The sequence below is a fragment of the Blautia hominis genome (assembly GCA_002270465.1).
GTDB lineage: Bacteria > Bacillota > Clostridia > Lachnospirales > Lachnospiraceae > Blautia > Blautia hominis.
Map to the genome: position 1 here is coordinate 1 of NQOF01000004.1, position 230,686 is coordinate 230,686.

General features: G+C 45.7%; 163 protein-coding genes, 2 tRNA genes and 3 riboswitches (1 of these 168 cut by a window edge). Of the genes, 129 read left to right on the top strand and 36 right to left on the bottom strand.

Features of this window, described 5'->3' with window-relative positions:
- On the top strand, nt 1–434 hold a 434-nt coding region (locus CI595_RS26445), incomplete at its 5' end, for a hypothetical protein (protein ID WP_205728118.1).
- Here the strand turns inward: CI595_RS26445 and CI595_RS14470 are convergent.
- Together CI595_RS14470 and CI595_RS14475 are read right to left on the bottom strand one after the other, a co-directional pair.
- Nucleotides 416–503, bottom strand: a tRNA-Ser gene (locus tag CI595_RS14470). The two genes, CI595_RS26445 and CI595_RS14470, sit on opposite strands and share 19 nt — an antisense overlap.
- Nucleotides 504–586: 83 nt before the next feature.
- Nucleotides 587–1,303 carry a lysophospholipid acyltransferase family protein gene (locus tag CI595_RS14475; RefSeq protein ID WP_095174355.1) on the bottom strand — a complete coding sequence of 239 codons (717 nt, stop codon included), beginning with the start codon at nt 1,301–1,303 and terminating at the stop codon, nt 587–589.
- Nucleotides 1,304–1,399: 96 nt separating this feature from the next.
- On the opposite strand from CI595_RS14475, the gene CI595_RS27360 reads away from it, so the two are divergent.
- Entirely contained in the window at nt 1,400–1,495 is a 96-nt protein-coding gene (locus tag CI595_RS27360) for a DUF6783 domain-containing protein (RefSeq protein ID WP_408608203.1), read from the top strand.
- Between the two features lie 113 nt (nt 1,496–1,608).
- Here the strand turns inward: CI595_RS27360 and CI595_RS14480 are convergent, their stop codons facing one another.
- The 7 genes from CI595_RS14480 to dnaA all read right to left on the bottom strand — a co-directional run bounded on the left by CI595_RS14480 (nt 1,609) and on the right by dnaA (nt 11,072).
- The gene (locus CI595_RS14480) at nt 1,609–2,196 is read right to left on the bottom strand and encodes an LptM family lipoprotein (protein ID WP_095174356.1); all 588 of its coding nucleotides are present in this window, start codon (nt 2,194–2,196) and stop codon (nt 1,609–1,611) included.
- 1 nt (nt 2,197) lies between these two features.
- Entirely contained in the window at nt 2,198–4,702 is a 2,505-nt protein-coding gene (gyrA, locus tag CI595_RS14485) for a DNA gyrase subunit A (RefSeq protein WP_095174357.1), read from the bottom strand.
- A 229-nt stretch (nt 4,703–4,931) separates the two neighbouring features.
- The gene (gene gyrB, locus CI595_RS14490) at nt 4,932–6,860 is read right to left on the bottom strand and encodes a DNA topoisomerase (ATP-hydrolyzing) subunit B (protein ID WP_095174358.1); all 1,929 of its coding nucleotides are present in this window, start codon (nt 6,858–6,860) and stop codon (nt 4,932–4,934) included.
- A 50-nt stretch (nt 6,861–6,910) separates the two neighbouring features.
- Nucleotides 6,911–7,990, bottom strand: coding sequence for a DNA replication/repair protein RecF (gene recF / locus CI595_RS14495; protein WP_095174359.1), 1,080 nt, complete (start codon nt 7,988–7,990; stop codon nt 6,911–6,913).
- Between the two features lie 61 nt (nt 7,991–8,051).
- Nucleotides 8,052–8,261 (bottom strand): RNA-binding S4 domain-containing protein, encoded by a 210-nt coding sequence (locus CI595_RS14500; protein WP_065543889.1) that lies wholly within the window; start codon nt 8,259–8,261, stop codon nt 8,052–8,054.
- A 32-nt stretch (nt 8,262–8,293) separates the two neighbouring features.
- Complete coding sequence (gene dnaN / locus CI595_RS14505) at nt 8,294–9,406, bottom strand: DNA polymerase III subunit beta (protein WP_095174360.1); 1,113 nt, start codon at nt 9,404–9,406, stop codon at nt 8,294–8,296.
- Nucleotides 9,407–9,716: 310 nt separating this feature from the next.
- Complete coding sequence (gene dnaA, locus CI595_RS14510; RefSeq protein ID WP_065543891.1) at nt 9,717–11,072, bottom strand: chromosomal replication initiator protein DnaA; 1,356 nt, start codon at nt 11,070–11,072, stop codon at nt 9,717–9,719.
- Between the two features lie 734 nt (nt 11,073–11,806).
- Here dnaA and rpmH point away from each other — a divergent pair.
- From rpmH to CI595_RS26105, 11 genes are all read left to right on the top strand, one after another.
- On the top strand, nt 11,807–11,941 hold the full coding sequence (rpmH, locus tag CI595_RS14515; protein WP_095174361.1) for a 50S ribosomal protein L34: 135 nt from the start codon (nt 11,807–11,809) through the stop codon (nt 11,939–11,941).
- Between the two features lie 191 nt (nt 11,942–12,132).
- The gene (gene rnpA / locus CI595_RS14520; RefSeq protein WP_095174362.1) at nt 12,133–12,495 is read left to right on the top strand and encodes a ribonuclease P protein component; all 363 of its coding nucleotides are present in this window, start codon (nt 12,133–12,135) and stop codon (nt 12,493–12,495) included.
- A complete protein-coding gene (yidD, locus tag CI595_RS14525; RefSeq protein WP_095174363.1) occupies nt 12,476–12,685 on the top strand; it encodes a membrane protein insertion efficiency factor YidD in 210 nt (69 codons plus the stop codon). Before rnpA ends, yidD begins: the two co-directional genes overlap by 20 nt.
- Nucleotides 12,686–12,791: 106 nt before the next feature.
- Nucleotides 12,792–14,063 (top strand): YidC/Oxa1 family membrane protein insertase, encoded by a 1,272-nt coding sequence (locus CI595_RS14530; RefSeq protein WP_095174364.1) that lies wholly within the window; start codon nt 12,792–12,794, stop codon nt 14,061–14,063.
- Between the two features lie 18 nt (nt 14,064–14,081).
- The gene (gene jag, locus CI595_RS14535; protein ID WP_095174365.1) at nt 14,082–14,915 is read left to right on the top strand and encodes an RNA-binding cell elongation regulator Jag/EloR; all 834 of its coding nucleotides are present in this window, start codon (nt 14,082–14,084) and stop codon (nt 14,913–14,915) included.
- 146 nt (nt 14,916–15,061) lie between these two features.
- Nucleotides 15,062–16,435: a tRNA uridine-5-carboxymethylaminomethyl(34) synthesis GTPase MnmE gene (gene mnmE, locus CI595_RS14540; RefSeq protein ID WP_095174366.1), complete on the top strand. Its 1,374-nt coding sequence runs from the start codon at nt 15,062–15,064 to the stop codon at nt 16,433–16,435.
- 163 nt (nt 16,436–16,598) lie between these two features.
- On the top strand, nt 16,599–18,503 hold the full coding sequence (mnmG, locus tag CI595_RS14545) for a tRNA uridine-5-carboxymethylaminomethyl(34) synthesis enzyme MnmG (RefSeq protein ID WP_095174367.1): 1,905 nt from the start codon (nt 16,599–16,601) through the stop codon (nt 18,501–18,503).
- Nucleotides 18,500–19,249, top strand: coding sequence for a 16S rRNA (guanine(527)-N(7))-methyltransferase RsmG (rsmG, locus tag CI595_RS14550; RefSeq protein ID WP_095174368.1), 750 nt, complete (start codon nt 18,500–18,502; stop codon nt 19,247–19,249). The genes mnmG and rsmG overlap by 4 nt, the downstream gene beginning before the upstream one ends.
- A gap of 10 nt (nt 19,250–19,259) precedes the next feature.
- A complete protein-coding gene (locus tag CI595_RS14555) occupies nt 19,260–20,147 on the top strand; it encodes an AAA family ATPase (protein WP_095174369.1) in 888 nt (295 codons plus the stop codon).
- A gap of 216 nt (nt 20,148–20,363) precedes the next feature.
- Complete coding sequence (locus CI595_RS14565) at nt 20,364–22,118, top strand: cobaltochelatase CobT-related protein (protein WP_095174371.1); 1,755 nt, start codon at nt 20,364–20,366, stop codon at nt 22,116–22,118.
- A 58-nt stretch (nt 22,119–22,176) separates the two neighbouring features.
- Nucleotides 22,177–22,470 (top strand): hypothetical protein, encoded by a 294-nt coding sequence (locus tag CI595_RS26105; RefSeq protein WP_147737726.1) that lies wholly within the window; start codon nt 22,177–22,179, stop codon nt 22,468–22,470.
- Here the strand turns inward: CI595_RS26105 and CI595_RS14570 are convergent.
- Together CI595_RS14570 and CI595_RS14575 are read right to left on the bottom strand one after the other, a co-directional pair.
- Nucleotides 22,456–23,004, bottom strand: coding sequence for a hypothetical protein (locus CI595_RS14570; protein ID WP_167388465.1), 549 nt, complete (start codon nt 23,002–23,004; stop codon nt 22,456–22,458). The two genes, CI595_RS26105 and CI595_RS14570, sit on opposite strands and share 15 nt — an antisense overlap.
- 33 nt (nt 23,005–23,037) lie before the next feature.
- Entirely contained in the window at nt 23,038–23,394 is a 357-nt protein-coding gene (locus CI595_RS14575; protein ID WP_095174373.1) for an MGMT family protein, read from the bottom strand.
- A gap of 463 nt (nt 23,395–23,857) precedes the next feature.
- On the opposite strand from CI595_RS14575, the gene CI595_RS14580 reads away from it, so the two are divergent.
- The 4 genes from CI595_RS14580 to CI595_RS14595 are packed head-to-tail and all read left to right on the top strand — an operon-like array spanning nt 23,858 to nt 28,784.
- On the top strand, nt 23,858–24,820 hold the full coding sequence (locus CI595_RS14580) for an ABC transporter ATP-binding protein (protein ID WP_095174374.1): 963 nt from the start codon (nt 23,858–23,860) through the stop codon (nt 24,818–24,820).
- On the top strand, nt 24,804–25,667 hold the full coding sequence (locus CI595_RS14585; protein ID WP_095174375.1) for an ABC transporter permease subunit: 864 nt from the start codon (nt 24,804–24,806) through the stop codon (nt 25,665–25,667). Before CI595_RS14580 ends, CI595_RS14585 begins: the two co-directional genes overlap by 17 nt.
- Before the next feature lie 33 nt (nt 25,668–25,700).
- Nucleotides 25,701–27,200, top strand: coding sequence for a GldG family protein (locus CI595_RS14590; protein WP_187144029.1), 1,500 nt, complete (start codon nt 25,701–25,703; stop codon nt 27,198–27,200).
- Nucleotides 27,201–28,784 (top strand): DUF4340 domain-containing protein, encoded by a 1,584-nt coding sequence (locus CI595_RS14595; RefSeq protein WP_095174376.1) that lies wholly within the window; start codon nt 27,201–27,203, stop codon nt 28,782–28,784. It abuts the gene before it with no gap.
- Between the two features lie 289 nt (nt 28,785–29,073).
- Here the strand turns inward: CI595_RS14595 and CI595_RS14600 are convergent, their stop codons facing one another.
- Nucleotides 29,074–30,030: an alpha/beta fold hydrolase gene (locus CI595_RS14600; RefSeq protein WP_095174377.1), complete on the bottom strand. Its 957-nt coding sequence runs from the start codon at nt 30,028–30,030 to the stop codon at nt 29,074–29,076.
- Nucleotides 30,031–31,153: 1,123 nt separating this feature from the next.
- Between CI595_RS14600 and CI595_RS14615 the strand changes: the two genes are divergently transcribed.
- From CI595_RS14615 to CI595_RS14680, 14 genes are all read left to right on the top strand, one after another.
- Complete coding sequence (locus tag CI595_RS14615; RefSeq protein WP_095174380.1) at nt 31,154–31,930, top strand: ParA family protein; 777 nt, start codon at nt 31,154–31,156, stop codon at nt 31,928–31,930.
- Nucleotides 31,921–32,844 (top strand): ParB/RepB/Spo0J family partition protein, encoded by a 924-nt coding sequence (locus CI595_RS14620; RefSeq protein ID WP_095174381.1) that lies wholly within the window; start codon nt 31,921–31,923, stop codon nt 32,842–32,844. Before CI595_RS14615 ends, CI595_RS14620 begins: the two co-directional genes overlap by 10 nt.
- A gap of 54 nt (nt 32,845–32,898) precedes the next feature.
- Nucleotides 32,899–33,426 (top strand): DUF4446 family protein, encoded by a 528-nt coding sequence (locus CI595_RS14625; protein WP_095174382.1) that lies wholly within the window; start codon nt 32,899–32,901, stop codon nt 33,424–33,426.
- A 98-nt stretch (nt 33,427–33,524) separates the two neighbouring features.
- Nucleotides 33,525–34,802 carry a serine--tRNA ligase gene (gene serS, locus CI595_RS14630; protein WP_095174383.1) on the top strand — a complete coding sequence of 426 codons (1,278 nt, stop codon included), beginning with the start codon at nt 33,525–33,527 and terminating at the stop codon, nt 34,800–34,802.
- A gap of 50 nt (nt 34,803–34,852) precedes the next feature.
- Nucleotides 34,853–35,728 (top strand): DUF3881 family protein, encoded by an 876-nt coding sequence (locus tag CI595_RS14635; protein ID WP_095174384.1) that lies wholly within the window; start codon nt 34,853–34,855, stop codon nt 35,726–35,728.
- 204 nt (nt 35,729–35,932) lie between these two features.
- Entirely contained in the window at nt 35,933–40,558 is a 4,626-nt protein-coding gene (locus CI595_RS14640; protein ID WP_095174385.1) for an EAL domain-containing protein, read from the top strand.
- An 82-nt stretch (nt 40,559–40,640) separates the two neighbouring features.
- Entirely contained in the window at nt 40,641–42,389 is a 1,749-nt protein-coding gene (locus CI595_RS14645) for a sensor histidine kinase (RefSeq protein ID WP_095174386.1), read from the top strand.
- Entirely contained in the window at nt 42,382–43,101 is a 720-nt protein-coding gene (locus tag CI595_RS14650) for a response regulator transcription factor (RefSeq protein ID WP_065543913.1), read from the top strand. Before CI595_RS14645 ends, CI595_RS14650 begins: the two co-directional genes overlap by 8 nt.
- Before the next feature lie 104 nt (nt 43,102–43,205).
- Nucleotides 43,206–44,528 carry an ABC transporter substrate-binding protein gene (locus tag CI595_RS14655; protein ID WP_095174387.1) on the top strand — a complete coding sequence of 441 codons (1,323 nt, stop codon included), beginning with the start codon at nt 43,206–43,208 and terminating at the stop codon, nt 44,526–44,528.
- A gap of 114 nt (nt 44,529–44,642) precedes the next feature.
- On the top strand, nt 44,643–45,548 hold the full coding sequence (locus tag CI595_RS14660) for a carbohydrate ABC transporter permease (RefSeq protein WP_095174388.1): 906 nt from the start codon (nt 44,643–44,645) through the stop codon (nt 45,546–45,548).
- Entirely contained in the window at nt 45,535–46,377 is an 843-nt protein-coding gene (locus tag CI595_RS14665; protein ID WP_095174389.1) for a carbohydrate ABC transporter permease, read from the top strand. Before CI595_RS14660 ends, CI595_RS14665 begins: the two co-directional genes overlap by 14 nt.
- Before the next feature lie 5 nt (nt 46,378–46,382).
- A complete protein-coding gene (locus tag CI595_RS14670; protein ID WP_095174390.1) occupies nt 46,383–47,036 on the top strand; it encodes a GDSL-type esterase/lipase family protein in 654 nt (217 codons plus the stop codon).
- A gap of 31 nt (nt 47,037–47,067) precedes the next feature.
- The gene (locus CI595_RS14675) at nt 47,068–48,354 is read left to right on the top strand and encodes an extracellular solute-binding protein (RefSeq protein ID WP_095174391.1); all 1,287 of its coding nucleotides are present in this window, start codon (nt 47,068–47,070) and stop codon (nt 48,352–48,354) included.
- Nucleotides 48,355–48,920: 566 nt separating this feature from the next.
- Entirely contained in the window at nt 48,921–50,441 is a 1,521-nt protein-coding gene (locus CI595_RS14680; RefSeq protein ID WP_106408382.1) for a helix-turn-helix domain-containing protein, read from the top strand.
- Nucleotides 50,442–50,515: 74 nt separating this feature from the next.
- On the opposite strand, the gene CI595_RS14685 is transcribed toward CI595_RS14680, so the two are convergent.
- Nucleotides 50,516–51,241: a FadR/GntR family transcriptional regulator gene (locus CI595_RS14685; RefSeq protein ID WP_162291884.1), complete on the bottom strand. Its 726-nt coding sequence runs from the start codon at nt 51,239–51,241 to the stop codon at nt 50,516–50,518.
- A 371-nt stretch (nt 51,242–51,612) separates the two neighbouring features.
- Here CI595_RS14685 and CI595_RS14690 point away from each other — a divergent pair, with 371 nt between their 5' ends.
- Genes CI595_RS14690 through CI595_RS14725 form a run of 8 tightly spaced genes read left to right on the top strand, consistent with a single transcriptional unit; the run spans nt 51,613 to nt 60,024 of the window.
- On the top strand, nt 51,613–52,875 hold the full coding sequence (locus CI595_RS14690) for an MFS transporter (protein ID WP_095174393.1): 1,263 nt from the start codon (nt 51,613–51,615) through the stop codon (nt 52,873–52,875).
- 30 nt (nt 52,876–52,905) lie between these two features.
- Nucleotides 52,906–53,106: a 4Fe-4S binding protein gene (locus CI595_RS14695; protein ID WP_095174394.1), complete on the top strand. Its 201-nt coding sequence runs from the start codon at nt 52,906–52,908 to the stop codon at nt 53,104–53,106.
- Between the two features lie 12 nt (nt 53,107–53,118).
- On the top strand, nt 53,119–54,174 hold the full coding sequence (vorB, locus tag CI595_RS14700) for a 3-methyl-2-oxobutanoate dehydrogenase subunit VorB (RefSeq protein ID WP_095174395.1): 1,056 nt from the start codon (nt 53,119–53,121) through the stop codon (nt 54,172–54,174).
- A 6-nt stretch (nt 54,175–54,180) separates the two neighbouring features.
- Nucleotides 54,181–54,927, top strand: a complete 747-nt coding sequence (locus CI595_RS14705; protein WP_095174396.1) for a thiamine pyrophosphate-dependent enzyme — start codon at nt 54,181–54,183, stop codon at nt 54,925–54,927.
- Nucleotides 54,924–55,457 carry a 2-oxoacid:ferredoxin oxidoreductase subunit gamma family protein gene (locus tag CI595_RS14710; RefSeq protein ID WP_095174397.1) on the top strand — a complete coding sequence of 178 codons (534 nt, stop codon included), beginning with the start codon at nt 54,924–54,926 and terminating at the stop codon, nt 55,455–55,457. The genes CI595_RS14705 and CI595_RS14710 overlap by 4 nt, the downstream gene beginning before the upstream one ends.
- A gap of 15 nt (nt 55,458–55,472) precedes the next feature.
- Nucleotides 55,473–57,569: an acetate--CoA ligase family protein gene (locus tag CI595_RS14715; RefSeq protein ID WP_095174398.1), complete on the top strand. Its 2,097-nt coding sequence runs from the start codon at nt 55,473–55,475 to the stop codon at nt 57,567–57,569.
- A 27-nt stretch (nt 57,570–57,596) separates the two neighbouring features.
- Nucleotides 57,597–59,024: a sodium:solute symporter family protein gene (locus CI595_RS14720; RefSeq protein WP_095174728.1), complete on the top strand. Its 1,428-nt coding sequence runs from the start codon at nt 57,597–57,599 to the stop codon at nt 59,022–59,024.
- 13 nt (nt 59,025–59,037) lie between these two features.
- The gene (locus tag CI595_RS14725) at nt 59,038–60,024 is read left to right on the top strand and encodes a C-terminal binding protein (protein WP_095174399.1); all 987 of its coding nucleotides are present in this window, start codon (nt 59,038–59,040) and stop codon (nt 60,022–60,024) included.
- A 59-nt stretch (nt 60,025–60,083) separates the two neighbouring features.
- On the opposite strand, the gene CI595_RS14730 is transcribed toward CI595_RS14725, so the two are convergent.
- Nucleotides 60,084–60,157 (bottom strand) — tRNA-Arg (locus CI595_RS14730).
- Between the two features lie 435 nt (nt 60,158–60,592).
- Between CI595_RS14730 and CI595_RS14735 the strand changes: the two genes are divergently transcribed.
- On the top strand, nt 60,593–62,956 hold the full coding sequence (locus tag CI595_RS14735) for an InlB B-repeat-containing protein (RefSeq protein ID WP_095174400.1): 2,364 nt from the start codon (nt 60,593–60,595) through the stop codon (nt 62,954–62,956).
- Between the two features lie 77 nt (nt 62,957–63,033).
- Here the strand turns inward: CI595_RS14735 and CI595_RS14740 are convergent, their stop codons facing one another.
- The 3 genes from CI595_RS14740 to CI595_RS14750 form a co-directional block, all read right to left on the bottom strand.
- Complete coding sequence (locus CI595_RS14740; RefSeq protein ID WP_095174401.1) at nt 63,034–64,785, bottom strand: ammonium transporter; 1,752 nt, start codon at nt 64,783–64,785, stop codon at nt 63,034–63,036.
- 223 nt (nt 64,786–65,008) lie between these two features.
- Entirely contained in the window at nt 65,009–66,424 is a 1,416-nt protein-coding gene (purF, locus tag CI595_RS14745; RefSeq protein ID WP_095174402.1) for an amidophosphoribosyltransferase, read from the bottom strand.
- Between the two features lie 12 nt (nt 66,425–66,436).
- Nucleotides 66,437–68,536: a glutamine synthetase III family protein gene (locus CI595_RS14750; protein ID WP_095174403.1), complete on the bottom strand. Its 2,100-nt coding sequence runs from the start codon at nt 68,534–68,536 to the stop codon at nt 66,437–66,439.
- 536 nt (nt 68,537–69,072) lie between these two features.
- Between CI595_RS14750 and CI595_RS14760 the strand changes: the two genes are divergently transcribed.
- The 4 genes from CI595_RS14760 (at nt 69,073) to CI595_RS14775 (ending at nt 78,097) form a co-directional block, all read left to right on the top strand.
- Nucleotides 69,073–70,074 (top strand): hypothetical protein, encoded by a 1,002-nt coding sequence (locus CI595_RS14760; RefSeq protein ID WP_095174405.1) that lies wholly within the window; start codon nt 69,073–69,075, stop codon nt 70,072–70,074.
- Between the two features lie 374 nt (nt 70,075–70,448).
- Nucleotides 70,449–72,065: a CTP synthase gene (locus tag CI595_RS14765; protein ID WP_095174406.1), complete on the top strand. Its 1,617-nt coding sequence runs from the start codon at nt 70,449–70,451 to the stop codon at nt 72,063–72,065.
- Nucleotides 72,066–72,067: 2 nt separating this feature from the next.
- The gene (gene gltB / locus CI595_RS14770) at nt 72,068–76,609 is read left to right on the top strand and encodes a glutamate synthase large subunit (protein WP_095174407.1); all 4,542 of its coding nucleotides are present in this window, start codon (nt 72,068–72,070) and stop codon (nt 76,607–76,609) included.
- 3 nt (nt 76,610–76,612) lie between these two features.
- Nucleotides 76,613–78,097, top strand: a complete 1,485-nt coding sequence (locus CI595_RS14775; RefSeq protein ID WP_095174408.1) for a glutamate synthase subunit beta — start codon at nt 76,613–76,615, stop codon at nt 78,095–78,097.
- Nucleotides 78,098–78,288: 191 nt separating this feature from the next.
- On the opposite strand, the gene CI595_RS14780 is transcribed toward CI595_RS14775, so the two are convergent.
- Entirely contained in the window at nt 78,289–79,554 is a 1,266-nt protein-coding gene (locus tag CI595_RS14780; RefSeq protein WP_095174409.1) for a uroporphyrinogen decarboxylase family protein, read from the bottom strand.
- 402 nt (nt 79,555–79,956) lie between these two features.
- Here CI595_RS14780 and recQ point away from each other — a divergent pair, with 402 nt between their 5' ends.
- From recQ to CI595_RS14845, 13 genes are all read left to right on the top strand, one after another.
- On the top strand, nt 79,957–82,281 hold the full coding sequence (recQ, locus tag CI595_RS14785) for a DNA helicase RecQ (RefSeq protein ID WP_095174729.1): 2,325 nt from the start codon (nt 79,957–79,959) through the stop codon (nt 82,279–82,281).
- A 342-nt stretch (nt 82,282–82,623) separates the two neighbouring features.
- Nucleotides 82,624–83,052: a prepilin-type N-terminal cleavage/methylation domain-containing protein gene (locus tag CI595_RS14790; RefSeq protein WP_095174410.1), complete on the top strand. Its 429-nt coding sequence runs from the start codon at nt 82,624–82,626 to the stop codon at nt 83,050–83,052.
- 51 nt (nt 83,053–83,103) lie between these two features.
- Entirely contained in the window at nt 83,104–83,547 is a 444-nt protein-coding gene (locus tag CI595_RS14795) for a hypothetical protein (RefSeq protein ID WP_147737727.1), read from the top strand.
- A 170-nt stretch (nt 83,548–83,717) separates the two neighbouring features.
- Entirely contained in the window at nt 83,718–84,497 is a 780-nt protein-coding gene (locus CI595_RS14800; protein WP_095174412.1) for a prepilin peptidase, read from the top strand.
- Nucleotides 84,498–84,552: 55 nt separating this feature from the next.
- Complete coding sequence (locus CI595_RS14805; RefSeq protein WP_095174413.1) at nt 84,553–85,752, top strand: type II secretion system F family protein; 1,200 nt, start codon at nt 84,553–84,555, stop codon at nt 85,750–85,752.
- Between the two features lie 14 nt (nt 85,753–85,766).
- A complete protein-coding gene (locus CI595_RS14810) occupies nt 85,767–87,248 on the top strand; it encodes a type IV pilus biogenesis protein PilM (protein ID WP_095174414.1) in 1,482 nt (493 codons plus the stop codon).
- Nucleotides 87,245–87,961, top strand: a complete 717-nt coding sequence (locus CI595_RS14815) for a hypothetical protein (protein WP_095174415.1) — start codon at nt 87,245–87,247, stop codon at nt 87,959–87,961. Before CI595_RS14810 ends, CI595_RS14815 begins: the two co-directional genes overlap by 4 nt.
- An 8-nt stretch (nt 87,962–87,969) precedes the next feature.
- Nucleotides 87,970–89,655, top strand: coding sequence for a GspE/PulE family protein (locus tag CI595_RS14820; protein ID WP_242987001.1), 1,686 nt, complete (start codon nt 87,970–87,972; stop codon nt 89,653–89,655).
- 72 nt (nt 89,656–89,727) lie between these two features.
- Nucleotides 89,728–90,798: a type IV pilus twitching motility protein PilT gene (locus CI595_RS14825; protein ID WP_278277997.1), complete on the top strand. Its 1,071-nt coding sequence runs from the start codon at nt 89,728–89,730 to the stop codon at nt 90,796–90,798.
- A gap of 131 nt (nt 90,799–90,929) precedes the next feature.
- On the top strand, nt 90,930–102,671 hold the full coding sequence (locus tag CI595_RS14830) for a prepilin-type N-terminal cleavage/methylation domain-containing protein (protein ID WP_095174417.1): 11,742 nt from the start codon (nt 90,930–90,932) through the stop codon (nt 102,669–102,671).
- 80 nt (nt 102,672–102,751) lie between these two features.
- Nucleotides 102,752–103,411 carry a hypothetical protein gene (locus CI595_RS14835; protein WP_147737728.1) on the top strand — a complete coding sequence of 220 codons (660 nt, stop codon included), beginning with the start codon at nt 102,752–102,754 and terminating at the stop codon, nt 103,409–103,411.
- A 12-nt stretch (nt 103,412–103,423) separates the two neighbouring features.
- The gene (locus CI595_RS14840; RefSeq protein ID WP_095174419.1) at nt 103,424–103,831 is read left to right on the top strand and encodes a hypothetical protein; all 408 of its coding nucleotides are present in this window, start codon (nt 103,424–103,426) and stop codon (nt 103,829–103,831) included.
- Nucleotides 103,832–103,886: 55 nt separating this feature from the next.
- Nucleotides 103,887–105,029, top strand: coding sequence for a hypothetical protein (locus tag CI595_RS14845; protein ID WP_095174420.1), 1,143 nt, complete (start codon nt 103,887–103,889; stop codon nt 105,027–105,029).
- Between the two features lie 218 nt (nt 105,030–105,247).
- Here the strand turns inward: CI595_RS14845 and CI595_RS14850 are convergent, their stop codons facing one another.
- Both CI595_RS14850 and CI595_RS14855 read right to left on the bottom strand, forming a co-directional pair.
- Nucleotides 105,248–106,687, bottom strand: coding sequence for an FGGY-family carbohydrate kinase (locus tag CI595_RS14850; protein ID WP_095174421.1), 1,440 nt, complete (start codon nt 106,685–106,687; stop codon nt 105,248–105,250).
- An 81-nt stretch (nt 106,688–106,768) separates the two neighbouring features.
- Nucleotides 106,769–108,574, bottom strand: coding sequence for a cache domain-containing sensor histidine kinase (locus tag CI595_RS14855; protein ID WP_147737729.1), 1,806 nt, complete (start codon nt 108,572–108,574; stop codon nt 106,769–106,771).
- A gap of 182 nt (nt 108,575–108,756) precedes the next feature.
- Between CI595_RS14855 and arfA the strand changes: the two genes are divergently transcribed.
- The 4 genes from arfA (at nt 108,757) to CI595_RS14875 (ending at nt 113,443) form a co-directional block, all read left to right on the top strand.
- Nucleotides 108,757–110,268 carry an arabinosylfuranosidase ArfA gene (gene arfA, locus CI595_RS14860; RefSeq protein ID WP_095174423.1) on the top strand — a complete coding sequence of 504 codons (1,512 nt, stop codon included), beginning with the start codon at nt 108,757–108,759 and terminating at the stop codon, nt 110,266–110,268.
- Nucleotides 110,269–110,286: 18 nt separating this feature from the next.
- Complete coding sequence (locus tag CI595_RS14865; RefSeq protein ID WP_095174424.1) at nt 110,287–111,615, top strand: extracellular solute-binding protein; 1,329 nt, start codon at nt 110,287–110,289, stop codon at nt 111,613–111,615.
- Between the two features lie 91 nt (nt 111,616–111,706).
- Nucleotides 111,707–112,600: a carbohydrate ABC transporter permease gene (locus tag CI595_RS14870; RefSeq protein ID WP_095174425.1), complete on the top strand. Its 894-nt coding sequence runs from the start codon at nt 111,707–111,709 to the stop codon at nt 112,598–112,600.
- Between the two features lie 12 nt (nt 112,601–112,612).
- Nucleotides 112,613–113,443 (top strand): carbohydrate ABC transporter permease, encoded by an 831-nt coding sequence (locus tag CI595_RS14875; RefSeq protein ID WP_095174426.1) that lies wholly within the window; start codon nt 112,613–112,615, stop codon nt 113,441–113,443.
- 4 nt (nt 113,444–113,447) lie between these two features.
- On the opposite strand, the gene CI595_RS14880 is transcribed toward CI595_RS14875, so the two are convergent.
- Entirely contained in the window at nt 113,448–114,905 is a 1,458-nt protein-coding gene (locus tag CI595_RS14880) for a response regulator (RefSeq protein ID WP_162291885.1), read from the bottom strand.
- 111 nt (nt 114,906–115,016) lie between these two features.
- On the opposite strand from CI595_RS14880, the gene CI595_RS14885 reads away from it, so the two are divergent.
- From CI595_RS14885 to ftsH, 13 genes are all read left to right on the top strand, one after another.
- Nucleotides 115,017–116,468, top strand: coding sequence for an L-fucose/L-arabinose isomerase family protein (locus tag CI595_RS14885; RefSeq protein ID WP_243135177.1), 1,452 nt, complete (start codon nt 115,017–115,019; stop codon nt 116,466–116,468).
- Entirely contained in the window at nt 116,465–117,319 is an 855-nt protein-coding gene (locus CI595_RS14890; protein WP_162291886.1) for a class II fructose-bisphosphate aldolase, read from the top strand. The genes CI595_RS14885 and CI595_RS14890 overlap by 4 nt, the downstream gene beginning before the upstream one ends.
- Entirely contained in the window at nt 117,319–118,740 is a 1,422-nt protein-coding gene (locus tag CI595_RS14895) for an aldehyde dehydrogenase family protein (protein WP_095174428.1), read from the top strand. Before CI595_RS14890 ends, CI595_RS14895 begins: the two co-directional genes overlap by 1 nt.
- On the top strand, nt 118,737–119,816 hold the full coding sequence (locus CI595_RS14900; protein WP_095174429.1) for a tartrate dehydrogenase: 1,080 nt from the start codon (nt 118,737–118,739) through the stop codon (nt 119,814–119,816). The genes CI595_RS14895 and CI595_RS14900 overlap by 4 nt, the downstream gene beginning before the upstream one ends.
- Nucleotides 119,817–120,047: 231 nt before the next feature.
- Complete coding sequence (gene glnA, locus CI595_RS14905; RefSeq protein WP_095174430.1) at nt 120,048–121,379, top strand: type I glutamate--ammonia ligase; 1,332 nt, start codon at nt 120,048–120,050, stop codon at nt 121,377–121,379.
- Nucleotides 121,380–121,397: 18 nt separating this feature from the next.
- Nucleotides 121,398–121,949 carry an ANTAR domain-containing response regulator gene (locus CI595_RS14910; RefSeq protein ID WP_095174431.1) on the top strand — a complete coding sequence of 184 codons (552 nt, stop codon included), beginning with the start codon at nt 121,398–121,400 and terminating at the stop codon, nt 121,947–121,949.
- A gap of 52 nt (nt 121,950–122,001) precedes the next feature.
- Nucleotides 122,002–123,216 (top strand): LL-diaminopimelate aminotransferase, encoded by a 1,215-nt coding sequence (locus tag CI595_RS14915; RefSeq protein ID WP_095174432.1) that lies wholly within the window; start codon nt 122,002–122,004, stop codon nt 123,214–123,216.
- 84 nt (nt 123,217–123,300) lie between these two features.
- Nucleotides 123,301–124,632, top strand: a complete 1,332-nt coding sequence (gene aspS / locus CI595_RS14920) for an aspartate--tRNA(Asn) ligase (RefSeq protein ID WP_095174433.1) — start codon at nt 123,301–123,303, stop codon at nt 124,630–124,632.
- A 19-nt stretch (nt 124,633–124,651) separates the two neighbouring features.
- Nucleotides 124,652–124,948 (top strand): Asp-tRNA(Asn)/Glu-tRNA(Gln) amidotransferase subunit GatC, encoded by a 297-nt coding sequence (gatC, locus tag CI595_RS14925; RefSeq protein ID WP_095174434.1) that lies wholly within the window; start codon nt 124,652–124,654, stop codon nt 124,946–124,948.
- 27 nt (nt 124,949–124,975) lie between these two features.
- Nucleotides 124,976–126,445, top strand: coding sequence for an Asp-tRNA(Asn)/Glu-tRNA(Gln) amidotransferase subunit GatA (gene gatA, locus CI595_RS14930; protein ID WP_095174435.1), 1,470 nt, complete (start codon nt 124,976–124,978; stop codon nt 126,443–126,445).
- Nucleotides 126,445–127,926 carry an Asp-tRNA(Asn)/Glu-tRNA(Gln) amidotransferase subunit GatB gene (gene gatB, locus CI595_RS14935; protein ID WP_095174436.1) on the top strand — a complete coding sequence of 494 codons (1,482 nt, stop codon included), beginning with the start codon at nt 126,445–126,447 and terminating at the stop codon, nt 127,924–127,926. The genes gatA and gatB overlap by 1 nt, the downstream gene beginning before the upstream one ends.
- Nucleotides 127,927–128,339: 413 nt before the next feature.
- On the top strand, nt 128,340–129,119 hold the full coding sequence (locus CI595_RS14940; protein ID WP_095174437.1) for an RNA polymerase subunit sigma-70: 780 nt from the start codon (nt 128,340–128,342) through the stop codon (nt 129,117–129,119).
- A gap of 163 nt (nt 129,120–129,282) precedes the next feature.
- Nucleotides 129,283–131,166: an ATP-dependent zinc metalloprotease FtsH gene (gene ftsH / locus CI595_RS14945; protein ID WP_095174733.1), complete on the top strand. Its 1,884-nt coding sequence runs from the start codon at nt 129,283–129,285 to the stop codon at nt 131,164–131,166.
- Between the two features lie 241 nt (nt 131,167–131,407).
- Here the strand turns inward: ftsH and CI595_RS14950 are convergent, their stop codons facing one another.
- Nucleotides 131,408–132,742, bottom strand: coding sequence for a uracil-xanthine permease family protein (locus tag CI595_RS14950; RefSeq protein ID WP_095174438.1), 1,335 nt, complete (start codon nt 132,740–132,742; stop codon nt 131,408–131,410).
- Between the two features lie 337 nt (nt 132,743–133,079).
- Here CI595_RS14950 and CI595_RS14955 point away from each other — a divergent pair, with 337 nt between their 5' ends.
- A complete protein-coding gene (locus CI595_RS14955; RefSeq protein WP_095174439.1) occupies nt 133,080–134,036 on the top strand; it encodes a 3'-5' exonuclease in 957 nt (318 codons plus the stop codon).
- Nucleotides 134,037–134,100: 64 nt separating this feature from the next.
- On the opposite strand, the gene CI595_RS14960 is transcribed toward CI595_RS14955, so the two are convergent.
- From CI595_RS14960 to CI595_RS14970, 3 genes are all read right to left on the bottom strand, one after another.
- Nucleotides 134,101–135,723, bottom strand: a complete 1,623-nt coding sequence (locus CI595_RS14960) for a D-alanyl-D-alanine carboxypeptidase (protein ID WP_095174440.1) — start codon at nt 135,721–135,723, stop codon at nt 134,101–134,103.
- A gap of 76 nt (nt 135,724–135,799) precedes the next feature.
- Nucleotides 135,800–137,338: a response regulator gene (locus CI595_RS14965; protein ID WP_095174441.1), complete on the bottom strand. Its 1,539-nt coding sequence runs from the start codon at nt 137,336–137,338 to the stop codon at nt 135,800–135,802.
- A 16-nt stretch (nt 137,339–137,354) separates the two neighbouring features.
- Complete coding sequence (locus CI595_RS14970) at nt 137,355–139,145, bottom strand: sensor histidine kinase (RefSeq protein WP_095174442.1); 1,791 nt, start codon at nt 139,143–139,145, stop codon at nt 137,355–137,357.
- A gap of 146 nt (nt 139,146–139,291) precedes the next feature.
- Between CI595_RS14970 and CI595_RS14975 the strand changes: the two genes are divergently transcribed.
- The 19 genes from CI595_RS14975 to rsmA all read left to right on the top strand — a co-directional run bounded on the left by CI595_RS14975 (nt 139,292) and on the right by rsmA (nt 168,241).
- Entirely contained in the window at nt 139,292–140,653 is a 1,362-nt protein-coding gene (locus tag CI595_RS14975; RefSeq protein WP_158661513.1) for an ABC transporter substrate-binding protein, read from the top strand.
- A 36-nt stretch (nt 140,654–140,689) separates the two neighbouring features.
- Nucleotides 140,690–141,604: a carbohydrate ABC transporter permease gene (locus tag CI595_RS14980; RefSeq protein WP_095174734.1), complete on the top strand. Its 915-nt coding sequence runs from the start codon at nt 140,690–140,692 to the stop codon at nt 141,602–141,604.
- Between the two features lie 23 nt (nt 141,605–141,627).
- Nucleotides 141,628–142,461: a carbohydrate ABC transporter permease gene (locus CI595_RS14985; RefSeq protein ID WP_095174444.1), complete on the top strand. Its 834-nt coding sequence runs from the start codon at nt 141,628–141,630 to the stop codon at nt 142,459–142,461.
- Between the two features lie 22 nt (nt 142,462–142,483).
- Nucleotides 142,484–145,078, top strand: coding sequence for a GH116 family glycosyl-hydrolase (locus tag CI595_RS14990; protein WP_095174445.1), 2,595 nt, complete (start codon nt 142,484–142,486; stop codon nt 145,076–145,078).
- Between the two features lie 2 nt (nt 145,079–145,080).
- Nucleotides 145,081–146,163, top strand: a complete 1,083-nt coding sequence (locus CI595_RS14995; RefSeq protein WP_205728119.1) for a glycoside hydrolase family 172 protein — start codon at nt 145,081–145,083, stop codon at nt 146,161–146,163.
- Between the two features lie 188 nt (nt 146,164–146,351).
- Complete coding sequence (locus CI595_RS15000) at nt 146,352–146,729, top strand: GntR family transcriptional regulator (RefSeq protein ID WP_095174447.1); 378 nt, start codon at nt 146,352–146,354, stop codon at nt 146,727–146,729.
- Entirely contained in the window at nt 146,726–147,607 is an 882-nt protein-coding gene (locus CI595_RS15005) for an ABC transporter ATP-binding protein (RefSeq protein ID WP_095174448.1), read from the top strand. Before CI595_RS15000 ends, CI595_RS15005 begins: the two co-directional genes overlap by 4 nt.
- Before the next feature lie 2 nt (nt 147,608–147,609).
- A complete protein-coding gene (locus CI595_RS15010; protein WP_095174449.1) occupies nt 147,610–148,275 on the top strand; it encodes a hypothetical protein in 666 nt (221 codons plus the stop codon).
- A 12-nt stretch (nt 148,276–148,287) separates the two neighbouring features.
- The gene (locus tag CI595_RS15015; RefSeq protein ID WP_095174450.1) at nt 148,288–148,998 is read left to right on the top strand and encodes a hypothetical protein; all 711 of its coding nucleotides are present in this window, start codon (nt 148,288–148,290) and stop codon (nt 148,996–148,998) included.
- 214 nt (nt 148,999–149,212) lie between these two features.
- Nucleotides 149,213–150,514, top strand: coding sequence for an ABC transporter substrate-binding protein (locus tag CI595_RS15020; RefSeq protein WP_095174451.1), 1,302 nt, complete (start codon nt 149,213–149,215; stop codon nt 150,512–150,514).
- Between the two features lie 88 nt (nt 150,515–150,602).
- Nucleotides 150,603–151,490, top strand: coding sequence for a carbohydrate ABC transporter permease (locus tag CI595_RS15025; RefSeq protein WP_095174452.1), 888 nt, complete (start codon nt 150,603–150,605; stop codon nt 151,488–151,490).
- The gene (locus CI595_RS15030; RefSeq protein ID WP_095174453.1) at nt 151,483–152,322 is read left to right on the top strand and encodes a carbohydrate ABC transporter permease; all 840 of its coding nucleotides are present in this window, start codon (nt 151,483–151,485) and stop codon (nt 152,320–152,322) included. Before CI595_RS15025 ends, CI595_RS15030 begins: the two co-directional genes overlap by 8 nt.
- Before the next feature lie 121 nt (nt 152,323–152,443).
- Nucleotides 152,444–153,973, top strand: a complete 1,530-nt coding sequence (locus CI595_RS15035; protein WP_095174454.1) for a response regulator transcription factor — start codon at nt 152,444–152,446, stop codon at nt 153,971–153,973.
- Nucleotides 153,970–155,772, top strand: a complete 1,803-nt coding sequence (locus tag CI595_RS15040) for a sensor histidine kinase (protein WP_095174455.1) — start codon at nt 153,970–153,972, stop codon at nt 155,770–155,772. Before CI595_RS15035 ends, CI595_RS15040 begins: the two co-directional genes overlap by 4 nt.
- The gene (locus CI595_RS15045; protein WP_095174456.1) at nt 155,744–158,191 is read left to right on the top strand and encodes a DUF5054 domain-containing protein; all 2,448 of its coding nucleotides are present in this window, start codon (nt 155,744–155,746) and stop codon (nt 158,189–158,191) included. Before CI595_RS15040 ends, CI595_RS15045 begins: the two co-directional genes overlap by 29 nt.
- A gap of 390 nt (nt 158,192–158,581) precedes the next feature.
- Nucleotides 158,582–161,698 carry an isoleucine--tRNA ligase gene (ileS, locus tag CI595_RS15055; protein ID WP_095174458.1) on the top strand — a complete coding sequence of 1,039 codons (3,117 nt, stop codon included), beginning with the start codon at nt 158,582–158,584 and terminating at the stop codon, nt 161,696–161,698.
- Between the two features lie 38 nt (nt 161,699–161,736).
- The gene (locus CI595_RS15060; protein ID WP_095174459.1) at nt 161,737–164,199 is read left to right on the top strand and encodes a glycogen/starch/alpha-glucan phosphorylase; all 2,463 of its coding nucleotides are present in this window, start codon (nt 161,737–161,739) and stop codon (nt 164,197–164,199) included.
- 191 nt (nt 164,200–164,390) lie between these two features.
- On the top strand, nt 164,391–167,294 hold the full coding sequence (locus CI595_RS15065; protein ID WP_243135178.1) for a tetratricopeptide repeat protein: 2,904 nt from the start codon (nt 164,391–164,393) through the stop codon (nt 167,292–167,294).
- Between the two features lie 62 nt (nt 167,295–167,356).
- A complete protein-coding gene (gene rsmA, locus CI595_RS15070; protein ID WP_095174735.1) occupies nt 167,357–168,241 on the top strand; it encodes a 16S rRNA (adenine(1518)-N(6)/adenine(1519)-N(6))-dimethyltransferase RsmA in 885 nt (294 codons plus the stop codon).
- Between the two features lie 10 nt (nt 168,242–168,251).
- Here rsmA and CI595_RS15075 read toward each other — a convergent pair whose 3' ends face one another.
- Together CI595_RS15075 and CI595_RS15080 are read right to left on the bottom strand one after the other, a co-directional pair.
- Nucleotides 168,252–168,917: an HD domain-containing protein gene (locus CI595_RS15075; protein ID WP_095174461.1), complete on the bottom strand. Its 666-nt coding sequence runs from the start codon at nt 168,915–168,917 to the stop codon at nt 168,252–168,254.
- A gap of 9 nt (nt 168,918–168,926) precedes the next feature.
- The gene (locus CI595_RS15080; protein ID WP_095174462.1) at nt 168,927–170,297 is read right to left on the bottom strand and encodes a PhoH family protein; all 1,371 of its coding nucleotides are present in this window, start codon (nt 170,295–170,297) and stop codon (nt 168,927–168,929) included.
- A 390-nt stretch (nt 170,298–170,687) separates the two neighbouring features.
- Here CI595_RS15080 and CI595_RS15085 point away from each other — a divergent pair, with 390 nt between their 5' ends.
- The 5 genes from CI595_RS15085 to phnX are packed head-to-tail and all read left to right on the top strand — an operon-like array spanning nt 170,688 to nt 176,019.
- Complete coding sequence (locus CI595_RS15085) at nt 170,688–171,458, top strand: ABC transporter ATP-binding protein (protein WP_095174463.1); 771 nt, start codon at nt 170,688–170,690, stop codon at nt 171,456–171,458.
- A gap of 4 nt (nt 171,459–171,462) precedes the next feature.
- Nucleotides 171,463–173,142: an ABC transporter permease subunit gene (locus CI595_RS15090; protein ID WP_095174464.1), complete on the top strand. Its 1,680-nt coding sequence runs from the start codon at nt 171,463–171,465 to the stop codon at nt 173,140–173,142.
- Nucleotides 173,139–174,116: an ABC transporter substrate-binding protein gene (locus CI595_RS15095; protein ID WP_095174465.1), complete on the top strand. Its 978-nt coding sequence runs from the start codon at nt 173,139–173,141 to the stop codon at nt 174,114–174,116. The genes CI595_RS15090 and CI595_RS15095 overlap by 4 nt, the downstream gene beginning before the upstream one ends.
- Nucleotides 174,117–174,157: 41 nt before the next feature.
- Entirely contained in the window at nt 174,158–175,255 is a 1,098-nt protein-coding gene (phnW, locus tag CI595_RS15100) for a 2-aminoethylphosphonate--pyruvate transaminase (protein ID WP_095174466.1), read from the top strand.
- Nucleotides 175,252–176,019, top strand: a complete 768-nt coding sequence (phnX, locus tag CI595_RS15105) for a phosphonoacetaldehyde hydrolase (RefSeq protein WP_095174467.1) — start codon at nt 175,252–175,254, stop codon at nt 176,017–176,019. The genes phnW and phnX overlap by 4 nt, the downstream gene beginning before the upstream one ends.
- Nucleotides 176,020–176,150: 131 nt before the next feature.
- On the opposite strand, the gene CI595_RS15110 is transcribed toward phnX, so the two are convergent.
- Nucleotides 176,151–177,371: a helix-turn-helix transcriptional regulator gene (locus tag CI595_RS15110; protein WP_095174468.1), complete on the bottom strand. Its 1,221-nt coding sequence runs from the start codon at nt 177,369–177,371 to the stop codon at nt 176,151–176,153.
- 158 nt (nt 177,372–177,529) lie between these two features.
- Here CI595_RS15110 and uidA point away from each other — a divergent pair, with 158 nt between their 5' ends.
- Together uidA and CI595_RS15120 are read left to right on the top strand one after the other, a co-directional pair.
- Entirely contained in the window at nt 177,530–179,350 is a 1,821-nt protein-coding gene (uidA, locus tag CI595_RS15115) for a beta-glucuronidase (protein ID WP_095174469.1), read from the top strand.
- A 125-nt stretch (nt 179,351–179,475) separates the two neighbouring features.
- A complete protein-coding gene (locus tag CI595_RS15120) occupies nt 179,476–180,879 on the top strand; it encodes an MFS transporter (RefSeq protein ID WP_095174470.1) in 1,404 nt (467 codons plus the stop codon).
- A gap of 383 nt (nt 180,880–181,262) precedes the next feature.
- On the opposite strand, the gene CI595_RS15125 is transcribed toward CI595_RS15120, so the two are convergent.
- Complete coding sequence (locus CI595_RS15125) at nt 181,263–182,429, bottom strand: ROK family transcriptional regulator (RefSeq protein ID WP_095174471.1); 1,167 nt, start codon at nt 182,427–182,429, stop codon at nt 181,263–181,265.
- Between the two features lie 378 nt (nt 182,430–182,807).
- Here CI595_RS15125 and CI595_RS15130 point away from each other — a divergent pair, with 378 nt between their 5' ends.
- Nucleotides 182,808–183,782, top strand: a complete 975-nt coding sequence (locus tag CI595_RS15130; protein WP_095174472.1) for a DUF1002 domain-containing protein — start codon at nt 182,808–182,810, stop codon at nt 183,780–183,782.
- A gap of 140 nt (nt 183,783–183,922) precedes the next feature.
- Here CI595_RS15130 and CI595_RS15135 read toward each other — a convergent pair whose 3' ends face one another.
- The 3 genes from CI595_RS15135 to CI595_RS15145 all read right to left on the bottom strand — a co-directional run bounded on the left by CI595_RS15135 (nt 183,923) and on the right by CI595_RS15145 (nt 186,515).
- Nucleotides 183,923–184,576: a GTP pyrophosphokinase gene (locus CI595_RS15135; protein ID WP_065543968.1), complete on the bottom strand. Its 654-nt coding sequence runs from the start codon at nt 184,574–184,576 to the stop codon at nt 183,923–183,925.
- A gap of 158 nt (nt 184,577–184,734) precedes the next feature.
- Complete coding sequence (locus tag CI595_RS15140) at nt 184,735–185,793, bottom strand: PTS sugar transporter subunit IIC (protein WP_187144030.1); 1,059 nt, start codon at nt 185,791–185,793, stop codon at nt 184,735–184,737.
- 17 nt (nt 185,794–185,810) lie between these two features.
- Complete coding sequence (locus CI595_RS15145) at nt 185,811–186,515, bottom strand: S1 RNA-binding domain-containing protein (protein ID WP_095174474.1); 705 nt, start codon at nt 186,513–186,515, stop codon at nt 185,811–185,813.
- A gap of 900 nt (nt 186,516–187,415) precedes the next feature.
- Between CI595_RS15145 and CI595_RS15150 the strand changes: the two genes are divergently transcribed.
- The 18 genes from CI595_RS15150 to CI595_RS15235 all read left to right on the top strand — a co-directional run bounded on the left by CI595_RS15150 (nt 187,416) and on the right by CI595_RS15235 (nt 215,222).
- Nucleotides 187,416–189,071: a putative manganese-dependent inorganic diphosphatase gene (locus CI595_RS15150; RefSeq protein WP_095174475.1), complete on the top strand. Its 1,656-nt coding sequence runs from the start codon at nt 187,416–187,418 to the stop codon at nt 189,069–189,071.
- A gap of 32 nt (nt 189,072–189,103) precedes the next feature.
- Nucleotides 189,104–190,612: a glycoside hydrolase family 31 protein gene (locus CI595_RS15155; protein ID WP_095174476.1), complete on the top strand. Its 1,509-nt coding sequence runs from the start codon at nt 189,104–189,106 to the stop codon at nt 190,610–190,612.
- 166 nt (nt 190,613–190,778) lie between these two features.
- A complete protein-coding gene (locus tag CI595_RS15160; protein WP_095174477.1) occupies nt 190,779–191,363 on the top strand; it encodes a flavin reductase family protein in 585 nt (194 codons plus the stop codon).
- Nucleotides 191,360–191,866, top strand: coding sequence for a shikimate kinase (locus CI595_RS15165; RefSeq protein WP_095174478.1), 507 nt, complete (start codon nt 191,360–191,362; stop codon nt 191,864–191,866). Before CI595_RS15160 ends, CI595_RS15165 begins: the two co-directional genes overlap by 4 nt.
- Before the next feature lie 387 nt (nt 191,867–192,253).
- Nucleotides 192,254–193,546, top strand: a complete 1,293-nt coding sequence (locus CI595_RS15170) for a UDP-N-acetylglucosamine 1-carboxyvinyltransferase (RefSeq protein WP_095174479.1) — start codon at nt 192,254–192,256, stop codon at nt 193,544–193,546.
- A gap of 152 nt (nt 193,547–193,698) precedes the next feature.
- Nucleotides 193,699–194,538, top strand: coding sequence for a helix-turn-helix domain-containing protein (locus CI595_RS15175; protein ID WP_095174480.1), 840 nt, complete (start codon nt 193,699–193,701; stop codon nt 194,536–194,538).
- Between the two features lie 71 nt (nt 194,539–194,609).
- Complete coding sequence (locus CI595_RS15180) at nt 194,610–195,422, top strand: leucine-rich repeat domain-containing protein (protein ID WP_095174481.1); 813 nt, start codon at nt 194,610–194,612, stop codon at nt 195,420–195,422.
- 611 nt (nt 195,423–196,033) lie between these two features.
- Nucleotides 196,034–196,220: riboswitch (cobalamin riboswitch) on the top strand.
- Between the two features lie 147 nt (nt 196,221–196,367).
- Nucleotides 196,368–196,892, top strand: coding sequence for a hypothetical protein (locus tag CI595_RS15185; RefSeq protein ID WP_095174482.1), 525 nt, complete (start codon nt 196,368–196,370; stop codon nt 196,890–196,892).
- A 78-nt stretch (nt 196,893–196,970) separates the two neighbouring features.
- Nucleotides 196,971–202,211, top strand: coding sequence for an AAA family ATPase (locus CI595_RS15190; protein WP_095174483.1), 5,241 nt, complete (start codon nt 196,971–196,973; stop codon nt 202,209–202,211).
- Between the two features lie 15 nt (nt 202,212–202,226).
- Nucleotides 202,227–206,279 carry an Ig-like domain-containing protein gene (locus CI595_RS15195; protein ID WP_095174484.1) on the top strand — a complete coding sequence of 1,351 codons (4,053 nt, stop codon included), beginning with the start codon at nt 202,227–202,229 and terminating at the stop codon, nt 206,277–206,279.
- 64 nt (nt 206,280–206,343) lie between these two features.
- The gene (locus CI595_RS15200; RefSeq protein ID WP_095174485.1) at nt 206,344–207,561 is read left to right on the top strand and encodes a DUF4430 domain-containing protein; all 1,218 of its coding nucleotides are present in this window, start codon (nt 206,344–206,346) and stop codon (nt 207,559–207,561) included.
- Nucleotides 207,554–208,600 carry an energy-coupling factor transporter transmembrane component T gene (locus CI595_RS15205; protein WP_095174486.1) on the top strand — a complete coding sequence of 349 codons (1,047 nt, stop codon included), beginning with the start codon at nt 207,554–207,556 and terminating at the stop codon, nt 208,598–208,600. Before CI595_RS15200 ends, CI595_RS15205 begins: the two co-directional genes overlap by 8 nt.
- 19 nt (nt 208,601–208,619) lie before the next feature.
- Nucleotides 208,620–210,407 (top strand): ABC transporter ATP-binding protein, encoded by a 1,788-nt coding sequence (locus CI595_RS15210; RefSeq protein ID WP_187144035.1) that lies wholly within the window; start codon nt 208,620–208,622, stop codon nt 210,405–210,407.
- Nucleotides 210,394–211,260 (top strand): ECF transporter S component, encoded by an 867-nt coding sequence (locus tag CI595_RS15215; protein ID WP_095174488.1) that lies wholly within the window; start codon nt 210,394–210,396, stop codon nt 211,258–211,260. Before CI595_RS15210 ends, CI595_RS15215 begins: the two co-directional genes overlap by 14 nt.
- Nucleotides 211,261–211,263: 3 nt before the next feature.
- Nucleotides 211,264–212,091: a class B sortase gene (srtB, locus tag CI595_RS15220; RefSeq protein ID WP_095174489.1), complete on the top strand. Its 828-nt coding sequence runs from the start codon at nt 211,264–211,266 to the stop codon at nt 212,089–212,091.
- A gap of 34 nt (nt 212,092–212,125) precedes the next feature.
- A complete protein-coding gene (locus tag CI595_RS15225) occupies nt 212,126–213,223 on the top strand; it encodes an adenosylcobinamide amidohydrolase (protein ID WP_095174490.1) in 1,098 nt (365 codons plus the stop codon).
- 419 nt (nt 213,224–213,642) lie between these two features.
- Nucleotides 213,643–213,824: riboswitch (cobalamin riboswitch) on the top strand.
- Between the two features lie 414 nt (nt 213,825–214,238).
- Nucleotides 214,239–214,790 carry a DUF2284 domain-containing protein gene (locus tag CI595_RS15230; protein WP_162291887.1) on the top strand — a complete coding sequence of 184 codons (552 nt, stop codon included), beginning with the start codon at nt 214,239–214,241 and terminating at the stop codon, nt 214,788–214,790.
- Between the two features lie 63 nt (nt 214,791–214,853).
- Nucleotides 214,854–215,222: a YkvA family protein gene (locus CI595_RS15235; RefSeq protein WP_095174492.1), complete on the top strand. Its 369-nt coding sequence runs from the start codon at nt 214,854–214,856 to the stop codon at nt 215,220–215,222.
- 59 nt (nt 215,223–215,281) lie between these two features.
- On the opposite strand, the gene CI595_RS15240 is transcribed toward CI595_RS15235, so the two are convergent.
- Entirely contained in the window at nt 215,282–216,550 is a 1,269-nt protein-coding gene (locus tag CI595_RS15240) for a nickel-dependent putative hexonate epimerase (protein WP_095174493.1), read from the bottom strand.
- 39 nt (nt 216,551–216,589) lie between these two features.
- Nucleotides 216,590–217,612 (bottom strand): zinc-binding alcohol dehydrogenase family protein, encoded by a 1,023-nt coding sequence (locus CI595_RS15245; protein ID WP_162291888.1) that lies wholly within the window; start codon nt 217,610–217,612, stop codon nt 216,590–216,592.
- Nucleotides 217,613–217,964: 352 nt separating this feature from the next.
- Here CI595_RS15245 and CI595_RS15250 point away from each other — a divergent pair, with 352 nt between their 5' ends.
- The 6 genes from CI595_RS15250 to metK all read left to right on the top strand — a co-directional run bounded on the left by CI595_RS15250 (nt 217,965) and on the right by metK (nt 225,727).
- Entirely contained in the window at nt 217,965–218,657 is a 693-nt protein-coding gene (locus tag CI595_RS15250; protein WP_243135179.1) for a GntR family transcriptional regulator, read from the top strand.
- 209 nt (nt 218,658–218,866) lie between these two features.
- Nucleotides 218,867–220,270, top strand: a complete 1,404-nt coding sequence (locus tag CI595_RS15255) for a GntP family permease (protein ID WP_095174496.1) — start codon at nt 218,867–218,869, stop codon at nt 220,268–220,270.
- A gap of 480 nt (nt 220,271–220,750) precedes the next feature.
- Entirely contained in the window at nt 220,751–221,446 is a 696-nt protein-coding gene (locus tag CI595_RS15260) for a FadR/GntR family transcriptional regulator (RefSeq protein WP_065543984.1), read from the top strand.
- A 265-nt stretch (nt 221,447–221,711) separates the two neighbouring features.
- The gene (gene ilvD, locus CI595_RS15265; protein ID WP_095174497.1) at nt 221,712–223,433 is read left to right on the top strand and encodes a dihydroxy-acid dehydratase; all 1,722 of its coding nucleotides are present in this window, start codon (nt 221,712–221,714) and stop codon (nt 223,431–223,433) included.
- 4 nt (nt 223,434–223,437) lie between these two features.
- Nucleotides 223,438–224,208, top strand: a complete 771-nt coding sequence (locus CI595_RS15270) for an SDR family NAD(P)-dependent oxidoreductase (protein ID WP_095174498.1) — start codon at nt 223,438–223,440, stop codon at nt 224,206–224,208.
- Between the two features lie 74 nt (nt 224,209–224,282).
- Nucleotides 224,283–224,383: riboswitch (SAM riboswitch) on the top strand.
- Between the two features lie 156 nt (nt 224,384–224,539).
- On the top strand, nt 224,540–225,727 hold the full coding sequence (gene metK / locus CI595_RS15275; protein ID WP_095174499.1) for a methionine adenosyltransferase: 1,188 nt from the start codon (nt 224,540–224,542) through the stop codon (nt 225,725–225,727).
- 232 nt (nt 225,728–225,959) lie between these two features.
- Here the strand turns inward: metK and CI595_RS15280 are convergent, their stop codons facing one another.
- Together CI595_RS15280 and CI595_RS15285 are read right to left on the bottom strand one after the other, a co-directional pair.
- The gene (locus tag CI595_RS15280; protein WP_026255486.1) at nt 225,960–226,205 is read right to left on the bottom strand and encodes a helix-turn-helix transcriptional regulator; all 246 of its coding nucleotides are present in this window, start codon (nt 226,203–226,205) and stop codon (nt 225,960–225,962) included.
- 115 nt (nt 226,206–226,320) lie between these two features.
- Nucleotides 226,321–227,715, bottom strand: coding sequence for an ATP-binding protein (locus CI595_RS15285; protein WP_095174500.1), 1,395 nt, complete (start codon nt 227,713–227,715; stop codon nt 226,321–226,323).
- 256 nt (nt 227,716–227,971) lie between these two features.
- Between CI595_RS15285 and CI595_RS15290 the strand changes: the two genes are divergently transcribed.
- The 3 genes from CI595_RS15290 to CI595_RS15300 all read left to right on the top strand — a co-directional run.
- Nucleotides 227,972–229,468, top strand: coding sequence for a HAMP domain-containing sensor histidine kinase (locus tag CI595_RS15290; RefSeq protein ID WP_095174501.1), 1,497 nt, complete (start codon nt 227,972–227,974; stop codon nt 229,466–229,468).
- On the top strand, nt 229,461–230,150 hold the full coding sequence (locus CI595_RS15295) for a response regulator transcription factor (RefSeq protein WP_065543989.1): 690 nt from the start codon (nt 229,461–229,463) through the stop codon (nt 230,148–230,150). Before CI595_RS15290 ends, CI595_RS15295 begins: the two co-directional genes overlap by 8 nt.
- A 435-nt stretch (nt 230,151–230,585) precedes the next feature.
- Nucleotides 230,586–230,686, top strand: partial view of a hypothetical protein gene (locus tag CI595_RS15300; protein ID WP_095174502.1) — the 5' portion only. 778 nt of this gene lie beyond the right edge of the window; the window shows 101 of its 879 coding nt (coding positions 1–101); its start codon is at nt 230,586–230,588; the stop codon falls past the right edge of the window.

The following is a 230,686-nucleotide window of genomic DNA, read 5'->3' on the forward strand; positions in this document are numbered from 1 at the left end:
TTGTTACTAATGAATGTAAAAGAATTTTCGATTCATGTGTTTCACTGTTCAGTTATCAAGGTTCCTGTCAGTTTTTGACAGCTTTGATATTTTATCATATCTCTTTTGGCTTGTCAAGAACTTTTTTAAGTTTTTTCAAACTCTTTTTTGTTGTCAGCCTTTTTGAAGGGCTTCCAGCAATTGGATGTTGTCGTTTTGCGACAGCCATATTAGATTATCATATCTTTTCTGACTTGTCAACAACTTTTTTAACTTTTTTCATAATATTTGGAAGTTTCTGTTCCATATTACGAAAACTCGTTACCAATTGTTTCCATATCGCATTTAACAGCAACTCTGATATGTTATCACATATTTCATTGTCTGTCAACAACTTTTTTAACTTCTTTTTCACTGTTAAAAAGGAAAAAGAAAACGGAGAAGGAGGGATTTGAACCCTCGCACGGCGCAAACCGTCTACACCCTTAGCAGGGGCGCCTCTTCAGCCACTTGAGTACTTCTCCAACGCCTGAATAATTACTTTTATTCAATTGTGCTCAATTACGTGAGCAAAAATTATTATAACCAATGAAATGACATTTGTCAATCACTTTTCCTCATTTTTTTCAATAACTTTTTCAATTCTTCTTTTTACTTCTGCAGCAAGCTCCACGGATTTCATATTTTTGTACTCTTCATAGCTGATTGGCTCTAAAAAATGCACCTGTACGGTCACTTTTTCTATGGATTTCACATCAAATGGTTTATAGGCATCTATCAGCGCTACAGGGACAACCGGACACTTTGCCTTCATGGCACTTTTAAAGCTCCCGCCCTTAAACTCATGTACATGGTTTGGATCCTTTGTCCTGGTACCCTCTGCAAATATGAGATAATTTCTGCCCTCTTTCACCTCTTTTGTCACCTGGATGATAACTTTCATAGCCTGCTTTACGTCATCCCTGTCGATGGCATATGCCTTCATACAGGCAAATACCTGTTTTAAAAATGGGATATTCTGAATTTCTTTCTTCATCACAACAGAAAAAGGCCTTGGGCATGCTGCCATAATAGACAACACATCAAACAATCCCTGATGATTTGGGAAAAACATAAATCCATTTTCCTCAGGAATATTCTCCTGTCCATGAACGTCGATCGTAACCCTTCCGCCCTTGATCGCACGGCTGTCTATAAAACGCAGTACCTTATAACGCTCTTCCTCTGTATATTTATCTACATGACTGGCATAGTAGCAAAGTTTGAACCACATATAGGGCACCAGAAGGATATTATATGCGACCATTAACATTATTCTTTTCATAATATGAATTCCTCTCACATATTAGAGTGTGTTTGAAAACACATTCCGAAAATCTGCACGCCCACTTCGCGGTATATTGAGCAGAGCTCAATAAGCATAAACTGTGACGCACATCTTGCCGAAAGCAATTTTCAAACACACTCTGGAGTTACTGCTTCCCTTTCTAAAATAAGACTAAACCAAACACAGTAACACAACAGCCGGCCATATATACATGGCCAGCTGTCTATTTCCTGCCTGCTGCTCCACCTTTTTCCCAAGGGAACTTTCACCGATGGGTACGCAGATCTGCTGGATCGTTACTGTTATTTTTCCATCTCTTTTTTCAGGTCTTCCTCAAAATTCGGGTTTTTCCTTATAAACTTCTTGTAATCTTTCTCGTAGGTCTTATACTCTTCTGTCTTCATGAACTTTGCAAACTCTTCACTGGATATCTTGCTCATTTCATCTGTAACATCTTTTGCAGGCACCACATGATATTTTTTATCTTTTTCCTTCACAAAATACATGGACATAGAAGGGATCTCCAGAGCTTCCGACTTTTTGTCATCTTTATCCTTCTTCACCAGATTGTAAATAGCATAAACCAGGTCATAGCCATTAAAATTCCCCAGGGATTCACACTTGGTGAAGTTTACCTCTGATGCACCATAGGCCTTAAACTGTTTCATATTATATTTTATTTCCTGCGTGATCTCATCCACACATTTTTTGTCAGGGTCCTGGCCGAGGCATTTCTTTGCTGCCTCGGTATCCCCTTTCTGATATGCATTTACAATAGATTTTGTAACACTCTCCGGTGATTTTGTGCTTACCTTAACGCCGCATCCGCTCAAAGAAAATATAAGCATTATCACCAGAGCGCAACATAGAAGCCCTTTTAATCTACGCATTTTACTCTCCTTGGTTCTCTTCTGTCTGGGAATCTGCCTCTGCGGATTCCACAACTTCACTTTCTTCTTTTTCTCTAACCTTAGCAATGCTGGCCACCGTCACTCCCTCGTTCAGGTCCATAAGCTTCACTCCGGATGTTATTCTTCCCAGAATAGAAATTGTGCTGCACTCCAGACGGATGACAATTCCCTCTGTGGTAATCAGAAGGATATCATTTTCCTCATTAACTGCTTTTACTCCGATCACATTTCCTGTCTTCTCGGTGATCTTATAGCATTTTACACCTTTACCGCCTCTGTTCTGACAGGTAAATTCTCCTACAGAGGTTCTCTTGCCCATACCATGTTCAGATACGATCAGCAGATAATCTCCCTGGCAGTTGAGCTGCATACCAATGACCTCATCCTCCTCAAGAAGATTAATACCGCGTACACCCATGGACACACGCCCGGTACTCCTTACATCTGTCTCGTGGAAACGGATACACTGGCCGAATTTTGTAATAAGGATGATATCTTTCTTATTATCAGTAAATTTCACTTCAATCAGCTCATCGTCCTCTCTCAGGGCAATAGCTGCAAGGCCTGTCTTACGCACATTGCTGTAATCTTCAATAGGCGTTTTCTTCACAAGGCCGTTTTTCGTTGCCATAAACAGATAATTTCCCGGTTTGAACTCATTGATAGGGATCACCGCAGAAATTTTTTCATCGGGCTGCAGGGAAAGCAGATTGATGATGGCAGTTCCCCTTGCTGTTCTGCTGGCCTCCGGGATCTCATAAGCCTTCATACGGTAAACCCGTCCCATATTTGTAAAGAACATAAGGAAATGATGGGTGGTTGTCATCAAAAGTTCTTCAATGTAGTCATCGTCAATGGTACTCATACCCTTGATTCCCTTGCCGCCCCTATTCTGGCTGCGGAAATTATCAACGGTCATACGCTTGATGTAGCCTAATTTTGTCATGGCGATCACCGTATTCTCCTTTGGGATCAGATCTTCCATGGAAATATCAAACTCATCATACCCTATAGAGGTTCTTCTGTCATCTCCATATTTCTCGGATATCCCCAGGATTTCCTCACGGATAACACGCAGCAGAAGGTTTCTGTCCGCAAGGATAGCCTTTAACTCCCTGATTTTTTTCATCAGTTCATTATACTCACCCTGAAGGCGGTCTCTCTCCAAACCGGTCAGCGCACGCAGCCTCATATCTACAATAGCCTGCGCCTGGGCATCAGAGAAGCCAAATGCCTCCATAAGGGAATCCTTTGCCTCCTGTGTGGTCTTAGAGGCACGGATGATACGGATCACCTCATCAATATGTTCCAGGGCTTTTAACAGACCCTCCAAGATATGTGCACGTTCCTGCGCTTTGTTCAGGTCATACTGTGTCCTTCTGGTCACAACCTCTTCCTGATGGCGCAGATAATACCTGAGCATATCCAGAAGGTTCATAACCTTAGGCTCATTATTCACCAGGGCCAGCATGATAACACCGAATGTGTCCTGAAGCTGAGTATGCTTGTAGAGCTGGTTCAGGATAACATTGGCATTGGCATCCCTTCTCAGCTCAATACAGATACGCATACCTTCCCTGTTGGAATGGTCATTGATCGCTGTAATTCCGTCTATTTTCTTGTCCCTTACAAGTTCTGCCATCTTCTCTATCAGACGGGCTTTATTGACCATATAAGGCAGCTCTGTGACAATGATCTGGCTCTTGCCGTTGGGAAGTGTCTCTATATCTGTAATTGCCCGCACTTTGACCTTTCCGCGTCCTGTGCGGTAAGCCTCCTCAACCCCTCTTGTGCCCAGGATCATGGCTCCGGTTGGGAAATCAGGTCCTTTTATTATAGACAGGATCTCCTCCAGCTCGGTTTCCCTGTCCTCCTCAATGATGTTGTCTATGATCCTTACTACAGCAGAGATAACCTCCCTCAGGTTATGGGGTGGTATATTGGTTGCCATACCTACTGCGATACCTGATGTACCGTTTACCAGAAGGTTGGGATATCTGGACGGCAGAACAAGAGGTTCTTTCTCTGTCTCATCAAAGTTTGGAGCAAAATCAACTGTATTTTTATTAATATCCGCCAGCATTTCCATGGAGATCTTGCTCAGACGCGCCTCTGTATATCGCATGGCAGCGGCTCCGTCACCATCCACAGAACCAAAGTTTCCATGACCATCCACCAGAGGATATCTGGTTGACCAGTCCTGTGCCATGTTGACTAAAGCTCCGTAGATCGAGCTGTCACCGTGGGGATGGTATTTACCCATAGTATCACCCACGATACGGGCACATTTCCTGTGGGGTTTGTCCGGACCGTTGTTCAATTCTATCATGGAGTACAAAATTCTTCTCTGTACCGGCTTCATACCGTCCCTGACATCGGGCAGTGCCCTGGATGCAATAACACTCATGGCATACTCAATGTAGGACTCCTCCATTTTTTTCTGTAAGTCCACTTCCTGGACTTTATCAAAAATATTATCTTCCATTTAGCTTCTCCTTAACTCCGCTTCCGTCGTCCGTTAACTCAATCTGCGTTACTATTCACAGCCCTGCAAAAAACGCAGTTCTGTAAACAGTAACACGCTTCGCGATGCACAGATATGGAGCATTCTGCCCCATATCGCGCTGGCTGCCTCGGGATTTTCATGCGCAAGCGCATAAAAACACCTCGCGGGATAGCAGCCGTGAATAGTAACCGATCTGCTGCTTTACTGTTTAAACATCGAGATTTTTAACATACTTTGCGTTTTCTTCTATGAATTCACGTCTTGGTTCCACCTTATCTCCCATAAGGGTGGTGAATGTCAGATCAATTTCAGATGATGCCTCCTCGTCCATGGTGACTCTCAAAAGGATCCTGCGTTCCGGGTCCATAGTCGTCTCCCAAAGCTGTTCCGCATCCATCTCTCCCAGACCTTTGTAACGCTGGATCCTGTTGTTGCCGTCACGTCCGATCTCACCCAGAATCTCATCCTGTTCCTTCTCAGAATAGGCATAAAAAACCTTCTTGTTCTTCTCGATCTTAAACAGCGGCGGCTTCGCCAGGTATACATGGCCCTGTTTGATCAGCTCAGGCATGAACCGGTACAAAAATGTCAGCAAAAGAGTTGCGATATGGGCACCGTCCACATCGGCATCGGTCATGATGATGATTTTGTCATAGCGGAGCTTGCTGATATCAAAATCCTCGTGAATTCCGGTTCCAAAAGCTGTGATCATGGCTTTGATCTCGGCATTCGCGTATATTTTGTCAAGTCTTGCCTTCTCCACATTGAGGATCTTACCTCTCAGCGGAAGGATCGCCTGTGTTGCACGGCTTCTTGCGGTCTTCGCGGAGCCGCCGGCGGAATCTCCCTCTACGATGTAGATCTCACATTTTGAGGGGTCTTTGTCCATACAGTCTGCCAGTTTTCCCGGAAGTGACATTCCTTCCAGCGCAGACTTTCTCCTTGTCAGTTCTCTGGCCTTTCTGGCTGCATCCCTGGCACGCTGGGAAAGTACGGATTTTTCTATGATCGTTTTGGCAACAGAAGGGTTCTGCTCCAGATAGATCTCAAGCTGGCTGCTCACAACATTGTCAACAGCCCCCCTGGCCTCACTGTTTCCAAGTTTCTGTTTTGTCTGTCCCTCAAACTGTGGGTCCTCAATCTTAACACTGATAATAGCAGTCAGACCTTCACGGATATCCTCACCGGAAAGATTTGACTCACTTTCTTTTAAGATCTTATTTTTTCTGGCATATTCGTTAAAGGTTTTGGTAAGGGCATTTCTAAATCCCACAATATGCGTGCCGCCCTCCGGCGTCGTGATATTATTTACAAAACCATAGGTATTTTCTGTATAGGAATCATTGTGCTGCATGGCTACTTCCACAACCACACCGTCTTTTGTTCCATCAAAGTATAGAATATCTTCATAAAGTGATGAGTTACTTCTGTTCAGATACTGCACAAACTCCTTAATACCGCCTTCATAGTGGAAAATGACTTCCTTTTGCTCCTCATCCCGCTTATCCACGGCAACGATCTTCAGGCCTTTTGTCAAAAACGCCATTTCACGGAATCTGTGTTTGAGGGTACTGAAATCAAATACCGTCTCCTCAAAGATTTCGGAATCAGGAAGGAAGGTGACCATGGTTCCCGTCTTATCCGGGTCACAGTCCCCGATCACTTTCAGCTTATAAATGGTTTTTCCCCGCTCATAGCGCTGACGGTATACTTTTCCCTCGTGATAAATGGTTACCTCCAGCCATGTGGAAAGGGCATTTACAACAGATGCACCAACACCGTGAAGACCGCCGGAGACCTTATATCCCCCGCCGCCGAACTTACCCCCGGCATGCAGGATCGTAAAAACAACTTCCACAGCCGGTATTCCGGCTTTGTGGTTGATCCCCACGGGAATACCGCGGCCATTGTCCGTAACAGTAATGGAATTGTCTTCGTTTATAAATACTTCTATGGTGTCGCAGTAGCCGGCCAGGGCCTCATCCACCGCATTATCTACAATCTCATATACCAGGTGGTGCAGACCTCTGGCGGAGGTGCTGCCGATATACATACCGGGCCTTTTCCTAACAGCCTCCAGTCCCTCAAGTATCTGAATCTGATCTGCTCCATACTCTGTTTTAAATTCTGTGCTCATGCATTTCCTCCTGTTTACCGGCAATGCTCACCGGTTTTCCGCTGGTCGTCTCAGGGGGCAACTGTCCCCTCCACCACTTTAAACAATTTATTGATTTCAAATCTTTTGTTAACAAAATCATCCAAACCTGTACAAGTTATCATAGTCTGCACATCCCGGATACTGTCCAGCAGATAATTCTGCCTGTTGGCATCCAGTTCCGACAAAACATCATCCAGAAGAAGGATTGGAACATCCTTTATCTTTTTCTCCACCAGATAGATTTCCGATAACTTCAGGGATAGGGCGGCTGTGCGCTGCTGTCCCTGTGAACCAAACTTACGAATATCAATCTCATTTATTCTAACACATAAATCATCCCTGTGGGGGCCGGATGATGTATTCCTGAATTTGAAATCCTTTTCCCGGTTCCTTCCCAACTGTTCATAGAACTCCTCGCTCCTGACATTCGGTTCGTAAACCAGTTCGATCTTTTCTTTTCCGCCTGTTATGCTGCTATGTATCTCTCCGATTATATCATTTATATCACGGATAAATTCATGACGGCTTTCAATGATGGATCTTCCGTAACGTACCAATTGTTCATCCCACACATCCAGAGTGGCAGCCAGGCCGCTGCTGGATCCAATATCCTTTAACAGCTTGTTCCTCTGGTTCAGGACATGGTTGTAACTGGATAGATCAGATAAATACACTTTATTAAGTTGACATAACTCGGAATCAATAAATCTTCTCCTCTCACCGGGACCGTTTTTAATAATATTCAGATCCTCCGGCGAGAAAAATACAATGTTGACAATTCCGAACAGCTCACTGGCCCTTCGGATGGGAATACCGTCAATGGCTATGCCCTTGGCTTTATTTTTTTTCAGATGCATATCAATCTTGTGGGATATGCCGTCCTTATTTACAAACATCCTGATATGGGATTCATCCTGATCAAACCGGATCATCTCCCTGTCCTTACTGCCTCTGTGTGATTTTGTGGTGCCGCACAGATATACAGCCTCCAAAATGTTGGTCTTTCCCTGTGCATTATCCCCGTAGAGAATATTTGTCCCCTTGTCAAACTGCAGGGATAAAAGATTGTAATTCCTGTAATTCTTCAGTTCTATAGACTCAATATACATGTAAACACCTGTTGTTGGGATTCGCTGAAAACTTCACGTGACAGAAACGGAAATAGTAAAATTATTTTACTATTTTAATCTCCTGACCGTCGTAAGCCACCAGATCCCCATCGTAAAGTTTGCGTCCTCGTCTGGTATCGGTCTCACCATTGACTTTTACAAGACCGTCCTGTATCACATATTTGGCTTCCACCCCGTCCTCCACAAGATTTGCGGCTTTCAGGGCCTGGCCCAACTTAATAAACTCATCTTTTAATTTTATGATTTCCATTTTTTCTCTCCTAACGGCTTTCAAACCCGTTTTTATCTGCTGACAGCATTAAAATTAACAGGAAGGATCAGATAGATATACTGTTCTTCCTCATCCCGGATAAAGCAGGGCGCTTTGGGATTCATCAGGTAAATACAGACTTCCTCATCATCAATTACCTTCAGTGCATCAATCAAAAATTTCGGATTGAAACCAATGAGAATATCTTTTCCCTCTTTTTCAATATCAATGTCCTCTTTCATGGAACCGATCTGAGAATCAATGCGCAGTTCCATGGATCCATCCTCAATATGAATGATAATGGGTTTTTTATCTCCCTCTTTTACAAGAAGGGTTGCTCTGTCAATACAGTCTAAAAATTCACGTTTATTGATCTTGACTTTTGTTTCGTAGTCACTGGACAACATCTGGTCAATCTTAAAGTAATCGCCCTCGATGAGACGGGATACTACCTTGGTATTATCAAATTCAAACAAGATATGGTTTTCCGCAAGATAGATTTCTACCATATCTTCCATTTCACCGGATAAAATCTTACTAATCTCATTCAGTGTCTTACCGGGAACAACCACCTTCTTGTCTGCGCACTCTTCTTTCAGAGCAATTTTTCTGATAGAAATACGGTGTCCGTCAAGGGAAACCACACGCAGCATATTGTTTTCAATCTGAAAAAGTTCACCTGTCATCAGTTTATTGTTCTCGTTTGCTGCTATGGAAAAGATAGTCTGACGGATAATTTCTTTTAAAGTAAACTGTGAAATCCGTACACAGTCATTTTTTTCAATGAACGGAAGATAAGAAAAGTCTTCACCTGATTTTCCCGGAATATTGAATTTTGCTTTTTCGCAAGTGATCAGAGTGTTTAATTTCTCATCTGTTGTTATGGTAACATCATTATCCGGAAGCTTTCTTACGATTTCAGAAAAGATCTTGGCATCCAGAGCGATAATACCTTTTTCTTCTATAGTACCGTCAACAATAGTTTCGATTCCCAGTTCCATGTCGTTGGATGTAAATTTGATCTCATTGGCTGATGCATCAATAAGAATACATTCCAGGATGGGCATTGTTGTTTTACCCGGTACGGCTTTCATGACAATATTTACACTTTTTAATAATTCTGATTTAGGACAAATTAATTTCATGATGTGTATAACTTCCTTTCTGTGCAAAAGTGGCTTTATCTATAAAATAATGTTAAGGAATCCGCAGTCGTAGCCTTAGGGGATGTGAATTTGTGAATAACCCTCGAAACCCGCATAATTTGCGGCTTTCATAGTATGGATAACTTTGTGGGTTAAAGCTGAAGTTAAAGTGAATAAGCTGTTGATAGAATCACCGGTAAAAAACGGGGTTCACGTTATCAACACTTATCCACATGTAAGTCACTTTATATTCACCTAAGGTTGTGGATAATCAGATACTGCAGGAAAATGTGTGTGTATAGCTTGAGGATCACTTGGCAGGATTGATTTTTTTCTTCAATATATCAATGATCTCTCTTGTGTCGTCGTTCTCCTCAACTTCCCGCTCTATTTTATTAATGCCGCTCATGATGGTCGTATGGTCTCGTCCGCCCAGGCTGTCACCGATGATTTTCAGGGTGGTCTCTGTCATCTGGCGGCACAGGTACATGACAATCTGTCTAGGATATGCAATTTTGGAACTCCTCTTGTTTCCGGTCAGGTCAGAGGGAGTGAGATCAAAGTGTTCTGCTACTATATTAATAATGAGTTCCGGTGTTATGGTCCTTTTCTGGTTTGGCGATATGATATCTTTCAATACTTTTTCCGCCAGAGCCAGGTTGATCTCCCGGTTCTCCAGATTTGCATATGCCATGATCTTATTCAGGGAACCCTCCAGCTCACGGATATTTGACTTTACGTTCTGCGCAATATATTCAATGACCTGATCATCAATCTGATAGCCGTCCAGTTCCTCTTTTTTTCTAAGGATCGCCATTCGAGTTTCAAAATCAGGTGAGGAGATGTCCACGATCAATCCCCATTCAAATCGGGAACGGAGCCGGTCCTCCAGGATTTCCATATCTTTGGGAGGCTTATCCGAGGATATGATAATCTGTTTTTTCGCTCCGTGGAGAGCATTGAAGGTGTGGAAAAATTCTTCCTGGGTGGATTCCTTTCCTATAATAAACTGTATATCGTCGATCAAAAGTACATCTATATTCCGGTATTTCTCACGAAACTTGGACATAGTTGTATTATTGCCGTTACGGATTGATTCAATCAGTTCATTGGTAAAATATTCACTGGTCACATACAGTACCTTGGACTGCGGTCTTTTCTGAAGCACAAAATGTGCGATGGAATGCATAAGATGGGTTTTCCCCAGACCAACTCCTCCATATATAAAGAGAGGATTATACACCTCGCCGGGAGATTCCGCTACTGCAACGGAAGCTGCGTGTGCCAGTTTGTTATTGCTTCCGACTACAAATGTGTCAAAGGTATACTTAGGGTTTAAGTTGGCTTTTTCAATACTTTCATTCACGGCAGCGGATGATACGGGGGTATCCGCCGTTTCTGGCGGCACGTCATCCGGTAAGATCAAAGCAATTTCATAGTCTTCTCCCGCAGTTTCGGCAATTGCCACTTTTAATGGAAGAAGATATTTGTTGGCAATATAATTAATGCCAATCTGGCCTGTGGGGACTATGATGGTAACGGTATCCCCTTCCACTTTGTGGACTGTCAGGGATTTCAGCCAGGTATTAAAAGAGACATCAGATAACTGATGCTCCGTTTTTATCATATTTAATATGTCTGTCCATTTTTCCTGTATTAAATGCATTTTGAATTCTCCCGTTTGTTTTCGCATTTCCTTTCCAAATTTGTGGAATATGGAGAGGAATTGATGATCATGTTGAAAAAGACGTTCTTTTTTCCCTTGTTTCAAAGCACACAACAATAGAAAGTACGCGCCTGCGGACTTTCTATTGCAAAAAAACGTATTATTATCTATATATTATAATAAAATAGAATTTTTAGCAATGAAAAAATAATTCTAAACAGAAATCCACAAGGTTATGTTAATAATGTGGATAATACTGTGTGGAAAATGAGGATTACAAAGTTAAAAACATTGTGGAAAAAGGAAGATGTGAGAAATGTGTATAACTCCATTTACATCTTCCACATGGCGAAAACCGTGATAAATTAAGGTTTTTTTGTCGAAAAGGGCAAAAAAGTGTGGGGAAAACGGAAAAGTTATCCACAAGTTATCCACAATTTGTGGATAACATTACGTAAACTAGAATCGTGTGAATAACTGTGGGGATAATCATTTTAGGGCCAGCGTCCCGGGAACTCTTTCCACAGAGCAGAAAACCGGAATGTGGAAAACAGGTGAATACACGGATTTCGGCTTATTTTCGTGATAAATATATTTAAATAAAAAAATAAAATATATCTTGACGAATCAGGGGTTTCCGAATATAATTGAAATGATGTTTTCTATCATGCATAATCATAGGAATACTATCTGAATAATAGATAGATATTTGGTTTAAAGGAGGTGCCTGGAATATGAAAATGACATTTCAGCCAAAAAAGAGAAGCAGAGCTAAAGTTCATGGCTTCAGAGCGAGAATGAGCACTAAGGCCGGAAGAAAAGTTTTAGCTGCAAGAAGATTAAAAGGAAGAAAAAGATTATCAGCTTAAGACCGCAGATATGTGGTCTTTTCTTCTCTTTTTGTAATTATTCAGCTGCCTGGATAATTACGGGTATTCGCCCATTGAGATCGCTGCGCGATGGGGCCCATACCGTATGCCGTAACTCTTATGTACGGTCAGCGCAGAGAATGCGCGGACCTGATTGAATAGTTACCTCTTCTTTCATTAAAGGATGGTTTATGAAATATTCGGAATCGTTAAAGAAAAACAGAGATTTTCAGCTGGTTTATAAAAAGGGAACATCATTTGCAAATCGATATTTAGTTATGTATGTATTAAAGAACCAGTTGGACAAGAACAGAATTGGTATATCCGTAAGTAAAAAGGTAGGAAACAGTGTCGTAAGACATCATTTGACCAGGCTTCTCAGAGAGAGCTACCGATTGAACGAAGAAAAATTCAAGTGCGGATATGATATTGTTGTAGTAGTCAGGGTAAATGGAAAGGATCAGGGATTCCATTCCATGGAGAGTGCGCTTTTGCATTTAGGTAAGTTAACAAAGACCATAAGAAGTGAAGAGAATGAAAACAATATTGATTAAGATGATTCGGCTTTATCAGAAATATTTATCCCCGTTAAAGAGAACCCGTTGTCCCTATATACCCACGTGTTCTCAGTATGGATTAGAAGCAATTGAGAAATATGGTGCAGTAAAAGGTAGTTTATTGGCTTGCTGGAGAATTTTAAGATGTAATCCATTTTCAAAAGGCGGATACGATCCGGTACCATAAGTATTGTTTTATCTTGTTAGGAGATAATTATGCACCGCCGTTTTGTTATAAAGGCGGTATGCTTGAGAGATGAAGGTGACAAACCGGCTATAAGGAGGAAAATATTTTGGTTGCGTTGCTAACAAAGAGTACAATGCCGATTGTAAAATGGGTGGCTGAGGTAATGGGCTGGCTGATGAACGGCATTTACAGTATCGGGGTCACAAATCTTGGCCTCTGTATTATTTTATTTACCATTATCATTTATATGTTCATGACGCCGCTGCAGATCAAGCAGCAGAAGTTCTCTAAGATGAATGCCGTCATGTCCCCGGAATTACAGAAGATCAGTAAGAAATATAAAGGCAAAAAAGACCAGAACTCACAGATGAAGATGCAGGAAGAGACTATGGCCGTATATGAAAAGTACGGAGTATCTCCCACCGGAAGCTGTCTGCAGATGGTTATTCAGATGCCAATCTTCTTCGCATTATACCAGGTTATCATCAAGATGCCCGGTTATATCGGAGGAATCAAACACATGTTTGATGCAGCAGTTGTAAAAATTACAAGTGTTGACGGATATGTGGGAATTATCAGCGATTTTATTAAAGATCATGGAATCAGAAGTTACAGCTGGCCAACCAACGGCAAGGGTATCAATGATAACCATGTAATCGACTTTTTATACAGCCTGTCACCCTCCCAGTGGTCAGAATTGGGTGATGTGGACAAGTTCAGCGGTTTTGCCCAGACATTAAGCGAAACTGCCAATAAGATTCATCCCATGCAGAATTTCCTGGGTCTGAATATTGCGGATACACCGCTTTCCCTGATCAAGACAGGATGGAGTGAGCATACTTATCTTCTGATCGTTGCGGCGATCATGATCCCCGTATTATCCTGGCTGACTCAGATGCTGAACTTAAAGTTAATGCCAACAGCAGCAACAGATGACACAAACAGCCAGATGAATGCCACTATGAAGGGTATGAACACCTTCATGCCTCTGTTCTCTGCCTTTATCTGTTTCTCATTCCCTGTAGGTATCGGTATCTACTGGATTGCCGGTTCTGTGATCCGTTGTGTTCAGCAGCTTGTCATCAACAGACATCTGGACAATATGAATATGGACGATTTTATCAAAAAGAACCAGGAGAAGATGGCTAAAAAGCGTGCAAAAGCAGGTCTTCCGCCGCAGAAGATCACTCAGCAGGCCAAGATGAATGTAAAAAACATCGAGGAGCCAAAGAAAACCACTGCTGAGGATAGAAATGCTGCAGTTCAGAAATCTACAGAATACTATAAGAATGTACAGAACGCAAAACCGGGAAGCCTGGCTTCAAAGGCAAATATGGTTGCTCAATTTGATCAGAAAAACAAATCTAAGAAGAAGTAGCGGTAAGGGGGAAGAAGTATGGAATTCAAAGAATTTTCTGCAAAAACTGTAGACGAAGCGATCACAAAAGCTTGTCTGGATTTTGAGACTTCCAGTGAAAATCTGGAGATTCAGGTTTTATTTGAAGGCAGTTCAGGATTTTTAGGATTCGGAGCCAAACCGGCCAGGATCAATGTACGCAGAAAAGAAGTATCCTTACCAGAAGAACCAGTAATTGAAGAGGCTGTTCCGGTAAAAGAAGAGAGAAAAGAAGTAAGAAAAGAGTTTAAGAACGAGCCGAAAAGAGAGCCTAAGAGGGAACCGAAAAAGGAAGTAAGAAGAACAGAGGCTCCCAAAGAGGATGTAAAACCGCAGCACGAAGAGCGGAAGGTCGTTGAGAGAACAGAAGAAGAGATCGCAGCCGTAAAAGCTGATGCGGAGAAGTTCTTAAATGGCGTGTTCAAGGCCATGGAGCTTGAAGTTGAGATCAAGATGGAGTATAAGAGTGCGGAAGGCAACCTGGAAATTGAATTTTTAGGTGAGGATATGGGCATTCTTATCGGCAAGAGAGGACAGACATTAGATTCTCTGCAGTATCTCACAAGCCTTGTTGTGAACAAGGGAAGACAGGGATATATCCGTGTGAAGCTGGATACGGAGGATTACAGAAACAGGAGAAAAGAGACTCTGGAAAATCTGGCAAAGAGCATTGCCTACAAAGTCAGAAAGACCAGAAAACCTGTATCTCTGGAGCCTATGAATCCCTATGAGAGAAGGATCATCCATTCTGCATTGCAGGGCAACCGTTACGTGGAGACTTACAGTGAGGGAAATGAACCTTACCGCCATGTGGTTGTAAAGCTGAAAAAATAATATATACAATGAATTATGATTATTCTAGGTGAAAGCGTGAATAATGGAGAATTTTTTTCTCTGCGCTTTTGCCTGGAATATTTTTTTGACTATAAGTTTACGTTACCTGTGTTAAAGTTGAGTTAGAATCAGAGGAGTTGAGAAAAATGGCTGATACCATCGCAGCAATTGCCACAGCTATGACCGCGTCGGGAATTGGGATCATCCGCATGAGCGGTCCCGAAAGCCGTAAGATCGTACAGAAGGTTTACCGTTCTAAAGGGGGCAGAAAACAGATCGAGAAGGAGCCGTCCCACACCATCCATTACGGATTTATCTATGATGGGGAGGAGGAGATTGACGAGGTGCTGGTCATGCTCATGGACGGTCCAAAAAGTTATACAGGCGAAGATACAGTAGAAATAGACTGTCATGGCGGCGTTCTGGCTATGAAAAGGGTGTTGGAGACTGTGATCAAATACGGTGCCCGTCCGGCAGAGCCGGGAGAATATACTAAAAGGGCATTCTTAAACGGAAGAATTGACTTGTCCCAGGCAGAGGCGGTAATTGATGTCATCAATGCCAAAAATGAGTATGCGCTGAAAAGTTCCCTGAACCAGCTGAAGGGTTCTGTACAGAAGGTGATCAGAGAGATCAGAGAGCGTATCATTTATCAGATCGCTTATATAGAGTCTGCTTTGGATGACCCGGAGCATATCAGTATAGACGGGTATGGGGAAGCCCTGGAAAAAGAGGTGTCGGTACAGAAATCCAGGATTGAAAGGCTGCTGGAAACTGCCGGAGAAGGAAAAATGATGAAGGAAGGGATCAAGACCGTTATTGTGGGCAAGCCCAATGCGGGGAAATCTTCCCTTATGAACCTTCTGGTGGGAGAAGAGAGGGCCATTGTAACGGATATTGCGGGAACCACCAGAGATATTCTGGAGGAGACCATTGTACTGCACGGGATTTCCCTCCGCATGATAGATACTGCGGGGATCAGGGATACAGAAGACCGGGTGGAGCAGATTGGTGTGGGGAGAGCAAAAGAATATGCAAAAGATGCGGATCTGATCCTTTACGTGGTGGATTCTTCTATACCGCTGGATGAGAATGATGAGGAGATCATTTCTATGCTGGAGGATAAAAAGGCTGTGATCCTTCTGAATAAGACGGACTTAGAGACCGTAGTCACAGAGGAAAGTCTCAGAATGCGGATGAACCATCCGGTGATACCGGTCTCCGCCAAGGAGGAGCAAGGGATTGATGTGCTGGAGAAGCAGATCAAGGATATGTTCTTTGAGGGGGAGCTGTCCTTTAACGATGAGGTGTATATCACAAATATCCGTCACAAGACGGCTTTGGAGGACGCAAAGAAAAGTCTTGAACTGGTGGAAAACAGTATTGCTATGCAGATGCCTGAGGATTTCTTTTCTATTGACCTTATGAATGCTTATGAGAGTCTGGGCAGTATTATAGGGGAGTCTGTTGGAGAAGACCTGGTGAATGAAATATTTTCAAAGTTCTGCACAGGAAAATAGAAATCCGGCGGTGTTATCCACAAAAACAGAGGAAAACAGAAGAAAATGTGGATAACGGGTTAAATACAAAAGGTTCATGTGAATAGATTTTGAGAAAGAGTAACTGTTCAGTTCAGTAAATGCACAGACCTTCTGAATAGTTACGGGAAAGGAAGCCATTAGAATGAATAATCTGGTTGAGAATTATGATGTAGCCATAGTTGGCGCCGGTCATGCCGGCTGTGAGGCAGCGCTGGCCTGTGCAAGGCTTGGTCTGGATACCATTATGTTTACCGTTAGTGTGGACAGCATTGCGCTGATGCCCTGCAACCCAAACATAGGCGGAAGTTCCAAAGGCCATCTGGTGAGAGAGATTGATGCCCTTGGCGGTGAGATGGGAAAAAATATTGACAAAACCTTTATCCAGTCAAAGATGCTCAATGTATCCAAGGGACCGGCTGTCCACTCCCTGCGTGCCCAGGCGGATAAGCAGGAGTACACCAGGCGTATGCGAAGGGTATTGGAAAATACGGAACATCTGACCGTAAAGCAGGCTGAGGTAACGGAAATCCTTGCTGATGAACATAAGATCAAAGGCGTAAAAACTTATTCAGGTGCCACTTATCTGACAAAGGCAGTGGTGCTCTGTACAGGAACTTATCTGAAAGCCAGATGCATTTACGGTGATGTGAGCAGCTATACAGGGCCAAACGGTCTTCAGGCTGCCAATTACCTGACAGATTCCCTGAAAAAGCTGGGAGTTGAGATGTATCGGTTTAAGACAGGGACACCCGCCAGAATTGATAAGAGAAGCATTGATTTTTCAAAAATGGAGGAGCAGTTTGGGGATGAGAGAGTGGTTCCCTTTTCTTTCTCCACAGATCCTGAGGATGTGCAGATCGAACAGGCGTCCTGCTGGCTTACTTACACCAATGAAAAGACACATGAGATCATTAAAAACAACCTGGACCGTTCGCCTCTGTATTCTGGTATGATCGAGGGCACAGGACCCAGGTATTGTCCTTCTATTGAGGATAAGGTGGTAAAGTTTGCGGACAAGAACAGGCACCAGGTATTTCTGGAACCGGAAGGACTTTATACCAATGAGATGTACGTGGGCGGAATGTCCAGTTCCCTGCCCGAGGATGTGCAGCATGAAATGTATCGCTCGGTACCGGGACTGGAACAGGCGAAGATTGTGAGAAATGCCTATGCCATTGAGTACGACTGTATCAACGCAAGGCAGCTTTATCCAACCCTGGAGTTCAAGGAGATAAAAGGGCTTTTCTCAGGCGGGCAGTTCAACGGCAGTTCCGGCTATGAGGAGGCAGCAGCCCAGGGGCTTGTGGCCGGGATCAATGCAGCTATGGAAGTGCTGGGCCGGGATATGCTGATCCTGGACCGCTCTGAATCCTATATAGGGGTTCTCATTGATGATCTGGTGACAAAGGAAAACCATGAGCCGTACAGGATGATGACAAGCCGTGCCGAGTACAGGCTGCTTTTAAGGCAGGATAATGCAGACCTGCGCCTCAGGGAAAAAGGATATAAGGTGGGATTGGTGAGCGAAAAGGAGTATGAATATGTACTCTGGAAGAAACAGAAGATAGAGGAGGAATCTGCTCGTGTGGAAAATACCTTCGTGGGTGCATCCAAAGAAGTGCAGGAGCTTCTGGAATCTTACGGCAGTACGCTGTTGAAAAATGGTTCTTCTCTGGCAGAGCTGATCCGCCGTCCGGAGCTTTCCTACGGGATCCTTGCTCCTCTGGATAAAAAAAGGCCGCAGCTTCCCCAGGATGTGGCGGAGCAGGTAAATATCAATATTAAGTACGACGGATATATCCGCAGGCAGTTAAAGCAGGTGGAGCAGTTTAAAAAATTGGAGACAAAACGTCTTCCTGAGGATTTGGATTATGACGGGGTAAACGGGCTGAGGATCGAGGCAAAACAGAAGTTAAAGGAATACCGTCCGGTTTCGGTTGGGCAGGCATCCAGGATCGCCGGCGTATCCCCTGCAGATATATCGGTACTTCTTGTATATATGGAATCTTACAGGAGAGGCGGAGTGCATAAGGAGGCGGATGTATGAGTGAAGTGACAAATCAGGTACAGGAGACGTATTGTCTGGACATTTTGGAGGACGGCTTACAGGAATTTGGCCTTACGCTTACAGATGGGCAGAAGCAGCAGTTTGTGCGCTATTATGAGATGTTGGTGGAATGGAATAAAGTCATGAACCTGACAGGAATCACGGAATTTGGGGAGGTTTTGAACAAACATTTTGTGGACAGCCTTTCCATTGTAAAAGCGCTGGATATGGAGAATATAAGATCCTGCATAGATGTGGGAACAGGGGCGGGATTTCCCGGGATCCCCCTCAAGATCATGTTTCCCCATCTTCAGGTAACACTTCTGGATTCCCTGAACAAACGTCTTAAATTCCTGGATGCTGTCATAGGTGAACTGGGACTTGAAGGCATACACACGGTTCATGGACGTGCGGAGGATGGAGCAAGAAGGCAGGAGCACAGGGAGCAGTATGATCTGAGTGTGACCAGGGCAGTTGCCAGGTTATGTACCATCAGTGAGTATTGTATGCCTTATGTGAAGCAGGGCGGCTTCTTTGTGGCTTATAAGTCAGGCAAGGTGCAAGAGGAACTTTTGGAAGGGAAAAAGGCGGTTTTCGTGCTTGGGGGAAAGGTGGAGAAGACAGAAGAATTTCTCCTTCCGGGTACGGATATGGAGCGTTCCCTTGTGGTGATTCAGAAGGCAAAGCCTACACCGAAAAGATATCCGCGGAAAGCGGGTACCCCGGCGAAGGAGCCTATTTTGTGAGGTGAGCAGAATGGAATTAAAAGAAAGCCTGAAAAAGAGAGTAGAACTGTTTAAGAAAGAATATCCTGTTGCGGACAAGGTGAAAAACAGGATCACAGAGCCTTCCATGCCTTTCTTTGGGGAGGAGATCCTGGAGAAGGCCGTGACTGCCATTTTGGAGGGGGAAAATGTGCTTCTCTGCGGTGATAAGGCCACAGGAAAAAATGTACTGGCTGAAAACCTGGCATGGATCTTCGGCAGGCCGCTCTATAATGTTTCCTTTCATGTGAATACGGACAGCAGCACTTTGATCGGTACGGATACCTTTGTGGGCAATGAGGTAAAGCTGAGAAAAGGTCCTATTTACCAGTGTGCCAGGTATGGAGGTTTTGGGATACTGGATGAAATCAATATGGCAAAAAATGATGCGGTGTCAGTCCTTCACGCAACGCTGGATTACAGGAGGGTGATCGACGTGCCGGGATATGACAAGATTGACCTTGACCCGGCCACACGTTTTATAGCCACCATGAATTATGGGTATGCAGGGACAAAGGAACTGAACGAGGCCTTGGTTTCCAGGTTTATGGTGATCAATATGCCCTCTATGACGGAGGACAGGCTCATGGGAATATTGAGAAGCGCATTTCCTGATCTAAAGGACGCCGCACTTGAACAGTTTACCGGGCTTTTCCTGGATCTGCAGCTCAAGGCGAAAAATGGAGAGATTTCAACAAAAGCGGTGGATATGCGGGGTTTGATTGGGGCACTGAAGCTGATAAAGGGCGGCCTTAACCCGGTTGATGCCATTGATATGGGAATCACGGATAAATGTTTTGACGCATTTGAGAGAGAACTGATCGCTGATATTGTCATGACCCGCATACCTGAGGAGTGGACCCGCAGCGATGTATTTTAGCGTTACTATTCACGGCTGCTATCCCGCGAGGTGTTTTTATGCGCTTGCGCATGAAAATCCCGAGGCAGCCAGCGCGATATGGGGCAGAATGCTCCATATCTGTGCATCGCAAAGCGTGTTACTGTTTACAGAACTGCGTTTTTTGCAGGGCTGTGAATAGTAACATTTTAGCCTGGCCGAAGCGTTTCGGCTGCTTCATCAAAGGAGATGTACTTTATGGAAAATGAAGAGAGATGGGAAGCAGAGGCAAACCGTCTGGATATCCGGAACAGGATCAGGAACCTGATGTGGACGGTCAGCCAGGACTATGAGCTGGACATTGAGGTAGACCAGGAGGCCTGGCAGAAATCAAAATACATTGCCTTTTATGATGCTGTACGGGATGGTGGATTTGCCCGGTATTTCAATGTGGAGGAGTATGAGGCTTACATAACAAAAAGAGTGTATGCGGGATGGGAGCCTTCTGTACTCCTGGCGTTGGGAAGGCTGTGCATAGACTGTGCTGTTTATAAGAAGCTGGAAAAAGAGCGGCGCGGTGTGGCCTCCATACGGAGAAGAGCCATGAGGGATACGCTGGAAAAGGACGGCATGAGGCTTACACATACGGATTGGGGCCATGTGGAGGCTTGTTATCTGCGGTTTATGCTGGATGGGACAGAGGCGGATGAGAGGAATCAGGGATTGATCGGCCTTATAGGTACGCTGGAAGATGCGGAGCGTACTTCACAGATCACGGACTGCCTCAGCGCGGTATATGAAAGGGCATACGCAAAGGGGTTTACGAAAAAGTTTAAAGGGCTCAGCCAGGAGCTTATGGATTCCGGCGAAGAGAATAAAGAGTATACGGATAAAGAATATCTGGATGAGGAATCTGAGGAGAGTCAGGATGAGCATAAGGTAAATCTTTTTACGGATGAGCTGATGGAGGAGGAAGATTTGGTGAGCCGGCACAAGGCAAATGTGATCGTGCTGGATGAGGAATCGTCCTCCCGGATGGAAGAGTATGTGGAACGTAATTATGGAAAGAGTTATCTTACCGTACAGGAACAGAAGCATCAGAACAGCCAGATATGCAGAGGAAATCATGAGGACAGCCGGCTGCATTTTACAGACGGTCTTCTGCACGGGAATCTGCAGGAGAGCGCGAAGGCGGAATATGTAAAAAAGGTCAGGGATGAAAACCTCAAAGTGCTGAATCTAAACCAAATGGTGACCAGACAGAATGTACAAATGTTGGCAAATACACTGAAACGGGCGCTTCTGACCAGAAATGAAAAGGAAGTGGTGTCCAGTGAGTATGGAAATATTTGTGCGCAAAAGCTTTGGAATCTGGGGCGCACAGACAACAGAAGGCTGTTTGAGCGGGAAATCATACGGGATAACACGGATTTTGTGGTGGAGGTATTAATTGATGCCAGCGGCTCCCAGCAGGGCAGACAGGCTCTTGTGGCGCTTCAGGGGTATATTATCAGTGAGGCACTGAGTATAGTCAGGATTCCCCAGAGGGTTATGGGGTTTTGTACATTTGGGGATTTCACCATCATGCAGCGGTTCAGGGATTATGAGGATGACAGGGCTGCAAATGAGAGGATCTTTGAGTTTTACGGGTCTGCCAATAACCGGGACGGGCTGGCTGTGCGGGCGGCAGCAGATAGTCTGGAAAAACGTAAGGAAGAGAATAAGATATTGATCGTGCTCAGTGACGGACGTCCCAATGATGTGATCGCGGGAAGTCTGCGGGATAGGAAGAAAGAGGCTTATTGCACGGAGTTTGCCGTGAGGGATACCGCTACGGAGGTCCGGAAACTGAGGAATAAGAGGGTTGCGGTGCTTGGAGTTTTTGCGGGGGAGGAAGAGGATCTGCAGGCGGAGAAGAAGATATTTGGGAAGGATTTTGCTTATATACGGGATATTAGTAATTTTGCTAATGTGGTGGGGAGGTATCTGAAAAGGCAGCTGCTGGATGTGTAAAAGGGTAGCGGGTCTGAAGGAAGACCGTACGGAGCTGGGAGGAGAGGGCTGTCGGTGAGTGAAGCGTTCCGCTGCCAGGGAGCTAACCTGCTCCCAGTCACTAAATTCATCGGCAGTGGCCTCTTCATTAAGTGTCTGGGGCAGGTGGATCTCCCTGGCGCTCCTCTGTACATCACTCACCGACAGCCCTCTCCTCCCGGCTCCGCCGGCCTTCCTTCAGCCCCTGGGGGTTGTGGCTGCGGGAGGTTGTGTGGTGGTGCTGCGGGTAGGTGGATGCGGGTATGGGGAGAGGGATTGCGGCGGTAGGTTGTATGGTGCTGCGGGTATGGGGAATGTGTTAGTAGGTGGTTAGGGGGTGGGTTTTTAGGAAGGCTTGGGTGGTGGTGATGTTTTCGGTTAGGACGGCGTGGTAGACGTCCATGCTGGTGTATTTATCGTAGTGGTAGAGACCTTTGGTTAGGAGGTCTTTTTTTATTGTTGTGATTGCGGTTTTTAGGGTGGGATTTTGGTGGCAGCGGGTGGTTATGGTGTCGCAGTAGGCCTCGGCTTTGGTGATGGTTTCCCGGTCGAAGAACCAGAGGTCAAAGTTCCAGAGTTCGTCCATGAGGATGGCGTGAAAGCCGTGGAACCAGACGGTTTTGCCTTCGTCGTTGACTTCTTCACGGGCCTCGTACCAGGTGGGGCGGAAGGTTTTTAGGATATAGTTTGTAAGTGTGTGGAGTTTTTCCAGGGTCATGGAATTGTTTAGGATGTCGATGTCCAGGTCGTTGTAGACCATCATGTCCATGCGGTAGCTGCCGATTGGGTGGGGTTCACCGTAGGTTTTCAGCTCTTCGTAGAGTCCGGTTTTGTAGAGGATTTTGTCGGCTTTTTCTTTTATTGTCATGTTTGTCTCCATTGGGTATGAGGTAGTGCAGGGTTAAAGGTTGTGGGTGGTGAAGTAGGCACGGAAGCGTATGGCGTCGTCCAGGGTGTGGTGCCAGGCGTATTTTTTTAGGTCAATGGTGTGCTCCGGGGTTACAGGGATGCCTTCTTTTTCTAAGAGGGATTCCTGGGTGTCCGGGTACGTGAAGGAGGCTGAACCTGAGAGGTAACCTTTGTGGTTGACTATGCGGTGGGCAGGTATGTCCGGGGATGTGAGTTTTTTGTTGAGGGCATAACCTACCTGACGGGAATGGGAGGGCATGCCGCATAATAGGGCAATCTGTCCGTAGGTGGCAGCTCTGCCCCGGGGGATTTGTTTACATACATATTCTACTCGTTTGTAAAAGTCCATGGTGTGCCTTTCCTTGGGGATCGCATTGGTTTTTTTTGAGCATACGATAATTTGGGGAAAATGTCAATGAGGGGGATGGCATCCTGATGCGGCAAATCCGGAGAAATGAGAAGCGTGTGGGATGTTGTAGGGGAATTGTCGGAGAGGGAGAAGTATTATGGTATTTTGTATAAATGTGTGAGTTTTTGGTATTTGGATGAAAAAGGTCTGGTAATGTTTCACAGAAAAATCACAGTCTTACCTAATTTTTATCACAATTAGTAAATAAAATTAGAAAGTCATAAGTAATGATTCAGTAAGCCGGTGCATTTGCTTTGCTGACTGTAAGAAAGTAAAAATATCCCGCAGCAAGCATGATTCCATGGCGGAAAGTGATCGCTTTATGGAGTTTTGCAGGTAACTGTGAAGGTGCTGAATTGTTATTATAAGATTATAGAAGCACAAAATTAAAGGAGGGAACATTTTGATCGAAGTTAGGAATCTGGTTAAGAAGTACGGAAATCATGTGGCTGTAGACCATCTGGATTTTACTGTGGAGAAAGGTAAGATTTACGGGTTTCTGGGGCCGAATGGAGCGGGAAAGTCCACTACCATGAACATGATCACAGGTTATATTGCGTCCACGGAGGGAGAGATCCTGATCGACGGGCACAATATTCTGGAGGAACCGGAAAAGGCTAAAAAGTGTATTGGTTATCTGCCTGAACTGCCGCCTTTATATCAGGATATGACTGTTATGGAGTACCTGAAATTTGTTGCGGAGCTGAAATCTATTCCGAAAGCAGAGATAGAAAAGAACATATCTGAAGTTATGTCAACTACAAAGCTGGACGAAATGAAAAACAGGCTGATAAAAAACCTGTCCAAGGGGTACAAGCAGAGAGTTGGACTGGCCCAGGCGCTTTTGGGATATCCGGAAATTATAATTTTGGATGAACCTACCGTGGGTCTTGACCCTAAGCAGATCATTGAGATCAGAGATCTCATCAAAAGTTTGGGTGAAAAACATACCGTTATCCTCAGTTCACATATCCTATCAGAGGTTAGCGCTGTATGTGACTATGTGCTGATCATTGATCATGGAAGACTGGTTGCCAGTGATTCACCGGAAAATCTAAGTAAAGTCATGACGGGGGCAAACTCTCTGGAACTTACGGTAAAGGGACCTGAGGAGGAGATCAGAAAGGCACTGGATGTTGTAGAAAATATTGAGGAGCTTATTTATCACGAATCCATGGTTGAAAATGCCTGTGACTTTACTGTCAAAATAGCAGGGGACCGGGATGTGAGGGAAAATATCTTCTTTGCTTTGGCAGAAGCAAAGTATCCCATCTTAAAGATGCAGTCAACGAATATGACACTGGAAGAGGTATTCTTAAAACTGACAGATAGCGGGGAGGAAAAAGAAGATGCTGGCAATCTATAAAAAAGAAGTGAAGAGTTATCTTACGTCCATGGTTGGTTATGTGTTCATGGCATTTATATTATTAATATTAGGGATTTATTTCACTGCATATAACTTAAACTATGCAACACCTGATTTTGGAACTACTTTAAGTTCTGTTACCTTTACATTTCTGATTATTACTCCGGTTCTGACTATGAGAATACTGGCGGAGGAAAAGAAAAATAAGACAGACCAGCTTTTGTTTACTTCACCGGTAGCGGTTTGGAAAATCGTTCTCGGAAAGTACCTGGGTATGATAACGATCTATGTTATCCCTGTTATCATTGCCGCTTGTTATCCTCTCATTATGGGTAAATACGGTACGGTGTCTTACCCCATGGCCTATACGGCTGTTATCGGTTTTTTCTTTCTTGGATGTGCCAATATTGCAGTAGGGCTTTTCCTGTCCTCTGTTACAGAGAGCCAGGTGATCGCAGCGGTTTTGACTTTTGGTGTTCTTTTCTGCAGCTATGTGATGAATGGTATTGAGTCCTTCTTTTCTCAGACTGCAGTCAGCTCCATGCTGGCATTTGTGGTGATTGCGCTTGTGATTGCATTTATTGTATATCAGATGACAAGGGATGCAATCCTCACAGGAGTAGTAGGTGTTATTTTGGTAGGGATCACGCTGGTCCTGTATTTTGTAAAATCATCACTTTTTGAGGGCGCTATTCAAAAGTTATTGGATTTGTTGGCAATTGCAAATCATTTTGATAACTTTGTAGGCGGTATACTGGATGTGACAGGAATCGTATATATGCTTTCCGTAATATGCATTTTTGTATTTCTGACAATTCAATCCATACAAAAACGGCGTTGGAGCTGATTTTGGAGGTCGAAGAAAGGAGAAAATGCAGATATGAAAGAATCAAAAGATAATATTAGTAAGAAAAAAATTGATATTAAGAAAATTATTAGTAATAGTAAAGAAAACAGACGAAAAAACAAGAAAAATCTGAGGCATGGAACGTACAGTATGGGGGTTGTTGCGGTTTTCGTGGCAATTTTGGTAGTTGTAAATTTGCTGATACAGGAACTGCCCTCAAAATTCAGGGAAATAGATTTAAGCACACAGAAAATGTACAGCATCGGAGATCAGACAAAAAAGCTGTTAAAAAATTTGGATAAGGACGTCACCCTATATTATATAGCACAGAACGGCTCTGAGAGCAGCGATATCGAAAAACTGCTGGAGCGCTACGAGGAAAGCAGTGACCATGTAAAAGTAGAGAAAAAGGACCCCGCTGTCAATCCTAAATTTACTTCCCAGTACACCACAGAAGGGGTAAACAACAACAGTGTTATTGTGGTTTCCGGTGATAAAAATAAAGTGGTGGATTATAACTCTATGTATGAGACATCTGTAAATTATCAGACGTATTCAAGTGAGGTGACCGGCTTTGACGGGGAAGGACAGCTCACCAGTGCGATCAATTATGTAACATCTGATAATATGCCTGTAATGTATACCTTAGAAGGTCATGATGAATCAACAATGAGTGATTCTCTGAAGGATATGATACAAAAGGCGAATATTGATATTCAATCCTTGAATCTGCTTACAATGGATACTGTTCCGGAAGATGCAGACTGTCTGTTTATATTTGCACCTGCAAAAGATATTTCGGAGGATGAGGCACAGAAAATCATATCCTATCTTGAAAATGGCGGCAAAGCTTTGATCGTATCCAATTATACAGGTGATGAGATGCCGAATTTTGCCTCAGTTTTGGAAAATTACGGTGTGAAAACCGTGGACGGCATCATACTGGAGTCTGATACCAATCACTATATCTCTCAAAACCCGTCCTATTTACTTCCGAATATAGAAAGTAATGAAATTACCTCTAATCTTTCTTCCGGAAGCCGTTATATCCTGATGCCTCTGGCCCAGGGAATTGAAACTGTGGATAATTATAGGGATAGTCTGACCATACAAAACATTTTAACCACATCAGACAGTGCATACAGCAAAGTAAATGTGGAAAATATGCAAACTATGGAGAAAGAAAGCGAAGACATTGATGGACCTTTTAATGTTGGTGTAGCGATCAGCGAGGATCTGGAAGATGATAAACAAACCCAGATTGTATACTATTCCTCGGAGGCACTCTTTAATGATAGTATGGACGCAATGGTGTCAGGTGCAAACTTTGAACTGGTCTCTGCCTCTGTCAACTGGATGTGTGCAAACGAAGAGGGAAGCGCAATTTCTATTCCAAGCAAGAGCTTAGATACCACTACTTTGACTATACCTGCAGCGGATGCCAGCTTCTGGAGCATATTTGTTATGGCAATAGTACCGGCATTTTTAGTGATCTTAGGCGGCGGAATCTGGATGAAGAGGAGAAAACAGTAAATGAAGAAAAAAAATACAGCACTAATTGCAGGCATAGTAGTATTGGCATTGCTGCTGGTGTTTTATATAGTTCTTCATAACAGCAGCAAAAAGGATAGTGGGGATACAGAGGAATCAACAGAGACAGCGTTTGAAATTGACGTGAATGATCTCAGCCAGGCAGTGTTCAAAACCGGTGATACAGATTATACATTTACAAAAACAGATGACACCTGGAAGTATGATGCAGATGAAACCTTCCCTCTGGATCAGTCGGCATTTGAAGAAATTATAAATAAATTTGAAAAAATAGCTGCTGACAGAATCCTGGAAGAACCGGAAGATATAGGGGAATACGGTTTAGACAGCCCTGCAGTCACTGTGAATCTTAAAGATAAAGATGGAAATGAGCAAACGCTTCAGTTTGGGGATACAAATTCCGTAACAAGCAGCAGTTATATGACAGTAAATGAAGATAATAAAAAAGTTTATATGGTTTCTTCAACTATTGTTACCGCCTTGCAGTTCAATATCAGTGATTTAGCAGAAAAAGAAGCTTTTCCAACCATATCAAATATCACAGGTGTATCAATTGACAAAGATGGCCAGACATTTACTGTGACTAAAGACAGCAGTTCCAGTACAGGATGGGCTGTAACAAATTGGGATGGAACAAAAAAAGATGCGGGAAGTTCCCAGGTTTCTGAGTTTACCAATCCTATAACAAGTATGTCCTGGTCAGAGTTTATAACTCAAAACACCGATGATTTAAGCCAGTATGGGTTGGATAACCCCATAGTTATGACTATAGATTATCAAGTTACAGAGACTAAATCTTCTGATGATGCTGAAAAGGATAGTGCAGATACTGACTCTGACAATGAAACAGGAGATGACGGTGCCAACACGGACTCAAACAGTGACTCAGAAAATAATTCGGATACAGAAGAAAAAATAACGGTTGATAAACAGGAAATCCTGTTAATAGGAAGTCAGAAAGAAGATGGCAGCTATTATGCAAAACTTCAAAGCCAGTCAGGTGTTTACACATTAAGTTGTTCTACCGTTGAAGCCTTTTTAAATGCACAGGTAAATCAATTCCTAAGTACCTATGTTTCAGATTATATATTTGCTGACTTAGATCAAGTTACTATAGAAAAAGACGGAAATACTTATGAATTTACCAAAAAAACAGAAGAACAGCCAGTAGAGGATGACAGTAAAAAAGATAACAAAGATGAAAATAAAGATGATAAGGAGGATACTGATTCAGAAAAAAAAGAAACCACCACGGTTACAACCTACTATATGAACGGAAACGAAATAGAATTAGATGATTTTTCTCAGTTCTACAGTTTGATCAGCAGCATGGAATGCCAAGAGTGGTTAGACACAGTGCCAGATACAGAAAACACACCCGAAATGAAAGTCCACTTCTTCAAAGAAAATGGTGTTGATGTTACAGTCGAGTATTATGCATATGATTCCAATTTTTATCTTGTTAAAGACAGCAAAGGAAATGCATCGTTAGTTAACAAAATGAAAGTAAAAGAACTGACAGAAGCATTCGATGCGTTTTTAGAAAAGCAAAATAAAGAATCATGATCAACATCTATAAATCATTGCACAATAACTTATTTATAAAATAATAGGTAACTGTTCCGTATTCTCACAGTTACAGGCAAAAACCTATGCAGAATCGCCTTTGGCAATGGGATTTTTGCTTGGCCGTGGTATAGTGTACTTTCTTACGGTCAGCGCAGTGAATGCACAGACCTACTGAATAGTTACAATAATAGAAACCAATCATTATCATTTTTCTATTATCATGAATAAAAGGGAGAACTGCGATATCTATATCACTGTTCTCCCTTTTATGTTTCACGTGAAACATTTAATCAAGAAATATACTTAATTGTTCCATGAGTTTTTCCGGTGTTTCCATATGTGGCAGATGTTTTGCTCCTTTTAAGCTGATCGCTTCAATAGCGGGATTACATTCAGTATACTGGCTGATAACATCCTTACCTTCTCTTTCAGCCTCACCCTCAATAATAAAAATACTCTGGTCAATGGCTTTCAAAGCATGGTTAATATTATTGTTCGTATACCTGCCAATCATACTGGACAACAAGTACCTGGAACTACTCATACCCTTATGCGCAGCTTCATAGTAAGTATCCAGCCACTCTGCTGTCATATTAAAAGGATTATACAAATACTGCTCAGTAAATAACAACTGAATATTACTCTGACAAGTGATCATATTATAAACCAATGTTCCAAACACAGGTACTTCCAGTAAAAACTTATACAATTTACTTCTCTTATCAGGAATCTTATTCAAAGCATTCAAAGAAGGTGGATTGATCATCACAATCTTACCAAACAAATCCGTCTCATTATGACAAGCCATCAAAGCAAAAGAACCCGAATACCCACTAGCTATCACATCTGTTCGCTCATGAATGACATTCTTTATAAAGTCAGATATAAGCTGCACATACAAATAATTGGTATAAGTTATCCTCTGCTTATCCGACCGCCCGCACCCCAGCAGATCAATCGCATAAACCGTATGGTTTTCTGCCAACTTATCCACTATCCGATTCCATTCATAAGCTGAACTATAAACAGTCAAATCATGCACCAACAAAACCGGTGACCCGGAACCAATCTTCTTATAATATATCTTCCCAAATCGCCAATTATAATAATTGTTAGCTGTGGACTTCAACATTTCTTTCAACACAGCAGTTCCAAATATAAGGCGATTAATCACATAAATAATACCCGTAGCAATAGAAAAAAGTATACTAGCCGTAATTATTTTATGCTTAGATTTCTTCATAAAACCGTCCACCTCCCTAAAAATAATATACTAATATTATAAAACATTAAAGTCAATTATACAAGTTTAAAATAATAGCAACTCTTCATAACCCTGACAGCTGTTACTGTTCCCTCCGTGTCCAGTAACACGCTCCGCAATCCACAAATATGATTCATTCTGCCCCATATCGCGCTGACTGCCTCAGGATTTTCATTATTCCGACATGAAAATCCCTCCCGGTACAGTGTATGTAAACAGTAACTGACAGCTACAATCAGTAATTTATCAATCACAACGATCGCAACAATAATAATCACAACAATAACAAAAAAAATAATAATAATAAAAACAACAATAATAAAAACAACAATAATAACAATAATACATCCATTACTCATCATTGACTTTTTAAAATGTAAGATTTTTTTGATTATAAAATAAACCATACGGCCTACCAACTAAACTGACAAATCTACTAATGATTTACGATTAAATTAATCACTTAACATTTTCACAACTGCAAATAAGACCTCATACAAAAACCATCTCATCAATAAAAATTAAACTGTAGACTTAAAACTAAACCATAGACTAAAAATCCACAAAGGGATAAATAAATTTTCTAATAAATGTTTCACGTGAAACATCTCACACACTACTGCATACCAGAGAAAACCAGGTGGAGAAGGAGGTGGAGGGCGTTGGGAATGGGGTGAGTGATGTCTCAGTGGAGCGTTCGGAAGATCCACCTGCCCCAGACACTTAATGAAGAGGCCATTGCCGATAAATTTAGTGTCTGGGAGCAGGTTAGCTTCCGGACAGCGGAACGCTTCACTCACCCCATTCCCAACGCCCTCCACCTCCTTCTCCACCGTCCGCCCTTCTCCACCGTCCGCCCTTCTCCACCGTCCGCCCTTCTCCACCGTCCGCCCTTCTCCACCGTCCGCCCTTCCTCATTTTCACCGCCCGCCCCTCCTCATTTTTCCCATATACAATATAACCAATAAATTTCCAATAAAAAAATGTTTCACGTGAAACATTCTTGTAGAAATACTCCACAATTAATGCTATAATAAACACGTATATCACAATCAAAAAATATCAAAAACTTTTCCACACAGATGAAAAGAGGAGAGTATAATTGGGAAGAATTATAGCTATAGCAAACCAAAAAGGCGGCGTAGGCAAATCCACAACAGCCATTAATCTTTCCGCCTGCCTGGCAGAAATGAGCCAAAAAGTCCTCATTATAGATATCGACCCTCAGGGAAACACCACAAGCGGTGTTGGCGTAGAAAAAGAAAACTTAGACGCCACATTGTACGAACTGCTTCTCGGGGACTGCGATTTATCTGACTGCCTGATTGAAAACGTATTTGAAAACCTATCAATCATCCCGTCCAATGTGAACCTGGCCGGAGCTGAGATTGAACTGGTAGGAGTAGAAGACAGAGAATTTTTATTAAAAAATCATATTGACAGCATAAAAGACAAATATGATTTCATCATTATGGATTGCCCTCCATCACTTAACATTTTGACGATCAATGCAATGACAACCGCAGATTCCGTTCTTGTGCCCATTCAGTGTGAATACTATGCGCTGGAAGGACTTACACAGCTCATCCACACCATAGAGTTAGTGCAGGAACGTTTAAATCCTTCACTTGTTATTGAAGGTGTAGTGTTTACCATGTATGATGCAAGGACAAATCTTTCCCTGCAGGTAGTAGAAAATGTAAAAAGCAATCTGAACCAATCAATCTATAAAACAATCATACCGAGAAATGTGCGGCTTGCTGAGGCACCCAGTTATGGACTGCCAATTACAATGTACGATAAAAGATCTGTAGGAGCAGAGAGTTACAAGCTTCTTGCAGAGGAAGTTTTACATAAGGGGGATGAAGAATGGCAGTAAGAAAAGGTGGACTTGGAAAAGGACTTGATTCCATGATTCCGGATACCAGTGCTAAGGTCAAAAAGAAAAGCCCTGCCCCGGCACCTGCTGAGAATACAAAGGAAGTTGACATAAAAGATGAAAGGTCTGTACAGCTCATTAAAATGTCAATGATAGAACCAAACAGGGAACAGCCCAGAAAACAGTTCGGGGAAGATGCGCTGCTGGAGCTGGCAGAGTCAATAAAACAGTTTGGAATTTTACAGCCTCTTCTTGTACAGAAAAAAGGCGATTATTATGAGATCATTGCCGGTGAACGTAGATGGAGAGCATCTAAATTGGCGGGTGTCAAAGAAGTTCCTGTTATCATCAAAGAGTTTTCAGACCAAGAGGCAGTAGAAATCTCTCTTATTGAGAATATCCAGAGGGAGGACTTAAACCCGATCGAGGAGGCAGTGGCCTACAAGCGTCTCATGGAGGAATTTCATCTGAAACAGGATGCTATCGCTGAGAGGGTATCTAAAAGCCGTACTGCAGTGACCAACTCCATGCGTCTTTTAAAGCTGGACGAGCGCGTGCAGCAGATGCTCATTGACGAGATGATCACAACAGGACATGCCAGGGCACTTTTAGCAATAGAGGATGTTGAAATTCAGGTCATGGCAGCAACAAAAGTATTTGATGAAAAATTAAGTGTAAGGGAAACGGAAAAACTGGTAAAAGAGATCCTGAATCCCGTGCCGGAAAAACCGGAAAAGCCTGTGGACGAAGCGCAGAATCTGGTCTATCAAAACCTGGAGGAAAAAATAAAACAGATTATCGGTTCAAAGGTAGCAATACACCGGAAGAACAATGATAAGGGGAAAATAGAAATAGAATATTACTCTAAGGATGAACTGGAACGTATTGTGGAACTACTGGAAACGATCAGGTAACTGCGCGAATGGACAGTTATACGATTAGAAAAATAAGGGAGTTGTGAACAACAGATGAGTAGTTTATTAGAAAGTCTTCAGTCTCACTCCGGAATATTGATGGTTTTACTGCTGGTAGTAGTGATCATACTGCTGATCTGCGTATTTAACCTTTCATTGGGACTGAATCGGCTAAACAGAAAATATTCGCTGTTCATGAAGGGGAAGGATGGACAATCCCTTGAACGGCTGTTTAAAAGAAAATTTGATTTGATTGAAAAACTGGTACGCTCCACAGATGATAACGGGGAGGAAATTGAGAAAATATGGAAAGTTATGGACAAGTCCCTGAACAAATACGGTATTGTAAAATATGATGCCTTTGAGGATATGGGAGGAAAACTTAGTTTTGTACTTGCCATGCTTGATAAAAATAATACCGGTTTTCTGTTGAATGCCATACATAGCAGAGAAAATTGCTTTCTCTATATTAAAGAGATCGTAAATGGGGAATCCTATGTAGTATTGAGTGAAGAAGAGGTAGAGGCATTGAGACAGGCTGTAAACTTCGGTATTTTGCAGGAAACTGAATTAGAAGATTAATAAAGAGCATAATTGTAACTATGAGGATACGGAACAGCTGCAATTAATCTTATTTAATCTTATGTAAATAAACTTGTGAAACCAAAAGGAGAACTGAGATGTTAGACATTAAATTTTTAAGAGAAAACCCGGATCTTGTAAAACAGAATATTAAAAATAAGTTTCAGGACAATAAATTACAACTGGTTGACGAAGTGATAGAGCTGGACAAAAGAAACCGCGATATCAAAAAGGAAGTTGAGGCTTTAAGAGCCGAGAGAAATAAGATTTCCAAAATGATTGGCGGCCTGATGAAGGAAGGAAAGAAAGAGGAAGCAGAGGAAGTAAAAAAGAAAGTTACAGCCAATGCTGAGACTGTAGAGCGTCTTTCCAATGAGGAGAGAGAAGTAGAAGAAAAAATCAAGACCATCATGATGACCATTCCCAATATTATTGACCCCACGGTACCCATCGGAAAAGATGATACCGAAAATGTTGAGGTCCAGAAGTACGGGGAACCGGTGGTTCCTGATTTCGAGATCCCGTATCATGCGGAGATCATGGAGCGCTTCAACGGCCTTGATCTGGACAGCGCCAGAAAAGTGGCTGGAAATGGATTTTACTATTTAATGGGCGACATTGCAAGGCTGCACTCTGCTGTCATATCTTACGCCAGGGATTTTATGATCAACAGAGGCTTTACCTACTGTGTACCCCCATTTATGATCCGCAGCGATGTGGTCACAGGCGTTATGAGTTTTGCAGAGATGGATGCCATGATGTATAAAATTGAGGGTGAAGACCTCTATCTGATAGGAACCAGTGAGCATTCTATGATCGGTAAATTTATAGATACCATCATACCGGAGGAAGAACTGCCAAAGACTCTGACCAGTTATTCCCCCTGCTTCAGAAAAGAAAAAGGAGCACACGGACTGGAAGAGCGCGGAGTGTACCGAATCCATCAGTTTGAGAAGCAGGAGATGATCGTTGTCTGCAAACCGGAGGAGAGCAAAGCGTGGTTTGAAAAATTATGGCAGAATACCGTAGATTTATTCCGTTCCCTGGATATCCCGGTGCGTACACTGGAATGCTGCTCCGGAGATTTAGCTGATCTGAAGGTGAAATCCGTGGATGTTGAGGCGTGGTCCCCAAGACAGAAAAAATATTTTGAGGTGGGAAGCTGCTCCAATTTGGGGGATGCCCAGGCCAGAAGATTAAAAATTCGCATAAATGGGAAAGATGGCAAGTATCTGGCGCATACCTTAAATAATACAGTTGTCGCTCCCCCCAGAATGCTTATCGCATTTTTGGAAAATAATCTCCAGGCAGATGGTTCTGTAAGGATTCCGGAAGCCCTAAGACCTTACATGGGCGGGATGACAGAGATTAAATAAATGTTATGTAAACAAAGTTATGTAAACCTTAACCAGACGGAGGTACTTATTTGCACAGTTATTTGAAATCCATTGGGTTTTCCGGGATAAACGGAAAAAAAGAGGTGGACCGGATTCTTAGTGATGTAATTTTACATTATGATGAGAAGACAGTGGTAGAAGACAGAAAAAAACATCTGTTTGCGGAAATCTCTAAAACCTATGGATGTGATTTTGGGATAACGGTCTGCGGAGAATATGATGAGAATAATGAATTTCAAATGGAATATTATTTTCCGTATTTCCGCGGCACCGGGATTACTACCCAGGAGGATGTGGTAATCGAAAAACATGCAGGGAAAGAGTCTTACGCAGGTGCCTGTGATGACGTGAGAATTGGAGTTACCATTATATTTTATCTGCAGAATGCAGGGGAATACCTCACAGAGAGAAGCCATGGGAATTACTCCAGAGGCTCCTATGCCATAACCCTTGCGGCCCTGGCTAAGGAGGGAAAGATCCTTCTTCCTGTCACAAAGGATGAGAAGCAGGAAAAAGAAGATAAAGAAAATACCATTAACCGCAACCGCATGATAGCGGCAGCCCGGAATGGGGATGAGGATGCCATGGAAAATCTGACCATGGAGGATATTGATATCTATTCCATGATTTCCGGGAGAATTCCAAATGAAGATGTGTACTCTATTGTAGATACATATTTTATGCCCTACGGGATGGAATGTGACCTGTATAATGTCATGGGTGAAATCCTGGACTGTTCCAGAGTAAGAAACGTTATGACAAATGAAGAAGTGTATGAACTTAGGATTTCCTGCAATGATTTAGAGATTGATGTGTGTATCAACACCAATGATCTGATGGGCGAGCCTGAGGTGGGGCGCCGTTTTAAAGGTGTTATCTGGCTTCAGGGAAGCATTCATTTCTAGATCAGGAAGATTGAAAGGTATCGGACCATGTCCGGTACCTTTTTTTGATATATACTTTCAGGACGGTTCTGTGTATGACCGGGAACCATGTGCCCCGCAGCGATTGGTGGAATTGCATAAATGGGAATCAAACACATTGACGTTTATGTGCATTCAGCACTATAATGGAGATATTAACGGTGCAGGAGACGCGTTGGAGGTCTTATGGAGAAGCTATCGGGAAATGAAAACAGTAAGATATATATTATAGATGGTGATTACAGGATTGTCAGCTACAATGAGGAGCTGAAGAAGACATTTCCTGAACTGGCATGCGGACAGATCTGTTATGAAGTTCTGTGCAGTGAGGATGAACCCTGCAGAGAGTGCCCCCTGATTCGGAAAGTCAAGGACAACGCTATTTTCTATAATAAAAAAGTACAGAAATGGGTGGAAGTCAATTCCGGTACCATCGACTGGCCGGGAGCCGGTATCTGCAGCATGGTGCTGGCAAAGGAGATACATGAGGGAAATAAGAGTCTGTTCTTTAATCTGACAAGCCTTACCGCATACGATGAATTGTATGAGTTGAATATTACGCAGAATACATATAAAGTGCTGTACCAAATGGAGGGCAAATACCCTCCGGCGCCGCCCACAGGCAGTCTTACCCGGATGCTTGGTGATATGGCCGAACAACTGATCCACCCGGAGGACAGGAAGGGATATTACGAGTTCTGGAACTTACACAATATTATGCTGAGACTAGCAAAAGACTCCGCAGAAAATGTATTGAGGGGACAGTGCAGAAAGAAGATGCAGAACGGGAAATACTGCTGGGTCCTTCAGACGGTTGTGCCCCTTCGGTATGGCGCGGGCGGAGACAAGATCATTATGTGTTTTATCCAGGACATAAACACGCAGAAAACAAAACAGATAAAACAAGAAAGGCAGAGCCTGATCCAGGAAAATTATTATGACAGTCTCACGGGGCTTTATAAGAAAAATATTTTCTTTGCCAGAGCCGAGGAGTTTTTGAAAGCCGAAAAAGAGAAGAAATACTGCTTGATGGCTGTTGATATAGAGCATTTTAAAATTTTCAATGAATGGTATGGACAGGAGGCCGGGGACCGGTTTCTTGTGAAAGTGGCAGGTTTTTTGAACAAGGCCCAGGAGAGCGAAAAAGGGATCGCCGGCTATGTGGGAGATGATGATTTTGTCATTATACTGCCTGATGACAGAAAGGCGATAAAGCGTCTGCAGGATGATATCCTCTTCTTCGTGAAGCAGTACGGAGGAAATGCGGGATTTCTTCCGGCCTATGGAATGTTTGAGATAACAGATAAGAATCTGTCGGTGAGCACAATGTATGACCGGGCATCTATAGCACTTGAGTCCGTAAAAGGAAATTATGCAAAGCGCGTATCCTGGTATGACACGGCCATGATGCAGAGAATAGAGGAAAACCATATGCTTCTCTCGGAGGTGCAGAGAGCACTGACACACGGAGAGTTTGTATTCTATGCCCAGCCAAAATGCAATATGATGACAGGTAAGATCATAGGTCTGGAATCACTTGTCAGATGGATCCACCCTGAGAGGGGACTGGTGCCTCCAAATGAATTCATTCCCCTGCTGGAAAATAGCGGATTTATTGCGAACCTGGATATGTATGTCTGGGATAAAGTATGCAGTAGTGTGAGAAAATGGCTGGACAATGGCCACAGGGCAGTTCCAATCTCAGTGAATGTATCAAGGGTTGATATTTATACAGTTGACGTGGTGGACTGTTTCTGCGGCCTTGTGAAGAAATACAGATTGGATCCGTCACTCATAGAAATTGAGATCACAGAGAGCGCGTATGCGGAGAATTATAATATTATCAAAGGGACTGTGGAAAAACTGAGAAAATCAGGTTTTACGGTCCTTATGGATGATTTCGGCAGCGGATATTCCTCTCTTAATATGCTTAAGGATGTCAATGTGGATATTCTTAAAATAGATATGAAGTTTCTGGATATGAGTGATGAGAGTGCAGACCGGGGCGTAGGTATTCTGGAGGCCATAGCAAGTATGGCGCGCCTTATGGGGATCCGTGTGATCGCAGAAGGGGTTGAGACAAAAGAGCAGGTGGAGTTTCTCCTGGATATGGGATGTATTTATGCCCAGGGTTATTATTTTTACAAACCCATGCCTGTGGAGGTTTTTGAGCCGCTCCTCACAGATGCGGACAAGGTGGATTTCAGGGGAATCAAGGCCAGGGAGATTGAGCGGTTCCGCATTAAGGACATGTTCAGAAAGAATGTATTCAGCGAAACTATGATGAATAATATCCTGGGCGGTATTGCGTTTTACGATGTGTACAAGGACGAGGTAGAACTTATCCGTGTCAACGAACAGTATTACAGGATCACAGAGACAGACCCTGTGGAGCTGGAAGAAAATAAAATGCGCATTTTCCGGTATATTTATGAGAATGACAGGAGTGTAATGCTGGGTATATTCCGGGAAGCGTTTGAGAAGCAGGTGGCAGGAGCCAGTGGTGTGATCAGGCGTCTGAAAGGGAATGGAAAAACCATTTGGATGCATATCCATGTGTTTTTCCTGAAGGAGCAGGACGGACACAGAATCTACTATGGGGCAGTCAGCGATGTGACAGTACAGAAAGAGAGGGAAGCCATGCTGGAGTCATCCCAGAGGGCACTCTCGGCTGTTGTGCATGTCTCGGAGAATGATGCGTCTTTTATGAAACTAACGGAGGAAAACAGGAAGACCGCAGCCACTATTTTTGCCCAGATGTCGCCGGGCGGCATGATCGGGGGATACTGTGAGGAAGGCTTTCCCCTTTATTTTGCCAATTATGAGATGATCCGTCTGCTGGGGTATGAAAGTTATGAAGAACTCAGCACAGCCATTGGAGGAATGGTGGTAAATACCATCCACCCCGATGACCGGGAGCGTGTGGCAAATGATATTGGTGAGTATTATCCCGGTGTGGAATATACCACAACGTACCGTATGCCGAAGAAGGATGGCACCTGGTTCTGGACTTTGGATAAAGGAAAGATCATCCGTGCAGAGGATGGAAGGATCGCAATCGTCAGCGCGTGTACCGATATATCAGAGACTATGATGGTGCAGCAGCAGCTGGCAGAACGGAATTCCATGCTGCTCAGTCAGAACCAGGAGCTGAAATTCCTGAATTATGACATGCCCGGAGGATATCACCGGTGCGCGGATACGCCGGAATATGATTTTCTGTATATCAGTGATAAATTCCTGGAAATGTTCGGCTATACACGAGGTGAGATACAGGAGCTGTTTCAGAATAAATTTATGAGGATGGTACATCCAAAGGACAGACACCTGGTCAGCGACGGGGTTGACTGTCTGAGCAGCAGCGCAAAGACTCATAATCTGGAATACAGGATTTTGGGTAAACATGGGTATGTATGGGTCATTGACCAGAGTAAGCATATGAATTTTCATGGCACCTCATTCTTTCAGGGAGTGGTCATAGACGTGACGGAGACTGTTGAACTGAGGAACAAAATGCGGATGCTTATGGAAAATTCTTCGGACAATGTGGTGCTGATCAACTATAAGGATGGAAATTTTAAGTATGAAATCCTGGGAGACGGACTTTTCCGGGAACTGGGATATACAAAAGAAGAATATGAAGAGCCGTGGAATATGGGCCAGGAGCTGCAGATCACCAGACAAAAACTGGCAGAGGCCGTCAGGTGCGGGAGAAATTACCAGGACACCATACAAGTCAAAATGCCGGATAATATGGAAATATGGCTCAGTGTGGATGGCAGGTTCATAAGAGAAGATGAGGAGGGTGTGCTGTATTTCTGTATTTACAGGGATGTGACGTCTATAAAGAAAAAGGAACAGGAGCTGTGGCTTATAAGGAAAGAGATCGAGAGTATGCTGCGGTTGGCGGACATCAACGGATGGGAGTGGGATATTCCCCGCAATCTGCTTACCGTGTCGGATATACAGCATTTAAAATCCGGGAGAAAACAGGACACCTCCCGTTTGATCAGTAATTTTCCGTACTGCTTTCTGGATAAAGCACGTGTTCCGGAGGAATACAGGGATTATTTCATGAATGCCATCAAAGAGCTGTGCAGCACTGCATCCGACACAGGTGTGGAGTGTGTGTTTCCGCTGATAAAGGCAGATGGGGCGGTCATGTGGATCAAGGCAGCAGGTGAATCCATCTGTGACAAGGAGGGAATTCCTATAAAAGCGGTGGGGTACTACCTGGATGTTACAGAACAGAAGAACCAGGAGCTGCGTCTTATTAAAATTGCCGAGGTGGATGCCCTCACCGGGCTGTTTAACCGCCAGACAGCAATACCGCGGATCAAGAGATACCTGGCAGAAATGGAGGACAAGGAGGAATCCGCAGCCATCATTATGTTTGATCTGGACAACTTTAAACTGGCCAATGACGTGTTCGGCCATGCATACGGAGATGAGATGATCTCCCGGAATGCCAGGAAACTGAAAAGCTTTTTCAGGAGTGATGATATCTTATGCCGCATAGGAGGCGATGAATTCCTTATATTTTGTAAGCGCATCAAAGATAAGGATGTACACGTAAAGCTTGAAAAAGTAGTGAAAAGTATGATCACGGTCCGCAGTGACGGGGAGCACGAGATCGTATTTTCTGTGTCAGCAGGATACGTTATGATACCGGAACAGGGCAGGGAGTTCGATGAACTTTACAGAAAGGCTGATGTTGCGCTTTTCAATGCGAAAATGAATGGGAAGGGTTCCTTCAGAAAATTTGAAAGTAAGATGAAGGAAATCAGATATGAGCTGGCAAAAGACAAGTAGTCTTTGCTGAATGACAGGTATCGCTTATGGTACCTGTCATTTCTGATTCATGAAAGGATAGGAGCACGGATTGGAGGAGACGATGAAAAGAGAGAAGGGGAAAGTTCTCGGTAAGGCAAGGATCTCTGTAAAGCTGGCATTTCTGTATATGGCGCTGCTTTTGGTATCATGGAGTATTATATTTTTCATATTTTACCGGGTCAGTGATAAAAATGCCATGGATTCCGCCCAGGCGCTTTCGGCTCAGACCCTGAATACAGTCAGCAAAAATATTTCAACCCTCATAGATAACACGGCGTATTATTCCAGGATCATATTGTCCAGCAGCGATATTACAAAGGCGCTGGAGATGAAGGATGAAAAAATGCAGAAGGAAAGCCTGCATCAGTTTACCTCACTTGTGGATACAGAGACGCATATCAATGGTATTTATATGTGGGATATGGACAGCCACGGCTGCAGTATTGATAAAAACCATGTGAGGACACTGCGCACGGAAGAGATCAGAGAGACAAACTGGTATGAGGAGGTCAGGGAACTGGCGGGGTCCTACTGCTTAAAATTAAATGCGGACCGGGTCCTGACACAAAGCAGGGCGGAGACCACAGTGTCCCTTATCCGGGTGATCAATAACCCTACCGATTACAGACCTGTGGGGATTTTAATGATCAATATGGATCTGAATGCTTTTACGGACAGTTACAGCGGTCTGGATGAAGAAAGCGTGCCTGTTATATATGTTCTGGACGATACGGGAAAGATCGTCACATCACAGGCAGAGATGCCCCTCCCTAAGGTAAAAGAGTCACTGAAAAGTCATAAGAACAGCAGCAGATTGTATCTGGCGCAGCAGGATATAGACCATATAAGCTGGAAGGTACTGGCAGGGGTGCAGATAGAGAACGGATTGGAGCAGTCAGGGATTGGCGGGATCATCTTTGCAATGGCTATGATATTCCTGGCTTTGTTCTGCGGCACCGGTTACGTTATCATGAAGCGTTATGTGGCAGACCCTCTGGAGGAGATGGCAGGCTCAATGAACCGCATGAGCGGAAGAAAGTTTGAAAAGATCAGGATTTATGAAAACCGTCACAGGTCATTTGGAGAGATGGAGATTTTGGAGAGCACTTACAACGAGATGGTGGATGAGATCGACGCCCTGATCGAGAAAGTTTATGAGGAGGAAAAAATAAAGAGAAAGGCAGAGCTGAATGCCCTGCAGGAACAGATGAAACCGCATTTTCTCTACAATACTATTGACGCCATGAGCTATCTTGCACTGAGTGGGAAGAATGAGGAGGTATATGATGCGCTGGAGGCTTTTGGCAGTTATTACAGGATACTGCTGAGTAAGGGAAGAGAAATGATCTCCGTCAGGGAGGAGGCAGAGATGGTAAAAGACTATCTGGAACTGCAGAAGTTAAGGTATGGGGATTCCCTGCATTATGTGCTCAATATAGAACCGGAGATACAGGGGACATTTATCTTAAAGATGGTGCTGCAGCCCCTGGTAGAAAATTCCGTAAATCATGGAATACGCCATAAAGAAACTCCGGGCGTGGTGTATGTGGAGGGTGTTGAAGAAGACGGGTACCTGAAATTCACAGTGGAGGATGACGGTGTAGGTATGGAGGAAGATAAAATAAAGGAATTGAACAGAGAGAATATAAGCACGAATGAAAAAAGCTTTGGCCTTAGGGGGACCATAGAGCGAATGCGGATCTTTTACGGATCAGATATTGATTATACCATCAATAGTAAAAAGGGAAGAGGGACGACCATTGTGCTGCGGGTGCCGGTTTGCTATGAAGGAGATGAGGGACATGATTAAAGTAATGCTTGTGGAGGATGAAGTAGGTACCAGAAATCTGCTCAGGATCATTGTGAACTGGGAAGAGTTTCATATGAAGATCGTGGGTGAGGCACAAAACGGCAGGGAGGCGCTGTTTCGTATGCAGGAGGAGATGCCGGACCTGGTAGTTACAGATATTAAAATGCCTATCATGGATGGGATTGCCCTGGCGGAGGAGATAATGGAAAAGTATCCGGCGGTAAAGGTGATCATTGTCACCGCGTATGATGATTTCAAATATGCGCAGAAGGCCCTTCGCGCCGGTGCAGTGGATTTTATCCTGAAGCCTTTAAAGCGTCAGGAGGTGAAGGATGCGCTTCTGCGGGTGGGAAGGCAGATTGAGACCGTGGAGGAGGGTGCAAAGGATGTGATTGACCAGATACGGGATTACATGGAGGAAAATTACGCGCAGAGCAGCCTCTCACTTTCCAAGGTGGCGGAGAAATATTATTTAAATTCCAGTTATCTGAGCCGTACATTCAGAAAAAAGACGGGGGTCCCGTTTGTGGAGTATTTAAATAAGATCCGAATCAAACACGCCTGTGATTATCTCAAGTCAGGCAATTGGAAGGTATATGAGATCGCAGAGAAGGTGGGGATTCCGAATCCGGACTATTTTGGACGGTGTTTTCGGAAATATATGGGAATATCGGTCAATGATTATAAAAAAAGTAAAATATGTGAGGATTGATGTAAAAATACTGTGTTCAAAGTGATGGGGGATATCCTCTATACTATAACTGTAGCAAGAGATAAGGCATAAAAAGCTATAGTAAGTTAAGGGAGGAAAAGAGAATGAGAAGGAAAATCGCAATGTTTTTATGTGCAAGTATGGCAATGGGTCTGCTGGCAGGCTGCGGCGGGGATGCAGGGGGAAGCGCATCGTCAGAGAGCAAAAAGGATAAGAGCACAGAGGCTTCAGACAAGGCGTCAGGGGAAAAAGTGAAACTGACGTTTTGGAAATCTCCCCATTCAGACCGTGAGGATGACATATGGGCAGGCATGATCCAGGACTTCAACAAAGAAAATCCCGACATTGAGGTAGAGTTTCTGAATGTGGCATGGGATTCCGTGGTTGAGAAAGAGACTGCAGCATTTTCAGCAGGGAGCGGCCCGGACATCAGCTTTCAGACAGAACAGTTCCCGTTGTATGCCAAGAATGGATATCTTCTTTCTCTGGATGATTATGCGGATGATGAGAAATTGGCCGGTTATCCGGAATCAGCCCTGGAGTATTGTTCCCAGGATGGAAAATTGATGGGTATACCCTTTGTGGCATTAAATTCAGTTATGTTTTATAACAAAGATATGTTTGAGGAGGCAGGCATCACCCAGGTTCCCACGACCTGGGAGGAACTGAGAGATACAGCTAAAAAGCTTACCCAGGATAAGGACGGCAATGGTGAGACTGACCAGTGGGGCATGATGTATGAGATGGATGATTACTGGCAGCCCCTGAGTTATATTATTCAGGCCGGAGCGGATATGTGGAACAAAAACCTGACAAATATCGGGTTTAATAATGACCAGGGTGTAGAGGGGTTAACTTTCTTTGACCAGCTTTACCATGAGGACCAGGTGGTTCTGCCCCTTGAAAAATATACGAACAGGGATGAGGAGCGGGCATATTTCTATAACGGACAGGTAGCCATGTTCCCGCAGCAGATCCACTATACCAACATCATCAAGGAGGCGTCGGACATTGATCTCGGGGCATTTGCGCTTCCACAGGGTCCGGCCGGTGATGAGGAGCACGCTAAGTGGAATTTTGCCAATATAGGAATGCTGTCAATCTCCAGCCAGACAAAATATCCGGATGAGGCATGGAAGTTTGTTGAGTTTATCACCAGGCCGGAAGTTGAAAAAATATATCTTTCTGAAGTAGGGTTCTTCTCCCCGCAACTTGCCACCAATGACATGATGTACGAGGGCGATGAGATCATGGCTGTAGCAGCGGAGGGAATCAAGAAATTACAGGTAAGCCCCGCTTCTGATTATGCCAATGCAATGCTTCAGAATCTGAAGATCATGTATGAAAATGTTGCGAGGGGTGAGAAGTCACCTGCAGACGCCATCCAGTCCATGTATGACTCTATGAAGGCAATCAGCGGAGAATAAGCAGTAGGGACTGTTAAGCAGTCCGTGAAAGGCCGGATAGAAAGAAGGGCTTTTGCAGTGGGGACGTATCTGCATTGCAAAAGTCCTTTGGTCATTTAGGAGGATGGTGTATTTATGAATAAGAGAAGACTCAAAGAATATGCGGTATCCTATAGCTTTTTACTGCCGTTTGCGGTATTCTTTATTGTTTTTACCGTGGTACCTATAGGATACGTTTTTTATCTCAGCCTGCATGACGGAAATTTTCTGCAGGCACAATTTGACTGGGTGGGGCTGAAGAACTTTAAGGATGTGCTGCAGACACCTGACTTCCAGAACGCGTTTAAGAATACGTTCATCTATATGCTCATTGAAGTTCCGGTAAGTCAGTTTTTGGGGATCTTTTTTGCACTTTTGATCAAGAAAAAAACACGGTTCAGCCATGTGTGCGAAGTGATCTATTTTCTTCCCATGCTGATATCCATGGTCGTTGCCAGTGTTTTGATCTCCTATATTTTATCGAATAACGGGCCTCTGAACCTGCTTTTCCAGGTATTAGGAATGAAGCCCATCAGTTGGCTCAACGGCAGATTCAGCGCGAAAATGGCAGTTATGATACTGGAGCTTTGGAAGGGAGGCACCTTTTTTATCTTTGTTTATATGTCGGCAATGCGTTCCCTTCCGGCGGACTGTCTGGAGTCCTCCAGGATTGACGGGGCAAATGTGATCCAGGAGACGATCTATGTGGTCCTGCCCCTTATCAGGAACGCCATTATTTTATGTGTCACTATGAACACGATCTGGCAGTTCCAGATATTTGAATCCGTATATATGCTGACAAACGGAGGACCTCTTGGCGCCACCCAGACTGTAATATATGAAATATACCAGTATAGCTTTAAGTATTACAGGGTCGGATTCGGGGCAGCAGCCTCACTCGTATTCCTTTTTGTGATCCTGCTCATATACGGACTGGAAAACCTGCTTCTGAGGGAAAAGGAACAGACAAAGAGAAGGGGGAAGGGGTATGAACAAATATAGAGTGAAGAAAAGATTTTTTTCCTTTCTGAAGGCATTTATGTTATTTCTGCTGGTAGTCATCATTGCTTTTCCTTTCTGGCAGCTCATTGTATCTTCCATGCTGGACACTAACGCGATCATCAGTTATCCGCCCAAATTCTGGCCCGGCGGCGGTTCCCTGGATAATTATACAGAGGTTCTGAAAATGCAGGGAGGGGCGTATCTGCGGTGGATGGTGAACAGTATTTTTGTGGCGGGAAGTAATACGGTGCTGGTGGTTTTGGTAGCGTCCATGGCAGGATATGCCTTTGCAAAAAGACGGTTTCCTGGCTCTAAGGTTTTGTTTAACGTTGTGGTCGCCACCCAGATCATTCCCAGCGTGACGACCTTGATTCCTCTTTTTCTGATCGTTTCTAAACTGGGATGGGTGAATACATATAAGTCTCTGATCTTTCCCGGTGTGGCCAGTGCTTTTGGCGTTTATATGATGACACAGTTTATGAAGGATATTCCGGATTCGCTCTTAGAGGCAGCGAAAATAGATGGATGCAGCAATTACGGGACCTTTTTTAAGATTGTACTTCCCATAACGGTACCCCAGTTAAGTCTTCTGGCGATCTTTAACTTTACCCAGCAGTGGGGAAGTCTGACATGGCCGTTGATCACGGTAAATGAGACCATGATGAAAACACTTCCCCTGGGAATTGCCTCCATGAAGGACTTAAACGGAACTCTGACAGGAACCATAATGGCAGCATCTATGATAAGTTTTATCCCTCTGCTCCTTGCATTTATTTTTGCAAGTGATAAATTTATAGAAGGAATGACATTGGGAGCCGTGAAAGGATAGAGAGTATGAAACGAATATTGTGTTATGGTGATTCTAATACCTGGGGGCATGATCCTGAACCGGAGGGGGAAAACTTCCGGTATGGAGATGATGTGAGATGGACCGGGGTCTTGCAGAAATGTCTGCTGGGAAGAGCAAAGATAATCGAGGAGGGACTCTGTGGTCGTACTATTATGTTTGACGACCCAACATCTCCGGACAGAAACGGGAGAAAGTTTCTGGGCTGCAGCCTGCAGAGCCATCAGCCGTTGGATCTGGTGGTCCTTATGCTGGGGACAAACGATGTCCGGCACATTTTTACCCCCAGTGTAAAGGAGATTGCAGCAGGTATGGCGAACCTTGTGAGAATGGTGCGGAATCCGGATACCTACTGGGTTGGCAAAAGACCGGAAGTATTGGTGATCGTCCCGGCACCGGTGCGGGACGAAATTGCAGAATCTGATTTTTACGGTATGTATGATGAGGAATCAGTGAGGAAAAGCAAGGCTCTTTATGCTGCTTATGAGGCTGCTTTGAAGGATATGGACGGCGTCCGTCTGCTGGATGCCGGCAAGACTGCAGAGGTTTCGGTAAAAGACTGTATCCATCTGACCCGGGAGGGACACAGGGACCTGGGAACGGCCGCAGCAAAATGTATTGAGGAGATACTGAAAATCTGAGTTTATTGAAGGACAGCATGGGTGATAGCAGGTGGAAAAACAGCAGAAGATTATTTTATTGGGGTTTTTGTTTCTATTGGCAGCGATCATACTACTCTGCTTACGGTTCTTTCCAAGGTTCGAGGAAAAGAGAAGCAGTGAGGAAGAGAACGTGATAAATCTGCAGCTGTGGTATCCATGGGAAAATGAGGGGGAGGCGTATAAGAAATCTTTTCTTGAGGCTGTGGAAGCATATAACAGCGCCCATGATGAGGTACAGATTTGGGCAGAAGGAACAGAGATGGAGTTGTACAGGGAAAAACTGCCGTCCGCCATTGCGTCCAATGATACTCCGGATATTTATTTTTGTTTTGGAGACAGTTATCTGCAGGGGGCAGCGAGTTCAGGCAAACTGCTGAAGATGAATGAATATCTGTCTGAGGACATTGGCAGCAGGCTCCATGAGGATGCGGCAAAAGGCCTGGCTTATGAGGGAGGGATTTACGGCCTTGGGTTTTCTGAAAACATAGCAGTCCTGTTTATAAACATGGAAATGTTTGAATCATACGGATGCCGGGTTCCATCGGACTGGGATGGTCTGCTGGAGGTGTGCCGGGCGTTTATCTCCAAAGGTATCACGCCTTTTGCCTGTTCAGGTGACACGGATACAGGCTTCAGGCTTTACCTGGAAAGCATATGTATAGGCACGGCCGGCGGTGACGTATGCGCAAGAGTGCTGCAGCAGGAGGGGACCGTGGAGGAGATGGCCGCGTTTGCAGATGGTGTGGGCAAGTTCTGCCGGCTCAGGGATATGGGGGCATTTGGAGATCCCCTGTTTCCGAGAAGCACGCAGGATGTGGAAAATGACTTTTATCTTAGCAAGATTCCCATGTATCTGGCAAAAAGTGATTTCGCCGGGAATATTATGCAGGAGAACAGTCCCCTCTATGGAAAGTTATCTGCAGTGCCGTTTCCCGGACTGCAGAATGCCGGGCAGGTTCTTGGAGGCATCAGCGATGCTTTTGTTGTAAACAAGGCAGCAGCATATCCCAGGGAGACCGTACAGGCTTTGGAGGAGATCCTGCAGGATTTTGCCCTCAGGTTATACGAGAGAGGGGCAGGGATTCCGGTGTGGGATACCGGCCGTGCGCAAAAGCCTGAGGGAGATATTTATTGGCAGATCCGAGAGATTGCGGATACGGCAGAAAACAGGATGCAGTATTGGGAATTTTATCTGGATAGGCGCAGAGCCGAGAGGTTTATGAAAAGCTCTGAGGAGCTGGGCGGGGGAAATATATCCCCGGAACAGTTTGTTGAAGAATTGTGTACGGCAGGTTGAAAGATCAGCAGAAAAAGATCATGGCAGGCGGATTGAATAAGTCCGGCTGCCATTTCATATGCTTCCTTATACTCATGGAAGTATTAGGGCTGCATAGATATTGCTTTTTTCTTTCCGTAAGGCAGAGACTTTGTTATAATAAGTGGCAGAGGCGGTCAACTAATGGTTGAATTTTGAAAAAAGATTGAAAATCAACCGACGGTTGCTTGTAAATGTGCTCAGATTGCGGATATGCTGTTAGTATCTTAAAAAGACGACGCGCCGTTTTATCAGATAATCTTCGTACAATTGTGAGACTATTGGTCACAGTGTGGGAAAGCGATGGGTAGTGAACGATAACATAAAGTTACTTATAAATTAAAGGTAACAGTTCAGACAAGCTGAACCGTTACGCATCCAGCCATTAAAAATCGCTTCGCGATGGGCTGGATAAAGCTGGCACTACTTTTTCATACGGTCAGCGCAGTAAATGCGCAGACTTGTCTGAATTGTTACAATTAAAGTTACTTATAAATTTCTGAAACAGGAAAGCTGAATGGGTGAAAAGTATGGATGAGAATACAAATATGAAAACAGCAAATATCCGTCTTCCGGAATCATTTGGAGACAGGATTTCATTTTTAAGAAAGTTAAAAGGACTGACACAGGCGCAGCTTGCAGAGAAACTGGGAATTTCGGCACAGGCGGTGAGTAAATGGGAAAGCGGTCTCTCCTGTCCGGATATTATGATGCTGGTTCCCCTGGCCGATATATTCAATGTCAGTACAGATATGCTGCTGGGTGGCGGTCAGCTCACCGGATGTGAAGTGACTCCGGGTCAGAATGCGGAAGCAGACCGGGAAAAGAGATTCCCGGGACAGACAGCTGCAGAGGAGAGAACGGAAGCTTCTAAAGGAATGCAGAACCAGGTTGGATTGGAATGGCAGGTTGGCGTTGAATGGCAGATCAAACCAGAAGAAGGCAGCAGGACGGGAGAGGAAGAGACAGGCGGAGCCAATGGATATGGTAAAGCGGACAGCCAGGCAATAGCAGCAGATGCAGGAGTAGCTGATGGATATGGTAAAGAAGACGGCCAGGCAGGGGCAGCAGATGCAGGAGTAGCTGATGGATATGGTAAAGCGGACGGCCAGGCAATGGCAGCAGATGCAGGAGTAGCCGACGGCTATGGTAAAGCGGACAGCCAGGCAGGGGCAGCAGATGCAGACGGAGCGCAGGTTCAGAGTAAAACAGAGGACCAGGCAAAAGCAGAGGGGTCCGCCAACTGGCAGAGCCGGACCGGACAGGGAACTCAGGCCGGACCATCTGATACAGAAGGCCAAAGAACACAGGAGAATGTAAATCGGGAAGCTGACAGAGCTGGGGAGAGCGGAACGCACCAGGATTCGTCCAACAGGAGGAAATGGGAGGAAGACTGGAAAAACGGTACCCTTGAAATCAGAAAGGTTTTCCGGGAGAATAATGTGATGATCCATTCCCTGCATATTGACATCGGTATGGCTGACGCCATTATCCGTGAGGGTGATGAGTTTGCCCTTGACCTATCCTGTTATCCCAACGGAGACTGCAGAGAAGAGGTAAGGGACGGGGTCTGGAAGATCAAAGACAGAGGATATAAGGACCTGTTTTTACTGAGCAACATCACAAATATATTTTCAGAACGAAAAATAATCATCATTATACCCAGAGGATATCATTTCAAGGATGTGAAAATAAAACTGGGTGCAGGTAAACTGGTGGGCAGAGGAATACTGACAGATTCCAGCAGCCTGGACCTGGGAGCCGGTGAGATTGTGCTGGCTGATTATTATAGTGGTGACGCCAAGATTAAATGCGGTATGGGAAAAGTGATGCTGGAAGGACAGATGCGGGGCAGATGCAAACTGGACTGCGGCATGGGTGAGATCGCAGCCAGCCTTGTGGCACCTTCCGAATATGGCTATAGAGTCAAAGTAGGTATGGGAGATGTCAGAGTCGGGGAAAACCGGTTGGGAGGCATGGGAGGTACTTATAAGGTGAACAACAACGCGGAGAACTTCTTTGATATCAACTGCGGAATGGGGGCAGTGAAGGTTTTATTTGATGAATGAGAATTAGGAAAATAGCATCAGCAATGCAGAAAAGCAGCGGGAACCCAATGAACCAATGGGGTCCCGCTTTATATTTACAGGGGGTCTTTGGCAATAGACTGAAGAACATTAAGTGCATCCCGGTCATCGTCCGTGAAGGAAAAATGTTCATCAATACATTTTCTGGCTAAATTCAGATCTCCTGTCTTAATGGCATGGTATAACTCATTGTGTTCCTGGATCAGCAGATCAATGGGATAAGCGTCCTCAATCACTTTGGAAACCAGAGATATGTTCTGGTTATAGAGGTAGGACAGGGCATTGAGCAGGAAGATAAACATGATATTCCCCGAAGACTCAATGATTTTGGCATGAAACTGGCGGTCCCAGTCTGTCCGTTCTTTAGAAGTGGTGCTGGCATTATAATGCTCTATGATCCGGCCCAGTTCCTCTATTACTTTTTCGTCCCCCTCTTCAATGATGTTTCGGATAGATTCGGACTCTATACAGCGCCGCAGCTGAATGAGATCGTCCGTTTTTCCGTTGTTCAGAGTGTACAGCAGGGAAAGGTTATTTGTGGTTCTTTCCTGGACTTTATTTACAATAAAATTACCGCCTCCCTGACGGCTTTCACAGATCCCTATGACTTCAAGGGCTTTCAGGGCTTCTCTCACAGAAGTCCTGCTCACGCCGAATCTCTCAGACAATTCCTTTTCTGTAGGCAGCCTCTGGCCCACTTTAAGCTGTCCGTCAATGATCATGTCTTTAATCTGTTCTACAATATATTCATAATTTTTTTTGTTTCCTATAACATCAAACATAGTTTCCTCCGATTTGTGCATCTCTTACATGATATAAAGCAAAATAACGCAGGCACAAGCCTGCCTTTTGTATAATTGTTATAATTTTACCACATTTCCCAAAAATAATAAAGCACTTATAACGAACGAGTTAAAAAGTTAACAAGGTAAAATGCATAAATGCAATTGACAGACAGTGTTTTCTGTGGTAATTTATAACCATAATAAATTTGTATGACAATATTACAATATCATAATATGAACAATAAGAGAAGAAAATCGTTCAGAAAAATAGGCAAGATAATGAATTGTGATTTGAAATACAAATGTAGGTCACGGGAAAATGTAATGAAAAAAGGTAACCGGACGGTTACAAAGAAAGGGGTCAAAGGATGAACAGCAGAGCAAAACGATACGTTGCAATTACTGCACTGGGACTGGTATACGGTACAATGTTTAACCTTCCGTATATCAAGTATGTTTTTTACGATGCTATGATTGACGGAATGGGGGTAAGCAATACAAAGCTGGGACTTCTGCTTACCGTCTATACCATTGTCAGCACCGCAGGACTGCTCCCGGGCGGTTGGATCGCCGACAGGTTCAAGACAAAAGGTATCATAGTGGGCAGTGCATTTTTAAATGGCATCATATGTTTTTTCTTTATGTTTACCATGAAAAACTATGCGTGTGCCATGATCACCTGGATCGTATCCGCAATAGCAGGTGTCACTGCATTTTGGGCAGCGATCCTCAAAGCAGTCAGGCTCATATCCCCTGAGGATGAACAGGGAAGGGCTTACGGTTTTTGGGAAGGCGTGTGCGGGCTGTCGGCCACGATTGGGAACTTTGTGGCCTTGTATGTCTTCTCAAGATTTGATAGTTCTACAGCTGCTCTGAAAGGCGCGGTTGCAAGTATGGGAGTCATGTGTTTGATCGGCGGCGGGCTGGTATGGTGGCTGTACGACGAGAACATGACATCCACGGACGAGAGAGGGGAAGAGAGAAAGCAGGTAAGCATCAAAGAAACATTTGCCGTGTTTAAGCTTCCTAAATTATATTTGAGCTGTATTATCGTATTCTGTAGTTATGGGTTCTTCAGCAGCCAGTCATTCCTGACGCCTTACTTTACTAATGTTCTGGGGGCTGCAGTTACATTCAGCGGTGTACTTGCTATTTTTAGGAGTTATGGACTTAAAATATTGGGAGGTCCTGTGGGCGGTGTGATCGCGGACAAACTTCATTCCCCTTCAAAGCTGGCAATTGGGTGTTACATCATCATGGCAGCGGTTGTCATTTATATAGCCAATGCAAAAGGAGGAAGTGAGCTGATCACCATTCTCACGGTATTGTCTCTGGTGCTTGCAACCGTATGTTTTATGGCGAGAGGTACCATGTGGGCCACCATAGGGGAGGCGGAGATCCCCCCGGAGATATCAGGAACAGCCATTTCCGTGGCATCTATCATTGGATTTAACATACCGGATACCTTTTTACCTCCGCTCCTGGGAAGCTGGCTGGATAAATACGGCAACACGGGATATGAGTATATATTTAATTTCCTTATCGGGCTGTGTGTGGTGGGAGTCATAGCCGCACTTGCCATGGTACTGTCAAATAAAAGATCAGCAGATAAAAAGATATCAGCAAATTAGAAAAGGGTTTTGCCGGAAAGGAAGGATATTATGCAAAAACTGAAACTGAATATTGAACGCTGCAAAGGATGCGGATATTGTGTGGATGCCTGCAGACAAGGGGCCTTATCACAGCCGGGCAGACTGAATAAAAAGGGATACAGCATTGTTGTGGCGGATGAGGAAAAATGTATCCGGTGCGGCATGTGTTACCGTATGTGTCCGGACTGCGTAATTGAAATCTTGGAATAAGGAGGAGAAGAAATGGCAGCAGAAAAAGTCATGATGAAAGGAAATGAAGCACTGGCAGAAGCAGCACTGCGTGCGGGATGCAGGTTTTACAGCGGATATCCCATTACTCCTCAGACGGAGATCCTGGAGTATCTGTCGTGGAGAATGGAAGAAGTGGGAGGCGAATTTGTACAGACAGAATCTGAGCTGGCAGGTGTCAACATGCTGTATGGGGCCGCTTCCGCAGGGGCAAGAGTGCTCACAAGCTCCGCAGGTCCGGGATTTGCCTTAAAGCAGGAAGGAATCTCCTATCTGTGCGCAGCAGACCTGCCGGCAGTTTTGATCGACGTTATGAGGATTGGCAACGGATTGGGAGATATTGCCCAGGGCCAAGGGGATTACTGGCAGCTCACCAGAGGCGGCGGCAACGGGGATTACAGGACGATCGTCCTTGCGCCAAACAGTGTACAGGAGAGTGCAGATCTTATAGGAGACGCGTTTGACCTGGCGGACAAATATCTTCATCCCGTAATCATCGCTTCGGATGCTGCCATTGGACAGATGATGGAAGCGGTATGCTTTAAGGAAATGAAGGAAGATAATATTGATAAATTTGACTGGTCGGTAAAGGGCTGTAAACCGGGGGACAAACAGAGGATTATCTCTAACGTGTGTTTTTATGGTCATCCGGATTATGAGGATTATCTCTGGAATAAATATAAAACCATGGAAGAGAATGAACAGCGGTGGGAGAGTATACAGACAGAAGATGCGGAAATCATTCTGGTGGCCTATGGGATATCCTCAAGGGTGGCAAAGGAGGCAGTGAGAAACGGAAGAAGACAAGGGTTAAAGCTGGGTCTTATCCGTCCCATCACTTTGTGGCCGTATCCTGTCAGGGCATTTGAGCGCTTGTCAAAGAACTTTAAGGGATTTATCAGCGTGGAAATGAATATTCTGGGGCAAATGGTTGATGATATCAAGTTAGCCACAGATTCCAGATATCCCATAGAATTTTACGGTACGTTTTTTGATGTACCGGAAAGTGAAAAGATAATTGAAATTGCTAAAGAAATGTTGGAAAGATAGGGGGTTATGTCAGTGAAATTAAAAGCACCGGAAACAGTTACATTCAGACCTACCTCATTTTGTCCGGGCTGCGGACATGGGATCGCCGCCAGACTGATCGGGGAGATCATAGATGAGATGGGGCTTCAGCAGGATTTTATCCCAACCGTAGATGTAGCCTGCGGAGCATTGAATATGGACACCTGGAGATTTGACACGGTTATGGCTGCACACGGCAGGCCGGTTGTTGTCGCCATAGGTGTGAAGAAGGTCAGGAAAGATAAATTATCAGTTGCCTATATTGGTGACGGGGCAGCGTATGCCATTGGTATGGCTGAGACCATGCACGCGGCACTCCGCAATGACAATGTGGTAGTCATTGTAATGAACAACGGAGTGTTTGGAATGACCGGAGGGCAGATGGCGCCAACTACTTTGATCGGTCAGAAGACCACATCATCACCGAAAGGAAGAGACCCGAAAAAGCAGGGAAAACCTTTTGATGTAGTAAAAGCTCTGGGACAATTTGATATTGCATACCTAGCCCGTGCCTCTCTTGACAGCCCGGCAGCAGTGGGCAAGGCAAAAAAATACATAAAAAAAGCATTTGAGAAGCAGTTGAACCAGGAAGGGTTCTGTCTGGTTGAAATTCTGGCCCCTTGTCCCACAAACTGGGGACTGTCACCGGTAGACAGCCTGAAGCATATTCGTGAGAAGACACTTTCCTACTATAAAGTAGGGGAATTCGTAGATAAGAAAGGAGAAGAAGAATGACAGAGATTATTTGTGCGGGATTTGGCGGCCAGGGCGTATTGATAACCGGCATGATTCTGGCCTACTGCGGTATGCAGAAAGGCAGACATTTTACTTGGTATCCTTCTTATGGCTCCGAAATGCGCGGGGGAACTGCCAATTGCAATGTAAAGATAAGTGAAGAGGAGATCGCAAGCCCTTACGCAAAGCATCTGGATATTCTGGTATCCATGAATGACGTGGCGATTGATAAATTTGAACCTGCCATGAAACCGGGGTCTGTTCTGGTGGTGAACAGCTCCCTTCTGGACGAAACACGGGTGTTCAGGGATGACATCAGAGTGGTAAAAGTACCCGCCACAAAAATTGCTTCCGATCTGGGAAACCCCAGAGGGACCAATATTGTTATGCTGGGCGCACTCTGCAAAGAAACGGGATTGTTTGAGGAGGATTTCATGAAACATTCCATTGATGAGTATTTTGCCAAGAAGGGTAAAGTGAATCCAAAGAACGCTCTTTGTTTTGACGAAGGGGTGAAGGCAGTTTCATAGAAAGCAGGTGTGCATATGGATTTAAATAAGCTGCTGAAGGCCAGGTCTCTTGCTGTTATAGGTGCCAGCGAGAAATCAGGATTCGGAGGAGATACCTGCAGGAATATTCTGGAGTACAGAAAGGACCTGAACAGGGTATATTTTGTAAATCCGGGCAGGGATACTGTTCTGGGAAGAAAATGTTATAAAAGTTTGTCAGAGATTGAGGATGAGATAGAACTGGTCATTATCTGTACCTCTCAGGTCACAGTCTGCGGCCTTCTGAGAGAAGCGAAAACAAAAGGCTGCGGCGGGGCGGTTGTCTTTGCCAGCGGGTACAGTGAGACCGGTGACGAGAAGGGAAAAGCGGCGGAGGATGAACTGAAAGCACTGGCAGAGGAACTGGACATAGCGGTTCTGGGGCCAAACTGCGGAGGATTCAATAATTATGTGGATGATGTGATCTCCTTTGCCTTTCCTGTTGAAAAGAGGGACAGAAGAGGAAGTATTGGGTTCATCTCCCAGAGCGGTCAGTTTTGCATTAACCTTATGGACAGCAGTGAAATGAGATTCTCTTACGCCATCTCTATTGGAAATGGAAAGATTGTAACTTTGGAGGATTATCTGGACTTTTTAGTTGAGGACGAGAGTACCGGCGTGATCGCAATTTATATGGAAGGAGTGCAGGATGCCGGCCATTTTGCCGACTGTCTGAAAAAAGCGGCTGAGAAAAGAAAACCTGTTATCATACAAAAAGGCGGAAGAAGTGAAAAGGGCGGAAAGATTGCAGCCTCCCACACGGGTGCACTGGCAGGTTCTGACCGTGCCTACGATGCTGTTTTTGATAAGTTCGGAGTTATTCGCGCAGATGATATGCAGGAATTGATGTCCACAGCACTTCTTCTGTCTACATTAAAAAAACTGCCGGCAAGAGCCTCTTTTGCCTCCATGAATATATCAGGTGGTGAGACGGGAATCTGTGCTGACATGGGCAGTGCCTTTGGTATACATTATCCTGACTTTGAGGAGGAGACGCTTACAAAACTAAGAGCCATGCTCCCATCTTTCTGCACACCGGGAAATCCTCTGGATATGACTGCTGCTCTCTGCTATGACAGTGACTTATATGCTGAAGGGCTGAAAGTTGTCATGGATGACCCTAATGTGGAAATGGTGCTGATTGGAATTACAATCCAGCTTGTGGTGTCAGACCCCACTATTTATAATATATACAATGGTGTAAAAAAGGTTGTGGAGCAGGGATATAAGAAACCTATTGCGATCCTGCCGTTTATTGAGGGAACCAGGAATTGGGATGTGGCAGAGAAATTCAGGGAAATCGGAGTGCCAATCCTTCCCAGCCCCAAGTATGCATTCTCGGCTCTCAGTCATCTCTCCAAATATATCGCCTACAATCATACCAGGAGAGAACTGTCACTGGCTGTTCCCCATAAAAAAGCGGGGGGCCGCAGAAAAGCGCTGAGTGAAGTAAAAAGTAAGCGTATGCTGCAGGAGAATGGGATCGCAGTGGAGCTGGGGATCGTTGTAAATGACAGAGAGGATGTCCTGGCGCAGGCAGAGAATGTTAAGTTCCCTATAGTTATGAAAATAGAATCGGATGATATCCTGCACAAATCTGATGTAGGCGGTGTCATTCTCAACATTAAAAATGAAAAAGAAGCCCTCAGTGCCTATGATACGATCATGGAGAATGTGAAGAACAGGGCACCCAAGGCAAGGATCAACGGAGTGCTCATGCAGAATATGATGTCTCAGGGAACGGAATTGATCCTGGGTATAAAAAGGGATGCGCAGTTCGGCCCTATGCTGTTAGCTGGGCTGGGAGGTGTCTTTGTGGAGGTGTTTGGGGACAGTTCTCTGTATCCCATCCCCCTGAATAAAGAGGAGGCTCTCCATATGCTGGAGGCACTAAAGTCTTATAAAATGCTGAAGGGATACAGGGGAACAAAAGCCAGGGACGTGAGTGCAGTGGTGGATATGATGGTTTCCATATCTGATTTCGCTGCGGCCCATAAGGACCATATCTGCGAGCTGGATATTAACCCTCTGTTTGTATATGAAGAGGGGCAGGGGGTAGGCGTTGCTGACGCGTTAGTGGTGTTGGAGGAGTAAAGCCCTCTGCGGATGGAGGTGTGGCCCTTGAAGGGAATAGATATCTGTTTTGTAGTTTTTTATATGGCCATGATGCTGGGGATCGGAATCTATACGTCACGGAAACAGAGTAATATGGAGACTTATTATGTAGCGGGCAGAAAACTTGGCACCATATCCATTGCCTGTCTGTGGATCTCCTGCTGGATCGGAGGTGCTTCCGTGATCGGCACTTCCACGAAGGCGTATGATATGGGGATTACCGCCATATGGTATGTGGGTATCTTGGCAGTGGGATGTGGATTGTTCTCTCTTGTCTTTTCTAAAAAAGTTAAAAAAATCGGAGACCACCTGGAGAATCTTACATATCCGGATTTTATTGAGAGCCGGTATGACCACAGATGCAGATTTATTTCTACCATATGTACGTTGATCGGCATGATCGGGGTGACGGCCTCCCAGTTGGTAGCAAGCGGCGTGATCTTAAACACAATTACCGGATGGGGGAACGGTATATCCTTTACCGTAGCAGCGGTTGTCCTGATCCTGTATACCGCACTGGGCGGATATCTGGCAGTGACCTATACGGACTGGGTCCAGGTGGCGCTTTTGATGACCGGTGTTATCATTGCGGTTCCTTTTGCGGCAAAAGCTATTGGGGGCATGGGAGCCATCCGGGTTCTGCCTGACAGTTATTTTGACGTGGGTGCCTGGGGATGGCCAACGATCATAGCTTTTGCGCTGTCCACGCTGTTATCCTTTTTTACCACAATGGACAGCTATACCAGATGTATGGCGGCAAAAGATGCAGGGACAGCTAAAAAAGGCGGCCTGCTTGCAGCTGTATGTATATTGCCCATTGCGTTGTGCGCTACCTATGAAGGCCTGGCAGCCAAGGTTTTGATCCCGGATCTGCCTCAGGGAAGTAATTCATTGATACAGTTGATTTTGATCACATTTCCAAGCGGTATTAAGGGCCTGGTCATCACAGGGATTTTTGCTGCGATCATGTCATCTGCAGATATAGCGATTTTAACGGCATCAGCTAATGTGACCAGAGATATCTATCAGAGATATATCAATCCTAAGGCGAAGGATAAGACGATCGTCCGGCTGGGAACAGTAAGTTCTTTGATAATAGGAGGAATCAGCCTTCTGTTTGCCTGGATGAACCCGGATATTATGGATATTCTTCTTATTACTTTTACTTTCCTGTCAGCAGGGCTTTTTATTCCGACATTTTTTGGATTCTTCTGGCGCAGGGCAAGTATAAAGGCGGCATTTTACAGTATGACGCTGTCCATGATCACAGTGATCTTGTGGTATGTAGGGCAGAATCAGGGATGGGGTGTTGTATTTCGCATAGATGCTTTGTGGCCGGGGCTTCTGGTGTCAGCCATTGTTTTCTTCTCTCTGTCTCTTTTAAGGGGGCAGAGTCCCGAGGAAGTGGAAAAGATCAACCGTTTTTTGTTATAGAAAGGAATAGATTATGAAAATTATAATAGCAGAGTATCCGGAAACTGCGGATCGTGATCTGAGTATAGAAAAGTCAGTATTTCCCAAGGATGCGGAACTGGCGCTTGCCGTATATACAGAGGAGACGGAGGACGAGTTTATTGAAACGTGCCGGGACGCGGATGCTGTTCTGGTAGGTTATGTGGGGATCAGCCGGAAGATCATTGATGGACTGGAGAAATGTAAGGTGATCTCCGTGCAGGCAACCGGATGGAATTATGTAGATTCCGAGTATGCAAGGGAAAAGGGGATTGCGGTCTGTGCCATAGGAGAATACTGTACACAGGAGGTTGCGGACCATACCATAATGCTCATGCTTGCCCTTCTCAAAGGCTTGAAGACATATGAGAGAAGTGTACAGACAGACAAGGAATGGATTTACAACGCAAAGCCGGGATTAAAACGGATAGAAGGATTAAAAATGGGGATTGCAGGGTTTGGTAAAATCGGAAAAGCAGTTGCCAAAAGGGCGAAAAGTTTCGGCATGGAAATCCTGGCATATGATCCTTATATTCCTGACCATGTCATCCGGCAGATGGGAGCGGAACCTGTGACCATGGACGGTCTTTTGGAGCAGAGCGATGTAATTACCAACCATATGAATCTTACAGCAGAGAATCAGGGAATGTTTGATCTGGAAACGTTTAAAAAGATGAAGAAAAGTCCGATTCTGCTCAATGTAGCCAGGGGCGGCGCCGTGAATGAGGAGGATTTGGTATATGCTTTGGATCACGGAATGGTAAGCGGAGCAGGGCTGGATGTGCTATCCTCAGAGACGCCGGATATGGATACATGTCCTTTGGTGGGCAGGGAGAATGTGATCATCACACCACACAGCGCTTTTTACTCAACAACAACGGAATATCTGCTTTATAAAATTCCTGCTGAAAATGTGCTCCGCTGCCTGGAGGGTAATTATAAGGAGGCTAACCGTGTAGTGAATGGGGTGGGATTAGACTGAAGATTTGAGATATAATTGAAAAAGGTGCTGAAAACCTGGGTTTTCAACACCTTTTTCAACGTTCCCGAGGTGATTCGAACACCCGACCTACCGCTTAGGAGGCGGTCGCTCTATCCTGCTGAGCTACGGAAACATAATATTTTCTTACGACCCTATAATTCTATACTACCTAAAGGAAAATGTCAAGACACCAGCTCTTTTTTTTCTGGCTTATTCTGAAGATCGGTAACAGTTCAGACAAGCTGAACCGTTACGCATCCAGCCATTAAAAATCGCTTCGCGATGGGCTGGATGCCTGCTGGCACTACTTCTTCATACGGTCAGCGCAGTAAATGCGCAGACCTGTCTGAATTGTTACGATGATCGGTCGTAACAGAACATCTGCCAGAACTGTTGCCATTTATAAAAATAACTGCCAGTTATTGCACTCTATATTTGGGAAATATCGACAAAGTTTTCTTAATGTTTGTTAATATACTATTCATTGCAACAACGATTTGCTATAATAGTAGTACAGAAAGGGAATGGTTATTCACAAGCAAATAAAGAATGAAAGAGGTGAAAGATTATGAAGCGCAAAGTGAAAAGAATGCTGGCTATGTTTCTTACTTTTATAATGGTATTTTCCATGGGAACGGTATTTGTTTCCGCCGCCGAGGAGGGGGCCGGTAAGAGCACAGAGACAGCAGTAAAACCGGAACTGTCCAAGAAAACAGCGGACAGTGTGATCCTGAAGACAAAAGATGGATATGTGTATGGCATTCAGGAGAATGGAAGCACATGGAAATGGGCGGAAGATAAACAATATGATAAGACGGCAAAGACAGTATCATTTACAGGACTGAAAGCAGAGACGGAATATGTATTTGCCCAGAAGATGAAAGATGCGGAAACGGTACAGGATACCGATATACTGAAGGTAAAAACAGATGCTGCAGCAGTGCAGGCGGAGACTCCGAAACAGGAGGGAGCAAATACAGAAAGTCCCAAAGCTGAGGAGCCCCCAAAGGCAGATAAACCTCAGGATGAAGGCATGAACACAGAGCAGCAAAAACCTCAGGAGACAGATCAGACAGAGGCTGGGGCAGAAGGCAATAAGGCAGATGTGCCGGCAGAAACCCCGAAGCCGGATGACAGCAAGAAACAGGAAGAGAACACAGAGGTAAGTACCCCGTCAGGTACGGATACCACGGATAAGACCCAAGGCACAGAGGCTGTTGATAAGAACACAGCAGGAGACGCGGTAACGGATGATAATAACGGCCAAAAGACAGATGAGGCTAAGAAAGATGAACCGAAGGGTGAAGATACCAAGAGCGATGGATCTAAAACGGATGAATCCAAAACTGACGAATCCAAAAATGACGAATCCAAAACTGATGAGTCTAAAACCGATGAATCCAAAACCGATGCAGGGAAGGACAACGATTCAGGAAACCAGATAAATAACAAAAATACCACGCAGAAGGCCGAGACTCCAAAGTCGCCTCTGTATGACAAAGTGACTGACACAAGTGTTGTACTGAAGCCGGATGGCAATGTTGATTCGTATACTTACAGTTATAAGATGGTGTTAAAGGATAATAAAGCGAAGGCAGCAGATTTGACCAATGATACCGGAGAATTTTCAAATCTGACACCGGATACGGATTACCTGGCTTATATTATGGTAAAAGGAAATGATCAAGCACAACCTCCGTATGCGGACAGTGACTGGAGCCAGCCGACAGAGATCCACACCTTAAAAGCAGCGGCAGAGAAACCGAAAGCAGCGCCTAAGCTGGCAGAGAAGACAGACACCATGATCAAGCTTGATACTTCAACAGCAGGTCTGGAGTACGGTGTATATCTGGATAACAGTAAGATCAGCTGGAACAGTGAAGGTGAATTCAAGGGATTGACAGCAGGCAAGGAATACAGATTTGTCACACGCGTCAAATTTAATGAGAAGGAGCAGATGGAAGGCCCCATCAGTGACGTTTTGAAAGTCACCACCAAGAAGGCAGCTGCAGCAGCTCCTGAAGCTCCTGTATGCATTGGAAGAACGGAGAACAGCATTACACTCAGAGCTGTAAACGGACAGGAATATGCAATGCTTGAAAACGGAAATCCGGGTAAATGGCAGGACAGCGAAGTTTTCAGCGGATTGAAGGCAAACACAAGATACTCTTTTGTTACCAGAGTAAAATATAACCCCGATGAGGCAATGGAAAGCAAAGTAAGCGGCAGCTCTTCCGCAAAAACCATTATCGCGTTTGAAGGATCCGGTGTGACCGGCATTGAGGTAAATGGTGTCTATGATAAGAATGCTGTTGTAAACATTGCAGCAAATGGAAATGGTACAGATAATCAGAAACCGGAAGTACAGGATACCAGATGGGTTCCCGAGAGCTGGAAATGGGGAAGCTCTGCAAAAGGTACCTGGAAGAAAGCCCCGTACACGGCAAAACTCACACTGAATAAGGCCGGTAAGATGGAACTTGAAGTTGTTTTCAGCCTGCAGGAGTATACAGAAAAAGGCTGGACAGCTATGACCGCTGAGAAAAAGACGATTACGGTACCGTTCAGTGTAAAGGAACAATATACCATTACAGCTTCCGCAGGGTCCAATGGCAAGATATCTCCCTCCGGCAGCGTAAAGGTAATGGAAGGCAATGATGCAACATTTACATTTACTCCAAACAAGGGATATCAGATTTCCCAGGTGACAGTGGACGGTAAAGCCGTTTCAGTGAAAAACAACAAGTACACATTTGAAGACGTAAATGCCAACCACAAGATCTCTGTTACATTTAAGACTCTCACCAAGACAGTTCCGAAGACAGGAGATACTATGAATATGGCAGGTTATCTGATGCTGGCAGTTCTCTCCGCAGGTGCTGCGCTGGCAGTTGTGATCTCTGCAAAGAGAAAGAGAACGAACGGGAGATAACAGACAATAAGTAATATAAGGAGGCCCCGCCGGATATACCGTCCGGCAGGGCCTCCTTTTTAGATCGTGGTTTTTGTTTATTCTTCGGAGGAGGTATCCTGCAGGGCAAGGAAACCTTCTTCTCCTGTACGGATCTTTACTACATTTTCTATGTCGTATACAAATACTTTGCCGTCACCGATCTGTCCGGTATGAAGTATTGCTTTTGCTGTGTCAATCACCTTCTGTACAGGAACAAGGCTGACTACGATTTCAATCTTGACTTTCGGAAGCAGGTTCATATCCATTTCAACACCTCGGTAATAAGTGGTTGAACCTTTCTGGATTCCGCAGCCGAGTACATTTGTGATGGTGATACCTGTAACACCGATTTCATTCATGGCGTGCATAAATTCTTCCAGTTTGCTGCGCCGGGTAATAATAACAACTTTGGTAAGCTTGTGGACCGTTGTGCCTTCTTTGGGTATATCCCTGCAGGCCTCAGCGGGAGCCTGGGTGGCGGATGCGCCTTCTGCAGCAGGGGTATAGTTCTTTGTGGTGCCCATTACATGGGGGACCGTACTCATGGAATCTTGTGTGACAAAATCGGCGTAGCTGCTTGTAAGGCCGTGTTCTCTTACATCCAGTCCGGCTATTTCCTCGTCGGGGGAAACCCGGAGGCCAACGGTATGTTTGATTGTCTGGAATATGATGATCATAGTTACCACGACCCAGGCAGTTGTTGCAATGAAACCGATAAATTGAACACCTAACTGCTGGAAGCCGCCGCCTGTAAACAGACCTTTGGCTTCTGTGCCTGCACCGTCTGAAAAAAGGCCTACGCAGAGGGTTCCCAGTGCGCCGCACATGCCATGTACTCCCACAGCACCTACTGGGTCATCAATCTTGCAGATCTTGTCAATAAACTCGATTCCAAATACCACTACAAACCCTGCCAGGATACCTATGATGGCAGCAGATACGGGAGAAACAGTATCACAACCGGCTGTGATAGCTACAAGTCCTGCGAGAGCACCGTTCAGGGACATGGAAACATCCGGTTTTTTATACAGTATCCAAGTGATACACATAACAGTGATAGTGGCCACCGCGGCAGCCAGATTGGTTGTGACAAATATTTTACCTGCGGATACGATGGCATCTCCTTCCATGGAAACCGTGGAACAGCCGTTGAATCCAAACCAGGCAAACCAGAGGATAAATACACCTAAGGCTCCTACGGTCAGGTTGTGTCCGGGAATTGCTCTTGATTTGCCGCTCTTGGAATATTTTCCAATACGGGGGCCAAGGATCTTGGCACCTACAAGGGCAGCGACACCGCCTACCATATGAACAGCGCAAGAACCTGCGAAATCATGGAATCCCATTTTAGCTAACCAGCCGCCGCCCCAGATCCAATGTCCCGATATGGGATATACCACAAGGCTGATGAGAAGGCTGTAGATACAGTAAGAGGAAAACTTTGTTCTCTCTGCCATAGCACCTGAGACTATGGTTGCAGAAGTTGCGCAGAAAACGGTCTGGAAGATCAGAAAAGCCCAGAACGGTACACCATCGGGAAGCATCCCCGCACCGTAATTGGATTCGGAGGCAATACCGGCCACGGAACCAAAGAAGCCGTTGCCTGCACCAAACATGATTCCAAAACCAACCAGCCAGAAGGCAGGTGTTCCGATGCAGAAATCCATCAGGTTTTTCATGATAATATTGCCTGCATTTTTCGCCCGGGTAAAGCCAGTCTCCACCATGGCAAAGCCTGCCTGCATGAAGAAGACCATTGCGGCGCCTAAAAGCACCCAGATTGTGTTAACAGATGAAAAATCACTCATAAAATCTCTCCTTCCTTTTTCAAGATGAAACTCTTCACATTTTTTTAATGCACATTACAGACAAAAAGGGTGCGTACTTCAGAGTTATGGGAGACTCAAAAAATACGCACCTTTGCATAAAGAAAAATGTGATATATGTAATCGGAAAATGACTGCCGCCTGAAATGGCTGTACATCTCCGCAATTACTGTTGTGACAATAGAAATCCTGCAATGTGTGCAGCCTATTGTTTGTTATCCTCTGTGCCGCCTGTGATATCCATGGGATATTGGCCGTTAAAGCAGGCTTTGCAGAGAGGAAGGTGATCTGCCATAGACGAAAGATCCTCCAGCCTCATATAGCCCAGGGAATCAGCGCCGATCATGGCACAGATCTCTTCAGCCGTGTGGGAAGAAGCAATTAGCTGTTTGTTGGATGGAATATCCGTTCCAAAGTAACAAGGATACAGAAACGGCGGAGAACTGACACGGACATGAACGCTTTTAGCTCCGGCATTTTTCAGCATACGGATGAGGTTCGCCATGGTTGTTCCGCGGACGATGGAGTCGTCAACAAGTATGATCCGTTTTCCACGGACAACAGATTCTAAAACGTTTAGTTTAAGCCTTACGCTTGATTCACGTTCTTTCTGTGTCGGTTTGATAAAAGTTCTTCCCACATAGCTGTTTTTATAAAAGGCTAACGCAAATGGAATCCCTGACGCTTCCGAATAGCCTTTTGCTGCCGGAATCCCCGAGTCGGGAACACCGGTCACAAGATCTGCATCCGCAGGATAGGCTGCCGCAAGGGCGGCACCTGCGCGGATGCGGGCATCGTAGATGTTGACGCCGTCCAGGGTACTGTCCAGCCGTGCGAAATAGATGTACTCAAAAATGCAGTGAGCATGTGTCTTGTGGCATAGCTGGCAGTTGGAGGTGATGCCATCCGCTGTTATGGTGATGATCTCACCGGGGCGGATATCACGGATAAATTCTGCGCCGGTTGCTGAGAGGGCGCAGCTCTCGGAAGCAATGATATAAGAGGAATCACGTTTTCCAAGGCAGAGAGGTTTCAGGCCAAGAGGGTCCCGGACGCCGATCAGTTTGCGCGGGCTGGCGATGACCAGCCCATAGGCTCCGCGTATCTTTTTTGCCGTATGCAGAATGGCTTCCTCTACATTGTGTGTGTTAACTCTCTCCTTGGCGATGCAGTAAGCGATCACTTCCGAATCCGTGGTTGTATGGAAGATTGCTCCGGTTTGTTCCAGCTCACACCTGAGGTCTTGCGTGTTCACCAGGTTCCCGTTATGGGCCAGAGCAAGTGTTCCCTTTATATAATTCAGAACCAGAGGCTGCGCGTTTGAAAGGGTGGCAGCCCCTGTAGTGGAATAACGAACGTGGCCGATGCCCAGATTGCCGTGAAGCCCCTCAAGAATTTCATCCTTGAAGACCTCACCGACCAGCCCCATCCCTTTGTATGCATTCATGTTGCCTTTGGGGCCTTTGGTATCGCACACGGCAATACCGCAGGATTCCTGGCCCCGGTGCTGTAAAGAACAGAGTCCATAATAGATGGATGACGCAGCATCTTCCCCGTTGGGATTAAAGATGCCGTATACCCCGCAGGCCTCTTTTATTTCCATAGCAGACTGTGATTCCATGGGGCAATCTCCTCAGACATAGAATAATAACCGGTCATAGGTTGGATAGGGAAGCAGTTCATCAGGAATTTTTGTCTCTGCTTCGTTAGCTGCAGTTTTCAGTTCTTCCATGAGGGGAAGCACTTTTGTAAGGAATGATTCAGCTTGTTTCTGCATATCTGTGACGGATTCCGCTTCGGAGGTTGCACTCTTCAGTGCGGCTGTACCGGCGGTGATCGTATTGGATATTTCAGTCAGAGCGCATACCAGGGCCTCCTCGGAATCAGTGGAAAGTCCGGGGATCAGGGCTTTTTTGTCAGCTGCCTGTTTCGCAGCGGAAGCCGCGTAGCTGTTGACTGCCGGGAGGAAATCCTTTATAAGCATTTCCTGCATGGTCTTGGACTCTATGGCAACTGTTTTAGAGTAGGTTTCCAGAAGAATCTCATAGCGGGAGTAGATTTCCTCCTTTGTAAATACGCCGTGTTTGATAAATAGATCCAGATTCTTATCTGCAATAAAACGTGGAAGGGCTTCCGGTGTGGAGACCAGATTATAAAGGCCCCTTGCTGCCGCCTCTTTTACCCATTCTTCTGTGTATCCGTTGCCATTGAAAATGACTTTTTTATGCTTTTTGATAGCGCGTTTGATCAATTCATGGACCGCATGTTCCATTTCCTCCGGCGCAGTGTCTTTCAATTCGTTATAGAACTGTGCTAATGCTTCCGCAACAGCGGTGTTCAGCACCATGTTAGGGTTAGCCACAGATGCAGCGGAACCCAGCATACGGAATTCAAACTTATTGCCGGTAAAGGCAAAGGGGGAAGTACGGTTTCTGTCGGTTGTGTCCTTGGTAAAGTGGGGCAGTACGTGTGCGCCCGTTTCCAGCTGTACCGGTTGAGCTTTTCCGAAGTAGGCGTCCTCCTCAATGGATTTCAGAACGCTTTCCAGCTCGTCGCCGATGAAGATGGAAACGATTGCCGGAGGCGCCTCGTTGCCGCCGAGACGATGGTCATTGCCGGCACTGGCAGCGGATACTCTCATTAGATCCGCGTAGTCATCCACCGCTTTGATAACGGCCATGAGAAATACCAGGAACTGTGTGTTCTCAGCAGGTGTTTTGCCCGGGTCCAACAGATTGGTGCCGGTGTTGGTGCACATGGACCAGTTGTTGTGCTTGCCGCTTCCATTGATACCGTCAAAGGGTTTTTCGTGGAGGAGGCAGACAAGGCCGTGTTTTTCCGCTGTCTTCTTCATGATTTCCATGGTGAGCTGGTTGTGGTCAACCGCTACATTGGCGGAGTCGAAGATGGGGGCCAGCTCGTGCTGGGCAGGCGCCACCTCGTTGTGTTTCGTCTTGGCGGGAATACCCAGTTTCCAGAGTTCTTCATCCAGGTCGTGCATATAGGCTGCGATTCTGGGCTTCAGAGCACCAAAGTAGTGGTCTTCCATTTCCTGGCCTTTGGGGGCAGATGCTCCAAAAAGGGTTCTGCCTGTGAAGATAAGGTCGCGTCTTTTTTCGTAGAGCTCTTTTGGGACAAGAAAGTATTCCTGCTCCGGGCCAACGGTGGTGGACACGCTTGAAACCTCTTTGCTGCCCAGAAGATGAAGCATTTTAACGGCTTCTTTATTCAGTGTTTCCATAGAACGGAGGAGCGGCGTTTTTTTATCCAATGCTTCTCCGCTGAAGGAGCAGAAGGCTGTTGGTATGTAAAGGGTGTTGTCCTTGATAAATGCCGGTGATGTAGGGTCCCAGTTCGTATAACCTCTTGCTTCAAAGGTGGCGCGCAGACCGCCGGATGGAAAGCTGGACGCATCAGGTTCTCCTTTTACCAGTTCTTTGCCGGAGAATTCCATGATGATCTCACCGCTGCCGTTGGGTGAGATGAAGCTGTCGTGTTTCTCTGCGGTGTAGCCGGTCATGGGCTGGAACCAATGGGTGAAGTGTGTGGCTCCGTTCTCTACGGCCCATTCTTTCATGGCAACAGCCACGGAATTGGCAACATCCAGTTCCAGGTGGGTTCCGTTTTGGATTGTCTTGTGAAGGGCTTTATAGACGTCCTTCGGGAGTTTGTTGCGCATCACTTTGTCACTGAAGACCAGACTTCCATATAGTGTGGGAATATCGTTTGACATATTCACAGCACTCCTTTCAAAATTTATTTGGGGTTTTGATTGGGCTGATAAAAAGCAAAACAAAAAAGGCACCTTGGATGGAGTCATCCAAAGCGCCTTTGCTTTATGGACTGTAGTATTGCACGGAAATGGGGAAATGTCAATAGGTTTTTTGAAAAATGTTCCGGGAGGGGACGGGGGCTTTGTTTTTTTTCGGTGTTCCCAGACGGGTAGAAAAAGGTTGGTAGAAAGTGGTATGTTTTTGTGGATTTTTGCGGGATTGACAGGTTGGAGGGAGGAGGGTATAATCGGTTTATCTGGAGAGCAATTCATTTAATCTGCGGCAGGTCTGCCGAAAGTTCCGGAGAGTATAAAACTGAATATGGACGGGTGAAATGGCGGGAATGACAGAGTTTTGCGGTATTTGGCAAAGTGGTAGTTGATATAAGATGCTTTTTATATTATATTTATGGTATAGAATAAATTGCCAGATTAATTGTTAAATGTGCTGTGATCTGATGGCTCAATCTTTGCTTTTTTATCCGGGAAGGAGGTCTATGAAAGGAATTGTGCTGACAGCAATGGATGAGGAAGTCTATGAAGGTCTGTCAGATAACGAGATTTTTGCAGATTTATTTAACGGCGCCTTGTTCGGCGGAAAGCAGGTGATCAGGCCGGATATGCTGGAACAAGAAAATGAGAAAAAGGTGGTGCGCGCGGGAAGAGAGGGCGGAAGGCGGGTGATACTCCGGAGAATCCGGGATGTGCAGAAGCTGTCTGTGATAAGAGATAGCTGCCTGGCCGTTATACTGGCGGCAGAGGGACAGAGGACGGTACATTATGCTATGCCTGTCCGCTGTATGCTTTACGATGCCATTGATTATACGGGGCAGGTGGAGCATATTGTGAGGGAGAGAAAGGAGGAAGGGAAATTAAAGAAAGGGGCAGAGTATCTTTCCGGTATGAAGAGGGAAGACAGGCTGCTGCCGGGAATCACGATCGTTTTTTATTATGGGGAGGAACAAAGCTGGGATGGACCGCTGAGTCTTCATGATATGCTGGATATCCCGCCGGAACTGAAACCGTGGATGGAGTGTATCCAGGATTACCGGATCAACCTGGTGTGCGCAAGTACAGTGGAGAGCAGTAATTTCAGGACGGGGCTTCGGGAGGTCTTTGAATTGCTCCCGCTGCTGAAAGATAAAGAAGGGATGAAGGAATTTCTGGAGGCCAGAAAGGATGAGTTCATGCATCTGGATGCAAAAAAAGGCTGGCTGGTGTCAAAATTCCTGAATGTTCCTGCTTTGAAAGGGCTGAAAGAAAATGAGAAAGGAGAGGTGGATATGTGTACGGCTATTGAAGAAATGATGGAAGAAAGGGAAGAACGTGGAATATTACAAGGAATAGAACAAGGAATAAAACGTGGAGAAGTACGAGTAAACCAATTGATTGAAGTATTGTTACAGCAACCATGCCAGGAGGAGGCCTATAAAGAGATCCGGAGGGCAGTAACAGACCGGGAGTATCAGAAGAAACTTTTTGATGAGTTTGGAATATAGAAAGCCTTTGGTAACAGTTCAGACAAGCTGAACCGTTACGCATCCAGCCATTAAAAATCGCTTCGCGATGGGCTGGATGCCTGCTGGCACTACTTTTTCATACGGTCAGCGCAGTAAATGCGCAGACCTGTTGAACTGTTACAGCCTTTGAACAAAAAAATAAATTAGGGGATTTACAAATGCGGGGAAATGAGATATAGTAATTCCATAATTTTTTGCAGTGCTTCTTTTGAAGTGCGCAGAGATCAAAAGCATATAGAATAAAACAACGACAATGGCGTCGGCTAACCTTATATTGGGGTTGCCGACGCCTTTTTGGTATGTGGAAAATGTTGTAAGTTTTTCATAGCCGGGTAACGCAGGAGGAAAATGTGATGGCAGTAAAATATGTATTTGTTACAGGCGGCGTGGTGTCGGGACTGGGAAAAGGAATCACTGCAGCGTCGCTTGGACGTCTTCTGAAAGCCAGAGGATACAAAGTAACTATGCAGAAGTTTGATCCTTATATCAACGTAGACCCCGGAACCATGAATCCAATCCAGCACGGAGAAGTATTCGTGACAGATGATGGGACAGAAACGGACTTGGATCTGGGGCATTATGAGAGGTTTATTGATGAGAGCCTGGACAGGAACTCTAATGTGACTACAGGTAAAATATACTGGTCTGTTCTGCACAAAGAGCGGCATGGAGATTATGGAGGCGGAACAGTGCAGGTGATCCCTCACATTACCAATGAGATAAAGGCATGTTTTTACCGGGCTAAGGAACCGGATGAGGAACGGATCGCCATTATCGAAGTGGGAGGGACTGCAGGCGATATTGAGAGCCAGCCGTTTCTGGAGGCGATCCGGCAGTTTCAGCATGATGTGGGGCATGAGAATGCTGTATTGATCCATGTGACTTTGATCCCGTACTTGAAGGCTTCCGGGGAATTGAAGACAAAGCCTACCCAGGCAAGTGTGAAAGAACTTCAGGGTATGGGGCTTTGGCCGGATATTCTGGTATGCAGGTCTGAATATCCCTTGCCTCAGGAATTGAAGGATAAAATTGCACTGTTCTGTAATGTACCGGAGAATCATGTACTTCAAAATCTGGATGTGGAGTATCTATATGAAGCGCCCTTGGCAATGGAGAAGGAAAATCTGGCTCAGGTGGTGTGTGAATGCCTCCGCCTGCCGTGCCCGGAACCGGACCTGGAGGACTGGAAATCCATGGTGGCGGATCTGCGAAACCCGGATACAGAGGTTGAGATCGCTGTCGTAGGTAAATATATACAGCTTCATGATGCATATTTGAGTGTGGCGGAGGCATTAAAGCATGGCGGGATTGCCGCCCATGCCAGTGTGAAGGTGCGCTGGGTGGATTCTGAATTTATCACAGAAAGCAGCTGCGGGGAACTGCTTGGCGGGCTGGACGGAATTCTGGTTCCAGGCGGTTTTGGAACCAGGGGGACGGAAGGGAAGATCCTGGCAGTAAAATATGCCAGGGAAAATGAAATCCCCTTTTTGGGTATCTGTCTTGGGATGCAGACAGCAATTATTGAGTTTGCCCGCAATGTGCTGGACTATCATGATGCCAACAGCATGGAACTGGATCCTGATACTCTGCACCCAGTCATTGCCCTGATGCCGGAGCAGAATGGAGTGGAAGATCTGGGCGGTACCCTGAGACTGGGCTCCTATCCGTGCAGGTTGAAAAAGGGAAGCAGATCCTATGCATTATACGGAAAAGAAGAGATTACAGAGCGTCACAGACACCGCTATGAGGTAAATAATGACTACAGGGAAAGGCTTGAGGAGAAAGGAATGACGCTGGCCGGTGTTTCACCTGACGGCAGAATTGTGGAGATGATCGAGTTGGCAGGCCATCCTTTTTTTATCGGAACACAGGGCCATCCGGAATTAAAGTCCAGACCGAACCATGCCCATCCTCTGTTCGCAGGGCTGGTATGTGCGGCTGTTAAGTATAAGAAAGAGAGAGGTTTTTGACTATGAGAAAAGATAAAGGATTGTACCGACAGCAGTTTGAACATGACAACTGCGGTATTGGGGCCGTTGTAAACAGTAAAGGTATCAGGAGCCATAAAACCGTGGAAAATGCCCTGAAAATCGTGGAAAACCTGGAACACAGGGCAGGTAAGGATGCGGAGGGAAGGACCGGTGATGGTGTTGGCATCCTGCTTCAGATCTCACATAGATTTTTTGCAAAAGTCTGCAAAAAAGCAGACATCCATATTGGAGGGGAACGTGAATATGGTATTGCCATGCTGTTTTTTCCCCAGGACGAACTGAAATGCAACCAGGCGAAGAAGATGTTTGAGATCATTGTGGAGAAGGAGGGCCTGGAATTTTTGGGATTCCGTAAGGTTCCCGTATGTTCAGAGGTACTGGGGGATAAGGCGTTGAGATGTATGCCAAATATTGTGCAGGCGTTCATTAAAAAACCTGAAAACGTGGAAAAGGGCCTGCCCTTTGACAGAAGGCTGTATATTGCCCGCCGTGTATTTGAGCAGAGTAATGACAATACCTATGTGGCGTCCATGTCCAGCCGGACCATTGTGTATAAAGGGATGTTTTTGGTAGACCAGCTCCGCACATTTTTTACGGACCTGCAGGACGGGGATTATGAATCTGCCATAGCCATGGTGCATTCCCGTTTCAGTACCAATACAAACCCAAGCTGGGAGCGCGCACATCCCAACCGTTTTATTGTACATAACGGGGAGATCAACACCATCCGGGGAAATGCGGATAAGATGCAGGCAAGGGAGGAGACGATGGCCTCCGATCATCTGAGGGATCAGCTTCACAAGGTGCTTCCTGTGGTGGACACCAGAGGTTCAGACTCCGCTATGCTGGACAATACGCTGGAATTCCTGGTGATGAACGGCATGGATCTGCCTCTGGCAGTCATGGTGACAATTCCTGAACCTTGGGCAAATAATAGTACACTTTCCCAGGAAAGAAGGGATTTTTATCAGTATTATGCCACCATGATGGAACCGTGGGACGGGCCTGCCTCCATTCTTTTTTCCGACGGCGATGTGATGGGGGCTGTGCTTGACCGGAACGGGCTGCGCCCGTCCAGATATTATATTACAAAAAACGGCGATGTGATCTTGTCCTCAGAGGTGGGGGTTATGCCTGTGCCGGAGGAGGAAATCGTGCTGAAGGAGCGTCTGCATCCCGGAAAGATCCTGCTTGTGGATACTGTAAAAGGACAGATCTATAGCGATGATGAGTTAAAGGAAATTTATGCGGGAAAACAGCCGTACGGTGAGTGGCTGGACAGTAATCTGGTGGAGCTGCATGATCTGAAGATCCCCAATATCCGCGTGGAGGAATATGAGGGGGAAGCCCTTACCAGGATGCAGAAAGCTTTTGGGTATACCTATGAAGAGTACAGAAATTCTATTTACAGTATGGCACGGAACGGTTCTGAGGGAATTGCGGCAATGGGAACAGATACACCTCTTGCAGTGCTTTCTGAAAAGCATCAGCCCCTGTTCAACTATTTTAAGCAGTTGTTTGCACAGGTTACCAATCCTCCGATCGATGCCATCCGGGAGGAGATCGTGACCAGCACAACGGTGTATGTAGGGAAAGACGGGAACCTGCTGAGGGAACGGCCGGAAAACTGTCAGGTGCTGAAAGTGAACAATCCCATTTTGACCAACACAGATATGCTGAAGATCAAAAATATGAAAGTGGACGGCTTTAAGGCGGTTGTGGTTCCCATAACGTATTACAAGAGTACACGTCTGGACAGAGCCATTGACAGGCTGTTTGTGGAAGTGGACAAAGCTTACAAGGACGGCGCCAATATTCTGGTGCTCAGTGACAGGGGGATTGATGAAAACCATATGCCTATCCCTTCACTTCTGGCAGTGTCTGCAGTGCATCAGTACCTGGTGAAGACAAAGAAAAGAACTTCTCTTGCCATTATTCTGGAATCCGGAGAACCCAGGGAGGTGCATCATTTTGCGACGCTTCTGGGATATGGAGCATGTGCGGTCAATCCTTATCTTGCCCAGGATACCATAAAAGAGCTGATCGACAACAAACTGCTTGATAAGGATTACTATGCAGCGGTGGATGATTACAACAATGCCATTCTGCACGGAATCGTAAAGATCGCGTCAAAGATGGGGATTTCCACCATACAGTCCTATCAGGGTTCCAAGATATTTGAGGCAATCGGTATTTCAGAGGAAGTGATCAATAAATATTTTGCCGGAACGGTAAGCCGGGTTGGCGGTATTTCTTTAAAAGATATAGCAGATGATGTAGACGTGCGGCATTCTAAAGCATTTGACCCCCTGGGACTGCCCAGCAGCCTGGAGCTGGAGAGTATGGGGATCCACAAAATGAGGCGTGAGGGGGAGAAACACCGCTATGATCCCCGGACGATCCATATGCTGCAGGAGTCCACAAAAAGAGGGGACTACCGCATGTTTAAACAATATACGGAATTGGTGGACAGGGAGCAGAGCGGTTATCTGCGCAGCCTGATGGATTTTGAATATCCGAAAGAAGGTATCTCCATCGAAGAGGTAGAGAGTGTTGATGAGATCGTAAAGCGATTTAAAACAGGCGCCATGTCCTATGGTTCCATTTCCCAGGAGGCTCACGAGACACTTGCCGTTGCTATGAATATACTGCACGGCAAATCCAATACAGGTGAGGGCGGAGAAAGCGATGAGCGCCTGGACAGTGCGGGAAATGCCGTGGACCGCTGCTCTGCCATCAAACAGGTGGCCTCCGGGCGTTTTGGTGTGACCAGCCGTTACCTGGTCAGCGCAAAAGAGATCCAGATCAAGATGGCTCAGGGCGCAAAACCCGGGGAAGGAGGACATCTGCCGGCCAAAAAGGTCTATCCGTGGATCGCAAAGACCAGACATTCAACTCCGGGTGTAAGCCTGATCTCACCGCCGCCTCACCATGATATTTATTCTATTGAGGATTTGGCAGAGCTGATCTATGACCTAAAAAATGCCAATAAATATGCCAGGATTTCCGTGAAACTGGTATCTGAAGCAGGAGTGGGTACCGTGGCAGCGGGTGTGGCAAAGGCCGGTGCGCAGGTTATCCTGATCTCCGGGTATGACGGCGGTACGGGGGCGGCGCCTCAAAGCTCTATCCACAATGCGGGGCTTCCCTGGGAGCTGGGTCTGGCTGAGACGCACCAGACGCTTCTTATGAATGGACTGCGCAGCCGTGTTATGATCGAGACGGATGGAAAATTAATGAGCGGACGCGATGTGGCAGTGGCGGCGCTGCTGGGCGCTGAAGAATTTGGATTTGCAACAGCACCCCTGGTCACTATGGGATGTGTTATGATGCGTGTCTGCAACCTGGATACATGCCCTGTGGGAGTGGCGACCCAGAATCCGGAGCTTAGAAAACGGTTTAAGGGAAAACCGGAGTATGTGGTTAATTTTATGCGGTTTATCGCAGAAGAACTGCGGGAGTATATGGCAAAGCTGGGTATCCGTACATTGGATGAGATGGTGGGACGCACGGACTTGCTGAAAGTGAAGGAAAATGCGGAAAACCCCAGAGCCTCTCAGATCGATCTGCGGGCAGTCCTTGATAATCCATATGCCGGAAAAAACACTAAAGTTACGTTTAACCCGGCCCAGGTATATGATTTCAGACTGGAAGAGACAAAGGATGAAAAGGTACTGCTGAAGAAGCTGAGAAAAGCAGTGGAAGAAGGAGGGAAAGCCGGTGTGGAGGTTCAGGTGACCAACACAGACAGGGCATTCGGAACCATGCTGGGTGCGGAAATCACAAGGCAGCATAAGGACGGACTGCCGGAGGATACGATCTCGGTTGCCTGTACCGGCGCCGGGGGACAGAGTTTCGGAGCATTTATACCCAGGGGACTAACCCTGTCTCTGTGCGGAGACTGTAATGACTACATGGGCAAAGGCCTGTCAGGAGGAAAGATCATAGTGTATCCGCCGAAGAAGATAAATTATAAGGCGGATGAAAATATCATCACGGGAAATGTGGCTCTATACGGAGCAACCGGCGGAACCGCCTATATTGGAGGTGTGGCAGGCGAGCGCTTTGCTGTCCGAAACTCCGGAGCTTGTGCCGTAGTGGAAGGTGTTGGGGAGCACGGCTGTGAATATATGACCGGAGGCCGTGTGGTTGTGCTTGGGAAAACAGGCAAGAACTTTGCAGCAGGAATGAGCGGTGGTATCGCTTATGTGCTGGATGAAAAGAATGATCTGTATAAGAATCTGAATAAGGAAATGATCTCTATAGAGAAGGTGGAGACAAAGCCTGATATCCAGGAATTGCACCATATGATCCAAGCCCATGTGGAAGCTACCGGTTCCCGGAAGGGACAGGAAGTGCTTGCAAGATTTCAGGAATATCTGCCCAAGTTCAAGAAGATTATTCCGGATGACTATAAGAGGATGACCACACTTGCTGCAAGGCTGGAGGAGCAGGGAATGTCGCCGGAGCAGGCACGGTTGGAAGCGTTTAATGAGAATTTTAGTCAGAAAGGGGCAGAGTAGGAGATGGGAAAGCCGACAGGATTTTTAGAATATAACAGAGTAAGTGCCCAAATGGAGGAACCGAAAGAAAGGATCAAACATTTCAGAGAGTTTAAAAAATATCTGCCCATAGAAGAACAGCAGAAACAGGGAGCACGCTGCATGGAGTGCGGCGTTCCGTTCTGTCAGTCAGGGGATGTGCTGGGGGGCATGGTTTCGGGGTGCCCGCTGCATAATCTGGTACCGGAGACAAATGATCTGGTATACACGGGAAACTGGGAACAGGCATATCTGCGTCTCTCAAAAACACACAGTTTTCCGGAATTTACAGCAAGGGTGTGCCCTGCACTCTGCGAAGCAGCATGTACCTGTAACTTAAACGGGGAGCCTGTGGGAACCAAGGAAAACGAACATGCCATTATAGAGACTGCTTTTGAGAGAGGATGGGTAAAACCACAGGTTCCAAAGGTGAGGACAGGAAAGAAGGTGGCTGTGATCGGCAGCGGCCCTTCCGGCCTGGCAGCAGCGCAGCAGCTTAACAGAAGAGGGCATCAGGTTACTGTGTTTGAGAGGAGTGACAGAATCGGAGGGCTGCTGCGTTACGGCATACCTAATATGAAACTGGATAAGGCAGTGATCGACAGAAGAGTGCGTCTTATGGAGGAAGAGGGTGTTGTTTTTAAAACAGGTGCGGATGTTGGAAAAGATATAAAGGCGGCTGAATTACAGAAGGAGTTTGACCGGATTGTGCTCTGCTGCGGCGCTTCCAATCCCAGGGATATCAAAGTCCCGGGGAGGGATGCTCATCATATTTATTTTGCTGTTGATTTTCTTGCTTCTGTGACCAGGAGTCTGCTGGATTCGGGTCTAAAGGATCATAAGTTTGTATCTGCCAAGGGAAAACATGTGCTGGTGATCGGAGGCGGTGACACGGGAAATGACTGTGTGGGAACAGCTCTCCGTTTAGGTGCAAAATCGGTAACCCAGCTTGAAATGATGCCGAAAGCTCCCGATACGAGGGCTGACAGCAATCCCTGGCCTCAGTGGCCCCGTGTCTGCAAGACAGATTACGGACAGGAGGAGGCGATTGCAGTGTTCGGGCATGATCCCAGGATTTATCAGACTACAGTGACGGAGTTCATTAAGGATGAAAAGGGGGATGTGCAGAAAGCAAAGACCGTAAAACTGGAGAGTAAACGGGATGAAAAGACAGGCCGTATGAATATGGTTCCTGTAAAAGGGAGCGAAGAGGTGATCGATGCCCAGCTTGTGCTCATTGCGGCAGGATTTCTGGGAAGCCAGAAATATGTGACGGATGCGTTTAAGGTATCTGTGGATGAGAGAACGAATGTAGCCACCAAACCGGAGGGATATGAGACCGGTATACCAGGTATCTTTGCGGCTGGGGATATGCACAGGGGACAGTCACTGGTTGTCTGGGCGATCCGGGAAGGGAGGAAGGCGGCTGAGGAGGTGGATGCTTCTTTGATGGGGTATTCTAATTTGTAGAAGCAGTTCAGAAGCCGTTATAAATAAGAGAACGGCAGTTCAGGCCAGTAATGAGGCGTGAACTGCCGCTTTTTCTTACGCATTGTATCGGTGACTGCAAACGGAATGTGATAGGATCTGCCTGTTAATGCCCGTTTTTTGTTGCCACAGTGTTTTTGCTGTGTTATGATAAATGTATCCGAAAGGACTGTTTATTTCCTGCCGTAGTTAAGTACGGTGTCATACATCGCTTCTATATTTTCGCGTTTCGCATTGTCAATACTTCCATTTGTATCAAAGATATATCCACCGCCCGGGGCACAGGTATCTATAAGGGATTTGCAGGCATCTATGACCTGCTGTTTGGTTCCGTATTCCAGCAGATAGATGGGCAGATTTCCGGAGATACAGGCAGTATTTCCAAGGATTTTCTTGGCCTGGGCCATGTCCACACTCTCAAAATGATAGATAACTTTTCTGGCCGGTACGTCCGCAAGCTGTTCCAGACGGCTGTTGTATTTTCCTTCTGTGTAGATAAAGGGGGTGACTCCCATATCTATGAGGGCAAGCATGATCTTTTTCAGTGGTTTCCAGTATAGCTTTTCATACTGCTGGGGACTCATGAAGCCGTCCATCCCTTTGTGCAGCGGGAAAAAGACACGTTTAACCGGAAGTGGGGCCACCTTAAAATAATCATAGGATGCGATCTGCATATCTGCCAGCATGTCGCAGGCTTTCTCTATCATGTCAGGACACTCCAGCTGGTCTGTGAGGGCACCCAGGGTACCTCTGTAATAGTCCCCTATAATATCAAACGGTGCTTCTCCCACTCCGGTCATCATTGGCGGGATACCCATAGCGGCGATCTGTGCGGAAAGGGCATTGCTGGCTGCGGCTGCCTTTGCATCCTCCTCCCCTATTTTTCCGAGAAGGGCAAATGCCTCCCGGGCTTCCGGTGAATAGAAGGAAGCAAGGGGTGTGGTACTCAGGACAATTGAGGGCACAAATCTTATGCCGGACAGCCCCTTCAGGTTAGGAAATGCACGGGGTATGTATTTTCGCAGGGTAAATCCCATGAAATCATTGATAAATTCTGGGTATTCCTCCTGAGACATATACTCGTGTTCCATGACCTGATGGGTGGAAAAATCGGGAACCCTGGTTCCGGGCCGTCCGGGCCAGTCGATCATGGTGGAGCCGGCCAGTTCATTGGCTTTTCCGCTGGTAAATCCCGGGTGGATATCTGCGTCAGGCTGGAAGTCGTGGTAGAAGCTGAGGATTGCCCGGGAGGCTTTCTCGTAGTCGTACATGCTGTCACGGAAAGCTGCACCGTAGAGAAAATAGGGGAGCGCACTGTTAAAGGGAGCAAATGGTACCCGGTCCCCTTCCTTCAGGGAAACAGCATCCTCGACTCTCCGGATCCGTTCCTGAAAAAGTTCCTCCGGGCTTTGGCTGGAAGTGGATGTTTCGTTGGTCATAAAGACTCCTTTCCCACATTTTTTCTGCTTTTTGTGGAAAACCATGTCCATTTGGCAGTAGAATGTGTATAAATGGTTTCGTGCAAAGTTTATATCTTTATTATACTAAATTGTAGGGGAATGTAAATGAGATCAATGGATTTTGCTGTTACTGTACACAGGCCACTGTACCGGGAGGCGTTTTCATGCCGGAAGCATGAAAATCCCGACGCAGCCAGCGCGATATGGGGCAGAATGCTCCATATCTGTGCATCGCGAAGCGTGTTACCGGACACGGAGTGTACAGTAACATTTTGCTTGCATTTTTACGGTGTAAATGATATGGTTTGCGGGCAGACGGAAAAGGAAAATAAACAGCTTTATACATTTAGATATTGTAAACAGATAAAAGAAGGAGGCAGTATGGATAAATATCAAATACTGAAAAAATACTTTGGCTATGATACCTTCCGGGATGGGCAGGAACTGCTGATAGACAGCATTCTGTCGGGAAGGGATGTGCTTGGGATTATGCCCACAGGAGCAGGAAAATCCCTTTGTTATCAGGTACCTGCCATGCTTATGGATGGGATCACCCTGGTGATTTCGCCTCTTATTTCTCTGATGAAAGACCAGGTGGGATCTTTGAATCAGGCAGGAATCCATGCGGCGTTTCTGAACAGTTCCCTGACAGTGGGACAATATTATAAAGCCCTGGATTATGCGAGACAGGGGAGATACCCCATTATCTATGTGGCGCCGGAGCGGCTGGTGACAGAGGAGTTTTTGGATTTTGCGCTTCATGCAGATATTGCCATGGTAGCGGTAGATGAGGCACATTGTGTTTCCCAGTGGGGACAGGATTTCAGGCCCAGTTATCTGAAGATTGTGGAGTTTATTAAAAAACTGCCGAAACGGCCTGTGGTGAGTGCATTTACGGCTACAGCCACCAAAGAGGTGCGGGATGATATTATGGATATTCTGCTCCTGGAGGATCCGGAGGTATTGACAACAGGGTTTGACAGGCCGAACCTGTATTTTGGAGTGCAGGCTCCAAAGAATAAATATGAAGTGCTGAAAAATTATCTGGAAATGCATCCCGGTGAATGCGGCATTGTATACTGTCTGACCAGGAAAGGTGTGGAGGAAGTATGCGGAAAGCTGCGGGAGGATGGATTTTCCGTGACCCGTTATCATGCAGGGCTTGGTGACGGGGAGAGGAAGCGGAATCAGGATGATTTTATATATGACAGGTATCAGATCATTGTGGCTACAAATGCGTTTGGCATGGGAATTGACAAGTCAAACGTAAGATTTGTGGTACATTATAATATGCCGAAAAATATGGAGAGCTATTATCAGGAGGCAGGACGTGCAGGGCGTGACGGGGAGCCGGCGGAGTGTATTTTACTCTATGGGGGGCAGGATGTGGTGACAAACCAGCTGTTCATTGACAACAGCCAGGACAACCGGGAACTTGACCAGGTGACACGGGAGATGGTGGCAGAGCGGGACAGGGAGAGACTTCGTAAGATGACGTATTATTGTTTTACGAATGAATGCCTGCGGGATTACATACTGCGGTATTTCGGAGAATATGGGGAGAATTACTGCGGGAATTGTTCTAACTGTCTGAGCCAGTTTGAGACTGTGGATGTGACAGAGACTGCAAAGGCCCTGATCGGGTGTGTGAAAAGCAGCAGACAAAGATATGGAACTACGGTCATTATAGACACGGTACACGGGGCAAATACGGCGAAGATCAGAAATTACAGGATGGATGAGAACCCCAATTATGGGGAGCTGGCAAAAGTCCCCATCTATAGGCTCAGGCAGGTTATCAATTATCTGCTTTTAAATGAGTATCTTACGGTTACCAATGATGAGTACACTGTTGTAAAACTGACCGCCAAATCAGAGGAGGTGCTGGCTGACGGGGCACAGATCACTATGAAAATGGCAAAAGAGCAGGAACATACATCCAGTGAGAAGAAAGAGAAGAAGAGCAGGAAGGGGCCTGCCGCCGGGTTTGCAGGAGCGGAATTTACGGAGGAAGACGAAAAGCTCTTTGAGGTGCTGCGGGGACTTCGGACAGAAATTGCAAGGGAGGAGAAGGTTCCGCCTTATATTGTTTTCTCTGACAAGACCTTGACCCATATGTGTATATTAAAGCCGAGAACCAGAAACGCAATGTTGTCGGTTACAGGGGTGGGAGAATTTAAATATGAAAAGTATGGGGAGCGTTTTGTGGCCTGTATCAGAGATAATGTGCCGGATGACGGGGATAGTGATGATATGAGTGGGGAAGAATCTGCCGATGCAGGAGGGAACTCAACAGGAGAAGAGGCTGAAGAAAATGAAGTGATCCGTGTGAATGCGGAGAAAAAGAAGACAAAGGCAAAGGGGAAACAGGAATTTTCTTTGACAGAGGATATGGAACAGAGGTTTTTGTTTGCCGATAAAATGACGCTCAGTGAACTGGTCTCCCAGTTAAATGAACTGCGCGATGAAAGCGCTGTGAAGCGTCTGACCAATAAGGCAGTGCTGCAAAAGCTGCTGGATGAAGGATATCTGGAGACATATGGAATGCGGGGAATCCCCATGCAGCGCGCAGCAGAAAAAGGAAAGAAAATTGGGATTACAGCAGAGATGCGGGTAAGCGAAAAAGGGAATGCGTATGAGGTTCTGTACTATTCAGAGGATGCACAGAGGGCACTGCTGGAGATGATAAAGGAGGGGGAAAAGTAAGAGAAAAATTGGTTGTGAAAAAAGGTTTTGGATATTTAATTAAATCCAATTAACCTTTATGATAAACAAAAGAGACGATAAGATAAATATTAAAGTGAATATTACAAATTTGCAAAAATTAAGAAAGAATTAATATGGTTGTTAATGGTTTTGTTGACAAAAGTAGTCAAAAATTATATAATGAACTAATGCAAGAGTTCGGGTAAATGCGGCATACAAGCAGTAGCTTGCAATAAGATTATACAATAAGTAAATGCAGGTTTGCTATTTTATCCGCATGTATCATCCACATTCAGGTGCAGGTATGTGGATGGAAAATAAAGTTAATGGAGGGATTCACATATGGTGAAAAGATTAAGGGAAAACCGGAAAAATAAAAAAGGTTTTACTCTGGTGGAATTGATTGTTGTTATTGTTATTATTTTGGTGTTGGCGGCGGTTATGGTGCCGAGTGTGACGAAGTATGTTGCAAAAGCTAATCAGGCTAATTGTAAAGCTGATGGTGCATCTATTTTAACACAGCTTCAAGTAGACATCGCAGATTTCTACTCAAATGACGCTAATGCCGGTAAGACTTATACAGTGGCGAGTAAAGTTGGGAATGCGGCAAATGCAAATGGAACAATAAGTGCACTTAATGCAACCGTTAGTTTTAACGCGGACGTTACAGATGATGAAATAGTAGCATTTCAGTACCAAAATGGTAAATATTTAGTTACATGGACTAAAGGTACAGGATGGACACAACCATCTGTTCCCAAAAGTAACTAGCTAATAAAATATTTTAGGTGATTTATTATATAGGAGGTTTCATAATTAAAAATGCAAACAGATTATGAAACTCTCACCCGCAAAACAAAATTCCGCAGACTACTAAAAATCTCCCTGCTAACGCTCCTAATCAGCATAGCTGTTCTTGCACCAGCGCTATGGTATTGGGATCAATCCATACAAATGCGGTCTGCACTGCGAAGTGCCAAAAATGTGCTTCTGAACACAGAACTGCTCTCTATACAGTACAATGGTTTAGATGAACCGCTTCTGGACAGTTCACGTGAAAGTGGAATGGCGGAGGAGGCGGAAGAGGAAGTGAAGAGTTATTCCGGTGTGGAAGGTGAAATTCATCTTGTTTCTTGGGATAAAGCCAAATGCCGTGTGCTGAGCATGACATATCAGGAGGGAAAATACTTAGTAATCTACGAAGCAGATGATAAGGATTCCGGAACATGGACAATTTACCGGAAGACCCGGCATTATAAAAACTAATAACAGGAGGGGATTTCGTTTGGTATGAGCCAGGTGAAATCCCTTTTTGTCATTTCCTGAGGCAAAAGTGAAATTTGATTCGGAATTGTCTTTTTAAGAGGATGAAGATTTATGAATCATAAAGTGAAGTTCGTCCTTCTAAAAAAATAATTTGGAACAAAGAGGCTCATATGGACGTATATAATAGTTATCAGGCATTCATTGCTGTGTTGATATTTTTTTTGGGAACCTGTATTTTTTCTTTCCTGAACGTGATCATCTACCGTGTTCCCAGAAAAATGGATTTTGTGAGGGGACATTCTCTCTGCCCATCCTGCAGTCATCAATTGGGGGCTTTGGATCTGATCCCGCTGTTCAGTTACGCTTTCCTGGGTGGAAAGTGCCGTTACTGTAAAAAGAAAATTGGTGTCAGGGATACACTCATAGAACTATTTGGCGGCGGAGCCGCGCTGTTCTGCGCCTGGTATTATAAGGAAAAGCCGGCTGTGGCATTGACCGTGTTCCTATTTTTCTGTATTCTGACAGTAGTGGCATTTATGGATATAGATACCATGGAAATTGAGGACGGGAGCTGGATCGCCATATACATACTGGCTGTGGCTGCATGTTTTACAATGCCGGAAATATCCCTTGTATCCAGGCTCATCGGGGTTGTCTGCGTGAGTATCCCCATGCTTCTTCTGACACTGGCAGTACCGGGGGCATTCGGCGGCGGGGATATTAAGCTGATGGGTGCATGCGGGGCATTTTTGGGATGGAAGATCACACTGGTTTCCACGTTCCTTGCTATTTTACTGGGAGGAATATGGGGGATCGGACTGCTGCTTGGGAAGAAGAAAAGCAGGAAGGACCATTTTGCGTTTGGACCGTTTCTCTGTATGGGGATGGTGATTGGCCTATTATGGGGAGAACAGATCATTTCATGGTATTTGGGATTTTTGAAAATATAACGGCTTAAGGTATGGGGATCCTATACTTTTCGACTACATATTGGGAGGCCTTTTTATGGCACAGTTTAAATATAAGGCAAGGACACTGGATGGTAAAGTAATAAAGGGCATCATGAACGTAGCTGATGACACGGAGCTGCAGCAGAAACTGCATGAACAGGATGCTTTTTTACTGAATGCCAAAGAAATGAAGAACACAAAAGGCGTGAAACAGTTCAAGCCTAAAGTCCTGGCGGATTTTTCAAGACAGTTGGGAACGCTGATCGCTTCCGGCGTTACGCTTGTCAGAGCTTTGAATATTATAGCCAGCGGTGAGGCGGTCAGCCAGAAACAGCGGGGAATCTATGAGGATCTACTCAGGCAGATCCGGCAGGGGATTGCGCTCTCGGATGCTATGGAGGCACAGAATGGCGCGTTTCCGCCTTTGATGATTTATATGTACCGCTCAGCAGAGACCAGCGGTAATCTGGATAAAGTATCTATGCAGATGGCAGAACATTATGAGAAGAGCCACAAACTGAACTCAAAAATTTCCAGTTCTATGACATATCCTAAGATACTGGGGATCATGGTGGTAGCAGTTGTTCTGATACTTACTAAATTTGTGCTTCCCCAGTTTGATGAGCTGTTCGCCCAGATGGAAGAACTGCCCCTGTCTACCAGGATCCTCATGGGGTTCAGCGAGCTTCTGCAGAACCACTGGATCATAGTACTGGTAGTGGCAATACTGGTCATTGTGGGAGTCAGAGCACTGCTGTTTATTCCGAAAGTACGCCTGCAGTGGCATAGGTTTAAATTGAAAGTGCCGCTGTTTGGAAAGCTGCAGAAAACAATCTGCACTTCAAGGTTTGCGAGAACATTGAGTTCGCTGTATTCTGCCGGTATCCCCATTGTATCAGCATTGCAGATCGCAAGAAAGACAATAGGAAATGATTATATTGATGCTCAGTTTGACCAGGTGATACCCTTTGTAAGAGCAGGCAACAATCTGAGTGACGGCCTGGATCTGGTAGATGGATTTGTAAGGAAACTGTCCGACTCCATACGGGTGGGGGAGGAGACAGGTAGTTTGGATACCATGCTGTCCTCAACCGCAGATTTTATGGAATATGATGCAGATATGGCAATTGCAAAAATGGTTTCTTACGTTGAGCCGATCATGCTTTTGGTTATGGGCGTGATCGTGGCATTTGTCATGGTATCTGTATTCAGTGCTCTTTATGGTTCTTATGATTCCATTGCAGGAATGTCTTAGAAAGGGGTAACAACATGCTGACCGTATATTTATCGAATAAATACATAAGGATAGTGACAGGGGATTATGCCTCCGGAAAAGTGAGTATCCGGGGGATGTATTATACAATTGACACCACAGGATGTCTGGTGAACGGGTCCATTGTGGATGAAGAAAGCCTGCTTGAGCTGTTGCGGGAACAGTGGGAGGTGCAGAACCTTCCAAAAAAAGATGTGTATCTGGTGCTGGACAGCAATCAGTTTACTGCAAAAGTGGTGCAGGTACCGGTGCTGAACGAAAAGAAAATGATGGAATATCTGAGCCGTGAATTTACGGATGTGGGGAGGATCTCCAGTCCGGTTTACGGCTATTTCCCGTTGAATGGGGGAGATAAAAAGGCAAAGATACGGCAGGTATTTGCCATGGCAGCACCCAGGGATTATGCTATACAGTTTGTTGAGCTGTTTGCGAAGCTGGGTGTGAAGCTGTCCGGGATTGAATGTGCCAATGGTTCCATGATACGGCTTTTGGATAAGATGGAGCAGCTCAGAGGAAAAACTTGTATTGTCCAATTTGTGGATGAGATGAACCTGACCAATGCCCTCTTAGTTGAAGGCAGATATGAGACATTTAACAAAAAGAGACTCTTTTCAGAGCCGGGGACACCCGGATATGCGGTGGAGACGGCCAGGGCTGTCAGCAATCTGATCCAGTTTGCAAAGGCACAGAATATACCGCAGAAGATTACAGATGTGTATGTTGCGGGATTGTCGGATGAGGACTGCCTTGTTTATGAGGACAGTATAGCCCAGATCAATCCGGATCTGGGTGTGGAAAAATTGGAAAGCAGCAAACATTTTACATATGCCAAGACCAATGACCCCTATATCAGCTTTGCCAATTTTGCGCTGGCCATTGGCGGAATGCTGAAGACAGACCCAAAAACAAATGTGGCGGCTCAGATTAAATACACTCCGGAGCAGATAGAGAAAAGAAAAGCCAGAAGAAAGATCACGGTTCCGGTGGGGGCGGTTATAGGCGTATTGGTCCTGGTATCCCTTGTGCTGCTGGTGAGAAAGATCATGCTGACCAGTGAATTAAAAACATTGCAGGATTACAATCAAAGCGATTCTGTCCTTGAAGCGTGTCAGGAATACGATGCGGCCCAGGAAAGAATGTCAGCCATTTCAGCCATCCACACAGGTATGGAATCCCTGGGCACAGAGCTGGGGGAATATCCTCTTGTGGACAGCACAGTGGAAAATATCATCGCCTCCTGTGCAGAGGGCCTGGTTTCTGCGCAGATCAGTTCCTATGATTCCACAACGGGAATACTGAGCTTTAATACCAGTGCAGGGGATGTGGAGCAGATCAATCAGTTTATCGCGCTGCTTATGGAAGAGGAGATATTTGCGTCTGTAGATTATACCGGATACTCACAGAATCAGGATGGAGACTGGAGTGTGAAAGTGAACTGCACGATGGCTCCGGTGCAGCAGGAGGTAGCAGGAGAATGACACTTAAAGTAACGGAGAGAGATAAAAAAATATTGATGGTACTGGCTGTATTTCTGATTGTGTTTGGCCTGATCGCAGGGGTCCTGATGCCCCTGATGGAAAATACGCAGAAGCTGGGTGAAGAGATCGCAGAGGCAGAGGTGGAAAAGCAGGAGAAAGAAATGAAAGTGACAGCACTGCCTGGTATGAAAAACAGGATGGAAAAAGCGGAAACAGAGCTGGCTGCCATGCAGGAAAAGTACTACCCTGTGATGAAAAGTGTGGAAATTGACCGTATGATGACAAATACGGCGGTAGACTGCGGCATTCAAGTCTCGGATATGGATATTAAAATGCCTGACTTTACAGCATATACCAAGATCCTGAATTACGGAGACATTGTATTTGGTGCGGAGCAGGAAAACAGTGAGGAAACACCTTTTGACGGCATGTATACAGCCAGTCTTACCATGAATATGACAGGTTCCAGGGAAAATCTGCAGTCCATGCTGGATGTCACCGTCAGTCAGCAGCCCAGACAGAGGGTGACTGATTTTTCATGGCAGAAAAACCAGAAAGAAGGCAGCAGTGAATATACATTGAGTATGTCGGTTGAAATATATATGTACCAGGATGTAGAAATGTATGTGCAGGAGCGGCTTTTAGGTGAAGCTCTTGAAAATATGGAGGCAGAAACCGGGACAGAAGGAAACAGTGAGGCTGAGGAGCAGTAGGAGTTATCATGGACAATAATATCAGAAATGTTCGTATCGGAGACGTTTTAAAAGAATACGGATATGTCACGGAGGAACAGATAAGTGCAGCCCTGGCTTATCAGAAAGAGCATAAAGGGGTACGTCTGGGAGCTGCCCTGACGGATATGGGATTTATTTCGGAGGAGCAGCTTTTGGAAGCGCTTTCCACTCTTCTGCAGGTGCGGATCATAGACATTTCCACAATAGAGGTGGATGTGGAGGCTGTACAGAAGATCCCCAGGCAGCTGGCAGAAAAATATGAGATGCTGGCTGTAAAGCAGGCGGAGGGTGTACTGACCATCGTGTTGTATGACCCGCTTAATTTCTATGCGATTGAAGATATCCGCCAGCTCACCGGTATGCAGCTTGAAATCTGTCTCAGCGGCCGCAGCAGCCTGAAAAATGCCATTGGTTATTACTACAGTGAGGTTGAGGCCAGAAAAGCCGCAAGCGTTGCAAATGAACAGTTTGAGGATCTGGCGCTCACGGATGAGTTTGATATTGAGGAGGAGGGGGATGATGACACTCCTATTATCAACCTGCTCAGCCGTTTGATAGACAGGGCGTATAATACAAATGCGTCAGATATCCATATCGAACCGTTTGAGGATAAGACCACGGTCCGTATGCGTATTGACGGTGTGATCGTAGAATTTGTGACACTGCAGAAAAATCTGCATGCGTCTTTGATCGCAAGGATCAAGATTTTAGGCAACATGGATATTGCAGAGCGGAGAGTTCCCCAGGACGGACATTTCAGAATGAGAGTGGCAGGAGAATATGTGAATATCCGAGTGTCTGTGATCCCCACGGTATTTGGGGAAAAGGCCGTGCTCAGACTGCTTGCCAATAACTCCAATATAGATTATCCGGAAACCTTTGGTATGCACGAGGATGATTACAAGAAATTGAAGAGTATGCTGGGGTCTCCCAATGGGATCATTTATTTTACGGGACCTACAGGTTCCGGAAAAACCACCACTCTGTATATGATACTTACAGAGCTGTCCAAACGTGCAGTGAATATTTCCACCATAGAGGACCCGGTGGAGAAGAACCTGCCTAAGATCAACCAGATGCAGGTAAACAATCAGGCAGGGCTGACCTTTGAGATCGGTCTGCGGGCTTTGCTCCGTCAGGACCCTGATATTATCATGGTAGGTGAGACCAGGGATGTGGAGACTGCGTCCATCTCTGTACGTTCGGCAATTACAGGCCATCTGGTATTTTCAACGCTCCATACCAATGATGCCTCGTCTTCTATCATCAGATTGGAGGATATGGGACTGCAGTCATACATGGTTGCTAACTCTCTGGTGGGGATCATTGCCCAGAGACTTATGAGGAAGATATGTCCCGACTGCGGGGAGGAGACGATTCCAACTGCGGAGGAGCGGCTGATCGTAGGACCGGAGATTAAAAAGATCATGCACCCTAAGGGATGTCCGCAGTGCAACTATACGGGATATAGAGGAAGAATCGCGATCCATGAAGTGCTGATGATCGACAGGACTGTCCGGAAGATGATCATGGAGGGAGCTTCTGCGGAGGCCATACAGGATTATGCTGTTGAGAAGCAAAATATGAAGACACTGAAGGATGCCGGACTGAGTATGGTCCGGGAGGGTATTACAAGTGTGGAAGAACTGAAAAAGGTAGCCTATTACAAATAGAGGACGGAAACAGGCGGTTGTCCGGTCAGTGCATATGCAGACCGTGAAACGCAGAACAGGATTTTGGCAGAAATGAAAATGGAGGGCAAAGAAATGTATGATCTGAATCAACTGATAATGATGGGAAGGGAAGAGAATGCTTCTGACCTTCATATTTCTGCGGGAATGCCGCTTATGATGCGTGTTCACGGAAAGCTGGAACAGACGCTGGCACAGCCGGATGACCATGAGACAGAGCTTATGCTGTATGGCCTTTTGGATGAGAGACAAAAGGAGCGTCTGGCAGAAGGGTATGATATTGATTTTGCGCTGGAGACGCCGGACCACAACAGGCAGAGGGTGAATGTATTCCGGCAGCAGGGGAAGATTGCGGCCACAATACGACTGCTGAATAACCATATTCCCACGCTGGAAGAGCTGCATATGCCGCAGCTTTTATATAAACTGGCAGAGGAGCCAAGGGGACTGATCTTGGTCACAGGGCCTACGGGAAGCGGTAAGTCAACCACATTGGCGGCAATGATCGAACATATTAATCAGACAAGGGCAGAGCATATCATTACCATAGAAGACCCGGTTGAGTACACGTATGAGAGTAAAATGGCTCTGATACACCAGAGGGAAACAGGAAGAGATGTGATTGATTTTGCATCTGCGCTGCGAAGTGCACTGCGTGAAGACCCTGATATTATCCTGGTGGGAGAGATGCGTGATTATGAAACTATCATGGCTGCACTGACTGCGGCTGAGACAGGACATCTGGTGCTGTCAACGCTCCATACCACAGGTGCGGCACAGACTATCGAGCGTGTGATCGATGCGTGTCCCACAGGAAGCCAGAACCAGGCAAGGACACAGCTTGCGGGAGTCTTAAAGGGGGTAATCACCCAGTGTCTGATGCCTGTACCGGATGGCAGAGGAAGAATTGCCGGAACGGAGATCCTTCTGGGCACAGATGCCATAACAAATCTGATCCGTGAGAATAAGAGTCATCAGATGAGCAGTATGATGCAGTCAGGCGGTGCTTCGGGTATGCATACGCTGAATATGGATATGATGAGACTTGTGCGGGAAGGGTATATAACAAAGGAGACGGCGGTCCAGTATACTAATGATAAAAGGGATTTGGAGCAGTATTTCTAGGACCATGTCCGGCCGGCAGCCGGTGCGGGCAGTCCGGTAGTTGACTGGCAGAAGCAGTGTGTGTATTTGTATTGACAACCTTTTCTGCAGGGATACCAGATGTGGGCTTGAATAAGGAATGAGTGGATCATATGGAAAAAGGGGTATTGTACAGGAAGATTGACAAAAATAGAAAAGACAGGAACAGAAACCAGGGTGGATATACGCTGGTTGAACTTATTGTGGTCATTTGTATTGTGCTGATACTGGCTGGAGGGGCAGTGTTTGGCGTGATGACGTGGATCCGGTGGTCGCAGTTTAAGGAGCAGAATGAGTATGCGAAGACTTTGTTTAGTGCGGCGCAGAATCATTTGAATGAGTATAGTGCCAATGGGCAGTTGGGGGAACTGCAGGAAGCAGTATCAGAAGATGGGAATCATGTTAAAGTTGTAGATGTTGAAAGCCTCCGGGATACGGATGGAGATAAATATGATTTGGATAAGGTATGGCCTGAAAGCAAAGAAAAAACAGATAAGGACAGGTATCGGGACGATGTGTGTTATCTGATGGGGGACGCGGATACCTATAAAATATATCAGGAATATCAAAATGGAGAAAGGCAGAAAATAGATAAAGAGATAGAAGCTTTGTACGACTTGCTTCTTCCATATCTGTATGATCCCTCCATTCTCAATGCGTCAGTCTGTGTAGAATTTACTCCGGATGACGGGCAGGTTTTTGCTGTACTATATAGCAATAAAAACAGGACATTTGAGTATGATCTGAGCAACAGCAGCGACAGCGGTTTGGTGGATATATCCGACCGTACTACCAGTGTGCGTAAAAAACGGATGGTGGGATATTTTGGTGTGGATACGCTCTCAAAAGCCACTACCACCAAGGTACAAAAACCATCTATTACAGATGTAAAACTGAATAATGAGGATACCCTGAATCTGTCATTCCGTATTAATAAAGTTAAAGAATCTATTAATGCCATGACTTACGAGATAGGAGTATGTGACAAAGAGACAAAAAACAAAAAGCTTGTTATTCAGCTGGATGGAACAAAGCTTTTAAATAAGGAGTCAGTAAATTTAAAACCAATCATCTGTAAGGTGACCCGATATGGAAATGATGGCAAACAACTGGATACAAGAGAGTACCCATTTCTTGTGTGGATGGAAGAAAATGAGACCGTCAGAATGGTTCTTGATGCGGCTGACTTAAGTGCAACCACTACATATTATAACGGAGCAATGGATTTAATCACAGCGGATGAATTAAAGTCCTCTTCTGATGTGTATGAAATATTTAGAGATACATACAGCTTTAAAAGGTTCGGGGTAGATACCGAGGATATTTATTGTACAGTAAAGGGATTAGGGACATACTATAAGCCTACTGCAAGGAAACAGAGCAACAGCACGAATACATATTTTTATTCATACAAATCAGTAGATAATAATGACAATAGTCTGACATATACATATGCCGTTTCAAATGCAAGACACTTGTATAATATCCGGTACCGTGAGGATTTACTGGCAAAAGAGGCAAAGCCGGAAGTGATTTATAATGTATATGAATTAACGCAGAATATAAACTGGAAACAGTTTATTACGGGTGGAAGTCTATATGATACGGATAATACATATAGGACTGAAAATGTCACGTCTGATACGGCAGCGGTGAAGGCGTTACAGGATAAAAAAACGGCGTTTCCATCCATCTGCCGTCTGAACAGTAATTCTGTACTAGAGAGCCGCGGGGATAAGGCGTATACCGTGAGTGGTCTTACAATAGAGGAGAAGGCGAACAGCAAATCAGCAGTCTATGGGACTGAGACGGTATTGGGTAAGATTAAAAATAAAGATAATGGTCCCACAGGCTTGTTTGTTACCAATAACGGTAAAATGAAAAATGTTTCGCTGGATCAGATTGAAGTCAAAGGGACAAATTCTGTAGGAGCTTTTTGCGGAGAAAATGACGGTGTTCTTGATCAGCTTACAGTTAATAATTCTGATGCAGAAAACAATCCAAGTACGATTGTAGGAAAGTCAGATGTAGGAGGTATTACCGGAGCTGAGACCCTTAAGGCAAAAGCAGAATACAAGAATCTGGTAAATAGAGCTGAAGTGACTGGTAAAAGGTATGTGGGAGGCATAATCGGACAAATTTCTGTAACTGGCACCAGAAAAGTCATAGTAGAGAAATGTGAAAATTATGGTGTGGTACAGGCGGAGCCCTTTAATCCCGAAAAAGGTACAGATGCAGCTTCTGCAAAATACATAGGCGGTATTATAGGACTGTGTAATAATAATACATCTCATGAGGACAGCCTACAGATTAAAGAATGCAAAAGTTCTCCGCAGTACATAATCGATGATGACGAAGACCTGTTTAAAGAAGAAAATAAAGAGAAGCTGACTAAAGAACTAAATGGTGTTTATGTAGGCGGAATTGTGGGATATAACAGAGACAGTCTGATTATTGACTGTAATACAGAAAAGGAAAAAAATCAGGAAGGATATATCTTTGGATATCAGTATGTAGGCGGTATTGTAGGGTATAATGAAAGTTCTACCATAGCACTTGATGGAAATAAAGGGATAAATGAAACAAATGTTATCGGTGATTCTTATGTTGGGGGGATTTGCGGTGCCAATACGGGAGTTTTGAATCCGGATGACCTAGAGGATGCAGAGAAAGTTCCCGAGCCTTCTTTTAAAAGAGATGAGTCAAAGATAGTCAGTAACTGGATCAATAGAGGTATTGTTGCAGCCAGAAAAAACTATGTGGGCGGTATCACGGGCCTCAATACAGGCATTGTGGAAAATTGCACAAGCGAAGTTGTGGCCGATGAAACTGCGCAGGATATAACAGATGCCAGCAGCCTTAAAGGAGATTATGCAGGGGGGATTTCAGGTTACAATAATGGAGTTATCACTGCAGATACTAATACGTTATCAGGGCTGATCAGCAGTGATGACAGGATTTCACTAGTCTGTTATATCACTGGAAAAAACTATGTGGGCGGAATCGTAGGTTATAATGATGTAGATGCAGAAGTTAATAATTATGCTCTTACTGGAGGACATATTAAAGGAACCGGTACATTTGTAGGAGGATTTGCAGGGATAAATGTATCAAAATCTCTTCTTGCAGGGCAAATAATAGAATCAAATCCAAATGAGATTACGGGAAAATATTGTGTGAGTGGTACAATTGGCGGTAATATCATAGTGTCTGATGAAGATATCTATACGGAATTCAACTCTGATAATTTCCTGGGGAATGTAGACGCGGATGCCTTTGCAGGAGGATTTATCGGGTATAACTTGATTATTGGAGGAAGTCTGGAACAAGGGATACAGTATGTAGATTATGTGGTAGACACGATCCTTGATTTGGCAGAGAATAAAAGCCTGGAAGAATTTGTAGATAGTTTTGGTGATATAAAAACAGAGCCGACAGATGCCAGATTAACAATTATCGGTACAGAGGAAGAGACAATTCAGCAAATTCGTTTCGGTAGCCTTGCCGCAGATGTTTATGTGGGGGGCGTTGTGGGATATAATGCGGAAGACACATGTCTTACCATCAGCGGAGTAATCAACAAGACACCTGTGGAGGCAAGGAAAACAATACAGAATCCTGATGAAAATGAGGATCGACCGGATGCGGACTATTCTTATGCAGGTGGAATCATTGGCAAGGTGGGGAAAAACGTACAGGTTATAAACTGCAGAAATTTGGATGTGGGTGATGTTACTACGGATGGAACTTATCTTGGTGGAATCTGTGAAATTAATGACGGCACTATTGAGGACTGTTATGTATCCAGTATTGGAAGTTCAGATAAAAGTTTTGTAGGCGGTATTGCGGGATTAAATAAAAGTGACGGTTTAATTCAGAATTGTAATTTTACAGAGGGAAAAACAATAACTGGTAATACATATGTAGGTGGTATTGCAGCTGAAAATTATGGTGTGATTAAAGAACCCTATTTATTCAATGGAACCATTAATGCATATGGAAATTATGCAGGGGGTGTAGCGGGATATAATTACGGAGTATTGGATTTACAGGTAGAGATTGATAAGGGATCTATAGACGTTTTTATGAATGCTTATGCATTTATAGGGTCGTTGGGAAGGTATACAGGGGGACTTATTGGAGCTAACAGCGGTCAGATTCTTACAAGTGCAGGAAAATCCAAATTTACCTTTACTGGGAGTGTAAGCGGTGATGAGACTGTAGGTGGTATCGTTGGCAGCAACAGTGTTAATGAACTGGTGAATCTAAAGAACGCATCATCCGTTACAGCAGTAAATGGTGCAGCCGGGGGAATAGCAGGAGAATCGTCATCCTCTGTACTAAGCTGCCACAATGAGGGATATATTCTCGCTACAAAAGCGGGAGATGCAGGGGGAATTGTATCTGTAAATGAGCAGGACGGTATTATTAAAAAATGTGATGATCGAGGGGAAGTAACAGCAGCCAATGGTGACTGTGGTGGTATTGCGGGCAGCAATGCAGGTTATATTGGGGATAGTACTGTCAGCGCAGGGATTAATTTTGAAGGCCAGAAAAACGCAGGTGGTATTGCCGGTGTAAACCACGGTATCATTCAGAATGTTGAGGTAAGAGATATTACAGTTGCGAATGCACCTGACAGTTCAGCAGGAAATATAGGAATTGTAGTGGGATTTAACAATGGAACCCTGGAATGGACGTCTGATATTGTGGCTGTTGAAAACAGCAAAGCCTATACATATGTTTCCGGCAGTAATGTAGGAGGTATTGCAGGTAATAATAAGAACAGTATAGCAAATGCAGTGATCAATAATGTTGAGATGGGATTTGCCGGAAATAATGCCACCTATGCGAATATGGGGGGTATTGCGGGGATCAATAACAGTGTAATCTCAACATGCACCGTATATGGTAATATAACCGGTGATATGGGTGGTGCAGATACCGGCTATGGAGGAATTGCAGGAGTCAATAACAGCAGTATATCAGACTGCAGCTATGAGGGCAGCCTCCTTACTAATGGTTCTGCAGATAATATTGTAAATCTTGGAGGCATTGCGGGAAAAAACAACAGTTCAGCATCTATTATGCGATCCTTTGTTGGTATACAGAAGACAACCGTTATTAAAACGGGAAACACCAATGGGAACGCGGCTATGGGATACGTCGGCGGGCTTGCAGGGTGGAATCTGGGAACCGTGCTGGACAGTGATAATTATACTAATTCTACAGCCAGTGTTACAATTGAAAACTATGCCGGCCATACGGGCGGTATTGTTGGATATCAGGCGGAAGGTGCGGTTGTTGGTGGGGAAGCAGATAATATTCTCTCTACTGGCCGAAAATGGTCTGTAATATCTAGGTATTATTCCAATGATGCTGGAACCGGTGGTATTATAGGGTATAGTGCATCCGGTCAGGATATCCGTTACGTGAGTAATTATGCAGGAGTATCAGCAACATCTACGGCCTCTAATGTTACTGCAGGCGGAATGATCGGGCGTATGGAGAATAAAGAAAATAATGCTATGAGGATTGAGTATGCTCATAACTATGGTTCTGTAAATGGTATGCTCAGCGGTGGCCTGATCGCCAGGCTTAAATACAAAGGAGCTACGTTTATAAATTCCACCAATCATGGGACAATTAAGGGCTCTAATGGCAGCGCGGGTCTGGTTGCCTCTTTCTATAGGACAGATAGAGGTACTTCCGCAGTCTTTGACAATTGCGGTAACTATGGAAATATTGATGCAGGAAGCAGCAGTGCAGGCGGTATTACGGGGATCGCAGATAGCGGAAATGATAGTGACCTGAAAGTAATCTATACAGATTGTGTGAATGTAGGCTGTATTTCCGGCGGGACAATAGGCGGGATATCAGCCAGTGGAAATAAGGAGGAGGCTTACTTTTACCGCTGTCGTAATTATGGTAACTCTAAATCGGATGCTTTTGCTGGAATCGTATCTGCAAACTATAAGGTTATGCAGGATTGTATAAGTATCACCAATAAAAAGAATCTTACCAATAAAGAAGGCGGAACAATCCTTGACTCTTACTATCTGGGGAGCGGTGAAATTCCGGAACCACCACAATATGATGGCGTGTATTTGTCAAATGTAGACCACAGCGGAACAATAAATACTGGTAATCCGGTGGAAAATCTGTATAGTCTGGATGAGAGCAGATTTGCCTTTAATACCGCCAGCGAGCAGAAATATGCGGCGTTTTATTTTAAAAATTCGCCAGCACTCACTAACTTTGGCGTTTTCTGGGCTAATAACGGTGAGGCAGGTGTGGTTAGAAAATATCGGTTTACCGTGTCATGCAACAGCAGCGCCAGATTCCTGACAGCTGAGGGGACTTGGTCAGATGATCCGAATCAGGCTTACATCTTTACCTCATATGGAACAGACTCTTACAGTAAGTCCTATTGGAGTACCGATTTAAGCGGAGATATGGATATATCTGATATCAGACTGGAGGTGGTATCAGTCCGAAGCGGTAAATTCTCTTCTTCCGGAAAATTTGAAGACAGTGATAAAAACGGAGCAGATAACACTAATGTTTGTATTTATGCGGTCAGTGCGTCTGCGGAAGTGGATAACAATATTTCTACATCAGATGCTGTATATGAAGCAGAAAGAAATTATCAGGCGGCAAAAACCGAAAAAGAGGCTATAGATAATGATGTAGTTGAAAATCAGAAAAAACTCGATGATGCAAAAGAGGCCTATGAAAAGGTGAGATACCAGACAGACTGGGAAATTTCATATGGCCCTAAGGGTAAGGTGTCGGTAGACACAGATATAAATAACATATTTAAAAATTTATCATTGGAACAGTCAAAATGGAATCGCGGCATTCTGAAGACGACAGAAAAAGAACAAGGATTCCAGATTATCCTTACAGCGCCCGAGGGAGGGAAAGCGGTAGACGGGCTGAAAATTCTGTGGGCTGGAAATGCCAACAATGACAATAGTAACATTCGTACTTATAAATATACAGTGACTTTCCATTATGCAGATGATACTTCGACAGAACCTAAGGAGATAATATCACAGGGCTGTTTTTATAAAGCCGCATTAGAAGAGGATTTGACAGCATATCTGGATAGAGATAAAAGTATTTTGTCTATTGAAATTAATATATCAAGTGTAACAGAGGGCCAAGGGGTTGTAAGAGAATATGCCTGTCTTTGGTATATTGATATAGCCAATGCATGCCCTGAGAAAGGAGTGTATGAAGATGCACAAAAGGTATATGATGAGTTACTGATAAAACAGAAGATGGTACAGAACGAACTGGAAGACAGAAGAGCTGAACTGGAAGCAGCAGCCTATTATACAGGAAGCATCAGCGGTATCAGTGCCTGTACGAAATGGAAAGAACCGGAAATGGATACACCATCCGATACGGATTCTCCATACGGACATAAAGCTGTTTCTGGTAAGGCAGATGGTTTATATGTTATTCAGGGTTCAGAAGCTATTGGTTCTTCACATTTTAAAATTTCCGGACTTCAATATGATCCCACATCCGGATTTAACGATTTTTCTCAGACAACAACGGGGAACAGGTATAAAGTATACGCAGAAGTGGATGAAAAGGTAAAAGAATATTATACGAAAGGAAAAGAAACACCTGATGGAATACAGAACAATGTAAATATCAGTAATGCGGAGGGCGTTCTGAAATTTAGCTGGATTCATAAAGGAAGAGATTATTATGCTGACCAGATTGTATACAGAGTTACCAGAACTGATGGTGTAGTGGAGGAATACTTTACAGAACCGATTACCGTATCTTATGGAATCCAGACCTACTCAATGAATATACCTGATAACTGGTATAATGCGTCCATTGAAGTATTTGTCAGATCTGTCAGTGGACAGTATGTACCTGGGGATTATGATTCACTTGTTTACGGGCCTGAGAAAGAAAGATTGCAGGATTATACATCTGCTTGGGTAAAAGCAGAAGGTGTTGTACAGCAGCCTCAAGCCGCACCAAAGGTTCATTTGGAACTGGAAGCCTATGATAAGGAAGAGAAAACAGGCACGTATAACTATGTGGCAGTATTGGAGAATAAGGACGATTACAAGGGAGATAAGGACACCACAGTTATAGTAAATATCAATGGTAAAGAACATGAGATAAAAACCAGCGACGGAAGATCAGCCGGTTTTACGTTCAACCACAATGAAAACCAGTTAATTACCACTTATGCAAAGAAAAATGATAAGTATGCAGAATCCATTAGAGTAACTGTTCAGTCTGCTTTATATGGCGGTGAACAGATGAATGGAAACGATTATGTGGTGACAAAATTTAACGACTTCTATGGAGATCGTCCAGGCAATCTGTATAATCAAGTGACCATGGACAGTGCAGATGGCAAACAGACTGAACTGTATATGAATTCTGAACTGGTGATCAGCGATTATCAATTTAAAAATGCTGATGGTGAGCATGTCAAGACCTGTGATGTGTCTGTGGCTTATGGAAATTCCCATGTGACGCAGTTGGGTGGGACTATGACCAGTAATCTGAATGATCTTCCATCGGATTTGTTGAATTACGGAAATATTACAGTGAGAACCTATCCATGGCAGAACCAGGCGTTTATCTGCTGGTATGGTCATCCGGTAAAGAGCGGTATTACACAGACGGAATTGATATCTTATATGGATGGCAGTGAGCAGCTGGTTGATAGTGAAAGATTAGAACAAGCCGTGTTTACAAAGGATGGTCTTTCATCCGGATATGTTCTTCGTTTAAATGCAAATGAAACCTATGATATCATCTATAGCGCGGTGCTGGCTAACACATCTACTTACAGTATGCAGATAGATGAAAAGGTGTATAGAGTGTCTGAGGGAAAGGTATCCTCAGGAAGTTATGTAAAGAAGATTCAGCCGGTTCCATCCATAGAGGAAAGTAATCCACTCAGTGAAAATGGTAAGGAATACACTTTTATCTGGGATAGAGGGTTTGCAGAGGAAGATGCTGTATACGAGGCTGCATTGTCAGGTATTACATCTGACGGTGTGAATGTCCTTCTGGATACTGTAACAGTAGATAAAAATGTAAAGGGAAGCTATCAAACCGATGAGCAAGGGTACTGGACATATACATTTGAGGACACAGAGGAAGTCTGGAACTATCCGAGGGTTTCTATTTCCATACTTAGAGTTGGAACGCTCATTGACAAAAAGACAGAAAAGTTTCCGGTATCTTCGTCGGTTCTGTATCCTATAAAGCTGAGATTCAGCCAAATTTCCAGACCGGTTGTCTCACTTCACAAAGGGGTGGGTGGAACACAGAAAAATTCATTGATTTATGATGTGCTGTGGAGCACAGTGCCTTCTGAACAGGAACGGGAAGAAGCGGCGTCTTATGAAATTATTGTCAGGCCTTCAGATGCAGGTGCGGCATTGGTATTTGAATCTGTGGAGGAATGTAAAGAAGCTCTTAATAAGGCAGAGAAGCTTTATGAGTGTAAGGAAGATGTAAAAATAGTGGATGTTGCGCAGGACAGCAGGATGTATACGTGGACTGAAAATATCAACGGAGCAGATGTAGAAAAGAGTATGTTACTGACCTGGAACATGGACGAGAAAACACTGAATAAGAATCTGACGGAAATCTGGACGTTTCCTGTTTTGGATGTTGAAAAAGGTGCTGGTAGTATCAAGAAACTACTTGATTTAAATGATTACGAAAGAAATGAGGAAATTAGTATATCTGTTCGTGCATTGTCTGGGGACGATGCTGAAATGTATCGTGACGGACAGCAGGGTGTTGCCAGGGAAATTACACTTCCGGACCGTTTGATCGTACCGGATATGGCAAGTCTTATAGGAAGACCCGAGTATGCGTATCATGAAGAAGGTCGAACGGATACCTATGTAACGCAAGAGGATTTCAAGGAAAATGGAATAACTCTTATTATGGAAGATACGGACGATAATTACTATCAAGGTAAATATGAAATAGCGGTAGCAGTTTACGAGAATCGTCAGGAAGAAGAGTCAGACAGAAGAAGTCCTGGGGATGCACCAACAGATGACCAAACGGATTCATACTGGAATTCAGGCGCAATTGAGACATTGATCAGCAAAAGCGACGAAATAACAATGGATGGTAACTTTAACAGTGCGTCCTATCAATTAAAAGGTATGAGTACAGCATATGGAGGTAAATGGCTGAAAATTGTTATGAGAAGTGTATCTGACAGTAATATCAGCTCATGGTGGACAGATGAGGACGAGACGGCAGAAGGGACGGTTAATTATAAATGGATTCGGATTCCCCGTTTACAGACAGAGGAGCCTGTTCTATCTGAAGAAACCGCTTTTGTATATTATGATGCTGAGGAAGAGGAATGGAGCTTTGAGCAACATGATCCGAATGATATCCCAGCGGAGCAGACAGAGCTGAGATTTTCTCCGCAGAAGTATGGTGACGGTTACCGAATACAGAGAGTACATACAGCTTCAGGAACGGATATAGATCCAAATACAGAATATCTCAAATACGATACGGATTGGATTTATCTTGAAGCAGCTGAGGACGGAAAGCTTGATATTTATTGTAATTCTTCTTCAAACGATTTCGGATCTGAAATCATGCAGGATGATGGACATATTTGTAAGCAGGATATAACGGCAGATTATGTTGGAACAATCGAGGAAGGAGGGGAAGCTGTAGAGCTGCCATTAACGGAAACAGCAATTCAGGATGCTGACAGTTCAGGCAATATATTCAGAAGCAGTACAATTCTTAAATGGGAAACAGGTTCAGAAGGAAATGCATCTTATTTCAGGCTGATTCTACCCGATGTGGAAAAAGTACTTGAATATACTGATGATGCTAACAGGTTTACGGCCCAGGTTTCTGTTCAGTCAGTAGTGTTGGACGAAAATATAGAAAGATATGAAAGTTCTAATATATCTAATTGGTATCAATTTAAGATGGATGAGTCTTTCTGGGAGAGAAATATATGCTCACTTCAAGACTACGGTGAAGGGCCTCGGGTTACAGGCGAGTTGTCCGCATCCGGCTATTCTGGAGTTGCATATCAATTCGCTGCTGATTCAGAGGATTGGTTGGTATATCAGGTTGAGGTAACTGACTCACAGGGTAATACAGCGGATATAAGATATTTAAGCTCATACGGAGTAGGTATACGACCAAATGTGAGAACACTCCTGACATTGGAGGATGAGATATATTCAAAGTTTGCGCCTACGAACGGAACGGTATATTATATTTCTCTGCGTGCTGCTTACATCTATGGAGACGGCGGGGGAATCAGTAAATGGTCAGATTGGACGGATGCTCAGCAGATACCGAAACTGCAGCGGGCAGAAGAAGTCAGGACAAATGAGTCAGCCGTGTCAATTAAGGCTATTGTTACAGACTTTTCAGGGGCTGTTACAGAGCTGGAAGCAGAAGGGCGGAAAATACAGTGGGAGTTTGATCAGTACACGGATACTAAAATAACAGGGTACCGGATACAGACTGTATCCGGTGCCTGGCTGGAAGTATATAAAGGAAATGACGGTGTATGGTATTTAAGAGATGAGGAGAATAAAGAGGTTTTGCTTTCTCAGAATCAGATAATAAATATAGCACCTGTATCACTGTTGGACTCCGGGGAGGGAGCCTACGCCTTATCAGCAGATATTTATTTTGAATGCCGTACAGTTAAGAATGGAATGGAGTTTACCGTAACTCTTCCAGAAAAATCGCTAAAAGTACAGTTAGATAATCAGGAGTTTGAATTTGTAAATGATGAGGATATAAGTGTGCTGCCCATACCTAAGGAAGGGTATCAGACTGTGGATTCATAACACTATACTATATGCATGTTAAAAAGAAGTATAGGCCGGAAAATCCAATTTTCCGGCCTCAAAAAGAAAGGGATTTGTATATGAAGAAGAGGGTATTAAACGAAAAGAAAGGATCAGCACTTTTAGTTGCCATTGCTATCATGGCAGTTATTATGATGCTCAGCCTTGCACTTTTGCTGGTATCTTATTCTTTGTATTCAACGGCCAGAAGACAGCAAGACACAGAGCAGTGCAGGGAGATGGCGCAGTCGTTGAGCCGGAGTCTGGAGTATGAGATCACCATTCCGCCAACTGCGGCTTATGAAGCCGGGGCGTCAGAGAAGTATCCATTATGGTTTTACCTGCGTTATAATACTTGTAAGGAAAGCTGGCCGCACTATAATAGTGAAGAAAGAGGACATACATCAGAATATGCCTATAGATATTTTAATGCTTCCGTTGAAGAAGATACAGAGCCAGGGTTAAAAGAGCTTATGGATAATATATCAATATTAATTTATTGGGAAGGGGAGGTGGAGACGGTGGATTATAATGATACCCAGCTCGTAGTGTCCGTGACCTGTGGAAAAGGGAAGATCAAGAATACCATCGTATCACGTTATGAACTTACTATAACCGAACCAGATAATGTGGAGGAGTATCAGTTCTTAGAGGGAGAGGACAATGCAGATATTAATCCTGATAATAATACAATTAAAGTGGATGATCTATGGAATTGGGACTTAAGTGAGCGTGAATAAGGGAGATTTTGGATGAGAAAAATATTACTGAAATTAAAGAACAAAGTTAATTGGATAGAGGGTTCCACTATGATCGAAACATTAGTTGGTTTTTTAGTAGTGGTTATGATGATGCTTATGTTTTCAAAGGTGGTATCAGTTTCTGTGCATATGCTTAATTCTACACAAACAGTAATAGATAAGTCAGAATTGTTTAATGAAAAGGTTTATTTAAAAAACAATACATGGAAAACTGCTGGTATGGATATTTTTTATACTATTGATACAAAGAAAACGAATACTAAAAATGGTGCAAAGGAAATAAAACTTAAGCATTACTTAATAGATACAGGTGTAAAGTATTATTATGATATGTATGATACAAGACTTAAAATTTTTTCATTCTATGTAGCTGATCTCGATAATAAAGAAAAAAATTAATATGAAATTGAAACCTGAATCGCGATCTGCATAGCAGGAGAATCCGGGAGTGTATATGAAACAGGTAGGACAGAAGAAATTTTTTAGGGTATCTAGAAAAAAAGTTAGAAATGCTCTTACTGATAGAAGAGGTGTTACACTATTAGAACTGATAGTTACTTTTGCACTTATCAGTTTATTTGTCGTGCTTTCATGTCAGGTAATGGCCTCTGCAATGAATTTGTATCATAAAATTCAGGGAATCAACTATGGAAGGCAAGTTTCAGATACTTTGATGGATAAGATTGTTGGTGAAATAGCAGGGGCACAAGTGAGTATAAAACAGATACACGGGGAGGGGCCAGAGAAATCGAGTACTAGCTCAGAATACACTTTAGTTATAGATGATGGTGGAGCTAAGATAGATTTATATGATGGTACTGGCAGCCATATTTATATAACTAGTGATAAATATAAAACTTCCAATATAAATCAGTTGATCATCCATTATTATCGAGTTGAAACAACGCAGGAAGGGAGTGAAAAAAAGGTTATTTATGAGCCTGTTAACTGGACTTTTGATGAAAATGTATATTTGGGTTATGAAATAGATAAGCTGCAGTTTTCGCTGGCTGATCCAAGTGGCGAAAAATATTTACCAAATGTGATTAAAATTGATTTAACATTAAAGCATCAGCAAAATAAATATAGTAATTATTCAGCTACTAGATATGTAGAATGCTATAATTTTCAGAGTAGTGATGACTTTGATAAAATTCATGGTCCCGGAACAGGGAATGGTAGTTCTCAGGGCCCGCAAGATTCTGAGACAGAAACTTTCCCCGGAACAGATATTGTAGTTGGAAACAGTTATTGGCCCACTGAAGAAGAGATAGCACAGTTGAAGGATGGGGAAAATATAGATATAAAAGCAGGTGGTATCTTTCAGTATAAAGATGGAAATTATTATATTGTTAATAAGGAGCTTAATTTAACTAAGGACCAGGCAAGTAGTGGTCCGGGTGGGGACGCGTACAATTGGTTTTATACTCAAAAACTTACTGGGAACATAGTAGTATTTGAGGAAAATGAGCAAAAATCCAATCTGCAAAGGGGGGATTTGTGTAAGGTGGGTGAGGAATACTTTGTTTATATTGATGGAGGAACGTGGGGGGATAGTCCTGCTGTTAGTTCCAAACAATGGTATAAAATACCATAATATTTCATAAAATCATAAGTTTTGGGAATAGGATTTCTTATGGCCTCGTCCCCGTTCATCGTTCTTGCTTTAGTGACAGATATCAAAAATTCGTAATATTGAATAAGAAATTTAAAGGCTGTTGCACATGCTGGCAACAGCCTTTAAATTTTTCAGAGTTTCAAATATAAACACCCCATTTACAATAAACAACCATAGGTTATTCATTGATAAAATACTTACAAAAATCCATCCACCCCCAACAAGTATTTCTTATATCTTTCCTCATACCGCCCCCCGCACTTACATGGCAAGAAAGCAGTCTGGATATGTGGTTCCCAGGAAGTGATACACCCACAGTATTTCCCTGCCAGTATGGCAGCCCCCTGGCTGACTGCTTCGGGCTGGGCCAATACTTCTACGGGTTTCCTCAGAATATCAGATTTTAACTGCATAAAGACAGCTTCCTGGGATAACCGGCCTGCGACCCGGACACGGGAAAAAGTAATCCCTGAAACGGCCTCAGCACTTTGCATACGTCGTTTGTATTCAAAACAAAGCCCTTCCAATACGGAATAGCAGAGGGATTCTTTTGTATGAACATCCTTTAACCCGGTTATAGAACCTGAAGCTTTTGGCGCCTCCTGGAGCCCTCTCAGATAGGGAAAAAACAGAGGGGAATCCAGTGACTTCTCAATAGCAGAGCCTGCAGCCGCAAAAAATTTTGGAAACACAGGCTCTTCAAAGAGTAAACGGGCCATCCACTCAATAGAGAATCCGCATCCCTGTATGGAGGAAAGGTATCTCTGTTTTCCCTGAACATAGGGATAAAATCCGATTCCACATGAATGCAGTGCCTTGCTTTCGGGGTGGCAGCCGGTAAAGATGGAAGTTTCAGAGGTGCCGAGAGAGTCTAACACTACATTGTTTTCTCCAATACCCGCAGCAACCGACGCGCTGGCGTGGTCGTGGCCGGCCAATATTACGGGAATTCCACAGGGCAGACCGGTCAGAAGGGATGCTTGTTTCGTAACATTTCCGGGAGCGGTTCCTGAGGGGATAACAATGGGCATCTGTTTTTCTTCCAGGCCGCATGTTGAGAGCAGTTCCTGTGACCATTTAAGACGGGAGATGTCAAACATCATGCTTCTGGATGCAAGGGAGAAATCTGTGCATAGATTACCTGTAAGGCGCGAAGCCAAATAATCCTGTATAAATAAAAAGCGGTGTACCTTTCCAAGAAATTCAGGTGTATTTCTCTTCATCCATAGAAGTTTGGATAATGTGAATTTGCCGCTGGGAAGCTGTCCGGTCAGAGTATAAAGTCTGGAGTCTCCGTATTCTCGGGCAAAACCGGCGATCAGATCCTGACCCCGCATATCATACCATGCGACCGCCCGGTCTAAAGCATTTCCATTAGAGTCTACAGGCACAACACTTTCTCCAAATGAAGAGATCCCCACAGCCACGGGTCTGTATTCAGGGGTAAGAAGCTCCCTAAAGCTGCGGCACAATTGTGTGAAAATCTCTTCTGCGTCATATTCAGAAAAAGAGGGCTGGGAGTGGTAAGTCATGACCCTGCTGTGTTTAATGGCAATCAGCTCACCCTTGAGGGTATAGAGCGCAGCTTTCAGGTGAGTGGATCCTGCATCAATTCCAATCAATACTTCTGTTTTCATTTGTTTTCCTTTCTTTTCTGTAATCCTGATGCCGACAGACGGCTGCGGCTTGGGACTTTTTCCTTGCGCAGTCTTTTTCGTTCAATTGACGTTAGTTCTGTCTGCAGGGAATCGCACGGTCACACAGGTTGCGGCTTTGTTGGATTGGATATCAATTCTGTAATTGTCTCCATAAAAATATTCCATCTGTTTTGTAAGATTTAAAAGTCCTATGCCGGGGTGGGTGCCGTTTTTTAAACTGGAGCGTATTTGCGCAAGGCGTTCCTTTGAGATACCTGTACCGTTATCTTCCACAGACAGTTCCATCATAGCACCGAGATCTTTTCCTGATATATGGATCAAACCGTTTTCCGGTGTTCCGTGAAAGCCGTGTTTAATAGAATTTTCTGCCAGTGTATGAAGAGTAAATTTGGGAATACAACAAGGCATAAGGGAATCAGGAATATCTATTTTAATATCCAGGTTGTTTTCAAATATCTCACTGCACAGATGAAGATATTCTGATACACGTTCCAGTTCACGGCATAGAGGAACCATATCATCGCTGTCATCATAGATGTTATAACGGAGTTGATTGGACAGAGAGAGGATGATGCTGTTTGTCTTTTCCTTTGACCCATAAAGATTTTCTGTCTGAATGAGCTGAAGGCTGTTAAACAAAAAGTGGGGGTTGATCTTAGATATCAGGATCTGGTTTTTGGCCTTCTGCAAAGTTATCTGCATCTCCGTCTGCCGGTCATTTAAATCTTTGATATCCTTTAGCAGTAAATTGAAGTTATTGGCAATAAACAGTAGCTCCGTATATCTGTAGTTGCCATTCAGCAGTTTCTGGTCCGCAGCGGCAAGCCCTTTCATATCGGTGACAAGAGAATGTATTGGCCGGTTCAGATTCCTGGATATGTATAAGGTGATAAAAAGGTTTACCGCCACAAATAAGATGACAATAAGAACGATGCACTGCAGGAGCAGGGAGGTTTCTTTATTAATGTCAATATTAATGGAACAGAGAACATTGCATGCAGAGGTTTTGGAGGGTAGAAGCAGTAATATAGGCTCTGCGGGATTTCCCTTTATAGGTTCCGTATCGTCCTTGATCAGTATAGCATCCTCTATATGAGGGAAATTCTGTCCCTCATCTCCTCTTTTGCTGTGAGCGATAATTTTATTTTCCTGATTGGTAAGAACCAGATCTCCGTACTGGGAGTGGTAACCATTCAGAACACTGGTCCAGAAACCATCCAGGCTGATCAAGTAAAAGACTGCGCCAACTTTTTGCTGCAGATAGTTATATACAGGCTGGCTGATTACAACTACAGACTCCCCTTGGTTAGAAGAATAGGGCTTATAGAAATCTGTCTGCATATAGAAAATATTAGTTGGGGAATTCCGGTCATATCGTAATGCATTCTGATACCATTCGGTTTCCGGAAAAGGATATTCCATATTCATCCCCCAGCCTGACTCACGGTTTACAAGAAGTCCGTTGTCCATCACAATGACAATATCATGGATATCAGGGTGATTTTCACGGGAACTTTTAATCGTATCCACAATACGGGTTTCGTATTTTATGGTATTGTCGATATCCCCCCGTTCATAACATTGTGAGGCGCTTATTAAAATATCATTTTCTGCGATAGAGTTCAGGATTGCCCTGTGGGATGTCATATAAGTATCAAAATTGTATCGGGCCTGCTCCATAATGGTGTAGGTATACTGATAGGAAGAGTCAAGAATTATCTGTACCGTATTTTTATAAAAAATTGCGCTTGCCCCAAATATCAGTATCATATTACAGAAAAAAAAGAAAAAAGCAAATTTATAGATAAAAGATTTACTTTTATCGGAAAAGTATTGCCGCATTCGTTTTTTAAACGTGGTTTTCAAATGTTTCCCTCCAATATATTGTGATGTAAATATATCCTATCATAATGACTATACAGATTCAATTAATTACGGGATGTACGCAATATATTATTGTTTAATTGCAATAAATTCTATTAAAAATAGATAATATATTTGTTATTATTGCGTTATCAAATAACAGAAGAAAGGAAAAGGAGGAAAAAATGCACAACAAGGGGAAGCTTTATCTTGACCGCCAGTATGAAATAGGACAGGTAGATAAAAGGATTTACAGTTCTATGATTGAACACATGGAGAGAGTTGTATACGGCGGGATTTATGAACCGGATCATCCGTTGGCAGATGAGGATGGATTCCGAAAAGATGTGATCGAGCTGGTTAAGGAATTACAGATTCCCATGCTTCGGTATCCCGGAGGCAACTTTCTTTCAGGATATAACTGGGAGGATGGAATCGGTCCGGTGGAGAACAGGCCTGTAAGGCTTGACCTGGCTTGGATTGCAGAGGAACCCAATCATATCGGGACAGATGAGTATATGAAGTGGGCTGCCAAAACGGGAACAGAGGTTAACATGGCAGTAAACCTGGGGACCAGAGGTGCCGATGCAGCAAGGAATCTGGTAGAGTATTGTAACTATGAAGGGGGAAGTTACTGGAGTGATCTGAGGAAGAAAAATGGAGCTTCGGCACCTTATAGGGTTAAAACATGGTGCCTAGGAAACGAAATGGACGGTACATGGCAGATCTGCCACAAGACAGCCAAGGAATACGGAAGGCTTGCTGTGGAGAGCGGGCGCCTGATGAAAAAAGTGGATAAAAATATAGAACTGGTGTTGTGCGGTTCCAGCAACACAAGTATCTCTACATATCCCTCCTGGGATTATAAAGTCCTGAAGGAGGCTTACGAGGTAACAGATTACATTTCACTCCATAATTATTTTTCGGTTGTGGATAGTGATATGAAAGATTTTCTCGCGGGAAGCATTGAGATGGACAGGCAGATTGAAACCGTAACTGCTGTCTGTGATTGTGTGAAAGCAAAAGCCAGAGGGAAGAAGGATGTTAATCTTTCTTTTGATGAGTGGGGAATCTGGAACAGAGAGGAGATGGCCAGCCGGGCAGCATGGAAATTCGATTGGAGCGATAAAAATGCGGTCAGTGAGGGAAGCTACAGTTTTGCAGACGCGCTGCTGACAGGGGCCATGCTCATGTCCTTTATTAACCACAGTGACAGAGTAAAAATCGCATGTCAGGCACAGCTTGTCAATCATCTGTCTCTTTTTAATTGCGTAAAAGGCGGTAAGGCATGGAAGCAGACTATTTTCTATCCCTTCCTATACACTTCTGTTTACGGAAGAGGAACCGCGTTAAAGGTGATCATGGACAGCCCCAAATATAGTACCGATAAATACGAGAATATTTCTGTACTGGACAGCGCGGCGGTCATTGATGAAGAAAAGGGCAGGTTATCTCTTTTTGTCTTAAACCGTGATATGGAAAATGCTGTAGAGACAGACATGATATTCCGAGGTTTTAAAGGATTGAAAGAGGTGGAACATATTGTATATCACAATGAGGACCTGGAGGCAGTCAATACAGCGGAGCAACCGGATAAGGTGATACCACACAGGGCGCCGGCAGGAAATGTTGAGGGGGAAACTTATACGGCTATACTGGAAAAGAGTTCGTGGCATGTTATCAGATTTGAATTTTAATATTAGGGAGGAGATCTTATGAAGATGAAAAAGGTTTTAGCTTTGACAATGACATTAGGGCTGGTACTTATGAGTGCAGGATGCGGAAATAAAGGAGAGGCAGAAAAACAGGATACCCCGCCGGCGGCAGACAGTACAGATAAAGAGGAGGTTAAGGAGGACAGCACATCCGGAGCAGTAGAAATTGAATACTGGTCTTTGTTCGGAGGTGCTGACGGGGAGACCATGACTAAAATGGTATCTAAATTTAACGAAGAATATGCGGGAAAAATAAAGGTCAATCTGGTGACTCAGGATTGGGATAATTATTATACAAAGATTAAAACTGCCATATTAGGGGGGCAGGCACCGGATCTGTGTAATTCTCATGACGAATATGTGAATGGCCTGATCAAGGAAAATATTATTGTTCCTATTGATGAGGCATGTGAGGAGACCGGCGTTAAGATTGAGTTTGACAACTATATTGACAAGATTAACCAGTTAAAGAGTGATGACAAGTATTACGCGGTTCCTATGGACTGTCTGCAGTTGATGGTCCACTACAATAAGACTATGGTAGCTGAGGCAGGACTTGCAGATGAAAATGGCCTGTTAAACATAGGTGACGGTGTGGACAGCTTCCTGGAAGTTGTAAAAACTTTGGATGAAAAGCTGGATGTACCGGGGTTTGCGGTAGCGACGTCAGGTTCCATACCCATGTATTTATTTAATTCTTTGTATTATCAGTTCGGCGGGGAAGGAAAGTTTGTATCGGAAGACGGTAAAGAATGGATCGCTGATGAGGGTACCACATTGAAAGCTTTAGAGGCCTATCAAGAAATCAATCAAAGCGGACTTCAAAATGTGGAAAATATATCTGACCTTCTGATACAGAAGAAGGTTGCCATGGTTATGGAAGGTGCTTGGCAGATGAACTATCTGCATCAGAATCTTGGCGATGAGTATGGAGTTATGTCTCTGCCGAAATTCGGGGATGTATACAAGACTGCAATTTACAGCCATACCTTTGTGCTGCCCAATAATGAGCAGCGCAGCCCTGAAACCACAAAAGCAACGCTGGAATTTGTTAAATGGTTCTGCGAGAACAGTGACCAATGGGCAGAGGCAGGCTCTGTTCCGGCCTATGTACCCGCTCAGGACACAGAATTATTCAACAGTTATCCTATGCATCCATATTTCAAGGAGGCAGTGGAATATGCAACACCTTTTACAGGGACTGCCCCGTTTGCTTTAAAGGGTTCTGCTGAAATCAATGAGCCGCTTGGGAAACTGGCACGGGCGGAGGTGACGCCGGAGCAGTGTTTTGAAGAGATAACCCAGAGGCTTACTACGTCATTTAATTAGCAGACTTGCGGATAAATAAGATTCAATTTACTTCTTGGCAAAGCCCGGATGAGGATCCGGGCTTTGTTAAAAATGAGAATGGAGGGATTATGTGGTTAAAAGAGTGAAAAAGTTAGAAGGATTTCTGTATCTTCTTCCATTCCTTTGTTTCTATCTGGTGTTTACATTTGGAATGCTGATCCTTACAGGAATGCTGAGTTTTACCAACTATAAGATATTGGGGGAGGCCTCATTTGTAGGGATCAGTAACTATCTTCGGCTGTTTTCAGATAAAACTTTCTGGCAGTCACTTGGCAATACTACATTATTTGTGGTGATATCAACCCCGATCCTGATAGGCGTGCCCTTCCTGCTGGCCTTGCTTATTGAACATCCAAGACTGCCTGTCAGAGGGTTTTTCAGAACCAGCTTCTTTGCGCCTCAGGTTATGGCTGTGTCCATGGTAGCTTATATATTTCTGTATATGTTCCAGCCCTATACCGGACTTATCAATAACATACTGAAAGCGCTTGGAATCCTTGGCCAGAAGGGGGAGATATATTGGCTCATGAAACCTTCTTTGGTGTGGGTTGTGATCGTACTGGAGACATTATGGTGGGCCGGCGGATTTAACATGATACTTTATATTGCCGGGATGCAGGAGATACCGGAGGAGTATTACGAGTGTGCCGCTCTGGACGGAATCTCCTACTGGCAGAAAGTGCGATACATAACACTGCCTCTTCTGTCCAGGGTACATATTACGATTCTGTTCCTACAGTTGATAGCATCTTTCAAAGTATTTGGACAAATCTTTCTGCTTACAGGAGGGGACCCGGCAGGCTCTACAAGAACTTATATTCAGTACCTCTACGAGCAGGGATTCCGTGTATTTGAAATCGGCCGGGCTTCGGCTGCTTCCATCTTCCTGATGATTATTATACTGGTGGTTTCCGGGATTCAGTTTACCATTTCCTCCAGGGCAGCCAGAAAATTTGTAGATTAGGGGGAGCGTTATATGAAGAAAAAGAAAGTTTCGAGAATTGTCGTGACCATGATCGCCGTATGTGTGGCAGTTATCTGGTGGGTTCCCATGCTGTGGGCACTGATCGTGTCTGTAAAACCTTTAAATTCTGTTGTTACGGATATCAGAACATGGTTCACGCCCCCATTTACCTTTGACAATTTCCTGTATGTCTTTACCAGTGAACAGGCTGATATTTTCCGCTGGCTTTTAAACAGCCTTCTTGTTTCCAGTATAGTTACTTTAGGCGGTGCAATGCTGTCAATGACGGCAGCTTATGGGTTTTCAAAGTTTGAATTTCCCGGGAAAAAGGTATGGTTTTGGATCGTAATGGCGGGGATGATGATTCCAATCCACAGTCTTATGATTCCCATGTACCTGCTGTTTAGGCAGATGGGACTGTTAAATACATATGCTTCACTTATCCTTCCGGGACTGGGTTCTTCCTTTGGTGTTATCCTCTTAAAGCAGTTTATGGATGGACTGCCTGCAGCCTTGTTTGAAGCGGCAAAGATTGACGGGGCAAATTCCTTTAGGATACTCTGGAAAATTGTTTTTCCGCTTATGAAACCCGCCATGGCTTCTCTTATGATATTTACCTTTTTACAGCAGTGGAACGACTTTATATGGCCGTTTATCGCAATCACCAATGAAAATATCATGACTGTGCCGGTGGGGATTGTCTTCTTCCGAGGCCAGTCAGATATGAGTATGGCATATTCTATGGCAGCAACAGTAATTGCGGTACTGCCTGTATTGATCATATTTTTTATCTTTCAGAAACAAATTGTCAAAGGTGTGGCTTTCAGCGGGATCAAGGAATAGGGAACTACTTATTATCTTTTTTGGCGTGAAACGCTGTATGGCCATAGTATTTCCGGTAAGTGCTGCTGAAATAGTTGGCATCAGCGAATCCACAGCGTTCCGCTACCTCATAAATTTTCAGGTCTGTAGTGGTCAGAAGGAGATGGGCATGCTCCATACGGAGACGTTTCAGATAATCCCAAAGTCCCTCTTGATATTCCTGCCGGAATCCTCGGCAGAGTGCGTATTTGCTGATGAAAAATTTTTTAGACAGATCCTCCAGACTGATAGTTTCCGCAAAATTCTTCTGCAGATAGGTGTAGATATTCTGGATGGGCGTCTTTTCGGTCACATCGGCGGCATTGCTGAAAAACCGAAGCATCAGGGTGTTTTCCATGAGGCTGCGAAGTTCATCCAGTGATCTGCAGTTTTTAATGTTACGTCTCAGCTCAAATTCAAATTCGGAATTTTGATTGAGGATCACAGAAATGTTGTAATAGAGGATATCAAAGCAAATATCAGTCAGTTCATCAAAATCCAGCCGGTTTTGAGTGAACAGCTCAAACATATTGTCTAAAATCCGGGGGATTTTTTCTTTGCCGTTGGCATTGGTCAGACAGGAATAGATGCGCAGACGGAACTGCAAAAGGTCTGCCTGTAGTGTGTCAGAGGCCGGATGACTGCAAAACACAAAAAATCCGGTACGTGAATAAAACTGTTCGTGAAGGGCCTTGCGGCATTGAGCCAGGGAAGTCTTTAAAAAGGAGATCCCTTCTCCCGGTAGGCTCACGGAAAAATTCAGTTCCGAGTCAGGCATGATCTGACAGAGTTCACGGTGCTGCTCCTGTATAGAATGTATTGCTTCCTGATAATCATTTCCATCAAATGGATTTAAAATAAACAGTTCTGTGTCATTAAGATGAATGATGTATTTATAAGATTCCTGAAGGTATTCACTTAGCTGAAGGCTTTCACTGGCGTGGGGGGTTACAGGCAGAACAGAAAGAATACCCAGAAAACGGTGTATTCCCAGTCGGTCAAGTATCCGGCAGATCATGGTCTCTTCCAAACTGCTTCCGTTTATGTATCTGTAAAGATAAGACAGATATTCGGACATCTGATGTTCTAGGGCACCGGTAATGATCTGCGTCAGCTTTGGGGCGTCAATAGGCTTCAGTTCATAGTCAAAAGCGCCCAGCTTTAAGGCCTCTTTGGCATAAGTAAAGTCGCTGTATGCACTTAATATGATAGTGATCGTATGAAGATGCAGTCTGGAGATTTCTTTCAAAATGTCTATTCCCGTCAACTGCGGCATGCGGATATCCAATAGCAGCAGATCAGGAGTCTGAGACTTGAGTATTTCCAGACACTGTATTCCATTGTAGGCATGAAGGATATTTCCTATATTCACGGATTTCCAGTTGATAGCATTTTCCAGAAAGGTATGAACTGAGTTCTGGTCATCACAAATTAGTACAATCACATTTTTCTCCTTACAGATAATAAAAGACATTAAGTGGAACTTACTGTAAATAATAATATACTATTAAAAAGAAAAATACAACAGCTTTGTCATGAGAGGAGATGTAAGATTATGGAAAAAATTAAAATGTCGATAAAAGTCGGATTTATGCCTACCAGAAGAAATATGTATGGGGAGAAGGCATTTAATCCGCAAACGGCCAGGGAGACAAAAGAAAAAGTGGAAGACTGGCTGAAAAGAAAAAATATAGATTATGTTAACCTGGATTTCCTCAATGAGGATGGCCTGCTTTATCATCCCAAGGATGTGGATGCAGTTTACAAGTATTTTGTGGAGAATGAAGTAGATGCTGTTTTCTGTCCCCATTGTAACTTTGGAGCGGAGGATGCAGTGGCCAAGGCTGCAAGGAAACTTGCAAAGCCTATCCTTTTATGGGGGCCGAGAGAGGAAATGCCGGATGCAGAAGGATATAGGTATCGGGACAGCCAGTGCGGTTTATTTGCTACAACAAAAGTGCTTCAGCGAATGGGGATACCTTTTAGCTACATATTGAATACCGCTTTGGATGACCCGATTTTTGAAAAGTTGTTTGATAACTTTTATGCTGCAGCCAGGGTTGTAAAATATTTTTTCAATATGAGGATAGGGCAGATCAGCCTTCGTCCGGATGCTTTCTGGTCAGTCAAATGTAATGAGGGAGAGCTTCTGGAACGGTATGGGATCGATCTTGTGCCTTTGACCCTTCCGGAGTTAAAGACCAGGTATGAATATACGCTGGACATGAAAATGGATCAGGTTCAGGAATACGCCGAAGATATATTCCGGGAGATGAAGGCGATCCATTTTCCAAAAGAGAAGCTGGTCAATGTGGCAGGTCTTGTCATTACTTTGATGGATTGGGGCAGGGAACAGAATCTGACAGCAGCGGCAACACAGTGTTGGGGGCCTATGTTTGATACGGTTGGGATATCCCCGTGTTTTGCTCTGTCGGAGCTGAATGGGCTGGGATTTCCTGTTATCTGTGAAGCGGATATCCATGGGGCGGTCAGTGCCGTGATAGCTCAGGCAGCAGCAGGAGGGAGTTCCCCGGTCTTTTTAGCTGATGTTACGGCAAGGCATCCACAAAATGATAATGCGGAATTATTCTGGCACTGCGGGGTGTTTCCTAAAGAACTTGCCAGGGAGGACAGACCTCTGGAATTGAATATCCACTATAACAGGAAAGCCCCGGTGGTGGGCAGTTGGGAGCTGAAAGGCGGGGACATTTCCATTGTCCGGTTTGACGGTGTGCAGGGAAAGTATTCTTTGCTTATGGGACAGGGAAAGGGAACAGAGGGTCCTTATAACCATGGAACTTATGTCTGGATCGAATTTAAGGACTGGTCAAAGTGGGAACATAGATTTATCTATGGCCCTTATATCCATCATTGTGTTGGGGTACATGAAAGAATCACAGCGGTTTTATATGAAGCATGCCGCTATATCCCGGGATTGGAGGCGGACCCGGTAGAGCCGGAAAAAGAACGGTTGGAAACATTTTTAAGAGGGGGAATAAAGGAATGAAAAGAAAAGAAATATTAGATATGCTGCAGAAGGCAAGGGCGGAAGGGTATGCTATCCCACATTTCAATTTTTCCGGTTTTTTTGAGCTGCTGGCTGTTATGGAAGTGGCAGCGGAATTAAAAACTCCGGTTTTTGCAGCTTCTTTGCCTAAAGTGACAAAGACATACGGGCCAAAGGTTCTGAGAGCGGCAGTGGATGAACTGGCAGCCCGGACAGGAGCCAGGGTGTATTTACATTTGGACCATACCGGCAGTGTAGAACTCTGTAAAGAAGCTGTAAACGCAGGATATGATTCTGTAATGATAGACGCATCACGTTGTACTCTGGAGGAGAATATTTCTGCCATCAAGGAGGTGGCGGAATATGCTCATTCAAGAGGATGTGCGGTTGAGGGAGAAATAGGAAAAATAAAAAGCCGTGGAGATGAAGGTGATTTTCAGGGCGAAGACTGCCTGGTACAGGTGGGGGACGCGGTCAGATTAGCAGAGGAGAGCGGCGTGGATTATCTGGCGGCGGCAATCGGTACGGCACACGGGTTTTATAAAGGAAAACCGCAGATCGACTTTGAGCGCCTCGGTCAGGTATCAGCCGGTGTTTCTGTGCCCCTGGTACTGCACGGAGGAACGGGAATTCCGGAAGAGGATGTTAAGAAGTGTATAAAAGAAGGAATTGCAAAGGTAAATGTGGGAACGATCATACGGTATACTTATCTGGACAGACTACAAGAGGAAATTGAAAAACAGGGAGCCCTTACACCCCCGGTTGACTTGATTTATCCATCTGTAACAGATTCCGTAAAAGAAGTGGTAAAGGGCTGGATCAGGACATGTATGTCGGAGGGAAAAGGATAATGCTGATACACGGAGAGAGAAAAGAAGGAACAGAGAAGATAGAGGTGTTTAGTCCATATTCCGGAGAATGTGTGGGAAAAGTGGCAAAGTGCAGTGTGGATCTTATTCCTGAAATTATGAAGGCGGCGGAAATGGGGGCGGCACAGATGAGAAAAATGTCTGTGAATGATCGGGCTAAAATTTTATACGGTGTATCCCATCAATTGCTGGAGCAAAAGGAACGGTTTGCCAAAGTGCTGGTAAAAGAAGTCGGGAAAACCATAAGAGATGCCTGCAAAGAGGTGGAGCGGGCAGCTAATACACTAAAGCTGTCCGCAGAGGCAGCGGGCGCTATATGCGGTGAAGTCATTCCTGTGGAACAGGATGCAGGCGGGGTCAGAACAGGATTTTATCAGCGGGTTCCGGTAGGAGTGGTGCTTGCTGTCACGCCGTTTAATTTTCCCCTGAACCTGGCCTGTCATAAGATGGGCCCTGCATTTGCTGCGGGAAACTCCGTTATTGTAAAGCCGGCCAGTAAAACGCCGCTGACAGCCATGATGCTGGGAGAATTGTTCCTGTCCTGCGGTCTGCCAAAAGATGCTGTTACTGTGGTCTGCGGATCTGGCAGAGAATTGGGTAATGCACTGGTTGCTGACAGCCGGGTGAGAAAAATATCGTTTACCGGTTCCTATCAGGCAGGGGATGAAATCTGCAAAAATGCCGGTGTCAAGAAAATTACCATGGAGCTTGGCTCTACCAGTGCCGTGGTAGTATCAAAGGACACAGACATCAAAATAGCGGCAGAGAAACTCTGCAGGGCAGGGTTTGCAAACGCGGGGCAGGTATGTATATCTGTACAGAGAGTTTATGTCCATAACTCTGTGAAGGATGAACTCCTAAGTGACATGAAGCGCTGTGCTCTATCTGTAAAGTGCGGCGATCCATCCGAAAAAGATACAGATTTAGGCCCTATGATATCACGGGATGCGTTGATCCGTGCTCAAGAAAGGGTTCAAAGATCCATTGCAATGGGGGCAAGGCTTGTGACAGGCAACATAACAGAGGGGAACATCTTCTATCCCACCATTTTAAAGGATGCACCGGAAAACGCACCGGTCATCCAGGAGGAGATGTTTGCTCCGGTCATAACTGTCAATGGGTATGAAACCCTGGATGAGGCTATTCAGAAGGTAAATCATACACCTTATGGGCTGCAGGCAGCCATACTTACGGAGAAAATTGAAGAAGCCATGAGGTTTGCGGATGAGGCAGAGTTCGGCGGCATCATCATCAATGACACCTGTAATTACAGAGTAGACCAAATGCCTTACGGAGGTTTGAAAAATAGTGGTATAGGGAAGGAAGGCCCGGGGTTTGCCATAAAAGAAATGACGGAAATGAAAATGATAGTAATGAACGGAAGCGTGCAGGGAGCCTTATGAGAGAATTTCGGATCGCTGTAATACCAGGAGATGGGATTGGGACAGAAGTTATCCGGGAAGGCGTCAAAGTATTAAAGTGTATTGAGGCGCTGGACAAGGAGATTAAATTTTCTTTTACTTATTTTCCGTGGGGGTGTGAATATTATTTAAAAAACGGTGAAATGATGGAGGCAGACGGAATTGAGAAGCTTAAAATGTTTGATGCTGTTTATTTGGGCGCAGTAGGTGCTCCTGGGGTGCCGGATCATATTTCACTGTGGGGATTATTATTAAAGATAAGAAAGAGCTTTGATCAGTATGTGAATCTGAGGCCGGTCAAACTTTTAGATGGAGTTGTAAGTCCCTTAAAAGATGCCTCTCCTCAAAATATAGATATGATCGTGGTGAGGGAAAACAGTGAAGGAGAATATGCGGGACTGGGAGAATGGAAAAATGCGGGTCTGGAAAATGAGACGGTATATCAGACAGGGGTGTTTTCCAGAAGGGGAACAGAACGAGTGATGCGGTATGCTTTTGAATTGGCGCGCAGTGAAAAGAGGAGACTGACCAGTGTGAGTAAAGGAAATGCACTGAACTATTCTATGGTTTTTTGGGATAAGATGTTTGAGGAAGTAGGAAGGGAATATCCGGATGTGGAGATAAATTCCGTATTGGTGGATGCTGCCAGTATGCTTTTTGTCATGGCTCCGGAGCGATTTGACATTGTAGTCACCTCGAACCTGTTTGGAGATATATTAACAGATCTGGGCGCAGCGATCAGCGGCGGGATGGGCATAGCGGCAGGCGCCAATATAAATCCTGAGAGAAAATACCCGGCTATGTTTGAACCCGTTCACGGTTCAGCACCGGATATTGCGGGAAAAAATGTTGCAAACCCTGCCGGGGCTGTCTGGTCAGCAAGTCAGATGCTGGATTATCTGGGGGAGACAATGTGGGCACAGGTGGTGCTCAAGGCTTTAGAAAAATTATTCTTGGATCAAAGACGGCTAACGCCGGATATGGGAGGGCATGCGTCAACCGGTGAGACCGGAGATGAGATAGTTAGAAACATTAGGAAGATTAAATCCTTATATTGACAATCCCAACTTCCCTTGCTATAATACCAACCATAAATGAAAGAACAAGGGCGTTCTTATTCGGAGGGTACTCTGGATAAGCACGCCCATTTTTTATTCCAAAGTCACACACCGGACAATTTTTCCGCATCAACAAGACCACAATGAGACTAAAACCGGACTTACCGCCCGCCTCCTAAGCACCCGTATCCGGTTCCATTCCTATCACCCATCAAGAGAGGAGATAATACAATGCAAAACTACACCAGGGAAGCAATCCTTCGCATGGCAGAGGAAGAGGACGTAGAATTCATCCGCCTGCAGTTCACCGATATGTTCGGTACATTAAAAAATATTGCGATCCCATCCAGCAAATTAGAAAAAGCCATGGATAACCGCTGCGTCATAGACGCATCCTCCATCGGAGGTTTTATCCGGAACGAGGAGGCAGATATGTATCTGCATCCCGACCTGTCCACCTTTTCCATCCTCCCATGGCGCCCTCAGCAGGGAAAAGTCGCCCGGTTTATCTGTGATATTTATCAGGAAGACGGTACACCCTATAAAGAAAGCCCCCGATTCATTTTGAACCGTGTTGCAGCGAAAGCCGCAGAGATGGGATATTCCCTTATGGTGAACCCGGAATGCGAGTTTTTCCTTTTCCACACAGACGATAACGGTATGCCCACAACCACAACACATGAAAAGGCGGGATACATGGATCTAAGTCCTGTGGATCTGGGTGAGAATGCCAGACGTGACATGGTGCTGACTCTTGAAGAGATGGGATATGAAATCGAATCCTCCCACCACGAAATAGCCCCCGGACAACATGAGATTGATTTCCAGTTCTCCGATGCCCCGGAGACCGCCGATAAAGTGATGACCTTCAAGGTGGCTGTGAGGACCATAGCAAAGCGCCACGGCCTTCACGCCACCTTCATGCCCAAACCAAAAGCAGGCGTAAACGGTTCCGGTATGCATGTGAACATGTATCTGATGAAAGACGGAAAGAACATTTTTTCAGACCCGTCTGATGACCTGGGACTGAGCCGTGAGGGATATTCCTTCCTGGCCGGCATTTTTGCGCATATCAAGGGTATGACCGCCCTGTGCAACCCCCTTGTAAATTCTTATAAAAGATTAGCCCCCGGTTTTGAAGCACCCTCAGACATTACCTGGTCATCCAGGCAGCGCACCGCATTGGTACGGGTACAGACCCAGCGAAACGAAGGAGCGAGGCTGGAGCTGAGAAGCCCGGATTCTTCCGCCAATCCATATCTGGTATTTGCACTGTGTCTGGCGGCAGGTATGGATGGGATTGAAAAGAACCTGCAGGCTCCAAAAGAGCTGAAAGAAAATATCCGGAAACTCTCCAGGGAGGAGAAGGAGAACGCAGGCATTGATACCCTGCCGGAAAATCTCAGTGAGGCTCTGGAAGAATTTCAGAAAGACCCTCTTATGAGGGCCGTGTTGGGCGATACTTTTACAAAGTGCTATGTGAAAGCAAAGAGAAAAGAGTGGGAGAGCTACATGGAACAGGTTTCTGAGTGGGAGATCGAACAGTATCTGTACCGTGTATAAAGGAACAGGAGGCAGTGCATGAGCATCATCATTATCGTTTTACCGAAACCGGAAGATGCAAAGAAAATACGGAAAATCCTCATACAGCATGGATTTGAAAATACCGTAGCATGTACAACTGCCGCCCAGGCTTTGATTGAAGTGAATAAACATCCCGCAGGACTGGTGATCAGCGGTTATAAGCTGCCTGACATGTATTACCGGGAGCTGGCAGAATGTCTGCCCGGATTCTTTGAAATGCTGCTTATCGGTTCTGCGAATGTGGTCAGCTCGGCAGGATCAGGGATTATGGCAGTCACCATGCCTATCCGTATTTATGAACTGGTAAACACTGTGGAAATGCAGCTTTACCAGATTGAGCGCAGACAAAAAAAGGAAAAGAAAAAGCCAAAACCGCGAAATGAGCGGGACCAGAACTATATTACAAACGCGAAGCTCCTTCTGATGGACAGAAACCATCTCACAGAGGAGGAGGCATACCGTTATATACAAAAATGCAGCATGGACAGTGCTACCGGCATGGTAGAGACAGCGCAGATGATACTGACGCTCATCTACGATGAAGTATAAAGAGGAACGGCAGCAAAGCCAGTATCAAATCGTCATAAAGGAGAAATGTGATATGTTTACGATCAACAATAATTATCTGAAACTTCAGGGCAGCTACCTGTTTTCCAATATAGCAAAAAAAGTGGCTGACTATCAGCAGCAAAACCCTAATGCAGACATGATCCGGCTGGGGATCGGTGATGTCACACAGCCTTTGGCACCGGCTATTATCCGGGCACTTCACAGCGCAGTGGATGATATGGCAAATGCGGAGACATTTCATGGTTACGCTCCGGACAAAGGTTATGATTTTCTCAGAAATGCCATTGCGGACAATGATTACCGAAACCGCGGCTGTGACATCGAAGCAGATGAGATTTTCGTATCCGACGGAGCAAAATGTGACTCCGGAAATATCCAGGAAATTTTCGGCCTGGACAATAAGATCGCTGTCTGCGACCCGGTATATCCTGTGTATGTAGACACTAATGTGATGGCAGGCAGAACGGGTAATTATAATCCGGATGCACAGAATTATGACGGCATGATCTACATGCCCTGTGTGGAGGATAATCATTTTATCCCTGAACTTCCAAAGGAAACCCCGAATATTATTTATCTGTGTTTCCCGAATAATCCCACAGGAGCAGGAATCACAAGAGCAGAGCTGCAGGAATGGGTGGATTATGCCAACCGCGTGGGCGCGGTGATCATTTACGATGCAGCATATGAAGCATATATAACAGAAAAAGACGTACCTCACAGCGTGTATGAATGCAAAGGTGCGAGACATTGTGCCATCGAACTTCACAGTTTTTCAAAAAATGCCGGATTTACAGGCGTCCGTCTGGGTTACACAGTAGTGCCGAAGGATTTAAAATGCGGCAGTGTATCCCTGCATGACCTGTGGTCCAGAAGGCATGGGACCAAATATAACGGTGCCCCGTATATTGTACAGCGGGCCGGGGAAGCTGTTTATTCACCGGAAGGAAAAGAGCAGTTAAAGGCCCAGGTGGACTATTATATGAAAAACGCGAAGGTGATTTACGAAGGCCTGAAAAATGCAGGATACTCCGTATCCGGCGGCATCAATGCCCCGTATGTGTGGCTGAAAACACCCGGCCGGTTAAGTTCCTGGGAGTTCTTTGATGAACTTCTAAGCAAAGCCAATGTGGTTGGAACACCCGGCAGCGGTTTTGGAGCACACGGAGAAGGCTATTTTAGACTGTCAGCCTTCGGAACCTATGAAAATACAGTGAAAGCGATTGAACGGATCACAAAGATGTGATCAATTATATCCTGTCCCGAGGTATCTGGATTTTTCTGGATATCCCCGGGACTTTTTTATTTATAGAAAAAGGAGAATTGTGATATGGAATTTGCAGCAGGTATTTTAAAAAAGGAAACACTGGAGCTTCCGCAGATACTGGAAGTAAAAGAGTCAGACCGGGAAATCCTGGTGGAGGGAACTGTTCACAGTATCAGAAATATGGGAGAGATCGCCTTTGTGATCCTGAGAAAAAGAGACGGTCTGCTGCAGGCGGTATGGGAGGAGGGAAAGACAGATCTTTCCATCTGCCATTTGAAGGAAGGTGACTGTGTCCGCGTCTCAGGTACCATTCATGATGAGGAAAGAGCACCCCATGAAAAGGAACTGCGGCTTTCAAAGGTTGAGATCCTGTCATCTCCCGCTGCGCCTCTCCCGCTTGCCATAGACAAATGGAAGCTGAACACATCTCTGGAGACTAAGCTGAACCTACGCCCCATATCTCTGCGGAATATAAAGGAAAGGGCCCGTTTTAAGATTCAGGAGGGTGTGTGCAGAGCCTTTCGTGAATTTTTATACAGCCAGGGATTTACGGAAGTGCATACTCCCAAAATAGGATCAAAAGGGGCGGAGGGCGGTTCTAATCTCTTTAAATTCAGTTATTTCCACAAACCCGCCATTCTGGAGCAGAGCCCCCAGTTTTATAAACAGATGATGGTGGGGGTATTTGACAGGGTGTTTGAGACAGGTCCTGTATTTCGTGCGGAGAAGCATAACACAAGGCGGCATCTGAACGAATACACCAGCCTGGATCTTGAGATGGGATATATTGACAGCTTTATGGATATCTGTGCCATGGAGACGGGGTTTCTCCAATATACAATGGAGCTGTTGAAAAAAGAATACGCCAAAGAGCTGAAGATTCTGGGGATCAAGCTTCCGGGAACTGATAAGATCCCCTGTGTCCGTTTTACCGACGCCAAAGAGCTGGTGTCTGAAAAATATGGCAGGAAAATTAAAAACCCGTTTGATCTGGAGCCGGAGGAGGAGGAATTGATTGGTCGGTACTTCAAAGAGGAATATGATTCGGATTTTGTGTTCGTCACACATTATCCCTCCAAAAAAAGGCCCTTTTATGCAATGGATGACCCGGAGGATGAACGGTTTACCCTGAGCTTTGATCTGCTGTTTAAAGGCCTGGAGGTGACAACCGGAGGACAGCGTATCCATGACTACAATATGCTGACCAGGAAATTGGAGAGAAGAGGCATGAGCCGGGAGGGGATGGAGCAGTATCTGGATACTTTCAAGTACGGCATGCCGCCCCACGGGGGCCTGGGAATTGGCCTGGAGAGGCTTACCATGCAGCTTTTAGGTGAAGATAACGTGAGGGAAGCCTGTCTTTTCCCAAGAGATATGAACCGGCTGGAACCGTAGAGAAAAGGAGGATATTGTTATGGCAAAACAGATCATAGATGATACCGTTATGGAAAATGTGGAAATTCTGGCAAAACTGGCCCTCAAACCCCAAGAACGGGAAGCCGCCAGGGAAAAAATGCAGGAGATACTGGATTATGTGGATAAATTAAATGAGCTGGACACAGAGGGGATCCGGCCGCTTTCCCACACCTTTCCTATGGAAAATGTTTTCCGGGAGGATATTGTAACAAATGGGAACGACCGTGAGGCCATGATAAAAAATGCGCCCAGGAGCAAGGACGGCCAGTACCAGGTACCGAAAACAGTGCAGTGACAGTGGTTGAAGACGGAGGTTAGCGAAATGGAGATCAAAGAAATGACAGCCCTCACGCTGGGCCGGGCCATTAAGAGCAGGGAGGCAGGCGTCAGGGAAGCAGTGAAAGCATCTCTGGACCAGATTGGAAAGGTGGACAGCACACTCCACGCCTTTCTGGAGACAGATGAAAAGAAAATATACGACAGGGTGAAAGAGGTGGAGAGCGGCATAAAAACAGGAAAATATACAGGTCCTCTGGCCGGCGTTCCTGTGGCGGTAAAAGACAATATCTGCACCAGGGACAGAAAGACCACCTGCGCGTCCAGGATTCTGGAAAATTTTGTTCCGCCATACGATGCGGAGGCTGTACGCAGAATGGAGAATGCGGGAATGATCGTCATTGGCAAGACCAACATGGATGAATTTGCCATGGGAAGCACCTCAGAGACCTCAGCCTATGGCATTACCAGAAATCCCTGGGATACGGAAAAAGTGCCGGGTGGTTCGTCAGGAGGCTCCTGCGCAGCGGTGGCAGCGGATGAAGTGTTTGCCGCATTGGGAAGTGACACAGGCGGTTCTATCCGTCAGCCGGCCGCTTACTGCGGTGTGGTGGGAATGAAGCCCACCTACGGAACCGTATCCAGATATGGCCTTATAGCATATGCTTCATCCCTAGACCAGATCGGACCGGTGGGAAAGGATGTGTCCGACTGTGCGGCACTGCTGGAGACTGTGGCAGGGTATGACCCAAAGGACAGCACTTCCGTGATGCGGAAGGATCTGCAGTTTACCGGATATTTGAGAAAGGATCTGCGTGGAATGAAGATTGGGATTCCCAAGGAATATCTGGCGGAAGGTCTGGACACGGAGGTAAAGAAGGCGCTGGTGGATGCGGTGCACCTGATGACAAGGAACGGTGCCATTGTAGAATTCTTTTCTCTGGGACTGGTGGATTATGTGATCCCTGCTTATTATATTATCGCCTCAGCGGAGGCAAGCTCCAACCTGGCCCGTTTTGACGGCGTAAAATATGGTTACAGGACAGAGGCATTCGAGGGACTTCACCACATGTATAAAAAGACCAGGGCTGAGGGCTTCGGGGAAGAGGTGAAGCGCCGGATCCTGCTGGGTTCTTTTGTACTGAGTTCCGGCTACTATGATGCATATTACCTGAAAGCCCTGAAAGTAAAGGCAATGATAAAGAAAGCGTTTGACCTGGCTTTTGTTAAGTATGATACGCTGCTTGCGCCTGCGGCTCCTTCTACGGCACCCAAGGTTGGGAGCAGCCTTTCAGACCCGCTGAACATGTACCTGAGTGACATTTATACAGCAGGGGTCAATCTGGCAGGCCTTCCTGCCATAAGTGTGCCCTGCGGCAGGGACAGCAGCGGTATGCCGGTGGGACTGCAGTTTATCGGGGATTGTTTTCAGGAGAAAAAAATCATACAGGCTGCATATGCCTATGAACAGATCAGGGGAGAGTTTCCCAAAGCGCAGGGAAAGGGGGTAAAATAATGGGAAAGCAATATGAGACAGTCATTGGCCTGGAGGTGCATGTGGAACTTGCCACGGCTGCAAAGATATTCTGCGGGTGTTCTGCAAGATTCGGTGGGGCGCCCAATACCCATACTTGTCCGGTATGTACCGGAATGCCCGGATCCCTGCCTGTCCTGAACAAACAGGTGGTGGAGTATGCCCTGGCCCTTGGGCTGGCTGCCAACTGCCGGGTAAACCGCACCTGTAAATTCGACCGTAAGAATTATTTTTACCCGGACAATCCACAAAACTACCAGATCTCCCAGTTATATCTCCCCATCTGTTACGACGGATCTCTGGAAATTGAGACGGCATCCGGGAAGAAAAAGATCAGGATCCATGAGATGCATATGGAGGAGGATGCCGGAAAGCTGATCCATGATGCCTGGGAAGACTGTTCCCTTGTGGACTACAACAGAAGCGGTGTACCGCTGGTGGAGATCGTATCTGAACCGGATATGAGGAGTGCGGAGGAGGTTATTGCTTATCTGGAAAAACTGCGCTTGATCTGCCAGTACCTTGGTGTCTCGGACTGTAAACTTCAGGAGGGATCTATGCGGGCGGATGTGAATCTGTCTGTCCGGGAGGCCGGGAGCAGTGAATTGGGTACCAGAACGGAGATGAAGAACTTAAACTCCTTTAAGGCCATCGCCAGAGCTATTGAAGGGGAGCGGGAACGCCAGATCGAGCTTTTGGAAGAGGGAAAATGCGTGCAGCAGGAGACACGAAGATGGGATGACAACAAGGAATATTCTTATGCCATGCGTTCAAAAGAGGATGCCAAGGATTACAGGTATTTTCCCGACCCTGATCTGCCTCCTGTTGTGATCAGTGAGGCGTGGACAAAACGGATAAAAGAGCGGCAGCCCGAGCTTCAGGAGGAAAAGGCAGGGCGCTACGAGAAGGAATTGGGTCTGTCTGCCTATGACGCGTCACTTTTGACACAGTCCAGATATCTGGCAGATTTGTTTGAGCAGACAGTCAGCCTTCTGGAACAGAAAAAGATTGCCGGCGGGCCAAAAAAGGCAGCCAATTGGTTTATCGGTGAGACACTGAGGCTTTTAAAAGACAGGGGGATGGAAACAGAAGACATTCGCTTCACACCCGGGCATCTGGCAGACCTGATCGCAGTCTGTGAAAAGGGGGAGGTGAACAACCGGACGGCAAAAAAGGTGTTTGAGATCATGTTTGACGAAGATATAGACCCGGTTTCTTATATAGAAAAAAACGGTCTGAAGTCTGTCACAGACACAGGCACGCTGGAGCGTGTGGTGGACAAAGTGCTGGCCGGAAATCCAAAAACAGTGGAGGAATACCAAAACGGGAAAACAAAGGTTTTAGGTTTTCTTGTAGGCCAGGTTATGAAAGAGATGAAAGGAAAGGCAGACCCACAGACAGTGAAGCGGCTTCTGAGTGAAAAATGTAACAGTTCAGACAGGTCTGCGCATTTACTGCACTGACCGTATGAAAAAGTAGTGCCGGCAGGCATCCAGCCCATCGCGAAGCGATTTTTAATGGCTGGGTGCGTAACGGTTCAGCTTGTCTGAACGGTGTTACTGTACACTCCGTGTCCAGTAACACGCTTCGCGATGCACAGATATGGAGCATTCTGCCCCATATCGCGCTGGCTGCCTCGGGATTTTCATGCTTCCGGCATGAAAACGCCTCCCGGTACAGTGGCCTGTGTACAGTAACTGAACGGTTACTGAAAAACTGTGATCCTGCAGAGTAGAACTTTACAACCTTTTTTTAATCGCTTATACTGTCTTTAAGACTATCCGGGTAATAGGATAAAACAGCAGCATAGCCGCTGCAGCCATTCCGCGTTTGTATTCTGAACACGGAATGTGGATGGAAAGAAAAGGAGACAGTTATGGAGATCAGAGAATTTCAGGAAAAGCTCAAAGAAACACTGGAGCTGGCTGTAAAAAACGGAAAAAAGATACATGCAGATACAGTGGAAGAACTTTTTGCCGGAAACGGGCTGACAGAAGGTCAGATACAGAAAGTATACGAATACCTGGCTGTCCAGGGAATCCAGGTGGAGGGAAAGAAGAGGCAGACGGCAGACGCCTCTTCGGAACAAGGGGAAATTGATCCAGGCGGGAACGAGGACAGTGGGGAAAAAGAAGAAAAAGCTGCGTTATCCCAGGAAGAACTGGAATATCTGAAGGATTATGAAAGCATACTTTCTGATATACCCAAAGAGAAGCCCGGGGAGAGGGAAAGCCTTTATAAAAGGGTATTGGATCATGATGACGCGGCAAAAAAACGTCTGGCAGAGCTGTATATGCCCCAGGTAGTAACCACAGCGAGAGAACTGAAACACCGGGAAGTCTTTATCGGTGATATGATAGCAGAGGGAAATATCGGTCTGCTGAGTGCCATTGAAATGCTTCATGAGGCACAGGACATCCACGCATTCCTCTGCGGGGAGATCAGAAATGCCATTCTGCTCATGCTGGAAGAGCAGACAGACCAGAAGCAGAGGGATGATATCCTTGTGGAGAAAGTACGTGACCTGGAGACAAGGATCAAAGAACTTCTGGAAGACGAGGAGGTCAAGTACAGTGTGGATGAACTGGCGGCTTTTCTTGACATGGATGTGGATGAAATACAGGCTGTGCTGCGGCTGACCGGTGACGATAAATAGTAGGGCACAACAGGGTACCGTGCTGTGCGGAAACGGTGAACAGCAGCACTTCATATATTTTTTATAGAATAAACATAGCCAATTCATTGAATAATTCACAAAAAAGTGGCATACTTAAACCATAGATTTCCCAATGGATCAGGAAATCATGGAGGAAAAACAGATGGAAGTGAAAGACAAAAAACCCAAAAAACCAATTATGTTCTACTATGCCATTGTCATAGTGGTTCTGATTCTGCTGAATACCCTGCTTGTGCCCTCAATCGCGGAGCGGAGTATCAAGGAAGTCAGATATGATGAATTTTTAAATGATTTGGACGGCGGCAAGATAGATGAGGTAAATCTGGATGATGACACCATTTATTATACCGTGAAAGACGGCGATAAGACACAGGTTTACAAGACGGGAAGAATCAATGATCTGCAGGAGGTCGAACGGCTGGATAAAGCGAAGGTGAAATTCGCCAAGGAGATCCCCACAAAGCAGTCCCCGATCCTCACCTTCCTGCTGTCCTGGATCATCCCCATTGCTATTTTCTTATTCATCGGTAACTGGCTGAGTAAGAAGATGATGTCAGGCATGGGCGGCGGAGCCGGGGCCATGAGTTTTGGAAAGAGCAATGCCAAGGTCTATGTAAAATCAACCAACGGTATTATGTTTTCAGACGTGGCCGGTGAGGATGAGGCCAAGGACCTGCTGACAGAGATCGTGGACTATCTCCACAACCCTGACAGATACCGGGAGATTGGAGCGTCCATGCCAAAGGGTGCTCTTCTGGTAGGCCCTCCGGGAACAGGTAAGACGCTTCTGGCAAAAGCCGTGGCTGGCGAGGCCAACGTTCCCTTTTTCTCCATATCAGGATCTGAATTTGTGGAGATGTTCGTTGGTATGGGTGCTGCCAAAGTACGTGATCTGTTTAAGCAGGCCAATGAAAAAGCACCTTGTATCGTATTTATTGATGAGATTGATACCATTGGAAAGAAGCGTGACGGCAACATCAGCGGCAACGATGAGCGTGAGCAGACACTGAACCAGCTTCTGACCGAGATGGATGGATTTGACGGCTCCAAAGGTGTTGTGATCCTGGCGGCAACCAACCGTCCGGATTCCCTGGATGCGGCGCTGCTCCGTCCGGGACGTTTTGACAGGCGTATCCCTGTGGAACTTCCTGATCTGCAGGGGCGCGAGGAGATCCTGAAAGTCCATGCCAAAAAGATCAAAATATCCGACAACGTGGATTTCCGTGAGATTGCCAAGGCTGCATCCGGTGCATCGGGAGCGGAACTGGCTAACATTGTAAATGAAGCGGCACTGAGAGCTGTCCGTGACAGAAGAAAGTTTGCCACACAGGCAGATATGGAGGAGAGTATTGAGGTAGTCATTGCAGGATACCAGAAGAAGAACCGTGTGCTTTCCGAGAAAGAGAAGCTGATCGTTTCCTACCATGAGATTGGCCATGCGCTGGTAGCTGCCATGCAGACAGATTCCGCGCCTGTCCATAAGATCACCATCATACCCAGAACTTCAGGAGCCTTGGGATACACCATGCAGGTGGAGGATGGGGAACATTTCCTCATGTCAAAAGAGGAACTGGAAAATAAGATCGCTACATTTACAGGCGGCCGTGCGGCGGAGGAATTGATCTTCCATTCCGTTACAACGGGTGCGTCCAATGATATTGAGCAGGCGACCAAATTGGCAAGAGGCATGATCACCCGTTTCGGTATGAGCGACGAGTTTGATATGGTAGCTATGGAAAATGTGACAAACCAGTATCTTGGTGGTGATACCTCCCTGGCATGCTCCTTTGAAACCCAGACTCTTATTGATAAAAGGGTGGTGGAGCTGGTGAGAAAACAGCATGAGAAGGCATATAAGATCCTGCAGGAGAATATCGGAAAACTGCATGAGCTGGCAAAACACCTGTTTGAGAATGAGACCATAACAGGAGAAGAGTTTATGAGGATCCTCCATACCCCGCTTCCTCAAATAGAGGAAAACCGGGAACCACAGACAGCAGAAGCGGCAGAACCAGCAGAGCTGTAGTGGCGGGAGGATTAAAGAAGTAATAATAAACCGGCCCCTGTTGTTATAAACCGAACAGCTATATTCAACGTTCGGTTTATAACAACAGGGGCCGGTTTTTCTTTTCGGCTCTGTAGGTCTGCGCATTCACTGCGCTGACCGTAAGAAAGTGTACCACGGCCAAGCAAAAATCCCATCACCAAAGGCGATTCTGCATGGATTTTGCCTGTAACTGTGAGGGTACTGAACAGTTACCAATAACTTATGATTCTTCTTTCGGCAGTATGATATTCAGCAATATAGCAATCAGGGTTGCCAACACAACCGGGGATTTGCCGAAAATCATGGTTACCCAGCTAGGGAAGGTGGCAAGGGCTGCGGATGCCTGGGAAATTCCCATTCCAAGTGCAGCGGCCAGGCCCACAATGGAAGTGTTCCTGTAGTTCATATCCTCAGAGGTGATGAGTTTCATACCTGTCATTGCAATGGAGGCAAACACAGATACAGTAGCGCCGCCCAGAACGCACTGGGGAATGGTGGTGAGCAGTGCGGAAAATTTGGGAATCAGTCCCGCCACGCCCAGGATAATGGCTGCCAGCCCCAGAACACAACGGTTCACCACCTTTGTGGTTGCCACAATACCTACATTCTGGCTGTAGGTAGCTGTGGGAAGCCCGCCGAACACGGCACCGATAATATTCATAATGCCGTATCCCACAATGCCGCCCTGCAGTTCTTTGTCACTGGGTTCTCTTCCAAGTCCGCCCACAGTCGTTGCCGTGAAGTCACCGATGGCCTGGACGGAGTTGATGGCAAAGAGAAGGCCGATGGCTACACAGGATGACACCTCAAAATTAATGCCGAAATGCATAACCTGCGGGAGCTGGAACACGCTGGCGGATGCCACGCTGCTGAAACTGACCATGCCGAAAAAGGCGGAAACCACGTATCCGGCAACCATGCCGATCAGGATAGAAGCCAGCTTCACGATCCCTTTTCCAAAATGGTTCAGTACAGTTACGACCACAAGAGTAAATATGGCTACAGCCCAGTTCTGCCAGGAGCCGTAGGTCTCACTGCTGGTACCGCCTGCCATATAGTTGATGGCAGTGGGATACAGGGACAGGCCGATGGTAAACACAACGGTCCCGGTGATCAGAGGCGGAAAGAACACCCTGATCTTCCGGACAAGCAGTCCCACAACAATAGCTACGCAGCCGCCCACGATCTGAGACCCGAGTATGGTCGCAACACCATACCCCTCGGCAATGGCCTGCATACTGGGCACATAGGCAAAGCTGACACCCATGATGACCGGCAGGGAGGAACCGATGTGGAATCCGCTCTTGCTGCCCAGAGGAAAAAGCTGGAGCAGTGTGGAAATTGCGGACACAAAAAGAGCTGCCTGGATGAGGATGACCTTGTCTCCCTGAGACATACCTCCTCCGCTAACAGCACCTGAAACAATAATGGCCGGTGTAACACAGCCAACGATCATGGCGACTACATGCTGCAGTGCCAGCGGCAGTACCTGCCGAAACGCGGGAATGCCTTCCAGTTCAAAGATACTTCCTTTACCGATTTCCATTCCTTTCATTATGTAATTACCCCCATTTGATTTTCCGAAACATCACGGCCTGGAGTGTGCCCCACTCTTGTGGTCAAATTGCTGTCCCTGAAAACATTTTATGAAACACGATATGTTAGATTACTATAATATTAGCAAATCGGCGGACTATAGTCAATGGAAAAATACAAAATTTTTTAGATAATCTAAAAATTTTTGTACAATATGAATGAGAATGCCATGTTGCACCTTACAGAGAATAATGGTAAAATCAAAAAAGATGCTTTCCGGTTACCGGACACCGAGTGGACGGTAACGCTTTCCAAGAGACAGGAACAAATATAAAAGAGAGCTGCAGGACTTAATTATGAACTATATTGTATTTGATTTGGAATGGAATCAGTGCCCCTACGGAAAGGACAGGGAGAATAAACGGCTGCCCTTTGAGATTATCGAGATAGGAGCGGTGAAGCTGGATGAGAACCGGAATATGACGGACCAGTTTCATGAGATCATCAAGCCTTCCGTGTACCACAGACTGCACTACCGCACAAAAGAAATACTGCATATTGATAAACAGACACTGGAAAACGGGGTACCGTTCTCAAAGGCAATCCGCAGGTTCCTGAACTGGTGCGGAGAAGATGTGATGTTCTGTACCTGGGGCCCCTCCGATCTGGTGGAGCTGCAGCGTAATATGAAATACTACAGGCTGACTTACCTTTTGGAAGGTCCTCTCCGCTATTATGATGTGCAGAAGCTGTTCGGCATTGCATGTGAGGGTGACAAGACCAGCCGTTCCCTGGAATACGCCATTGACTATATGGAGCTTAGCAAAGGAGAAAACTTCCACAGAGCCCTGAACGATGCTGTCTACACCGCCGAGATATTCGCACGTCTGCCCATGGACACAGTGAGAAAATTCTTTTCCATTGACTGCTATCAGAATCCCAAGTCAAAGAGCGAGGAGATCCACACGGTATTTGATGACTATTCCAAATACATCTCCAGGGAATTTCCTACAAAAGAGGAGGCCATGAAAGACCGTGAAGTGGTGAGTACACGCTGTTTTTTCTGCGGAAAGACCGCCAAGAAGAAGATCCGCTGGTTTTCCCTTAACCCCAAGACCCATATGTGCCTGGCTTTCTGCCCGGAACACGGTTACTTCCGCGGCAAGGCAAGACTGAAGAGGACAGATGAAGGGAAATATTATGTGGTCAAAACCGTAAAGAAGATCACGGAGGAAGAGGCAGAGGAAGTAAGACAGAAACGGGATGTGCTGAGAAAAAAGAGACGCGCAAAGAGACATCAGGATTATTATTAGAAGGAAAGACCCCATCGGAAAGCTGCCGGGAATCGGCGGCCTTCCGATGGGGTTTTGCTATTTGTTACCGGGTATTTTTCCTCTTTTTCTTTTTCCGGTGTCTCTTGATTTTTATTATTAGAAGTACAATATAGAAAATAACCGCAGTTACCAGAAAAATAAGCGCCGGATACTTCCATTTGGGCATGTTCTGGAAATTGTATTTGAGTTCCTGAAAAAAATCTCCCAGGGAAGAGGAAGAGGTCTTAGGCGTTCGGCCGGCAGAGGTGTTGCTTTGGTCTGCGGTGCTGCTTTGTGCTGTCGCCCTGGCTGTATTGGCAGGGGAACTTTTGGCTGTTTCCAGAAATTCCGGCAGGGTAAGGGTTGGACAAATTTCCGCATGGCTGACAGCCAGGAGCTGTTCCCCCAGATAGTACTCTGTGGTCTGTTCCTTCTTTTCTAAGCTGGTCTTCCGGGTCAGATCCTCAACAGGCAGGTCTGCGGGCAGGTCTACCGTCACGGTATCTGTAAAGCGCGTCATCATTTTGGCTTTTGTCAGGTTATACAGATAGCGTTCAATGGGAAGAGGCTTCAGACACTGGACTTCCCCTTTCTGGGCAAGGACTGCCTTGTGAAAATTGGAGAAGCCATAGTCCAGCAGTGCAGCAGTGTCCGGGTATTGATAGACGGCATTGTCGGCCAGAACAACGGAGATAAGGTACATGCCGTTTCTCTGGGCATAGGTCACAAGGGTATTTCCCGCGTCACTGGTATATCCGGTCTTCCCTCCCAGACAGCCGTCATAATGCAGATCCCCTGTTACCAGCATTTTGTGATGGTTGTTCAGCCAGCGTTCTTCATCTGTGATGTTTGTCTTGGGTTCAATGTAGTATTCTTCACCAATGATACTGCGGAAGGTTTCATTCTTGAAGGCTTCCCTGGCAATGTTGGCAAGGTCCCTGGCTGTGGTGTAGTGTTCCGGGTCATGAAGGCCGTTGGCGTTGACAAAATGGGTATTTTTGCAGCCCAGCTCCTCAGCTCTGGCATTCATCATATTTACGAAGTCAGGGATATTCCCGCCCACGAATTCTGCCACGCCGGAGGAGACTTCATTGGCAGAAGCCAGAAGGATGGCGTACAGACTTTGTTCCATTGTAAGTATTTCACCCGGCTTGATGCCGATATGTGTGCTGCCGGGTTCAATGCCGTTTACTGCTTCGGCGGAGAAGGTGACCTGGTCTGTAAGGGCGCTGTTTTCAATTGCCACCAGGGCGGTCATGATTTTTGTGGTACTGGCCGGATAGCGTTTTTCATCAATGCCTTTGGCATAAAGTATCTCACCTGTCTCTGCATCCATGAGGATGGCGGTTTCGGCTGCTACCTGCGGGCCTGTGGGCCATCCGGGGATGGCGTCGGACTGGACTTCCCAGTTGTAGCTGTCAGGCGGGGCGTTTGGATCCTTTGGCGTCTCAGCCGCATTGGGGTCAGTGGGAGCTTGCGCAGCATTTGGGTCGGCAGGGGCCTGAGCCGCGTTTGGGTCGGCAGATGCCTGCGCTGTGTTTGGGTCGGCAGGAGCCTGCGCTGTGCCTGGGTCAGTCGGAGCCGGTGCTGTGTTCTGCTCTGCTCCGTATATGGTGGTCTGACCGCTGCCAAGGAGCAGACAGGAGGACAGGACTAGGGCGTTTATCCATAATCTGGGTCTTTTCACAATAAAATCCTCATTTCTTTAAGGCTTTAATCATTATAAGAGATTTTTTCCCCGGTTACAAGCCCTTTTCCCATGCTTAAAGTGTTTTGACATACTCGCTGGGGGGCAGACCGACGAATTTTTTGAACTTCCGGCTAAAGTAACCAGCATTGCTGAAACCGGTGACCTCCGCTACATAGCTTACATTTTCCACACCGGAATGAAAAAGCTCCAGGGCTTTGTTTAACCGTATCTGGTTAATGTAATCATTGATGGTGATACCTTCGTCCCGTTTAAAGCAATAACACAGATAGCTGTAATTCTGGAACAGGTTTTGGGCGATATCTTCGATGGTCAGTTCAGGATCGTTATAGTGCTGCAGAATATATTCCCGGACATTGCGGGTAACAGAGCAAGCAGACGCCGTATGGGTCTCCTGCTTCAGCTGTTCTGTAAATACATGGATCATCCAGTCCCTGATCTCATCACAGGTATGAAAACTGTCAAGCGTGTCCGAGAGACTGCGGGAGTCTCTGAACAGGAAACAGTTTATGGTATTCTGCTCGTTCATGGCAGACAGCAGGGCGGAGAGCAGTTCATAAGTGCAGAATATAATATTATCATAGGACAGCTTTTTCTCCCGGAAGGTATGATAACATCGGTTCAGTCCATCTGTGATATTTTCCAGATCACGCTGGCGGATCAGTTTTTTGATTTCAGCCAGTGCTGCCTCCGGTATGCGGTAAGCGGTCAGGTTCCATTCATCGTAAAAAAGAACCCGGCCCTCAAAGCTGCGGGCGTTTTTCAGACAGACAGAAGCCTCTCTATAAGCTATTATTATTTCCTGTGCATGATTATGCAATGCACTCTGCCCAATATGAAATGAGGACTCCTGTTGCTGAAGGTATTTAGACAATGTATCCATTTCCTTTTTAGTATCCTGCAGACATTCTGTTTCCCGTATGAGACAGATTTGGGAGCGGCGTATGGGGAAAATCTCACATTTGCCGTCCGCATATAGAGATTCCTCAAGGTGTTTCTGTATGTCTTCTGTATGAGAGGACAGTGTCTCGGGTAATTCAATAATGCTGATAGCGTAACTGTCAAATGGAATGGAAATATGCAGTTCCTCCAGATAGGAGGAGAGCTGCAGTTTGTTAAAGGATACATGCCCGTCTATGATATCCAGAAGAAAGTGCTCCTTGATGTATCTCATTCGGTGTTCTTCCAGAGCTTTGACATGAAAACGGTGTTCCCGTTCGGCTGAGATTTCCTGTTTTAAGTTATTTAAGGATTCCGTCAGAAGAGAGAAATCAACCGGCTTCAGGATATATTCTGAGACATTAAGGCGTATGGCCTGCTGTGCATATTTGAAATCACCATAACCGGTGAGCAGGATACACTTACAGCTTATCTGTTCCCTGCGCACCTTCTCAATTAATTCAAGCCCGGTGATCAGGGGCATGTTAATGTCTATGATAGCAATATCAGGGTGTTTGTCACAAATTAACCGGTACCCGTCTCTGCCATTGTTGGCATCTCCTATAATCTGAAAACCCAGTTCTCCCCAGGGGATCGCTCTCTTCAGAGAATTACGGAAAAAGTATTCATCATCGATCAACACCACCTGCAGCATGGCATGTCCTCCTTTTTTATAGCTCTACAGCGGGAAAAGACAGGATAAACAAGGAATATTTACCCGGTTCACTGTGGATTTCAATTTCAGCTTTATTATTAAAATGTATATTCAGGCGTTTTACAATATTGGATATACCGAAATCCTTTGTCAGCCTTTCTTCTTTCAGGGAATCGTAAATGGAAGTTATGGTATCACAGTCCATTCCGGCTCCGCTGTCATATATCTCAAAGAAAATCCGTTTGTCCTTTAAATAACCGGTTACTTTAAGCTCTCCTTTTTCACATTTTGTTTTTAATCCGTGGTAGATCGCATTCTCTACCAGGGGCTGTAATGTGAGTTTTGGAATCTGGCAGGATGAGATCTCATCCGCCACATCTAAAGAAAACTCCATGAATTCTATGTAGCGAAGCTGCTGGAGACTCAGATAGTTCTCCGTCATATTCACTTCCCTGCCGATACTGATAATGTCATGCCCGTCACTGAGGGAGGTCCTGTAAAAATTAGCCAGGTGTGCTATGGAATTGAGGGCATAATCATCCATGTGGTCCCGGATAAAACTGTTGACCATTTCCAGGACGTTATACAAAAAATGAGGTTTTACCTGAGCCTGTATAAGCTGAAGCTGCAGTTTTCGTTTGTTTTTCTGCTGTTCTTTAATATTATTCATCAGCTCTGAAATTTTATCCAGAAGGGAGTTGAAGGTCTGTCCCAGCATACCGATCTCATCATTTGGTATATTTTCCTGTCGGACCTCCAGATTGCCGTTCTTTACTTTTTCCATGGTTTTATTCAAAGAAAATATGGGCCTTGTTATGATCCTGGAGATAGAGTAGGCAGAAACAAGCGCAAAGACAATGCAAGCCACACATGTAATAAAAATTTGGGATAAATGGGAAAGAACAAGCTGGCTAATATTTGAAAACGGTGAGACGATCAGATAAACCCAGCCCATGCGCGGATATTTCTGTGAAGTTACAGTTACTTTCTGCCCATTGGAGGAAGTAATGATACTGCTGTTATTTACCAGATAATTGTAGTTTATCTTACTTTTATAATAAAAACTTGCGGTGTAAGGATTAAAGTCACTTGAGGAGTATGTCTTGTCTGAGATGATATAGCACTCCTGCAGAACCGCTTTTGTATCCGAACTGAGTTCCGCGTCATTGATGATATAAACATTGTCTGAGAGGTTCTTGGTTATTTTATCCAGCCGGCTCCGGTCCATATAAACAGCCAGATATCCAAGGAGGGTGTCCTCTTGGTAGACAGGCGTTACACAGGAAACAGCCCAGGAAAGGGCATTGGTTTCGCTGTCAACCAGCATATGCGGAGTCGTCCAGATAAAACGGTCCTTCTCACAGTCGGAGAGAAGGGAACGGTTAAAGTGCCAGGACAACTGGTTTTTATTATACTTTTGCTCTCCCACAAAAGCGCAGTCTGTGTTTAAAAGGCTGGCGCCCAGCAAAAAATCCGCAGACGACAGATAGGGTGCAGCCAGAATACCGAAATCAAGGGAAGCGTAGGCCTCCGGCTGTTCATGTGCCAGGCTGTAGGAAGCCGAAAGGTAATCCTTTACAGATTGGTCCCGGGCAATGATACCGCTGAGACTCTCCACGGAGTCAAGGAGTGTGTCAGTGGATTCCTGCAGACAGCCAATGGTCTGCAGATCATTGATCCTTGTCTGCTCAAGCAGGGAATTGGCCGATATTTTATTTGCAATGTAAGTGATGACAATAATGGGTATTGCCATGAAAATAAAAATGTACAAGAAAATTTTAGAACGAAGGGAAAGGAATCGTCTCATAGCACAAAAATACTCCTTATAAAATGACAAAAACCGACAATATTATCAGTAAACCGACAATAATTCATTCATAGTATAGCAAGTCTTTGCTATAATTGCAAACATCAAAGGAAACAATAATGCAAAGAAAGAGAGGATGTAAACGTATGAAGAGAAGGATGATCGCAGCGGTTTTAGCAGGACTTATGATATCCGGTCTTGCCGGATGTGGAGATGCAAATGGAAATTCAAAGGATAACGGGACGGATACCTCCGGGGAGAAGGAGGCCCCGGAAGGACAGGAAGCGGAGGAAAGCATTGTAAAGAGCGGGACAAAAGGCGGTGGTGATGTGACCCTTCGACTGGCCTGGCTGGGAACCGGGCAGGACAAGGAGACATTGGATAAGTGCCTGCAGAAGTATACGGATAAAACGGGAATTGGTGTAGAGACGGTATATATCCCCGGTTCCTGGACAGAATACTTCACCAAAATGCAGACAATGATCGCCGGAGGTGATTATATCGACTGCGCTTATGTGGCGATTGAAGGGTTTGAGATGTTTGTGGATACAGGCATGGCGGCACCTATAGATGACTGGATCGAGAATCATAAAGAGGAATACCAGTCCACAGTGAATGACATTGACCAAAATATTATGGATAAGGTCACTTTTGATGGAAAAGTATATGCGATCCCCGAGGAGTGGAATAATGTGGTGACACATTTTAACACGAAACTGCTGGCAGATGCAGGGCTGTCCGTACCGGCAGAGAATTGGACAAAAGAGGAGTTTTTGGACTATTGTGAAAAGCTGACAAAAGAGAAGGATGGTGTGAAGCAATATGGAGTCTACGTTCCTGACTACTATTTTGGAGTGGAAGCCTGGCTGTATAATAACGGCGCTGCATATATGAATGATGACTTTACAGAGAGTACCATCAACTCTCCGGAGTCCGTGGAGGTCTTCCAGCTTATGCAGGATCTTATACATGAATATGGCTATGCACCTATCCCGGAGAAGAATGTGGATGCCATTCAGCAGCTTATTGACGGAAATGTAGCTATGGGATTCTGGGGAAGATGGCCTACCAATAATTATAATGCCAACGATTTTAAAGACGTGGCTGTGCAGTATATTCCCAGCTTCTCTCAGAACCAGCCAATTTGGGGCGGCGGCGGAATTTTTACCATGAAAGAATCCAAGCATTCGGATGAAGCCGCATCCCTTGCCAATTATATTGGTTCTGCGGAATTTATTAAAGAATTCATGGCAGCAGGTGCTATTCCTGTGTTGAACTCTGTTGCAAAAGAACTGGTGCCGGAGCTTGGGTATCCGGAGAATAACCAGATTTTCTATGAGAGTGCCGCCACGGCAAAGGCAGTTCATTCCCCCGTACAGTATCCGGAATGTGAAGCACTGGTATCACGTGTGATTTCGGATATTCTCGTAAATAAGGCGGACGTACAGACCACCCTGGATGCAGCAGCGGATGAGATGAACAGCTATTTGATGGATAACCTGGAGTAAGCGGGCGGGATGTTTTCAAAGAAAGAGAGGGATTCTATGAGCAGTAAACAGTTGTCTGCGTTTCAGAGGAAAAGGCGGCAGGATAATATTGCAGGCTACGCTTTTTTGATTCCGGCTATGATTGCATTTCTGCTTTTTGTGGGCGGGCCAATGATCATTTCTTTTGTTTTATCGTTCTTTGATTATAACTTGATTCAGCCGCCTGCCTTTACAGGCCTTAAAAATATCCGGAAGTTCATGATGGACCCCCAGGTAAAGATCTCTTTTGCCAATACTTTTAAGTTTCTGCTGATACTTGTGCCGGTCCATTGTTTCCTGGGTATGCTGCTGGCTTTTGCCGTTTCCTGTGTACATCATAAGAAAATGCAGACTGTGTACCGCAGTATCCTTTACTTTCCTACAGTAGTCACCACTGCGTCTGTAGCCATTGTGTGGGGATATATGTTTGGGACAGATACAGGGGTTATCAACTATTTTGTGCGTCAGATGGGAGGCAGCAATGTGCCGTGGCTGACAGATAAGATTATGGTATATGTAACAATTGCTGTGTTCAGTTTTTGGAAGTTTATAGGTACTACGTTTCTTTACTATTTTATTGGCCTGCAAAATATACCGGATGGGTATTATGAAGCGGCAAAGATAGACGGGGCCAACACCTTTCAGATTTTCCGCAAGATCACACTGCCCCTATTGTCACCCACCATGTTTTTTGTGATCGTCACAAATATCATTGGGGTGTTCCAGATCTTTGAGGAGCCTTTTATCATCACCAACGGAGGACCGGGGACGGCCACGAAAACAGTGTCTTTTTACATATATGAGATTGCGTTCAAGCAGGTGCGGACAGGGTATGGGTGTCTGGTGGCGTTCAGTATTTTCCTTGTGATACTGGTTGTGACTGTGATTCAGTTTGCGGGGCAGAAAAGGTGGGTTACCTATGACTATGAATAAACAAGAAAAGGGAGGGGATAAGTATGGACAAGGTTAAGAAAGGGATTAAGGGGGGTACGCTGCATGTTTTTCTGATACTTCTGTGTATCATAATGCTGCTGCCATTTTGCTGGGTGATCTCCACATCTCTGAGGCTGCCCGGAGAATCCTTTAAACTGCCGCCCAGTTTTTTTCCCACAGATTTTTGTTATGAGAATTATCTGGATGTTTTTACAAAATTCCCCTTCGCAAAGTTTTTGCTGAACAGTATGATCGTGGCAGTGTCATCCGTGGTGTTAAATACACTGGTAACCACTATGGCAGGGTACTCATTTGCCAGGATTGATTTTAAGGGCAGAAATGTGGTGTTCATGATATTCCTGGCAGGCATGATGATACCTGCCCAAGCTACCATGATACCTGTGTACATCGTAATGTCCAAGCTGGGTCTGGTGGGAAGTCTTTGGGCGCTGATTCTGCCGGCTATGATCAATCCCCTGTCCATCTTTTTTGTAAGACAGTTTATGATGACCATACCGGACAGCTATGAGGAAGCTGCCTATATTGACGGGGCAGGCAGAGTGCAGATATATGCCAGGGTCATACTACCTATGTCAAAATCAGTGATCGTTATGACATGCCTGTTGAATTTTTTGTCTTCCTGGAACAATTTTATGGGGCCATTGATCTATCTGTCAGACTGGGATAAAATGACACTCCCCATTGGCCTGCGTGTGCTGCAGGGATACATGGGTACCGGAAGTGTATCTGTAGTTTTGGCGGGGGTGGCGATCTCCATTATCATTCCAACCGCTTTATATTTATGCGGCCAGAAGTATTTTCTGCAGGGTATGACCTTGTCAGGGTTAAAGAGTTGAAGTAGAAGAGGAGAATATAGTTATGGACAGATTTGTATATAAAAAAGAAAAGACCAGGGAAATTTCTTTTCCGCTGGGCGGGATCGGTACCGGATGTGTAGGGCTGGCAGGTAATGGACAGCTTATTGACATGGAGATTTTCAATCGTCCCAATAAAGGCTCCCATGCAGGTATGAGCCATTTTGCTGTGAAAGCCGAGGAGAAAGGGAATCTGCTGGACGCCAGGGTCATAAGCGGTGACAGTTTTACGCCGTATACGGGGAAATATAACAGACCGCATTTCAACAGTTACGGATTTGGTTCTGACAGAGCATCCCTTGCCGGACTCCCGCATTTTAGGACTTGTGATTTCAAAGGGGAATTTCCCATTGCTGAGCTGTCATTTGCGGAGGAAAAATTCCCGGGCAGGGTTACCATGACGGCATTCAATCCATTCATTCCCTGTAATGAAGATGATTCCAGTATCCCGGGGGCATTTTTTGAATTTGAGGTGGAAAATACATCAGATAAGGTACTGGATTACACCATAGCATTTACTATGAATAATCTGTATGCGGAAAATGGCGGCATCCATACTTCCTTTTCAGACAGGGGCATACATGTGATCCATATGGAGAACCACGGGCAGAAAGGGGATCTGTGTATAGGAACGGATGCGGAAAAGACCAGTATGCAGCAGTATTGGTACAGAGGAAACTGGTTTGACAATCTGATGACTTACTGGAAAGAATTCAAGTATCCGGGTCTATTGAAGAATCGAATCTATGAAGGGGAGAAAAGAGCCTCAGATGTTAACTATGCGGCAGATGACCTGGCTGTACTGGCTACCCATATGACAATAAACCCTGGAGATACGGGGAAAATAAGGTTTGTGCTTACATGGAACCGTCCATATTTTTATAATTATTGGAATCCGGAGAGGGATGAGGAATCCGAAAAGAAGAGGGCATGGAAAAACTATTATAGCAGATTGTTTGAAAATGCAAAGACCAGTAACTTTTACGCACTGGAAAATTGGGACAGATTATATGGACTGACAGATTTATTCAGGAAAACCCTGTTCCAGTCCTCCATGCCTGAGGAGGCACTGGATGCAGTATCTGCCAATATTTCTATTATCAAATCACCCACGTGTATTCGTCTGGAAGACGGTTCCCTGTATGGGTTTGAGGGTAACCACACAGATGCAGGGTGCTGTGAGGGGTCCTGCACACATGTATGGAATTATACTTATGCGGTGCCCTTCTTATTTCCAAGATTGGAACGCAGTATGCGGAGTCTGGAGTATACATACAGTATGCACGATGACGGTGGAATGGGATTTCGGCTGATGCTTCCGGTGGGAAGAGAGGCATGGGATTTCAGACCCTGCGCGGACGGGCAGTTCGGAACGGTCATGCGCGTGTACAGGGAGTATAAAGTAAGCGGAGACAAGGACTGGCTGGCTTCTGTTTGGCCGATGGTAAAGAAGAGTATAGAATTTGCCTGGTCACCCGAAAATGAAGACAGATGGGATCATGATAAGGATGGCGTACTGGAGGGCAGGCAGCATCACACCCTGGATATGGAGCTTTTTGGAAAGAACGCATGGCTGACCGGTATGTACCTGGGAGCATTAAAAGCGGGAGCGGCTATGGCGGAGATCATGGGAGATGCGGATACAGCCCGGGAGTACCTGGGTATATTTGAGAAGGGGAAACAGGCAGTTAACAGCCAGCTTTTTAACGGGGAATATTACATTCAGGATATTGACTTGAAGGATAAAGGTATTTTGGACGTCTATGCAGGGGGAGGAAATTCCATGCATGACCAGGATATTTATACAGCTTATTGGAACCCGGAACAGGAAGAGATCATGTATCAGATTGGGGAGGGATGCGGCATTGACCAGGTTCTTGCCCAATGGCATTCCAACCTCATCGGGTTGGGAGAGATCTTCGAGGAAGATAAGGTAAAGTCAGCCCTGCGCGCAATCTACAAATATAATTTTATATGTGCAAGGGATCATTTTAACCCCTGCCGCCTCTACTGCATTGACGATGAGAAGGGGCTGCTGATCTGCAGTTTTCCGGAAGGAAAAAAGAAACCATTTATTACCGCCCCCTATTCTGAGGAGACCATGCATGGATTTGAATATCAGGCGGCTGTCCATATGATACAGGAAGGTCTGGAGGAGGAAGGGCTGGATTGTATCAGAGCCTTGCGGGACAGATATGACGGTGAGAAGAGGAATCCCTGGAATGAGTTTGAATGCGGCAGTAATTATGCAAGGTCAATGGCCAGTTATGCCCTGCTGCTTACCTACAGTGGATTTCAGTTTGATATGGGAAAAAAGCTGATTGGATTCCACCCGGTTCACGAGATTGGATTTCGTTCCTTCTGGTCTCTTGACAGTGGCTGGGGGAAGGTAAGCTTTGAAGATGGCAAAAAGGATATTAAGATTTTGTATGGTGAACTGCATGTCCGCCGTCTTGATTTCGGAAGCGCTGCCGGTGAGCCAAAGCAGGTCAAAATAGATGGACATGACGTACCGTTTTGGAAAGAACAGGGAGTGATCTGTCTGGATATGGATTATTGTGCAGAAGATTTGGTATCCGTTATCTACCGGGAGGTATGACTATGTTTGATGGATTACAGATGAATATGGGGAACCTTTCGCGGCTTTCAGAAGCAAAAACCCGCTCTGTCAGTGCAGAAAACTTTACAGGAAAAAAAGGGAAGGGGGGCATGTGCCCCCTGGAGAAAGGTACGGCAAAAGAAGCTGCCAGGGACCTGGGCACAGGATGGAAGGTAAACCCATATATTGTTATACCGAAAGAATCTTACTTTACTATAGCTGACCTGAAAGGACCCGGTGCTGTGCAGCATATTTGGATGACTCCCGTAGGAAAATGGAGAAATACGATCATCCGCATTTACTGGGACGATAATCCGTATCCCTCTGTGGAATGCCCGGCCGGTGATTTTTTCTGCTGCGGTTGGCAGGAATATTATCAGGTTTCCGCACTTGCAGTCTGCGTGAATCCCGGAAGCGGACTGAATTGTTACTGGAGCATGCCCTTCAGGAAAAGGTGCAGGATCACGCTGGAAAACAGGGATGAGGAGCCTGTGACGATATATTACCAGATTGATCATGTTTTGACAGAAGTACCTGATGACTGTGCGTATTTTCATGCACAGTTCAGAAGGGTAAATCCTCTTCCTTACAAAACAGACTATGTGATACTTGACGGTGTGGAGGGAACGGGCCAGTATGTGGGAACCTATCTGGCTTGGGGCGTTAATAACAATCTTTGGTGGGGAGAGGGAGAGATAAAATTTTTTCTGGACGGGGACGATAAATATCCTACCATATGCGGAACGGGCACAGAGGATTATTTCTGCGGTTCTTATGATTTTGAAGACCCTGTAACACATGACAGGTATCTGCCTTTTACTACACCTTATACCGGACTGCAGGTGGTGCATACGGACCAGCTGTATCAAGCGCAGAGAAGATTTGGGATGTACCGTTTTCATATTATGGACCCTATCCGTTTCAAGACGGATCTGAAGGTTACGATTCAGGCTTTAGGCTGGAGGGAAGGAAAACGTTACCTGCCGCTGCAGGACGATATTGCGTCGGTGGCCTTTTGGTATCAGACCATGCCAGGGAGAGAATTTCCAAAACTGCCGGACAAGGATTATTTGGAGATTATATAAAAGTTAAGACAGAATAGAACCTTGAAAGATGTTTCAGGGTTCTTTTTTCGTTGAAAAATCAATCCGGTACCGGAAAAAACGAAAATGATATTGACAAAACAGCACATTGGTGTTATGGTTAATTACACAAGTAATGAACCATATAACTAATGCACGATACATATTCTTGAAAGAGAGGAGTGGGATACTTGCAGGAATTACTGAGTCAGGAAAAGTCCATATATTTGCAGATCAAAGAGATGATAGAAAATGACATTATCCGTGACATCTTGCTGGAAGAGGAGCGTGTACCCAGTACAAATGAACTGGCAAAGCTCTATGCCATTAACCCGGCAACGGCGGCTAAGGGTGTGAATCTTCTGGTGGATGAAGGTACTTTGTACAAGAAAAGGGGGATTGGAATGTTTGTTGCAGCAGGAGCAAAGCAGAGTATTGTAAAGAAAAGAAAAAACAGGTTTTTTGATGACTATATCAGGAGCCTTCTGACAGAAGCAGCAAGCCTGGGGATTACCAAGGAGGAGCTGATAGATATGATAGCAGCCGGAAAAGGGGAGGATGTAAAATGAGTGAGATGGTTTTAAAATGTGAGGATCTGGTGAAGCAGTATAAAGATAAAAAGGCATTGGATAACGTAAGCCTTACCCTGGAGAAAGGGAAGATATATGGACTGATCGGAAGAAACGGCGCGGGCAAGACAACACTTTTATCTATTTTAACTGCCCAGAACCCGGCTACTCACGGAACCGTGACATTGGCCGGGCAGCCTGTCTGGGAGAATGAGTCCTCCCTATCCCACCTTTGCTTTTCAAGGGAGATAAACGCAAATGTAAACAACAGCGGGATTGGCGGACTGAAGATAAAAGATTATCTCAAGATGGCTGAGACGTATATGCCCCATTGGGATAAGGATATGGCAGAACATCTTCTGAACATTTTTCATCTGGACAGGAAAAAAAGAATTTCCAAGCTCTCAAAGGGCATGACCTCCATGATCACCATAATTGTGGCGCTTGCCAGCAAGGCGGATTTTACTCTGCTGGATGAACCTGTGGCAGGGCTTGATGTGGTGGCGAGAGAGCAGTTTTACAGAATCCTGCTGGAGGAGTATACAGAGACAGGGCGGACCTTTGTCATATCCACCCACATTATTGAGGAGGCAGCAGACTTGTTTGAGGAGGTTATCATCCTGCACGACGGCAGGATGATCCTGAAGGAAAACACCCAGGAGCTTCTGGAAAGCTGTGTGCATGTCAGCGGGAAAGAGGAGGATGTGGATGTGGCAACAGCAGGGCTTGTAAAATACAGGGAGGAGAGCATCGGAAGAAGTAAAAGTGTCACTGTAAAACTGGGACCGGGACAGAGGCTGGAGACCACGGAGAATGTTACGGTACAGCCTATGAATCTCCAGAAAATATTTGTGGCGATGTGCGGCGGGGAGGTGTAGCAATGAAAAAATGGAGAATGTTCATTGAATCAGCGTTACAGGTTATAGGAATGTCCATCGTGGTAGTGCTGGGGATCACACTGCTGACCGGAGGGCAGATCTATATGGGGTTTTCCAATTCATCGGGTGGCCGGGTGGTTTCGGATCTGCCTGCCAAAATGATCTTTGTCAGTATCTTTATCGGGTCAATAACTTCCTCCAGTGTCTATTCAAGCTATATACCTGCCGCCATGTGCTTGAACTGCAGGCGTATAGATGCATTGATAGGGATGCAGATCATGAAGTTTATAATAGCCGTGCTTATGGCTGTCATCACGATACTGCTGTTCCGGATTGGCGGCTGGCAGTTTATGGATGGGGATGTGAGCCGCGCACTGGAACTGGTGGCGATCGCATTCTGCGCTATGATACTTGTTGTGTCTTTGGGGGAGATTGTGGGACTTATTTATCTGCGGTTTCACAAGATAGGCATGATGATCATGGTAGTATTTTTCACGGCAGGCGGTGGGATTCTTGGGTCATTTGTAGCTATGAATCTTGAGAAAAGCATTTCTTTTAATTTTGAGTTTGCCAACATCCTTTTATACGCAGCCATAGCCGCGGCAGTGGTATGGGTATTGGATATTATCATCTCAAGACGCCTGCTTGCAGGTCTTGAGGTCCAGTAGAGGAGGAGAATTATGTGGAGATCAATAAAGGGCCAAGTAAAACTGGAGCTTTGTGACCTGGGTATTTATTTTGCCGTGGAGATTGGATTGTGTGTACTGGGTATGGCGATCATGATTTGTATACAGGTTTTCGGACATGAGAAAAGTTATTTTCCAATGGGCAGCATGATAGCCATGTTAGGCGTACTGTGCATGGTGTTGTTTGGAAATATATTCGGCATGGGTATGGGATTTGATGTGGCAGTCAGTATGGGAAAGACAAGACGGTATTACGTGCCGTCAGCGGTCATCACATACTTTATGATGAATCTGCTGCTGGTCGCAGGGCTGTTTGTACTCCTCCGAGTGGAGACAGGGGTGTATGCCGTTCTGCTTCCGGGAAAAATAAAGGAGAGCATCCCCGTGCTGACAAAATTTACACTGCCCTGGGTCGTGGGTCTCTCTGCAGTATTGACCGGCTGTGGGGTGCTGGGGGCTGCGGTAGTCAGACAGTTCAAAAGAGGAAGGATCATTATCCTGGCAGCCTGGCTTCTCGGCTGCTGGACCATACCGGGTGCCACAGAAGGCAGGGACAGAAATATCCTGGACCGCATGGGAAATGCATGGGGACAATGGTTCGCGGGTTTTCAGCTTCCGGTACAGATCAGTATGCTGGTGGGGGCAGGAGTTATTTTCACTGTGATCGCTTATCTGTTGTTTCGGAAACAGGCAGTGCAGTGGTAGGATTTAACAGCAGGTGTATCGTTTGCGAAGACGTACACCTGCTGTTTTTGTTATCTACACCCAAAATAGTTTAAAAACCCAAAAAAAGTATAAATTCACAGAAGAATAGGCAGAGAAAAAATAAAAAATGTTAAAATAGAGATAAAGTTTATACTAATGGATTTTAAAGAAAAGTGATAAAGTAAATACAGCAAATAAATAAAGGAGAACAGATATGAAAATCAAAAAGATCATTGCCTGTCTGCTGGCATCATCCATGATGTTAGGGCTGACAGCATGCGGGGGCAGCAAAGAAAACAACAAGGAGGCAGCAAAGGAAGATAACAAACTCACCATTTGGGCATGGGATGAATCCTTTAATATAAAGGCTGCCAATGAAGCAAAAGAAATCTTTAAGGAAAAAAATCCTGACACAGAAGTTGAAGTTGTAACAATGGCACAGGATGATATTGTGGCAAAATTAAATACCAGCCTCTCCTCGGGATCCTATGACGGGCTTCCCGATATTGTTCTTATAGAAGACTACAGAATCCAGGGTTATCTGAATGCCTACGAATCCGAGTTTGCAGAATTATCAGACGTGGCAAAGCCGGAGGATTTTGCAGAATACAAGACAGGTGTAAACCAGATAGACGGAAAAATGTATGGTATCCCCTTTGACAGCGGTGTTGCCGCTACATTTTACCGTGCGGACCTGATTGAGGAAGCAGGATATTCCAAGAGTGATATGGAAAATCTCACATGGGACAAGTTCATTGAGATCGGTAAGGCTGTAAAGGAAAAGACAGGTATTGCCATGATGTCCGTGTCATCCAATGACATCGGTATTCTCCGTGCCATGCTGCAGAGTGCAGGTTCCTGGTATACAGATGAGGATGGAAAAGTGAACATAGCAGACAATCAGGCACTAAAAGACTCCATCTCAACATACAAGAGACTGGTTGATGAGGGGATTGTAAAAACCATTTCTTCTGACTGGGATCAGTATGTAGGCGCATTCAACAGCGGAGAGGTGGCAACAGTTCCAAACGGATGCTGGATTTCCCCTTCTATTGTCAATGCGGAGGAACAGAGCGGTAAATGGGCAGTGGCAGCTATTCCGAGACTGAGTGAAAATCCTGATTCCGTAAACGCTTCTTCAGTGGGAGGTGCCGGTTGGTATGTGCTTAAAAATGTGGGACATGAGGAGACTGCGAAAAAATTCTTGAAGGAGACATTTGCGTCCAATGTGGATCTGATGAATCAGTTAGCTAAGGATATCAATCTTGTAAGCACTCTGAAAGCGGCATCCGGTGCTGAGAATTATCAGCAGGGAGTGGAGTTCTACGGCGGACAGCAGATTTTCCAGGATTTTATGAAATGGACAGATCAGGTACCGTCCGTGAACTATGGTGAGAATACATATGCGATTGAGAATCTGATGACAGAAGCGCTTCAGGCAATTCTGGCAGGGGCAGATATGGACAGCACATTACAAGAGTATCAGGTGCAGGCAGAGGCTGCTGTAGCAAATTAAGACCAGAGGGTGTTATATAGCCATTCGCTTTGCTTTCAGTGGAAGCGGATGGCTATTATTCTGCAAAAAAGAGAGGAGAATCACAGTGATGCAGAGTATTAAGAGGGATATGAATCCGAAACTGAACCGTAAAGCCTGGATGTTTATCCTGCCAAGTGCAGTGTTGATCGCGGTCTTTGTTTTTTATCCAATGGTACAGGCATTTATTACTTCATTCCAGTCCGGAGCGGGGAACCAGCTTTCCTTCAGCGGCCTTGATAATTATAAGAGACTGCTTGCGGATACCACATTCAGAAAGGCATTGGGGAATACGCTGCTGTTTCTGGCTGTTCAGGTGCCGATCATGATCATTTTGGCACTTATCATTTCTTCTATGCTGAATAATAAGAGACTGAAGTTTAAAGGGCTGTTCCGAACAGCCATTTTTCTTCCCTGCGTGACATCACTGGTTGCGTATTCTATTATTTTCAAAAGTTTGTTTGCAGTTGACGGATTCGTGAATGCAGTTCTTATGAAAGTGCATATGATCTCAGCGCCGATCCCCTGGATAACAGATCCGATCCTGGCTAAAGTACTTATCATTATTGCCATCACTTGGAGATGGACAGGATATAATATGGTATTTTATCTTTCCGGAATACAGGCAATTGATGACTCCATATATGAAGCTGCGGAGATTGACGGGGCGGGGATTTATCAGAAGTTTAAAAGCATTACCCTGCCGATGTTGAAGCCGATCATATTATTTACCACGATCAATTCCACGATTGGAACCCTGCAGTTATTTGATGAACCCATGAATATCACAGCAGGAGGGCCGGCCAACGCCACGATCACCATCTCCCAATATATATACCATGTACTGTTTAAATACTCTCCGAATTTTGGGTACGCGGCAGCTATTTCTTATGTGATCGTTGTTATGATCGTACTCCTGTCCTTTATTCAGATGAAAGTGGGTGATAAAAATGATTAAGAAGGTATCTTTAGCATTTCAGTATGTGTTCCTGGCATTTTTGTCAGTGATATCCGTTTTTCCGGTTTTTTGGATGGTGATTGCAGCCACAAATAAATCGGTGGATATAACCAGGGGAACACTGAAACCGGGCACGTATTTTCTGGAAAACATGAATAGTCTTCTGGCATCAGACCTTCAGTATACCTCTGCCTACAAAAATTCTATTATTATAGCGGTAGTGACAACAGTGCTGGCAATGATCATCTCTTCAGCGGCGGGATATGCTTTTGTGATCTACAGAAGCAGAAACAGGGACCGGATATTCAGCCTTATACTTTTGTCTATGATGGTTCCTTTTTCCGCACTGCTGGTACCGCTGTTTAGGCTGTTCAGTAAATTTTCTAAGCTTGGTCCGCTGAAAGTGATCGCACTCAATACACCTATGGCAATTGTTATCATTGGAGTGGCAACTGCTTTCTTGATTTTCTTTTTCAGGCAAAACACCCAGAACTTTCCAAAAGAATTGGTGGAGGCAGCCAGGATGGACGGACTGGGGGAGACTGCTATCTTCTTCCGGATCTTTGTACCGACCAATAAGTCCTGCTATGCAGCGGCAATTGTGGTGACCTTCATGACGAGCTGGAACAGTTACTTGTGGCCTCTCATTGCGCTGCAGTCACCGGATAAGCGGACACTGCCCCTTGTTATCTCTGCCATGGGTTCCTCCTATACGCCGGACTACGGAATGATCATGGCAGCCGTGACACTGGCAACGATTCCTACAGCCCTGATCTTCTTCTTTATGCAGAAACAATTTGTTGCGGGTATGACCGGATCAGTAAAGGGTTGATACTTTTTTCTTTCATAGACAGAAACATAAAGGCACGTTATTATAAAAGGACAGACTGGCTGAATAGTTACAAGGACAGGACTTATTTAAGGAATAAACGTGCGGAGGATATGATATTTATATGGATAAATATTGTAAGGTACTGATCGTGGAAGATGAATTCATCATGCGCCAGGGGATGAAGCACATGATGGACTGGGAAAAAGAAGGATTTCAGATCGTAGGGGAGGCCTCAAACGGGCAGGAGGGTCTTTTACTCACAGAAAAACTGAAGCCTCACATTATACTGGCGGATATTGTAATGCCGGTGATGGACGGAATAGAATTTTCGGAGATCATCGGGAAAAGATTTCCGGATATACAGTTCATTGTGCTGAGCAGCTACGACAAATTCGATTATGTGAAGAGCACACTGCTTAACGGGGCTGTGGACTACATTCTAAAACCCATGATAAATCCAGAGCTGCTGATCCGGACATTGAAAAAGGCAGCGGACAGGATTCCGGGTTTTACCTTTCCGGTAAGCGGGGAGGCCTCTTTTGAATCCAGAGCGGAGCGGATCTTGCTGGGATATCATACGGAAGTGGACAGCCGGGAATTTGCTGAAATATTTCCGTATTACCTTTACAGGTTACTGGCAGTGGACCTGAAGCGGCTATGCGGCAGTTCAAAATCAGAGCAGAACCGGGCAAGAAGTCTGGTGGAGGATTATTTCGCCCGGGAGGAACTTTTTGCTTCTCTTCATGTGTTTATTGATGAAAGTATCTTGTGCACCGTCATCAATTACAGGGTGAAAAATGAAGGGGAAATGCTGCAGGCTGTGCAGATGCTGTCTGATAGGCTGAATAAGCTGTATCCCCAGTCCCTTATGGTTCTGAGCCGGAAATTTTCCGAACTTAACCATATGCGTGATATTTATATGCAGGAAATACAGACGGAGATTGGAAGTGGATTTTATTCGGATAAAAATCTGATCATCTCAAAGGAGATCAGGGAAGTAAAAGAGCTGGATAGATTTGAATTTGAAAAATATGTTGAACATCTCTCCAGGAAAAGATATCAGGACGCGTTAAAGATGTTTGAGAATTATACGGAATATGCGTGGGCGAACCATATGGAAGAGCGCGTGATGAAAAATCTGACCAAGAACCTTCTGTATAATTACTTGATGGAGATTGAGAAATATGCTGTGAAAAGTGAAAATCTGAAGGAACAGTATTTCCAGGAAATAGATGCTGCCCAGAGGATAGAGGAATATCAGCGCATGATCAGGAAGATCACAGGGGAGATACGGCAGATACTGGAGGGGATAGGGGAAAAAGAGGACCATAGGATCATGGAGATCCGAAAGTTTGTGGAGGGTCATTATATGGAGCCGCTGGAACTTTCCGATATAGCTGAGAGATTTAACTTTAATTACAGTTATCTGTCGGCTTACTTCAGTCAGACGACAAAAGAGGGGTTCAGCGAGTATCTTAATAAAATAAGGATAAAAGAGGCCTGCAGACTTCTTGTGGAGACGGATAGTTCGATCAGTGAGGTGGGCGGCTGTGTGGGATATGGAGAACACAGCTACTTCTGCCGGGTGTTCAAAAAGATAACCGGGGAGACTCCAAGCAGTTACCGCAGAAGGGTGAGAAAAAGTATATGAGAAGAGAGATACATGCTAACAGCCTGGTATTTAAGATCGTAATAACAGTGACCATCGGCCTTGTATTTCTCGCTGTATCCATAGGCGCCATCAATATGACAGTGTCCAAACGTGTTTTTGTGGATAACTTTGCCATGACGCAGCGAAAGGCGTTCAATCAGATAGATTATCAGTTTTATAAGTTCTTCCAGGACGTGACAGCCATAGTATCCACAGTGACAAGAAGTGAAAATGTGGAGAAGTTTCTTATGGGTGCGGACATGGATGATGTGGAGACTATGAATAACAGTTATCTTCTGGAACGTCAGATCAGGGAATCGAAGGCATCCAATTACAGCCAGATGAATGTGATCATCATGGGTGAGAATGAAAAAAGCTATATGAACAATATTGCGGATGTGTTTTCCCAGCCCAAGGAAGATATTCTCCGAAGCCGTGCAGCCCAAAGTGCCAGGAAGAACAGGAATAAGATCATATGCCAATACGAGGAGACGGGATTTACAGAAAACACAAAGAATACGCCTGTAGTCATCATTGCAAAGGCATTGTCTTATGAGAACAAAGGCCGGGCCAATGCCTTTATTTTTATTGTGATCAAGGAAGTGGACCTGCGCAGTATGTACAGCCATTTCACATCAGATACAAGCAGTATAGCCATACTCAATCAGGATAATGAGGTGGTATCCTCAGATAAATCAGTCTATTTTGATCCATCTGCAGATAAGACAAAGACAATGAAAAAGTCCGTACTGAACATGGAGGATGAAAAGGTACAGCAGAAAACTATAAAAAGCAGGGATGGTGAAGAGACAATTCTGATACAGCAGCTTCAGAGCACGAATTACAAAGTGGTGGGCATTATAAATCCGGAGAGGGCGTTTGGAAAAGCATACAGTACGCTTGGTATCATACTGATAACTGCTGCAGTGACTGCGGTAGTGGTATGTATGATCATCCTTTTTTTAAGGCAGCAGACAAAACCGCTGTCAGCCCTGGTGTATGCCATGAAGCATTCAAAGGAGACACAGTTCGAGAAGCATGTGCCCGTTGAGGGAACTTATGAAATACAGGAACTGTCCCAGACATACAACACCATGGTGGATGAGATCAACCGCTATATAGACCAGCTTATAAATGTGGAAAAGGAGAAGCGGAAGGCAGAGATACATGCACTGCAGATGAAGATCAATCCCCATTACATTTATAATACGCTGGCAACTGTGAAATGGCTTATCTGGCAGCAGAATGTAGAAAAATCCACACAGGTGATCGACGCGTTTATTATGCTGTTAAGGAATGTGATCAGCAATTCCGATGAGTTTGTTACAGTGGAGCAGGAGATTGATAATCTGAAGAACTATGCGCTGATCAATCAGGCCAGGTACGGCGAGGATATCCAGGTGGTATTTTTTGTGATCCCACAGTGTAATGCTTACAAAGTGCCAAAGCTGATTCTCCAGCCTTTCGTGGAAAATGCATTTTTTCACGGTTTTCCACAGGGAATGAAAGGAGAGATCAGAATCTTTGTGAGAGAGGAAAACGAAAATCTCAGGTTTGAGATCACAGATAATGGTATTGGCATGACTCAGGAGCGCCTGAATGCTCTGAGGCGCCATGAAAAAACCAAAAGTGAGCATTTTACCGGGATTGGAATCGGAAATGTGGAGGACAGGATCAAACTGATATATGGCATGGATTATGGAATCCTGCTGGAGAGCGAGGAGGGAAAGGGAACCAAAGTGGTTCTCCTACTTCCCAGGGAGGAAAAAGATGATGAAAAAGATCATTCTTGTGTTTAAGACACATTTTGATATAGGTTTTACAGATTTAGCAGAAAACGTAATTGAACAGTATGGAGGGTCCATGTTAAGGCAGGTATTAGAGACATGCAGAGCTACAGAGGATATGGGAAAACTAAAGTATGTCTGGACAATGCCCTCCTGGCCTCTGTGGACTGTGACAAAGAAATGCAGTGATGAGATGAGGCCTGAGCTGGAACACTATATTGAGAACGGACAGATTGCCTGGCATGCGCTGCCGTTCACCTCTCACACAGACTTCTGCGGGGAGGAAGAATATCTGGAAGGGCTGCGTTTTGGAAAAGAACTGTCGGAAAAGTATGGAAAACCGTACCCTATTGCGGCTAAAATGACAGATGTACCGGGTCATGGGCTTATGCTGCCGGAGATCCTCGGGGCAACAGGTATTCATTTCCTTCATTTGGGATGCAATGCATTTGCTACGCCGCCCAAAGTGCCGGAACTATTCTTCTGGAAAGCACCCAGCGGCAGAAAAGTGCTGACCATGTATTGTAAAGGCGGATATGGATCAAGCCTGGAGGCACCGGAAGAATGGGAATATCCGGTTTGGATGTCTCTTGTCCATACACATGACAACTGCGGTCCCCATTCCGCGGAATTTATTAAAAAATTGGCTGCAGAAGCCCATGATCTTTATCCTGAAGCAGAGATAGTCTGCGGCACTATGGATGATTTCTGCAGGGAGCTGGAGAACTATGATCTGAGCGGGGTTCCGGTTGTGGAACAGGACCTGGCAGACACCTGGATCCACGGGATCGGGGCATATCCCCGGGAAGTGAGAGAAATAAGGGAATGCAGACATCGAGCTGCCCGTCTGCAGAAACTGGCCGGTCAAACCATAAGGGATGAAGAGAACGGGAAAAAGGCGGAAATGATCTTAAAGGAATACTATGAGTCCATGAACTTGTTTGGAGAGCATACATGGGGCGCAGATGTAAAGACATGGCTGGGCCCGGATCGGGTATATAAAAAAGAAGAATTTAAAAAGGCCCGGCAAGAGAAAAATTATCAGTTCATGGAGCAGTCCTGGGAAGAACAGCGGAAACGTGCAGAGACGTGTAAAAATCTGCTTGAACGGTATGAACAGGATTTGGAAAAGGACAGGGAAAAAAGGGAGTGGTTATATAATCCGCTGACGGAACCGTATACGGGATGGGTACAGGGTGATTCGGAACCGGTATATGTAAAAGGTCTGGCTCCGCTGGCATGTACGAAACTGGAGAGATCCATGGGGGATAAGGCACCAAAAAATAGTGATGACCTCACAGTAGAAGATCACCCGGAAGGCTCCTCTGTGGAAAATCACAGATATCGGCTGGAGTTTTCAGCAGCAGACGGCACCATAACAGCCGTATATGATAAAAAATTAAACCGGAGACTTCTGGAGGCTCAAAAGGATACCGGTATTTTCTCGTATCAGTATACACGCCATGGGATAGAGAAAATAACAGAATTCCTGCGCAGCTATGGTTACAGGTTTTCCACTTGGGGTATCCAGGATTATGGCAGAGAAAACTATCCGGAGTGTAAAGATGAGACATATAAGCCCTGCTTTGTAAAGACTGAGGTGAATGGCAGGACCATCTCCTTTTTCTATAAAGGGGAAACTTCTGCAAGGCTTTACGGGGATTGCCATCAAGCGGAAGTACGCATCACACTGCCCGATGAAGGGGAGGAGCTTTTTGTCAGTCTGCTGTTATCAGGAAAAGAGGCCAGCCCTTATGTGGAGTCCGGTTCTTTCTGTCTCCCTCTGGCAGGAGATTTGGATAATTATCGAATCAATAAACCGGGCAGTGTCCTGAACCCTAAAACAGATATAGCAGATAACGGGAACCATGTGCTATACAGCATAGAAGAATTTGCAGCAGCAGATAACCGAAGATCCGGTGTCTGCGTCATGCCTCTTGACACGCCTCTTATGTCTATTGGGGAGGACGGTATCTATACATACAGACATCAATATGAGGAACATACACCGATCTTGTATTTTAATACCTTCAATAACATGTGGGGTACTAATTTCCCCCAGTGGCAGGAAGGGGACAGTGAATACCGCTTCGTTCTGTGGGGGTACGATGCCAAGGATGCGGATGGGCTTTTAGAGAGAAGTGTACAGTTGGGGGAGGGAATACAAAGGACCTCCTGTGAAGCAAAGAAACTGAATCTGACACTTCCCTGCCATATGCAGTTGTTGAACATAAAGCAGGGGGAAGACGGTATGATTCTTGTCACCAGAGATTTGCGGGGAGAAGAAGCGGAAGGCACGGTCTGTATGCCGGGATATTATATAACCGAGATAGACTATTATGGACGGCAGACAGGAGAGTTGAAGAGGGATTCCCTTACCTTTGTGAAGAAAAAATACGGGCTGCATATATTTAAAGTGGAAAAAGTATAGGCTTTTTGGGGAAGTGTGATAAGTTTTCCCAGGTAAGGCCTGCCGGAAAACAAAAATAACAGAAATTCCCCCATATCCCTTGACATTTTCTTCCCTATCTATTTATAATGAAATTTGATAACGACAAAGACGATGATGGAGACAGTATTCTGCATGAGAAAACCACAGCGAGCCGGGGAAGGTGCAAGCCCGGTATGAGTATCAGCAGAAGAATATCACTCCGGAGCCGCTGCCTGAAATAAAAGTAAGGGATGCCGGATTTCCCCCGTTAAAAGGAACGCGTATGATAGTATGTGTAAGAGGTGGTAAAACGATAGCTGAGGCTTTCGTCCTGTTGCAGGGCGGAGGCCTTTTTTATATCCCCCAAGCACAGAGAAAGGAGAATAAAACATGTATCAGAAAGTCCCCACGAACATGAATTTTGTGGAAAGAGAAAAAAACATCGAGAAATTCTGGGAAGACAACGAAATTTTCAAAAAGAGCATGGAACACAGAAAAGAAGGTGAGACTTACACTTTCTATGACGGCCCGCCCACAGCCAACGGCAAGCCCCATATCGGCCATGTTCTGACACGTGTTATCAAAGATATGATCCCGAGATACCGCACTATGAAAGGCTGTATGGTGCCGAGAAAAGCGGGATGGGATACCCATGGCCTTCCAGTGGAGCTGGAAGTGGAAAAGATGCTGGGTCTGGACGGCAAGGAGCAGATTGAGGAGTACGGCCTGGAGCCATTCATCAATCACTGCAAAGAGTCTGTCTGGAAATACAAAGGAATGTGGGAGGACTTCTCAGGAACCGTAGGCTTCTGGGCAGACATGGACAATCCCTATGTCACCTACCACGATGATTTCATTGAGTCCGAATGGTGGGCATTAAAACAAATCTGGGACAAGGGCCTTTTGTACAAGGGCTATAAGATCGTTCCCTACTGCCCGCGCTGCGGAACGCCCCTTTCCAGCCATGAGGTTGCCCAGGGATATAAGGACGTTAAAGAACGCTCCGCCATCGCACGCTTCAAAGTAAAAGACGAGGATGCCTATATTTTAGCATGGACCACAACACCATGGACACTCCCGTCCAATGTGGCGCTGTGTGTGAATCCAAACGAGACTTATGTAAAAGTAAAATCCGGTGAATACACATATTACATGGCAGAAGCGCTTCTTGATAAAGTTCTGGGCGAGGAAAATTACCAAATTCTGGAGCACTATACAGGAAAGGATCTGGAGTACAAAGAGTATGAACCTCTCTTCCCATTCGTAGAACTGAAGAAGAAAGCATATTATGTAACGTGTGATACTTATGTAACGCTGACAGACGGTACCGGTGTGGTCCATATTGCGCCTGCCTTCGGTGAAGATGACAGCAAGGTGGGAAGAGCATACGACCTGCCGTTCTTACAGTTAGTAGATGAAAAGGGTGAGATGACAAAGGAAACCCCATGGGCAGGCACCTTCTGCAAAAAAGCAGATAAAAAAGTGCTTGTGGATCTGGAAAAACGTGGTCTGCTTTTTGACGCGCCTGTATTTGAACACAGCTATCCTCACTGCTGGAGATGTGACACTCCGCTTATCTACTATGCGAGAGAGTCCTGGTTCATCAAGATGACAGCTGTGAAGGAGGACTTGATCCGCAATAACAACACCATCAACTGGATCCCGGAGAGCATTGGCAAGGGCCGTTTTGGAGACTGGCTGGAGAATGTACAGGACTGGGGTATCAGCCGTAACCGTTACTGGGGCACGCCTCTGAATGTATGGGAATGTGAATGCGGCCATATGCACTCTATCGGAAGCAAGGAAGAATTAAAGGAAATGTCCGATAACTGTCCGGATGACATTGAACTGCACAGACCATACATTGACAACGTCACGATCCGCTGCCCGAAATGCGGCAAAGAGATGCACCGTGTGCCGGAAGTGATCGACTGCTGGTTTGACTCCGGTTCTATGCCCTTTGCACAGCATCACTATCCATTTGAGAATAAAGACTTGTTTGAGCAGCAGTTCCCGGCAGACTTCATCTCCGAGGCTGTGGACCAGACAAGAGGATGGTTCTACTCCCTGCTGGCGATCTCCACCCTGATCTTCAACAAGGCTCCCTTTAAGAACGTTATCGTTCTGGGCCATGTGCAGGACGAAAACGGACAGAAGATGAGTAAATCAAAGGGCAACGCCGTAGACCCGTTCGAGGCGCTGGATACTTACGGGGCTGATGCCATCCGTTGGTATTTCTATGTAAACAGCGCACCCTGGCTGCCAAACCGTTTCCACGGAAAGGCCGTACAGGAAGGACAGCGTAAATTCATGGGAACGCTGTGGAACACCTATGCGTTCTTTGTGCTGTATGCAAATATTGACAACTTCGACGCTACAAAATACAAACTGGAATACGACAAGCTTCCGGTCATGGATAAATGGCTGCTGTCAAAATTGAATACCCTGGTGAAAACCGTGGATGACAACCTGGCAAACTACCGCATCCCTGAGACAGCCCGCGCGCTGCAGGATTTTGTGGATGAGATGAGCAACTGGTATGTGAGAAGAAGCCGTGAGCGTTTCTGGGCAAAAGGTATGGAGCAGGATAAGATAAATGCTTATATGACCCTGTACACAGCCCTTGTGACTGTTGCCAAAGCCGCAGCGCCTATGATTCCGTTTATGACAGAGGATATTTACCAGAACCTTGTGAGGAGCATTGACAAGGATGCGCCGGAAAGTATCCATCTGTGTGATTTCCCGGAGTCCAATGAGGCATGGATTGATGAAAAACTGGAAGCGGACATGGAAAATCTTCTGGAGATCGTAGTCATGGGCCGTGCATGCAGAAATGCGGCGAACATCAAGAACCGTCAGCCAATCGGCAAAATGTTCGTGAAGGCAGCCTTCCAGCTCTCTGACTTCTATCAGGAGATCATAGAGGATGAGCTGAATGTGAAGAAAATGAGCTTCACAGACGATGTGAGGGATTTCACATCCTACAGTTTCAAGCCACAGTTAAAGACCGTGGGACCTAAGTACGGCAAGCACCTGAACAGTATCAGAGCAGCCCTGTCAGCCATTGACGGCAATGCAGCCATGGATGAGCTGAAGGCCGGCGGTGAGCTGAAACTTGACATAGACGGTCAGGAAATAGTATTATTAGAAAGTGACTTACTCATTGATACTGCGCAGATGGAAGGATATGTTTCAGAATCAGACAATGACATCACGGTTGTACTCGATACAAACCTGACTCCGGAATTAATTGAAGAGGGCTTTGTGAGAGAGATCATCAGCAAAGTCCAGACCATGCGTAAAGAGGCTGGTTTCGAGGTAATGGATAAAATCAGAATCTCCCTTACAGGAAACCAGGTGATTGAGGGCATCTTCCGCGCTCATGAGGCAGACATCAAGGCAGAAGTACTGGCAGAAGACGTCAACTACAATGAAGTAAGCGGCTATACAAAGGATTGGAAGATCAATTCTGAAAGCGTGACATTAGGTGTGGAGAAGATTTCATAAGAAATCATCCCCGCCGGTCAGTTCCGGAGGAGGAGAAAATGTTAGATAATCATTTCAAAAAAGAAGAATTTAAAAAAAGCGTCAAAGAGAATGTAAAGATGCTTTACAGAAAGACCATTGAGGAGGCAAGCCAGGAGCAGATTTTCCAGGCAGTTTCCCTTGCAGTCAAAGACGTTATCATTGACAACTGGTTATTGACACAAAAACAGTATGAGAAGGATGACCCGAAGATCGTATACTACCTGTCCATGGAGTTTCTTATGGGCCGTGCGCTGGGCAACAACCTGATCAATCTGTGCGCATACAATGAAGTGAAAGAAGCTCTGGATGAACTGGGCTTTGACTTAAATGTGATTGAAGACCAGGAGCCGGACCCGGCTCTTGGAAACGGCGGTCTGGGAAGACTGGCAGCATGTTTCCTGGATTCCCTGGCAACCCTTGGATACTGTGCTTACGGCTGCGGCATCCGTTACCATTATGGTCTGTTCAAACAGAAGATCGAGAACGGATTCCAGGTGGAAGTACCGGATAACTGGCTGAAAGACGGCTATCCATTCGAGCTTCGCCGTCCGGAATACGCCAAAGAAGTAAAATTCGGCGGCTATGTGAAAGTAGAATATGACCCTGCTACAGGCAGAAACAATTTCGTACAGGAGGGATACCAGTCTGTGCTGGCTATTCCTTACGATATGCCAATCGTGGGATATAACAACAAGATTGTCAATACCCTGAGGATCTGGGATGCACAGGCTATCAGTGAGTTCCAGCTTGACTTGTTTGACAAAGGTGATTACAGAAAAGCAGTTGAGCAGGAGAACCTTGCCAAGAATATCTGCGACGTTCTTTACCCAAATGACAACCATTATGCCGGCAAAGAGCTGCGTCTGAAACAGCAGTATTTCTTCATCTCAGCTAGTATCCAGGCTGCTATTGAGAAATTCAAAAAATCTCACAGCGACCTGCATGACCTGCCCAAGAAAGTCACCTTCCAGTTAAATGATACGCATCCGACCATGACGGTTGCAGAGCTGATGCGTATCCTTCTGGACGAGGAAGGCATGACCTGGGAGGAGGCATGGGAGATCACAACCCATACCTGTGCCTACACCAACCACACCATTATGGCAGAAGCCCTGGAAAAATGGCCCATTGAGCTGTTCTCCAAACTGCTTCCCCGTATTTATCAGATCATTGAGGAGATCAACCGCAGATTTATCCAGGAGATCAACAACAAATATCCGGGAAATCAGGAGAAGGTCCGCAAAATGGCCATCATCTATGACGGCCAGGTGAAGATGGCACACCTTGCTATCGCAGGCGGATACTCTGTAAACGGTGTAGCAAGGCTGCATACGGAAATCCTGAAAAAACAGGAATTAAAAGATTTCTATGAGATGTATCCCAACAAATTCAATAATAAGACCAACGGTATCACCCAGAGACGTTTCCTGCTCCATGGCAACCCGCTGCTGGCAGACTGGGTGACAGACCATATCGGAGACGGTTGGATCACCGACCTGGCACAGCTTTCCAAGCTGAAAGTATACGCAGATGACAAGAGGGCACAGCAGGAGTTCATGAACATTAAATATCAGAACAAAGTGCGCCTTGCAAAATACATCATGGAGAACAACGGCATTGAGGTTGACCCACGTTCCATTTTTGATGTACAGGTAAAACGTCTGCATGAGTACAAACGCCAGCTGATGAATATTCTGCATGTTATGTATCTGTACAACCAGATCAAAGAGCATCCGGAAATGGATTTCTATCCGAGGACCTTTATTTTCGGCGCAAAAGCCGCTGCAGGATATGTGCGCGCAAAACTGACCATCAAGTTGATCAATGCGGTTGCAGATGTGGTGAACAACGATAAATCCATCAACGGCAAACTGAAAGTCGTATTTATTGAGAACTACCGTGTATCCAATGCGGAGATGATCTTTGCGGCAGCAGATGTATCTGAGCAGATCTCTACTGCAAGTAAAGAGGCATCCGGAACCGGTAACATGAAGTTCATGCTGAACGGAGCCGTTACCATCGGTACTATGGACGGTGCCAACGTGGAGATCGTGGAGGAAGTAGGCCAGGAGAATGCATTTATCTTCGGTCTGTCCTCAGATGAAGTCATCAACTATGAGAACCACGGCGGATACGATCCTATGCAGTATTTCAACAACGACCCGGATATCCGTAATGTGCTCATGCAGCTCATCAACGGAACTTACTCTAACGGTGACTTTGAATTGTTCCGTGACATCTACGATTCCCTGCTCAACACCAAGAGCAGTGACCGGGCAGATACTTACTTCATCCTGGCTGACTTCAAAGCCTACGCTGAGGCACAGAAACGTGTGGAGGCGGCTTACAAGGATGAAGCCGGCTGGGCTAAGAAAGCGCTGCTGAACACAGCATGCTCCGGTAAATTCACATCTGACAGAACGATCCAGCAGTATGTGGATGAAATCTGGCATCTGGATAAGGTTACGATCGAGAACTGAATATATCCGGTAAAATAAGGATAAAAGGCAGGGCCGCGGAGGCAGACAGAGAATGTTTGCTGCTGCGGCCCGTGATCGTTTTATGACGTGCAGGCAATCATTTACTTTGACATCCTTTTTCGTCTATGGTACACTGAAAATAATTATGGAGAAATATACCCTACCGTAATATGTCTGAAGACTACTCAAAATTGAAGAATATACTAACAGAGGTGAAAACAGTGGACAAGAACGAATACCGTGCCAAACTGGACGTGATCAACGATCTGGTTGACAGGCAGGACTATAAGGGGGCTCTGGAGATTGTCGATACGATTGACTGGCGCAGGGTGCGAAGTGCAAGGACACTCTGTATGGTCGGTGAGATTTATGAGGCAAATAAACGGTATGAAGACAGCCGCAGGCTTCTCATACTGGCGCATCAGAGGGCTCCTATAGGAAAAACAGTAATATACCGGCTGGTTGAGCTGGCAATTAAGATGGGGAATTTTGATGAAGCGGTGGATTATTACAATCAGTTTGCGGAAATATCCCCCAATGATAACTCGCGCTACATATTAAAGTACAAAATTTACAGAGGAAGGCGTTCTCCCATCCAGGAGCAGATCGCGATTCTGGAAGAGTATAAAGGACGTGAATATACAGAGCGCTGGTCCTACGAACTGGCAAGGCTCTATGCCAAGGCAGGTATGAAGGACAAATGTGTGGAAGAGTGTGATGACCTGATCCTCTGGTTCAGTGAAGGGAAATACGTGGTAAAGGCCATGGAGCTGAAGATGAAATATGCTCCTCTTTCTCCCAGCCAGGAGGAAAAATACAGGAACCGTTACGTGGAACCATCACCGGAGAGCGCTGCGGCAGCCGCGGCGGCCACGATCACTGCAGCCACACAGGCGGCGTCAAAGCTTGTCAGTCAGTCCGTCGGCGCAGGCGTGTCGGAACAAATTACAGATGAAATGCCCCATATCGAGTCAGTCCGTTCCAGGGCAACCGGAAAGGCACCGGAGGAAGTATCCGTATTTTCACCGATTCTTGAGACTACAGGGGTTTTACAGGATAAAATCGCCAAGGGCATCCGGGATGTATTCTCCGGAGGGCCGAAGGAAGAGGAAGAGACCCAAGCCGAGGCGCAGGAGACAGCAGATTCCGCTGCTGAAGATACCCAGGACTACAGCATGGAGGATGACACTGAGGATTACGTGGTGAAGGAACTGGAACCGGACAAACCCGCATCCGGAAGCATCGCAGCCGCAGCCATAAGGCAGCCCGCAGCAAGGCCGGTTGAGGCGCCAAAGCCTCAGGCAGCACAGGCCGCCGCTGAACCTGCACCGGAGGTGGATTTGGATGCCATTCTAGCTGAGACAGCCGGAGAGCTGGCCCAGGCCGTTGCCAAGGTTTCCGGTGGAGTGACACCGATCAGCGGAGCCGAAACAATAGCGGCAGAGAATACGCCGTCAGAAGCGGAGAACAAAGCCGCTGTATCAGAAGGTACGCCGTCAGTGGTGGAAGCGGGAGCTGTTGCACCAGAAGGTACGTCGTCGGTGGCGGAAGCGGGAGCCGCTGTATCAGAAGATACGCCGTCAGTGGCGGAAGCCGCTGCATCAGAAGGTATGCCGTCAGTGATGGAAGCGGGAGCCGCTGCATCAGAAGGTATGCCGTCAATGGCGGAAGCGGGAGCCGCTGCATCAGAAGGTATACCGTCAGTAGCGGAAGCGGGAGCTGTTGTACCGGCAGGATCTGCTGTGCAGGCCGCTGCAGCGAAAGAAGTCGGTGATACAGAAACAGTCACGGTCGGAAGTGATGATGCGGTTATAGCCGCAGCCGGCAGCATGGAACCTCAGACAATATACCAGCCTGACCGGGAACCACAGCCGCTTTCGGAAGCTGCTGAAGAAGCCGTCAAAGAATATACAGTCGGTGCCCGGCCGTCTGTTTCTGAGAAAGAGGAGAGATACACACAGGCGGAGGAATCGCCTCAGGAATATGCACAGCCGGTTTCCGGGGAAGCGGCAGAGGAGGAATTCCTGCAGCAGCCTTCCATGGAAGCTATCATGGCAGAGGCTGCCATAACCACAGAACCGGACAACCTGGACGGCAGAACCATCGAGATACCTGTGGAAGAGGTGCGGGCGGGCCTTGGCGGAATGACCATTGACCTTCAAAAGGCACTGGAATCAGCCGTAACGGAACCGGAAAGCCCCGTACAGTCTGAAGACTTTGCAGAGTCCGACGAGTCAGAGAATGAATATATGCACACGGTTGCCGAGGATAAGCGTATGCCCGCAGAGGCGTCCATGTCTCCTGCGGGAACAGCCACGGCATCCATTCTGAGACATCACCTTACCCCGGAGGAACAGAAACGTCTCTTCACCTATTTTGCTCCGATACCCGGGCTGACCCAGCAGATTACTGAAGCCCTTGACATTGCCCAGGAATCGGCGTGTGAGAGGACATCAAAATCCGGAAATATAGTTATTACAGGCCGTGAAGGCGCAGGCAAAACCCGCTTGTCCGAAGGCCTCATAAAAGCCATTTGCAAGGAACGTCACATGGAAGGTGCCAAGATCGCCTATCTGGATGCAGAGAAGATGAACGCAAAAGACCCGGCCTATGTGGTTGACAAGCTTGCAGGCGGATTCCTGGTGGTAGAGAACGCTTCATCCCTGAAGGAAGATGTAATAGAAAAACTCTCCAAGGCAATGGAGTTCAGGACGAACCGTCTGACTGTTATTCTGGAAGACTTAAAACCCGGCATTCAGAGCCTGGAAAAGACATATCCTGACTTTATGGAAAAATTCGATTCCCGTGTGGTCATTCCGGTCTTCACCAATGACGAGCTGGTATCCTTTGCTAAGACATACTCCAAAGAGATGGGATATAAGATTGATGACATGGCTGTTCTGGCCCTGTATACCCTGATCGGCGACAACCAGGATGAAGACGATCCCGTATCTGTGGGACAGGTAAAAGAGATGATGGACAACGCCATCAAGCGCGCCTCCAGAGGCGGAAGACGCCCGGGCAAGAAAGTGGCAAAGCGCCATTTGGATGAGAGCGGACGCATTATGCTTTACGAAAAAGACTTTGATGTATAAAAATATCCCCGGCAGGCGCATATGCCTGCCGGGGAACCTTAATTATGACGGGAGATGAAAAGATGACAGCCCCATATCTGGGAAACCCAAAAGGGACGATTGAGGTCCTGCAGAAATATGACTTTGTTTTTCAAAAGAAATACGGGCAGAACTTTTTGATCGATACCCATGTACTCGACAAAATAATTGATGCTGCACATATCACGAAAGAGGACTTTGTGCTGGAGATCGGACCCGGCATCGGAACCATGACCCAGTACCTGGCACAGGCTGCGGGAAAGGTATATGCGGTTGAGATTGACAAGACGCTGATCCCCATTCTGGAAGATACACTTCAGGGATTTCCGAATGTGACCATATTAAATGAAGACATTCTGAAAGTCGATATCAAAAAACTGGCAGAGGAGCACAACGCAGGAAAACCGATCAAAGTTGTAGCGAATCTGCCATATTATATTACCACGCCGATCATCATGGGATTGTTTGAAGGTGATGTGCCCATTGCGTCTATTACGGTAATGGTACAGAAAGAGGTGGCGGACCGTATGCAGGTAGGACCGGGAACTAAGGACTACGGTGCCCTGTCCCTGGCAGTCCAGTATTATGCGGACCCCTATATTGTGGCAAATGTACCGCCCAACTGCTTTATGCCCAGACCTAAAGTGGGAAGCGCAGTCATACGCCTGACGCGCCATAAAGAACCTCCAGTGGATGTTAAAGACGAAAAGCTTATGTTCCGCCTGATTCGTGCGTCCTTTAACCAAAGGCGCAAAACGCTTGCTAACGGACTGAACAATTCCCCTGAATTGTCATTTACCAAGGAGAAGATCCAGCGTACCATAGAAGCCTGCGGCTTCCGGGAAGGAATCCGGGGGGAGGCACTGACACTGGCGGATTTTGCACGGCTAGCCAACGCGCTTGCTGATACCGGAGATGCGTATCCGTAATGAGAAAGGATCAGCAGATTTTATTGCCATTTGCCATCAGCTTAAATTTCATGCCCAGCATTTCCGAGGCCCGCTTACACATGAGCATACGCTGCATGAAAATTTCAAAATAGTCCATAATGGAACAAATCTCTTCATCCAGTTCAATATTGAGCTGGATGATTTTTTTGTCCATCTGAATGGAGAGGGTGGAGGAAATGGCGGCATAATTGACTCTGTCGTGTTTATCAAAGTTTTCCCTGATGGGATTGCGCACCCGGTTGCGGCGCACATCCGTTTTATCCGCCAGGATGACAGCAGCGGATACCGGATCCACGGCACTTCCGCTTCCCTCATCGTGCTGCCCAATGGCGCTTATGATCACGGCCGTATCCCTGGGAGAAAGCTTATATTTTTGAAGGATCTGCATAGCCATCAGTGCGCCGCTGTGGGCATGGTCGTTTCGGTTGATGCAGTTGCCTACATCGTGGAGAAGTCCCGCTACTTTTGCAAGCTCTGTTTCCCGTTTTCCATAGCCGAGCTTTTTCAGTATCTTTCCTGCTGTCTCAGCAACCTTAATGGCGTGCCTGCAGGAGTGCTCCGTGAAGCCCAGGACCCCAAGGCTGTGGTTGCCCTGTTCCATATACGCTTTCACTTCCTCTGAGTTCTTCAGTTCTTTATAAATACTTTCATTCATATTCTTTGTTTACAGCCTTCTGACAGCGTCCATAGCCAGGTCAGAACGTTCGCATTCTTCTGCTGTGAGTGTGACCTGACAGCAGAGCGGGCTTCCTTTCATATATTCTGATGCATAACAAAGGCCATTGGTCCTCTCGTCCAGAAATGGCCGGTCTATTTGGCCTGGGTCACCAAGCAGGATGATCTTAGTTCCCTTTCCGGCCCGGGTGATAATGCCTTTCACCTGATTCGGTGTCATGTTCTGGGCTTCATCTATAATGAGCCAGGTGTTTACAAAGGAGCGTCCTCTTATGAAATTCAGAGCCTCTGCCTGAATGATCCCTCTCTCAAAAATCTCATCAATCTTACCTTGAAGCTCCGCTTCGTTCTTATACCGTTCCTCCTCATTGGAGTCAATAAGCTGTTCCAGATTGTCAATGACAGGACGCATGAGCGGAGATATTTTTTCCTGTTCATCGCCGGGGAGGAAGCCGATATCGGAGTCAAACTGTGCATTGGGGCGGCTGATCAATATGCGGCGGTACTCTTTGGTGGTGCTGTTCAAAACCTTTTCAAGCCCTGCTGCCAGAGAGTAAAAAGTCTTTGCTGTTCCTGCCATCCCCTTGACGATCACCAGTGGGATTTTATCAGGAGGCATCATAAGAGCTTCCTGAAGAAAATATTGTCCGGCATTTCGCGGTTCTACTCCGTATGGGCGGCTTTTTTTGTAGGCAAGAGGTACGATCTTTTCCTGACAGACCCTTCCGAGATGCGTCTTTCTCAAAGACTGGTCAGCTTTCAGCAGTACAAACTGATTCTCCCACAGTTCGGGCGGGAAAGATTTTCCCTGTGCGTCTGTCAGGTATACAGCATCCAGTGGGATTCCCTTCTTTTTAAAAGTCTTAAAAGTTTCCTCCGGTACAAAACACTCACATCTTCCTGTGTATTGGCCTTCCCTGGATGAAACCTGTTCCTGCAGAAAATCTTCAGCCCGGATGCCCAGTATCTGTGCCTTCATCCTAAGAAGGATGTCTTTTGTGACTAGTACCACAGGAAGTCTTCCGTCCATAAGGTGTCGGCAGACTTTTAAGATCCGGTTATCCATTTTGTCATCCGGAAGGCTTTCCGGAAGTTCCACATGGACACAGTTGGCTTCCACCCGCACCGTCCCGCCATTTTTCAGGGGTGAACCTTCCAGAAGGTTTCCCTGCAGCCGCAGATTCTCCAGGCGTCTTATGGCTTCTCTTGCGTGGGCGCCTTTTTCCCCGTCAGCTTTTTTTAATCCATCCAGCTCCTCCAGAACCGCAAGGGGCAGTACAAGCTGGTTATCTTCAAAACAGTCCAGAGCATCCGGTGACTGGATCAGCACATTGGTGTCCAGGACGAATATTTTTTTCATATAATAGGTCCCTCCTGTTTTTTCATTTTACATCCCAATCTTACATCTATATAGGAAAGGGTTCTATCCGTCCATTGTTAAATCTGCTGAGAGTTTTTGTAAAACAGCGGAACCGGCAGCCGTTTTACAGGCATTTAACCAAGAGCTTACGAAAACAGGATGGATGAAAAGGTAAAAATGCAGTTTAATAGTTACAGTTCACAGGTCACTGTACCGGGAGGCGTTTTCATGCGGAAGCATGAAGATCCCGAGGCAGGCAGCGCAATATGGGGCGGAATGCTCCATATCTGTGCATCGCGAAGCGTGTTACTGGACACGGAGTGAACAGTAACATTTAATAAGCTTTGTAAGCAGCTTTGCTGTACATGAAAGGAAAGGAGAATACATTTCATGTTAGAACTTCAGAATGTAAAAAAATCCTATGACGGAGTCACTATTTTGCAGAATATCAATCTTTGTATCGAGGAGGGAGAGATCGTCTCTATCCTGGGCCCGTCCGGATGCGGAAAAACAACACTTTTGAATCTTATACTTGGCATTACTGATTTAGATGAAGGAAAGATCATATTCAATGAAAGAGATATCACAAACGTACCCATGGAGGAACGTGGATTTAACATTGTATTTCAGGATTATGCCCTGTTTCCCAATTTAAATGTATATGAAAATATTACCTATGGCCTCAGAAATAAACCGAATATTTCCAGCGATAAGGAAGTACAGGAATTCGTCCGCCTTCTGGGACTGGAAGAACACTTGGATAAAAAAATAGAACAGCTCTCCGGGGGTCAGAAACAGCGTGTGGCTCTTGCCAGGACCATGGTAATGAAGCCTAAGATACTCCTTCTGGATGAGCCTCTGAGTGCCCTTGACGGAGTCATTAAAGAATCTATCAAAGAAAAAATAAAAGAGATCGCCAGGGAATTCCACCTGACTACCATCATCGTCACCCACGATCCCGAGGAAGCGCTGACTTTGTCCGATAAGGTGCTGATCGTGAACAAGGGAACCATTTCCCAGTACGGATGCCCGGAAGAGATCATCACTTCCCCGCAGAATCTCTTTGTAAAAGAGTTTATCCTGAACCAGCTTGAGATCAAGAAAAACAATATTTTTATGCTGTTCCGTCAGGATAAGCAGGTGAGCCTGCAGGTGGTGTAAACATATGATAAAAAGAAACGAAAAGGAAATAAAAGTAATCTATGTGCTGGTGGTCCTCCTGTTTCTGGTCTTCCTTGCGGTCCCCATACTGAGACTTCTGGGAAAGTCCTTTGAAGGGGCAGCTGGGCTGTCCGTGGAGAATTACATAACCGTGCTGACAGGAAAAGGATTCGGCAGGGCGCTCCTGAACAGTCTGTGGATCTCGGTCTGCAGCGCGCTTCTGGCCACTCTGCTGGCTTTTTTCCTGGCTTATACCATCCACTATACAAACCTGAAAAAGAGGACAAAAAAACTGATCCGTACCCTGGCTGTGCTGCCTATGCTGCTTCCCACAATTACTTACGGGTTTGCGATCATTTATTCCTTTGGTAAACAGGGACTTCTGACTAGACTTTTCGGACGTCAGATTTTTGAGATATATGGGTTTAACGGTCTGCTTCTGGGGTATGTGATCTATACCCTTCCCGTTTCCTTCCTGCTTATTCTGAACACTATGAGCTACATAGATAAGAAGTTTATGGTGGTGTCCAGAGTCATGGGAGATAAGCCCTTCGCCACCTTTATGGGAACCGTGGTACGCCCTCTTCTGGGCACCCTTGCGGCCTCCATGGTACAGTGCTTTTTCCTGTGCTTCACAGATTACGGGATCCCTGCATCAGTGGGCGGAAAATTTGAGGTTGTGGCAACCGTTCTCTATAACGAGATGCTGGGCAGTATACCCAATTTCCAGAATGGAGCCGTGGTGGCAATGATGATGCTCCTTCCCTCTGTGCTGAGTATCTCCCTGCTTCACTGGCTGGAACGCTACAATGTCCGATACAACAAAATTTCCACCATAGAAATAAGAAAAAACAGGAAGAGAGATTACTTCTGCGGCCTGTCCAGCAGCGTGATCCTGCTTGTGATCCTCTCCGTGTTTGCTGTGATCCTTGTGGTTCCCTTTGTGGAGGAATGGCCGTACCGAACCAATTTCACCCTGTCGCATGTGACAGAAGTGTTCCGGGACAGCAGTCTGCTGGGGGTTTACAAAAATTCACTGTTTATGGCAGTGCTGACAGCCCTTGCGGGGCTTATCACCACTTACGGTGCGGCACTTGCCACAGCCAGAAGCCAGCTGGGCAGGAAATGGAAGGGGATCATTGAGAGCATCGCGCTGGTGACTAACACCATCCCGGGTATGGTGATCGGTATTGCCTTTCTTCTCATTTTTACGGGCACACCGCTGCAGAACACCTTTGCTCTGATCATCCTGTGCAATGTGGTGCATTTTTTCTCCACACCATATCTGATGATGAAGAATTCCCTGGAGAAGCTGAACAGTTCCTGGGAGACAACTGCCCTTCTCATGGGGGACTCCTGGGCAAAGACCATCTTCAGGATCGTGACGCCCAACATGCGCTCCACTATCCTGGAAGTGTTCAGCTATTACTTCGTCAACGCCATGGTGACAGTCAGCGCCGTCATCTTCATTGCCGGTGCCAGGACCATGGTCATCACCACCAAGATAAAGGAACTTCAGTATTATACCAGATTCAATGAAATATTCGTCCTGTCCCTGCTGATCCTGGCAACGAATCTGCTGGTAAAGGGACTTGTGGGATATCTGTCCCAGAGGGAATTTCATCCGGGAAAGATCCTGGACTTATCCATATTAAAAAAGAAAAGAGGAGTACAGAAAATATGAAAATGAAAAAAGTAACAGCATTTATAATGACAGCAGCCCTGGGGGCATCCATTCTTGCCGGATGCGGCTCAGGCAGTGAGAAACAGGTAGTCATCTATTCAAACGCAGATGATGAGGCTGTGGAAGCCATGAAAGAGACCCTGGACGCAAACGGCTACGAGGGAAAATATCTGTTCCAGACCTTCGGCACCTCCGAACTGGGGGGCAAACTGCTGGCAGAGGGAAAAAACATTGAGGCAGACATGGTGACCATGAGTTCCTTTTACCTGGACAGTGCCCAGGAGCAGAACAACATGTTCCAAGATCTGACCTTTGACTATGACACCCTCACAGAATTCCCCGCATTCTATGCGCCTATCACCTCCCAGGAGGGAGCGATTCTTCTGAACACGGAGATGCTCAGTGAAAATAAGCTGGACAGGCCTGAAAGCCTCAAAGACCTGACAAAGCCGGAATACAAAGACCTGCTGTCTGTGACAGACATCAAAAGTTCATCCACAGCATGGCTTCTCATGCAGGCCCTTGTCAGCGAATACGGGGAGGACGGCGCCAAGGACGTTCTGAAAGGCATCTATGAAAATGCCGGCGCACACATCGAAAGTTCAGGCTCCGCGCCACTGAAAAAGATCCGTGCCGGTGAGGTTGCCGTTGGATTCGGTCTCCGCCACCAGGCAGTTGCCGACAAAAAGGACGGCCTTCCCGTAGACTATGTGGACCCAAAAGAGGGCAATTTCTCCCTCACAGAGTCCGTTGCAGTGGTCGACAAGAAAGACGCCAATCCCCTGGCTATGGAAATGGCCCAGTGTATCGTGGAAAAGGGAAGAAGCGAGCTGATCAAGACATATCCAAACCCAATCTATCAGGGCGAGGAAGCCGACCCGGAAAATGTGTCCACCTATCCGAAAGTTTTCTCAGAGAAGTTAACCGTATCCCTTCTGGAACGCCATCAGGAGCTTTCAGAGGAATGTAAATAAGCAGCCACACCAATACAAATAAAAACACAGGAGAAATGAAAATGCTAAACTATAAATTATTAACCCCAGGCCCATTGACCACAACAGACACCGTTAAAAAAGAGATGCTTTTTGACCACTGCACATGGGATGATGACTACAAAAAGATCACCCTGAAAATCCGCAGCCAGCTTCTGAAGCTGGCCCATGTATCCGAGCCGGAATACACAGTTGTCCTCATGCAGGGCAGCGGAACCTTTGGCGTGGAGTCTGTCATCACCAGCGTGATCGGCAAAAGCGACAAACTCCTCATTGCAGCAAACGGCGCCTATGGGGAGAGAATGGCCGACATTGCCGCACATGCAGGCATCCCCTATGTACTTTACCGCGAGGAGTACGACAAAGTCCCCTCCGCAAAGATTATTAAAAAGATCATGAAAGAGGACCCGGAGATCACACATGTATCCATGGTACACAGCGAGACAACATCCGGTATCCTCAACGACATAGAGTCAGTTGCAAAAGTTGTAAAAGAGATGGGCAGGACCTTCATCGTGGATGCCATGTCCAGCTTCGGCGGCGTAGATATCCCGGCAGCCAAATGGGGTATAGACTTCCTGATCAGCAGTGCAAACAAATGCATCCAGGGTGTTCCCGGATTTTCCTTCATCATCTGCAGAACAGACAAACTCATGGACAGCAGCGGAAAAGCCAGAAGCCTGTCCCTGGACCTGTACGACCAGTGGCTGACCATGAACAAAGACGGTAAATGGCGTTTCACATCCCCCACCCACGTAGTTCTGGCCTTTGCGAAGGCCCTGGAGGAACTGGAGGAGGAGGGCGGCATCCCGGCCCGTTCCAAACGCTACGCAGAGAACAACAAATACCTCATTGAAAAACTACAGGAGCTGGGAATCCGGCCCTACATAGAAGGCAGATACCAGGGTCCCATCATCACTACCTTCTTCTATCCGGAGGGAAGCCACTTCTCCTTCCAGGAGATGTACCGGTACATCAAAGAGAGAGGCTATGCCATCTACCCGGGCAAAGTCACAGATGCCGACACCTTCCGCATCGGAAACATAGGCGAGATCTACCATGAGGACATGGAAAACCTTTACAACATCATCAAAGAATTTCTGGAGGCAGACAAAAAATGAACAAATTTGACGCGATCATATTCGACTGGGCAGGAACCACAGTAGACTACGGAAGCTTTGCTCCCGTACAGGCATTCATAAAAGCCTTTGAAGAGTTTGGCATAACCCCCACAATAGAAGAGGTACGCGCCCCCATGGGTATGCTCAAGATAGACCACATCCGCACCATGCTTTCCATGGAGCGCATTAAAGATCTGTGGACCCAGATCCACGGCACCCCCTGGACCGAGGACGACGTAAAAGAAGTGTACGAGCACAGCGAGACCGCCATCCTGGAGATCCTCCCGGACTTTGCGTCCCCCAAGCCCCACGTCCCTGAAACCATAGAAAAACTACGGAGCCTGGGCCTGCAGATAGGCTCCACTACAGGCTACACAGAGCAAATGATGAAAATAGTAGCCCCCAGAGCCGCAGAACAAGGCTATGCTCCCGACTTCTGGTTCAGCCCCGATGATGTAGGCGGCATCGGCCGTCCCTACCCCTACATGATCTTCCGCAACATGGAATCCATGCACCTCATGGATGTCCGCCGCATCATAAAAGTAGGAGACACGGTAGCTGACATCAAAGAAGGCAAAAACGCAGGCATGCTCTCCGTAGGCATCCTGGAAGGCAGCTCCGTCCTGGGCCTCACCGAATCCGAATACAACGCCCTGTCCCCAGCCGACAAGTCCGCCCGTCTCACCCAGGCCGCCCAAACCTACAAGGCCGCCGGCGCCGACCACATCATCCAAGACATCCGAGGCCTCCTAGACCTCCTATAGTCAACATCCCCAAAAAGAACCGCCCCCAACTCCAACAATCGGGTGCGGTTCTTTCCGCAGGTTAGCTGAGGGACGCGGAACCTCGAAGAGAATCTGAAACATCTCCCCTCCTCCCCCGTCCCTTTCGCCACCTACTTCTGATGTATCATCTCCCGATACTCACTAGGCGTCCTCCCCATATTCCTCTTAAACAACCGCGTAAAATAATTCAGATCCGCCACCCCGCACGCCGCCGCAATACTCTGTATCTGCAAATCCGTAGAATTCAGCAAGAGCACCGCATTCTCAATCCTCTTCTTATTCACAAAATCCGTCAGCGTACTCCCCGTTTCCTTCTTAAACAGTGTAGACAGATAACTGGGGCTGATAGAAAACTCCTCCGCCAGCCTTTTAAGACTCAGATCATCGGTCAAATACAGGCAGATATGGTTGATCACATTCTGAATAATAGGTGAATATCCCTTCAAAGAATGAGACTTCACCAGCAGACAATACTTCCGCATCATTTCCCGTTTCAGCTTCCCGTCCTCATCCTCACTGGTGATCGTCTCAATCTCCCGTGCATACTTAGAAGAAAGTTCATCCAGATACAGCGGGTGCACCCCGCCATACTCCGCAGCCTTCCGCAGGAGGGTATTTAATATGATCAGATAATTCTTAGAGTCCCGAATCCGGTTGGAAAGCCTCTGCTCCAGTGAGACCGTCATTTCCCCGGCTGCCAGCAGTTCTATCTTTTTATAATTTCCTGAAGCCACTGCCTGCATCATCTCCTGCTCTGACCGGTACCGCTGTTCGATCAGCTCCCGGTTTTCCAGATTGACCTGTGCCTGTCCATAGTAAACCTTTGTAATCTCATCCATAAACATATCACAGTATTCAACAGAAAAATGTTCAGCCCCGCCAAATATTTCCGCTGCCAGCAGAAGCAGTATGGTGCGCACATCATCTGCGTGGTTAATGAAAGGGATCAGTTCATAGTACTGTTTCAAAAATCCGGAAAACTCTGTGGGGATGGACAATCTTTGCTGCATCTGCAGGATGAATTTTTTATCGGCTCTGTGCTGCAGATAAGGCCCGGCTATAAAAAAGGCAGGTGATTCCGTCTCCGGCAGCCGCATCACTGTGTGATGACAGTTAAAACAATCTTTGGAAAAATACATCACATGCTCTTTACTGTTTCTGATAAAATGCAGTGCGTTATCCCTGGAATCACTGTCTGCCGCAATTTTCTTTCTCAGTCCCAGATCCAGATCAACATGGTCAAGTTCATCTTCCGTTAAAATATAGGTTTGGAAATTATAATTTTTTAACACTTTACGGGAAAAATTCAAAACAGTGTCATACGACGCCATACATCTGCCCCCTCATACTATTTTTAATTATTATCATACAATTTTTTGAAATGTTCAAGTCCTAAATAAAAAAATGCGAATAAAGCAAAAAAATGTAAGAATGATGTTGGCTTAAAACTGCTAGAATCTAGCCATACAAGGAACGAGGAGGAGAAGAAATGTTACAGTATTCAATGTTATACCCAAAACAGTCCGTATCCAGAAGAACCGTGAGCATGGATGGCATGTGGAAATTTAGCCTGGACCCGGAAGGAAAGGGAACAGAAAACGGGTGGACAGATGGAATCCCGCAGGCAGACCTGATTCCCGTGCCTGCCAGCTTTCAGGATTTTTACACAGACAAAGATACAAGGGAATATGCAGGTGATCTTTGGTATGAGACAGATGTATTTGTTCCGGAAGAATACGCAGGAAAAAATGTAGCTATCCGCTTTGGCTGTGCAACCCACAGAGCAGAGGTTTATTTAAACGGTGTTCATGTGACGTCTCATGTGGGCGGGTTCCTTCCCTTTATGGCTGACATTACAAATGTGGCCAGATACAATGCAGTAAACAAGGTTGTTGTCAAGATCAACAATGAGCTGAGCGAGACCAACATCCCCTGCGGTAAGACAAAAGTCCTCAGCAATGGAAAGAAAATGAACAGTCCGTATTTTGACTTTTTCAACTATTCCGGATTGCAGCGCCCTGTAAAGCTGGTTGCATATCCAAAGGAATATGTGTTTGACCTGACAGTGGACCACAGGATAAACGGCAGAGATGCGGAGGTTTCTTACAGCGTTGTAACCACAGGAAAGCATCCGGTGGAGGTTACGGTTTATGATGAGGATGGCAGAGAAGTGGCAGTTTCCCAGGGAAAAGAGGGAATCCTCCACATTGAAAATGCACATCTATGGCAGGTGAGAAACGCCTATCTCTATACCTTTACGGTGCGCATCAAGGACGAAGAGGAAGTGTTGGATGAATACAGTGAGGAGATCGGCGTCCGGACTGTGGAGGTAAAGGGAAAAGATATTCTGATCAACGGTTCTCCTGTTTATCTGAAAGGTTTTGGAAAACACGAGGATAGTGATATTGTGGGCCGCGGATTTCATATTGGGGTTATGAAGAGAGACTTTGAATGTATGAAATGGATCGGAGCCAACTCCTTCCGTACCTCCCATTATCCATACAGTGATGAGATTTACCAGATGGCAGACCGTGAAGGCTTCCTGGTCATTGATGAGGTTCCGGCTGTGGGACTTTTTGAGAGTCTGATGAACTTCATGGAGGCATCCACCGGAAAGAAGACGGCATTTTTTGCAAAAGACACCATCCCTGAACTGCTGGAAAATCATCTGCACGCAGTGGAGGAGATGATAACCAGGGACAAGAACCATGCCTGTGTCATTGCCTGGTCCCTGTTAAACGAGCCTGAGACCACAGATGAGGCCGCGGTGCCGTATTTTGAGAAAGTGTTTGCGCGGGCTCATGAGCTGGATGTGCAGAAGCGTCCCAGAACATTTGCGCTGATCATGAATTCCCTGCCGGATACCTGCAAATGCTATCATCTGGCAGATGTGATCAGTATGAACCGTTACTATGGCTGGTATCTTATGGGCGGATACGAGATGTGTGACGCAGAGGCGGCATTCCGGGCAGAGATGGACAAGTGGGCCGGCAAGAACCTGGACAGACCGTTTATCTTCACCGAATATGGAGCTGACACGTATGCCGCGGAGCATAAACTGCCTTCTGTTATGTGGAGCCAGGAATACCAGAAAGAATATCTGGAAATGTGCCACAGAGTATTTGACTCCTATGATTTCATCAAAGGTGAGCAGGTTTGGAATTTTGCGGATTTCCAGACCACAGAGGGGATCATGCGTGTAAACGGCAACAAAAAGGGAATCTTCACCAGACAGAGACAGCCAAAAGATGCAGCCTTTTACTTTAAGGAGCGCTGGGAAAGCCTGCCGCTGGACCATAAAAGTAAGTAAGTATAGCCCGCACTAAGCAGAGAGTTACTATTTACAGCCCTGCAAAAAAAGCAGTTCTGTAAACAGTAACACGCTTCGCGAGGCACAGTTGCCTGAGGATAAGAAAAAAATACAGGGAGATTACCATGAACGAGAAAAATAATGCAAGGCCATTTGGGATGCGGGATAAGATCGGTTATATGTTCGGTGACTTTGGAAATGATTTTACCTTTATATTTGCCAGCTCCTTCCTAATGGTATTTTATACAAAGGTACTTGGGATCAGCGGCGCTATGGTAGGAACACTGTTTCTGCTGGCTAGGGTAGTGGATGCCTTTACGGATATCACCATGGGGCGTATTGTCGACTCTGTGAAGCCCTCCAGAGACGGAAGGTTCCGCTGCTGGCTGAGAAGGATGTGCGGTCCGGTTGCTATTGCCAGCTTTTTGATGTACCAGGGCGGCATGGCAGGAGCGCCGATGACACTGAAGATTGTTTATATGTATGTGACATACCTGTTATGGGGCAGTGTGTTTTATACATCGATCAATATCCCTTACGGTTCTATGGCATCAGCTATTACGGAGAAGCCGGATGAGAGGACTGCCCTCTCCACATTCCGTACTGTGGGAGCTACACTGGCCGGTCTGGTTATCGGAACGGTGACACCGCTTCTGATCTACGTGAAGGATGCGGACGGCAATCAGGTCATCAGGAGTACGTCCATTTTTACTATCATTGCAGGTGTGTTTGCGGTAGGCGCAATCCTTTGCTATATCATTTGCTATAAGCTTACCACAGAGCGTGTAAAAGTGGAGCCGGATCCGAATGCTAAAAAGGTAACATTGGGACAGACCTTTGCAGCTATTTTCAAGAGCCGTGCACTGCTGGGGATCATCGGGGCAGCTATTTTCCTTCTGCTGAGCCAGCTTCTTATACAGGCCATGAACAATTATCTATACACAGAATATTTTGGATCTGCAGGCGCGATCTCCATTGTGACCATAGTGAACACAGCCCTTATGCTGCTGGTGGTTGCACCGCTCAGTGTGCCCATCAGCCGCAGATTCGGGAAAAAAGAAGCATCCACGGCAGGAGTGCTCCTGGCAGGAGTTATCTTCCTTGGCCTGTATTTTATGCATGTGCAGAACGTTGTGGTCTACATTGTACTTGCCAATGTGGGTATGCTGGGACTTGGATTCTTCAATACCGTGATTTGGGCCAATATCACAGACGTTATAGATGACCAGGAGGTAAAGACAGGGCAGAGGGAGGACGGTACCGTTTACGCAGTGTATTCCTTTGCAAGAAAACTGGGCCAGGCACTGGCCGGAGGCGCAGGAGGCTGGGCACTGTCCATTATCGGGTACGACCAGCTTGCTAAGGTACAGACAGCGTCCGTGATCAACGGCCTGTACACAACCTCCACACTGATACCTGCTATCTGCTTTTTCGTTGTGGCTCTGTTCTTATGGTTTGTGTATCCGCTGAGTAAGAAAAAGGTGGAAGCCAATGTGGAAGAGCTGAAGAGCAGACGTGAGAATGTCTGACAGGTAAATAAAACAGAATTTTTGGCAGTATAACATTTGTATCTGTTATACTGCCAATTCGTTTTAAAGAAAAAGAAATATGGCTGTTGGAAGGAGAAAACAGACCCAAAAGGATAGACTGAAAACACATTTTGCAGTGGAATGATTTTTTCCAAAACAAAAGTCATCGCCCGGACATATCCAAACCGGGCGATGACTTTTTCTATAAATATTAAAGGAAGGAGAGCCGGTCTTGCGACCGACATATGAAAAAGAAAATATAAAAATAATGTTTGATTTAAATTATTTTTATGATATAAGTATATTCCCTAAATATGTGCAAATCATGTTTAACTTGTGAAGAATTCATGAACGAAAACCGAATCTTTTATGAATGTAAAAAATTATCGTAAATTGTCACTAAATGGAACCCGTATTTTCAAATGTTTGATATCCAAAAAGCGCTCCGCACACAGCCGTATCCCTCCCATAAGTCCTGATGTATCCTGCAGTCTGGAGGGGATAATGCGGCAGTCCCGGTTTTGATGGGAAGCCAGGTATGCCACGATCCGTTTATTAATATCAGGGATATAGTTGGAAAAGGAACTGTTGAGCACGATTAGGTCAATATTGAAGGTATTGATGATATTATTAATGCCGATAGACATATATTTTACAAAAAGATCCATCATCTCCAGTGCATCTGCGTTCCGATCCTGATATGCCCTGAGAAAGCTGTCGATGGTAACGGTGTCCTGATGGGTGCGCGCAGCATATTCTTTCAGGATAGCCCTCTCCGAAGCATACAGCTCAAAACAGCCGTTATTGCCGCAGGGACAGGGTTTGCCGTCGGGGAACAGGATGGTGTGGCCGAACTCTCCGGCGTAGCCGTCACGGCCTTTGTAGAGCTGCTCATCAATAAGGATACCCATGCCGACTCCATCGTGTATGTTCAGATGGATCATATTCTTATAATTATAATGAAACGCGGACTCACCCAGCACGGAGAGATTGGATTCATTTTCCACATGTACCGGTATGCCAAACTCCCCGGCCAGTATTTTTCCCAGGTAAGGCTCCGGGAGAGGGTAGTAGGGGGTGAAAATGATCTCATTGTCCCGCACAACACCGTAAATACCGATGGATACTCCGACAATCCCATAAGGCGCATCCTTGCACCGGGGAATGGCCTCTTTCATAATACCGCGGAGCAGATCCAGCAGACAATCCTCCTCCCGGAAGGGATATTCCTTCAAATGGCAGTCTTCACCCTTTAAGTCAGCGGTCAGTGTGATGATCTGACGGGGATGGACATCTATGGAAAAAACATAACCGCATTTTTTCTGGAATTCCAAAAGGATGGGCTTCCTGCCCAGGGCGGTCTGGGCGCTCCCTATCTCAGCCACCAGATTCTGGTCCATCAGCTCCTGCACAATGTTGGATATGGTTGCTTTTGTCAGATGCAGCTCCTTAGCCAGAGCGGCACGGGAGATGGGCGGATTGTTTACGATATATTCCAGGACCTGCCGCCTGTTGTTGTCTCTTATCATTTCTTGGTTTGCGATTGCCATGAATAATCCTCCGTAATGCCGAATGTAAATACTGTTATGGTAATCATACCACTTCTCCTATACTTGGGGCAAGTAATTTGTTTACCCACTATACAAATTAAAGCCATATTCCAATATGCACCACACAGCATCCCCTTGGAGAAAATACCGGATTGGACGGTGGGCAGTAAACCGCAGTCTTAGAGTATGTCAGGAAAGTTACTGTACGCAGGCCACTGTACCGGGAGGCGTTTTCATGCCGAAAGCATGAAAATCCCGAGGCAGCCAGCGCGATATGGGGCAGAATGCTACATATCTGTGCATCGGGAAGCGTGTTACTGGACACGGAGTGTACAGTAACTTAGGAAAATCCTAGGAAATTTTTAAGAGAAACTTTAGATGCAGGATTTGACGATTTATGCTATCCTTATAGCAGGCAGGGACATCCTGCGTGTTACAAGGGGATATAAGAAAGGAGTTATGAACATGATGAAAAGAGGACTTGCATTTCTGGTGGCGGGGATCATGCTGCTGGCATCACCTGTCAGTGTACTGGCAGACCGTGAGGACGCCAAACTGGAAAAACCATATGTATCGTTAGGCGCGGATCTGAATGCACAGGAGCGTGCCACTGTGCTGGAGCTTTTGGGGGTGACAGAGGATGACCTGAAAAATTATACGGTCGCCACCATCACCAACCAGGATGAGCATGACTATCTGGACGCTTATCTGGACAAAAGTGTGATCGGATCAAGGGCACTTTCCTCCGTATTGGTTGAAGGCAAGACGGATGGGAACGGGATCAAAGTAACAACCCACAACATTTCCTACTGCACCACAGGCATGTACCAGAACGCTCTGGTAACTGCCGGGATCAAGGATGCAGATATTGTGGTAGCAGGACCCTTCAAGATTTCCGGAACAGCCGCTTTGGTAGGTGCCATCAAATCCTACGAGAACATGACCGGGGAGAAGGTGGAACAGGAAAATGTGGACACAGCCACCAATGAGCTGGTCATCACGGGAAAGCTTGCAGAAAATGTGGGTGACAGTGAAAAGGCAGAGCAGCTTGTAGGCGCGGTAAAGGAAAAAGTAGTGGAAGCCCAGAATCTTTCAGAGGATGAGATCGGTGATGTGGTGGACCAGGCTGCAAACGAGATGGAGATCAAACTTTCTGATGAGGACAGACAGGCTATCGTAGATTTGATGGAGAAGATCAAGGGTCTGGATTTGGATGTAGACAGTCTGAAAGAGCAGGCTAAGGACTTGTACGGTAAGATTGAGGACCTGGGACTGAAGCTGGATATCAACCAGGAAAAGGTACAGGGCTTCTTTGATAAGATCATCCAGTTCTTTAAGGATCTGTTCAGCTAAGAAAGCATGGAGGCCTGCAGCCGGCCATCCGTATAACGACAATAGATAAAGGCCCCGAACATACAGATCACTCTGTGGTTCGGGGCCTCTCTTTCTTACCTGTTTAACAGCCGGAGTTCTGTGTAAGCCGGCCGGGACGTCTATTCGTTTTCATAACCGGTGCTGCATTTCTGAATTGCCTCGTTCAGGGAAAGCATGCGTCGGTCAAGCTGAGATGCTATTTTAGCACATTCCTGTAATTCACTGCTTATATAATCCGGGGCATTTCCTTCAAATTTATAATAAATCTTGTGCTCCAGGCTTGCCCAGAAATCCTGGGCGATGGTGCGGATCTGTATTTCCACCTTGGTCTCCACTACACCGTCTGACAGGAAGATGGGGACGGTTACAATCATATGATAACTCTGATAACCGCTTTCCTTGGGATTCTTTATGTAGTCCTTCAGGGAAAGTATCTTCAGGTCAGTCTGCTTTGCAATCATGTCGGCTATGCGGTAAATATCTGAAGTGAAAGAACAAATGATCCGGATACCTGCAATATCGTTTACATACTTGACCATGTTTTCAATATTGGAATCATATCCGTTCTTCCTCAGTTTCTTTACAATACTCTCAGGAGTTTTGATCCTGGATTTTACATGTTCAATCGGATTATAACGGTGGATGTGCTGAAATTCTTCATTCAGAATATCAATCTTGGTCCCCACTTCCTTCAGTGCGGCATTGTACAGGAACATCAGAGTTTCCCAGCTGTTTACGTCCTCGTAATTGGTAATATGAAGGGCGCTGCTCATTCTTTTCACATCCTCTTTCGTGATTCACGGCAGTGCATTTACAGGTGCTTTTCACTGCCGGCGGGAACATTCCCACTTTTATCAAGTATATCACAAAAGCGTCAGATTGTCACAATTTTGACGATTGTTAATGAAAATTTTATAGGTCTGTCAATATTTTACACTTCCAGTTTCATATCTCCGGTTTTGATCCAGTTCAGCTTCCGCATACAGTTGCAGAAGAACAGAGACAAAAGTCCAGGAAGCAGGAAATGGAGCAGTATGATCTTTACCATTACGAGCACAGCACCCTCTGCGGGAACCATGGTCTGCCAGGTCATGATCTGGCCTACAAGACCCGCGGTCCCCATACCGGAACCGGTGGCGTTGTTGGTCATTTTAAATACCATGGTGCCGATTGGACCCAGAATTGCGCTGGATAAAATAACCGGCAGCCAGATGATCGGTTTTCTTACGATGTTGGGTACCTGGAGCATGGAAGTACCGATCCCCTGTGCTAAAAGGCCGGAAATTCCGTTTTCCTTAAAGCTTGCCACAGCAAACCCTATCATGTTGCAGCAGCATCCCACGGTAGCTGCACCCGCTGCCAGGCCGGATAAATTCAAGATCACACCCAGGGCTGCGGAGCTTATGGGGAGCGTCAGTATCATTCCCATAAGGACGGATACAATAATGCCCATGAGAAGTGGCTGCTGCTCGGTTCCCCAGTTGATCAGGGAGCCTAACTGGGTCATCATGCGGCTGATCGGCGGTCCCACCAGAATGCCCACAGCGGAGCCGGAGAGGATGCCTACCAGAGGCGCCAGGATAATATCCAGACGGGTCCTTCCAGCGACCAGGCGTGCCAGTTCAATGGCTACATAGGCGGCTACAAAGGCACCCAGAGGTTCCCCCGGGCCGGACAGGATCACAGCGCCATCCTCAGCAAATACGGCACCTGCGGTGATCTTGCCTGCAAAACCGCCTACCATGCCTGCGGTGGCAGCAGAGAGAACCACCAGGGGCGCTTCTTTGAATCTGCATGCCACACCCACACCAATACCGGCACTTGTCATGGCGGCAGCCATTTTGCCGAACTGGTACAGCAGGGTTCCGATGTTTCCGCCAATGAGATTTCCGATCTGCTGGATGATGGTGCCGATGATCAGCGTGGCAAAAAGACCGGAAGCCATGCCGCTTAAACCGTCCACAAAAATGCGGTTCAGTAATTTTTTCAATGTTCTGTACTCCTGTCTTAATCCAGTTTGATATTTTTAAACAGGGAGCCAAGTGTTGTTGTCAGCTCTTCGCTTTTGGGGATCTCGATATCTTCAAACTCATCTTTCTCCTCCGGAACTTCCTGGAGTGCTTTCATGCTGAGGCTGATTTTACCGTCTTCATTCTTGATCACCTTTACAGTCACTTTGTCGCCTACGGATAATACGGCTTTTGGAGATTTGATTCTTTTCTGGCTGATCTGGGATACGTGGACCAGGCCGGAGATACCGTCGCCCAGGTCTACGAAAGCGCCGTAGTTCTGCAGGGTCTCAACTGTGCCGTCCAGGACTGTACCCACTTTGATATCTGCGATCTTCTCACGTTTTTCAGCGTCTCTTTTCTCTCTCAGGACTTCCCTTGCAGAGAGTACCAGGTTGTTTTCCTCCTCGTTTACATCAAAGACACGGACTGTCAGAGTCTTTTTCAGGAACTCCTCCGGGTCTTCCACGTACTGCAGGGACAGTTTAGATACGGGGATGAAAGCGCGGATGCCTTCCACATAAGCGATAGCGCCGCCTTTTACAATGCCTTCGATGGTTACGTCAAATTCGGTCTTGTCCTCTTTCATTTTCTCCAGCTTTTCCCAGATGTCCATATCTGCATCTCTGAAGCTTTCAAAAGAAGCGTCGATCTCTTTTGCGAAGTCGTCCATAGTTTCCTGGTTTTTCATTTCTTCTGCCATGATTTTTCCCTCCTGTGTCGGTTAGCAAATTCTTTTGCCTTCGATTATATCACAGAAAGGGGAGGGGCTGCAATGATTGTGTGCAGAAAATAGCGGGGAGAGGCGGGAGAGGCGGACGGAGAGGTATGGGAGAGGGCCGGGGGTGAGAACTGCCTGGGAGCGATGCGTTCCGCTGCCACGGAGCTAACCTGCTCCCATTCACTAAATTCATCGGCAGAGGCCTCTTCATTAAGTGTATGGGGCAGGTGGATCTCCGCGGCGCTCCACGAAACATCGCTCCCAGGCAGTTCTCACCCCCGGCCCTCTCCCATACCTCTCCTGGTTTTCTCTGCCCACTACGGGATAAAAAAGAAAAAAAATAAAGAAAAATAGATAAAGGAAAAAAAGATAAAGGAAAAAAGATAAAGGAAAAAAGATAAAGGAAAAAAGATAAAGGAAAAATTGGGTGGGGAGTGGGAGGGAAATTGATATTCTTTTAAAAGTATGTTAGGATGTAAATATTCAGTGGGGTGGCGTATTTATTGTGGTAGTTGTGAGGTAGTGTTTTGCGGGCAAGTGAGAAGGATGTTGGCTAGGATGTATGGGGTTTTTGGGGCTGTTAGGATATGGAATGGTTGTGTTAGGATAAGGGTAGAGTGTTTCCTGAAAGTGGGAAGGCTGAATAGTTGTGGGAAGATTTGTAGAAAATAATGTAACGGTTCAGGAGATTGGGGCATTGGGTGCGCTGGTCGTAGGGTAGTATTTTGCAGACGGGTGGGAATTTCGGGGAACGGAGTGTGAGAGGATGTGGCTGTAGGTATGCTCCGGGACGTAGGTGTATGGATTTTTGCCGGGAACTGTGAAGGTACGGAACGGTTATGAAGTGATTATTATATAGAAGTAAGGGAAAGGAAACGGAGAATGGCAAAACAAGGGAAGATCTATATAATGGGCCATAAAAATCCGGATACGGATTCTATCTGCTCGGCGATCGCTTATGCGGATATTAAGAATCGTTCGGGTGATGGGAGAAGGTATCTTGCAAAGCGGGCAGGACAGATCAATAGTGAGACAGAGTATGTGCTGAAGCGTTTTGGGATGGAGGCACCGGGGTATTTGGCAGATGTGGGTACGCAGGTGAAGGATATGGAGATCAGGGAGACGCCCGGGGTATCCAGCAGTATTTCTATTAAAGATGCCTGGGCGATCATGAAGGAGAGTAATGCCGTGACCCTGCCTATTACAAAGGAGGACGGACAGCTTGAGGGACTGATCACTACCGGGGATATTGCCAAGTCTTATATGGACGCCCATGACAACTATTTTTTGTCAAATGCAAGAACGCAGTACAGGAGTATTGCCAATACGGTTGATGGGACTGTGGTAACAGGGAATCCTCATGGGTATTTTGTGAAGGGGAAGGTGGTTATCGGGGCTGCGCATCCGGACAAACTGGGGGAATTTCTGGAGGAGGATGACCTGGTGATCCTGGGAGACAGGCATGAGGACCATCTGTGCGCGATCCGTGAGAATGTAAGCTGCGTGGTTGTCTGTAATAATGCTGAGGTGGCGGAGAATATTAAGGATGCGGCACTTAAGAATGACTGTGTTATTGTGCGTTCGCCTCTGGATACTTTTACGGTGGCAAGACTGATCAACCAGAGTATTCCTGTGAAACATATTATGAAAAAGGATAATCTGATCACTTTTCAGACGGATGATTTTACGGATGATATCAGGGATGTGATGGTTAAGAACAGGCACAGGGCATTCCCGGTGGTGAATAAGCATGGGAAGTATATCGGAACGGTTTCCAGAAGGAATTTGCTGGGGATGAAGAAAAAGGAACTGATCCTGGTGGACCATAATGAGAAGACGCAGGCAGTGGATAATATTGACGCTGCAGATATTCTGGAAATCATTGACCACCACAGATTGGGGTCCCTGGAAACGATTTCGCCTATTATGTTCCGGAATCAGCCGGTGGGGTGTACCGCTACGATCATGTATCAGATCTATACGGAAAAGGCTATGGAAATACAGCCGAATATAGCAGGGCTTCTCTGCGCGGCTATTATCTCAGATACGCTGATGTTCCGTTCTCCGACCTGCACGCATATGGATAAGATGGCAGCAGGGGCGCTGGCCCTTATTGCAGGCGTCAATATAGAAGAGTTTGCAAGAGAGATGTTTACAGCGGGAAGCAACCTGAAGGGAAAGACAACGGAAGGTATTTTCTATCAGGATTTTAAACGATTTACTGCGGATGATACCAATTTCGGGGTGGGTCAGATAAGCTCTATGAACGAGGAGGAGCTGCAGGATCTGAAAAAGCGCCTGATTCCGTTTATGAAGAAAGAGTGCGGCAAAAATGGTATCACGATGGTATTTATCATGCTTACCAATATTTTGGATGAATCCTCTGAGATCATATGTTACGGGGATGGAAGCGGAAAACTGGTGGAGGATGCTTTCGGCGTGAAGGAGGAAGAGGGCGGCTATATTCTTCAGGGAGTGGTATCCAGGAAGAAACAGTTGATTCCTGCCCTTATCAGTACGCTGCAGCAGAATAATTAGTACTGGGAATGTACTGTGGTCAGGAGGAGAATATGGTATTTTCAATATTGGAAAATGAATACTGGTACGGCGGATATGTGTTCGGCTCTTATGTGCAGCCCTACGACGCTTCCAGTGAAGCGGATATCGATCTGCGCAGAAATGACAGCACGAATCAGGCAATGCCCTTTTTTGTATCTACAAAGGGCCGTTATCTTTGGTGTGATGAGGGCTTTCTCCTTCATTTTGGGGGAGGAAACATTGCAATTGACCGGGATGTGGAATTGCGGGAGGGTTATGTAAACCTAAAAGGGGCATATCTGGCAGCCAGCAGGGAGCACTTTCCGTTCGGAAAAGAAGGACCCAGTGATGAATTCTTTAAGAATCCGGTCTATAACTCCTGGATAGAGCTTACTTTTTGGCAGAATGAGGAGGCAATCCTAAAATATGCGGACAGTATTCTGGATAATGGGATGACGGCAGGGGTGCTGATGATTGATGACGGCTGGTCGGATTATTATGGAAAATGGGAATTCAGCAAAGAAAAGTTCCCCCGTGCCGAAGAGATGCTGAAAACCCTTCACAGCAAAGGATTCTCTGTGATGCTTTGGATCTGTCCTTATATCACACCGGACACCCTGCAGTACCGCCAAGCAAAAGAAATGGATATCCTGATCAAGGTTCCGGACGGGAAGCCTCTTATCACAGAGTGGTGGAACGGTTATTCTGCTGCCCTGGATCTGTCAAACCCGGCTGCCGTTGAATGGCTGGACAAGCAGTTGGAGGCCCTTAGGGAGATAGGCGTGGACGGTTTTAAATTTGACGGAGCGGATGTGCTGTATTATCCTGATGATATAATGACCGCAGGGAGTGTCACACCTAACGAGATGGCTCGCTTATGGTGTACTTATGCGGAGAAATATGTTTTTAATGAGCTGCGCATGGCCTTTAAGGCCGGGGGCATGGCTCTGATGCAGAGGCTCTGTGACAAGCCCCACAATTGGGGGGAGGAGGGTATCCGGGCACTTGTGCCTGACACTTTGATGCAGGGGATCACGGGACATCCTTTTGGAAGTCCGGATATGATCGGAGGCGGGGAATATATGAATTTCCGGGAGAACAGCGGGAATCTGGACCAGGAGCTGTTTAACCGCCACAGTGAGATCGCCTGCCTTCTGCCTGTCATGCAGTTTTCTGCAGCGCCGTGGAGGGTGCTGGGGAAGGAAAGCTATGACAAGATACTGAAAAGTGTGAGACTGAGAGAACGTTACGCACCAAAGATCCTGGAACTGGCCCATCATGCGGCCCGTACGGGGGAGCCTGTTGCCAGATATATGGCATATGAATTCCCGGAGGGCGGTTATGAAAGAGTGAATGACCAGTTTATGCTGGGGGAAGATATTTTAGTGGCGCCTATCTGTGAAAAAGGCAGGACCTCCAGAAATGTGGCTGTGCCAAAGGGCAGATGGCGTTTTCAGGGCACTGTGATCGAGAGCGAAGGGGATGTCATGGAGCTGACTCCTGAGGAGGGCGTGCCGATCGTACTCGAAAAATGCGAATAAAAACCTTTGAAGAAAGGTAACTGTTCAGTACCTTCACAGTTACAGGCAAAAATCCATGCAGAATCGCCTTTGGCGATGGGATTTTTGCTTGGCCGTGGAACACTTTCTTAGGGTCAGCGCAGTGAATGCGCAGACCTACGGAATAGTTACGAAGAAAGGAACCAAAATGTCTAAAATAGAATGGAAGCCCGGAAACATGCTTTATCCGCTCCCCGCTGTCATGGTGACGGTGGCGGATGAAGAAGGGCATGACAATATTATCACCGTGGCATGGGCAGGGACGGTCTGTACCAATCCGCCCATGGTATACATCTCCGTAAGGCCGGAGCGTTATTCTTATAAAATGCTCTGCAGCACCAGGGAGTTTGTCATAAATCTGACCACGGAAAAGCTGGCATTTGCCACAGATTACTGCGGGGTAAGATCGGGAAAGGACGTGGACAAGTTCAAAATGACCGGACTTTCCAGGGAGGAGGCTTCCCATGTGGGTGCCCCTATGATAAAAGAATCTCCGGTCTCCATAGAGTGCCGGGTGAAGGAAATTACGGAGTACGGAAGCCACAGCATGTTCCTTGCAGACGTGCTGGCAGTACATGTGGATAAAGAATACATGGATGAGAAGGGGAAATTTAACCTGGCTCTTGCAAACCCCATAGTTTATTCCCACGGGGAATACTATGGTCTGGGGAAAAAGCTGGGCACCTTTGGCTACAGTATTAAGAAGCGCAGAAAGAAGAAAAGCAGAAAATGAAAAGAAACATAGTATTGATCGGAATGCCCGGCGTGGGCAAAAGTACAGTGGGAGTCATTCTGGCAAAGGTACTGGGCTATCAGTTCATAGATGCGGACCTGGTGATCCAGGAAAGGGAGAACCGGCTGCTCCGTGAGATCATCGCCCAGGACGGGCTGGAAGGATTCCTGAAAGCGGAGGAAAAGGCAAATATACAGGTTGCTGAGGAGGCAAAGAAAGCAGTGATCGCCACAGGAGGGAGCGTGGTGTACTGTGAACAGGCCATGCAGCACCTGTCCGGGACAGGGCAGATTGTATATTTGAAACTGGATTATGATACCCTTGACAAACGTCTCTGTAATTTGAAGGGGCGGGGCGTTGTCTTAAAGGACGGTCAGGACCTGAGAGGTCTTTACGATGAACGCATACCATTGTACGAAAAATATGCGGATATCACGGTTGATGAGAAAAATCTGGACGTGGAGGAAACTTTACAGAAAATAGTAGAGAGACTGAAACAGTGACAGAGAATAAAAAGTGTCGGTTTATGAAGAAAAGATGAAAATATTAATTTTTGTTTACAAATTGCTTTATCTGTTATAATATAATATTTAAGTCGTAGACTATCTTAGCAGGAAGACAAATAAATTACCTGCCGGGAAGTCTGTCTTTTATTCGGGAAGAGATAAAGTAAATGTTACTATTCAGCAGGTCTGCGCATTTACTGCACTGACCGTAAGAAAACGTTCAGCAGCCGGGTAAAGGTCCTATCGCCAAAGGCGGTTCTGCACGGATCATAGCCCGTAACTGTGAAGGTACTGAACAGTTACATGTAAATTTGAAGACGAGATTATGTTTTCTGGTACCGAGTATACCGGCGGGGAGCATAAATAAAATATAGAGGTGTGAATATGGAACAATATGTTATCAAAGGCGGTAACCCGTTAGTCGGCGAAGTAGAGATCGGCGGCGCGAAGAATGCGGCACTGGCCATCCTTGCGGCGGCAATCATGACGGACGAAATGGTTTACATCGAGAATTTACCGGACGTACGTGACATCAATGTTTTATTAGAGGCAATCAGGGAGATCGGCGCATCTGTTGAGCGGGTCAGCCCCACAGAGGTGAAGATCACAGGTTCCACCATAGCCAACATCAGTGTGGAATATGAATATATCAAGAAGATCAGAGCGTCCTACTATCTGCTGGGCGCATTACTGGGAAAATACAAGACAGCGGAAGTTCCTCTTCCCGGAGGCTGTAACATCGGAAGCAGGCCCATTGACCAGCATCTGAAGGGTTTCCGGGCTCTTGGTGCGTCTGTTGATATTCTGCACGGCGCAGTTGTAGCCAAAGCGGAGAAGCTGACAGGAAAGCATATCTTCCTGGACATGGTATCTGTGGGCGCAACCATCAATATCATGATGGCAGCAGCCATGGCAGACGGCAATACCACCATTGAGAACGCGGCCAGAGAGCCTCACGTGGTGGATGTAGCCAACTTTTTGAACAGTATGGGTGCCAACATCAAAGGCGCCGGTACGGATGTTATCCGTATTAAAGGCGTGGAGAAGCTTCACGGCACCAGTTATTCCATCATCCCGGATCAGATTGAGGCGGGTACTTTCATGTGCGCAGCAGCAGCGACCATGGGGGATATCATGGTGAAGAACGTGATTCCCAAGCATCTGGAGGCTACCACTGCCAAGTTAGAAGAGATTGGATGTGAGGTGGAGGAGTTTGACGACGCTGTCCGCGTTGTGGCTTCCAAACGCCTGAAACGCACCCATGTTAAGACTATGCCTTATCCCGGCTATCCCACTGACATGCAGCCCCAGTTTACAGTGGCACTGACCCTGGCGGAGGGGACAAGCATTGTAACAGAGTCCATTTTTGAGAACCGTTTTAAATATGCGGATGAGCTGTCCCGAATGGGGGCCAATATCAAGGTGGAGAGTAATACAGCTATTATAGATGGGGTACAGAAGCTGACCGGTGCAAGGGTGAGTGCGCCCGATCTGCGTGCAGGAGCAGCTCTTGTTATTGCAGGGTTGGCAGCGGATGGCCTTACTATTGTGGATGATATTGTTTATATCCAGAGGGGATATGAGCGCTTTGAAGAGAAATTAAGAAATCTGGGAGCCGAGATCGAGAAGGTGTCCAGTGAGAAGGAAATACAGAAATTCCAGCTCCGTGTAGGCTGATAACAAATGAAAAATATGGGATGCCGTGCAGCACGTGCGACATCCTATTTTTGTCGTAATTTGTCGAAAAAGCTTACAGATATTCCAGCCTGGGCTTGCCGTTTTGGGGAAAAGATACGGTTGTGAAGAGCCGTTTGGGAGTGAGGGTACATATGAAAAAGCTTACGGAAGACAAGATACTGGCATATATAGAGGCCCATTTGGGGATGGAGTACAGGCAGGAAGATTTTGCGGAAGCGTTTGGATACTCCATAGACCATTTCCGTCATTTGTTCCGCATGTATTATGATACGCCTCTGGGTGAATATATCCGGAGAAGACGGCTTTTACAGGCAGCGAAAAGGATAGGGGACGGGGGGCAGATCGTAGATATTGCACCGCTGTATGGTTTCGAGACTGCAGCAGGATTTGCCAAAGCATTTAAAAAGGAGTTTGGGTTTCCTGCCAGTGAGCTGAAAAAGCAGGATAATATAAGGCTGGACGTACTGCCGGAACCGGAGTATGACAGAAATAAGATCCGTATTTCATTCCTGGATACCCCACAGATCCGGGTGGTGGGCAAATCCGTGATTCCGGAGGGCGGAGCAGATACAGACCTGCTGGAGGAAGTGGCCTATTGGCTGGACCATGAATTTCCTGAGACGGACCCTGCCGTTCTTGCCGAAATGGAGACTTTTAAGGATGATCACATAGCCATGTGGTACCATCCTCCGGACAGTCAGGAGATAACATACCTGATGGGACCTGTTGTGAAAAAAGTGACCTGCGTACCCCTGGGATTTATACCGGTGACCATGCCGGGGCGGCATTACGCTGTATTTGAGACAAAGCAGGATTCCGACAAAAAAGAGCTGGCAGAGACAGTTAGATATCTCTGCAAATACATATTTAACAAATGGGTGCCTGCAAATGATGTGATCGTGGACAGGATGGGATTTACATTTGAGAGATACCATGGAAATAAGGTGTCTGTCTATCTTCCTTTAAGATAACCAATTTGGACAATTAAAAACCGCCCGCTCTATGTTATAATGTCACATATGCAAAGCAGGAGTGAAAGATAATGGAATACAGTGTACTGGAACGAAAAACTGCCATTCAGGCGGCGGAGGAAGACATGAGGATACCCGTATGCTACCAGGAGCTGGGGGTAAATGTTCTCAAAAATAATATAAAAATAAAGCATATAGAGCTTTCTGCTGTCCGGGTTGTGGGCACAGAGGCATTTTATAACTGTACGGCTCTCAGGTATGCAGAGCTGCCAAGAGTAGGTATGATCAGGAAGAATGCATTTGGCAACTGCAGCAATCTGAGGGAGATAAAGCTGCCCAAAACATTGAGGGAACTGGGCAAGGGGGTCTTTAGCGGGTGTAAGCGGCTGGAGTGCGCCCTGTTTGACCCGCTGGGGAGCTGCCGGGTACTCCCGGCCATGACATTTGCAAACTGTCGGGCACTTAAGGAGGTTACGCTTCCGGAGATGCTGTGGACCATCGGGGAGCAGGCTTTCTATAAATGTGAGTCACTGGAATCCATAGAATTCCCCAAGCGGCTTCACAGGATAGAGGACCAGGCATTTTATCAGTGCGGATTTAAGGCCATCCATTTTCCGGAACATCTGGAATACATCGGCGAAAGTGCATTTCTCAAATGCAAAAAGCTGGAATATGTGTTTATACCACCTTCTGTACAGAAAATCGGCAAGTGGGCGTTTCACGGATGTAATAATCTGAAGGTGCTGGAGATTCGCCACGATCCAAGAGAGATTGGGGAATGGCTGACCAATAAGAACTGTATCATTCGCTGCCCCCGGGGAAGCAAAATGGAATCTTATGCAGCCCGGTATGGTGTTCAGGTAGAGTATACGGGGAATGATTGATGGACTGCATGTCTGCCGGCGCCGCATGATTATACGGTCAGCGCAGTAAATGTACAGACCTGCCTGAACTGTTACACAATATGTTACCGCTCATAGTATACTAAAAAGGTAATTCTGTGCACAGTAACACGCTTTGGGATGCACAGTTCTCCTTTAGGGTACAAAATGAAATGAATTGCATTTTGGCGCTGGCCAACTCGGGATTCTGCTACGCATCGCGCAGCATCCCTTTGGGAAAACGCCTCCCGGTACAGTGGCCTGTGAACAGCAACCACAATATTTACAAAGTATGAAAAAATCCTACGGATATATTGACAAAATATACCAAATGAGATAGAATAAAGCCATGTTGAGAATACAGAAAAAAGATTACAGTTTATTTTGATAATTAATTGTCAAAATAATAATGGGAAATCCGGTGAAATTCCGGAACAGATGAAAATCTGCTGTATACAAAGTCAGTACCCGCTGTTGACCTGTTTAATACAAGGGAGCAGTCCGGGTATGTCTATCATGAATGAAGGACGTCTTCCTGTATAGTGAGGGGAGGCGTTTTATTTTTTTATAGAAAGTGTGTGGCATTACATTTGTACACTTTCTGTATCTATTAAAAATACATATAACTTCTGTGGTCAGGGTTTAATACCCTGTTTAAAGGAATCCGGTGAGAATCCGGGCAGAACATCCCTGCTGTGAGGGGGACGAAAGAAGCACTTATGCCACTGGGAAACTTCCTGGGAAGGCGCTTTTAGTAGGACGAACCCAAGTCAGAATACAAACATGGAAGCGGAAATTATATTTTGCAGTGTCCGAAGGCATGACGGACGTGTATTTTTTGTGCCATTTTTTAAAAACTTAATAGATTATGACAAGGCGGGGGCCCAGTCTTGTTATGATAGATACTGCCGGAAGGCAAAACAAAAAATATCATAAGGAGGAAACAAAATGAAAAAAGGTATGAAACGGTTTTTAGGTATTGTATTGGCAATGGTGATGGTGCTGTCGATGAGCATCAGTGCATTTGCGGCTGATACCGATGTTTCGGTAACGGTAACATTGAACGCAGTAGCGGACGGTACGCATCCTGCTCTGTCTGGAAAAACCACAGTTTATGTGGCACCTGGAACAGATGTTGAGACAATTGTAAAAGAAGCTTTACCAAAATTAAATCTTAATATTACCCAGGGATACTGGAAGGTGGTGCCGGATTGGCAGGATCCAACAATCACATATAATGCAATAGATGGACTGTATATTGGCGGAACTGGGGAATCGAACCTGTTTTATCAGGGGGCAGCTTACGAATCAGACGCAGCATACTATGGTGTTGGCTGGACATATTCTGGTGAAGATGGAAAGACACCTTTGAATGAAAATAATTATATGAGCCAGAATACTATTAACAATGATGGTTCCAGCGTTAAACTCAGCTATGCTAACTATTATTATCCAAAAACAGCTTCTAAATAAAAAGCTATTTTAGAGGACAGGGCGGTATTTTTATACCGTCCTGTTTTTGGATGAACGAATATATTCTGGAGGAAGATTATGAAAAAAATATTAAAAATTTTAAGTTTTATATTTTTAATATCACTGTTTGGATTTGATGTGACCAATGTATGGGCTGCACATGCTGCAGAAGATAAAGGCCTGATACAAATGAGTATAAAAATAGGAAATCAAGAGATTGAATTACAGCCATCTGAGGATAATTCAAGTATATATGTAGGTGATGGAGGTTTTCAGCGATTTTCCGGCGGGGATAAGGTAATCATAGAAGGTATTCTTACAGATTCTGAGAATAAAGTTTCTGAGGTATTTAGTTCGTTAGATATTTATAATGAAGCCGGTACTATGTTTCATAGTTCAGATAAAACAATAGAAAATAAAGTGGTGGATGGCAAGACTCATTTTACCATAACGTATTCTAATATTATGAGTAATAGCCAGATGTACTTTGGAACAGCAATAGTGGGCGCATTTTATTTTGATATTAAAACGGAGAGCCAGGACGGGAAGGAAAATGAATATATTGCTGTATTAGATGATAAGCAGACATCTTTTGATGAAAATTCCGGGTTTCCCATATTAGTTGAATATGTAGGTGTGAATAATAATGAGACAGGAGAGATCCTGTCAGGGGACACAGAGATGATAAACACCTCTGACAGTAAATATCATTATGCCGTAATACCGGACAATGTGAATGATTTTTCTATAGTGGTTAACAGACAGCAAAACAAAATGGAGACGATAAATTTTAGTGCCATTACAAAAAGTTGTTTTTATTGGATGGGTATAGGAAATAACTATATCTCTGTAAACGGCAGTTCATTTCAGCGGTTTGATGTGAATAGCAATATTTATCAGGGAAAGTATAGCAGTCCGGCAATACAGGCACATAAAGGATTGAATGTAGTCAATCTGTCATTTATGATAGGCGTACCGCCTATAGGCATGGATATAGATTGGAGCACAATGCCTCCGGTAATGAAAATCCTGGATACAGACATTAACATACCCGGGTTAGACAAATCAGATAATTTAAAAGAGAGATATGTACTTAATATACCTTACATCTTTTATTGGGATGGGGAGGAGACGGAAACAGTACAAAGCAGTGATACAAGTATATCTGAAATAAAACCGGTATCTTTTCCGGAAAATTATGTATTTCCCATAGAATATAAGGCAGCCTTAGATAAGGATACGGGTGATTATATTCTCAATATTCCTAAAACGTCAAAAAATAATAAGCTGCTTTTAGGTATCCTTCCTTCATCTGCCGGAGCACAGGTAAATGTCATTGGCAATGAGAAGAGCGAAGGCGGATATTTTGACGACGGTAAGGGGGAATGCGGTAATTACTATGGGATTAATTTAGAGGACCCCAGTATTGAAACAGATGAGAATGAAAATAAAATAATTAAAGTTGAAGTTACGGCGCCGGATGGAAAAAGCAAAGAGACACATAAAATAAGGGTAATGCGTAAATCAAGTGAATGTGTATTAAATTCTCTGGCTATAAAGGGCGGTTCTGTGGATTCCCTGGATGAACAACTAAAAAGCGGAGAAAAAAGCTTTATACTTGAACTTGATTCTGACGATGGTCCGCTGACATTTGAAGATATACAAATATCAGATAATGCCTCTTGTACCGTAAATGGAGAGGAGATAGAAGGCAGCGCGGTAACGGTAAATGCAGATGATATCACCCGGCTGGAAGTCACTGCAGAAGATGGATTAAATTCAACATTATATATTTTCCTTCACCAAAAGCAGGATGGCACACTTCCATATTATTCTATATCAGATGAAACAAAATCTCTGGCAAAAGATATACTGGAAGGCTGGTATGACCGCCCGGAAAAGGATAAAAAGAATTTGGCTGGTTCCTGGCCCATATTTATGGCAAGTGCAACAGCTACAGAGGAAAATAATAATTTAGATGGTGCGGCTGTTAATGATGTGAACAAAAATACATATAATCAGCCAACGGATTATGCCAGGACAATTCTCCAGTTGATCATAACGGGTGAAAATCCCTATAATTATAACGATGATAAGGGAAATAATCTGGTTGAACATTTGGAAAAGAACTGGACGGGGCCTTATGCAAATACAATATGGGCATTAATGGGACTGAGAGCAGCAGGCGCCAATATACCGGATGGATTGGTAAATGATGTAGTGGGACTGGCTGCCTCAGATACCTTTGATCTGGACATGCGTGCATGGGCATTGGGGGCTGTGGCAGATTTGGTGTCCCCGACAAAGCTGGCATCGCTGGTAGAAGGATTCCGTTCGACACTGATTACCGAGGGAGACGAAGCCGGAATGTTTTACAACTTCTGGTATAAGTATGCGAATACCATATCTCACGGATGTGTACTTGAAGGAATGGCAGCAGCAGGAATAGATATTGAAAAAGTTTTTGCAGTAAGCGATACAATTACACCATTAAAGGCGCTCCAGAGATATCAGTTGGAGGATGGATCTTTTTGGTATGATATAAGCCAGACGCAGTCCATGTGGGCAAAGGATGCAATCATAGGGCTGGGAGATACCATGCATGGCGATAATGTATGGAAAAGATATGTACTGACCATTGACAAATATAATACTCTGATAGATATTGGTTCGGATTGCTATGGCGAGGATGGAAGCAGTATAAAAGATGAACAAAAACGAGAAGCATTAAATATGGCCCTCAAAAGTGCAGCAGATGCTATAAACCAAAATCCGGACAATACACAGGGATTGGGAAGTTATTATTATGCATTGTATGAAGCTATCGCAGATATAGATCACACATTGGTAGGACAGCCTCAGGTAAGGGTCTGCACCTACGATGAATCTGTGCAGATAGATGCCGTGATCGAATCTATCAGCAAGCTGGAAGACTTAAATACCATAACAAAAGAAGCTGTTCAGGAAGCCGGAAATGCATATGCCTCCCTTGGCGGTGATGATGCAGAATTGAAGGCAAAACTTCAGGGTTATGTCACGAACCGGGATATTTTGAAAAAGGCAGAAGCTTATCTGGGTTTCTCCGGTTTGGTGGATGCGATTGGAGAAATAACACTGGAAAGCGGTCAGTCCATCCAGGAGGCAGAAAGTGCGTACAACACTTTAGATGCCGCTTTCAAAGAAGAACAGGCATTTATGGACAAGTACCAAATACTGATGGACAGCAGAAAGGTTTATGATGTAATGTCTGCTATTGCAGAACTGCCAGCCGAGATCACGCTGAATGACGCAGACACCGTGGAGCGCATCCGTACTTCTTATGATGCAATGACAGATGATTTGAGATCAAAGGTTAATAACGCATCCGCTCTTGTACAGGCAGAAAAAACAATAAAAGACCTGAAAGCAGTTAAGAGTGTGGAAGATATGATCACTGCACTGCCTGCTCCCGATGACATAACAGCGGAACAGGAAGCTGCGATTCTGGAGGCATACAGTAATTACAATTTGCTTACATCTGACCAAAAAGCAATGGTAAATCCGGAATTGTCAGAGAAACTGGAGACCGTCTATACCGCACTTGACCAGGCAAAGAAAGATGCGGCAGCCGTAAAAGAGGTTATTGATAACATTGCGAAGCTGGAAAACTTGGATGACGTTACACTGGAGGATCAGGAGTTTGTGAGAAATGTGCGCAGTTTGTATGATAAGTTATCTTCAGACGATCTTCGGGCACAGGTAAGCAATTATGATCTCCTTGTGGAGGCCGAGAAGAAATTGGAGACACTGGCGAAAGATAATCTCCTGAGCAAAATCGAAAATCTTCCATTGCCGGAGGAGCTGGAAGGGACAAAACCGGACGGCTCCGATATCCAGGTTACGGAGGAGACCCTGCAAGCAATTGCTGATGCAGTCAGTACATATCAGCAGATGGATGCTGCACAGCAGAAAATATTTGAAAATGAAAATCCCGATGCATATGAAAAATTAATGGCATTAAATATGATTGCAGAGCAGTATGAGGGATATGTGGCAGAAGTTCTGGCACCCATTGTTTCCCGGATTGGGGCTTTTGAACTTCCGGTTACAAAATATAACCTGGGAGAGGCCGGAGATCTGCTTACAAAATATGAGGCAAACGAAGAAGCACAAACGTATCTTGACAGTATAGTCTGGGACGACGGTACAAAACTTGCTGACAAAATGGCTGTTATAAAAGAGCAGATCAACCGGGTAAATGAGGACCTTACCCAGGCGGCGGCGGTGGATGCCATGATTGAAAAACTGCCGTCTGAAGTGACAGCCGATAATCTTGATGATGTGAAGACAGCACTGATAGAGATTGATAAAGCTTATGAAGCCCTGAGTGAGCAGGCAAAAGAATATGTAAATAATATTGGCACATGGGAAACTGCGGAAGCGCTGGTACAGAATTATGAAAAAGCAGCGGCTAATGCAGAAAACGTACTTAAAATGATAGCGGATGCTGTGGATGAGGATGCATACGAGCTTACATCTGAAGAAATCATCACAGCACTAAAAAAAGCGCAGGATGCATACGATGCTCTGACTCCGGCTGAGCAGGCACTTATACCAAGTGATGCCCTAGAGAATATGGAGGCCCTGAAGAGTAAAATATCTCAGGTTAAGACAAAGGCATCTTCAGAGAATGGTCTTGCCACGTTTAAAGGGAACATTCCGTGGGATGTAATCCTCGATGTGGAATCTGTGGCACAGTCCGACAGCGCCTACACAACTCTCAGCGGAAAGTTGGATACAGATAAGAAAGCTTCTGTAATGAAAGTGTTTGAAATAAGAGCATACCGAGTGCTTGCCGATGGAACGAAAGAAGATTTCACTTTAAACGGAGGATTGACCTTTGTTGTGCACACAGGGACTGATCTTACCGGTAAGACCATAGTGCTTGCACACCTGTTGGAAGATGGCACCGTAGAATATCTGGACTGCAAGGCAGATGGTAATGACTTGACATTTACAGTTAAAAGTCTGTCAGCATTTGCAGTGGGAGAAGTTAAATCATCGTCTGAAACAGACAATGGTGATGACAACAAAAATAACAATACGGATGGTAGCGGAAACGGCAGCAATTCGGGAACCGGAAATAAAACAACCTCAGGAAATGCAAACAATAATGCATCCGGAAGCGGAAATAAATCAACCACCACAGGCGGAAGCACCGGTGTGCCCAAGACGGGGGATATGCTGGCTTATTATATGGATGCCATGAGCCTTCTGGTATTGGCAGGCGGCTGTATCCTTCTGGCATGCCTGAAAAAAAAGAGAGAAAACAACAGATAAGAAAAGAGGAAGCGTATGAACAGAAGGAAAATGACATTTAAAAGAATATGGGCTTTCCTGATGGCATGCTTCTTTGGTCTGGGACTGGCGCTGGGTACTCCGGCGCCGGTCATGGCCCGGGATGCTTCCAATTCCGTGGTTTTGTCTGTAGAGCGTTTTGCTTTGGGCAAAGGCTGGGTGACGGTGCCGGACGTGGTGCCGCTGCAGAGCGGTGACACGGTGTCCACACTTCTGGAACGGTATATGGAAGGCCAGGGATACCCCTGTATTGTAACGAAGGACAGCTCTTATGGCTGGTATCTGGAGGGTATTTCCGACGCTGACGGGGATGGACTGCCCCTGAGAGTTCCCCAAGTTATTAAAGACAAGGCAAAGAAGGATGGATATAAGCTGGATGACAGCTTAGTAAATGAATATAAGCCCAACCTTACCGAGTTTTCATATTCAGACGAGAATGCAGGTACCACAACATCTGGATGGATGTATTCCGTTAATGAAACGTTTCCAGGATATAGTATGAATGGCTACAAACTGCAGGCGGGAGACGTTGTGCGGATACAGTTCAGCTTATATGGAACCGGACTTGATATAGAAGGAACAAATGCCTATGGTTCCATTTACAAGAAGGCAGATAAGTCAGAACTGCTGAAAAAAATTGCATATATTAATCAGGATACAGACTCCTGGCTTCAAGGAGAGGAGGAGAAAGAGGCATATAAAACAGCGCTGACAGTAATGCAGAAACTGAATGCTTCCCAGAGTGAAGTGGACAGTGCGCTTAAAAATCTTCCTCAGACACAGACGGTATGGCCGGAAAGGGTGGTTCTCTCCAGTAATGATCTGACTTTGTATGACAATGACCCGGCAGTGCAGCTTACAGCGGATATATATCCGGAGGAGACTTTATTTAAGAAGGTTGTATGGAGTACTTCTGACGAATCCATAGCCAGTGTTGATAACAAAGGCAACGTTACACCTCATACACCCGGGGAAACAGACATAACGGCAACCACACAAAACGGAGTAAGCGCCTCATGTAAAGTCACGGTTACAGCCAGGCCATTTACAGCGATCGCGTTGGATAAGACAGCATTGTTTTTTGAGGCGGAACAGACTTATCAGCTTAACGTGACGGGCACACCGTCCAATGCCACAGAGGCGCTCTGTCTGGAATGGAGCAGCAGTGATGATAATGTGGCTGTGGTTTCACAGGAAGGACTGGTGACAGCGGTTTCCACAGGAAATGCAGTCATCACGGTTGTAAAATCGGGAACGCAGATAGCTGCATCCTGTCAGGTGACGGTGGGAAATGCTATGGAGATGGCAGAGGCGGCAGCGGCTCTTGTTGAGGCACTTCCGAAGGCCGGGGATTTAACGATTCAGGATGCCGCTCAGGTGGCGGAGGCGTTTGGCGCATTTCAGTCATTATCGGAAGAGGCAAAGTCTTATCTCGAACACCGGACAGAACTGGAACAAAAGCTGGACCGATGTGTAACTATGATGGGGACACTTCAGGAAAAATATGCAAATGTATATACCGCCGAAGGTCTTATAGGGCAGATCCCATCCCTGTCTGCCTTGAACATGGACAGCAGAAAATCAGTGGAGGATGCACAGGCTGCATATGCGGGGCTGAAGGCGGAGGAGAAGGCTTTGATAGATACTTCTCTCAAAAATAAACTGGACAGCGCTGTGAAAAGAATGAGAGAGCTGGAGGCACAAGTTCATACAGTGAACAGTATCCTGGCATCTCTGCCCGGAAATTTGACGCTGGATGAAGCCGCCCTGATCAGGGAGGCTGCAGAAGAGTATCATATGCTGGACGATGCTCAGAAGGGGCAGCTTTTTGAAGGGGCAGAGGATCAGCTGACATGGGCACTTTCTGCCTTGTCCCGGCTCATCACGGATGCCGCGCAGATCATGGATATCACTACTGAAGTGGATCTGGAATCGGCTGAGACGGAAAACTTTCTCAAAGCTGCAGACGTCTATGATGAATGTAAAGACTTGCTGTCAATAGAAGAGAGTACAGCAGAAAAGATCGGGGAAGTTAAAAACCGGATAGGGAGCAGCATACATAGCCATAATGGCGTAAATGCAGACAGCTACTGGTATATAAAAACAAATGCCGAAATAACCAAGGATACACAGAAAGCAGAAAAAGCAATCAGCAAAAAATATAAAAACGCTGAAAAACCCCAGGTAGCATGGAATTTGTCCTATACAGATATCAGGGACGGAAAAAGCTATGAACAGGAAAAAAATATCACACTGACTTTTACGGTAAATAAGCTGTCTTCCATGGAAAATCCTATACTGTTCTCTTATCAGAATGGAAATTTGAAGAAATGTAAAGCGGAGATCAATAGCAGGAAGGATACAATTTCCACCAAGGTAAAAGCAAGCGGACTGTATTTAGTGGTTGACGTTCCGATTCCGCTTACCGGTTTAAGTCTTGAAAATCAGATCCAGATCACAAAAGGAAACAGTAAGACATTAAATCCTGAAAAGATCCCATCTGATGCCACCAGTAAGGTGGATTATGAGTGGAAAAGTTCAGATCCTTCTATTGTGGCTGTTGACGGCAATGGTGTGATCACAGCTAAAAAGGAAGGAACAGCTGCCGTATCCGCATCTGTGAAAGATAAGTCATCTGTTAAGGCAACTGTAAAGGTTAAGGTTATAACAAAGGCAAATGCCTTGTCCCGGCCATTGGCGGAAGTGCTTTCAGAGACACAAGAATATGTTCTCAAGGTAGATAAGAGTCCAACAATCGGAAGTGAATGGTATGTTATTGCCCTTGCCCGCAACGGATCAAATTTGGATGACAGTTACTTTTCTACATATTATAACCATCTGGCAAATTATATTGTTGAAAAGAAAGGGAAACTTACAGATACAAAAAAATATTCTGAGTACAGTAAAACAATATTGACAGTGACCGCTATAGGAAAGGACGCCAGAGATGTTGCAGGATATAATCTGTTAGAGTATCTTGCTGATTTCGATAAGGTAACATCACAGGGCCGTAATGGTCCCATATGGGCTTTGATCGCACTTAACTGCCATCCGGATTATACCATTCCGGAGGTGAGCGGAATCTCTAACCGGACAACGGAGCAGAAGCTGATAGATTATATCGTGGATGCGCAGGTAAAGGATGGCGGGTGGACGCTGACCGGCAAAATAGCTGACTCAGATATGACGGGTATGGCTCTGCAGGCTTTGGCACCCTATTATAAGAAGGATGGATATGACAAGGTGACAAAAGCGATTGATAAAGCACTGGACAATCTTGGCAGTATGCAGCTATCCAGCGGTGGATTTGCAACCATGAATGTGGAAACCTCTGAATCGGGAGCTCAGATCCTTACAGCGCTTAGTGCATTGGGTATTGATCCTCAGACAGACCCCAGGTTTATAAAGAATGGAAAGTGGATTGTTGAAAATATGATCTCATACCATATAAAGGACAGCGGATTTATGCATGTAAAGGCCGGAGCAGAAAATAACGGAGGTGCTGAACCGGGGACTGTGGATGGACTGGCAACAGGGCAGGGGTTCTATTCTTTGGTAGCTTACCGGCGCTTTCTGGATAAAAAGACCAGCCTTTACGATATGTCAGATTTGGTTGTAGAGCCTGGCGGGACCGGTGACGGCAAGGGAACAGGTCTGCAGGAGGAGGTATCATCAGAATCCGGTTCTGTAAGCTCAAAGCAGACGGGAGGCACCCAGTCCTCAACCAGTAAAACAGCAGACGGAAGCGGAAAGAAAAAAGCGGACAGTGGCAGCACAGCCAAGAAGAAGACCGAGGGAAGTGATTCCAAAAAGGGTAAGGAAGAGGTACCCTGGAGTTTTAACGGAGATACTTACGAGCCCGAAACTGGCAGTGATGCGGGAACGACAGCAGCTCATGGTGCAGCAGAAGCCGCCGCCGGCGCCGGCGGAAGTGAGAGCAGACAAGGATTGGCCAAGGTATTTAACAAAAATACATTGCCTTATATACTCTGTATAGCTTGCGGTGCCTCATTGATCGGTGTTTGTGTGTACTTCAAGAAAAAAAATTAGCATGAAAAGGGAGAAAATGTCTGTAGGCACTCTCCCTTTCGGTGCTGTGTTGGAGGCAGAATAAATGAGAAGAAGAAATAAAATATTCCCGATCCTTTTACTGGCTTTGGCAGTACTGGTCAACGGAGGCTGCAGCCAAAAAATAAATAGCAGCCAGATTACACAGCTTGAAAAGAGCGATACCGTAGAAAAAAAAGATAAAACCGTTAAGGGTCTTGAAAAAATAAATCAAATACCGGATGACGGTATTATTACGGCTGCCCAAATAGAGACAATATCAGGTGAAGACGGAACATTCCAATTTTCCGGAAAAGATAGAGATAAAGGTATTACTTACATATGGACCTATGAAGGCAAGCAGATAAAAAATCCGGATGAACAAAACTTAAAGATCGCATTCCCTGATGATGAAACAGAGGAGGTAAAGAAGGCGGGGGGGAATGCCCCATACGGACTGGGTATTACACTGGAAAAAATGAACTTGGTGGCACCTGCATCCCTGAATCTTACCTTGAATGAAAAATGGGATGCAGATACAGCGATTCTCTGCAAATATGTGGATGGCAAAGCAAAGAAAATCTGCGATGTTGAGATAGAAACAAGCTCAGGAGTCGGAGATAAGGAGCTGACCGTGCTCTCTTTTAAGGCATTAGAAGTGGGAGACACTTATTATGTACTTGCCGGTAAGAGTAAAGAGGATAACGTTTCAAATAAAACTTCTGATGACAAAACAGATAATGGGGAGGACAAAGACAAGACCAAAGGTACTGATAAAAATAATACGACCGCAGAGAATAAGATAAATGGATCGGGACAGACAACAGAAAACCCGAGTGGTGAAACACCTGATGAAAACACGGATAACCAGGGAACATCTCATACATGCATCATATCAATTGAGTGTTCAACCATTTTAAACAACTGGGACAACCTTGAAACATCAAAGGCGGATTTTGTGCCTTCCGACGGCTGGATCCTATATTCGTCCCAGGTGGAGTACTCTCCGGGTGAGACAGTATATGATGTACTCTACAGGGTATGTAAAGATACTTCAATTCAAATGAGTGCAAAGTATACACCAGCCTACGGCTCCTATTATGTAGAAGGGATCAACCAGCTCTATGAATTTGACTGCGGTGAACTGTCAGGCTGGATGTACAGTGTAAACGGCTGGTATCCCAACTACGGCTGTTCCCAGTATGAGGTAAGTGACAATGATGTGATAGAATGGCGCTACACCTGCGACCTGGGACGTGATGTGGGGGATCAGTATTATGAATAAGCGGGCGGATGCGTTCTCCTCCTGTCATCCTGCAGTGAATTTCTTTTATTTTATCACGGTGCTTTTTGTCACCATGTTTCTCAGCCATCCTGTACTGCTGGGCATTTCTTTTTTCGGTGCTACCCTGTATGCGCTGCGCCTGAAAGGATGGAAAACGCTGGTGAAATTCAACCTGACTTTTACGCTGCCGGCAATGATCATTGTGGCATTTATCAATCCTGCATTTAACCACTATGGAGTTACCACGCTTTTTTACCTGAAAACAGGGCCGGTGACACTGGAGGCCATTGTATATGGTATTGTGCTGTCCTCCATGCTGTTTATAGCCATCCTGTGGTTCACCTGTTATAACGAGGTGATGACAACGGATAAATTTGTATATCTGTTCGGACGGGTCATCCCTGCGCTTTCGCTGGTACTGTCCATGGTATTCCGCTTTGTGCCCAAATTCAGTGCCCATCTTAAAGTGATACGCAATGGACAGAAATGTGTGGGACGGGATATGAGCAATGGCAGGCTGCTTCAAAAAATCCGCTATGGCATCACCACATTGTCTATTCTTATAACATGGGCGCTGGAAAATGCCATTGACACCTCTGATTCCATGAGGGCCAGGGGATATGGGCTGAAGGGCCGCTCTGCTTTCTCCATCTATTATTTTGACAGGAGGGATACCTTCATTACGGGATTCCTGGGCGGCCTGATGGGAGTTAGTTTTCTGGGATTTTACATAGGCTTCTCTTTTGCACAGTATGACCCGGTGATTAAAATTGGCGGGATACCTCTGACACCCTGGAGTGTCATTACATACCTGGCGTGGGCTCTTTTCTGCAGTTTTCCTGTACTTTTGGGAGTGTGGGAAGATGTACGGTTTAAAAGGCTGGAGAAGAAGATGTGTCTGGACAGAAATATTCCCTGGTACATGAAAGAGGAGGAGAAGACAAAACGGTCTGCATTTTCCAATGAGGAAGTGACATTTGAAGAATATATGTACGGCGAAAAAGAAATGCAGGGAGGATTTGACTGTGAATTGCATTGAGATAGAAAAGTTCAGTTTTATGTATCCCCAGCAGGAGGAACCCGCGCTTGCCGGGGTAAATATGGAAGTTGAGGAAGGAAGCTTTGTGGTTCTGTGCGGGAAAAGCGGATGTGGGAAAAGTACGCTGTTAAGGCAGTTGAAAACAGTTCTTGCCTCCCATGGGAGGAAAAGCGGCAGTATGCGGTACTTTGGCACAGAGCTGGAGCATGTGGATGAGAGAATCCAAAGCGCTGAGATTGGCTATGTACTGCAGAACCCGGATAATCAGATCGTTACGGACAAGGTATGGCACGAACTGGCTTTTGGTCTGGAGAGCCTTGGATATGACAGCGCCACGATCCGGCTGAGGGTGGCTGAGATGGCGTCTTATTTCGGTATTCAGGCCTGGTTTTTGCGAAACGTAAGTGAACTTTCCGGAGGTCAGAAGCAGCTTCTGAACCTGGCTTCTGTTATGGCAATGCATCCCAAGCTTTTAATCTTGGATGAACCCACATCCCAGTTGGACCCTATAGCAGCTTCGGATTTTCTTGAGACTGTGAGGAAGATAAACCGGGATGTGGGAACCACGGTTATTCTGACGGAGCACCGCCTGGAGGATGTCATCCCCTGGGCGGATAAGGTGTATGTCATGGACAACGGCAGCATGATCGCAGACGGTACCCCCTCAGAGATTGGCAGCAGGCTGAAAGAGCTGGGACATGATATGTTCCTCTCCATGCCCACACCTATGCAGGTGTATGCGGGTACAGATAGCAGGCAGGAATGTCCGCTGACCGTACGGCAGGGAAGAAAGTGGCTGGAACAGGAATTGGGAAAAAATACAGCCAGGGCATCAGAGGGAAGAGACAGATCCGGTGCTTCCGATGGCAGAGATGCGGACAGGCAGAGATGCGGACAGGCAGAAATGGGGATAGGCAGAGATGCGGACAGGCACAAATCCGGGAAGAAGGTATATACATCAGCAGGCCGGGACATACCGGAGATACGCCTTCGGGATATCTGGTTTAGGTATGAGCGGGAACTTCCGGATGTTGTGAAAGGATTATCCCTGGATGTAAGAAAGGGTGAAATCTTTGCGTTGGTGGGAGGAAACGGAACGGGAAAAAGCACCACCATGAATTTGATCGCCCGTATACGGTATCCCTACAGAGGCAAAATCTGGCTGGAAGGAAAAAATATAGAGAAATATACTGACAATGAACTGTATCACGGTTTTCTCGGTGTCATGCCACAGAATCCGCAGAGCCTTTTTGTGAAGAAAACGGTGCGTGCCGATTTATATGAACTGCTGGATGGGGAGAGGGAGAGAAAAAGTGATGCTTTTCCCATAGAGATGAAAAAAAGGGAGGCTATAGAAGGAATTGTAACCCTGACCAAATTGGAACACCTACTGGAACGCCACCCCTATGACCTGAGCGGAGGGGAGCAGCAGAGGCTGGCCCTTGCAAAAGTGCTGCTCCTGCGCCCTAAGATCCTCCTCATGGATGAGCCTACCAAGGGGATTGACAATCATTATAAGAAGGAATTAGGTGAGATACTGAAAAAGCTCACACAGCATGGGGTCACTATCCTTCTGATTTCTCATGATGTAGAGTTCTGTGCCCGGTATGCGGACCGGGTGGGTCTGTTTTTTGAGGGAAATGTGGTTACGGATAAGCCTGCAAAAGAATTTTTTGCGGGAAACAATTTTTACACAACAGCAGCGAACCGCATGGCACGGCAGTTTTTCCCTGAAGCTGTGACAGTGGAGGACGTGGCTGCCGGAATCAGGGATTGTATCGGGGGGAGACAAGATGCTTCAGGATGAAAAACTTGACCGTTTTCTGGATGCTTTTCTGGACGGAAAAAGCGACGGAGCGGTGGATACGGATTTTTGGGAGGATACAGGGGAAGAGGAACCTGCCAGATATAACTTGTTGGAATACACGGATTTGCTGACAGCTCCCAAAAACAAGGGAAAGCTGCCGCAAAGAACCCTAACTGCTATACTTTTGATCATACTGCTGATCCCGCTTACCATATGGATCGGTATATATTTCTTTGAGGACAGGAAGTATCTTGTTGTGAGTCTTGTGATCGTGGTCTATTCCATGATACCGTTTTTTATGACATTTGAGAGCAGAAAGCCGCAGGCAAGAGAAATGCTGATCTTAGCGGTCCTGTCGGCAATAGCGGTGGCAGGCAGGGCGGCATTTTTCATGGTCCCCGGTTTTAAGCCCGTCATGGCGGTGGTGATCATTTCAGCCGTGTGCTTTGGTGCAGAGTCCGGGTTTCTGGTAGGGGCAGTTTCCATGCTGGCTTCTAATATGCTGTTTGGGCAGGGACCGTGGACGCCGTGGCAGATGTTTGCCATGGGTATTATCGGATTTTTGGCAGGTATTTTGTTTCAGAAAGGATGGCTCAAGGCAAGGAAGATATCTCTTTGCATCTATGGTTTTTGGGCGGCACTTTTCATATACGGCGGGATCATGAATCCCGCATCCCTTATTATGACGTCTTATGCCCTGACTAAGAGGAACCTTCTGGCGATTTACATGTCCGGGTTGCCGGTGGATATGGTGCATGGAGCGGCAACCGTTCTGTTTCTCCTGATAGCAAGTAAGCCCATGATTGAAAAACTGGAGAGAATCAAAACAAAATATGGTCTGATCGAGGAGTAGGATATGGCAGAAGAAGAGAAAAAACCGGAGGAAAATACGGCGGCAGAGGAAAGAACAGACACTGCCGGGAAAAAAAAGAAAAACAGGATATTAAATGTGGTCATTCTGGGTGCAGCCTGTATCATCCTGTATGGCATTTTTAATATGGTATCCCTGCAGAAGCAGTATGAGCGGGCAGGTGAGGAGTACCAACAGGTGCAGAAGACAGCCGGTATGGATGGGAATGAAGACAAGCCCGCCCCTGAAACCGGTGATGAGGCCGGGGTGCCTGATGTACAGGTGGATCTAAAGGCATTGCAGAAGGAGAACCCGGATACGGTGGGATGGCTGTATTATCCGGTACTGGGAATCAATTATCCTGTTATGCAGGACAGTGACAATTCCTATTATATCAAGCACACCTTCTCAGGGGACAAAAACGCAGTGGGGAGTATTTTTCTGGATGCGTATGGAAATAAGGATCTTAAGGATGATAATACTTTTATTTACGGCCATAACATGAAGGACGGCTCCATGTTCGGAAACATGAAGAAGATACGTGACGAGGGAATCGTGAAGAACAATCCCTGCTTCTGGATTTATACAGAAGACGGGTGGAAGGAGTATCAGATTTTTTCCTATCACGATGCAAATGCAACCAAGAAGGATATGGCTTTTCAAATCAAATTTGAAAACGCGCAGGCGTTCCGGCAGTTTCTTCAGACAGTCATAGACGCATCGGAAGAAAAACTGGACGTGCCGGTGACGACTTCTGATAAGATAGTCACCCTGGCAACCTGTACCAGTGACGCCTCAGTCAGACTGGTGGTGCACGGCGTACAAAAGAAGTAGAGGCCATTGTAACTACCCGGAGGTGTATAAGAATATGGATATAAATAAACCCCAGAAAGAACAGACGCTGCCCGGAAGTAAGGATACTCTTCTGGAAGGTGAAAGCTATATTGCCGTCAGGTTCAACGGAAGAAAAAAGGTACTCAGCTCTGCTCCTCATAACGGCGGGATGCGCACGGATCTGACTGCTGTCTATAATTTTGACGGTAAGCAGGAAGGAAATAAAGAAATCTCTCTGCGGGGCGGGACCTATGAGAGCCACATGCAGTATGTGTCAAAAGAAATCATCGGCCTTGATCCGGACACCTCTGCCGGTATCATGACTGCGGCAAGTATGCGGAATGCAGTTTTTCTATCAGAGAGCTTTTGCAGCCTTACGGTAACAGCCATAGTCACAGGCGGTATTGAAGTAAACGGGGCGCGGGCAGGAGATCCCACTGAGTGGTGTGAGGAGAGGGGATACTGGGAAAAAGTTTCATCCAAAACGTTGGGAACCATCAATATTATGCTGTTCATCCATGCCGATTTGGCAGATGGCGCACTTGCAAAGGCATTGATCACCTGTACAGAGGCAAAGGCGGCGGCAATCCAGGAGTTGTGTATTTCCAGCAGATACTCATGGGGGATTGCCACCGGGTCCGGTACGGATGGTGTGATCTTGGTATCAGATATGGATGCCTCCCTTCATCTGACGGAGACAGGGAGCTACAGCAAGGCAGGAGAACTGATTGGACGGGTTGTGAAAAGGGCTGTGAAAGAGGCTCTCTTCAGGCAGAGCGGCGTTGGCGCTTCCGTACAGCATGACGCGCTTAGGCGTCTGGGAAGGTTTGGACTGACAGAGGATGTGCTGACCAGCCGTATCATGAGACTGGATGATCATATACAGGAACAGGAGGCTGTTGAGAAAGTCCATAAATGGAAAAGAAGCAGCAGCGGCGTATTATGGGCTGTTTTAGAAGCGTGTCTGCTGGAACAGAGGCATTGGGGACTTTTGGATTGGGAGGAAACAGAAAGAGGAAGAAAAAAATGCCTGGAAATCTTACAGCAAGAGGATGAGCATAATTACCCCGAGATTGCAGAGGCGGTCAGAGGATGGCAGAAAGATATGGACAGCGTACCAGGCAAAGAGTAACGCACGGCTGGTTTTAAAGCAACAGCAGATCATGTTCGGGGCACTTCATAACTTATGCAGCAGCAAGTACTGCATTTTAAGGTATAGGAAGGGACACGGAAGAATATATTATTCTGAGAAATTAAAAGTATCAAGTAACTAGTACAGCGTTGCATAAGTTCCAGTGATATAGCACCCGCTATTTACGCCAGTGCCGCGTTGCCGAAGCTAGTCGTAGGAACCGCTACGCCGTCGCTTCGGCGCCTTGCACTGACGAAAATATCAGGCACTCTATCACCGAAACTTACGCAATGCTGTACTAGATGAAAATGCAGTAAAACAAAGAAAAACGCTGAAAACGTGCGATTTAAAGAGAAATAGTTGACATTCAGTCGGCAGTATGCTAATGTATATGTGTGTATAAATTCCATATCAGCTTACCAAGTGCACCAGGGTTATGTTTTGCCCTCTTTTAAAGAATCCTGGTGAAAAGGGAATCAGGTGTAAGTCCTGGACGATCCGGTCACTGTGAACAGGGAGCGAAGCGCAAAGATCCATTGTATAAGAGATTATATGAGAAGGAGCGTTAAGTGCAGATCTGTGAGTCAGGAAACCTGCTTGGATAAGTAAAAGGTTGATACTTCCGACGAAAGTTTTCCATCCATTATGATATTTGATATGGAATGCCTGCTTAGAACGTGAACGAAACAGGAACCTGTGTGAGGAATTTATGCATCCAAAAAAGCAGGAGGGTCAGTGGAGACGAATTTGTTTCTATATATTCCTCCGCACCCCAAATGTATAGAGCTTGGTCTAACAAATTCGCCCACGGGCCTCCTGCAGGTAAAAAAATAGTGTGTGAAGCTGCTGTAGGATATCTGTCTGACAGCAGCTTTATTTTTGCATCAGAAAAAATCCCCGCGGAGATGCAGGGGGAGCCGTAGATGGCCGAGTCTCTGCACGGGGAGTGAAAATGTCCGCGCTCTTTAGCTGGAGCCCGGCAGACAAAAGGGTTATAGAAGGGAGAATCAGTAATATGCGGGAAGAGGATATGATTGCAGCAGCTGAGGAAGCGGGGTTTGCAAAAGCGGCCGTGATGAGTACAGAGGATTTGGAATTTGAACATGAATTTCGTATGTTTTGTGAGCAGAATGAATGTGGGAACTATGGAAATAATTATGGATGTCCTCCCTACTGCGGAACTCCCGAGGAAATGGAGAACCGGGTCATGCAGTATAAAAAAGCAGTGGTTTTCCAGTCCAGAACACCGGTAAATAATATATTTGATGATGCTGAGACAAAACAAATTAAAAAAATACATACCAGGATGACGCTCCGTACTGTGGAAGCGCTGAGAAAGAACGGCCTGGATGATAACGGCATGTATGTTATGTGCGGACCGTGCAATATGTGTGAGGAATGTAAGATGCCGGCAGGAGAGCCATGTGTCCAGGAGCAGAAAAGATTCTCCTGCCTGTCCGCCTACTGCATAGACGCAGCTAAAATGGCAAAGCACTGTAACATGGATATGCAGTGGAATGGAGATATCGTTTCCTTTTTCAGTATCTACCTTTATGATAAAAAGTGAATTGGGGAACCAAAAGAAATCCGGATAAGGTCATGAGATTGGATGTAACGGAGGCAGAAGCCTATGGACTTAAAAGAAAGGGCAAAAAAATTAAAGTCTGATATACCGGCAGTCTTTTTAGCATTGAAAGATAAAGACACACCTGTTTTGGCAAAACTGGCGGCTGGTATCACTTTGGGTTATGCGCTCTCTCCAATTGATCTTATACCGGACTTCATACCGGTTCTTGGATATTTGGATGATGTGATCTTGCTGCCTGCAATGATAGTATTAACCGTTAAACTGATACCCAGGGAGGTATGGCAGCGGAGCTGTACCCGGTCCGCAGAAATGTGGAAGGACGGAAAGCCGAAGCGCTGGTATTTTGCAATCCCTATCGTTATGATATGGCTGTTGCTCCTATGGATGATCGTAAGAGCCATATGGTTTTAAAAGGAACTTTACAGCAGAAGGCGCCGTTTCATGGGAAACGGCGCCTTCTGCTGTCAGTATCAATCCACTTTCCAAAGTCCTAAGGCAGGGGTTTTTACAAAATAGATTTCTTCCCCGTTCTCCAGAGTGTTCCATCCGTCATGAAGAGTATCCGGATCGTACAGGGACGCAGCGTCCTCATAATCCATCCACTGATAGCCAACGCTTTCAATCTCTTCTTTTGAAAGATTCTCCGGCTTTGTACAGTAAGTGATGTTGAACCGTCCGTCAGAAGAGCCCTGGATCAGATGGGCGGCAGCCATGATCCTGTTCTCAAAGGCCCCTTCATTGAACAGCTTCAGTACATAGTCACGTCCCTTATAACCGTAAGTCCTGGTCATGTTGTCCATCTCTTCATTTTCACCGAAGGCTTTGACGCCGGGAGCCAGGATGATCAAATCTCCGCCGTCAGCCACAGCCATTCTTGTCCGGTAGATACCTTTGTTCCCCACCCACGTTGTCTTCAGCTCATATGGGTCCAGATAGGTGACAAGTTTTTTTGCCCTGCGCTCCACATGGCAGATGTTCAGTTTGCCGGAAAGCTCCACTGCAAGCTCAAAGGGTTTTCTGGAAGGTCCGGTGTAAAGTCCGTTCAGGCAGATATCCTCATCCTTTAAAGTGGTGACAGTCTGGATATATACCAGGGGAAGTTTTCCGTCCAGGAAATGCTGCTGGGCGTAGTCAAAGACTTTCCGCGCGGGGGAGTCCGCAACACCCAGGGCTTTCTCCATGCCGCATATGGCACTGAGCATGTGGGATTTATTGATCATCTGGCGTCCGCCTACACCTACAAAGATGTTTTTGCTGTAGTTTGCCATGCCCACAACCTCGTGGGGCACCACCTGACCGATGGAGAGGATCAAGTCGTACCCGCCGTTTATGAGCTTTTCATTGACTTCCACTTCTATATCCGTGGAATACAGACCGCCGGATATTTCCTCAATGACTTCCTGCGGTACTTTTCCGATGGAGACGGTGTCTGTCTGCCAGTGATGCACTAAAAATGCTTCCTCCGGCACGACATTGCCGAACATCTTTTCTTTTTCCTCCCTGTCCATTGCCATGTGGGTGCCCAGGGCGGGCATTACATGTACAGTGGCGGTGGGGGAGAGCTTTTTATAGAGGACCTGGGTCAGTTCCCCGGCGTAGGAGTAGCAGCGGGTGAAGTCCGGCGGTATGATCAGGACTTTTTTCAGTCCGGGATACTGGGCCAGCAGTTCATCCATGCATTTCTCCACTTCAGCTGGAGAGATGCCGGAAGTTTCGTTTGTCAGGTATATCTCGTTCATAGATTCCTCCTGTTTTCCATCAAAGGGATTAGTCCAGTACTAGTCTTCAAATTTCAGGACCAGCTTGAGCACATCCTGGGGATGCTCTGTGATCATAGTCAGGGCTTCCATAACATCCTTGTAATTATAGGATTTTGTCATGAGCTGTTCCGGGTGCAGAGAGCCGTCCTCAAAGCCTGCGATGACTTCATCGAAACAGTTGTTGTTCAGGCGGGAGCCGGCTATGGTCAGTTCCTTTTTGGTGATGTCAGCCATTGTGATCTGGGAAGGTACGTTTTTCAGTCCCAGGACCACGATACGTCCTGCCGGGCAAGCCAGCTGTACACTCTGTTCAAAGGAAGAAGGAATGCAGACCGTATCCACAATGACCGGGATACCTTCACCGTCTGTAAACTTCAGGAGGCGCTCCTCCAGATTCTCCTCGGATACCAGGACCACTTCATCTGCACCCATGGAAAGGGCTTTGTCCAGACGTTCCTTCACCAGGTCTGTCATGATGACTTCAGCGCCGTTTCTCTTGGCAACCTGCATGGCGGCAATACCGATAGGACCGGAACCCATGATGAGAACTTTATCCCCCTTTGTGATCTGCCCTCTTCTGTTGATCTCCACACCGATGGTGAATGGCTCAACCAGACCAAGGAAAGATTCGTCAAAATCCTTGTGGAATTTGTGGACATTGGATTCGGGAGCACATACGAACTCTGCAAATCCGCCGTCTCTGTGAACACCCATAACTTCCAGGGTAGAGCATACGTTGTGGCGTCCGATCTTGCAGGCATAGCAGTGTCCGCAGCTCACAACCGGGTCGACGGCAACCTTGTCGCCTACTTTTACGGCAGTTACATCCTGACCCACCTCTGTTACAATACCGCCGAACTCATGTCCAATCAGCCGCGGGTAAGTTGCCAGTGAATTGGTGCCGTTATATATACCGATGTCAGAGCCGCAGATACCGCCGGACGTAATGCGTACGATCACATCATCTTTATTTTTGATCTCAGGTTTTGGAACATCGACGATTTCAACCTTGAATGGTTCGATTACTTTTATAGCTTTCATTTGATTAGAACACTCCTTTTGTTTGGAAAATAAAAAGTTGATAGAGAACACGCCCCGTGTCTTGCGGCGTAACTGATATATTAATTGACGGCTGCTGTTTTCATAATGTTTAAGAAAACGGCCGAAATGGAATGGATGAATGGAATGAATTGATATATCAGTTGTCTTGGGATAACTATAACAAATGCAGAAGCAAAGTACAATATGAAAAAGTGCCAACATATAAATTGAATTTCTGTATAGAATTCACAAAACGTATGACGTCCTCTGTCCTGCGCCCTGCAGAAGTTGACGAGATGTTTGCGGTGTGTTACGCTTCAGTATACAGAAGACAGATAACAGGGGGACCGTGATGATGAAAATATCAGAAAAACGAGCAAAGGAAAACAACCGGGAATATGCCTACAGGCTGCTGCGGAGTAATATTATGACACTGCAGCTCATGCCCGGGACCACATTAAATGAAGGGGAACTGACAGAACTGCTGGGGATCAGCAGAACACCTATCCATGAAGCCATCATTATGTTAAAGGAAGAATCTCTTGTGGACGTTTTCCCTCAAAGCGGCTCCAGGGTATCCATGATACATATAGATATATTGAAGGAAGGGTATTTTCTCAGGTCTGTGATAGAACCAGAGATCATCCGCCAGATCGCGGGTAATCTCCGGGAGGAGGGAATGATGGCCCTGAGGGAGAACCTGGACAGACAAAAGGCGGCCCTGGAGAATGAGGAGAAAATAGACCCGTTCTTTAAACTTGATGATGAATTTCATCATCTGATCTATGAAATGGCAGGGAAGCAGAAGACCTGGTATGCCATGAAAAAAGTCAGCTCCCACTATGACAGAGTGCGCTATCTGGACGCGATCATGAATAAGACGGACCTTGCAGCCATACATCAGGAGCACAAAGATATATATCATATACTGCTGCTGGGCCTCTCCGTGGATTTTGATCTGAAAGACTTTTATGACAGGCACCTGGGCACTTACCGGAGACACTTTCAGGAAATACTTGAAAAATACCCGGAGTATTTCTGCTAGCACTGCGATAAAGCGCGGGTGTGTATAAAATATGCACAAAAAGTTTATTGAAAATTTATAATAATCTCACATAATTTATATTTACTCTTGACGTGTGACGTCTGATTTGTTATAGTCGGATTATGGAATGGATGAGAGGTCATACGTGTTATTACTTGTAAAAGAAGTGACAAGGATAACAGGAAAAGGGAAAAAGGAGGAAAACGTATATGTTTTCAGGAGAAATGGTAACAGGGCCATTGCTGATAGGTATTTTTATTCTGGCGATCGCCGTTTTATTGTTGTTGATCATTAAATTTAAGCTGAATGCTTTTGTGGCATTACTGCTTACTGCATTTGGCACAGGTGTGCTGGTAAATATGCCGCTGGCTGATGTGGCACAGACCGTTACAGACGGTTTCGGTGGTACACTGGGCGGTATCGGTATGGTAACAGGTCTTGGTGTAATGCTGGGTAAATTCATGTTTGAGTCCGGCGGTATCGAGTCAATTTCCAATAAGATCTTAGGTGCGTTCGGTGAGAAGAAATCCCCCATCGCTGTTGCGCTTTCAGGTTTTATCACAGGTATTCCGGTGTTCGGCGATGTGGTTTACATCATGTTTGCCCCCATGCTCCGCGTACTTTCCAAGAAAACAAAGATTTCCATGGTAACATTTGCCTGTGCGATCTCTGTTGCTACCACTTGTACCTTCGCATTAGTGCTCCCCACAGCACCGCCTCTGGCAGTTGCTGAGGAGCTGAATATTGAGATTGGTATTTTCTTCTTCTATGCATTGATTTCCGCTTTTGTGGGAATGATCGTGGGCGGTATCTTTTATGGTTCTATCCTGAACAAACAGGATCAGAAGAACAACCACTTCTACACCTTTGAAGATCTGGATGAGGAAGAGGCAGAGATGTCCAAGAGCGGCAAAGGAAAAGGAAAGGAACGCGCAAAAATGAGCGCAGGAAAGGCACTTTCTATCCTCCTCGTTCCGATCATCCTGATTCTGCTGGGAAGCTTTGTCCCGCTGGCAGTTGGCAAAGATGCAGCGATCGTTCCGTTTGTCACATTTATCGGAAACAAAAACTTTGCTATGATGGCAGGTGTTATCTACGCTGCTGTCATCTCCAGAAAATACATAACAAAGACAGCTACGGACATTATGACAGAAGCTGCTGACCAGGTTGGTTTGATCCTGCTGATCACAGGTGCAGGCGGAGCGTTCGGTAAAGTTCTGCAGGCTACCGGTATCGCTGATTATGTTGCAGGTTCTCTGTCACAGTTCAGCATCCCGATCTTGGTACTGTGTTTCCTGATCGCACAGATCATCCGCTGTGCACAGGGTTCCACAACGGTTGCTCTTATGACAACAGCAGCTATTATGTCCAGCACGATTGCATCCGGCGGTGTATCCCCGATCCTGTGTGCGATCGCTATCTGTGCAGGCGGTATCGGCCTTTCACTGCCGAACGACTCCGGATTCTGGGCGATCAGCCGGTTCTTTAAGATCTCCGTAACGGATACCATTCGTGGATGGAGTATCGGCGGTTTTGTTGCCGGCGTGGCGATCCTGATATTTGTATCCATACTTTCTCTGTTCCAGGGCTTCCTGCCGGGACTTATGATGTAAGTGTGAACATATAATGCCATAGATGCCGTCCGGAGGAAGATGTCCTCCGGGCGGCATTTTTTATTACAAAGGAGAAACAACGAATCCTGCCATTACTGTTCTCAGGCCACTGTACCGGGAGGCGTTTTCATGCTGGAAGCATGAAAATCCCGAGGCGGCCAGTGCGATATGGGGCAGAATGCTCCATATCTGTGCATCGCGAAGCGTGTTACTGGACACGGTTGAACAATAACCATCCTACCGGAAGAATCTAATTTATATGCAGTGCCAGGTAGACTTTCTTCAAACGAACGTGCTATAATATGTAGACAAATGCTGAAAAATGCAGAAAACCTTCGACAAGCAGTGTCCGTGCAGGGCATATAAAAACATGTGCAAATATCCGTTCATAACTGTTATACAAGCTGATTGGCCTCCTGGCCAATGTGGGAACTGTGAGAGCACCGAAGAGTTACTAAATGATCAAAGAGGTAAAAATATATGTTAGAGTCGTTGAATGAGAGTAAAAAACTACTGCCGGAGAGAGTGGCAGAGCAGATCATCAGCCTGATCGCGGACAGGGAGCTGAAGGCCGGTGATAAGCTGCCAAATGAATTTGATATGGCACAGCAGTTATCTGTGGGAAGGGGTACCATACGGGAGGCTGTTAAGATTCTTGTTTCCAGGAATATACTGGAGATCCGCCGCGGCTGCGGAACCTTTGTCTGTGAAAAGCCGGGGGTGGTGGATGACCCCCTGGGATTTGCTTTTGTGAAAGACAAGAAAAGACTTGGCCTTGATCTGTGTGAGGTCCGTATGATAATTGAGCCGGAGATTGCGGCATTGGCAGCGGAGCGGGCAACATCTGAGGAAATAGAAGAACTGCAGAGAATCGAGGATGAGGTGAAGGAGCTTTGTGATAAAGAGGAGCCTCATATGCACAAGGATATTGAGTTCCATGAAATGCTGGCAAAGATGAGCAAAAACATGATCATGCCAAATATCATTCCTGTGATCCAGACGGGTATTTCCCTTTTTATAAACATTACGGATTATTCCCTGACAAAGGAAACCGTCCGTACCCACCAGATGATCGTGGATGCCATCAGGGAGCGCTGTCCTCAGGCGGCAAAGGATGCCATGATAGAGCATCTGGCAAGTAATCAGGATAAGATAGAAAGACTTTCCGGGCTTTAGTCAGCCCGGAATTTTTTGTTGTGCGGAAAGGACTGCAGGAGGGGACCTTCCCAGATGGTTATGGGGCTGTATTTTTGTGAAAACTGCATAAATATAAAAGGGTAAAAATAAGCAAAAGGGATAAAATAAGCGGGCCTATTGACCTCAGAGGAAAGAAGTGGTACTATACAAATAGATACGACGTATGATGTCTTGAAAGCTAGAAATATTCCATTCCAAATCAAGCAGCGATTCATTAGATCCATTTAATCAAAGGAGAACGATTATGAAATTAAGAAGCCAGGAATTAAGAAAAATTGCACCGGAATTAGACCCGCTCCGTCTGGGGACCGGATGGAAACTGGAGGATTTATCAAAACCGCAGATTATGATTGAAAGTACCTTTGGTGACAGCCATCCCGGCAGCGGGCACCTCCTGGAACTTGTGGAGGAGGTAAGGGCAGGCGTTGCAGAGGCAGGCGGACACGGCGCCAGGTATTTCACCACAGATATCTGTGACGGGGAAGCCCAGGGCCACGACGGGATCAACTATTCCCTGGCGTCCAGAGATATGATCGCCAATATGATCGAGATCCATGCCAATGCTACACCTTTTGACGGCGGTGTTTTTGTGGCAAGCTGTGACAAGGGCATGCCTGCACATCTGATGGGGGTGGGAAGGGTCAATATTCCGTCCATTATCGTGACCGGCGGTGTCATGGACGCAGGTCCTGACCTTCTGACCCTGGAGCAGATCGGTATGTATAATGCCATGTGCGAGCGCGGAGAGATCACACAGGAAAAACTGACTTTTTACAAACAGAATGCCTGTCCTTCCTGCGGTGCCTGCTCTTTTATGGGAACAGCTTCCACCATGCAGATCATGGCAGAGGCACTGGGCCTGATGCTGCCGGGAAGCGCTCTTATGCCGGCTACCAGCAAGGACCTGCGCACAGTTGCCAGGGAGGCCGGGAAACAGTCCGTGTGGCTGGCAGAACATGACCTGACACCGGATAAGATCGTGACGATGAAATCCTTTGAGAATGCCATTATGGTACATGCTGCCATCTCCGGCTCCACGAACTCCCTGCTTCATCTTCCGGCCATCGCCAGAGAATTTGGCATAGAGATTGACGGGGATACCTTTGACCGGCTGCACAGGGGGGCGCATTATCTGCTGAATATCCGCCCCGCAGGAGAGTGGCCTGCACAGTTCTTCTATTATGCAGGCGGCGTTCCCACGATCATGGAAGAGATCAAAGATATGCTCCATCTGGATGTCATGACCGTCACAGGCAAGACTCTGGGCGAAAACCTGGAAGAACTGAAAAAGAACGGATTTTATAATAAATGTGACAAATATCTGGAGCAGGTAGGCCTGAAGAGAGAGGATGTGATTCGTCCCTTTGACAAACCATTCGGAACAGACGGAAGTATTGCGATCCTCTATGGCAACCTGGCGCCTGAAGGGGCAGTGGTAAAACATACCGTGGTGCCTAAGGAAATGTTTGAGGCGACTCTGAAAGCACGTCCCTTTGACTGTGAGGAGGATGCCATCCATGCGGTGCTGACCCATGAGATCAAACCGGGAGATGCGGTGATCATCCGTTATGAGGGACCAAAGGGAAGCGGTATGCCGGAAATGTTCTATACCACGGAAGCCATTGCGTCTGACGCAGAACTGGGTGCATCCATTGCCCTTCTCACAGACGGCAGATTTTCAGGTGCATCCAAGGGACCGGCTATCGGACATATCTCCCCGGAAGCAGCGGAGGGCGGCCCCATTGCACTGGTTGAGGAGGGCGACCTGATCGAGGTAAATATTCCAAACCGTGTGCTCCGTATAGTGGGGATCGCCGGGGAGAAGAAAACTCCGGAAGAGATAGAGACTGTTTTAAAAGAGCGCAGAAGTAAGTGGCAGCCTAAGCCGGTGAAATATGAGAAGGGCGTATTAAAAATCTTTTCAGAAAGGGCCGTCTCTCCTATGAAGGGCGGATACATGGAGTAAAAGGATGCATGCACAGGATTTGTTCGATATCAGCGGAAAAAAGGCGATCGTGACAGGCGGGACCAGAGGCTTGGGCTATGGAATGGCAGAAGGATATATGGAGGCAGGTTGCGAGGTGGTGATCGTAGGAACCTCTGACAGTGTGTACCGGGTGGCCGGGGAGTTTAAGGACCGGGGATTCAAATGTCATGGCGTCAAGGGAAACCTGGGGGACAGGCAGGACATTTACCGTGTATTCCGTGAGTGCTTGGAGAAGCTGGGCGGTGAGGTGGATATCCTCCTCACGGCTCACGGGATCCAGAGGCGCCACAGCGCGGAGGAATTCCCCATGGAAGAGTGGGATGAGGTCATCCGTGTGAACCTGACCAGTATCTTTATCCTCTGCCAGGAAGCGGCCAAGGTGATGCTGAAAAAGGGATATGGCAAGATCATCAATATCGCATCCATGAATTCTTTCTTCGGCGGACAGACCATCCCGGCATATGCAGCGTCAAAAGGCGGTGTGGCACAGCTTACCAAGGAACTCACCAATGACTGGCTGGCAAGAGGGATCAATGTGAATGCCATTGCGCCGGGCTATATGGCTACTGAGATGAACAAGGCGCTCATGGACCCGGAGAATCCCAGGTTTGCATCCATATCTGAGAGGATCCCGGCACACCGCTGGGGAACCGGTGATGATATGAAGGGAGCTGCTATCTTTTTGGCCTCCCATGCAAGTGATTATGTGAGCGGTGCGGTGATTCCGGTGGATGGTGGGTATTTGGTAAAATAAATTCCGGAGTTACCCATTGACAAACAAGTAAAAAAGCGTTATCGTATATGAGACAAGTGAATAGGTTATAATTTCTCTTATTCAGAGTGATGGAGATACATAGGATCTGTGAAGTCACGGCAACCCCTTGCAGAAGGAAGGTGCCAACCTGAGCGAAGTAGTCGAACAATAAGAGGATTCATTTATGTAAGATATGGGTCCGCTTATGCGGACCTTTTTTTGTTTTGCTGAATGGTCCTGAAGCGGGACAAAAGTTTATATCTCTGTCAGGAGTATGTCACTGGCGGTATATGCCGCCGCAGGATAAACAATCTTATAAAAGGAGAAAAACATGGAAAAAAGATTATTTACTTCCGAATCAGTAACTGAAGGCCATCCGGATAAAATGTGCGATGCCATCTCTGATGCCATTCTGGATGCATTGATGGAAAAAGACCCCATGAGCCGCGTGGCTTGTGAGACCTGCACCACAACAGGTATGGTTATGGTAATGGGCGAGATCACTACAAATGCCTATGTTGATATTCCTAAGATCGTTAGGGAGACTGTCCGCGAGATTGGATATACCAGAGCAAAATATGGTTTTGATGCTGAAACCTGCGGTGTCATCACTACCATTGATGAGCAGTCAAAGGACATTGCTCTTGGTGTGGACAAGGCTCTGGAGGCAAAAGAAAACAACATGTCTGAAGCCGAGATCGACGCCATCGGCGCCGGTGACCAGGGTATGATGTATGGATTTGCCACAGATGAGACAGAGGAGTTTATGCCGTATCCCATCTCCCTTGCCCATAAATTATCACGCCAGCTCACTAAGGTGAGAAAAGACGGTACACTGACCTATTTAAGACCGGACGGAAAGACACAGGTAACTGTGGAGTATGATGAGAATGACCGCCCTATCCGCCTGGATGCAGTGGTACTTTCCACACAGCATGACCCGGATGTGACCCAGGAACAGATTCATGAGGATATTAAAAAATATGTGTTCGATCCCATTCTTCCTGCACATATGGTGGATGGGGAGACAAAGTTCTTCATTAATCCCACAGGACGTTTTGTGATCGGCGGCCCTCACGGGGACAGCGGTCTTACAGGGCGTAAGATCATAGTAGATACTTACGGCGGATACGCACGTCACGGCGGCGGAGCGTTTTCCGGTAAGGACTGTACCAAGGTGGACCGTTCTGCAGCATATGCGGCGCGCTATGTGGCTAAGAACATGGTGGCAGCAGGGCTGGCAAGAAAATGTGAGATCCAGCTTTCCTATGCTATCGGCGTGGCACATCCCACATCAATCCAGGTGGAAACCTTTGGCACAGGAAAACTTTCAGATCAGAAGCTGACCGAGATCGTGCGGGAAAACTTTGATCTGAGACCGGCGGGAATTATCAAAATGCTGGATCTGAGACGTCCGATCTACAAACAGACCGCAGCTTACGGACATTTTGGAAGAAATGACCTGGATCTTCCCTGGGAAAGACTGGACAAGGCAGAGGATTTAAAGAAATATTTGTAACTATTCAGTAGGTCTGCGCATTCATTGCGCTGACCGTAAGAAAGTATTCCGCAGCCAAGCAAAAATACCATCGCCAAAGGCGATTCTGCATGGATTTTTGCCTGTAACTGTGAGGGTACTGAACAGTTACAAATATTTATAAGAAACCATAGAACGTAAGCACCATAAATCGTTCTGTGGCCATGAATAAAAAGGTTCCGCATTCACTGTACAGAGGAATGCGGAACCTTTTTTACTGCTGCTGCTGTTCCCGGAAATTGAACAAATCTCTGGGCTGGATGTCCAGGGCATCTGCAATATCAAACAGACTTTCCAGGGAAAGGGAAGTTTTGATCCTGGGAGCCTCGATATTACTGATATGGGTACGGCTCAGGCCTACGGCATTTGCTAGCTGTAATTGTGTGAGCCCTTTCAGTTTCCGGTAATACGATATAGTCAGTCCCAGCTCCCGAAACTGGCGTTCTCTTTTCTCGTCCATAACTGCCGTGTCTCCTTTTTTCTTTTAAGTATATCCAAAAGGAAACTTGATAAAAACGAACTGGTAATTGACATTTATAAAACGGCAGTTATCATGTGCACCTATTTTGCCAAATTTAGCAGATATCAGGTGTGCAGATCGCGGCATCTGCACAGGTACACATCTGTTCCAGAGTGAAGACCTTAACAGTGTCCCCGTAAATCGTTTCCATACCTGAGACAAAGTCCGATTTGGCAAAAAGATAATACCAGATTGTACTGTGCGGAAAAAGGCTGGCATGTTTCTGAAGACTCTGCAGGCCCTCCAGGTCGATCCATTCATCTGTCCAGAAGCAGTCACCAAGCAATATATTACTGTCGTCAGCGGCGGCAATAGGTACATACTCCGTACGCTTTCTGGTTGGGTGCTGTCCCCACCAGCTTCCTGCATGGTCAAAAGGAAACGGAGCCTGGCCGAGGCTGCTTATGAGATCCAGATATTGTCTGCAGATATCTTCAAATGTTTCTTTAGAGTAGCGGTCCAGGGAAGGAAGGACTTCCTTTTCAAATACCTCTCTTCCATATCCCATCTCAATGGCACTGCGGTGCGGGGCAGCAAAAGTATACCAGAAACGGAATACGCCGTCAGAGGTCCGGTAGAGGGTCCTGCGGCTTCCCGCGTCTTCGGTGACGGGGATTATCTTATCCACCAGGCCTAACAGATCCAATGTGTTCATGAGACTTCCCGCAGCGCTGGGAGTCAGTTCCGTGCGCTCACAGATCTCGTGCAGTTTCCGCCTTTTGGCGCCCAGGCACAAAAGAGCAGAGTGGGCCAATTCAGGTTCAGACAAATGCACCTTTAAAAATTTTGTGGGGCGGCGGTAAAGCGCACCCTCCTCCGTGAAAAATAATTGATACAGGTTTTCCTGAAAAGGCTTATCATTGACAAAATAGGCCAGATAGCCGGGAACCCCTCCTGTTATGCCGAAGATGCAGATCTGCTGTTCCACGGGGAGATGGCGGAAGAGCTGGCGTGTCTCGAAAAAGGTGAAAGGTTTCAGGAGCAGGGGGTGGGCAGTCTGGAGCTGTTCTTTTTCGTAAAGGGAGGCGGGTTTACATAAAATAATAAAAAGCCGGGAGTTTTTCCACTCTTTTGTCATATAGGATTGGATCAATGTGGAAAGTCTCCTGTTTTTATTGATCAGATGTGGATAATCGTCAATAATAAAGACAAGAGATTCCTCCCTGGCGGATTTTCCGATGGTGCGGAACAGTTCCGCGAATCTTTTGGCAGCTTTCAATTTTTCTAATGGGCCAAGTACGCGGATGGCTTCTTCTTTTAATGCCAGGAAGTTTTCATTGTCCGTAGTCTCTAAAGGCTTAAAGTACAAAGTCCGCTTGCCGGCAGAAAATTGCCTGAGAAGGGTAGTCTTTCCCATACCGGCATCACAGTAGAGGGCTGCAGACTGAAAGCAGTTCTGCCTATACAGTTCATTTAATTTTGCAAGATGGTTATCTTTATCTAAAAACATAATATCTCCTCGGTATATTCTGCGGACGGGCCGCGGTAGCTGTTTGTTTATATTTTAGAAGGTGTTTCAGGTAAAGTCAAAGCATTTTGTAAGGTTTTTTATAGAAAGTTTAGATTTGATTCACTTTTGTTTAGAAGAAAATGTGTAAAATTATGCTATAATATTTACCAGAAGACATTATGCCCGTTTCCGGGCATTTGTATTAGAGCCTGTTTGGCTGAAAAAGCAATAGACGAGGACAGAAAGGTGCCGGAACATGAAATTAAAGACAAGGATCATCGTTTCTTTTTTTATCATCATACTGGAGCCTCTGCTGTTTACCGGTGTGGCATTCTGGGGATTCAGCCAGTATCAGCTCAAGGCCATAGAAAAACAGTATGGAATTGAGAATGCCACATATGAAAGCCTGACCAACACGGCAGAAGTGATCAACAGCATGACGAGCGGCACGATTGGCCGGTTGTCAGAGGCAGCCAAGGAATCCCCAAAAGATTTGGAAAATATAGAATATTTGGATTCTGTAAATAAGGAATTGGAGCAGGTTCACTCCTATCTTATTGTGCGGGAAGATGATAAGATAAGATATATAGGATGTGATCCCTACCCGTCGGAGCTGATCAGCAGACTGCCGGATTATAAGGACGACAGCAGTGACAGCAGTGACGGATTTTACCTGGGCGGCAAAATAAAAGCTTTGGTAAAGCAGATTGATTTTGAGACCAGCGAACAGGGGAAAGGCAGCCTCTTTGTGGTTTCCAGTGTGTTTAAGACACTGCCCCAGATTGAGGAGCTGATTCGGAATATGCTGGCGGCTGTGGTTATAATCCTTACGATCACAGCATTTGGGCTTACCTGGTGGATCTACCGGGGCGTTATCTCACCTCTTGATAAGCTGCGGACAGCCACCCAGAAGATCAAGGAGGGAAACCTGGATTTCTCCATTGCCAGCGAGGGTGTCAATGAGATATCTGACTTATGTCAGGATTTTGAAGCCATGAGGCAGAGGCTGAAAGAAAATGCGGAGGAGAAGCTGGAATTTGACAAGGATAATAAGGAACTGATCAGCAACATTTCCCATGATCTGAAGACACCGATTACAGCCATCAAGGGATATGTGGAGGGAATTATGGATGGCGTGGCAAATACGCCGGAAAAGATGGACAGATATATCCACACAATCTATAATAAGGCTAATGACATGGACAGGCTGATCAATGAGCTGACTTTTTATTCCAAGATGGATACCAACAGAATCCCATACACATTCAACAAGATTTCTGTTACTGAGTTTTTTGATGACTGTGCAGAGGAGCTGGATTCTGAACTGGAGTCTAAATCTGTACAGTTCCAGTATTCCAATTATGTGGGACCTGGGGTGCTTGTCATTGCCGACGCGGAGCAGATTAAGAGGGTTATAAATAACATTGTGAGCAACTCCCTCAAATACATGGACAGCAGCAGAGAGCGGAGGATCAACCTGCGGGTGAAGGACGTAGGCGATTTTGTCCAGGTGGAGATTGAGGATAACGGAAAAGGAATTGCAGCCAAAGACCTGCCCAATATTTTCGACAGGTTTTACCGCACAGACGCCTCCAGGAATTCTTCCAAGGGGGGAAGCGGGATCGGTCTTTCCATAGTCAAGAAGGTTATGGAGGATCACGGCGGAAAAGTCTGGGCAACGAGCAAGGAGAATATAGGAACGGTGATGTACTTCGTTCTTAGAAAATACCAGGAGGTACCAATTAATGAGTAAGATTTTAATTATTGAAGACGAGGAGGCAATAGCTGACCTTGAGAAGGATTATCTGGAGCTGAGCGGTTTCGAGGTGGAGATTGAGCACCGCGGCGACGTGGGGCTAAAAAAAGCCCTGGAGGGCAGTTATGACCTGTTTATCCTGGATTTGATGCTTCCGGAGGTGGACGGTTTTGAAATCTGCCGTGAAATCAGGAACGTAAAGAATAATCCTGTCATTATGGTGTCCGCCAAAAAGGATGATATAGATAAGATCCGCGGCCTGGGTCTGGGTGCAGATGACTATATGACAAAGCCATTCAGCCCAAGTGAGCTGGTGGCCAGGGTAAAAGCCCATCTTGCCAGATATGAGAGGCTCATAGGGACCGGTGTGCAGGAGAATGACATCATCGAGATCCGGGGCCTGAAGATTGATAAGACCGCAAGGCGTGTGTGGATCAACGGTGAGGAGAAGAATTTTACCACCAAAGAGTTTGATCTGCTCACCTTCCTGGCACAGAACCCTAACAGGGTGTTCACAAAGGACGAACTGTTCAAGGAAATTTGGGCGATGGAGTCTATTGGAGACATTGCAACTGTGACGGTGCATATTAAGAAGATTCGTGAGAAGATCGAATTTAATACAGCCAAACCCCAGTATATTGAGACTATATGGGGTGTGGGGTATCGCTTTAAGGTTTAAAGATACGGAGGTCCGTATAACGGGAACAGGTGCATTCATAGGGGGAATCTTATGGATGCATTTTGTTTATCGTTTACAGTCTCTATACCGGGGTGTTTTCAACAAGGGAGTATCGGGTGGTACAAAGTCAAATCCCGGGTTAGCCAGCGCCTTGCAGAGCGTGACCTCTGCTATTTGTTAACGAGATTGTTGTTGAAAGCATGATCTTCTTATGTTATACTAAATTCACTCATGAAAAATTATTTCATGAATCCTATGTTTATATTTTTGGCCGTGAGGCCGTCAAATGGGGAATTCCCCCGAAATTACCATATTTAAAACTAAATAACAGTCATTTTTCAGGGGAAGGTCTTGAATAATCTATTGGTTTTTTCTATACTAAAATATAGAAGAAAGCCTTCCTTTTGTCATATGACATATAAAGGGAGGGCATTTATGGCAGCAAAAGAGAACCGGAAATACAAGAACAGTGTATTTGTGGACTTGTTCTTTGAGGATGAATCCGCGGAGGAGAACGAGATTTCACTGTACAATGC

Excerpts from the sequence above, each read along its gene's own strand:
- CI595_RS14650 (WP_065543913.1), top strand. The coding sequence starts at position 42,382 with ATGATTAAAGTAATGCTTGTGGAGGATGAAGTAGGTACCAGAAATCTG.
- CI595_RS14810 (WP_095174414.1), top strand. The coding sequence starts at position 85,767 with ATGCTGACCGTATATTTATCGAATAAATACATAAGGATAGTGACAGGG.
- CI595_RS14740 (WP_095174401.1), bottom strand. The coding sequence starts at position 64,785 with ATGAGTGATTTTTCATCTGTTAACACAATCTGGGTGCTTTTAGGCGCC.
- CI595_RS15035 (WP_095174454.1), top strand. The coding sequence starts at position 152,444 with ATGGATAAATATTGTAAGGTACTGATCGTGGAAGATGAATTCATCATG.
- CI595_RS14980 (WP_095174734.1), top strand. The coding sequence starts at position 140,690 with ATGAGCAGTAAACAGTTGTCTGCGTTTCAGAGGAAAAGGCGGCAGGAT.
- CI595_RS15135 (WP_065543968.1), bottom strand. The coding sequence starts at position 184,576 with ATGAGCAGCGCCCTTCATATTACCAATTACGAGGACGTAAACAGCTGG.
- uidA (WP_095174469.1), top strand. The coding sequence starts at position 177,530 with ATGTTACAGTATTCAATGTTATACCCAAAACAGTCCGTATCCAGAAGA.
- rsmG (WP_095174368.1), top strand. The coding sequence starts at position 18,500 with ATGAGTGAAGTGACAAATCAGGTACAGGAGACGTATTGTCTGGACATT.
- arfA (WP_095174423.1), top strand. The coding sequence starts at position 108,757 with ATGCACAACAAGGGGAAGCTTTATCTTGACCGCCAGTATGAAATAGGA.
- CI595_RS15095 (WP_095174465.1), top strand. The coding sequence starts at position 173,139 with ATGAAAATGAAAAAAGTAACAGCATTTATAATGACAGCAGCCCTGGGG.
- yidD (WP_095174363.1), top strand. The coding sequence starts at position 12,476 with ATGAAAACAATATTGATTAAGATGATTCGGCTTTATCAGAAATATTTA.
- CI595_RS14995 (WP_205728119.1), top strand. The coding sequence starts at position 145,081 with ATGTTTGATGGATTACAGATGAATATGGGGAACCTTTCGCGGCTTTCA.
- mnmE (WP_095174366.1), top strand. The coding sequence starts at position 15,062 with ATGGCTGATACCATCGCAGCAATTGCCACAGCTATGACCGCGTCGGGA.
- CI595_RS15040 (WP_095174455.1), top strand. The coding sequence starts at position 153,970 with ATGAGAAGAGAGATACATGCTAACAGCCTGGTATTTAAGATCGTAATA.
- rsmA (WP_095174735.1), top strand. The coding sequence starts at position 167,357 with ATGACAGCCCCATATCTGGGAAACCCAAAAGGGACGATTGAGGTCCTG.
- CI595_RS14815 (WP_095174415.1), top strand. The coding sequence starts at position 87,245 with ATGACACTTAAAGTAACGGAGAGAGATAAAAAAATATTGATGGTACTG.
- CI595_RS15270 (WP_095174498.1), top strand. The coding sequence starts at position 223,438 with ATGCATGCACAGGATTTGTTCGATATCAGCGGAAAAAAGGCGATCGTG.
- CI595_RS15130 (WP_095174472.1), top strand. The coding sequence starts at position 182,808 with ATGCAGGATTTGACGATTTATGCTATCCTTATAGCAGGCAGGGACATC.
- CI595_RS14970 (WP_095174442.1), bottom strand. The coding sequence starts at position 139,145 with ATGAGACGATTCCTTTCCCTTCGTTCTAAAATTTTCTTGTACATTTTT.
- CI595_RS14685 (WP_162291884.1), bottom strand. The coding sequence starts at position 51,241 with ATGTTTGATGTTATAGGAAACAAAAAAAATTATGAATATATTGTAGAA.
- CI595_RS14640 (WP_095174385.1), top strand. The coding sequence starts at position 35,933 with ATGGAGAAGCTATCGGGAAATGAAAACAGTAAGATATATATTATAGAT.
- CI595_RS15295 (WP_065543989.1), top strand. The coding sequence starts at position 229,461 with ATGAGTAAGATTTTAATTATTGAAGACGAGGAGGCAATAGCTGACCTT.
- recF (WP_095174359.1), bottom strand. The coding sequence starts at position 7,990 with ATGTATATTGAGTCTATAGAACTGAAGAATTACAGGAATTACAATCTT.
- CI595_RS14840 (WP_095174419.1), top strand. The coding sequence starts at position 103,424 with ATGAGAAAAATATTACTGAAATTAAAGAACAAAGTTAATTGGATAGAG.
- CI595_RS15150 (WP_095174475.1), top strand. The coding sequence starts at position 187,416 with ATGGCAAAACAAGGGAAGATCTATATAATGGGCCATAAAAATCCGGAT.
- CI595_RS15240 (WP_095174493.1), bottom strand. The coding sequence starts at position 216,550 with ATGAACGAGATATACCTGACAAACGAAACTTCCGGCATCTCTCCAGCT.
- CI595_RS15200 (WP_095174485.1), top strand. The coding sequence starts at position 206,344 with ATGAGAAGAAGAAATAAAATATTCCCGATCCTTTTACTGGCTTTGGCA.
- rnpA (WP_095174362.1), top strand. The coding sequence starts at position 12,133 with ATGAAATATTCGGAATCGTTAAAGAAAAACAGAGATTTTCAGCTGGTT.
- CI595_RS15155 (WP_095174476.1), top strand. The coding sequence starts at position 189,104 with ATGGTATTTTCAATATTGGAAAATGAATACTGGTACGGCGGATATGTG.
- aspS (WP_095174433.1), top strand. The coding sequence starts at position 123,301 with ATGGAATTTGCAGCAGGTATTTTAAAAAAGGAAACACTGGAGCTTCCG.
- gatC (WP_095174434.1), top strand. The coding sequence starts at position 124,652 with ATGGCAAAACAGATCATAGATGATACCGTTATGGAAAATGTGGAAATT.
- CI595_RS15180 (WP_095174481.1), top strand. The coding sequence starts at position 194,610 with ATGGAATACAGTGTACTGGAACGAAAAACTGCCATTCAGGCGGCGGAG.
- CI595_RS14715 (WP_095174398.1), top strand. The coding sequence starts at position 55,473 with ATGGATTTAAATAAGCTGCTGAAGGCCAGGTCTCTTGCTGTTATAGGT.
- CI595_RS15075 (WP_095174461.1), bottom strand. The coding sequence starts at position 168,917 with ATGAATGAAAGTATTTATAAAGAACTGAAGAACTCAGAGGAAGTGAAA.
- CI595_RS14825 (WP_278277997.1), top strand. The coding sequence starts at position 89,728 with ATGAAAATGGAGGGCAAAGAAATGTATGATCTGAATCAACTGATAATG.
- CI595_RS15175 (WP_095174480.1), top strand. The coding sequence starts at position 193,699 with ATGAAAAAGCTTACGGAAGACAAGATACTGGCATATATAGAGGCCCAT.
- CI595_RS15015 (WP_095174450.1), top strand. The coding sequence starts at position 148,288 with ATGTGGAGATCAATAAAGGGCCAAGTAAAACTGGAGCTTTGTGACCTG.
- ftsH (WP_095174733.1), top strand. The coding sequence starts at position 129,283 with ATGGAAGTGAAAGACAAAAAACCCAAAAAACCAATTATGTTCTACTAT.
- glnA (WP_095174430.1), top strand. The coding sequence starts at position 120,048 with ATGCAAAACTACACCAGGGAAGCAATCCTTCGCATGGCAGAGGAAGAG.
- CI595_RS14570 (WP_167388465.1), bottom strand. The coding sequence starts at position 23,004 with ATGACAATAAAAGAAAAAGCCGACAAAATCCTCTACAAAACCGGACTC.
- CI595_RS14895 (WP_095174428.1), top strand. The coding sequence starts at position 117,319 with ATGCTGATACACGGAGAGAGAAAAGAAGGAACAGAGAAGATAGAGGTG.
- CI595_RS14645 (WP_095174386.1), top strand. The coding sequence starts at position 40,641 with ATGAAAAGAGAGAAGGGGAAAGTTCTCGGTAAGGCAAGGATCTCTGTA.
- CI595_RS15190 (WP_095174483.1), top strand. The coding sequence starts at position 196,971 with ATGAAAAAAATATTAAAAATTTTAAGTTTTATATTTTTAATATCACTG.
- CI595_RS14780 (WP_095174409.1), bottom strand. The coding sequence starts at position 79,554 with ATGACCAACGAAACATCCACTTCCAGCCAAAGCCCGGAGGAACTTTTT.
- CI595_RS14735 (WP_095174400.1), top strand. The coding sequence starts at position 60,593 with ATGAAGCGCAAAGTGAAAAGAATGCTGGCTATGTTTCTTACTTTTATA.
- CI595_RS15060 (WP_095174459.1), top strand. The coding sequence starts at position 161,737 with ATGTTAGATAATCATTTCAAAAAAGAAGAATTTAAAAAAAGCGTCAAA.
- CI595_RS15285 (WP_095174500.1), bottom strand. The coding sequence starts at position 227,715 with ATGTTTTTAGATAAAGATAACCATCTTGCAAAATTAAATGAACTGTAT.
- CI595_RS15020 (WP_095174451.1), top strand. The coding sequence starts at position 149,213 with ATGAAAATCAAAAAGATCATTGCCTGTCTGCTGGCATCATCCATGATG.
- CI595_RS14845 (WP_095174420.1), top strand. The coding sequence starts at position 103,887 with ATGAAACAGGTAGGACAGAAGAAATTTTTTAGGGTATCTAGAAAAAAA.
- CI595_RS15045 (WP_095174456.1), top strand. The coding sequence starts at position 155,744 with ATGATGAAAAAGATCATTCTTGTGTTTAAGACACATTTTGATATAGGT.
- gatB (WP_095174436.1), top strand. The coding sequence starts at position 126,445 with ATGGGAAAGCAATATGAGACAGTCATTGGCCTGGAGGTGCATGTGGAA.
- CI595_RS15280 (WP_026255486.1), bottom strand. The coding sequence starts at position 226,205 with ATGGACGAGAAAAGAGAACGCCAGTTTCGGGAGCTGGGACTGACTATA.
- CI595_RS14985 (WP_095174444.1), top strand. The coding sequence starts at position 141,628 with ATGGACAAGGTTAAGAAAGGGATTAAGGGGGGTACGCTGCATGTTTTT.
- CI595_RS14620 (WP_095174381.1), top strand. The coding sequence starts at position 31,921 with ATGGCAGTAAGAAAAGGTGGACTTGGAAAAGGACTTGATTCCATGATT.
- CI595_RS15165 (WP_095174478.1), top strand. The coding sequence starts at position 191,360 with ATGAAAAGAAACATAGTATTGATCGGAATGCCCGGCGTGGGCAAAAGT.
- CI595_RS14955 (WP_095174439.1), top strand. The coding sequence starts at position 133,080 with ATGAACTATATTGTATTTGATTTGGAATGGAATCAGTGCCCCTACGGA.
- dnaN (WP_095174360.1), bottom strand. The coding sequence starts at position 9,406 with ATGAAATTAATTTGTCCTAAATCAGAATTATTAAAAAGTGTAAATATT.
- CI595_RS15260 (WP_065543984.1), top strand. The coding sequence starts at position 220,751 with ATGTTAGAGTCGTTGAATGAGAGTAAAAAACTACTGCCGGAGAGAGTG.
- CI595_RS14875 (WP_095174426.1), top strand. The coding sequence starts at position 112,613 with ATGAAGAAAAAGAAAGTTTCGAGAATTGTCGTGACCATGATCGCCGTA.
- CI595_RS15205 (WP_095174486.1), top strand. The coding sequence starts at position 207,554 with ATGAATAAGCGGGCGGATGCGTTCTCCTCCTGTCATCCTGCAGTGAAT.
- CI595_RS15030 (WP_095174453.1), top strand. The coding sequence starts at position 151,483 with ATGATTAAGAAGGTATCTTTAGCATTTCAGTATGTGTTCCTGGCATTT.
- CI595_RS14775 (WP_095174408.1), top strand. The coding sequence starts at position 76,613 with ATGGGAAAGCCGACAGGATTTTTAGAATATAACAGAGTAAGTGCCCAA.
- gltB (WP_095174407.1), top strand. The coding sequence starts at position 72,068 with ATGAGAAAAGATAAAGGATTGTACCGACAGCAGTTTGAACATGACAAC.
- CI595_RS14805 (WP_095174413.1), top strand. The coding sequence starts at position 84,553 with ATGGCACAGTTTAAATATAAGGCAAGGACACTGGATGGTAAAGTAATA.
- CI595_RS14795 (WP_147737727.1), top strand. The coding sequence starts at position 83,104 with ATGCAAACAGATTATGAAACTCTCACCCGCAAAACAAAATTCCGCAGA.
- rpmH (WP_095174361.1), top strand. The coding sequence starts at position 11,807 with ATGAAAATGACATTTCAGCCAAAAAAGAGAAGCAGAGCTAAAGTTCAT.
- CI595_RS14915 (WP_095174432.1), top strand. The coding sequence starts at position 122,002 with ATGTTTACGATCAACAATAATTATCTGAAACTTCAGGGCAGCTACCTG.
- CI595_RS14965 (WP_095174441.1), bottom strand. The coding sequence starts at position 137,338 with ATGCTGCAGGTGGTGTTGATCGATGATGAATACTTTTTCCGTAATTCT.
- CI595_RS14835 (WP_147737728.1), top strand. The coding sequence starts at position 102,752 with ATGAAGAAGAGGGTATTAAACGAAAAGAAAGGATCAGCACTTTTAGTT.
- CI595_RS15210 (WP_187144035.1), top strand. The coding sequence starts at position 208,620 with ATGTATCCCCAGCAGGAGGAACCCGCGCTTGCCGGGGTAAATATGGAA.
- CI595_RS15230 (WP_162291887.1), top strand. The coding sequence starts at position 214,239 with ATGCGGGAAGAGGATATGATTGCAGCAGCTGAGGAAGCGGGGTTTGCA.
- CI595_RS14670 (WP_095174390.1), top strand. The coding sequence starts at position 46,383 with ATGAAACGAATATTGTGTTATGGTGATTCTAATACCTGGGGGCATGAT.
- CI595_RS14575 (WP_095174373.1), bottom strand. The coding sequence starts at position 23,394 with ATGGACTTTTACAAACGAGTAGAATATGTATGTAAACAAATCCCCCGG.
- CI595_RS15170 (WP_095174479.1), top strand. The coding sequence starts at position 192,254 with ATGGAACAATATGTTATCAAAGGCGGTAACCCGTTAGTCGGCGAAGTA.
- CI595_RS15255 (WP_095174496.1), top strand. The coding sequence starts at position 218,867 with ATGTTTTCAGGAGAAATGGTAACAGGGCCATTGCTGATAGGTATTTTT.
- CI595_RS14990 (WP_095174445.1), top strand. The coding sequence starts at position 142,484 with ATGGACAGATTTGTATATAAAAAAGAAAAGACCAGGGAAATTTCTTTT.
- CI595_RS14480 (WP_095174356.1), bottom strand. The coding sequence starts at position 2,196 with ATGCGTAGATTAAAAGGGCTTCTATGTTGCGCTCTGGTGATAATGCTT.
- CI595_RS14910 (WP_095174431.1), top strand. The coding sequence starts at position 121,398 with ATGAGCATCATCATTATCGTTTTACCGAAACCGGAAGATGCAAAGAAA.
- CI595_RS15145 (WP_095174474.1), bottom strand. The coding sequence starts at position 186,515 with ATGGCAGAAGAAATGAAAAACCAGGAAACTATGGACGACTTCGCAAAA.
- CI595_RS14695 (WP_095174394.1), top strand. The coding sequence starts at position 52,906 with ATGCAAAAACTGAAACTGAATATTGAACGCTGCAAAGGATGCGGATAT.
- gyrA (WP_095174357.1), bottom strand. The coding sequence starts at position 4,702 with ATGGAAGATAATATTTTTGATAAAGTCCAGGAAGTGGACTTACAGAAA.
- CI595_RS14760 (WP_095174405.1), top strand. The coding sequence starts at position 69,073 with ATGAAAGGAATTGTGCTGACAGCAATGGATGAGGAAGTCTATGAAGGT.
- gyrB (WP_095174358.1), bottom strand. The coding sequence starts at position 6,860 with ATGAGCACAGAATTTAAAACAGAGTATGGAGCAGATCAGATTCAGATA.
- CI595_RS14975 (WP_158661513.1), top strand. The coding sequence starts at position 139,292 with ATGAAGAGAAGGATGATCGCAGCGGTTTTAGCAGGACTTATGATATCC.
- CI595_RS15005 (WP_095174448.1), top strand. The coding sequence starts at position 146,726 with ATGAGTGAGATGGTTTTAAAATGTGAGGATCTGGTGAAGCAGTATAAA.
- CI595_RS15085 (WP_095174463.1), top strand. The coding sequence starts at position 170,688 with ATGTTAGAACTTCAGAATGTAAAAAAATCCTATGACGGAGTCACTATT.
- CI595_RS14680 (WP_106408382.1), top strand. The coding sequence starts at position 48,921 with ATGAAAACAGCAAATATCCGTCTTCCGGAATCATTTGGAGACAGGATT.
- recQ (WP_095174729.1), top strand. The coding sequence starts at position 79,957 with ATGGATAAATATCAAATACTGAAAAAATACTTTGGCTATGATACCTTC.
- CI595_RS14850 (WP_095174421.1), bottom strand. The coding sequence starts at position 106,687 with ATGAAAACAGAAGTATTGATTGGAATTGATGCAGGATCCACTCACCTG.
- CI595_RS14555 (WP_095174369.1), top strand. The coding sequence starts at position 19,260 with ATGGAATTAAAAGAAAGCCTGAAAAAGAGAGTAGAACTGTTTAAGAAA.
- mnmG (WP_095174367.1), top strand. The coding sequence starts at position 16,599 with ATGAATAATCTGGTTGAGAATTATGATGTAGCCATAGTTGGCGCCGGT.
- CI595_RS14765 (WP_095174406.1), top strand. The coding sequence starts at position 70,449 with ATGGCAGTAAAATATGTATTTGTTACAGGCGGCGTGGTGTCGGGACTG.
- CI595_RS14865 (WP_095174424.1), top strand. The coding sequence starts at position 110,287 with ATGAAGATGAAAAAGGTTTTAGCTTTGACAATGACATTAGGGCTGGTA.
- jag (WP_095174365.1), top strand. The coding sequence starts at position 14,082 with ATGGAATTCAAAGAATTTTCTGCAAAAACTGTAGACGAAGCGATCACA.
- CI595_RS14725 (WP_095174399.1), top strand. The coding sequence starts at position 59,038 with ATGAAAATTATAATAGCAGAGTATCCGGAAACTGCGGATCGTGATCTG.
- CI595_RS15185 (WP_095174482.1), top strand. The coding sequence starts at position 196,368 with ATGAAAAAAGGTATGAAACGGTTTTTAGGTATTGTATTGGCAATGGTG.
- CI595_RS14475 (WP_095174355.1), bottom strand. The coding sequence starts at position 1,303 with ATGAAAAGAATAATGTTAATGGTCGCATATAATATCCTTCTGGTGCCC.
- CI595_RS14590 (WP_187144029.1), top strand. The coding sequence starts at position 25,701 with ATGAAAGAATCAAAAGATAATATTAGTAAGAAAAAAATTGATATTAAG.
- CI595_RS15090 (WP_095174464.1), top strand. The coding sequence starts at position 171,463 with ATGATAAAAAGAAACGAAAAGGAAATAAAAGTAATCTATGTGCTGGTG.
- vorB (WP_095174395.1), top strand. The coding sequence starts at position 53,119 with ATGGCAGCAGAAAAAGTCATGATGAAAGGAAATGAAGCACTGGCAGAA.
- ilvD (WP_095174497.1), top strand. The coding sequence starts at position 221,712 with ATGAAATTAAGAAGCCAGGAATTAAGAAAAATTGCACCGGAATTAGAC.
- CI595_RS15080 (WP_095174462.1), bottom strand. The coding sequence starts at position 170,297 with ATGAAAAAAATATTCGTCCTGGACACCAATGTGCTGATCCAGTCACCG.
- CI595_RS14600 (WP_095174377.1), bottom strand. The coding sequence starts at position 30,030 with ATGAAGAAATCTAAGCATAAAATAATTACGGCTAGTATACTTTTTTCT.
- CI595_RS15245 (WP_162291888.1), bottom strand. The coding sequence starts at position 217,612 with ATGAAAGCTATAAAAGTAATCGAACCATTCAAGGTTGAAATCGTCGAT.
- CI595_RS15110 (WP_095174468.1), bottom strand. The coding sequence starts at position 177,371 with ATGGCGTCGTATGACACTGTTTTGAATTTTTCCCGTAAAGTGTTAAAA.
- phnX (WP_095174467.1), top strand. The coding sequence starts at position 175,252 with ATGAACAAATTTGACGCGATCATATTCGACTGGGCAGGAACCACAGTA.
- phnW (WP_095174466.1), top strand. The coding sequence starts at position 174,158 with ATGCTAAACTATAAATTATTAACCCCAGGCCCATTGACCACAACAGAC.
- gatA (WP_095174435.1), top strand. The coding sequence starts at position 124,976 with ATGGAGATCAAAGAAATGACAGCCCTCACGCTGGGCCGGGCCATTAAG.
- CI595_RS14595 (WP_095174376.1), top strand. The coding sequence starts at position 27,201 with ATGAAGAAAAAAAATACAGCACTAATTGCAGGCATAGTAGTATTGGCA.
- CI595_RS14660 (WP_095174388.1), top strand. The coding sequence starts at position 44,643 with ATGAATAAGAGAAGACTCAAAGAATATGCGGTATCCTATAGCTTTTTA.
- CI595_RS14500 (WP_065543889.1), bottom strand. The coding sequence starts at position 8,261 with ATGGAAATCATAAAATTAAAAGATGAGTTTATTAAGTTGGGCCAGGCC.
- CI595_RS15125 (WP_095174471.1), bottom strand. The coding sequence starts at position 182,429 with ATGGCAATCGCAAACCAAGAAATGATAAGAGACAACAACAGGCGGCAG.
- CI595_RS15235 (WP_095174492.1), top strand. The coding sequence starts at position 214,854 with ATGGACTTAAAAGAAAGGGCAAAAAAATTAAAGTCTGATATACCGGCA.
- srtB (WP_095174489.1), top strand. The coding sequence starts at position 211,264 with ATGGCAGAAGAAGAGAAAAAACCGGAGGAAAATACGGCGGCAGAGGAA.
- ileS (WP_095174458.1), top strand. The coding sequence starts at position 158,582 with ATGTATCAGAAAGTCCCCACGAACATGAATTTTGTGGAAAGAGAAAAA.
- CI595_RS14655 (WP_095174387.1), top strand. The coding sequence starts at position 43,206 with ATGAGAAGGAAAATCGCAATGTTTTTATGTGCAAGTATGGCAATGGGT.
- CI595_RS15290 (WP_095174501.1), top strand. The coding sequence starts at position 227,972 with ATGAAATTAAAGACAAGGATCATCGTTTCTTTTTTTATCATCATACTG.
- CI595_RS14800 (WP_095174412.1), top strand. The coding sequence starts at position 83,718 with ATGGACGTATATAATAGTTATCAGGCATTCATTGCTGTGTTGATATTT.
- CI595_RS14885 (WP_243135177.1), top strand. The coding sequence starts at position 115,017 with ATGGAAAAAATTAAAATGTCGATAAAAGTCGGATTTATGCCTACCAGA.
- CI595_RS14830 (WP_095174417.1), top strand. The coding sequence starts at position 90,930 with ATGGAAAAAGGGGTATTGTACAGGAAGATTGACAAAAATAGAAAAGAC.
- CI595_RS15250 (WP_243135179.1), top strand. The coding sequence starts at position 217,965 with ATGATGAAAATATCAGAAAAACGAGCAAAGGAAAACAACCGGGAATAT.
- CI595_RS14900 (WP_095174429.1), top strand. The coding sequence starts at position 118,737 with ATGAGAGAATTTCGGATCGCTGTAATACCAGGAGATGGGATTGGGACA.
- CI595_RS14790 (WP_095174410.1), top strand. The coding sequence starts at position 82,624 with ATGGTGAAAAGATTAAGGGAAAACCGGAAAAATAAAAAAGGTTTTACT.
- CI595_RS15215 (WP_095174488.1), top strand. The coding sequence starts at position 210,394 with ATGCTTCAGGATGAAAAACTTGACCGTTTTCTGGATGCTTTTCTGGAC.
- CI595_RS14625 (WP_095174382.1), top strand. The coding sequence starts at position 32,899 with ATGAGTAGTTTATTAGAAAGTCTTCAGTCTCACTCCGGAATATTGATG.
- CI595_RS15120 (WP_095174470.1), top strand. The coding sequence starts at position 179,476 with ATGAACGAGAAAAATAATGCAAGGCCATTTGGGATGCGGGATAAGATC.
- CI595_RS14690 (WP_095174393.1), top strand. The coding sequence starts at position 51,613 with ATGAACAGCAGAGCAAAACGATACGTTGCAATTACTGCACTGGGACTG.
- CI595_RS14750 (WP_095174403.1), bottom strand. The coding sequence starts at position 68,536 with ATGTCAAACGATATTCCCACACTATATGGAAGTCTGGTCTTCAGTGAC.
- CI595_RS14950 (WP_095174438.1), bottom strand. The coding sequence starts at position 132,742 with ATGAAAGGAATGGAAATCGGTAAAGGAAGTATCTTTGAACTGGAAGGC.
- dnaA (WP_065543891.1), bottom strand. The coding sequence starts at position 11,072 with ATGCATTTAATACAGGAAAAATGGACAGACATATTAAATATGATAAAA.
- serS (WP_095174383.1), top strand. The coding sequence starts at position 33,525 with ATGTTAGACATTAAATTTTTAAGAGAAAACCCGGATCTTGTAAAACAG.
- CI595_RS14565 (WP_095174371.1), top strand. The coding sequence starts at position 20,364 with ATGGAAAATGAAGAGAGATGGGAAGCAGAGGCAAACCGTCTGGATATC.
- CI595_RS14940 (WP_095174437.1), top strand. The coding sequence starts at position 128,340 with ATGGAGATCAGAGAATTTCAGGAAAAGCTCAAAGAAACACTGGAGCTG.
- CI595_RS14890 (WP_162291886.1), top strand. The coding sequence starts at position 116,465 with ATGAAAAGAAAAGAAATATTAGATATGCTGCAGAAGGCAAGGGCGGAA.
- CI595_RS14820 (WP_242987001.1), top strand. The coding sequence starts at position 87,970 with ATGGACAATAATATCAGAAATGTTCGTATCGGAGACGTTTTAAAAGAA.
- CI595_RS15160 (WP_095174477.1), top strand. The coding sequence starts at position 190,779 with ATGTCTAAAATAGAATGGAAGCCCGGAAACATGCTTTATCCGCTCCCC.
- CI595_RS14665 (WP_095174389.1), top strand. The coding sequence starts at position 45,535 with ATGAACAAATATAGAGTGAAGAAAAGATTTTTTTCCTTTCTGAAGGCA.
- purF (WP_095174402.1), bottom strand. The coding sequence starts at position 66,424 with ATGGAATCACAGTCTGCTATGGAAATAAAAGAGGCCTGCGGGGTATAC.
- CI595_RS14705 (WP_095174396.1), top strand. The coding sequence starts at position 54,181 with ATGTCAGTGAAATTAAAAGCACCGGAAACAGTTACATTCAGACCTACC.
- CI595_RS14710 (WP_095174397.1), top strand. The coding sequence starts at position 54,924 with ATGACAGAGATTATTTGTGCGGGATTTGGCGGCCAGGGCGTATTGATA.
- CI595_RS15025 (WP_095174452.1), top strand. The coding sequence starts at position 150,603 with ATGCAGAGTATTAAGAGGGATATGAATCCGAAACTGAACCGTAAAGCC.
- CI595_RS14585 (WP_095174375.1), top strand. The coding sequence starts at position 24,804 with ATGCTGGCAATCTATAAAAAAGAAGTGAAGAGTTATCTTACGTCCATG.
- metK (WP_095174499.1), top strand. The coding sequence starts at position 224,540 with ATGGAAAAAAGATTATTTACTTCCGAATCAGTAACTGAAGGCCATCCG.
- CI595_RS15010 (WP_095174449.1), top strand. The coding sequence starts at position 147,610 with ATGAAAAAATGGAGAATGTTCATTGAATCAGCGTTACAGGTTATAGGA.
- CI595_RS15195 (WP_095174484.1), top strand. The coding sequence starts at position 202,227 with ATGAACAGAAGGAAAATGACATTTAAAAGAATATGGGCTTTCCTGATG.
- CI595_RS15225 (WP_095174490.1), top strand. The coding sequence starts at position 212,126 with ATGGATATAAATAAACCCCAGAAAGAACAGACGCTGCCCGGAAGTAAG.